The organism is Prevotella fusca JCM 17724, from assembly GCF_001262015.1.
GTDB lineage: Bacteria > Bacteroidota > Bacteroidia > Bacteroidales > Bacteroidaceae > Prevotella > Prevotella fusca.
Genome location: NZ_CP012074.1, coordinates 1005242 through 1210000 on the forward strand (window position 1 = coordinate 1005242; position 204759 = coordinate 1210000).

At 44.6% G+C, this 204759-nt stretch carries 182 protein-coding genes, 7 tRNA genes and 1 pseudogene (2 of these 190 only partly in view); 46 read left to right on the top strand and 144 right to left on the bottom strand.

The genetic code is table 11. The features are described 5' to 3' along the window. On the bottom strand, positions 1-504 hold the start of the coding sequence (locus ADJ77_RS04095; RefSeq protein ID WP_025077556.1) for a 3-phosphoshikimate 1-carboxyvinyltransferase. The gene continues 750 nt to the left of window position 1, outside the view; only the first 504 of its 1254 coding nucleotides appear in the window; the start codon lies at positions 502-504; the stop codon falls past the left edge of the window. Positions 505-628: 124 nt separating this feature from the next. Here ADJ77_RS04095 and ADJ77_RS04100 point away from each other — a divergent pair. Together ADJ77_RS04100 and ADJ77_RS04105 are read left to right on the top strand one after the other, a co-directional pair. Next, a tRNA-Pro gene (locus ADJ77_RS04100) sits at positions 629-703 on the top strand. 442 nt (positions 704-1145) lie between these two features. Next, on the top strand, positions 1146-3314 hold the full coding sequence (locus tag ADJ77_RS04105; RefSeq protein WP_050696051.1) for a family 20 glycosylhydrolase: 2169 nt from the start codon (positions 1146-1148) through the stop codon (positions 3312-3314). Between the two features lie 338 nt (positions 3315-3652). Here the strand turns inward: ADJ77_RS04105 and ADJ77_RS04110 are convergent, their stop codons facing one another. Continuing rightward, positions 3653-4105, bottom strand: coding sequence for a nucleoside deaminase (locus tag ADJ77_RS04110; protein WP_025077555.1), 453 nt, complete (start codon positions 4103-4105; stop codon positions 3653-3655). A gap of 234 nt (positions 4106-4339) precedes the next feature. On the opposite strand from ADJ77_RS04110, the gene ADJ77_RS04115 reads away from it, so the two are divergent. From ADJ77_RS04115 to ADJ77_RS04130, 4 genes are all read left to right on the top strand, one after another. Next, positions 4340-4705 carry a YraN family protein gene (locus ADJ77_RS04115; RefSeq protein WP_025077554.1) on the top strand — a complete coding sequence of 122 codons (366 nt, stop codon included), beginning with the start codon at positions 4340-4342 and terminating at the stop codon, positions 4703-4705. Positions 4706-4719: 14 nt separating this feature from the next. After that, positions 4720-5511, top strand: a complete 792-nt coding sequence (locus ADJ77_RS04120) for a biotin--[acetyl-CoA-carboxylase] ligase (RefSeq protein ID WP_025077553.1) — start codon at positions 4720-4722, stop codon at positions 5509-5511. Positions 5512-5654: 143 nt separating this feature from the next. Beyond that, positions 5655-6365, top strand: a complete 711-nt coding sequence (pyrH, locus tag ADJ77_RS04125; RefSeq protein WP_050696052.1) for a UMP kinase — start codon at positions 5655-5657, stop codon at positions 6363-6365. A gap of 137 nt (positions 6366-6502) precedes the next feature. Continuing rightward, positions 6503-8602 carry a protein-disulfide reductase DsbD family protein gene (locus tag ADJ77_RS04130; RefSeq protein ID WP_050696053.1) on the top strand — a complete coding sequence of 700 codons (2100 nt, stop codon included), beginning with the start codon at positions 6503-6505 and terminating at the stop codon, positions 8600-8602. Positions 8603-9153: 551 nt separating this feature from the next. Here ADJ77_RS04130 and ADJ77_RS04135 read toward each other — a convergent pair. The 5 genes from ADJ77_RS04135 to ADJ77_RS04155 form a co-directional block, all read right to left on the bottom strand. Continuing rightward, on the bottom strand, positions 9154-9411 hold the full coding sequence (locus ADJ77_RS04135; RefSeq protein ID WP_025077552.1) for a hypothetical protein: 258 nt from the start codon (positions 9409-9411) through the stop codon (positions 9154-9156). 67 nt (positions 9412-9478) lie between these two features. Next, the gene (locus tag ADJ77_RS04140) at positions 9479-11788 is read right to left on the bottom strand and encodes an outer membrane beta-barrel protein (RefSeq protein WP_050696054.1); all 2310 of its coding nucleotides are present in this window, start codon (positions 11786-11788) and stop codon (positions 9479-9481) included. A 392-nt stretch (positions 11789-12180) separates the two neighbouring features. Continuing rightward, positions 12181-12450 carry a DUF4834 family protein gene (locus ADJ77_RS04145; RefSeq protein WP_025077551.1) on the bottom strand — a complete coding sequence of 90 codons (270 nt, stop codon included), beginning with the start codon at positions 12448-12450 and terminating at the stop codon, positions 12181-12183. A 19-nt stretch (positions 12451-12469) separates the two neighbouring features. After that, complete coding sequence (gene pssA, locus ADJ77_RS04150; RefSeq protein ID WP_025077550.1) at positions 12470-13174, bottom strand: CDP-diacylglycerol--serine O-phosphatidyltransferase; 705 nt, start codon at positions 13172-13174, stop codon at positions 12470-12472. 9 nt (positions 13175-13183) lie between these two features. Beyond that, entirely contained in the window at positions 13184-13885 is a 702-nt protein-coding gene (locus tag ADJ77_RS04155) for a phosphatidylserine decarboxylase family protein (protein WP_025077549.1), read from the bottom strand. A gap of 131 nt (positions 13886-14016) precedes the next feature. Between ADJ77_RS04155 and dnaE the strand changes: the two genes are divergently transcribed. Both dnaE and trxA read left to right on the top strand, forming a co-directional pair. Beyond that, positions 14017-17736: a DNA polymerase III subunit alpha gene (dnaE, locus tag ADJ77_RS04160; protein ID WP_050696055.1), complete on the top strand. Its 3720-nt coding sequence runs from the start codon at positions 14017-14019 to the stop codon at positions 17734-17736. A gap of 76 nt (positions 17737-17812) precedes the next feature. Further along, positions 17813-18127 (top strand): thioredoxin, encoded by a 315-nt coding sequence (gene trxA, locus ADJ77_RS04165; RefSeq protein ID WP_025077548.1) that lies wholly within the window; start codon positions 17813-17815, stop codon positions 18125-18127. A 500-nt stretch (positions 18128-18627) separates the two neighbouring features. Here trxA and ADJ77_RS04175 read toward each other — a convergent pair whose 3' ends face one another. Then, positions 18628-19542 (bottom strand): Cbp1 family collagen-binding glycoprotein adhesin, encoded by a 915-nt coding sequence (locus tag ADJ77_RS04175; protein ID WP_025077546.1) that lies wholly within the window; start codon positions 19540-19542, stop codon positions 18628-18630. 3 nt (positions 19543-19545) lie between these two features. After that, positions 19546-20262 (bottom strand): 16S rRNA (cytidine(1402)-2'-O)-methyltransferase, encoded by a 717-nt coding sequence (rsmI, locus tag ADJ77_RS04180; protein WP_025077545.1) that lies wholly within the window; start codon positions 20260-20262, stop codon positions 19546-19548. A gap of 502 nt (positions 20263-20764) precedes the next feature. On the opposite strand from rsmI, the gene ADJ77_RS04185 reads away from it, so the two are divergent. Next, complete coding sequence (locus tag ADJ77_RS04185; RefSeq protein WP_025077544.1) at positions 20765-21364, top strand: thymidine kinase; 600 nt, start codon at positions 20765-20767, stop codon at positions 21362-21364. Positions 21365-21371: 7 nt separating this feature from the next. After that, positions 21372-22496: an AI-2E family transporter gene (locus ADJ77_RS04190; protein WP_025077543.1), complete on the top strand. Its 1125-nt coding sequence runs from the start codon at positions 21372-21374 to the stop codon at positions 22494-22496. A 378-nt stretch (positions 22497-22874) separates the two neighbouring features. Here ADJ77_RS04190 and ADJ77_RS04195 read toward each other — a convergent pair whose 3' ends face one another. Together ADJ77_RS04195 and ADJ77_RS04200 are read right to left on the bottom strand one after the other, a co-directional pair. Then, positions 22875-23837, bottom strand: a complete 963-nt coding sequence (locus ADJ77_RS04195; RefSeq protein WP_050696056.1) for a type I phosphomannose isomerase catalytic subunit — start codon at positions 23835-23837, stop codon at positions 22875-22877. Between the two features lie 555 nt (positions 23838-24392). Beyond that, positions 24393-25670 carry a glycoside hydrolase 5 family protein gene (locus ADJ77_RS04200; protein ID WP_025077542.1) on the bottom strand — a complete coding sequence of 426 codons (1278 nt, stop codon included), beginning with the start codon at positions 25668-25670 and terminating at the stop codon, positions 24393-24395. A gap of 260 nt (positions 25671-25930) precedes the next feature. Between ADJ77_RS04200 and ADJ77_RS04205 the strand changes: the two genes are divergently transcribed. The 4 genes from ADJ77_RS04205 (at position 25931) to ADJ77_RS04220 (ending at position 29400) form a co-directional block, all read left to right on the top strand. Continuing rightward, positions 25931-26242, top strand: a complete 312-nt coding sequence (locus ADJ77_RS04205) for a hypothetical protein (protein WP_025077541.1) — start codon at positions 25931-25933, stop codon at positions 26240-26242. 49 nt (positions 26243-26291) lie between these two features. Beyond that, entirely contained in the window at positions 26292-27431 is a 1140-nt protein-coding gene (locus ADJ77_RS04210) for a DNA polymerase III subunit (RefSeq protein WP_025077540.1), read from the top strand. 146 nt (positions 27432-27577) lie between these two features. Further along, the gene (ricT, locus tag ADJ77_RS04215) at positions 27578-28903 is read left to right on the top strand and encodes a PSP1 domain-containing protein (protein ID WP_050696057.1); all 1326 of its coding nucleotides are present in this window, start codon (positions 27578-27580) and stop codon (positions 28901-28903) included. 2 nt (positions 28904-28905) lie between these two features. Further along, the gene (locus tag ADJ77_RS04220) at positions 28906-29400 is read left to right on the top strand and encodes a gliding motility lipoprotein GldH (RefSeq protein WP_025077539.1); all 495 of its coding nucleotides are present in this window, start codon (positions 28906-28908) and stop codon (positions 29398-29400) included. Positions 29401-30025: 625 nt separating this feature from the next. On the opposite strand, the gene rodA is transcribed toward ADJ77_RS04220, so the two are convergent. From rodA to ADJ77_RS04255, 7 genes are all read right to left on the bottom strand, one after another. After that, positions 30026-31501: a rod shape-determining protein RodA gene (rodA, locus tag ADJ77_RS04225; protein ID WP_025077538.1), complete on the bottom strand. Its 1476-nt coding sequence runs from the start codon at positions 31499-31501 to the stop codon at positions 30026-30028. After that, complete coding sequence (gene mrdA / locus ADJ77_RS04230; RefSeq protein ID WP_025077537.1) at positions 31491-33857, bottom strand: penicillin-binding protein 2; 2367 nt, start codon at positions 33855-33857, stop codon at positions 31491-31493. The genes rodA and mrdA overlap by 11 nt, the downstream gene beginning before the upstream one ends. A gap of 3 nt (positions 33858-33860) precedes the next feature. Beyond that, the gene (mreD, locus tag ADJ77_RS04235; RefSeq protein ID WP_050696058.1) at positions 33861-34361 is read right to left on the bottom strand and encodes a rod shape-determining protein MreD; all 501 of its coding nucleotides are present in this window, start codon (positions 34359-34361) and stop codon (positions 33861-33863) included. Positions 34362-34474: 113 nt separating this feature from the next. After that, positions 34475-35359, bottom strand: a complete 885-nt coding sequence (gene mreC / locus ADJ77_RS04240) for a rod shape-determining protein MreC (RefSeq protein ID WP_025077536.1) — start codon at positions 35357-35359, stop codon at positions 34475-34477. A 12-nt stretch (positions 35360-35371) separates the two neighbouring features. Next, a complete protein-coding gene (locus ADJ77_RS04245) occupies positions 35372-36394 on the bottom strand; it encodes a rod shape-determining protein (RefSeq protein WP_021672321.1) in 1023 nt (340 codons plus the stop codon). A gap of 46 nt (positions 36395-36440) precedes the next feature. Next, entirely contained in the window at positions 36441-37037 is a 597-nt protein-coding gene (locus tag ADJ77_RS04250; protein WP_025077535.1) for an IMP cyclohydrolase, read from the bottom strand. A gap of 294 nt (positions 37038-37331) precedes the next feature. Then, positions 37332-37703 carry a hypothetical protein gene (locus tag ADJ77_RS04255; RefSeq protein WP_025077534.1) on the bottom strand — a complete coding sequence of 124 codons (372 nt, stop codon included), beginning with the start codon at positions 37701-37703 and terminating at the stop codon, positions 37332-37334. Positions 37704-38000: 297 nt separating this feature from the next. Between ADJ77_RS04255 and mutY the strand changes: the two genes are divergently transcribed. Then, a complete protein-coding gene (gene mutY, locus ADJ77_RS04260) occupies positions 38001-39005 on the top strand; it encodes an A/G-specific adenine glycosylase (RefSeq protein ID WP_025077533.1) in 1005 nt (334 codons plus the stop codon). Positions 39006-39116: 111 nt separating this feature from the next. Here mutY and ADJ77_RS04265 read toward each other — a convergent pair whose 3' ends face one another. After that, entirely contained in the window at positions 39117-40385 is a 1269-nt protein-coding gene (locus ADJ77_RS04265) for an MFS transporter (RefSeq protein WP_050696059.1), read from the bottom strand. A gap of 690 nt (positions 40386-41075) precedes the next feature. On the opposite strand from ADJ77_RS04265, the gene ADJ77_RS04270 reads away from it, so the two are divergent. After that, complete coding sequence (locus tag ADJ77_RS04270) at positions 41076-41432, top strand: ferritin-like domain-containing protein (protein WP_148301569.1); 357 nt, start codon at positions 41076-41078, stop codon at positions 41430-41432. Positions 41433-41999: 567 nt separating this feature from the next. Here ADJ77_RS04270 and ADJ77_RS04275 read toward each other — a convergent pair. The 10 genes from ADJ77_RS04275 to ADJ77_RS04320 form a co-directional block, all read right to left on the bottom strand. Further along, positions 42000-43415, bottom strand: a complete 1416-nt coding sequence (locus ADJ77_RS04275) for a tetratricopeptide repeat protein (RefSeq protein WP_050696060.1) — start codon at positions 43413-43415, stop codon at positions 42000-42002. Between the two features lie 185 nt (positions 43416-43600). Further along, complete coding sequence (locus ADJ77_RS04280) at positions 43601-44566, bottom strand: PstS family phosphate ABC transporter substrate-binding protein (protein WP_050696061.1); 966 nt, start codon at positions 44564-44566, stop codon at positions 43601-43603. Between the two features lie 13 nt (positions 44567-44579). After that, positions 44580-45464 carry an energy transducer TonB gene (locus tag ADJ77_RS04285; protein ID WP_050696062.1) on the bottom strand — a complete coding sequence of 295 codons (885 nt, stop codon included), beginning with the start codon at positions 45462-45464 and terminating at the stop codon, positions 44580-44582. Between the two features lie 34 nt (positions 45465-45498). Beyond that, positions 45499-46185, bottom strand: a complete 687-nt coding sequence (locus ADJ77_RS04290) for an ExbD/TolR family protein (RefSeq protein WP_025077529.1) — start codon at positions 46183-46185, stop codon at positions 45499-45501. Positions 46186-46197: 12 nt separating this feature from the next. Continuing rightward, positions 46198-46848, bottom strand: coding sequence for an ExbD/TolR family protein (locus tag ADJ77_RS04295; RefSeq protein WP_025077528.1), 651 nt, complete (start codon positions 46846-46848; stop codon positions 46198-46200). Between the two features lie 30 nt (positions 46849-46878). Continuing rightward, entirely contained in the window at positions 46879-47718 is an 840-nt protein-coding gene (locus ADJ77_RS04300; protein WP_050696063.1) for a MotA/TolQ/ExbB proton channel family protein, read from the bottom strand. 227 nt (positions 47719-47945) lie between these two features. After that, positions 47946-49139 (bottom strand): pyridoxal phosphate-dependent aminotransferase, encoded by a 1194-nt coding sequence (locus ADJ77_RS04305; protein ID WP_050696064.1) that lies wholly within the window; start codon positions 49137-49139, stop codon positions 47946-47948. A gap of 1065 nt (positions 49140-50204) precedes the next feature. Then, positions 50205-51410: a bifunctional 3,4-dihydroxy-2-butanone-4-phosphate synthase/GTP cyclohydrolase II gene (locus ADJ77_RS04310; RefSeq protein ID WP_050696065.1), complete on the bottom strand. Its 1206-nt coding sequence runs from the start codon at positions 51408-51410 to the stop codon at positions 50205-50207. A 16-nt stretch (positions 51411-51426) separates the two neighbouring features. Then, complete coding sequence (locus ADJ77_RS04315; RefSeq protein WP_025077527.1) at positions 51427-53364, bottom strand: LptF/LptG family permease; 1938 nt, start codon at positions 53362-53364, stop codon at positions 51427-51429. A 761-nt stretch (positions 53365-54125) separates the two neighbouring features. After that, on the bottom strand, positions 54126-54518 hold the full coding sequence (locus ADJ77_RS04320; protein WP_050696066.1) for an START-like domain-containing protein: 393 nt from the start codon (positions 54516-54518) through the stop codon (positions 54126-54128). A 430-nt stretch (positions 54519-54948) separates the two neighbouring features. Between ADJ77_RS04320 and ADJ77_RS04325 the strand changes: the two genes are divergently transcribed. From ADJ77_RS04325 to ADJ77_RS04335, 3 genes are read left to right on the top strand one after another with little or no spacing between them, the layout of a single operon-like run. Beyond that, positions 54949-56178: a site-specific integrase gene (locus ADJ77_RS04325; protein WP_050696067.1), complete on the top strand. Its 1230-nt coding sequence runs from the start codon at positions 54949-54951 to the stop codon at positions 56176-56178. Positions 56179-56190: 12 nt separating this feature from the next. Beyond that, a complete protein-coding gene (locus ADJ77_RS04330; RefSeq protein WP_025077525.1) occupies positions 56191-57435 on the top strand; it encodes a site-specific integrase in 1245 nt (414 codons plus the stop codon). Next, positions 57432-57836, top strand: coding sequence for a hypothetical protein (locus ADJ77_RS04335; protein ID WP_025077524.1), 405 nt, complete (start codon positions 57432-57434; stop codon positions 57834-57836). Before ADJ77_RS04330 ends, ADJ77_RS04335 begins: the two co-directional genes overlap by 4 nt. 218 nt (positions 57837-58054) lie before the next feature. Here ADJ77_RS04335 and ADJ77_RS04340 read toward each other — a convergent pair whose 3' ends face one another. Genes ADJ77_RS04340 through ADJ77_RS04350 form a run of 3 tightly spaced genes read right to left on the bottom strand, consistent with a single transcriptional unit; the run spans position 58055 to position 60204 of the window. Then, a complete protein-coding gene (locus ADJ77_RS04340; RefSeq protein WP_025077523.1) occupies positions 58055-58957 on the bottom strand; it encodes a radical SAM mobile pair protein B in 903 nt (300 codons plus the stop codon). Between the two features lie 17 nt (positions 58958-58974). Beyond that, entirely contained in the window at positions 58975-59739 is a 765-nt protein-coding gene (locus ADJ77_RS04345) for an MBL fold metallo-hydrolase (RefSeq protein ID WP_004384415.1), read from the bottom strand. Positions 59740-59751: 12 nt separating this feature from the next. Next, on the bottom strand, positions 59752-60204 hold the full coding sequence (locus tag ADJ77_RS04350) for a cupin domain-containing protein (protein ID WP_004384417.1): 453 nt from the start codon (positions 60202-60204) through the stop codon (positions 59752-59754). Positions 60205-60323: 119 nt separating this feature from the next. Between ADJ77_RS04350 and ADJ77_RS04355 the strand changes: the two genes are divergently transcribed. Further along, positions 60324-61229 (top strand): helix-turn-helix domain-containing protein, encoded by a 906-nt coding sequence (locus ADJ77_RS04355; protein ID WP_007367849.1) that lies wholly within the window; start codon positions 60324-60326, stop codon positions 61227-61229. A 104-nt stretch (positions 61230-61333) separates the two neighbouring features. Here ADJ77_RS04355 and ADJ77_RS04360 read toward each other — a convergent pair whose 3' ends face one another. After that, positions 61334-61639 (bottom strand): helix-turn-helix domain-containing protein, encoded by a 306-nt coding sequence (locus ADJ77_RS04360; protein WP_025077522.1) that lies wholly within the window; start codon positions 61637-61639, stop codon positions 61334-61336. After that, positions 61636-61926, bottom strand: a complete 291-nt coding sequence (locus ADJ77_RS04365; RefSeq protein ID WP_025077521.1) for a helix-turn-helix domain-containing protein — start codon at positions 61924-61926, stop codon at positions 61636-61638. Before ADJ77_RS04365 ends, ADJ77_RS04360 begins: the two co-directional genes overlap by 4 nt. Positions 61927-62403: 477 nt before the next feature. Here ADJ77_RS04365 and ADJ77_RS04370 point away from each other — a divergent pair, with 477 nt between their 5' ends. The 6 genes from ADJ77_RS04370 to ADJ77_RS04395 all read left to right on the top strand — a co-directional run bounded on the left by ADJ77_RS04370 (position 62404) and on the right by ADJ77_RS04395 (position 67987). After that, positions 62404-63840, top strand: a complete 1437-nt coding sequence (locus ADJ77_RS04370; RefSeq protein ID WP_025077520.1) for a VapE domain-containing protein — start codon at positions 62404-62406, stop codon at positions 63838-63840. Positions 63841-64022: 182 nt separating this feature from the next. Further along, positions 64023-64979 carry a toprim domain-containing protein gene (locus ADJ77_RS04375; protein ID WP_025077519.1) on the top strand — a complete coding sequence of 319 codons (957 nt, stop codon included), beginning with the start codon at positions 64023-64025 and terminating at the stop codon, positions 64977-64979. 4 nt (positions 64980-64983) lie between these two features. Further along, positions 64984-65445, top strand: a complete 462-nt coding sequence (locus ADJ77_RS04380; protein ID WP_025077518.1) for a DUF3408 domain-containing protein — start codon at positions 64984-64986, stop codon at positions 65443-65445. Positions 65446-65787: 342 nt separating this feature from the next. After that, positions 65788-66219, top strand: a complete 432-nt coding sequence (locus ADJ77_RS04385; RefSeq protein WP_025077517.1) for a plasmid mobilization protein — start codon at positions 65788-65790, stop codon at positions 66217-66219. Then, positions 66203-67264, top strand: a complete 1062-nt coding sequence (locus tag ADJ77_RS04390) for a relaxase/mobilization nuclease domain-containing protein (RefSeq protein ID WP_025077516.1) — start codon at positions 66203-66205, stop codon at positions 67262-67264. The genes ADJ77_RS04385 and ADJ77_RS04390 overlap by 17 nt, the downstream gene beginning before the upstream one ends. Positions 67265-67913: 649 nt before the next feature. Further along, positions 67914-67987: transfer RNA gene (locus tag ADJ77_RS04395), tRNA-Met, on the top strand. Between the two features lie 191 nt (positions 67988-68178). Here ADJ77_RS04395 and ADJ77_RS04400 read toward each other — a convergent pair. Continuing rightward, positions 68179-68346 carry a DUF362 domain-containing protein gene (locus ADJ77_RS04400; protein WP_025077515.1) on the bottom strand — a complete coding sequence of 56 codons (168 nt, stop codon included), beginning with the start codon at positions 68344-68346 and terminating at the stop codon, positions 68179-68181. A gap of 355 nt (positions 68347-68701) precedes the next feature. Here ADJ77_RS04400 and porT point away from each other — a divergent pair, with 355 nt between their 5' ends. Beyond that, the gene (gene porT, locus ADJ77_RS04405; RefSeq protein ID WP_050696068.1) at positions 68702-69448 is read left to right on the top strand and encodes a type IX secretion/gliding motility protein PorT/SprT; all 747 of its coding nucleotides are present in this window, start codon (positions 68702-68704) and stop codon (positions 69446-69448) included. Positions 69449-69607: 159 nt separating this feature from the next. Next, a complete protein-coding gene (locus ADJ77_RS04410) occupies positions 69608-69940 on the top strand; it encodes a hypothetical protein (protein ID WP_025077514.1) in 333 nt (110 codons plus the stop codon). 396 nt (positions 69941-70336) lie between these two features. Here the strand turns inward: ADJ77_RS04410 and ADJ77_RS04415 are convergent, their stop codons facing one another. From ADJ77_RS04415 to rbsK, 6 genes are all read right to left on the bottom strand, one after another. Then, complete coding sequence (locus ADJ77_RS04415; protein WP_025077513.1) at positions 70337-71176, bottom strand: bifunctional metallophosphatase/5'-nucleotidase; 840 nt, start codon at positions 71174-71176, stop codon at positions 70337-70339. Between the two features lie 20 nt (positions 71177-71196). Next, a complete protein-coding gene (locus ADJ77_RS04420) occupies positions 71197-71961 on the bottom strand; it encodes a 5'-nucleotidase C-terminal domain-containing protein (RefSeq protein WP_025077512.1) in 765 nt (254 codons plus the stop codon). Between the two features lie 311 nt (positions 71962-72272). Continuing rightward, positions 72273-72635 (bottom strand): 50S ribosomal protein L19, encoded by a 363-nt coding sequence (gene rplS / locus ADJ77_RS04425; RefSeq protein ID WP_025077511.1) that lies wholly within the window; start codon positions 72633-72635, stop codon positions 72273-72275. Positions 72636-72766: 131 nt separating this feature from the next. Next, entirely contained in the window at positions 72767-73501 is a 735-nt protein-coding gene (locus ADJ77_RS04430) for an acid phosphatase (protein ID WP_050696069.1), read from the bottom strand. Positions 73502-73558: 57 nt separating this feature from the next. Next, the gene (locus ADJ77_RS04435; RefSeq protein WP_050696070.1) at positions 73559-74572 is read right to left on the bottom strand and encodes a GRP family sugar transporter; all 1014 of its coding nucleotides are present in this window, start codon (positions 74570-74572) and stop codon (positions 73559-73561) included. A gap of 75 nt (positions 74573-74647) precedes the next feature. Next, entirely contained in the window at positions 74648-75559 is a 912-nt protein-coding gene (gene rbsK, locus ADJ77_RS04440; protein WP_050696071.1) for a ribokinase, read from the bottom strand. A 134-nt stretch (positions 75560-75693) separates the two neighbouring features. Here rbsK and ADJ77_RS04445 point away from each other — a divergent pair, with 134 nt between their 5' ends. After that, a complete protein-coding gene (locus tag ADJ77_RS04445) occupies positions 75694-76713 on the top strand; it encodes a LacI family DNA-binding transcriptional regulator (protein WP_025077510.1) in 1020 nt (339 codons plus the stop codon). A gap of 404 nt (positions 76714-77117) precedes the next feature. On the opposite strand, the gene ADJ77_RS04450 is transcribed toward ADJ77_RS04445, so the two are convergent. Beyond that, positions 77118-77402: a hypothetical protein gene (locus ADJ77_RS04450; protein WP_025077509.1), complete on the bottom strand. Its 285-nt coding sequence runs from the start codon at positions 77400-77402 to the stop codon at positions 77118-77120. Between the two features lie 407 nt (positions 77403-77809). On the opposite strand from ADJ77_RS04450, the gene ADJ77_RS04455 reads away from it, so the two are divergent. After that, positions 77810-78442 (top strand): hypothetical protein, encoded by a 633-nt coding sequence (locus ADJ77_RS04455; protein ID WP_025077508.1) that lies wholly within the window; start codon positions 77810-77812, stop codon positions 78440-78442. Between the two features lie 205 nt (positions 78443-78647). Here the strand turns inward: ADJ77_RS04455 and ADJ77_RS04460 are convergent, their stop codons facing one another. After that, positions 78648-79022: a RidA family protein gene (locus ADJ77_RS04460; RefSeq protein ID WP_025077507.1), complete on the bottom strand. Its 375-nt coding sequence runs from the start codon at positions 79020-79022 to the stop codon at positions 78648-78650. A gap of 228 nt (positions 79023-79250) precedes the next feature. Here ADJ77_RS04460 and ADJ77_RS04465 point away from each other — a divergent pair, with 228 nt between their 5' ends. Next, entirely contained in the window at positions 79251-80432 is a 1182-nt protein-coding gene (locus tag ADJ77_RS04465) for a phosphoribosylaminoimidazolecarboxamide formyltransferase (protein ID WP_025077506.1), read from the top strand. Positions 80433-80443: 11 nt separating this feature from the next. Beyond that, positions 80444-80629: a hypothetical protein gene (locus tag ADJ77_RS04470; protein WP_025077505.1), complete on the top strand. Its 186-nt coding sequence runs from the start codon at positions 80444-80446 to the stop codon at positions 80627-80629. A gap of 84 nt (positions 80630-80713) precedes the next feature. Here the strand turns inward: ADJ77_RS04470 and ADJ77_RS04475 are convergent, their stop codons facing one another. From ADJ77_RS04475 to hpt, 5 genes are all read right to left on the bottom strand, one after another. Further along, positions 80714-81715, bottom strand: a complete 1002-nt coding sequence (locus ADJ77_RS04475) for a hypothetical protein (protein ID WP_234398027.1) — start codon at positions 81713-81715, stop codon at positions 80714-80716. 355 nt (positions 81716-82070) lie between these two features. Then, positions 82071-82850: a peptidoglycan editing factor PgeF gene (pgeF, locus tag ADJ77_RS04480; protein WP_025077503.1), complete on the bottom strand. Its 780-nt coding sequence runs from the start codon at positions 82848-82850 to the stop codon at positions 82071-82073. Beyond that, positions 82843-84015, bottom strand: coding sequence for a GTPase ObgE (gene obgE, locus ADJ77_RS04485; RefSeq protein WP_025077502.1), 1173 nt, complete (start codon positions 84013-84015; stop codon positions 82843-82845). The genes pgeF and obgE overlap by 8 nt, the downstream gene beginning before the upstream one ends. A 160-nt stretch (positions 84016-84175) precedes the next feature. Next, on the bottom strand, positions 84176-84748 hold the full coding sequence (locus ADJ77_RS04490; RefSeq protein WP_050696072.1) for an adenylate kinase: 573 nt from the start codon (positions 84746-84748) through the stop codon (positions 84176-84178). Then, positions 84748-85287, bottom strand: coding sequence for a hypoxanthine phosphoribosyltransferase (gene hpt, locus ADJ77_RS04495; RefSeq protein ID WP_050696073.1), 540 nt, complete (start codon positions 85285-85287; stop codon positions 84748-84750). Before hpt ends, ADJ77_RS04490 begins: the two co-directional genes overlap by 1 nt. A gap of 91 nt (positions 85288-85378) precedes the next feature. On the opposite strand from hpt, the gene ADJ77_RS04500 reads away from it, so the two are divergent. Together ADJ77_RS04500 and ADJ77_RS04505 are read left to right on the top strand one after the other, a co-directional pair. Next, on the top strand, positions 85379-86896 hold the full coding sequence (locus tag ADJ77_RS04500) for a bifunctional ADP-dependent NAD(P)H-hydrate dehydratase/NAD(P)H-hydrate epimerase (RefSeq protein WP_025077501.1): 1518 nt from the start codon (positions 85379-85381) through the stop codon (positions 86894-86896). A gap of 755 nt (positions 86897-87651) precedes the next feature. Next, entirely contained in the window at positions 87652-87996 is a 345-nt protein-coding gene (locus ADJ77_RS04505; RefSeq protein ID WP_050696074.1) for a hypothetical protein, read from the top strand. 231 nt (positions 87997-88227) lie between these two features. On the opposite strand, the gene ADJ77_RS04510 is transcribed toward ADJ77_RS04505, so the two are convergent. Together ADJ77_RS04510 and ADJ77_RS04515 are read right to left on the bottom strand one after the other, a co-directional pair. Next, entirely contained in the window at positions 88228-89241 is a 1014-nt protein-coding gene (locus ADJ77_RS04510; protein ID WP_025077499.1) for a class II fructose-bisphosphate aldolase, read from the bottom strand. A 283-nt stretch (positions 89242-89524) separates the two neighbouring features. Beyond that, a complete protein-coding gene (locus ADJ77_RS04515) occupies positions 89525-90232 on the bottom strand; it encodes an MIP/aquaporin family protein (protein WP_050696075.1) in 708 nt (235 codons plus the stop codon). Positions 90233-90485: 253 nt separating this feature from the next. On the opposite strand from ADJ77_RS04515, the gene ADJ77_RS04520 reads away from it, so the two are divergent. Then, positions 90486-91310: a Cof-type HAD-IIB family hydrolase gene (locus ADJ77_RS04520; protein WP_025077497.1), complete on the top strand. Its 825-nt coding sequence runs from the start codon at positions 90486-90488 to the stop codon at positions 91308-91310. 225 nt (positions 91311-91535) lie between these two features. Here ADJ77_RS04520 and ADJ77_RS04525 read toward each other — a convergent pair whose 3' ends face one another. The 17 genes from ADJ77_RS04525 to ADJ77_RS04610 all read right to left on the bottom strand — a co-directional run bounded on the left by ADJ77_RS04525 (position 91536) and on the right by ADJ77_RS04610 (position 111394). Beyond that, complete coding sequence (locus ADJ77_RS04525; RefSeq protein WP_025077496.1) at positions 91536-93371, bottom strand: MutS-related protein; 1836 nt, start codon at positions 93369-93371, stop codon at positions 91536-91538. A 30-nt stretch (positions 93372-93401) separates the two neighbouring features. Then, entirely contained in the window at positions 93402-94724 is a 1323-nt protein-coding gene (locus ADJ77_RS04530) for a thioredoxin family protein (protein WP_025077495.1), read from the bottom strand. A gap of 30 nt (positions 94725-94754) precedes the next feature. Next, on the bottom strand, positions 94755-95429 hold the full coding sequence (locus ADJ77_RS04535) for a hypothetical protein (RefSeq protein ID WP_025077494.1): 675 nt from the start codon (positions 95427-95429) through the stop codon (positions 94755-94757). A 44-nt stretch (positions 95430-95473) separates the two neighbouring features. Continuing rightward, positions 95474-96262 (bottom strand): Omp28 family outer membrane lipoprotein, encoded by a 789-nt coding sequence (locus tag ADJ77_RS04540; RefSeq protein ID WP_050696076.1) that lies wholly within the window; start codon positions 96260-96262, stop codon positions 95474-95476. A 5-nt stretch (positions 96263-96267) separates the two neighbouring features. Next, on the bottom strand, positions 96268-97899 hold the full coding sequence (locus tag ADJ77_RS04545) for a DUF6029 family protein (RefSeq protein ID WP_050696077.1): 1632 nt from the start codon (positions 97897-97899) through the stop codon (positions 96268-96270). 4 nt (positions 97900-97903) lie between these two features. After that, entirely contained in the window at positions 97904-98395 is a 492-nt protein-coding gene (locus ADJ77_RS04550; RefSeq protein WP_025077493.1) for a TlpA family protein disulfide reductase, read from the bottom strand. 855 nt (positions 98396-99250) lie between these two features. Beyond that, positions 99251-100117 carry a hypothetical protein gene (locus ADJ77_RS04560; protein ID WP_025077491.1) on the bottom strand — a complete coding sequence of 289 codons (867 nt, stop codon included), beginning with the start codon at positions 100115-100117 and terminating at the stop codon, positions 99251-99253. 23 nt (positions 100118-100140) lie between these two features. Then, positions 100141-102111: a TonB-dependent receptor plug domain-containing protein gene (locus ADJ77_RS04565; RefSeq protein ID WP_025077490.1), complete on the bottom strand. Its 1971-nt coding sequence runs from the start codon at positions 102109-102111 to the stop codon at positions 100141-100143. A 75-nt stretch (positions 102112-102186) separates the two neighbouring features. Next, positions 102187-102978, bottom strand: a complete 792-nt coding sequence (locus tag ADJ77_RS04570; RefSeq protein WP_050696078.1) for an HmuY family protein — start codon at positions 102976-102978, stop codon at positions 102187-102189. A 7-nt stretch (positions 102979-102985) separates the two neighbouring features. Then, entirely contained in the window at positions 102986-103927 is a 942-nt protein-coding gene (locus ADJ77_RS04575; RefSeq protein WP_025077489.1) for a hypothetical protein, read from the bottom strand. Then, positions 103924-104403, bottom strand: a complete 480-nt coding sequence (locus ADJ77_RS04580; RefSeq protein ID WP_025077488.1) for a hypothetical protein — start codon at positions 104401-104403, stop codon at positions 103924-103926. The genes ADJ77_RS04575 and ADJ77_RS04580 overlap by 4 nt, the downstream gene beginning before the upstream one ends. Positions 104404-105021: 618 nt before the next feature. Then, positions 105022-106335 (bottom strand): DUF58 domain-containing protein, encoded by a 1314-nt coding sequence (locus tag ADJ77_RS04585; RefSeq protein ID WP_050696079.1) that lies wholly within the window; start codon positions 106333-106335, stop codon positions 105022-105024. A gap of 212 nt (positions 106336-106547) precedes the next feature. Continuing rightward, complete coding sequence (locus ADJ77_RS04590; protein ID WP_025077487.1) at positions 106548-107522, bottom strand: AAA family ATPase; 975 nt, start codon at positions 107520-107522, stop codon at positions 106548-106550. 53 nt (positions 107523-107575) lie between these two features. After that, the gene (locus ADJ77_RS04595) at positions 107576-108826 is read right to left on the bottom strand and encodes a DUF4350 domain-containing protein (RefSeq protein WP_025077486.1); all 1251 of its coding nucleotides are present in this window, start codon (positions 108824-108826) and stop codon (positions 107576-107578) included. Continuing rightward, a complete protein-coding gene (locus ADJ77_RS04600) occupies positions 108823-109434 on the bottom strand; it encodes a DUF4129 domain-containing protein (RefSeq protein ID WP_025077485.1) in 612 nt (203 codons plus the stop codon). The genes ADJ77_RS04595 and ADJ77_RS04600 overlap by 4 nt, the downstream gene beginning before the upstream one ends. A 12-nt stretch (positions 109435-109446) precedes the next feature. Then, complete coding sequence (locus ADJ77_RS04605) at positions 109447-110439, bottom strand: hypothetical protein (RefSeq protein ID WP_025077484.1); 993 nt, start codon at positions 110437-110439, stop codon at positions 109447-109449. After that, complete coding sequence (locus ADJ77_RS04610) at positions 110420-111394, bottom strand: stage II sporulation protein M (protein ID WP_025077483.1); 975 nt, start codon at positions 111392-111394, stop codon at positions 110420-110422. Before ADJ77_RS04610 ends, ADJ77_RS04605 begins: the two co-directional genes overlap by 20 nt. Positions 111395-111496: 102 nt before the next feature. Between ADJ77_RS04610 and ADJ77_RS04615 the strand changes: the two genes are divergently transcribed. From ADJ77_RS04615 to ADJ77_RS04625, 3 genes are all read left to right on the top strand, one after another. Further along, complete coding sequence (locus tag ADJ77_RS04615; RefSeq protein WP_025077482.1) at positions 111497-112222, top strand: RDD family protein; 726 nt, start codon at positions 111497-111499, stop codon at positions 112220-112222. A 635-nt stretch (positions 112223-112857) separates the two neighbouring features. Further along, positions 112858-113703, top strand: coding sequence for an SDR family NAD(P)-dependent oxidoreductase (locus ADJ77_RS04620; RefSeq protein ID WP_050696080.1), 846 nt, complete (start codon positions 112858-112860; stop codon positions 113701-113703). Further along, positions 113700-115211, top strand: coding sequence for a class I adenylate-forming enzyme family protein (locus ADJ77_RS04625; protein ID WP_025077481.1), 1512 nt, complete (start codon positions 113700-113702; stop codon positions 115209-115211). The genes ADJ77_RS04620 and ADJ77_RS04625 overlap by 4 nt, the downstream gene beginning before the upstream one ends. 831 nt (positions 115212-116042) lie before the next feature. Here the strand turns inward: ADJ77_RS04625 and ADJ77_RS04630 are convergent. Both ADJ77_RS04630 and gdhA read right to left on the bottom strand, forming a co-directional pair. Next, the gene (locus ADJ77_RS04630) at positions 116043-116849 is read right to left on the bottom strand and encodes a septal ring lytic transglycosylase RlpA family protein (protein ID WP_025077480.1); all 807 of its coding nucleotides are present in this window, start codon (positions 116847-116849) and stop codon (positions 116043-116045) included. A gap of 92 nt (positions 116850-116941) precedes the next feature. After that, the gene (gene gdhA, locus ADJ77_RS04635) at positions 116942-118279 is read right to left on the bottom strand and encodes an NADP-specific glutamate dehydrogenase (protein ID WP_050696081.1); all 1338 of its coding nucleotides are present in this window, start codon (positions 118277-118279) and stop codon (positions 116942-116944) included. Positions 118280-118534: 255 nt separating this feature from the next. On the opposite strand from gdhA, the gene ADJ77_RS04640 reads away from it, so the two are divergent. Next, positions 118535-121570 carry a PEP/pyruvate-binding domain-containing protein gene (locus tag ADJ77_RS04640; RefSeq protein WP_050696082.1) on the top strand — a complete coding sequence of 1012 codons (3036 nt, stop codon included), beginning with the start codon at positions 118535-118537 and terminating at the stop codon, positions 121568-121570. Between the two features lie 1217 nt (positions 121571-122787). On the opposite strand, the gene ADJ77_RS04645 is transcribed toward ADJ77_RS04640, so the two are convergent. The 3 genes and pseudogenes from ADJ77_RS04645 to ADJ77_RS14395 form a co-directional block, all read right to left on the bottom strand. Next, entirely contained in the window at positions 122788-123636 is an 849-nt protein-coding gene (locus tag ADJ77_RS04645) for a hypothetical protein (protein WP_025077479.1), read from the bottom strand. A 148-nt stretch (positions 123637-123784) separates the two neighbouring features. Then, positions 123785-125221 carry a hypothetical protein gene (locus ADJ77_RS04650; RefSeq protein WP_050696083.1) on the bottom strand — a complete coding sequence of 479 codons (1437 nt, stop codon included), beginning with the start codon at positions 125219-125221 and terminating at the stop codon, positions 123785-123787. Positions 125222-126603: 1382 nt separating this feature from the next. Beyond that, positions 126604-127904: pseudogene (locus tag ADJ77_RS14395) on the bottom strand (IS1380 family transposase). A gap of 994 nt (positions 127905-128898) precedes the next feature. Between ADJ77_RS14395 and ADJ77_RS04670 the strand changes: the two are divergent. The 3 genes from ADJ77_RS04670 to ADJ77_RS04680 all read left to right on the top strand — a co-directional run bounded on the left by ADJ77_RS04670 (position 128899) and on the right by ADJ77_RS04680 (position 132740). Beyond that, positions 128899-130668 (top strand): GTPase, encoded by a 1770-nt coding sequence (locus ADJ77_RS04670; RefSeq protein ID WP_050696084.1) that lies wholly within the window; start codon positions 128899-128901, stop codon positions 130666-130668. After that, positions 130655-132313: a LeoA/HP0731 family dynamin-like GTPase gene (locus ADJ77_RS04675; protein WP_025078292.1), complete on the top strand. Its 1659-nt coding sequence runs from the start codon at positions 130655-130657 to the stop codon at positions 132311-132313. Before ADJ77_RS04670 ends, ADJ77_RS04675 begins: the two co-directional genes overlap by 14 nt. Positions 132314-132479: 166 nt before the next feature. Next, positions 132480-132740 (top strand): hypothetical protein, encoded by a 261-nt coding sequence (locus ADJ77_RS04680; protein WP_244148533.1) that lies wholly within the window; start codon positions 132480-132482, stop codon positions 132738-132740. Positions 132741-132820: 80 nt separating this feature from the next. Here ADJ77_RS04680 and rplQ read toward each other — a convergent pair whose 3' ends face one another. From rplQ to ADJ77_RS04945, 54 genes are all read right to left on the bottom strand, one after another. Continuing rightward, on the bottom strand, positions 132821-133303 hold the full coding sequence (rplQ, locus tag ADJ77_RS04685) for a 50S ribosomal protein L17 (RefSeq protein ID WP_025078291.1): 483 nt from the start codon (positions 133301-133303) through the stop codon (positions 132821-132823). 58 nt (positions 133304-133361) lie between these two features. Then, entirely contained in the window at positions 133362-134360 is a 999-nt protein-coding gene (locus tag ADJ77_RS04690; RefSeq protein WP_025078290.1) for a DNA-directed RNA polymerase subunit alpha, read from the bottom strand. Between the two features lie 14 nt (positions 134361-134374). After that, positions 134375-134983, bottom strand: coding sequence for a 30S ribosomal protein S4 (gene rpsD / locus ADJ77_RS04695; protein WP_004361630.1), 609 nt, complete (start codon positions 134981-134983; stop codon positions 134375-134377). A 37-nt stretch (positions 134984-135020) separates the two neighbouring features. Beyond that, positions 135021-135410, bottom strand: coding sequence for a 30S ribosomal protein S11 (gene rpsK, locus ADJ77_RS04700; RefSeq protein ID WP_050696085.1), 390 nt, complete (start codon positions 135408-135410; stop codon positions 135021-135023). A 20-nt stretch (positions 135411-135430) separates the two neighbouring features. Continuing rightward, positions 135431-135811, bottom strand: a complete 381-nt coding sequence (gene rpsM, locus ADJ77_RS04705; RefSeq protein WP_004361628.1) for a 30S ribosomal protein S13 — start codon at positions 135809-135811, stop codon at positions 135431-135433. Between the two features lie 98 nt (positions 135812-135909). Beyond that, positions 135910-136026, bottom strand: coding sequence for a 50S ribosomal protein L36 (rpmJ, locus tag ADJ77_RS04710; protein ID WP_004352823.1), 117 nt, complete (start codon positions 136024-136026; stop codon positions 135910-135912). Positions 136027-136039: 13 nt separating this feature from the next. Then, entirely contained in the window at positions 136040-136258 is a 219-nt protein-coding gene (gene infA, locus ADJ77_RS04715; RefSeq protein ID WP_004352768.1) for a translation initiation factor IF-1, read from the bottom strand. Positions 136259-136265: 7 nt separating this feature from the next. Then, on the bottom strand, positions 136266-137066 hold the full coding sequence (gene map / locus ADJ77_RS04720; RefSeq protein WP_050696086.1) for a type I methionyl aminopeptidase: 801 nt from the start codon (positions 137064-137066) through the stop codon (positions 136266-136268). 16 nt (positions 137067-137082) lie between these two features. Further along, positions 137083-138423: a preprotein translocase subunit SecY gene (gene secY / locus ADJ77_RS04725; protein ID WP_025078288.1), complete on the bottom strand. Its 1341-nt coding sequence runs from the start codon at positions 138421-138423 to the stop codon at positions 137083-137085. A 4-nt stretch (positions 138424-138427) separates the two neighbouring features. Next, positions 138428-138874: a 50S ribosomal protein L15 gene (gene rplO / locus ADJ77_RS04730; RefSeq protein WP_025078287.1), complete on the bottom strand. Its 447-nt coding sequence runs from the start codon at positions 138872-138874 to the stop codon at positions 138428-138430. Positions 138875-138900: 26 nt separating this feature from the next. Beyond that, the gene (gene rpmD / locus ADJ77_RS04735) at positions 138901-139077 is read right to left on the bottom strand and encodes a 50S ribosomal protein L30 (RefSeq protein WP_025078286.1); all 177 of its coding nucleotides are present in this window, start codon (positions 139075-139077) and stop codon (positions 138901-138903) included. A 19-nt stretch (positions 139078-139096) separates the two neighbouring features. Then, positions 139097-139609, bottom strand: coding sequence for a 30S ribosomal protein S5 (gene rpsE / locus ADJ77_RS04740; RefSeq protein WP_025078285.1), 513 nt, complete (start codon positions 139607-139609; stop codon positions 139097-139099). Positions 139610-139615: 6 nt separating this feature from the next. Further along, positions 139616-139960 (bottom strand): 50S ribosomal protein L18, encoded by a 345-nt coding sequence (gene rplR, locus ADJ77_RS04745; protein WP_004352769.1) that lies wholly within the window; start codon positions 139958-139960, stop codon positions 139616-139618. 21 nt (positions 139961-139981) lie between these two features. Then, positions 139982-140548, bottom strand: a complete 567-nt coding sequence (gene rplF / locus ADJ77_RS04750; RefSeq protein ID WP_025078284.1) for a 50S ribosomal protein L6 — start codon at positions 140546-140548, stop codon at positions 139982-139984. A gap of 14 nt (positions 140549-140562) precedes the next feature. Next, positions 140563-140958 carry a 30S ribosomal protein S8 gene (rpsH, locus tag ADJ77_RS04755; RefSeq protein WP_025078283.1) on the bottom strand — a complete coding sequence of 132 codons (396 nt, stop codon included), beginning with the start codon at positions 140956-140958 and terminating at the stop codon, positions 140563-140565. A gap of 125 nt (positions 140959-141083) precedes the next feature. Next, entirely contained in the window at positions 141084-141386 is a 303-nt protein-coding gene (gene rpsN, locus ADJ77_RS04760) for a 30S ribosomal protein S14 (protein WP_004361619.1), read from the bottom strand. A 5-nt stretch (positions 141387-141391) separates the two neighbouring features. After that, complete coding sequence (gene rplE, locus ADJ77_RS04765) at positions 141392-141946, bottom strand: 50S ribosomal protein L5 (protein WP_004361618.1); 555 nt, start codon at positions 141944-141946, stop codon at positions 141392-141394. After that, positions 141946-142263, bottom strand: coding sequence for a 50S ribosomal protein L24 (gene rplX / locus ADJ77_RS04770; RefSeq protein WP_004361617.1), 318 nt, complete (start codon positions 142261-142263; stop codon positions 141946-141948). Before rplX ends, rplE begins: the two co-directional genes overlap by 1 nt. Before the next feature lie 20 nt (positions 142264-142283). Then, complete coding sequence (rplN, locus tag ADJ77_RS04775; RefSeq protein ID WP_004361616.1) at positions 142284-142649, bottom strand: 50S ribosomal protein L14; 366 nt, start codon at positions 142647-142649, stop codon at positions 142284-142286. A 2-nt stretch (positions 142650-142651) separates the two neighbouring features. Next, entirely contained in the window at positions 142652-142918 is a 267-nt protein-coding gene (rpsQ, locus tag ADJ77_RS04780; protein ID WP_004361615.1) for a 30S ribosomal protein S17, read from the bottom strand. 2 nt (positions 142919-142920) lie between these two features. Beyond that, on the bottom strand, positions 142921-143115 hold the full coding sequence (gene rpmC / locus ADJ77_RS04785; protein ID WP_050696087.1) for a 50S ribosomal protein L29: 195 nt from the start codon (positions 143113-143115) through the stop codon (positions 142921-142923). Positions 143116-143120: 5 nt separating this feature from the next. After that, positions 143121-143549, bottom strand: coding sequence for a 50S ribosomal protein L16 (gene rplP, locus ADJ77_RS04790; protein ID WP_004335808.1), 429 nt, complete (start codon positions 143547-143549; stop codon positions 143121-143123). A 14-nt stretch (positions 143550-143563) separates the two neighbouring features. Further along, positions 143564-144292: a 30S ribosomal protein S3 gene (gene rpsC / locus ADJ77_RS04795; RefSeq protein ID WP_025078282.1), complete on the bottom strand. Its 729-nt coding sequence runs from the start codon at positions 144290-144292 to the stop codon at positions 143564-143566. An 8-nt stretch (positions 144293-144300) separates the two neighbouring features. Then, on the bottom strand, positions 144301-144714 hold the full coding sequence (rplV, locus tag ADJ77_RS04800) for a 50S ribosomal protein L22 (RefSeq protein ID WP_004352772.1): 414 nt from the start codon (positions 144712-144714) through the stop codon (positions 144301-144303). Positions 144715-144750: 36 nt separating this feature from the next. Next, positions 144751-145020: a 30S ribosomal protein S19 gene (gene rpsS / locus ADJ77_RS04805; protein WP_004352759.1), complete on the bottom strand. Its 270-nt coding sequence runs from the start codon at positions 145018-145020 to the stop codon at positions 144751-144753. Between the two features lie 22 nt (positions 145021-145042). Further along, positions 145043-145870: a 50S ribosomal protein L2 gene (gene rplB, locus ADJ77_RS04810; protein ID WP_004361610.1), complete on the bottom strand. Its 828-nt coding sequence runs from the start codon at positions 145868-145870 to the stop codon at positions 145043-145045. A 7-nt stretch (positions 145871-145877) separates the two neighbouring features. Further along, entirely contained in the window at positions 145878-146222 is a 345-nt protein-coding gene (gene rplW, locus ADJ77_RS04815; RefSeq protein WP_025078281.1) for a 50S ribosomal protein L23, read from the bottom strand. Positions 146223-146244: 22 nt separating this feature from the next. After that, positions 146245-146874 (bottom strand): 50S ribosomal protein L4, encoded by a 630-nt coding sequence (gene rplD / locus ADJ77_RS04820; protein WP_025078280.1) that lies wholly within the window; start codon positions 146872-146874, stop codon positions 146245-146247. Continuing rightward, complete coding sequence (gene rplC / locus ADJ77_RS04825; RefSeq protein ID WP_025078279.1) at positions 146874-147488, bottom strand: 50S ribosomal protein L3; 615 nt, start codon at positions 147486-147488, stop codon at positions 146874-146876. Before rplC ends, rplD begins: the two co-directional genes overlap by 1 nt. Before the next feature lie 71 nt (positions 147489-147559). Next, positions 147560-147865, bottom strand: coding sequence for a 30S ribosomal protein S10 (rpsJ, locus tag ADJ77_RS04830; RefSeq protein WP_004352787.1), 306 nt, complete (start codon positions 147863-147865; stop codon positions 147560-147562). An 89-nt stretch (positions 147866-147954) separates the two neighbouring features. Beyond that, entirely contained in the window at positions 147955-150072 is a 2118-nt protein-coding gene (gene fusA / locus ADJ77_RS04835) for an elongation factor G (protein ID WP_025078278.1), read from the bottom strand. 29 nt (positions 150073-150101) lie between these two features. Next, the gene (gene rpsG / locus ADJ77_RS04840; RefSeq protein WP_025078277.1) at positions 150102-150578 is read right to left on the bottom strand and encodes a 30S ribosomal protein S7; all 477 of its coding nucleotides are present in this window, start codon (positions 150576-150578) and stop codon (positions 150102-150104) included. Between the two features lie 219 nt (positions 150579-150797). Continuing rightward, entirely contained in the window at positions 150798-151181 is a 384-nt protein-coding gene (rpsL, locus tag ADJ77_RS04845) for a 30S ribosomal protein S12 (RefSeq protein WP_004335835.1), read from the bottom strand. A 192-nt stretch (positions 151182-151373) separates the two neighbouring features. Further along, on the bottom strand, positions 151374-152537 hold the full coding sequence (locus tag ADJ77_RS04850; protein WP_025078276.1) for a hypothetical protein: 1164 nt from the start codon (positions 152535-152537) through the stop codon (positions 151374-151376). Positions 152538-152560: 23 nt separating this feature from the next. Next, positions 152561-153223 carry a hypothetical protein gene (locus tag ADJ77_RS04855; protein WP_234398112.1) on the bottom strand — a complete coding sequence of 221 codons (663 nt, stop codon included), beginning with the start codon at positions 153221-153223 and terminating at the stop codon, positions 152561-152563. A 743-nt stretch (positions 153224-153966) separates the two neighbouring features. Beyond that, positions 153967-154296: a DUF3467 domain-containing protein gene (locus ADJ77_RS04860; protein ID WP_025078274.1), complete on the bottom strand. Its 330-nt coding sequence runs from the start codon at positions 154294-154296 to the stop codon at positions 153967-153969. Between the two features lie 239 nt (positions 154297-154535). Further along, complete coding sequence (gene rpoC, locus ADJ77_RS04865) at positions 154536-158909, bottom strand: DNA-directed RNA polymerase subunit beta' (RefSeq protein ID WP_050696088.1); 4374 nt, start codon at positions 158907-158909, stop codon at positions 154536-154538. 28 nt (positions 158910-158937) lie between these two features. After that, positions 158938-162747: a DNA-directed RNA polymerase subunit beta gene (gene rpoB / locus ADJ77_RS04870; RefSeq protein ID WP_050696089.1), complete on the bottom strand. Its 3810-nt coding sequence runs from the start codon at positions 162745-162747 to the stop codon at positions 158938-158940. A 152-nt stretch (positions 162748-162899) separates the two neighbouring features. Then, the gene (gene rplL / locus ADJ77_RS04875) at positions 162900-163277 is read right to left on the bottom strand and encodes a 50S ribosomal protein L7/L12 (protein WP_025078273.1); all 378 of its coding nucleotides are present in this window, start codon (positions 163275-163277) and stop codon (positions 162900-162902) included. A gap of 63 nt (positions 163278-163340) precedes the next feature. After that, complete coding sequence (rplJ, locus tag ADJ77_RS04880) at positions 163341-163859, bottom strand: 50S ribosomal protein L10 (RefSeq protein ID WP_025078272.1); 519 nt, start codon at positions 163857-163859, stop codon at positions 163341-163343. A gap of 18 nt (positions 163860-163877) precedes the next feature. Beyond that, positions 163878-164570, bottom strand: coding sequence for a 50S ribosomal protein L1 (gene rplA / locus ADJ77_RS04885; RefSeq protein ID WP_050696090.1), 693 nt, complete (start codon positions 164568-164570; stop codon positions 163878-163880). A gap of 21 nt (positions 164571-164591) precedes the next feature. Continuing rightward, positions 164592-165032 (bottom strand): 50S ribosomal protein L11, encoded by a 441-nt coding sequence (gene rplK, locus ADJ77_RS04890; RefSeq protein WP_025078270.1) that lies wholly within the window; start codon positions 165030-165032, stop codon positions 164592-164594. A gap of 56 nt (positions 165033-165088) precedes the next feature. Further along, the gene (nusG, locus tag ADJ77_RS04895) at positions 165089-165637 is read right to left on the bottom strand and encodes a transcription termination/antitermination protein NusG (RefSeq protein WP_025078269.1); all 549 of its coding nucleotides are present in this window, start codon (positions 165635-165637) and stop codon (positions 165089-165091) included. Positions 165638-165649: 12 nt separating this feature from the next. Beyond that, complete coding sequence (gene secE / locus ADJ77_RS13220; protein ID WP_042740927.1) at positions 165650-165841, bottom strand: preprotein translocase subunit SecE; 192 nt, start codon at positions 165839-165841, stop codon at positions 165650-165652. 17 nt (positions 165842-165858) lie between these two features. Continuing rightward, positions 165859-165931 (bottom strand) — tRNA-Trp (locus ADJ77_RS04900). A 66-nt stretch (positions 165932-165997) separates the two neighbouring features. Then, on the bottom strand, positions 165998-167194 hold the full coding sequence (gene tuf, locus ADJ77_RS04905; RefSeq protein ID WP_025078268.1) for an elongation factor Tu: 1197 nt from the start codon (positions 167192-167194) through the stop codon (positions 165998-166000). Between the two features lie 73 nt (positions 167195-167267). Beyond that, a tRNA-Thr gene (locus tag ADJ77_RS04910) sits at positions 167268-167339 on the bottom strand. An 11-nt stretch (positions 167340-167350) separates the two neighbouring features. Continuing rightward, a tRNA-Gly gene (locus tag ADJ77_RS04915) sits at positions 167351-167423 on the bottom strand. A 19-nt stretch (positions 167424-167442) separates the two neighbouring features. Beyond that, a tRNA-Tyr gene (locus ADJ77_RS04920) sits at positions 167443-167524 on the bottom strand. 29 nt (positions 167525-167553) lie between these two features. Next, a tRNA-Thr gene (locus tag ADJ77_RS04925) sits at positions 167554-167627 on the bottom strand. A gap of 88 nt (positions 167628-167715) precedes the next feature. Continuing rightward, positions 167716-168015, bottom strand: coding sequence for a ribosome hibernation-promoting factor, HPF/YfiA family (gene hpf, locus ADJ77_RS04930; protein ID WP_025078267.1), 300 nt, complete (start codon positions 168013-168015; stop codon positions 167716-167718). A 21-nt stretch (positions 168016-168036) separates the two neighbouring features. Next, the gene (locus ADJ77_RS04935; RefSeq protein ID WP_042740926.1) at positions 168037-168915 is read right to left on the bottom strand and encodes a tyrosine recombinase XerC; all 879 of its coding nucleotides are present in this window, start codon (positions 168913-168915) and stop codon (positions 168037-168039) included. Between the two features lie 76 nt (positions 168916-168991). Further along, entirely contained in the window at positions 168992-169183 is a 192-nt protein-coding gene (rpsU, locus tag ADJ77_RS04940; RefSeq protein ID WP_009434519.1) for a 30S ribosomal protein S21, read from the bottom strand. 248 nt (positions 169184-169431) lie between these two features. Next, entirely contained in the window at positions 169432-171219 is a 1788-nt protein-coding gene (locus tag ADJ77_RS04945; protein WP_050696091.1) for an aminopeptidase P family protein, read from the bottom strand. A gap of 302 nt (positions 171220-171521) precedes the next feature. Here ADJ77_RS04945 and ADJ77_RS04950 point away from each other — a divergent pair, with 302 nt between their 5' ends. Beyond that, a complete protein-coding gene (locus ADJ77_RS04950; protein ID WP_050696092.1) occupies positions 171522-172514 on the top strand; it encodes a malate dehydrogenase in 993 nt (330 codons plus the stop codon). A 113-nt stretch (positions 172515-172627) separates the two neighbouring features. Here the strand turns inward: ADJ77_RS04950 and ADJ77_RS04955 are convergent, their stop codons facing one another. From ADJ77_RS04955 to gltX, 8 genes are all read right to left on the bottom strand, one after another. Beyond that, positions 172628-173875, bottom strand: coding sequence for a hypothetical protein (locus tag ADJ77_RS04955; protein WP_025078265.1), 1248 nt, complete (start codon positions 173873-173875; stop codon positions 172628-172630). Positions 173876-174011: 136 nt separating this feature from the next. After that, entirely contained in the window at positions 174012-176186 is a 2175-nt protein-coding gene (locus tag ADJ77_RS04960; RefSeq protein ID WP_025078264.1) for a TonB-dependent receptor, read from the bottom strand. A gap of 434 nt (positions 176187-176620) precedes the next feature. Beyond that, a complete protein-coding gene (gene nanU / locus ADJ77_RS04965; RefSeq protein WP_050696093.1) occupies positions 176621-178210 on the bottom strand; it encodes a SusD family outer membrane lipoprotein NanU in 1590 nt (529 codons plus the stop codon). Between the two features lie 19 nt (positions 178211-178229). Beyond that, positions 178230-181583: a SusC/RagA family TonB-linked outer membrane protein gene (locus tag ADJ77_RS04970; protein WP_025078263.1), complete on the bottom strand. Its 3354-nt coding sequence runs from the start codon at positions 181581-181583 to the stop codon at positions 178230-178232. 714 nt (positions 181584-182297) lie between these two features. Next, the gene (gene trpS, locus ADJ77_RS04975) at positions 182298-183386 is read right to left on the bottom strand and encodes a tryptophan--tRNA ligase (RefSeq protein WP_050696094.1); all 1089 of its coding nucleotides are present in this window, start codon (positions 183384-183386) and stop codon (positions 182298-182300) included. A gap of 41 nt (positions 183387-183427) precedes the next feature. Beyond that, the gene (locus tag ADJ77_RS04980) at positions 183428-183916 is read right to left on the bottom strand and encodes a hypothetical protein (RefSeq protein WP_025078262.1); all 489 of its coding nucleotides are present in this window, start codon (positions 183914-183916) and stop codon (positions 183428-183430) included. Continuing rightward, on the bottom strand, positions 183913-185148 hold the full coding sequence (locus tag ADJ77_RS04985; RefSeq protein ID WP_025078261.1) for a 3-deoxy-D-manno-octulosonic acid transferase: 1236 nt from the start codon (positions 185146-185148) through the stop codon (positions 183913-183915). Before ADJ77_RS04985 ends, ADJ77_RS04980 begins: the two co-directional genes overlap by 4 nt. 33 nt (positions 185149-185181) lie before the next feature. Next, positions 185182-186699, bottom strand: coding sequence for a glutamate--tRNA ligase (gene gltX / locus ADJ77_RS04990; RefSeq protein WP_025078260.1), 1518 nt, complete (start codon positions 186697-186699; stop codon positions 185182-185184). A 141-nt stretch (positions 186700-186840) separates the two neighbouring features. Between gltX and ADJ77_RS04995 the strand changes: the two genes are divergently transcribed. Both ADJ77_RS04995 and ADJ77_RS05005 read left to right on the top strand, forming a co-directional pair. Then, positions 186841-188892, top strand: coding sequence for an HD family phosphohydrolase (locus tag ADJ77_RS04995; protein WP_025078259.1), 2052 nt, complete (start codon positions 186841-186843; stop codon positions 188890-188892). 808 nt (positions 188893-189700) lie between these two features. Further along, a complete protein-coding gene (locus ADJ77_RS05005; protein ID WP_025078257.1) occupies positions 189701-191386 on the top strand; it encodes a membrane protein in 1686 nt (561 codons plus the stop codon). Positions 191387-192102: 716 nt separating this feature from the next. Here ADJ77_RS05005 and priA read toward each other — a convergent pair. The 10 genes from priA to ADJ77_RS05060 all read right to left on the bottom strand — a co-directional run bounded on the left by priA (position 192103) and on the right by ADJ77_RS05060 (position 203655). Then, on the bottom strand, positions 192103-194409 hold the full coding sequence (gene priA / locus ADJ77_RS05015) for a replication restart helicase PriA (protein WP_050696219.1): 2307 nt from the start codon (positions 194407-194409) through the stop codon (positions 192103-192105). A 313-nt stretch (positions 194410-194722) separates the two neighbouring features. After that, positions 194723-195352: a porin family protein gene (locus tag ADJ77_RS05020; RefSeq protein ID WP_025078255.1), complete on the bottom strand. Its 630-nt coding sequence runs from the start codon at positions 195350-195352 to the stop codon at positions 194723-194725. A gap of 171 nt (positions 195353-195523) precedes the next feature. Then, positions 195524-196564, bottom strand: a complete 1041-nt coding sequence (gene porN / locus ADJ77_RS05025; protein WP_025078254.1) for a type IX secretion system ring subunit PorN/GldN — start codon at positions 196562-196564, stop codon at positions 195524-195526. Between the two features lie 138 nt (positions 196565-196702). Further along, positions 196703-198292, bottom strand: coding sequence for a type IX secretion system motor protein PorM/GldM (porM, locus tag ADJ77_RS05030; RefSeq protein WP_025078253.1), 1590 nt, complete (start codon positions 198290-198292; stop codon positions 196703-196705). 63 nt (positions 198293-198355) lie between these two features. Next, the gene (gene porL, locus ADJ77_RS05035; protein ID WP_025078252.1) at positions 198356-199153 is read right to left on the bottom strand and encodes a type IX secretion system motor protein PorL/GldL; all 798 of its coding nucleotides are present in this window, start codon (positions 199151-199153) and stop codon (positions 198356-198358) included. Beyond that, complete coding sequence (gene porK, locus ADJ77_RS05040; RefSeq protein WP_025078251.1) at positions 199154-200635, bottom strand: T9SS ring complex lipoprotein PorK/GldK; 1482 nt, start codon at positions 200633-200635, stop codon at positions 199154-199156. A 9-nt stretch (positions 200636-200644) separates the two neighbouring features. After that, entirely contained in the window at positions 200645-201583 is a 939-nt protein-coding gene (locus ADJ77_RS05045; protein ID WP_025078250.1) for a PorP/SprF family type IX secretion system membrane protein, read from the bottom strand. Positions 201584-202158: 575 nt separating this feature from the next. Further along, positions 202159-202380: a DUF2795 domain-containing protein gene (locus ADJ77_RS05050; RefSeq protein WP_025078249.1), complete on the bottom strand. Its 222-nt coding sequence runs from the start codon at positions 202378-202380 to the stop codon at positions 202159-202161. A gap of 53 nt (positions 202381-202433) precedes the next feature. Continuing rightward, a complete protein-coding gene (locus ADJ77_RS05055) occupies positions 202434-203009 on the bottom strand; it encodes a cob(I)yrinic acid a,c-diamide adenosyltransferase (protein ID WP_025078248.1) in 576 nt (191 codons plus the stop codon). 37 nt (positions 203010-203046) lie between these two features. Continuing rightward, positions 203047-203655 (bottom strand): hypothetical protein, encoded by a 609-nt coding sequence (locus tag ADJ77_RS05060; protein WP_025078247.1) that lies wholly within the window; start codon positions 203653-203655, stop codon positions 203047-203049. A gap of 232 nt (positions 203656-203887) precedes the next feature. On the opposite strand from ADJ77_RS05060, the gene ADJ77_RS05065 reads away from it, so the two are divergent. After that, positions 203888-204759 carry the 5' portion of a hypothetical protein gene (locus ADJ77_RS05065; protein ID WP_050696095.1) on the top strand. The gene runs 433 nt beyond the window's last position, so only the first 872 of its 1305 coding nucleotides appear in the window; the start codon lies at positions 203888-203890; its stop codon lies beyond the right edge, outside the window.

Consider the following 204759-nt stretch of genomic DNA (forward strand, 5'->3'; position numbering starts at 1 on the left):
GTTACCCGTCAGTTGTAATTCTAACCCTTTCGTCAGTACAGGAGCAATCAACAGCAAAGCAGAGATGTACTGCGAACTGACGTTGCCCGGGATTTCCAGCCTCCCTCCCTCTAATTGTCTGCCACGGATGTGGAGTGGGGGATAGCCCTCCTCGCCGATATACTTAATGTCTGCACCTAAATAACGTAAAGCATCTACAAGTATTGCAATCGGACGGTGTTTCATCCGTTCTGTTCCTGTTATTGTGTGTTCACCTTCTGTTACACTCAAATAGGCTGTCATAAAGCGCATTGCCGTTCCGGCAGCCTTGATGTCGATAATATCCGACTGCCCTGCAAGCCCACGGATGATAACCTCCGTGTCATCACAATCCGACAGATTCTCAGGCATCCTTCCTCCTTCTGTGAGTGCATGAATAATCAATGCACGATTGCTAATGCTTTTTGACGCAGGAAGGGTTATGCAGGTATCAACAAGTCTGGGGCAAGTTATGACGTATTGCATGTGTATTTAGTGCAGATTTATTACATGACAAAATTACAAAATAAACTTGGTATAGGAGAAAAAGAAGTCCAAAAGTTTGCTAATATCGCAGAAAGTAAGTAATTTTGCACTGCTTAAAACATGACGGGATGTAGTTCAGTAGGTTTAGAATGCTGGTCTGGGGGACCAGTGGTCGCCAGTTCGAGTCTGGTCATCCCGACAGAAATATAATTACAAAAGAGGCTGTTTGTGGCCTCTTTTTTGTTGTTTGAAATCATACTGACAACACGCCTTGTCAATATGTCCCTTTACTCCATGTTAAGGGTGAAGCATTACAATTCATTTTTCAACTTTCTTATCAACGTGCAGAGGCTTAGCACATATTGTGCTGATGCGCAACACCAATGGTGCGCATGGTGAACACCAATGGTGTGGACGGTTTATAGTCTTTATAGAAAACGATTACATTTAAAGTAGAAAGGGTTATTAACGTGTTAAGCTATAATGGAGAGAATGTAAAGCGGGGGAATATTCTCCTGCCTTCCTCCACATTCTCTTAGAATGAAAAGCTTTTATTCGAATCTTATTCGTATCTTTGCCGTATCTGTTTAGATGATAAAACCAAAATCTATCGTATTACATAATTAAAAACAAACAAGAAAATGGCTACAATAGGCGTAACCTCTTGGACATATCTGCTGCAGAAACCTCTGCTGTTTATTAATAAAAAAAACGAGTTTAACAGCTTTCCAACTTGGAAGAGATATGTAGGAAAGGGTATGTCAATACTCTTTGTTGGTCTTTTATCAGGTCAGTCGGCTAATGCGCAGAACTTCAGAACCTTGCGCGATGTGAAGGTAAATGAAACTGTACTCGACCTTTCGCAGACGGACTGTACAGTGATTCCTCGCAACGCAATGCATTCTTGTCACCGTCTGGCATCGCTGACGCTTCCTCCTAAGCTCGATTCTATTGGGACTCAGGCGTTCTTTGCTTGTGATGGAATCAGCGGAAAGCTACATTTCCCAGCGACTACACGTGTGGTAGATGCTTCTGCTTTCAATAGTTGTAAGCAATTGACAGAACTTGTGTTTGACGGCTCTACACGCATAGGTACCTTTGCTTTTGCTAATTGTCGTGGACTTCGTGAAGTCCGTCTTTCGGCAGTAACCCCTCCCGTATGTGCTGACAATGCCTTTGATGGCATCGACCTTAGTCGTGTGAAACTCACCGTTCCAGCAAAAGCAAAGAAGGCATACCGTAGCGCACAAGGCTGGCGCAACTTCTTTGCAGCTCCAAAGTTTGAGAATGTATGCGGTCCGGAGAATATCCTTGTGCCCCGTCCGCTCAAGCTGGAAGTCTACTCAACTCGCCTTCCTCTCAAATGGCAGGATGTCGTAGGCGTAGAGGCTTCTCAGGAACTGAGTAATGAAAAGATACAGGCTGAAAACATCCTTGGTGAACGAACAGTATATAAGAAAGGACGTAACGGGGCAGGAGCAATGGTGCGCCTTGCACTCGACAAGTCCCTTGCTAATGATGAGGCTTACACCTTGCAGGTTGATGAAAAGGGAGTAACGATTAAAGGACGCACGGCTACAGGCGTGTTCAACGGACTGATGACACTTGAACAACTGTGTATTGGCAATGGTGTTTCAGCACGTTCTACAAAAATACCTGCACTCTTTATTGCTGACCAACCACGTACAGCCATCCGTGAATTGATGGTCGACCCAGTGCGCCATTTCATTCCGTTTGAAGACCTGAAAGGTTTTGTCGTTGAGATGGCACGCTATAAATTCAATGCACTCCATCTCCATTTAGTTGATGATCAGGCTTGGCGTATAGAGATAAAGAAATATCCAAAACTCATCGAGAAAGGTTCTGATCGTGTCGGTATGGATGATATGCCGGAGCGTATCAGCGGTTATTATACACAGGACCAGATGCGCGAGCTCGTTCGTTTTGCAGCCCAGTATCATGTTATGGTGATTCCAGAGATTGAACTCCCCGGTCACGAAGTGGCTGCTGTTCACTGTTTCCCACAGCTTTCTTGTGCCAAGAAACCTGTGCCTGTCCGTCTGACTTGTGGTGTAAGTAATGAGTTGCTTTGTCCTGCAGAGCCGTTTGTTTATGAGTTCCTCGATAATGTATTGACCGAGTTAGCTGATGTCTTCCCTGCTCCATACGTTCATTTGGGGGGTGATGAGGCTGGCCAGCCACCATTGGGTGCGTGGTCAGATTGTGCTGCTTGTACGGCACTGAAGCAGAAAGAAGGCTATACAGAGAGCTGGCAGTTGCAGCAGTATCTCTTCGATAGAGTGATTAATAAACTTCAGTCATTGGGAAAGACCCCGATGTATTGGTATGAACAGGAGTTCAAGACCATCCAGCCGGGTTGTGTGGTTTATGCGTGGCGACACGGTTTGACGAAGACCGCAATTGATGCTGCCGTACGCAATAAGGCAAAGATTATGCTCTGTCCGGGTGAACACTGCTATCTTGACTATCCGCAACAGCGGGGCGACATGCCCGAGAAGAACTGGGGAATGCCGGTTACTACGCTTGAACAGACTTATCGTCTTGACCCGGCATGGGGGCAGGACAGCGTCTTTGTTCGTGATAATCTGCTCGGTGTGAGTGGTACGCTCTGGAGTGAATGTATCAACTCAACAGAACGAATTTACTATCAGGCTTTCCCACGTGCTGCCGCTTTGGCTGAAGCTGGATGGAGTGTGGCGGAACGCCGTAGTTATAAAGAGTTCCTCACCCGTATTCGTCCATTGACGCATGATATGCAACGCCGTGGTATTGCAGTAAACGTAAGATAAGTTGCAATTGATGGTCGTCGGGCTGTAAGAAGAATGTCTTTACGACTGCGACTGGTCATTATAAAAGAATTATCATCACGAAGATAATAATTTATTTTCGTGATGATAAATATTTCTTTTCATGAAAAAAATATTTCTTTTCATGAAAATAATTCGCTGGAGCGTAGCTATGAGAAGTCAAAAGGGCATCTATCAGCTGCTTAGGTCTTACCTCTAATATTCGTAGAGAGCATGGGTAAAATCCTTCCTCCTTTCTTTCTATATCTTTAATTAGCATCAGGAACAGAAGTGATGTCTTAACTCCTTTCACCCCCTTTCACTCCTTAACTCCTCGACCCCTACCTTCTCTCTTGGAAGAACCGCTGCATCAAGGTGCGACATTCCTCTTCCATGACACCGTAAGTAACGTTGGCTTTAGGGTGGAAAGCCTTGGGTGCATACTCATGGTAGCCCCGTTTTTCATCGGGACAACCGTAAACAATGCGTCGGAGCTGTGCCCAGCCGATGGCACCAGCACACATAACACAAGGTTCAACCGTTACATATAGCGTGCAATCCTGCAGGTATTTGCCTCCCAACTCGTTGGCAGCCATGGTTATTGCCTGCATCTCTGCGTGTGCAGTAACGTCGTTAAGCGTCTCTGTCAGATTATGGGCACGAGCGATGATGCGGTCACGGCAGACAATGACGGCACCAACAGGGATTTCACCTTCTTTATAGGCAGCTTCGGCTTCTGCCAATGCACGCTGCATATAGTATAGGTCTTTCTTGGTTTGTTCTTCTGTACTCATGCTGCAAAAATACGGGTTTTATTTTGATTTTACGAAAGATTATTCTAACTTTGTACACTGAATCATAATATATACACAATCCTGAAAGGAGTCATGAAGTTTAAAGAGTTAGAAGGAGTTTAGCCAAGACCTTCGTTTCACCTGAAAGCTGCCACGATACCATCTAAAGAGTCGTCTTAACGCTTTCTAACTTCCTTAACATCTTCACTTCTGTAAATAATGTAAGAAAGACGCATGGCATACCATAACGAACTGGGCAAATGGGGCGAGGATGTGGCTGCAAGCTATCTCCAGCAGTTGGGATATGCCATTCTTCACCGTAACTGGGACTATCACCATCGTGACCTTGATATTGTCGCAATAGATAATGGTACGCTGGTCATTGTTGAAGTGAAGACACGGAAGAACGAGCAGTTTGCTGATGCTGACGAGGCTGTTACGCCACAGAAGGTGCGTTCGCTCTCCATCGCAGCCAATGCGTACGTCAAGCGGTATGGCATCAGTCTGGATATCCGCTTTGACATCATCACCGTTGTGGGACAACCTGAGGGAACAAATGAAGTGCGTCATGTGAAGGATGCCTTTCTTCCTTTCGTCTAAAGAACAGAACATAAATGAAGATAATAGATGCCGTACTGGGCTTTTTCAAGCCTGCAGTAGTTGAGAAAGAAAGAGAAGTAAATGTCGTAAGACTGGATACAGTTGACAGTACGAACTCTTTTCTGCGTACTTATACACCTGCTGACGACGAGCCGATGACGGTTGTTGTTGCTGATTATCAGACAGCAGGACGAGGACAGGGAACAAACACATGGGAAAGTGAAGCTGGCAAGAACCTGTTGTTTTCGGTGCTTGTCCATCCGACGATGCTGCCTGTACGCAGCCAGTTCCTGCTCTCGGAAGCTGGAGCATTGGCACTGAAAGAGGCTTTGACAGACTATGTAAAGGATGACATACGACTGAAATGGCCGAATGACATCTATTGGAAAGACAAGAAGCTGAGCGGTACACTGATTGAGACAAAGCTCGCTGGAGGACGTATCAAGGACTGCATCTTCGGTGTGGGACTGAACGTAAATCAGGAGGCGTTCCACAGTGATGCACCTAATCCCGTCTCTCTCTGTCAGATATTAGGGCATGAAGTTGACAAGAAAGAGCTGTTGGAGAAGATTGTCAAGAAGTTCTCCGAACTTTACAACCTGTTGGAAATGGGCGGATATAACGATATTAGCGCAATGTATCACGAAGCTCTGTATCGGCGTGGAGGCTTCCACAAGTTCCGTGATGCCGACGGCGAGTTTGATGGAGCTATCGTTGAGGTGGAAGACGACGGGCATCTCATTCTACGTGACAAGAGTGGCAGGATACGTAAATACCAGTTCAAAGAAGTAGAATTTATTATATAATAAGGTGTTCTTTGGGAAGTAAAGGAGTCAGGACGTTAGAAGAGTGAATTTTAAAACCTCTGCTAAATGCCCTACTCGCCATTATATGGTACATCTGAATTTAACTCCTCTAACTCCCCCTCAACATCCTAAATCCTAAAATAATGGCAAGATTTAAAAGAATACTCTTGAAGCTCTCGGGTGAGAGTCTGATGGGAAAACAGGGCTTCGGAATTGACCCTGAACGTCTTAGTGATTATGCTAAGCAGATTAAGGAAGTACACGGAATGGGCGTACAGATTGGTATTGTCATCGGTGGCGGCAACATCTTCCGTGGCTTGAGTGGCAGTCAGAAAGGCTTTGACCGTGTGAAAGGCGACCAGATGGGTATGTGTGCAACCGTCATCAACTCCCTTGCGCTCAGCTCGGCACTCGAGGCTGCCGGCGTGAAAGCCAAGGTTCTGACAGCTATCCGTATGGAACCAATCGGTGAGTTCTATAGCAAGTGGAAGGCTATCGAGGCTATGGAGGCAGGTTACGTCTGCATTTTCTCAGCCGGAACGGGTAGTCCTTACTTTACTACTGACACTGGCTCAAGTCTGCGTGGTATTGAGATTGAGGCGGACGTAATGCTCAAGGGAACACGTGTGGACGGTATATATACGGCTGACCCGGAGAAAGATCCGATCGCAACGAAGTTCTCTGAAATCACATATGATGAGATTTACACCAAAGGACTCAAGGTAATGGACCTCACCGCAACCACGATGTGTAAGGAGAATGACCTGCCCATTTATGTATTCAACATGGACGTTGTCGGCAACCTGAAGAAAGTTATGGACGGCGAGGACATCGGAACGTTAGTACATAACTAAATCTTATTACTTGTAAGTTAATATTCGGACATATTATAGAGCCTTCAGCTGTTATAAATATTTAATCTGTATATTGTTCAATGTTATAAAAAATAATTTGTTTATCTTTGCAGTTCTAATTTTAATTGTACAAATCAATGAACAGAAAAAATACATTACTTTTCCTCTTTACGCTGTTGTTCAGCCTCACAGCTATGGCGCAGCAAAAGCCTGTTCACTTCTCTGTTCAACAGAAGCAGGTATCTCCAACAGAGGTAGAGGTTGTCTTCACAGCCAAGATTGACCAGGGGTGGCACGTCTATTCGACCAATCTTCCTGCTGACGGACCGACTTCAGCGTCTTTGCACATAGAGAAGGCAGAGGGCGTAACACCAGTAGGGAAGCTCACTGCCCGTGGCAAGGAGCTGAACGTTTATGACAAGTCTTTCGAGATGAAGCTGCGCTATTTCGAGAATAACGTAAGTTTCGTTCAGCGTTACAAGATTACAGCCAAGACCTATAACATAAAAGGTTACTTGGAATATGGTGCCTGCAACGACGAAATGTGTATGCCGCCAATGCAGGAAAACTTCAATTTCAAGGGCGACGGACCAGCTTCCGCACCAGCAGCTGCGCCGACAGCTGCCAACGCTGAAACCAACAAAACACCGACAGCTGCTACTGATGTAGCAGCTGATGGTTTATCTGCACTTTCCACTATGCCGGCAGATACGGCTAAAAAGGCAGATGTCCTACCAGTGGACACTGCCGCAGCAACACAGCAGGCAAGCGTACAGACAACTTCTGATACCAACCTATGGCAACCTGTCATCAGGGAGTTATCAGCATTCAACAGCACTAAGGACAGCAAAAACAGCTCTCTCTGGAGCATCTTCTTCATGGGTATCATCGGCGGCTTCATCGCCCTTCTCACCCCATGTGTATGGCCGATCATCCCAATGACGGTCAGCTTCTTCCTCAAGCGTGCCAAGGACGACCGCAAGAAGGGAATCCGTGATGCAGTGACATACGGCTTGTCTATCATCGTCATCTATATGGCTTTGGCAACGCTTGTTACCTGGGCATTTGGTCCACAGAAGTTAAACGAGCTGGCAACCAATGCGCCGTTCAATGTCTTCTTCTTCCTTTTGCTGGTGGTTTTTGCCTTCAGTTTCTTCGGATGGTTTGAACTCCGCCTGCCTTCATCATGGGGTAATGCAGTCGACAATAAGGCTTCTGCCACTACAGGATTGCTCTCAATCTTCCTGATGGCATTCACTTTGGCTCTGGTAAGTTTCTCTTGTACAGCACCTGTCGTTGGTCTTCTCCTTGTTCAGGCAGCCACAAGTGGTGACTGGGTAGCACCGGCTGTAGGAATGTTCGGCTTTGCCTTGGCACTTGCCCTGCCTTTCACATTCTTTGCACTCTTCCCAACTTTGCTCAAAAAAGCACCGAAGTCTGGTTCATGGATGAATATGATTAAGGTCGTATTAGGCTTCATTGAGTTGGCATTCTCGCTGAAGTTCCTTTCTGTTGCTGACCTCGCATACGGCTGGCACATTCTTGACCGTGAGACATTCCTCTCTATTTGGATAGTCCTCTTCGGTCTGCTGGGACTTTATCTCATTGGCAAACTCAAGTTCCCACACGACGACCTGGAACAGAAAGCTATGCCTGTACCTGCCATCATGCTGGGTCTTTGCTCACTGGCATTCTCTGTTTATATGCTTCCAGGACTATGGGGTGCACCTTGTAAGGCTGTCAGTGCCTTCGCACCACCTATCAACACACAGGATTTCAACCTTGCTCCACAGACCGTACATGCTGATTATACCGATTATGATGAGGGTATGCGTGCTGCAGCTGCAGCGGGCAAACCGGTATTGGTTGACTTCACTGGCTTCGGTTGTGTCAACTGTCGTAAGATGGAGGCATCCGTATGGACCGACTCACGTGTAGCTGACAAACTGAAGAAAGATTACATCCTCATCTCGCTCTATGTGGATGACAAGACACCATTGAAGGAACAGGTAGAGGTGAAACTGCCTGATGGAACATCCCGCACACTCCGTACAGTGGGTGACAAGTGGAGCTATCTGGAGCAGACGAAGTTCGGTTATCTCGCTCAGCCTTTCTATGTTCCATTAGACAATGCAGGCAAGCCGTTGAATGGCAGCTTCAGTTTCAAGGAGGATGTACCGGCTTATCTTAAATTCCTTGATAAGGGATTGGAGAATTACCGTGCCCAACAGCAGTAAAAATAATACGTAATAACATTGTTTTTGGCTACTTATAGCATAGCACAAAGTCGATAGTTATAAATTCTAAAGAGGGGTTGTTTCAAAGAAATCATTAATGGTTTCAATTTGATACAACCCCCTTTTCATGTTCAAACACATACCCTTCTGCTTTTGAATTATCCCCATGCAAAACATTGTAAACGACAAGGAAGATTTCATCTACCAGTTGATTGTATCAATAAAAACAAAGAAATATAGCCAATCAAAGGAATCCTTTTCTCATAATCCATGATGAAAACTGATTTATCTTCGTGAAAAGAAACAATGATTTTCACGACCAAAGATATTTTTCTTTATGAAAAGAAATCAGAGGAAATGGTTTATAAGGAGAAAGAAAGTTCAAGGTTAAAAGTCCTGATTCCATAGACATGATTACCAAGAACCGCTAATCATCAACTATTACGGTGTCAGCTTCAGCGCATGCAGCTGCACTTTCCCTTTATATGAGTCGGTCAAACAATAAAAGAAATACTGTGACAAAGAGGATAGAAAGCCCTCTCCCCACCCCTTCATCCCATGCACAAGTCTGTTCGGAAAGAACTCACCGTCATCTCACAAACCGTCATCTCCGAATTATTTTCATGAAAAAAAATATTTCTTTTCATGAAGAAAAATATTAATTTACGTGAAAATAAATTCTTATCTTCACGAAGATAATTCATTTTTCCGCCCTTATCCGCCACTTCTGCATGTATCCTTTCACCTCTCGAATACCTACTTTTATAGCCAACTACAGGCCAGACAGCCTCATGTTCACGCTTTCTCATACTGTTCACAGCCTTTCTTCAGAGAGGAAAGGAGATGAAACCATAGTATAGATAAGAGGCGGGGGTCTTACAATCGCTTCTTCTCAGCCTGCCCGGCACCAGTCCCCTTGTATTTGCTTCGTGAAGTATTGAACTTATAGGTAACAGTGAGAACCAGCTGACGGCTGTCATACGTGCTGACTTGTTTTGTTTCCATCGACTCCGTATAACCGATTCCTCCACCTTTCTGGGTATGGAACAAGTCCGTTCCTCCAATGCGGAAAGCCAGCCTGTCCTTCAGGAATGACTTGGTCAGGTTGATGTCAAGTGACCCTGTGTTACATGCTAATGCCCCAATCTCATCATCACCTTTCCTGACGAGGTATGACTCCATCGACAACAGCCAGCCTTGCCCGAAGTTGAACGTATTATTGAAGCTGAAGTGAAAAATAGGCTTGTTCAGTTTGTAGGTCTTCATCCTTGTCTGCAAGGTGAGCCACTGCTTCTTCATTGCTGCGCTGAATTCGGGAGTCCAGATGCCTATTGTCGGAGCAAAGGAAAGCTGGGCAGACAATATCTTGATGCTCGGAAGGTTCGTATAGGTAATGCGTGAGACGGAGGAGTTGTGGTTGTCCTGCTCGCTCCAGAACACAATGGCATGGCGGCGGTCTCTATAGGAAACACCGAACTGGATGAACTTCCACATTGCTCCCAAGGATATTTCGTGGATGTATTCGTGCTGTAGCAGCGGATTACCCGACTGCATCAGAAAGCGGTTACCGTAGGTAACGTTGTTGCTTAACTGACGGTAAGAGGGGCGACGTGTCTTTGCTGCATAGCTCAACTGCATCTGTAGATCTCCAATCTGTGTGGCAGCGGAGATGCTTGGGAACAGGTTGCTGAACGAACGGCTCTGATTTGCAATGTGCTGTCCGTTCTCATAGTAGTTGAAGCGTACAGCTTCCCACCGCAATCCTACTGTCAGCTGGCAGATAGGAAGCATGTGTTTGTATTCCATAAAAGGAGCTATATTCGATTCTTTCAGCTGTGCGTATGAGGTTGGGACATAGTTCTCGGGATTGATGTATGCATCATTGCGGTTCGTGTTGGTATATTCTGCACCCACAGACAGATTACCTCCTAAAACGGGATAACCCAAGGTCAGTTTGGAAGCGAAGAGCCTGTTCCGCTCCTGGTTGTCAGAAGTAACCGTGCGGCTGGTCTTGTTGCTGCTTTCTTCCTTATAGGTCGTATGGTCACGTTTCTTGTTATAAACGTAGTCTGCATTGAAGTCTATGTCCATTTTCCCTATCTTTCCTACATAATAGATATTAAGGAAATGGGGAGGACGGTATGTTTCCTTGCGCATGGCAAAGGTGTTGATATGATCATAGAAAGCTCCGTCAGCTGTTACATCACTGCTGAGTTTAAAAGGCAGGGGAGACTCGTGGAGGAAGTTGAGGGTATATTGGATACCGACGGAGTTGCTGTCATTCAGCTGGTAGTCTGCTCCTATCGTATTCTTGAAATTGGATGATTTCTCTGTAACCTCCTGTGTAAATTCCTGACGCCAAAGCGTGTCAGCGTGGACTATCGTAGTCGTGGTGCTTGGATAGCTTCCATTATCAAGGGAATAGCTATGCCCGCCAAAGATTTCCAGACGGTTATGACGGTACTTCCAGTTGAGTCGTTCCGAAAGGTCCACATTCTCCGACTGGTAGTAAGAAGAGCGTACATCGAAACCGAATCCGTCACCTGCAGCTTTCTTTGTACGTATCTTTACTACTGCTTTTACCGTTGCATCGTATCTGGCACCGGGGTTGGTAATCACTTCAATGCTCTTGATTTCGCTCGACTTCAGGCGTTCAAGTTCTGTAGCTTCCCGCATCTGCCGCCCGTTGATGTAAATAACAGGTGCGCCCTTGCCGAAGACTTCGTAGCCATCTTTCTTCTTTGTCAGTCCCGGGATATGTGAAAGGACATCCTCGCAGGTTCCGAGCTTGCTCAGTACGGTGTTCTCAATATTCGTCTGCATACCCTCTGCCGTCAGCTTATGCAGGGGAACACTGCCCTTTACAACCACCTCTTTCATCATCTGCGCATCCTCTTTCAGGATAACCGTCAGTACTTCCTGTCCAGAAAGAACCGTGAAATACGGCTCAAAGCCTATGAAGGATGCCTTGAGGATACTGCCTGGAGCCGCATCTTTAAGGCTGAAACTACCGTCTTCAAGGGTTGTCGTACCGGCAATGAAGGCAGAGTCCCTGGCTGAAAGAATAACGACATTTGCATAGGGAACAGGCTTCTTGTTTTCGTCAAGAACCTTTCCGGAAACTGATTGTGCGCTGGCACGAAGTCCTGTACAGAACAGGAGGAGGATGACTAAAAATCTTTCCATATCTGATAAAGTTAACTGGAACGATAGTTCCAATCTCAGTTGCATTTTCTTGGCACTATAAGTGTCTGCTGCAAATATATATAAAAAAGTGGACTCACACAAAGAAAAGAAAAGAAACTTTCAGTCAGTTATCTTCGATAAATGCGTGGAGATCATATGCACATCTCCTGTATTATTCATCATTACACTTGTGCCCTGACATGTCAAAGAGGCTGATACTGGAACGCATCCTGCATATTCTTTCTTTATGTCATTCTGTCTTCAATGCCCTACCCCCGCTCATCCTGTCCTCCTGTCACTCTGTCTTCACCGTATTGAAATACAACGAAAAAGGGCACATCAACATTGATGCACCCTTAATTTTCTATATATGTAACATGTGTTATGTCTCTTTATGACTCTGAGTCATCAGCCTCAGTGAAGTCAACATACTCACCTTCGCTGTCAGGGATAACCTGCTTGCGGCGTTCCTCCATTGGTCGGTTGTCGATAATGGTATTCTCTGTCGAGTTTGTCTCTTGCTGCTGGTAGTCGTAAGGATTAAACTGACGGCGTGTGCGTGTCAGCTGTTTATAGAATGAGTAAACCGTCCATAAGATGATTATCAGGAAAGCAACGAAGATGAAAATCGCAAACTTCAGAATGAAAGCAAAAAATGTCATAGCCTTGATGTTGTGTCCCTTACTTCTGTACAGGAGACTGTTTTACAATAGCCGATAGTATCACATACCATGCGATGATGATAGCAAATGACGAGATACCGAAAATAACAATCAGAGGAATACAAGTGAGGAGGAAGATATACTTTACCTCATTGCCCTTCCAGCCCCATTGCTTGAACTTCAGTGCAAACATCGGAATCTCTGACACAAGCAGCCATGAACTGATAAGAATTCCTGCCAATATGAGGTATAATCCCCAAGAGTACCCTTGCAGTTCTTTACCGAATCCCACAAGAAGTGATCCCCAGAAAAGTGCATTGGCTGGAGTTGGCAAGCCAATGAAACCCAATGCCTGTCGCTCGTCAAGGTTGAACTTGGCAAGACGAAGTGCCGAAAATGCAGCCATAATGAATGCTGCAAATGGCAGATAGCCGCACAAAGGCTCCAAGAATGTGGGATAAGCCATATTCTGCAGCTGTGAAAAAATGATGGTTGAAGGTGCCACTCCGAAAGTAATATCATCCGCCAGAGAGTCAAGCTCCTTACCGATAGGTGAGCTGACGTGCAGCAGTCGTGCTATCATTCCATCAAAGAAGTCGAACACGGCTCCTATGACAATCCACAGCAATGCCATCTCCGCTTTACCGTTAAAGGCAAAGTAAGTAGCGATGCAGCCCGAAATGAGGTTGCAACAGGTGATGCTGTTAGGGATATGTTTCTTCATCTTTACAGTTTAATTATCAGGCTTCAGCTTGGCAATGACGGTCTGGTCACCTGTAGTTGACTGCCCCATCTTGACACAGACCTCAGAACCTACAGGAAGGAAGATGTCCACACGACTTCCCAACTTGATAAAGCCAAGGTGCTCATCAATATAACAATCCTCACCTTCCTTGGCGTATGTCACGATACGACGTGCCATTGCACCTGCAATCTGACGGCAGAGAATGTCTGTACCGTCAGGAGTTGTGATTATCGTGTCAGCATGTTCGTTCTCCTCACTGGCTTTAGGAAGCCACGCCTTATGGAAGTTTCCGTCGAAATGCTTCACTGACTTTACTACACCATCAATAGGGAACCAGTTGGCATGAACGTTCCACAGACTCATGAAGATGGAAATCATCAACCGGCGATCGTGGAAATAGTCGTTTTCGTCCACTTCTTCTATCACGACGACATGCCCGTCAGCTGGGGCCACGACAATGCCGTCAGTATCCTCACTGCCAAAATAGCGGATAGGACACCGATAGAAGTTAAGCACTATACCATAGACGGTACCGAATACAACTGCAAAAATCCAAAATGGTATCTTTGACGGAACTGCAAACCAAAGAATCAAAGCGATAAGACCAAGACAAATACCTCCGTAGAGCAACGTGTTCGTACCTTCGCGATGAATTCTAATCTTTTTGAGTTTCTTTTTTATTTTTCCCATGGTCGATAAACGACGTGTTTGTTTTGTTGCAAAGGTACTCCTTTTTTGTCATTTCCACAAATTTTCACTCTCATTCTTTTGTCATGTCGCCTTTTCATAGTAACTTTACAGCTCAAAAACGCATAAGTTCAATGGAAGATTACGTACATTTACATGTCCACACCAATTATTCTATTCTTGATGGTCAATCGAAGGTTACCCGTCTGGTTGACAAGGCTGTTGCTGACGGAATGAGGGGTATGGCTATCACTGACCATGGTGTGATGTTCGGCATAAAGGAGTTCTCTGACTATTGTGCCAAGGTCAACAAGGGCAGAAAAGAGAAAGGCGAAGAGCCTTTCAAACCTATATTTGGCTGCGAGATGTACGTAGCTCGTCGCACAATGCACGACAAAGACAAGAGCATGCGGGATAATTCAGGCTACCACCTTATAGTATTAGCGAAGAATTATCAAGGATATAAGAACCTCATCAAACTTGTTTCCAACGCATGGGTGGACGGTTATTACTATCGTCCCCGTACGGACCGTGAACAGCTTGAGAAGTATCATGAAGGACTGATCGTGTGCACGGCTTGTATTGCAGGAGAGGTTCCGAACAAGATTATCCACGATGACATTGAAGGTGCAAGGGAGGCTTGCGAATGGTATCACCGTGTATTCGGGGATGATTACTATCTTGAACTGCAACGCCATGAGGTGAAGGACCCGACACTGATGGCAAACCGTGAGGCTTATCCCTTGCAGCAGAAAGCCAACAAGGTACTGCTTCAGTTTGCCAAGGAATACGGTATCAAGGTAGTTTGTACCAATGACTGTCACTTTGAAGACAAGGAAACTGCCGAGGCACATGACCACTTACTCTGCCTCTCAACGAATGAAGACTTGGATGACCCGAAGCGTATGCGCTACTCCAAGCAGGAGTGGTTCAAGACGCAAGCAGAGATGAATGAAATCTTCTCGGACATCCCAGAGGCAATGACGAACACATTGGAGATTCTTGACAAGGTGGAAACCTACAGTATTGACCATGGTCCTATCATGCCTTTCTTCCCCATTCCAGAGGACTTCGGAACGGAAGAAGAGTGGGAAAAGAAGTTCAGCGAGGAGGATTTATACAAGGAATTCACGACCGACGAGAACGGTGAGAACCCGCTTTCTAACGAAGAGGGGAAGAAAGTTATCGAACGTCTGGGCGGCTATGAGAAGATATATCGCATCAAGTTCGAGGCTGATTACCTTGCTAAATTAGCCTATGACGGTGCTAAAAAGCTGTATGGTGAGCCACTGTCGGATGAGGTTGAAAGCCGCATCCGCTTTGAGTTGCACGTAATGAAGACGATGGGTTTCCCCGGTTACTTCCTTATAGTACAGGACTTTATCAATGCAGCAAGAGAGGAATTAGGCGTAATGGTGGGTCCGGGTCGCGGATCTGCAGCGGGCTCTGTTGTGGCTTATTGCCTTGGAATCACGCTGATTGACCCCTTGAAGTATGACCTGCTTTTTGAGCGTTTCCTTAACCCCGACCGTGTCAATCTCCCTGATATTGATACCGACTTCGATGATGACGGACGCGGACGGGTGCTGCAGTGGGTAATGGATAAGTACGGACACGAGAACTGTGCACATATCATTACCTATTCAACCATGGCAACGAAGAATTCCATCAAGGATGTTGCCCGTGTGGAAAAACTGCCTCTGGACGTATCAAACGCCCTTTGCAAGGCTATTCCAGAACGCCTTCCTGACGGCATGAAGATGAACCTGACAAATGCCATCAAGTGTACACCACAGCTGCAGGATGCTGAGGTAAGCGAGGACATAAGGGAACGTAACACGATTAAATATGCCAAGATGCTGGAGGGGACGGTGCGTGGAACGGGTATCCATGCCTGTGGATTCATCATCTGCCGTAACCCAATTGACGACTGGGTGCCGGTTTCTACGGCAACTGACCCGGACTTCCCGGAAAAGAAAGTGCCTGTCACGCAGTATGACGGACACGTGATCGAGTCGACTGGTCTTATCAAGATGGACTTCCTCGGATTGAAGACTCTCTCCGAGTTGAAGGAGGCCTGCAAAGTTGTTAAGCAGACAAGAGGCGACATTATTGACCTTGAGAAAATCCCTATTGATGACGAACTGACTTATCAGCTCTATCAACGTGGGCAGACTGTCGGTACGTTCCAGTTTGAATCGGCTGGTATGCAGAAGTACCTGCGTGAGCTTCATCCAACTGTGTTTGAAGACCTCATTGCCATGAATGCGCTCTATCGTCCGGGACCGATGGACTACATTCCCGACTTTATCAAGCGTAAGCACGACCCAGCACTGGTGAAGTATGACATCCCTTGCATGGAGAAATACCTCAAGGATACATACGGAATCACCGTCTATCAGGAGCAGGTGATGCTCTTGAGCCGACAGCTGGCGAACTTCACCCGCGGCGAGAGTGATGCACTTCGTAAGGCGATGGGTAAGAAGAAGAAAGCCATCGTTGACAAGATGAAGCCTAAGTTCATCAAGCAGGGACAGGAAAACGGACACGACCCGCAGATTCTTGAGAAGATATGGAGCGACTGGGAGAAGTTCGCCAGCTATGCTTTCAACAAGTCGCATGCCACCTGCTACTCATGGGTGGCTTACCAGACGGCTTACATGAAGGCGCATTATCCTGCCGAATACATGGCTGCCTTGATGACACGACGCTTCAGTCAGATTACCGAAATCACGAAGCTGATGGAGGAGTGTAAGGCACTGAAGATTGCAACCCTCGGTCCTGATGTCAACGAGAGTCAGATAGGCTTTGGTGTGAACAAGAACGGTGAAATCCGCTTCGGACTCTCTGCTATCAAGGGAATGGGTGCCAGTGCGGCAGAAAGCATTGTGCGTGAACGCGAGGAGAACGGTCCTTACAAGGATATATATGACTTTGCCGAACGTGTCGACCTCAGCAACGTGAACCGCAAGGCATTTGAAAGTCTGGCTTACAGTGGCGGTTTCGACAGCTTCGGTCTGCAGCGTGAACAGTACTTTGCTGTCACTGGAAAGGGCGACTTGTTCCTGGACACCATCGTCCGTTATGGTCAGCTTTTCCAGTCGGAGAAAGCACAACTGCAGAACTCTCTCTTCGGAGGCATGGATGCTGTCGATGTAGTTCATCCTGTTGCACCGAAGGCTGAGAAGTGGCCGGCAATAGAGAAACTGAACAAAGAGCGTGAACTGGTAGGTATCTATCTGTCTGCCCATCCGCTTGACGAATACAGTATTGTGCTGAACAACATGTGCAATACCCATTGTTCCAATATTGGGCGCAACACTGACATGACAGAACTGTCAAAGATTGACGAAGTAACATTCGGCGGTATCGTCACCGCTGTCAACGAGCGTTTCTCGCAGAAGACAGGAAAACCGTTTGGCTTTGTCACGATAGAAGACTTTGAAGGAACTGGCGAGCTTGCACTCTTCGGTGACGACTGGGCACGATGGAACAACCTCTTGAAGATGAACTATACCATATATATAACGGCAAAGTGCCAGCCCCGTTACCGCAACAACCCAACGATGCTGGAGCTGAAGGTGCAGAATGTTGAACAGCTCTACGACGTGAAGGCACACCGTCTGGAGAAGTTCACCATATCAGTCGACGCCTCAGCGATGGACGAGGCTTTGGTATCAGAGTTGTCAACGGTCGTGGAAGAACATGAAGGAAACACGCAGCTCTATATACAGCTGCGCACACCTGACAACACGACAGTGATGCTGAGAAGCCGTAACAGAGGTGTGAACGTTGACCGCAAACTGATTGACTTCATCACAGCCAATGAGAAGATGGAGTTCCATATCAATTAATCAGAAAGTGGCACAGTGTTTGTCATTAGTACAAGAACAGAAGTAACATTAAACAGAATCATAAAAACAAACAGACATGGAAGTAGTAATTACAACCGAGAATTTAGAGACTTACAAGAATGGCGAGTTGCCATTGGTAGTTGATTTGTGGGCAACATGGTGCGGTCCTTGCAAAATGATCGGTCCTATCATCTCAGAACTTGCTGAGGAATATGACGGCAAGATAGTTGTTGGTAAGTGTGATGTTGAGGAGAATGACGATGTAGCCATCGACTTCGGCGTGCGCAACATTCCGACTATCCTCTTCTTCAAGAACGGCGAACTGGTCGACAAGTTTGTTGGTGCAGCGTCAAAGGAGGTTCTCAACGAGAAGTTCAAGGCATTGCTGTAAACCTGCCCTTGACATAAACAAAGCCATATCAGACAGTCCTCCAACAGGACTTCTGATATGGCTTTTGTCGTATATTTTCATCTCAAGAAAACTCATCAGACGATGAATTGCACTCTAATCAGGCACTGATTGACATCCAAAAGGTGCTTAATTGGAGTCTGACTAAGGCTTAACTGAAACCCAACTAAGCACCTTTTTCTACACACCCTTACAACCAACTGATTTCATGACAGTTACCAACTCGAATACAAAAGCTGTTTTATCCCTGTTTCAAACAAGAAAAGTACAGAAAAATGTAAGGATATTTCAGAAGACACAAACGGTTATACAGTCCTCGCTCCTATTGATAAAGAAAGAAATAGTAGCGATTCCATTATATGCTTATAAGCACCATATCAATCCTGACAGGTATCAGGCATATCACATAGTTTTGGCTTTACAAGACATGAAAAAAGGCATTCTCGCTATGAGAATGCCTTTTTAGATTTCGCGTCTGATGATTATCGAACCTGGATAACCAGATATTTGCTTGTGCTCCAGAAGGTCTGCGGATCTGTGATACGGAGGACATACTGTCCGTTTGTATCAGTTGACAGCGTGTAACTGTTGCCCGGATGAGCCGTCAACAGATGAGCACTCTTGCTGTAGAGCTTGATTTCCTTGCTGACACGAATATCAATCTTGGTGAAGTAACCCTTGTTGAAAGCTCCCTGCAAAACCTTTCCGTTCTCAAGGATACGCTGTGCCTTCAGCTCGCTCTTTGTACCGAACACATACCATCCGGTATTCAACTGCTTGTCCTGCGTATTGATGGTTTCAGTCTTCTGGACGTTCTCCGTCTGGAGATTCTCTTTCTCTTTGGTAAGATTTTCCTTCTCTGTAGTAAGTTTCTCCTTGTCAGTCTTCAGATTGACAACATCCGTATTCAGTCCGGAGATGGTCTCATCAAGCTCCTTGATATGGATATTCTTCGACTCCAGTTCAGCACGCAACTGCTTCAATTCTGACTCCTTGATCCTCAATTGAGTGGTCAGTCTGCCGAGAGTCTCCTTCATTGCATCACCCTTGAAGCCCGTCTCGCGCAACTGCTGCTGCAGTTTCTTGATGAGTTCACGGTTTTCCTGCATGCGCTGGGCAATAAACTGGATATTCTCCTTGACCTGTTCTGCCTTGTTAGTACGCTCACCATCCTTCGCAATGGTCACACGGTTCTCTGCCTCATTGATGGCAGCAAATCCCTGCTGAATATCGTTCAGCGTACCCATCAGGTCATTAATCTCATTATCTCGGGCACTGATGATATTGCGCAATGAATCACTTTTTATCTCGTCTGGATTAAGAGCCGATTTCTTGTCTTGATTGCAGGATGCCAGTGTAAGTACTCCACATACTGCGATTAATAATAGTTTCTTCATACGTTATAAATTTTTATCTGTTTGTTTCTTCCTGTCGGAAGACTTAACTCTTTCCTTTCCAGCTACCACAATGACGAACTCGCCGCGTGGCTCTGTCTCTTTGAAATGGGCTATTACCTCCGTCAGCGTTCCCCGGACACTCTCCTCATGCAGCTTTGAAATCTCACGGCAACAGCTTACCTGTCGGTCGGCACCGAACACTTCTGCGAACTGTTCCAATGTCTTCACTACCCTGTAAGGCGATTCGTAGAAGACCATTGTACGTGTTTCCTCGGCTAAACTTTCCAGATGAGTCTTGCGTCCTTTCTTCTGAGGCAGGAAACCTTCAAAGCAGAAACGGTCGCAAGGCAAGCCACTCGACACGAGTGCAGGCACGAAAGCCGTTGCTCCGGGAAGAGTCTGGACGGTTATTCCGTTAGCTGCAGCCTCACGGGCGAGGAAGAAACCAGGGTCGCTGATACCCGGTGTTCCCGCATCTGAGATAAGAGCAACCGTCTCTCCAGCCTTCAGTCTGTTGACAATGCCAGCAGAGCTTGCATGCTCATTGAACTTATGATGAGACATAAGTCGGTTCTTAATCTCAAAATGTTTCAACAGAATACCCGATGTCCGGGTATCTTCACACAAAATCAAATCAGCCTCCTTGAGGATTCTGATGGCACGGAGCGTCATGTCCTCCATGTTTCCAACTGGTGTCGGTACGAGATATAGTATTCCCATTATAGGTTGCAAATGTAAAGTAAATGAACAGAAAGACAAAATAAATTAGCTTTTTTTACATAACAATCATTTCCGTTTGCAAGGAAAAAGGGACATCGTGTTTAGGAGCTTACATGAAGTCAAGAGAAGTTATAGAAGCTAAGCAAGTTATAAAGAAAAGGGGATTTCACCCCACCCTATGGACAAGCAGAAAGCTAAGACGCAGCACTTCTGAATGATATTTCTCACTGGCATTTGCCATACCGTCACTCTTCAGATTTCCACCAAATGCCTTATAAACACCAACTAAACTCCTATTAAATCCCCATTGACAGTCTTTAGTTTCCTACAGAACACCCGCAAAAACCCAACTGACGGTCTTTAGTCCTCAAATAAAAACAAGTTTAAAGACTATTGACAGCCTTTAACTCCCCACTAACTTCCTACGGAACACACTCCCTCAATAACTTTTAACGCTTAACGTTTACCTATTCTTCCTAAAATATATATCTTTGCAATGATTATGACAAAGATAGACAATCTTAACGGTGAAAGACGTCGACAAGGACGCATTGAGGTAATTTGTGGAAGTATGTTCTCTGGCAAGACCGAAGAACTCATCCGACGTATGAAACGAGCAAAGTTTGCAAAACAGAAGGTGGAGATATTCAAACCTTCCATTGACACACGCTACTCGGATGAGGATGTAGTCAGCCATGACCAGAACACTATTCATTCCACACCTATTGACTCGTCCGGCAACATCCTTCTTCTTGCATCCGACATTGATGTCGTGGGCATTGACGAGGCACAGTTTCTGGACGAAGGACTTACTGCCGTCTGCAACCAGCTGGCTAACAACGGCATCCGTGTCATCATTGCCGGACTTGACATGGACTACAAAGGCGTTCCTTTCGGACCTATTCCTGCCCTCTGTGCCATTGCCGACGAGGTGACAAAGGTACATGCCATCTGCGTGAAGTGCGGCTCATTGGCTTACGTGAGCCATCGCCTCATTGACGACGAACGCCGTGTCATGCTCGGCGAACAGCAGGAATACGAACCTTTATGCCGTGAATGCTACCAGAAGGCAACACAGAAAGAAGAAAACAACAAAGATTAATACGCTTATGCGCCAGACAATTACTTTCGACAAGTTCATACGCTGGACATTGATTGCACTTGCCGTCATAACAGTCGGCTTTATCATCAATGCTCTCTCGGGGGTGCTTTTACCTTTCTTTATAGCATGGCTGCTTGCCTACCTCCTCTATCCTATCGTGAAATTCGTACAATACAAACTTCACGTACCAGGCAGGGCGTTGAGCATTATCATTACCCTTGTATTTGTCACTGCCATCTTCGCCGGCATCTTCTACTTCATCGTTCCGCCAATGATAAACCAGGTTGACAGGTTCATGTATATCGTCAACCGTTATCTACATGAGACCACTCACTCCAACAACATTGCGACAATGATACAGAAATGGATAATGGAGAACCGCACGGAGATTGAGAAATTCCTGAAAAGTCCTGACTTCACCGATGCCATCAAGACTGCCATGCCGAAACTTTTCTCAGTAATCGGACAGACGGCAAGCATCGTCATCTCGGTCATTGCCTCATGTATCACCTTATTATATATGTTCTTTATCCTGCTTGACTACGAGATACTGACACAGAACTGGATAAAGATTTTCCCGAAGAGGGCACGTCCTTTCTGGGCAGAACTGGCACAGGACGTAGAGCGTGAGCTGAACAACTATATCCGCGGACAAGGATTGGTTTCACTCTGCATGGGCATACTCTTCTGTATCGGCTTTACCATCATCGACTTCCCAATGGCTATCGGTATGGGAATCCTTATCGGAATTCTCAACCTTGTGCCTTACCTCCACACCTTTGCACTCATCCCAGCAGCTTTCCTCTCACTGCTCAAGGCAGCTGATACGGGAGAGAACTTCTGGATAATCTTCGGTATTGCATTGGCTGTATTTGCCATCGTACAGGTGCTTATGGATATGGTAATAACACCAAAAATCATGGGAAAGGCAATGGGACTGAACCCAGCCATCCTGCTCCTCTCCCTCTCCGTATGGGGTGCTTTGCTGGGCTTCATCGGGCTTATCATTGCCTTACCGCTCACCACCCTCATCATAGCTTACTGGCAACGATATGTCACCAAGGAGGGCGACACGGCTGGAGCAGAAGCCATTGCAGCAGTCACCGGGGAAAAGAAAGAGGATGAAAAATAAACTAAGACACTATCTATAAAACAAGAACAGGTCACCTTTTCACATGAAAAGGTGACCTGTTTTTTATGCAATCTACCACTGACACCAGTGGTGTTTACCATGAGCACCATGTGTGTTAAGCCTTAGCACCATGTGTGCTTGACCTTAACACATCGACTGAAGATAGAAAACAGGGGCATTAAGGTCACTATAATAAAGATAGTAAGGCGTTAATGACTAACTAATAGGAGGAAAGGAATTGCCAGACAGCACTTCTATAAAACAAAAAGAGCTCTCCTTTTCTTGTGAAGAGGAGAGCTCTTTTTTATACAACCTGCCACTATTAGCATTTTATCAACACCGTGATAACTCAGCTAAAGCAATCTTTAACGTGCCTATTTAAACGTAAGACTCTAAGAACTTAACTGTTCCTGAAACCTTAACAGTTGTTGCTGTAGCTGGAAGGAGTACACTCTCACCTGCACGGAAAGAGATTGTATTGCCCTCAGCGTCGGTAATCTCACCCTCACCCTTGAGTCCAACGAAGATAACGAAAGAGTCCAAATCGCTGTAATCAAGTGTCATCGTCTCTGTAAGGTCATAGACAGACGTTGTGAAATATGGACAGCTGACAAGCTCTACAGGCTCATTCTGACGTGCCACATACTGTGTGCGATAGTCTGGATAGACAGTATAATCAATACACTCAGCCGCTTCCTTCGTATGCAACTGGCGATAATTGCCCTCAGCATCCTGACGCTTGAAGTCGTAGATACGATAGGTCACGTCGCTTGTCTCCTGAATCTCTGCCAGGAAACAGCCTGCACCGATAGAATGAATGCGACCTGCTGGCAAGAAGAACACGTCACCTTCCTTTACTGGATACTCAGACAAAGCCTCAGTGATAGTATCATTTTCAACCATCTCCTTGTACTGCTCCGGTGTAATCTGCTGCTTCAAACCGCTGCGAAGAGAAGCATCAGCATCACTTTCCATCACATACCACATCTCTGTCTTGCCACGACCCAAGCCCTGTGCCTGTGCCTGCTCGTCAGTTGGATGAACCTGAATAGAAAGCTGCTCACGTGCGTCAATAAACTTAACGAGCAGTGGGAACTCATTGCCGAAGCGTGCATAGTTCTCCTTACCTACCAGCTTATCCTTCAACGTGTCAACAAGTTTATTCAGCGTCCAGCCTTTGTACTCGCCGTCAGACACAACACTTTCGTTGTCCTTCACACCGGATATTTCCCAGCTTTCGCCCACCTGCTGCTGATCAGAGGTCAGATGCTTGAAAGGTACTATCTTTTCTCCACCCCAGAGAATTGATTTTAAAAGAGGATTGAACTTGAACATTTCCATTTCTTTATTGCTTTTTTGATGTTTCAAACTTATCGATGATGAAGCCAACACATGACTCCATCCATGCTGCAAAGTTACACTTTATTCCGTACATGACCAAAGATTATAGGGGAAGAAGAAAGAAGTATCACCCACCTCCTTCCAAAAACGGGGAAAGACATTCCGCCATCTATTGTCGTATCATGTAAAAACAGACTGCGAAATATACTTACAAAAAAAATAAAGTAACCAAATTTGTAAACCTCAAAAACAGGCTTTCAGACCGGCATCACAACCAACAGGAAATCAAGTGATTACAAAATGGCAAAAGAAAAGGTGCTTAATTGCATTGCAACTAAGCACCTTTAAGGCTTCAATTAAGCACTGATTGAACATCAATTAAGGCTTAATCAGGACGCTATTAAGCGTCAGTAAAATTATAACCGAGGAATTATCTTTACATAACGGCATCGCTGTCCCGACATTCAGAGCCACAAGAAGCTATTGGCAAGGACAGGTTCATGAAACATAATCCATAGCTTTGCAGCAGAAAAACGACAGCTCCCAGACACAACGTTACTTGATTTCGGACATACGTTTCACCTGCTTCTGAATAATCTTCAGTGTTGACTTGTCTGATGCAAACACACTGTAGAAGCCCTGCGGCTCATGTGCCGGGTCGCACATAAAGTCGTCTCCTGCCTGCCAACGTTCGTGACTGGGCTTTGCAAAGCCACCCCAGCCCCAGAAGTTGCAACCTACAAGGAATCCGCCTTTCGCTGCATTCTCTGCCACAGCATCCATGACATACTTATAATAAGCATCGCGCGCCTTCGTTGTACTCTTCAATGAGAATGAGAAACCATCACGGGGATAGCCGAATTCCTCAAGCACAAGCGGCTTTCCGACACGCTTGCAGACTGCAAGGTGACGGTTTATGTAGTCTTGGGTGTGCTCACAACTTGCCTTGATGTCTTCCTTCAGATGCGTCTTTCTTGCCCACTGCCAGTTATAGGGCCATATATGAATATTGCAATAATCAACATTCTTGTCCGCACAGATACGCTCGAAGCTGCCAAAATCACGCTCACAACCGAACGCACCTTCACTTCCAAGGCTGACCAGATGGTTCTGGTCAAGGCTTCGGACAAGTGCCGTCGCCTCTGAAAGCCACTTCTCAAACTCCGGCAAAGCCTCAACTGAGAAGGCACGCGGTTCATTGCAGATCTGCCATGACATGATGGTCGGGTCGTCAACATACTTCATCCCCGTGTATCTGTTTGTACGACTGAGGATGAAACGTATATGCTCATAGAACATCAAATGTGCCTTCTGACAGGAAGCAAACTTGCTTGCATACTTCGTATAAGCACCATATCCGTCCCTGCGGGGTATCAAAGCCGGACCTTCATCCGCCCATTCCAGATAAGCACCATAGCCCCCACTCCACTCCCAGGAGTTGGTAAGATAGAGCACGGCAAGCATCTTCCTCTTGCTCATCTCCGTCAGCAGATAGTCTAATCCTGCGAGGATTGAGTCATTATACACACCCGGACGAGGCTGCAAAACAGGTTCAACCTTGTCCTCAACACCCGGCAAACCATCCGCACCGACCAAGATACGGAGATTGTCTATACCCAGCTGTTGCAGCGCATCAAGTTCACGACGAAGTCGGGCACGGTTCCCACCCGGTCCCTCTGAGCCAAGTATGGCTCCATACCAGAAGTTTGCTCCCACATAATAGTAGGGTTTTCCATCACGGACAAAGCGTCCGTCCTTCACTTTCACGAAGCCGCCAGCCATCAGATTTACAGCCATTGTCAAGGCAATAACAGCCATAAAGATTCTTTTCATATTAATTAGTAGTAAATCAAAATATTATCAACTCTACATGCAATATACCCCTTTCATGGGACATACATCTACTTAATAATACACTTGAACACACCTATTCCCTTACTCACATTACTACTTTATGCAGGGACACAAGGGCATTTTCTTTTTTATTTTCTAACGCTTTTTACTTTTCAAGAAGTCTGCTTTTCTCACATTTATTTACTAACTTTGTAGCCAAATGCACAACAACATAACAGATATAAAGCAACTGCTGAACAATGAAACGGGCGAGAAGCATTCCGAACAGGTCAACCATATTCAACAAAGGAACCTTTACTGACGAACCCGTCAAGCCTTTTGCCAAGCAGGCACAGCTGAATGTTATTCCAAAGACATTCCGCTGCAACACCTCGGAAGTACTTGCAGAAATGACGCATCAGTGCAAGTTGGACGAAGAGGCACGTCTGTCGGGCACAGTATGGGGTGCAAAGCAGGTGAAAGACCTCTGTGCACATGGTTTCAACAATGTACATTTCCATACCGTTTCAGCTGTAAGCAGTGTACATGAAGCAATGAGACAACTGATGTAGAAACGCTTTCCACAAGCAGTACAACAACTTAAATACAGAACAAGAGAAGATGAACTTTTCAGAAGTTATAGGACAGGAAGCTGCCAAGGAACGGCTCATGCAGATGGTGAAGGAAGACCGTCTGCCCCATGCTTTGCTCTTCTGCGGTCCTGAGGGGACTGGTAAAATGGCACTTGCAATGGCTTTTGCCAGCTATCTGCTTGCTGGTGATGAAGCGGAAGAAGCTGCTTCGCCAGCCGTTTCCAATGCCCGTGCCATGATTCGGAACTGGGAACATCCCGACCTTCACTTCTCTTACCCCACCATCAAGCTCCCAAGTATGAGCAGTGAGCACCAGCCCCTGAGCAGCGATTTTGCAAAGGAATGGCACGAACTCATCATGAAAGGGTCTTATTTCACCATGAACCAATGGATGAAACAGATGGGAGCTACCACGCAGCAGGCTATCATCACGGGTGCAGAGAGCGACGAGTTGTCACGTGTACTGGCTTTGAAATCAAGTCAGGGAGGCTATAAGGTATCCATTATCTGGCTGCCGGAACGAATGAATCTCACCTCTGCCAACAAGCTGTTGAAGCTATTGGAGGAGCCACCGCAGGGCACTGTATTCCTCATGGTGTGCGAAGAGCCAGAGAAACTGCTTGAAACCATCATCAGCCGTACACAGCGCATTGACGTGAAACGCATCGAAGATGAAGCCATTGAGCAAGCACTCATCAGTCGGAGAGGCATTGACACTGATGCGGCACATCGCATTGCCCGCATTGCTCACGGCAGTTGGTTGAAGGCATTGGAATCGTTAGACTCTGGCAATGAAAACCGTGAATTCCTCAACATGTTCCAAATGCTCATGCGCCTTTGTTACCTCCGTAACGTGAAAGATCTTAAACGTTGGAGTGAGGTTGTAGCTGGATATGGACGTGAAAAAGAGCGCCGCATGCTCACTTATTTCCAACAGCAGGTGCGTGAAAACTTCATGTTCAACTTCCGAACCCCCGAACTCAACTACATGACTTTGGAGGAAGAGAACTTTGCGAAGAACTTTGCACGCTTCATCAACGAGGCAAACGTCATTGAAATAAACGAGCTTTTCCAGCATGCAAGTCGTGACATCGGGCAGAATGCAAACGCTAAGATTGTCTTTTATGACATGGCATTGAAGCTCATCGTACTGCTGCTGAAGAAGTAAACGAGTTGACAAGTTAACAAGTTGACAAGTTATATGTATGAACCTATATAATATAACTTATCATTGCTTATCACAGCCTACCCCTTCCTCTCTCAGAGGAAACCAGGAGGCTGCCAATATATATATAAACAAAAAGAATACAATCAATGGATTACAAAGATATGAAATTCAAGGTCTGGCATGGTTGCGACCGAGGCTTATGCCACAAAGGCAGTGGCAGACAAGACCGCCAGCTGAACACCTTTGACTGGCTGGCTGACGTGCCAGATAATGACCAGACAACCGACCTTGTCGAAGTTCAGTTCAAGAATACACGTAAGGGATACTATCACAATGTCAATAACCTTGACTTGAAGAAAGGTGATGTCGTGGCAGTAGAAGCTAACCCCGGACATGACATCGGAGTAGTCACTCTGACCGGACGACTCGTCAAGTTGCAGATAAAGAAATCGTCATGTGTAAAGTCACCGGACGACATCAAACGTGTCTACCGCCTTGCAAAGGAAGTTGACATGCAGAAGTATCACGAGGCAAAGGCACGTGAACACGCCACGATGATTGAGAGCCGACAGATTGCAAAGGGCTTAGGTCTGAAGATGAAGATTGGCGACGTGGAGTATCAGGGCGATGGAAACAAAGCCATCTTTTACTACATTGCCGACGAGCGTGTCGACTTCCGTCAGCTCATCAAGGACCTCGCTGCAGCCTTCCACGTGCGAATTGAAATGAAACAGATTGGTGCACGACAGGAAGCAGGACGCATTGGCGGTACTGGTCCATGTGGTAGGGAACTCTGCTGTGCCACATGGATGAAGAACTTTTCAAGTGTTTCAACCACTGCTGCCCGTATTCAGGACATCTCACTCAATCCAACTAAACTGGCAGGTATGTGTGCCAAGCTGAAGTGCTGTCTTAACTACGAGGTCGATGACTACATGGAGGCTGGACGGAAACTGCCGAGCAAGGAGGTCCTGCTGGAGACAATGGATGGCGAATACCATCTCTTCAAGACCGACATTCTCAGTGGTCAGTGCACCTACTCCACTGACAAGAATCTCGCAGCGAACCTCGAGACAATCAGTGCTGAGCGTGCAAAGGAGATTATCGAACTGAACCGACGTGGGGAAAAGCCGCTTTCACTCCTCGAAGATGGCAAAGCAAAACCTGCCAAGAAGCCTGTCGACCTGCTTGCTGGAGCTGACCTCAGCCGCTTTGACAAGGCAAAGAAGCGCAGGAAGAACAACCAGCCACGCAACAACAACGGACAGCAAGGTGGCAGACCACAGCGTGACAACCGTCGCAACCAGCGTGACGGACAGGACAACTACCGACAGCCAAACGACAACCGTCGCCCACAGAATGGCAATCGTCGTCCTTACAACGGTCCTCGTCCGGCACAACAACAGAACGAAGGAGAAAATCCAAACAGACGAAACGAAGGCAGACAGCCTCAGCAAACAGAAAGAACATAAGAATGAAACATAAGGTTTCCACCTTATTTTATATCATAACACTCATGGTCATCGCCATGGGTGTTGCTTCATGTAGTGATCCTCGCACTTACGACCAATATAAAAGTGTGTCACTACAAGGTTGGTCACGTAAAGATACGCTTACTTTTGATGTTCCTCGTCAGTGGGAAGGCAGCTATCAGTTAGACCTCTGCCTGCGTGCTGCACAGACTTATCCTTACCGCAATATAAGTATGATTATTGAGCGGAAAGTCATCTTTTATAGACAACGTAAAAAGCGAGAAAAGACTTATAATGACACCGTTAATTGCGAGATTATTAACGACAAGGGGATATTGGTAGGACAGAAAGGTATTACAAGCACTGAAATACGTCAAGCGATAACGTCTTTCCATCTTAATCGAAATGACTCTATGCAGGTTAAGATACATCATATCATGAGCCGTGAGTCACTCCCTGGTATCAGTGACATCGGTGTCAGACTTCTCAAGAAGTAAATATATCTGATTTTCATAAGTAGTAAATACTCCTAAAGAAGGCTACTTCAACCTCTATATACAGGAGTCTTGAAGTAGCCTTCATACTAATTACGACAAAGATTTGTTCTAACGGGAGAAATCGCAACTCCAAACTTATGCAACACTATATTTACAACTGAAGCACCGACATTGGGTTCTAACCGCTCTACTACACTTTGCTATTTCCCTTCTGCAAATCTCCACTTTTGAAGAATACAAGCGGTAACTTTGTTGGGAAATTTTACTTATCAAGACCGTATTGATACTTAATTAGACTTCAATTAAGTCTTAATTGAGGTGCAAAAGAGCCTTAGTTGCATCCTAACTAAGGCTTAGTTGAAGCCTAACTAAGCACCTATTCCTGCATAATTCTATAACATACTGATTATACGAGAGTTGCAAATGCGACAAAAAAGACTGTTTACCCCCATACTTTAGGCTGAATAGAAAGAATTTATGTAAGGATTTTTCCAACTTACAAAGTATAGGAAAACGCCACCAGTTATTGAAATAAAAAAGGAAACAGTCAGATACTTCACGACATAAAAACTTTTATAAAAAACATTCTTATAAAAGGGAAACATGGCAAGCGTAATCTTATTCCCTACTGACGAATAAGATTACGTCCAGCATCAATGCGGAGGAAGATAAAGAGGAGCAAGGTAAAGCCCCAAAGGGAGGAACCTCCGTAACTGAAGAAAGGTAACGGAATACCGATAACAGGTGTCAGACCAAGTACCATTCCGACGTTAATAAAGACGTGGAATAGGAAGATTCCCGCAACACAATACCCATAGACTCGCCCGAACTTAAAGGGTTGCCGGTCAGCAAGGTACATCAGTCGGAGAATAAGAAAGAGGAAGAGTACAAGAACCGAAGCTGAACCGAGGAAGCCCTCCTCCTCGCCTACGGTGCAGAAGATAAAGTCGGTATCCTGTTCAGGCACAAACTTCAGTTTGGTCTGCGTACCATTCAGAAACCCTTTACCCTGCAATCCACCTGAGCCGATGGCAATCTCACTCTGATGCACATTATAACCTGCGCCGGCAAGATCTTCATCCAATCCTAAAAGAACGTTGATACGCACACGCTGGTGTGGCTGCATAACATCGTTCAGCACATAGTCTGCCGAATAGAAAAAGGCAATTGAGCCCAAGGCAAACAATGCTATATAAAAGTAGTTGGCAAAGCGAGTATTCATCGCATTATAAACCAAGTAGCCTATGACACATGCCGACAAAACCAACTGAACCCAGACTATATCAAACGGGATGACAAACTCGGAAAAAAGAAGGGCAAGCGCAGTAAAGCCAAAGACGTAGGCAAGCAGCAGGCGTGTCTTCGACTTATCGCCCACATACACCCACACCATTGCCGATGAGAATATCTGAACCAGCAAAAGGACGACAAACTTACCCAAGGACGTGGGTGTGTCCCACAGCAATACTTCCTCATACTTGATTCCGACTACGAAATAAACGACCATTGCCAATCCTGTGAAAAGGAATGCACCTGACATTCCCTCACGATAAAGCATGAGGAAGAAAGAGAAGTAGACCAAAGCCGAACCTGTCTCGCGCTGTCCGACAATGCACAGCATCGGCAGGAAAATGATTCCACAGGCACCTGCAAAATGCTTCCAGTTCTTGATGGTGAAACCGTATGCCGACATAAACTTGGCTATCGCCAGTGCTGTTGCAAACTTGGCAAACTCGGCAGGCTGCAGGCGCAAGGGACCCAGCACAAGCCACGACCGTGAACCCTTAATCGTATGCGGATTGAAGATGGTGGCGAAGAGCAGCAGCACCAGGAGTCCATAGATGACGTAAGCAAAGGTGTCATAGAAACGGTCGTCCATCATCAGCAGTACGAAGCCCAGACAGATGGAGGTACCAATCCAGACAATCTGCATACCCGAACGGGTTGAAAGCGAGAAGATTTCAGTGTCACCGTAAGTGTAACTTGCACCGCAGACGCTCACCCACCCGAAGGTGAGCAGCGCAATATAAATACCTATCGTCCACCAGTCCAATGAACGAAGTACACCCGGCTGTTTGTCTGCTGTATAGTTACTTGGCACGCTTTACTGTCTCCTTGCTTTTTTGTTTGTCTTTTGTTTGAACCTTTGATTTCTCTTTGGGTTGTTCCTTTGGTTTATTTTTTACTTGCTCCTTAGGTTTAACCTTTGGTTGCTCCTTGGGCTTTTCCTTCACCTGCTCTTTAGGCTTTGCTTTGGGTTGTTCCTTTGGTTTGCCCTTAGGCTGCTCCTTAGGTTTTTCCTTAACCTTAGGTTTTTCTTTATTTTCCTTACGTGTATCTTTGTTCTTTTCTTTCTCTTTTTCCTTCTTGTCGCCTCCCTTATCCTTTGCTTTCTTCTCCGGCTTGATTAGTTTCTCCGGTTCCACACGGATGGCAGGCTCGTTCTGAGGCTGCCTCTTCTTTTCCTTTTCTTCAGCATCCTTCCTTGCCTGCGCCTCCTTCACACGCTCAGCTTCAGCCTGGTCCTGCTTCTCTCTGACCTTCTTCAGCGAGTCTCTGATGATATTCACACGCTTGATAGAATCGAGACGGAGGGAGTCTGTGCGAGACATCGGACGCTTGAACGGATAAGAAATATGGCGTTTCTGAATGGCTGTAGCCCTGGCAGCGTCGCCATCTGTCAGCATTCCATTGATATACTGCTCTATCATCAACGAGCCGATAGGCACACCAAATTCAGCACCAAAACCACCGTTCTCAACATAGACGGCAATGGCAATCTTGGGAGTATCGACAGGAGCGAAGCCCATAAACACAGAGTGGTCCTTACCGCGGTTCTGTGCTGTACCCGTCTTACCAGCCAGTGAATAACCTGGGTGTACAGCATGCGCACATGTTCCACCACGCACTGACGACACCATACCGGCTACAACCTCCTGATAAGACCTGACACTTCCCTTTGTACGGTGCTGCTCCAGATACTTCTTATCGAGTTTCTTTCCCTGAACATGACGCACCACATGCGGTGTTATATAATAACCACGATTGGCAATCGTAGCACCGAGGTTGGCAATCTGCAACGGTGTAAGGTTCACCTCACCCTGTCCGATAGAAATGGAAATGACCGATAACGGGTTCCATTTCTTGAAAGCATTGTCATAGAACTTTGCATTTGGAATCATACCACGCTTCTCGCCTGGCAGGTCAATACCCAGTTTATAACCAAATCCCATTGACACCATGTAGTCACGCCATACGTCCATCGCATCCTCCAAAGTCTTATACTTCTTACGATTGGAAAGCATGTGATAAAGTCCCCAACAGAAGTAACTGTTACAAGAGGTACTGATTGATGGCACCAGGGCGATAGGAGCGCCATGTGAGTGACAACCTACATGAAGCCCCTTGAAGTTGAATCCATGATGACAGGGGTAACGCGTAGAGTCAGAGACTATTCCTTCAGTGTAATAAGTTACAGCCTGTCCTGTCTTGAAGGTTGAACCCGGAGGGTACTGTCCCATAATGGCACGATTGAGCAAAGGCTTGGCTGGGTCAAGCGTCATGTCATGCTGGTACTTCCCACGCATCTTTCCAATCATGGAGCGGGGGTCGAAAGTAGGTGAAGAAACCATCGCCAGAACCTGTCCTGTCTTAGGTTCGATGGCAACGACCGCACCGAGTTTACCTTCCATCAACCGTTCACCAAGTTCCTGAAGGTCGGCATCAATACCGAGCTGGACGTCACGTCCGGGATGTGGACGCTGGTCATACTTACCATTCTGGTAGCGACCCTGTATCTGTCCGTGGGCATCACGCAGAAGAATCTGCACGCCCTTTACCCCACGCAAGTCCTTCTCATACTCACGCTCAACGCCCATCTTTCCGATATAATCACCCGGCTGATAGTAGTCATCCTCCTCAACATCGCTCTGACTCACCTCAGCCACATCTCCAAGGACATGTGCTGCGATAGGTCGCTGATACTGGCGGACACTTCGTTTCTGTATATAAAAGCCAGGAAAACGATAGAGTTTCTCCTGGAAAGCACTGAAATCCTTGTCGCTCAACTGGCTCAGGAATAGCTGTTGTGTAAACCGGGAATAACCTGGATTCTTGTTCCTGTCCTTGAGATTGACCATTCGGTTGATGAAGTCAGCCTTGGTTATGTTCAGAGCCTTGCAGAACTCAAGCGTGTCAAGATGCCCAGCCATCTCGTTGGTTACGACCATGATGTCATAAGCCGGCTGGTTATAAACCAACAGCTTGCCCTTCCTGTCCGTGATACTTCCACGTGACGGGAACTCAATTTTCTTCAAAAAAGCATTAGAGTCTGCACTCTTCCGATAGTCGTCACTGGCTATCTGAAGAGCAAAAAGACGTATGATGTATATCACCACGATACCTATTGCAACCGCACTAAGCACGAGGCGACGTTTTTCCAAATCGTAATTCTTCATTTCCTATCGCCTCCTTACGTTCTCAACAACAAGAATGAGAATGAACGTGAGCAACGAACTACCACCGACACACTGCAGCCATTCCAACACATTGAAGAAGCTGAACATCTCCAAGGAGAAGAAAACCACATTGTATGTCAGAGTAAGAATTGCCGCATACCACGTGTATTGCGGTATGCTGAGTGTATCCATACCCGCCTGAAAGTTCTCACTGCTGTCACGGGGAATGAAAGGTTGCAGCACGAAAGGCTGCAAGGCTGCTAACAATGTCAGTGAACCGGCAGCCACACCCGGCGTATTTGAGAAAGTATCAATGATAAGCCCCATCACAAAGCCCCATAACAGAATAGCCCACTGGGGATAGTTACGAGGGAAGAGAAGAATGAAATAGACATAAAGCAATGGCGTGGCAACAGCAAACAGATGGATGTGATTGAGTACAAACACCTGTGCTACTGTCAAGACAGCAAACCAAAGCAAACGTTTAAGAAAATCTACATTCATTCTTTCAATTCGTAATTCAAAGGAAACTAATAGCTCACGCTAATTCAAAGAACCTGCCATAAAGCGCTACAGCTGCGCTTTACCAAAGCTGAACAATGCGGTCAGAGGCGTCTTTACTGTCCTCTGTTAACCATCGGACTTTCAAGTGGTTTAATAGAATCCTGCGCCGCCTTGATAACCTGTCGCTGCTCTCTGATGGAAGCATCGTCAATAACACAGACATCACGAAGGTTGCCGAAGTCAGTTGAGAGTTTTATCTGCAGACGATAAGAGAGACCATCCTCTGAGTTATATACGTGCTTGATCTTACCAACCAACACTCCTGCGGGGAACACAGAAGAGTAACCACTCGTCACAACTCGGTCGCCTAACTTGAACTTGGCATGACGGGGAACATCATCAAGATAAGCCACATCACTCGCACCACCGTTCCAGTGGAGATAACCGAAGTAATCACGTCCCTGAATAGAGCAACTGATATTCGACTTCGAGTTCAGTACCGGGATAACCACAGCATAGTGGATGCCAGCCATATAAACAATACCGACAACACCATTACCGCAGGCTACACCCATATCTTTCCGCACTCCATCCCACGTTCCCTTATTGATTGTAATAAAGTTATCAGGCTTGTCGAGCGAGTTGGCAACGACCTTTGCCTGTATCAAACGGAACTTTGAAAAGAAACGATACTGCCCCTTATGAAGGAAAGTTGAATCCTTTGTCTTGTCATACAGCTGTGCTGACAATTCTTTCACCTGACGTTCCAGTTCAAGATTGCGCTTGGTCAGCTCCTCATTCACCTCACCCATTGTCAGATAAGATGTAACCTTTGAGCTTGCCTCATACACCGATCCAGCAACATAGTTCGCAGATGTGAACCACACACTGCCCTGATAGTCATTGAATCGGAACAGAAGAACCATACTCAAGACTTCCAGGGCAACGAACAAGAACCAATGCTTGTATTTAGCAAGGAACTCTGTCAGATTGTGCATGAACGTTAGTTGTTATCTCATCAAGAACGAGAAACGGTCTACGTTCTTCAATGCAATGCCTGCACCCTTGGCAACACTGTGCAATGGGTCTTCGGCAATATGGAACGGAATATTAATCTTATCAGTCAGGCGCTTGTCGATACCACGGAGCAAAGCACCACCACCACTGAGGTAAATACCATTCTTTACAATATCTGCATAAAGCTCAGGTGGAGTATTCTCCAATGCAGAAAGCACGGCATTCTCAATCTTAGCAACAGTCTTATCAAGACAATGAGCAATCTCCTGATAGCATACAGGCACCTCCATAGGGAGAGCTGTTATACGGTTAGGACCATGTACAATGTAATCCTCTGGTGCTTCCTCACCAAGATCAGTCAATGCCGAACCAACATGGAGCTTGATACGCTCAGCCATACGCTCGCTGACCTTTACATTGTGCTGACGGCTCATATATTCCTGAATATCCGCAGTGAGGTCATCACCTGCAACACGGATAGAGTTATTGCATACGATACCACCCAGAGAAATCACAGCAATCTCAGTGCTACCACCACCGATATCAACAATCATGTTACCTTCCGGAGCCTCTACATCAAGACCCATACCAAGAGCAGCTGCCATTGGCTCGAAGATAAGATAGACGTCACGACCATCAGCATGCTCTGCTGAGTCACGAACAGCACGAAGCTCAACCTCAGTAGAACCAGATGGAACGCCGATTACCATACGCAGTGAAGGAGAGAAGAAGCGATTACCGCTGTGAACCATCTTGATAAGTCCACGCATCATCTGCTCACAAGCTGTAAAGTCAGCGATAACTCCGTCGCGCAAAGGGCGGATTGTACGAATATTGGGATGTTCCTTCTCGTACATCATCTTTGCATCACCACCCACGGCAATCATCTTGTCCGTGCGACGGTCCAGTGCTACTACTGACGGCTCATCAACAACAATCTTATCATCACTGATAATAATCGTGTTTGCCGTTCCCAGATCCATAGCAATTTCCTGGATAAATGAAAATAATCCCATTAATTATATATAATTTGTAAGTGTATATTTCTTTTCTAAAGCATGCTTATTCTGCTGCAAACCAGCTGTGAATAGCACTGTCATAATGGCTGCTGACACCGAAGGCACGCTCCGCAAACATCTTTCGGTCTTCAATTTCAGTCTGTGCACCCTTTGTGTTGAGAATCTGTAGCAGCACAGGATATTCAGCCTTACTTGGAATGATAACCACATCCTTGAAGTTCTTGGCTCCGGCACGTATCAGCGAGATACCGCCTATATCAATCTTCTCAATAATATCCTCTGCGCTGGCACCACTGGCAACCGTCTGCTCGAAAGGATAAAGGTCTACAATAACGAGGTCAATGAATGGAATATCATACTCCTGCATCTGCGCCTGGTCGCCTTCGTTATCACGACGGGCAAGAATACCTCCGAAAACCTTTGGGTGTAGTGTTTTCACACGACCGCCGAGGATAGAAGGGTAAGACGTAAGGTCCTCCACCTTCTGACATTCGTATCCTAATGATTCAATGAACTCCTGTGTACCGCCTGTACTGAGGAATTTCACATCTTCTTCGTCTAACTTCTTGAGCAGATCCTCAAGTCCATCCTTGTGAAAGACCGAAATAAGGGCGGTCTTAATTTGCTTTGTACCAGCCATTGTAAAACATTTTATGGATTTGATTTGCAAAGTTACTAATTATAAGCGACTAAACAATACTTTAAATCAAAAAAAAACAAAAGGCTGGCAACTATTTGCTAAAAGTCAAAAAGTTGCCAGCTTTTCATTTTCTCCGACCATGCACCGTTCTGCTTTCACAGGACATACCGCACCTCCTTACTGCCTGCAAAGACTTCCTGGAACTACGACTAACGCCCTGCAATACATTTCCCTATGCCTGGGGCTGTGAAAAAGCAGTCTGAAACTACAATGTTTGAAGAACAGTCTGAAACATTATTCCCTGTTCTTGCCACCGATAGCATCTAAAATGCCTTGTAACTCACTGCCGAGACCGAAGACACTGTTTATCACACCGTCCTTTGCACCACGCACCATATAGCGGGCACAATCGCCTTCAAGTCTGCCAATACGCTGACGTTCAGCAACGGTATAGTCATGGCGTGCAATCTCACGACGAATCATACCGAACTTATTGAAAGCTCTTTCCCATTCGCTGGCTGTGTAGTACTGGCTGTTGTCACGCAGCTCATATGAAAATTTCTGCAGGTCATTGACAGCTGACTCACGTGTGGCACATGAACTGACAGAAAGGGTTGCCACGACGAGGGCAAGCCCCATAAGCGTTTTCTTCACCTTGTTTCTCATCTTTTATAACTTCTAATTTTATAATCGTCACCTTTGTATTGAACTGTCTTACCGTGCTTTGATGCAGGAAACTGTATAAAACATCTCTGTAACGAACTGTGATGCAAGAACACTTAGACAGTTGCCTCACTGGCTGACAAGAGTGCCTGTCCTCACAGCCTGCCAGTCTTTCGGCACATGCCTATCGTACTCTCAGAGAGTAATAATCTGGACAAAATTAGCAAATAATAATGATTTTAGCAACAAATCCTGCTCTAACTTTTCATTCTTTTTCTACTTTTTAACTACCTTTGCTGCATGGATTTTGCAGCAATACTACTTCAATGGTTCAAAAAAAACGGACGTTCTCTACCTTGGCGAGAAACAAATGACCCATACGCCATTTGGCTCAGTGAGGTCATCCTACAACAAACACGCATCACACAGGGAACGAGTTACTGGGAACGTTTCATGGCACAATGGCCTACTGTAAACGACCTTGCAGCTGCTACGGAAGACGAAGTGCTAAAGGCTTGGCAGGGACTGGGCTATTATTCCCGTGCAAGAAACCTTCATACTGCTGCACAGCAAGTGGTTGAATTAGGAGGATTTCCACAAACTTTCAAAGATTTAAAGACACTGAAAGGTGTGGGCGACTACACGGCTGCAGCCATTGCCTCCATCGCCTTTAGTGAACCAGCAGCCGTAGTAGATGGTAATGTCTATCGTGTTCTTTCTCGTTATTACAGCATTGACACACCTGTTGACAGTACCAAAGGGAAAAAGGAGTTTCAAGCACTTGCCCAATCACTTTTACCAACAAACGAACCAGCTGACTACAACGAAGCGATAATGGACTTTGGCGCCGTTCAGTGCACGCCCACTTCCCCACGCTGCAACACTTGTCCGCTATGCGAAACTTGCATTGCTTTCCGCGAACAGCGCATCAACGAACTGCCTGTAAAAAGCAAAAAGGTGAAACAACGTAAACGTCATTTCACCTATCTGTATATTGAATATGAAGGGAAAATAGCAATCCATCAACGTGGTGCAGGTGATATTTGGCAAGGATTGTGGGAACTTCCACAAGCAGAACAGCTTACATCAGCTACCGACAATGTGTGGAAAACAGAAGCGCAACCACTACAAAAAGGCGTGAAGCACCTACTTACCCACCAAATTCTCCTTGCAGACTTCTACCTCTGGCATCCTAAGGTGCACCCACAACTACCCTCAGATTTCATCTGGATAAAAAGGCAGAACCTTGATAACTACGCTTTACCTCGCCTAATTGAGATTCTGATAAAAGAAATCCCGACCTAAGGTACTCCCTTCCCTCCCAGCCTTCTCTCCCCTTTCCATCAACTCCCCTATAGTTCACTCCTACGAGGCATTGCCTCGTAGCCTTCCTCCTTTCGCGTTAATCCCCAGCCGCTACTTCTTTCCAAAGTTCTCATCAATACGCAGCTGATGAGCTACGATGAATGGAAAGACGCAAACTATCATCACGATAACAAAGAACCATTTATAGCCTACTACCTGTGCCAATGCACCTGCAAAAAGTCCCGGAATCATCATTGACAACGCCATGAAACCCGTACAGAGGGCATAATGACTGGTCTTGTGTTCTCCCTGACTGAAATAAATCATAAAGAGCATATAAGCACTAAAACCAAAGCCGTAACCGAAATTCTCAATAAATACTGCTGTACTGATTGCTATCACATTATCAGGAAGCACATAAGCCAAATAGACGTATGCTAAGTTAGGCAATGTAATAGCTGCGGTCATTGGCCATACCCAGCGCTTCAAGCCATCACGACTAATCATCATTCCACCGATAATACCACCTATCAAGAGTCCTACGACACCCACAACACCGTTCACCGTACCATATTCTATTTCTGAAAGAGCCAATCCTCCCTTTACCTTCGGTGCTTGAAGGAAAAGTTGGGAAATAGGAATAATCAACGCTTCTGGCAAACGGAAGAGCAAGAGAAAGCAGATAGTGGTCAATGCTTGTTCTTTCTTGAAGAAGGAGATAAAAGTCTGACCAAAGCTGCGAAGCAAATGACCAGCCGACACCTGTGTCTTCTCTGCATCTTCGGACGGACGGGGAAGAATAAAACGATGATAAAGAGCAAGACCCATAAAGAGCGCCATCAGACCATAGAACACCAGTGACCACGTCCATTGCACATCAAACTTCTTATGCAAAAAGCCTGCAAGCGCAATCAAACCACCCTTACCAACAACCATCGAAATACGATAGAACGTAGAGCGGATGCCCACGAAGAATGCCTGATCGTGTTGGTTGAGTCCCATCATGTAGAACCCGTCAGCACCGACATCGTGAGTGGCACTGCTGAATGCCAGCAGCCAGAAGAAACAGATTGTACCTTGAAGCCAGAATGAAGTATTGACAGTAAAAGCCACACCCGCAAAGGCTGCGCCAAGGAGCATCTGCATGACGACAATCCACCATCGCTTCGTCTTCACCAAGTCAAGGAACGGACTCCACAATGGTTTGATAACCCAAGGCAGATAAAGCCAGGAAGTATAAAAAGTAACTTCGGCATCTGACAGTCCCATCTGCATATAAACCTGAAGGGACAATACGGTTACGGCAATATAAGGCAGACCTTCAGCAAAATATAGTGAAGGTATCCATGCCCATGGGCTTATCTTTTTTTCAGTTTTCAATGCTTATTGCGTTTTTGAATTCTGTTATTATCATTATTATCTGCAAGGTATCTGTTTTCCACAACCAATTATCAGCAAAGCTATAAGAGACAAACCAATCGTGTAACCAAAAGGAACAGATAGGATGAAGTTGGTAAGTCGGATGCCACTGCAGACTTCGTTTTGTGTCTTTTCAAACGATGACAAAGATACATAAATTTAACGAGAAAAAGATAGGAATGCTGTCGTGAAAAAGAATAAAAAGATAATTTATACATTATAAACCAATGATTTTCGCTTTTCTTGAAAACTATATTAAAAAAATAGATTATCTTTGTGAAAGATAAATGTGGTATATCTATTTATCTGTTTGCTCTCTTTCAAACAAAGAGAAATGAACTATAAAGAAGTAAATTCGAAAACAAATACGCTGATATAGATAATTTGAAAAATATTCTTTTAAACGCAAACAAATAGCCGTTTAGAATACCTTTCATTCTGTTAAGAGTTTTTTTCGAGGAAAAAATTGCTATTTATCTACAACGAAGTAACTTTGCAATAGAAATAAAAAATATAGATTAACAGGGGAATAACCCATTTAAAAATTACAAATATAGATACAAAGAAATCTATTCAGACATTACAGTTTTTGCAACAGGATTGACAAATGGAGCTTTTGCACATCTTGTACAGGGCAAATATTTTGAGTCAATGGGCTTAACAGTCCTTGCAAAGAAGTACACTGGTCACTACACAGAGGAAATGGAATGGGTAGAGAAGTTCATCAGTCGTATTAATGACCTTGGGGGCGAGTTTAAAATTGAGGACCAGAAGGGAAGAGAATTGGTGAAAGATCCTGAGGAATACATCAAGGCAGACCTTGCAATTCAAGAAAAGGGTGTTGAGATTCTCTACAACTGCATGGCAGAATTGAAAGACGACCTTACAACATACGATATTTTGAAAGCATATCTTGCTGATGAAGAGGAAGACCTCTACTGGAGTCAAGGTGCCCTTGACCTCATCCAGCTCATTGGCCGTGAGAACTGGCTGGCAAAACAACTCTGATACACTCTACCCTCTTTATTGAACATAGAGAACTATAGAGTAACACGATAAGGAAGCATAAAACCAACAAATGTAAAAATACATTTCAAGGTGATATACTTCCTTCTTTATATAGAATAATACTTATACACGCAATTGAATATCAATTACAATAAAACGCACAACTTCTCATGTAAAATCAGATAAAGACAATTATAAACACATCTAAGCACCTTAATTATCTGTACGTATAACGAGTTTATTAATCTGACACAACTTTTTAGAATGATACTAATACCCAACACCATTGGTGCTTACTAACAACACCACTCGTGCTGAGCAACAGCACAACAATTGAAAACGGTAAAAAGAATTTATTATAACACACAACAAGCTACCAAAAAAGGAATACTTATAGTGCAACATAATACAATTGTGTTTCAATCAACAACAAATAAGTAAGCAAGATATAAAAAAAATAGAAATAAGATCAAAGCATTATCCTAAAACACCACATAACATCAAAAAAAGAAAAGGGCAACAGTCATTACGACCGTCGCCCTCATATCTAATGATTGTTTCAGATGATTACATACCCAAAGCCTTCTTAGCATCTTCGTTGTTAGGGTTAACCTTCAGCACCTTGTTGAAGTACTCATCAGCAAGTGGCTTGTTACCCTTCTTTGAATGATAGTAGCCGAGACCATAGTAAACGTTCTCCAAATAGCTTCTGCTGTCCTCATCGAGAGTTGGCTTTGCCTCTTCGTATGCAGCAACTTTCTGATAGATTTCAGCAACCTTGTCGGGATCGTTCATCATCTGAGCTACATTCGCCTGATTCAGCCATACCCAGTCAGAGATTGTCGGGAACTTAGAAACCATCTGCTCATAAACATCAAGTGCCTTTGCCAAAACTTCGTTCTTAGCTGCACGATCCGTCAGAGTCTCTGCCTTGGCAACGTATGTATTAGCAAGTGTTGCCCAGTCATTATTGGTAGCCTTCTTAGACTTAGAAAGATACTCCTGCTGAACCTCAAGTGCCTTATCTTCATTACCCTGTGCAGAGTAAATGGCTGCCAGTGTCTTCAAAGGCTCAACGCTGTTCTTGTCAGCCTCAAGTGCTTTGTTTACACTGCTGACAGCCTCATCATACTGCTGAGCACCACAGAGTGCCTTTGCATATACATCATAGTCGTTGGCAACCTTCTTACCAGAACCGGCAAACACAGCCTTACCGTAGTTGACAGCTGAAGTATAATCCTTCAGCTCAACAGATGCCATCATGGCGATACGGCTCAGATACTCACTGTTAGAGAACTTCTGCAAGCCCTGCTTAACAACATCCAAAGCTCTCTGATAGTCCTTTGTGATATAAGCAGCAAAACCATAGTTATAGAAGTTGTCCTCTGACATGTTAGCAGGATTAGCCTTAGCATACCATGACAACGCATCCTTGTACTTACCATCGTTCAACATAATCTCAGCTGCAGTTGCCTCAACAGGATAGTCAGGCTTAACCTTGCGGAGTTCCTCAAGTTTCTCGACAGCAACCTTAGAATTCACATGACGGTAAACCTTTGCAAAACGCTCGTATGCTGTTACGTTCTGTGGATCAAGACTGATAGCAGTCTGATACTGACCAGCCGCAGCACCAGCGTTTCCGATTGAATCCTGAAGAGCTGCAATGTCGCCCAAAAGAACATAACCCAGACTACCATTGAACTTCTTGTTGTTCACAACGCTGTTAGCAATCTCAGTTGCTACAGAATAGTTGTGCTGCAAGAGGTAAACATTACCTAATGCGACCATAGCTTCCTCACTCTTCTTGAAGTTTTTCTGATACTCCTTGATGAGATCCTTAGCTGCCTTGGGGTCATTCGGTGCAGCCTCAATAGCAGCTGTAATTGGTTTCAAAGCCTCAGCGTAGCTTACTCCCTGTGCCATTGCCGGAGTTGACATTGCCAACATCAATGCTCCAGCTATCAAATATTTCTTTGTTTTCATAATTCTTTCCCTTTAGTTTTTAATTTGAGTGAACTGTACTATTCATTAAGACGCCTGTATAGGCTCATGGTTTAAACCAGGCAAGCTGTCAATTATATAGGCAGCTATAGACAAATGACTACCATTACTCATGCTTACCAGCTCCTAATCAGATCTATTAACGCTTATCAGCTTATAATCACCGTCTATTCACGCTTCACCTCAACCTCACGGATATTGATTTCACCGCGATAAGGCAAAAGACCCGCCTTGAAGATAATCTTCTGACCGATCGGATTGGTAACAAAGTTTGCAAACGCCCAAGGCAATGCCTTATGTGGGTCGGCTACTATAGCATAGATGGTTCTCACAAATGGATATCTTCCGTCCAACAGGTAAGCCTGGTAAGGCTGCCAGCTGTTCTCTGGCTGAGCAACTGTCGTCTTTGAAAGACCAACCACTCTAATATCTTTCTTAAAAGTAGTGTTCGTTGAGTCACGGTGGTCATTCAACCAGTTTGACCCAATGACACCTATAGCGTTGGGAGTCTTATGAACGTAGTCAATAACCGACTTACTGTTGCTTGCTGCAACAACGTTCGCACTCTTGATGTTCTTTCCGCCTAAGATGGAGTCGACTACGTAATGCAGCGTCGCTGAAGCCTTGTTATCAAAGACAACCTCAATGTCGCCTTTATCATTCTTTGGATTCAGCTGGTTCCATTTTGCTATCTGTCCGCTGAGAATCTTCTTAACATCGTTGACCGTAATACATGAGTCAGCATTACTATTGTTAACGATGAAAGCAATTCCATCATACCCTATCGGGAAAACCGCCGGGATAGGACCTTTCCCTCGTAATATGGCATCCTCTCCCTTCGTCAGCGCATGAGAAGTAAAGAAAAGATTAACCTTCTGTTCGAGGATCAGTTTCATACCTTTGTTGTCATCTGTATAGATGGGCAACAAATGAGTCTGTGGATAACGGAACTGATAATTCTGTAACAGTTCCTCAATAATAGGACTAAAACTTTCGTCAGAGGCGAACTTAATCGTCCCTGACGTCGGTGTATCTGTTCTGCCGTCCTTGCGTTTTTTCTGTCCGCAAGCAGACAGAAGAAAAACAAGGGATAGCATCAATCCTACTGTTATGTAGAATCTGGATCTTTTCATATAAATATTGCTTTTACTGCAGTTTGAAGGTGATAGGCAGAGTGAACCAAACGTTTGCAGCCTGGCCATTGTTCATACCTGGATTCCACTTCGGCATGCTGTTAACAACACGAAGAGCCTCACGGTCAAGTGATGGGTCTACACCACGAACAATCTGTGCCTGGCTTACGCTACCGTCACGTCCAACAACGAACTTAACGATAACTCGTCCCTGAACACCGTTCTCAGCTGCAACAGCTGGGTACTGGATGTGAGAAGACAACCAAGCATTTACATTGCCCTTGAATGTAGGCATCTGCTCTGCCACAGTAAAGATTTTGTTCTCAACCTCTTCCTTTGGCTCCGGCTTTGGTGCCTCAACAACAGGCTTCTCTATCTTTGGTACAACCTGTTCAGGAGTAGCAACGGTGCTACGAGCAGCAGTTTCAGTACGGTCCTCCGTACCTTCCTTGTTCTCAACACCGACAGCCTTGGTCTCCTTGTTCATCTTGACCATTGGTGGCATTTCTTCCTTCACATCCTTATCATCCTTGATGACAGGAGCTGTAAACTTAACAGTTGCACGAGTCTCTGGAACAATCTTTTCAGGTTCAATCTTCTTAGGTTCTTCCTTCTTCTGTTGCTTCTTACGCTCAGCCTGTTCCTTCTTAGCCTGCTCAAGAGCTGCTAACTCCATCTTGGCTGCATAAGCCTCCTGGGCCGCCAAGTCATCGTTGTGCTTCTTGATCTGATAAGCTAAGTAACCACCACCGAGGAATGCAGCACAAAGCAGAATAGCTAATGCTTTGATGTTACGCTGAGAAACAGACTTACGAAGCTTGTATGCACCGTATTCCTTGTTTTTACCAGCGAACACCATGTCGACCCATTTAGGATCGTATAGATCTATTTTTGCCATTGTTTTCTTTCTTTAATTGTTTACGAATCAGTGATTAAGCCTTGACACCTTTCTTGGCTAAGAGAGCCTTGTCCTGGTCTGTCAGCTTGTCAATGACGTAAGTTCCAATATATGAAATCTGCATTTCATCGAGGATGTCTACCAAGTGACGGTAAGAAGCCTGGTCTGTCGGCTTGATAATGACAGTCATGGTCGAAACCTTTTTGCCATTAATCGTACCACTCTTGATACCAGCTATCTCAGCCTGATAGATGCTATCAGGATAAGCGGCTGGGTTAGCCTGCTTCTTACGATTCAGTTCCTTCACAGCGATATCCATGTCCTGGTATGGGACAGAGATAGCCTCGCCTGTAGAAGGGTCACCCACCTGCTTGTGCTGAAGAACGTAGCGGATACCGCTTGGATTGTTACTCCAATCAGCAGGCTTCAGCCAATTAGCGTTATCATACTCTGGTTTACCGTTACCGTAGAACATTTTGTCTCCCTCGGCAATGTAAATCGTAATAGAGTGTGACTCCTTAGCCTCGTTCTTCTGGTTCTCATTCTGAGTCTTATCATTACTTGGCATGGTCAACTCCATAGTTGAAGGCTTGCTAAGTGAGGTACAAAGCATGAAGAAGGTAATCAGCAACATAAGCATATCCACCATCGGCGTAAAGTCTACGCGAACGGTCATCTTCTTCTGCTTACCGCCTCCTTTTCCTGTGTCCATCATATCCATACTTTGATCTCCTTATTTACGAGCTGCCTGAGCAGCCTTTTTAGCGTCCAACTGTGTGATCATGTAGTAATGGCTCTCATCCATATCCTGGAGTTCGCTCATTACTTTCTTAACGGTTCCATAAGGAGAATCAGCATCTGACTTGATAGCCAGTCTTACCTTAGGGTTCACCTGGCGGGCTGCGTTGACCCACTGCTGGAACTCTGTCATCTCCTGTCCCTGGATACTATCGAGAGGAATACCCATCTTTGGGAGTTCTTTGCCTCGCTCTGCAGCCGGCTTAGACAAATAAGCAGCCAGCTTGTCGAGTGGAGCACCAAATGTAGACTCAGCGACAAAAGTTTTCTTCTGTGCAGGAGTCAAGGTTACGCCCATATTGTCTACGATCTGACTCAACTCATTGGTATTGTCGTAACTCATAAACACCTGGCCTTCACCAGTAGGCTTACCATTAGGTCCTTTTTCAGGACTAACGAGAATTGTCAGGACACCGTTCTCAGGCACCTTCATTTCAGACACTGATCCTGGAGTGTTTACCTTCACCGGCTCGTTCTTTACGAACGTTGAAGTCAGCATGAAAAAGGTCAACAGCAGGGTCATAACGTCTGACATAGGCGTCATATCGATCCAAGTGTCACTCTTCTTAACTTTTACTTTACCCATAGCGATAAAATTTTAAAGGGTTAGCAAAAATTAAGCCTCTTCTGTGTGGTTTACTTCGTATGTCTGAGCGATAGAATAACCAACCTCGTCGAGGGCGAAAGTCAACTTATCAACCTTGTTTGAGTAGTAACCGTAAGAAACCACTGCACACCAAGATGTTGCGATACCGAATGCGGTGTTGATCAACGCCTCAGAAATACCAGCAGAAAGTGCAGCAGAGTCAGCACCACCACCTGCAGACAAAGCAGAGAACGACTTGATCATACCCGTTACAGTACCGAGAAGACCGGTAAGAGTACCGAGAGTTACAAGAGTAGCAATGATTGGGAGGTTCATTGTCAGAGTAGGCATCTCAAGCTGAGTAGCCTCCTCATGAGCCTGCTGAATCTTAGCTACCTTCTGAGCCTTCTTCAGGTTTGCATTAGCACCAGTCTCCATATCCTTGTAAGCATTCAAAGAAGCCTTTACAACGTTTGCTACAGAACCCTTCTGCTGGTCGCAGAGCTGGTTAGCCTTAGCAAGGTCGTTAGCATTGAGAGCGTTCTTGATGTTTGCAACGAACTTTGGAAGAGCACCCTTACCGAAAGCGGTCTTCAGAGCCAACCAACGCTCGATAGACATAGCAAGCACAGTAAGCAAGAGAGTGTGGATAACAGGAACGACAATACCACCCTTGAAGATAGTACCCCAAACGTCTGCTGGATTCTCACGTGCAGCTGCATCCTGGAAGTGCATCTCATGACCGAACCATGTAAAGAACAATGTGAACGCAACGATACCGCAAACGACGATAATCCAGAATGCGCCTCTAACTCCTGTGAAGCCCTCAGACTTTTTCTGTGGGGCTGGCTTTTGTTGTGTAGTTGCCATAATTTGATGAAATTTTAATTTTAGGTTATTAATGAATTAATTTGTTAATATCTTTCTGATTTCTAAGCATTTGTATGTCACTCTTCCTGTAACAGACAGCACAGCACAGCTTCTTATCTCCGCAAAGATAGCAATTAAAAGAAAATTAAAGCTACGATTAATAACATTTAACAGTCGGAATATCATAGATTCTGCCTGAACTTTCTTACAATTTGCTTTCTCTTCCCTTACTTTAACTTTGAAAGTACTTCCTTGATACGTCGGAGTGCCTCTTTGATATTGTCGTCACTTGTTGCATAGCTCATCCGGAAGCAATCAGGAGAACCAAAAGCATCGCCACCTACCGTAGCCACACGACCTTCCTCAAGAAGATACATTGCAAAGTCTGAAGAGTTATTGATAACATGCTTGCCGTCTGACTTGCCAAAGAAGCTGGAACACTTCGGGAAAAGATAGAATGCACCCTGCGGTACGTTTACCTCCAGCCCGGGAATGTCTTTCGCCAGACTGACTATCAAGTCACGACGACGACGGAAAGCCTCACGGAACTCTGCCACACTGCTTTGGTCTTCCCCGTATGCCGCAACAGCAGCCATCTGACTGACGCTGCTTGTGCCAGACGTGTACTGCCCCTGCAGCTTATTAAGTCCTTTGACAATCCACTCCGGCGCAGCCACCCAGCCGAGTCGCCAACCTGTCATGGCATAAGCCTTGCTGACGCCATTACAGATAATCGTACGTTCTTTCATGCCCGGACAGGCTGCAATACTACTATGACCACCTATATAATTAATGTGTTCATAGATTTCATCCGAAAGGACATACAGCTCCTCATGCGACATAACCACTTTTGCCAAGGCATCCAGTTCCTCCTTTGAATAGACACTACCAGTAGGATTACTTGGAGAACAGAGTATAATCATCTTTGTTTTTGGCGTAACCGCTGCCTCCAACTGCTCTGCAGTAATCTTAAAGTCCTGCTCAATACCTGCAGACACAACAACAGGAACACCACCAGCAAGTTTCACCATCTGCGGATAGCTAACCCAGTAAGGTGCGGGGATGACAACCTCATCGTCTGGATTCACCAAAGCCAGGATGGCATTGCACACGCCCTGCTTGCCGCCTGTACCAACGATAATCTCCGAAGGAGCATAATCAAGATTGTTCTCTTCCTTCAACTTACGTGAAATAGCATCTCTCAGAACGGGATATCCGGGCACAGGAGAATATTTTGAGAAGTTATCGTCAATAGCTTTCTTGCCTGCCTCCTTGACATGGTCAGGGGTCATGAAGTCTGGTTCTCCCACACTCATATTGATGACGTCAATGCCCTGCGCTTTCATTTCACTACTCTTCTGCGACATTGCTAATGTTGCAGAAGGTGCCAGTCGGTTCAGACGATCTGATAGTTGTGCCATTTTAAACTGTATCTTTCTTTGTGAATAATATAAATACAAAAGTACGTAAATTCATTTTAATAACGCAATATTTCTTTCTTTATTTTATCCTATCATCATTTTTACTGCCGATTTGTCAACTGGAACTCAAAAAGAAAATACCAAAGGGAATGCCTTATTATCCCCAAAAGATAACTCTTAAGCCCTAACTCATCTGAGAGCTTTCAAGTTTCTGCGAAGAGACCCATTTAACCCAAAGGAAATCCGAAAGAGGACAAACATCCCCTGCGACTTGCAGACGATCTCTCACTGACAAACAGATTGTACAGAACTGAATAACACAAAGACCTCTAAGTCGACGATTCCACAGAGGCTCACGTCGTGAGAATAGTTCATTTCTCATCGGATGATTTCACATACTTACACTGCCGAAAAATAAACACATAATCCATTGACACACTCGAAGAAAAATAGTTTTCATATCTGCACCCATAACTACCAGACAATCATACCATTGCAAAACTCTGTAAGAAAAGGTGCTTAATTGGACTTCAATTAAGCATCTTTTGAACCTTAAGTCAGGGTTAACCGGGATACAAATAAGCATCCATAGATAAACAGGAATAGTGCTGCACAGAGGCATTTCACGCACAAGTTTTCCTTTGGGGTAGTATTAGATATCGTATTAGGCAATGACAATAGTGAATCTCTCTTGCCGTTTTCAACCGATGTGTTGTAGCCTGACACATGTTGTGTCATTGGTAAACACCAATGGTGTTGGGTGCTAATCACTTTGCAATATGTTACCGGTATGGGAGCAACTTGTTGCCAGAAAAGAGCAGTACTACCAAAAGCAAACAAAAAACAATTCCCACTATAGAAAACATCTCTGCTTTCCATAGTGGGAACTATTAACAAGGTTCATCAAGGAGCCTTTTGTTTCATTTGAGGCTTGAAAGTTCTTCCTGTCATCATGCAAGACGCTATTCCTCGCGAATCATCATCATGAAAGAAATTTACCCATAAGTCTTTTGCTATGAATAACACAAGACAAACATCCGAAACCACAGTATCTGACAAGTCATCTTAAAGGTGCAAATCGTGCCCCATACGGTCACGTTTAGTCTTCAGATAACGGTAGTCAAACTTGTTCGGGCTAATCTCAATGGGCACGTTTTCCTCTATCTCCAAACCGTAAGCCTCCAAACCGACACGCTTGGTAGGGTTATTAGTCATCAGACGCATCTTATGAACGCCAAGATGGCGCAGCATCTGTGCACCACAACCATAATCACGTTCGTCAGGACGGAAGCCAAGATGAATGTTTGCCTCAACCGTATCGAGTCCCTGATCCTGCAACTTATACGCCGCAATCTTATTCATCAAGCCGATACCACGTCCTTCCTGCTGCATATAGATGATGACACCCTTGCCTTCCTTCTCAATCATTTCCATTGCCTTGCGAAGCTGCTCGCCACAGTCGCAACGCTGGCTGCCAAGGATGTCACCCGTTGCACAGGATGAATGTACACGCACAAGTACAGGCTCGTCATCCTTCCATGTACCCTTGATGAGTGCCATGTTTTCCAGACCATTTGCCTGACGGAATGGAATCAAGTGAAACATACCATATTGTGTAGGGAGTTCTACTTCCTCACCAACGACAATACTTGACTCCTTCTTCAGGCGGTAGGCAATGATATCCTTGATACTGATAATCTTCATATCCCACTCCTTTGCACGCTTCTGCAAGTCGGGCATACGTGCCATAGTACCATCCTCGTTCATGATTTCCATCAGCACACCAGCTGGGAAACAACCTGAAAGTTTGCAGAGGTCGACTGCCGCCTCGGTATGACCCGAACGACGGAGCACGCCATTGTCCTGTGCATAAAGCGGATTGATATGCCCCGGACGCCCAAAGGTCTGAGGGGTAGAGTTTGGATCGGCAAGTGCTTTAATGGTTGCAGCACGATCATGAGCAGACACACCAGTCGAGCAGCCTTCCAACTTATCAACCGTAACCGTGAATGGTGTCCCAAGCATTGATGTATTGTCTGACACCTGATGAGGCAAGTCCAGTTCATCAGCACGTGAGAGCGTGATGGGTACGCAAAGTACACCACGGGCATTCTTCAGCATGAAGTTCACCTTCTCCGGCGTAATCATCTCCGCAGCCATGATGAGGTCGCCCTCATTCTCACGGTCTTCATCATCCACTACGATGACAAATTTCCCTTCCCGAAAGTCCTTCAGTGCATCTTCGATGCTATCGAGTTTAAATTCTTCCATATATTGTTACTGATTATTACTTTTCTAAAAATATCGTCCCTGTGATACGTTCTCTTTCCTCCATATGCTTTATCTCCGCAATGATTATGTCATTGCAGCTGACGATTGTACGAAGATCACGGTAGAGACGCAGACGGAAACGCCACATACGGAAATAGAAGAAGATACCTGCCGGGACAATAACGGCTGCAAGGATGTTCAGCCATCTGCGGTCGAACGGTCTCGTATGTGCCTTCACTGCCAGCACAGGATACTTGCCCAATTCTGTCAGGATAATCTTGTTACGTGTATTACCCAGGTCCTCTATGACATTCTCCAGTCTGTCATTTATGTTTTCTATGACGTGATCTGTGTGATAACGGAAGAACACCTTTATTATATTAGGTGGTGACTTGAGCCTGCGTGACTTTGAGTAATCAGCAATTCTTCCGTTCAAATCCTTTAGTTGTTCTGCCACCTTGCTGTAATCCGGGTCATTCAGAATAACCTCCTTGCTGGCAATGCTGCGCTTGATACGCAGACCTATCATCTTCATCAGCATGTTCTTATACACATCTGCATTGAACACAGCTGAGTCGTTGTTTGCCTTATAAGTGAAGAAAATTGCCAGCGGTATGAGTACAGCCATTGACAAACCTTTACCAAACCATATAGCCCAGTCGCCCTGACGTGACATTCGATAGCCGGTATTGTCAAGGATATAATAAATAATGAACACGGCAACACTGGTGATAATTGGAAAGCCCAATCCTCCCTTACGGGTAATGGCACCGAACGGTGCACCGATAAAGAAGAAGATGATACATATCAACGACAACGTGAACTTGTTGATAGTCTCAATATCATGCAGTCGAATCAGCCTGTCACCGTCCTTGGTTATCATACTCTTGAAATCAAGGTCGCTGACTTCCTGCTGGACGTTTGACAGAGCCATATTGACAACAAAACGACGCTGATCTACAGGTAGCTTGTTGAACGCCGAATCCACATTAAAGTCTTTTCTTCCAGCCAGCTTGACAGCCTGTTTCTTCTCTGAAGACCGTAGCTTGGGCTCATGGTAGTAAATCGTCTGTGCTTCCTTATAGAAGGATTCACCCACACTGTCGTAAACATGAACCAAGGAGTCCTTGTCTCGCCGAATCCTGGCAATGCTCTTCGTACGGGCATCATTCGAGATTCCCGCCATATCCGTAAGATTGAAATCACCGTCAAAGTCCAGGACAATATGCTTATGAGCGAAGGTCTCACGACGGTAAGGCACGCTGGCACTGCTGCCCATTTCCTGCGAACGCATGTTCTCAAACCATTCCCCGCTCCACAGGTTAAGCACGAGATGCTTCTTGTCAGCAGTCGACTGCAACATTCCAGAGTCTGCAAGAATAATCGCCTGGTCTTCATAGCTGTCAGTCATTCGGTACACCATTATATTATACAGGTGACCGGTCTTGAGGTCTTTCTTCTCCACATAGAGATTAGTCTGCGGAATACCGTCATAGAAGATGCCCTCTGGTATCTCCAGTTCCGGACTCTTCTGCTTCATAGAAACAAGCAGTTGGGCAATATGCTTATTTGCACTCGGACCGACATTGTTCTGGAAATAGAAAGAAGCGAGAGCTATCATTATGCTGACTACTATCAGTCCTCTGAATGACTGAACCAGCGAAATACCTGCCGACTTGATAGCCGTCAGTTCTGAACTCTCACCAAGATTACCAAACGAAATAAGCGAAGAAAGGAGAATTGCCAATGGGAGTGCCTGTGGCACCATCATCAGACTCATATACCAGAAGAATTGTCCAAGAACTTCCATTGACAATCCCTTACCAATCAAGTCATCAACATATCGCCAAAGGAACTGCATCATCAGCACGAACAGACTGATAAAGAATGTTCCTGCGAAGAGCATACCAAACTGTTTGGCTATGAATATATCTAACTTCTTGATTCGAAACATGATATAACGACGAGGTATCTATCTTCCTTTTTTATACGCTACACCCTTATCTAATGAGAGTAAAGAAGGCTTACTTTCATTTTGCCGAGTGCAGCTTACTTTCTGCAAAAGTAATGCAAACGAGAGCAAAAGAAAACTTGTTTTCACTTTGCCGAGTGCAGCTTACTTTCTGCAAAAGTAATGCAAACGAGAGCAAAAGAAAACTTGTTTTCACTTTGCCGAGTGCAGCTTACTTTCTGCAAAAGTAATGCAAACGAGAGCAAAAGAAAACTTGTTTTCATTTTGCCGAGTGCAGCTTACTTTCTGCAAAATTACATAAAAATATCAGAGTAATTGTCTTTTTTAGCATTTTTATTCTTTACCCCTTTCTTTCCCATCGCATAGGGCACTGCACTCCATCACTCAATTCCTACTTCATGCTGCAGATTTATAAGGAGTTATGGATCTAAACAAATAAAAGGAAAACAAGCTGTTACAACTATTTTCACAACAACAGGCAGCATAAGAAACTATCTATCGCAATCATTCCAGCAACATATTGCAAAACATTTAGTACTCAGCACCATTGGTGCTTACCTGCAACACCACATGTGACGGGCAACAGCACATCGGTAGGAAAAGGGAAGTAAGGTTCATTATTGCCATTATAACACACAGCAAACACTTATGACTAAGTTATACGGAAAATGTTTGTCGGACGGTATTATTTCCTAATCACACTATAAGACAAGCCCCCTTTTACCGCCCCAACGTTCCAATCCTTAAACGCCCGTTATGCAATGCAAGCGTTCAATATTCTGATTCCATATCTGCACCAGCCCTTCATGGTCATCATCTTCAGCAAAGTCAGTGATTGCCAAGTGATAGTTGCCGGCAATCTCACTATGGAACATTCTTATTTCCCAATATGAATCAACGTCTGAAGAGTCCCAACGCAATCGTATGTGACTATTCTTCTCCATCTCAACAACCGTTGCCGTATGTGTATCATGTTCACGAAGCGGATCACCCCAGATGAAGGTCGCCGTGCTCCCATCCATCATGACGTCATCAGCCAACCATTTCTTCAACCCGACAGGCGTACTGATCAGTGTCCACACGGCACTACCCGACCGTGTTTTCAACTCATATTCCAGTTCTATCTTCCGGCTCATATTCAAATTCTACCTTTTCTTTAATACTATTATTAACTCTCTTTTGCCTTGCCATCAACCTGCCTCGCCTTGTCATTGACACCCTATAGTCTTGCAAGCAAACATTAATTACGATGCAAGTAGCCGTTAGTTACGATGTAACTAATCAATGAAAAAAAAGAAATATCGAAATTGATGTAAACTAACTGATAATGAGGAGGAAATGCTCTGATTTGCATGATGCTGCATTGTTTGTAAAAGGCAGGAAAGTGCAGATTTAGGCAGAAGTTCAGTTACCAGAGTGTTACCTTGTTTTGATGTAGGTAACGATGGTGCAGTATTCGGTAACTGAATTATTTCCACTCGTGTGGCTGTTGCTTTGGTCGGCAGTTTTCTGCGTAAGTGAGGAACGCTTTAATTCGGGTAACTTTACCCACAAATATTAAAGCGTATGAAAACAGAGAAAATGAAGGTGTTGCTCTACCTTAAAAAGAGCGGTCTGGACAAGTCGGGCAAGGCTCCGATTATGGGACGTATTACCATTGGGCGTTCCATTGCCCAATTTAGTTGTAAACTATCTTGTAATCCCGATTTGTGGAATCCCCGTGAGAGCAGGATGAACGGTAAGAGTCGTGAGGCAGTGGAGATTAACGGAAAGTTGGAGAATTTGTTACTTTCCATTCAATCGGCTTACCAATCATTGATTACCAAAGGTTGCCCATTTGATGCAACCGATGTAAAGGAGCAGTTTCAAGGCAGCGGGCAGGCAAGATGTATGCTCATCGAGAGATTGGATATGCTCATCAAGGAGAAAGAAAGTCATATCGGTATAGACATCAAGAAAGAGTCTATGTCCACCTATTATTCCACTCGAAAACGATTACAGGAGTTTATTCTGAAGAAGTATAATGTTTCAGACATGGCGTTCTCCCAATTGACCGAGAACTTCATATATGAGTTCCGCCAATACTACTTGGGGGTATGTGGCTTCCAAGAAAGTTCTTTCTTCGCAGTGGCATCACATTTGAAAACGGTTTGCAGGTTGGCTTACCGTGAGGGAATAGCCGATACACTGATGTTTGACAAAGCCCACATAGAAAGAGGAGATAAGAAAACGCCGAAGGCACTCAACAGGGAAGCCTTGGAGAAGTTAAAGGTTCTCCGCTTTGATGATTTGGAGGAGGAAATGGAAACGGCAAGGGATATTTTTCTCTTTGCCTGTTATACCGGTGCTGCGTATTGCGATTTGATGAAACTAAGCAAATCTTATCTTGTCCGTGATGACGAGGGAAATTTATGGCTGAAGTTCTATCGTCAGAAGACAGGGGTACTATGCCGCATCAAATTGCTGCCCGAAGCCATCAGGTTGATAAAAAAGTTTCACAGCGATGAAAGGGAAACATTGCTCCCCTATGTCAAGTACAAGAACTATCAGACCTGCCTGAAAGCCCTACGGCTACGTGCAGGTATCCCGTTTCTCTTTACCACGCATACAGCAAGGCACACCTTTGCCACCCTTATTACTTTAGAACAGGGCGTACCGATTGAAACGGTGAGTAAGATGCTCGGGCATACCAATGTAAGCATGACCGAACGTTATGCAAAGGTAACACCACAGAAACTCTTTGAGGAGTTTAACTGTTTCCTTTCTTTCACAGAAGATTTACGTTTAACCATTTAACCAAGATTTTTTATGAGAAGTACATTCAAGATATTGTTTTACATCAACAGACAGAAAATAAAGGCAGACGGCAAGACCGCCATTCTCTGCCGTATCACCATAGACGGAAAGAGTACCGCCATTACCACAGGCGAGCAGTGCAAATCCTCCGAGTGGAACAGCAGGAAAGGACTGACAACCGACAAGAAGACCAATCAAAGAATTGGCGAGTTTAAGGAACTTGTAGAAAAGACCTATCAGGATATTCTGATAAATGACGGGGTGGTAAGTGTGGAAGTGCTCAAGAACCGTTTGCAGGGAGTAGCCGCTACGCCGACAACACTTCTTGCCATGAGCAAAGCCGCACTGCAATCCGTTAAAGAGTGCGTGGGCAAATCGAGAGCTGAGGGAACCTATCAGAATCTTCTCTATTCAGATAAGTTACTTACGGAGTTTGTAAAGGATAAGGGAATGACGGATATAGTCATAGCCACTATACAGGAAGACTTGTTTGAAGAATACCGTTTCTATCTGAAAAAACGAGGCTTGGCAACAGCAACCATGAATCGCTATCTTTGTTGGTTGAGTAGGCTGATGTACCATGCGGTCAGTCAAAGAATCATCCGTTGCAATCCCTTTGAGAATGCCAAGTATGAGAAAGGGGAACAGAAGATACGCTTTTTGCAAAAGAGCGAAGTATCTAAACTTATGGCATTGAGAGTACTTGATAAGGAAGCAGAACAAGCAAGACGGCTGTTTGTCTTTGCCTGTTTTACAGGTTTGGCTATTGCTGATATGGAACATTTGCAATTTGGACATATCCAAATGTCAGCAGACGGACAGAAATATATTAGAAAGGAACGGCAGAAAACAAAGATGGAGTTTATTGTGCCCCTGCACCCGATAGCAGAGACCATCATCAATCAATGCAAGAAAGAACGACCGAGCATGAAAGAAATACAGACGGTGAAAGGAAAAGGCGACGACTTTATCTTTCACTGTGCTTGCAGCCGTAGCGTGATGAGTGCAAAGCTGAGCATCGTGGGCAAGGCTTGCGGTATCAGAGAACGGTTGTCCTACCACATGGCAAGGCACACGTTCGGCACGATGAGTTTAAGTGCAGGAATACCTATCGAAAGCATTGCCAAGATGATGGGGCACGCCTCTATATCAAGCACACAGATATATGCGCAGGTGACGGACAATAAGATTTCGGAGGATATGGACAGACTGATAAGGAAACATCAAAAGGAGGAAACAATGGGGGAAACCGTATGAAAGTCAATTACCATCAAACAAAAGGAGACCGCAGTTATTTCGAGTGGGGCGACAATATGCAAATCATTCGCAAAGGCAAAGGCGAAATCGCCATGACAGAGAGCGAATTGGTAGAATTCTTCTGTGTAACATGGAGGAAACTCAATTATCGTCTGCAGCAACTACTAAAAGTATCTTCCCTACGTCCCGATGAAAGGGATACAGGAGAGTTGGAAGTATTCGTGAACGGACGGCTACAAGGTTATGCTCCGCTTTATCCGCTTTCAATCATCATCGCTTTGTCTTATCAATTGGACAGCATGGAAGCATACTTCTTCAGGAAATACATCTGCCAAGAGTTACAACGTCCTGCATCTGTGATGGAGCAGATATTCCTATATGGAAGTGGCTGTATCAATTGATATGCTTTTCTCTTTCACCGATATTATCTTACTACATAACTACAAGGAAAGGTAATACGGTGAAAGGAAAGGGTTGGTATTGTAGTCAGAAAGTAGGAATGGTTATTACTATCGTCTAACTACACACAACTATGTTTTTGAGGCCTTCAAGTATACCGAAAGCCTTATAAGTAGTTATTCTCCAAGTAGTCTATCAACAGTAGAGATACGCATCTGTTTTATTGCATAACATTCCTTTTACCCGTATTTCCTGACCCTCTGATTTCTTCGTGATAAAGATAATTCACTATCGAGGGATGTCCTTTGGGACTTCGTTCGTAAGGCAATTCATTATCCACATACTTACATTGAGCCTCCTGCGCCATTTCCGCGGCCTCTTGCTCTAATTGCTTCCAATATGTTCGGTCTTTATGCAAATAGATTTCTTCATAAAGTGGGAACAAATGGGGATAGTATGATTTGATATAACCCATAATGTTAGCCTTAAAACCACCCCGCAGATTGAGGTTCTCAAGCCAAAAGAGGTCGCAAATATCTTTCACTTCATGAAAAATAGCTTTGAAATTGGTGATGCCAGGGAAGATGGGCGACACAAAACAAATGGTTCGGATGCCCGCCTCGTAGACCTTTCGCATGGCTGCGATGCGCCGCTCTATGCTCACGGCCTTGTCCATGTCGGCACGAAATGTCTCATCAAGCGTGTTGACTGACCACGATACGGTGACTTTCTTCATTTGCCGGAGCAGGTCAAGGTCGCGCAACACGAGGTCGCTCTTTGTACAAATGAGTATTTCTGCATCGCTGTCTTTGAGCTCTTCAAGCAGTTTACGTGTCCTGCGGAACGTTGCTTCTTCGGGATTATACCCATCGGTCACTGATCCAATAACCACGCGTTGTCCGGCATATTTCTTCGGATTCTTGATTGCAGGCCAATGCTTCACGTCTAAGAAAGTGCCCCATTCTTCTTTATGTCCTGTGAAGCGCTTCATGAATGAGGCGTAACAATACTTGCAAGCATGGGTGCACCCCACGTATGGATTCACCGAATAGCCACCAACAGGGAGGTTGGACTTGGTCATGATACCACGCACCTCTTTCGTTCCAATGAGTGTTTTTGCCATATATCTTCCTTTATTCTTTATAAATCCTCTACCGTTTCACCGTCTTCAGGAATAAAGACGCGGTCTAAAATTCCTGCCACTTCCGCACGCTTTCTCACCATTTCACGCGTCACGCTATTGTGGTTCACGCCTTCAAGATGCGTCACAAATAACTTTGCATCAGGTGCAGCTGCAGCAACTTTTACCACATCTTCATCGTTCATAATAACGCGTCCACCCAAGCGAAAGCCATTGCCACCAGCATTAAGGGTGATAACCTCGGGGCGAAAACGCTTCAAATTGCGCTTCACACCAGCATACCAGATGGTATCTCCGGCGTGATAGAGCGTCTTTTCTTGTGGATGAGTGAATACATAACCCGCTGTATGTCCGGCAGGATACTTCATGATGAAATTACCATGCTGGCTTTCGGCCTTTTGTATGCTCACTTCCCCAATCCTTGTATTGTCGCCGACAACTTCCACATGATTAAATCCATGCGACATCACCACCTGCCGATTGTTTTCGTCTTGCACAAAAAATCGCATATCTTTAGGCATCATTTCATAGGCCGCCTCATCGATATGGTCATCGTGTAGATGGGTAAGCAACACCGCATCTACACCTTTTAGCATCTCTTCTACAGGAAAAGGTAGTTCATGAAGTGGGTTGCGCAGATGTTGATTTCTACTAAAGGGGAAAGGAGGCATGCAGCCTTTCTTTCCCAACATGGGGTCGATCAGAATTTTCTTTCCCCCATATTCAACGATTATCGTTGCGTTTCTTACTTGTTGGATATTCATTGTTTATTAAAATTAAAGTTTAACATTGGCTTCCAGCATAATACCATCCTTCAGTGGTTCATCATCATCAGAGAACGAATTTGCCTTATATTGTACGCAAAGCACGAGCATTTCGCTGCTGCCTGTGTTCTTGAAAGCACGTTTGCCATTGGGCGCAATTCTCACGATGCTTCCTTCTGAAACGGGAAATCGTTTGCCGTCTACATCGAAAATGCCTTCACCTTTAAGAATGAAATAAAGCTCTTCGTGGGTTTTATGGGTATGGCGTGTGCCATAATCCTGCCCAGCTGCAAGACTTTGGAAAGACAATTCTGCGCCTGTTGCTTGTAGTGCATGTCCGGCAAACATCTTTCCCGGGATAGAGAAATTGCCCATAGCCAACTCATATTCCTTAATTTCATTCAACTTACCTACGTTCACCGTGGTGAAGTTCTCACCTTTTTCTACAATTTTAATTTCTTTCATAATGCTATTTGTTTTGATTACGAGTGCAAAGGTAGTGCATAAAACAAAGACACATTCTACCATTAATAATATATGCTCTACCATTTTGATAAGCCATTAATTATTCGTACATTTGTTGCATGAAATTAGAGAGTCATCCCCAAGAACTTACACAAGTTCCTTTCTGCAAAACGGAATGTGGTGTAGACTTCAACATCAATACCGATACGCACGAGCGTTTGCGGGGCGTATTGATGGAGTATCCGTCTTTCAAAACCAACTTCTTCGAGTTGTTTTTCTTCAGGAAAGCATCCGGGTGGCTGCGTTATGGCTTTCAACATATCGCGTTGAAAGACAATACGGTGCTGATACTTTCGCCGCACATCCATCAGGAGTGGCACATTGATGAAAGCCAAACGGATTATCGTTTCCTTATTTTCCGTGATGATTTTCTTTCAACTTATCTTGCCGATCCTTTCTTTACTTATCGTTTGCTTTATTGCTACCAAACAGATTTCCCACCCTATCTGTCGGCTACAGCTATGGAACAACAAGAATACGAGCGTTTGCTTGTGCGGATAAAAGAAGAACTCAACCATCCTCTTGCCGACAGCTATCACATCATCGTATCCTTGCTTCATTATCTGCTCATGACCCTTAATCGTAGGTATTCTGCTCAATACCATCTGCCTTTTGATGCCCCCAAGAACCACCATGCCTTTGAGTTCAAACAACTCTTAGAGAAGCATATTCGCCAATACCAGCAAGTGGCCGACTATGCAGCCATGCTGAACATCAGCCGCATCACATTGAATGCTTCTGTACAGGCACAATATGGGCAAACGGCCGTACATCTGCTGAAACAACGTCTGCTTGCAGAAATCAAGAATGAAATACTATTCACTGATAAAACTACCAGTGAATTGGCATACGAATTCAATTTCTCGGAGCCGGGACATTTAATGCGTTTCTTCAAAAAACAAACAGGACAGACGGTTACGGAGTTTAAAGAAGAATATAAAGGACAACAGTTTACCGCAGAATAGAAAAATGATTAAACGAAGAACTTACCAATAAACGAACGGCACTTGAAACAGATATATCTCTGCTCAAGTGCCGTTGTCCATTCACCAATATACGCTTATTGCCTTTATCCTGTCTGACTACCCTGATAATTCTCCTCCAGCATCTTCTCCAAGTCCGAAGCCTTGTAGAGTATCTTTCCTGCAAACTGCGTGTAGGGAATGATTCTCCTATCGCGGTAGTCCTGCAAGGTACGAGGACTGATATACAGCCGCTCGCACACTTCCTTTCCTGTGAGGAAAAGTTCGCCTGCAAAGAGTGGTTTGTGCGTCTGCGCCACTTCCACAATCCGTTTTCCTACACCTCTCAACGCTGAGACAACCAGCTGCATCTCGTCCGTCTCCATGTTCAAGTCTCTTGCTGTTTCCATCATATCTGTCTGTTTTTAGGTTTGTCCGATTTCGTAAGAAGCAATGCTTCCACATCCTCGCGCTTGTAATAGCACTTGTGTCCGATTTGCGTAAACGGCAGCACACGCGTATCACGATAATGCTGCAAGGTGCGTTTGCTGATGTTCAGCAGTCGGCACACATCCCCGTTGTGCAGCCAGTCCGTGTGCTTACTCTTCTCTCCGAATGCCTTGTGGCAGCATTCTGCAAGGCTCAAGATTTCATCCCGAAGCTTTGCCCAATTAGTTTCTGTAATGATGTAATAGTTCATAATTTTATATTGTTATTGTTTGTTGTTTCAGGTCTTTCCAGTTTCCATCGGCAAAGATAATGGCGTACGTACATCTCTCAAAGCCGTGGGGAACAGCAGGGAAGTATCGGGAACAATCGGGAAAAGAGCAATCCGTTTCATCGGTTCGCATTTGCGTTTTCCTGCCCCGTCTTTTTTCTTTTATTGCAAAGACAATCCAAGCGAGTGCAGAGGAAAGTTCACTTATCCTTTGCCGAGCGCAGCTTGTCTTATGCAAAATTAATATCGGGCATTTCTTATTCCATCACTTTTCATTCAAGTGGCAGCTTGTGGCACTATGACAAGGACAAAAGAGACAGATTGATACTTTTGCCACTATACAAATAAGGCTAATAAGACAATCAAAGCAAAAGAGTGCATCTGAGAGCAAACAACGACATCCGTATTTCTGCTAACCTATCTTTCCTGTCATCCATTTTTTGCTTAATGAGGCTATAAATACCCTTCTTGACAGCCTGTTCTCCTAAGAATTTTGCAGCGGACGAGCGCAACATTATGCAAGAAGGCTCTGAATGCTTGGAAGTTACGCATTCTCACCCTAACTTCACTCTTGGAAACCAATTCAAGGGAATAATGAAAAAGAACGCAGATGCAGGCAACATAGACAACAGAAGAAATCCTCATCGCAGGGGTAGCTCATCCAAGAACGCAGAGATAGAAAACTACCTCTCCACACACTACGAGTTCAGATACAATACAGTATTGGGTAGAACCGAATACCGAAGTAGGAACAGCGGCATATTTACAAAAGTCGGTCGTTATGAAATCAATACGCTCCGCAGGGAACTTGATTGCGATGAAGGCATCGTAACTTCTTCCGATAATCTCTACTCTATCATCGAGAGCAGTTTTTCTCCGCGCATCAATCCTGTGCAGGAGTATTTAAAAGGGTTGCCATTGATAGATATAGGTGATAGCAGTAGCTGTGATGATGCTGGTTGTAGGGATAGTAATGTGCCTTCTTTTTCACCGAAAGCAATTTCCGATTTGGCAAGCTGCGTTGTTGTCCGTAATTCTAACAAATGGTTGCCGTATCTTACCAAATGGCTTGTGGCGGTCGTCGCCAACGCAATGGACGACCGTGAGTGCCGTAACCACACCTGCCTTGTGCTGACGGGCGAGCAGGGCAAGTTCAAAACTACATTCTTGGATTTGCTCTGCCCACCTGCATTGCATGGCTATAGCTACACAGGCAAGATATATCCGCAGGAGAAGGACACGCTCACCTATATAGGACAGAACCTCATAGTGAACATCGACGACCAGCTCAAAGCCCTCAACAAACGGGATGAGAACGAACTAAAGAACCTTATTACCTGCCCGATGGTCAAGTACCGCATGCCCTACGACAAGTATGTAGAAGAGCATCCCCACTTGGCAAGCTTTGTGGCATCAGTGAACGGCAATGACTTTCTTACAGACCCTACAGGAAGCAGACGCTTCCTGCCCTTTGAAGTGCTTTCCATAGATATTGAGAGAGCAAAAGCGATCTCGATGAACAATGTTTATGCGGAAGCCAAAGCCCTGTTAAAGTCAGGTTTTCGCTATTGGTTTGATGATGATGAGATTGCCGAACTATACAGAGAGAGTGAGGACTTTCAAGTACAGACTGCAGAGATGGAGCTTTTGTTGCGTTGTTTTGAAAAGCCAACGGAGAATGAAAGTTATTCGTTAATGACCACTACGGAGATACTCACTTATTTGGGTATTTATACTCACCAGCTACTTGTTGCCAAGCGTATGGGTGAAGCCTTGAAGAAAGCAGGATACATAAAGGTGAGCAAACGAAGAAACGGTGGTAGCCCCATCTATGTCTACAAGATTAGGAAAATCTTGCCCTGCCCGCTCCTTCAAACTTGTAGTAGCCAAATGTAGTAGAATGTGTAGTATTGTCTTATACTACAAAGTAATACTGATTATCAATCACTTATCACAAAATAGTATGTAGTAAGAAGAAAGATGAAAAAGTTTGGAGGGGGAAAACTTTGGAAAAGGTAAAACCATAAAAACAGACAAACATAAATAATTATCATTCAACCCATTAAAGTATCAAAGCAATGAAAGAAGAAGATTTATCGGCAATCAAGCGATACCCCATCGTAGAGTATCTTGAAAGGAAAGGCATTAGGCCTGTCCGTAAAACATCTACCTATGTCATGTATCGCTCACCACTCAGGGAGGAAACTCATCCGAGTTTCAAGGTGGACACGGAAAAGAACCTTTGGATAGACTATGCCGAAGGCAGGGGCGGAAGCATTATTGACCTTTGTATGCACTTGGAAGGCTGCACGCTCTCGGAAGCCATCTGCCGTTTGGGACAGAACGCTTTAGAGCATACAGCGTACAGCTCCAATTCTCCAAAAAGAGAAATATCCATTAGTCCAAATCAAAGAGAGGATGTAACGGCAAGCGGAACAAGGAGACTGATATGCCTATCAGACACCTTGCCACCGCATTTGCAGGAGTATCTCAAAAAGGAACGCTGCATTGATTTGGAAAAGGCAACACCCTTTCTTAAATGTATCAGTTACGAGGTAAGGGGAAGAAGATATGAAGCCATCGGCTTTGCCAATTCTTCGGGTGGTTATGAACTTCGGGACAACAATACGTTCAAGGGAACGATTGCTCCGAAAGACATCACTCCGATATTTGAGGACATGGAACAGCCTGTCTGTTTGTTCGAGGGATTTATGGACTTTCTCTCTTTTCTTTCAATGAAAGAGGAAGTAACCAACCAATGCCTTGTGATGAATTCCGTAAGTAATGTAGCAAGAAGTATTCACTACCTGAACAAAAGAGATATAACCTCAGTTCGTACTTTTCTTGACAATGACGATGCAGGGCGAAAAGCTGTGCAGGAATTTGTAAACACAGGTTTTAAGGTAGAAGATATGGCTGTGTATTATGGAGACTTCAAAGATCTCAACGATTTTCACGTCAGACGTGTCCGTGGGCAGGAGAAATCTCAAAATACAAGCAACAAAATAAAACAAGTCAAACTTAAAATAAGATAGAGTGATGAAAAAGGAAAGAAGAAACATGGAAGAAATAGATCGTTTCATAGGAGAAACTTTTGGCGTAAGCCCGGCTAAAAGTTCAAACGAACAAACCGCCGCTAAATTTCGGGCGAGGGGAATGAAAAATATTCAAGAGCAAAAACAACAAGAAACAGGACATGCCATAGAGCATGCCACGCCATCCGAGCCTGTACTGCATACAGAGCATGCAACTATTCAACGACGCATCAGTGCCAAGATGAGAAAAGAGACACTTGACGCATACAGGCAGGCGTTCCTTGTTCCAACAAAGCTAAGTGAGAGAAAGGCGGTCTATCTGAGCAGGGAAACACAGGAACGTGCGGACTTCATTGTCCGTAGATTGGGAGATAAAGGAGCCAATGTCTCGAGCTTCATCGAAAACCTTGTGCGTATCCATTTGGAGGAATACGGTGAGGATATAGAAAAATGGAGGAAGCTGTAAACAACAGAAAAACGGTCAAGGACTATCGAGTAAAAGGATGTCCCTTTCACTCAAAATCCTCGACCGTTTTAGGGTAGTACCAACAACAGATTTTTACTGAACACATTGAACGGTGGGAATGCCACGAACACAGTTAATCTTCTGAATGCATAGCATTCATTTTTGGACGGCAAAACGCTTTATGCGTAAACGGAACGTTAGCTGACATTGCAAGACGTCAGTTTGTACCCACAAACTGCGCTTGCTCCCCTCGTTCGGTTATCGGGGAGATTAGACCGTAATCACTCCGTTCTCATCGGTCAGCCATCAGAAATTAAGCAATAACGAAAAGAGGACTTTTATATGAACAGATACAATAGCAAGACTGCCCGATGGCAGCAGCAGGAGAAGAAAGAACAGCTGATGAAAAAGACTGAGTTCATCAAGGTAAGGTGTACCTTAGAGGAAAAGCAACGCATCAAGTCAAAGGCGGAAAGTACAGGAAGAAAGTTCTCAGACTACTGTCGTGAGATACTTCTTAATGGAGAAGTGAGAGCTGTCCCTAAGATGACCGACAATGAAAGGGAAGCCATCGAACTACTCAGACGAACGGCCTACTTCTTCTCACATATTTCCAATCTTATCAAGGTAAAGGATGATGCATGGGTACTGATTACTCAAAGTCTTTCCTATCTGGCAAGGGAGGCATTTAAGCGTTTCTTCAATCCCAAATACCACATTGAGGAAAGGGCAATTAAACTCTTAAATTTGATGGAGAATGATAGGAAAGTGTAAGGCGATAGCGCACGGAAGCACGGCTTTAGACTATATTTTCAGAGAGGGCAAGCTCGGTAGTCGGCTTGCCTTTCACAATCTTTGCAGCAGGGAACCGAAGGCTATCTACGAGGAAATGAAAGTGGTCAGCGATTACAACACACGATGCAGAAACAAGTTCCTCCGCATTGAAATCGGTATAGCACCTCAGGATGAGAAGAAACTACCCGTATCTGAACTCATGCGGATAGCCCATCTGTTTGCCAAACAAATGGGACTTGACAACCACCAATGGGTAGCAGTAACGCACAAGGACACCGATAACAGGCATATCCATATCATTGCCAACCGCATCAGCCTGTATGGGGAGGTCTATGACACCACTTTTGTAAGCAACAGGGCAGCAAGAGTGGCGGAGGAAATAAGTCGCTCGAAAGGCTTGACCATTGCAAAGGAGGTCAGGGCGGAAAGGAAGCATCAGAAAGCAAAAGCCAATCCTAAGAGAGAGCAAACAAAGAAAGAAGTACAGCAAATCTGTTATGCCTTGTTGGATAAATATAAAGGCGGTGGCATATCAGGGCACTCCATGTTTCTCTACGAATTGAACAAGAACAACATTATCATAGAGCGCATGAAGAACAAACAGGGAAAAGTCTATGGTTTGAAGTTCTCCTACTGTGGCCAGACATTCAAAGCTTCCGAAATCGGCAGAGAGTTCGGCTACCGTTCCCTGCAGAAAAACTTTGAACCAACCAACAGGAAAGAACCAAAGAAACCACACCAAGCAATGCAGGAGGCAACTGAAAAGAAAGAACAGCCTGATACAGGTTATCAGCTTGTACCCAAAAGCCGTTTCACTGTCTTACGAGACAATGATACTCCACGAGCGCAGAACTCCATTGGTGCAGTGGCAGACACCATTGTTAGTGCAGCCGATGAAGTTGTGGAAGGGTTAGGCGATTTGATTACACCATCCACACAGGGCAATGACTATGCTGAAACAGCGTGGCAGCGCAAGCTCAGGAACCAAGCCAACAGAAAGAAAAAACGTGGAAGAGGATTATAACTCACGCCTAAGAAAAAATGCAGAAAGAAGGATATCTCATCAAGAACGCTTGTTATTCGGTAACAAAGTATTATCTTTGCAAACAGAATAACAAGCGTTCTTTGTTAGGCAGAAAACAGCGAAGCCAAGTAGCTCGCTCGTTTCTAAATCGTTACCAGCTTAGTTGCACAAATAACGCAACTTCTTTATTTTCAATTAGATACATTTTAATAATTATCTTGCATTGTAAACAGGCATAAGCTACCATACAAATAGCCGTTAGTTGCAATTCTGCCAAGCCCGTTTAGCGTAGCCATTCCCCATTGCATAATACCGACAGAAGGCATCAATTGTTTCAGAAAGGAGCAGCGTTCTGCATCAGCCTTCTTCCGCTTAGCTTAAACAGGATGATACATCTAAAACGGGTATAGCCCCCGTTTTATTGTCTCCACCGTTTTGTTTTGCACAAACAGGAAGTTCCCACCAAGGCTCAGAAAGCCATCTGCCATGCGGTTCTACAGCTTGTACAACAGCCTCTTCTCCCCCTTCTAACGGATGCAAATATAAAACTTTTTATTGAATATCCGTTAAAAAAGTGACTTAATATTTGCGAGTATGACTTTTTCTTCATACCTTTGCACCCGCTTTCAAGAACGAAAGTCAGACGGATGGCGGGATAGCTCAGTTGGTTAGAGCGTCGGATTCATAATCCGGAGGTCCGGGGATCGTAGCCCCGTCCCGCTACATTTAAATTAAAAGGAGTTGTGGTTTTACCGCAACTCCTTTTTTTCTTTTTCCAAAAACAACACGTGGCTCTGCCACTATCACCCCCCTTCCCCGTGAGCATACGACCTGACTAAAGCCACCTGTCAGCCAAACAAAAAGGCGAGTCTCTCGACTCGCCTCGTGAATTTAATCAGTAACAGGTTTGAACCTTATGGGAGGCTGATAGCCTCGTTAGGACAAACTGATGCACAAGTACCACACTCTGTGCATGCATCTGCATCAATCTTATAGATGTCGCCCTCAGAGATTGCCTCTACTGGACACTCATCGATACATGTACCGCAAGCGATACAGTCATTGCTAATTACGTAAGCCATAATATAAATAATTTATAATGTTAATAATGTTCTTGTACTACAAACAGGCTTGATACCTAAATTTGATGATGCAAAGTTAGAAATAATTTCTTGAATACCTAAACTTAATAATAAAAATTACAAATATTTAGACGGCATAAAAATAAAAAAAACGAATCAAAAAGCAATATAAAAGACAGACAGCTTGTCAATTACACAAACAATGCCCTTACTAAGAGAAAGCTATTTATCCTCTATTTTAAATAAAAAATTTCTAATTAACGCCTACCTAAAAAGAATGATAAGCCTAAAAAGATAGACGACAACTTCAATAATATAAACAATAAAACCAGGAGAAATACGTTTGAAGAATGATATGAAAAGAATATTAATCTCCCTCACCCTATTGACTGCCGTACTTTCATGCCACGCACAGGAGCGAAGAGTACAGAACCGCCCCTACACGGATTTGCGTGAGTTTCATTTCGGTGTACTCGTCGGTACACATCTGCAAGACATGGAACTCAACAACGTAGGACCACAGATAATCGACCTTGATGATGGTAACGGACCGGTTCAGAAAGTCGTTTCTGCCGACCAAGACCGTTGGGATGCAGGATTTACTGTAGGTGTATTGGGTGAATTGCGCCTCAATTCAACCTTTCAGTTGCGCATGGCTCCAGCCATGTACTTCGGCACACGCCACCTTACTTTCCACAATCTGACTGACCGCACAATACAAGGAGAACCTACCGAACAGGTACAGGAACTGAAAACGGCATACGTTTCCTGCGCCTTCGACCTCATTGCTGCTGCCCCACGCTTCAACAACCATCGTCCTTATGTGATGCTGGGCATCAACCCTATGCTCAACCTTTCGGGCAAGGATAATGATTACATCAAGCTGAAGCGGAGTGATGTGTTCTTAGAGGTGGGACTCGGATGCGACTTCTACCTCCCTTATTTCAAACTGCGTCCAGAGCTGAAGTTCATGTATAGCCTTACTAACAGCCTCGACAAGAACCACGCCAAGAACCTTCGTGACAAGAACATGCTTATGTACACCAACTCTGTCAACGAAACACGTGCAAAGATGATTGCCCTCACTTTCTACTTTGAATAACCCTTAAAACAACAACCACAGACTAAGGAAAGACCAAGGAAAGTATTTACAGAAACAACTAAAATCCATGTGAATTTGAAGTTGAACTCCAAGCTCACATGGATTTTAAGATAAAATTAGTATCTTTGCAGCATTACAAAACCAAAAACTACACAACGCATGAGAAAATCTATCATCCTAATCATCGCACTGGCAGCAAGTTTGAATATGAGTGCACAAACAGAAGAAAAGCAAGATAGCCTGAACATTCCTGTATATCTTGTAGATGGTGTTGAGGTTCAGAGTATCAATGATATTGACCAGAAGGACATCATCAGTGTAGATGTAATCAAGAACAGTGACCTCACAAGGCTGTTCTATCCACGTACCGGTGGTATCGTCAGAATTACAACCAAATCAAAGAAGTACTTGAAGCCTATCGTTCAAAAACATCAGGAAGAGACGAAGAAGGCGAAGGACAACAAGAAGTCTGGACAGATTTACATAAGATAAAGGTCATCACAACCATCTTTAATGACATCCAATAGTAGTTGTAAAAACCACATTTTACAACTATTGGAATTGCTTCTTATACATCAAAAAGCCTGTAGTTCCGAATTATTTTCACGAATAAAAGAATTTATTTTCATGAAAAGAAATATTTATTTTCATGAAAAGAAATATTTATTTTCATGAAAATAATTTGAAAAGAACTGCTTTCAATCTCTTCTATCATCCTCAAGCAGGTTGCATTACAAGTATGAGAACGCTGTACAATACGTATATTCGTATTCCCCAGCAACCTGTCAAAGGACATAAAAGACTGTGGGCTGCATCAATAAGATTGCCACTGACAACCTTATTGATGCAGCCCACATTAATTCTATATTGGTCTGTCGAACGAAAGACTTACTTTTTCTTCTTTAAATCAAGCACCAACTTACCTACGAAAATGGCATGCTTGCCGTTCTGGTCATTACCAATCATCTTGCCGTCAAGGTTTTTCACATACTCAAGTTTATTGAAGTAGGTGTGTGAATGACCGCCAAGAATAAGGTCAAGACCACGCGTGCCTGCCATAACTTCCTCATCGCTGACCCCTTCTATATTCCATCCAAGGTGAGAGATACAAATTATAAGGTCACACTTCTTTGCTTTCAGCTCGTTGATAACCTTCTGCGCACAAGCTACAGGGTCGTTATAAACAATAGGACCGTAGTTCTTCTTCACAACCAGACCGTCCAACTTTGGACCAAGCCCGAAGACACCGATTTTCAGTCCGTTGCGTTTCAAGATGATGTAGGGTTTAACCAGTTTCTCCAATTCTGTACCCTTGAAGTCATAATTGGCACAGACAATTGGGAAGTTAGCCTTCTTGAAAAGGCGTACCATATTGTCCAGGCCGAAGTCGAACTCATGATTACCAATCGTAACAGCATCATAGTGCATCTGATTCATCAGTCCCACCTCGACATCACCCTTGAACATTGTATAATAAGGTGAGCCCTGCGAGAAGTCGCCACTATCAAAGAGCAGCAGGTCAGGTTGCTTTGCACGCTCTTCCTTGAGCATGGCAATTCGACGCACAAAACCACCACGACCAGCCTTCATCGTATCGGCAAGGTTAGGATTGAGCGGATAAATCTGACTATGCGTATCATTGGTATGAAGGATTGTCAGCTGCTTATTCTGTCCGAAAGCGACTACTGCCAAGAGACAGAAAGTAATCAATAATATATTTCTTTTCATTTTTCTAAGTCGTTAAATGTTTATTCCACACGGATACGTCCCTCTTTATGTGCATTGACTATCTTGCCTTGAGCCGTCTGTTCCTTAAAATAATTCATGATGATGAAACGTGTATTATTGCTACTCTCCTGTGGTGACACAACGCCTGTAGCTGACTTGAAAGCCTCCATCTTGTCATTGCCCTGCGCCAGATAATCAAGCGTAGAGATGCGGTAAGTTGCCTTCGGGTCGATTTCCTTACCATGCAGACGGGCTGACTTCAGCTTATGGTTACGGGTGAACACAAGCTCTACGCCATGACTGACAGCCTCTCCACCAGTGTGTGCCATCTGCGAGAACAGCTCCAGGACTTTCTCGCCTGTAAGCGTCACAAAGCAGATTTTGTTCTCAAAAGGTGCTATATCAAGCACGTCACCAAATGTAACCTTACCCTTTGAGAGTGCTGCACGAATGCCTCCCATATTGTAAACACCAAAGTCAACTTTCTCATTATAGTCACGTGCTGCCCATACCATGATGTCTGCCAGCAGGTTTGACAGGTCGCTCTCCGGGCGGTATGCCATCATATCGTGGTCTACTTCGCCCACAACAGGTCCCATCACCGAGTCAACCTTATGCTTGAAGGGTTCCATAAACTTTGCAGCCTCAGCACTGGGAGCTGCATCATACCGTCTGTCAACCAACACACGTGTGCGCTGAATGCCCGATAACTCATAATGCGAAGCACATCCAGTCGCCATGAGCAGTACGGACAATCCAAATAGATAAATCGTTTTCCTATACATATTATATTATTATTATTGTTTTGCAAAAGTAAGAAAAAAAAACGAAGAAGTCCATTTCTGTAAGGAAAAAGATGGTATAGGGGAAATATGAACAAAGCATCTGATTCTCCATACAAAACGGCTCTTAACATGGGCTTTACGACCACCAGGCAGACAGAAAGTTCAGCCTTACCCTCCCTGCAAAGAGAGAGAGAACGGGAGCAGCATGACTTCTGCAAGTTCCGTAAAAGAAAGCCTTTCCTTCCTGACAGATAACAAAAAAGCCCGGAACCAAAAGTTCCGGACTTTTATTTTCTTGGATTTCCAAGGGATTACTTCGCAGCAGCAACAGTTCTTTTCTCCTTGATGCGTGCAGCCTTACCTGTGAGTTTGCGCAGGTAGTAGAGTTTCGTACGACGAACCTTACCATGCTTGTTCACCTCGATAGAATCGATGTTTGGTGACTCCAATGGGAAGATACGCTCAACACCTACGGTGCCAGACATCTTACGAACAGTGAAACGCTTCTTCTCACCATGACCAGAAATCTTGATAACTACGCCACGGTAGAGCTGAATACGATGCTTGTTACCCTCGACGATTTTGTAAGCGACAGTGATAGTGTCACCAGCCTTGAACTCTGGGAACTGTTTGCCGGTTGCAAATGCTTCTTCAGCAACTTTAATTAAATCCATTTTTTGTTAATTAAATATTGTTTGTCGTTCCAACGTAACGTAATCCATGACTCTTCCACGATCAGCGGTTACGCCGAAAAGCGGTGCAAAGTTACTGCTTTTTTCTGAACCGACAAAGTAATTCTGCGCTTTTATTTCTTCTTTGTACCCAACAGATTAGCAATCTCCTTCTTGGCTTTTGCCATCTGTTTCTGGAAAGCTTCTGATGCGTGAACGGCTGCATAGCCTACACTTGCGCAAAGGCGACCTGCGTCAACATCGCTCTGATAATGATAACCACAGATAACTCGGCTTTGACCATATTCGTAAGCGCGGGTCATAATCTCATTGCCACGTGCCGGGTTCAGCTCTGTCAGTGTAAGACCGAAGATCCATCCACGGCAAGTATGGCCAGAAGGGTATGAACCATTGTTAATCAACTCTGCTTCGAACTGTGGCTGGAGAGTATGCTCATGGAACTGTGCGAAAGGACGCTTACGCATATACTTTGCCTTTGCACGGTCTACAGCATGGTTACCATCCATACCAATCATGCAGATAAGTTTGTAAGTTTCTGGTGTCTTCTCTGGTGTGATAAGCATACCGAAAGCTGGCGCAAAGCCTACGAGAACTGAGTCAACATCAAAGTATGCATCGAACTTAGCCTGATCAGCACGTTCCTTATTCTCTCTCATCTTGCGACCCCACCAGTACTGACGGAAGTCATAATCAAAGTGGAAAGATGCTGTGTCGGGAGGTGCTGGAAGATAGATACCTGCGTCTGGCATGTCTGCCTCTGGGATGAATGACTGATTTTTGTAATCCTGAGCATTTACGGTCATGCAGATAAAGAGCATGATGACATTGATTAATAAACTTTTCTTCATAATAGTAATGTTTTAAATAATTTGATAAGTTATTTTAAATGAAGTTATATTCCTTGTTTAGTTTCCTCCAGCTGCAACGATAAAAGCTAATCCTGTGAGGAAGAAGATGAACATTAAAGCCAGCAGTCGGGTAACAGACTTGCCGCAACCTTTGAACTCCCGCCATATCAATACGCCCCACAGGGCTGCGATCATAGGAGCTCCCTGACCCAAGGCGTAGGAGATAGCTGCACCCGCCTTGCCTGCCGCAATGTAACTGAGAAGCGTTCCCAAGCCCCATACAACACCACCAAAGATGCCCACACTGTGTGTAGAAACTGAGCCTTTGAAGTATTCCTTGTAGCTTACAGGCGCACCTTCTACTGGACGACGCATAGCAATGGTATTGAAGAGGAGGTTGCTTATCACTATACCGAGCGAGAAGAGGAAGAATGCTGTATAAGGCGTTGCTTTGCCCGGCTCTGGTGAAACGAAGTTGTCAAGGTCCATCGCTGCAGCAACGAAACGATAGAAGAAGGACATCAGAACGCCTGAAAACATGGCAAGGAGGATTCCTTTACGGCTGCGCCGCTTGTCAACAGTCGACTTGTTTCCTTTCCCGGCAGATGCCAGACCATTGAGTATAAGTGCGATGATGATAAGTCCGACGCCACAGAAGATAAGCGTGGGGTCACCTTTTGGCGCACCAAAGTAGTTGATGAATACACCCAAGACCAATGCCAGACCCACACCAAGGGGGAAGGCTACGGACATACCTGCAATACTTGTGGAAGCAGACAGGAGGATATTTGAACCATTGAAGATTATACCACCAATGACAGCTGATACAACAACGGCTGTTGAAACCTGTCCTAAATCAGCAAGGAAAGGACGTCCATGCTGTCCAAAACTGCCTAAGGTAAGTCCCATAATAATGGAAAACAGGAAGATACCGATGACATAATCCCAGTAGTAAAGCTCATAACGCCATGACTTTCCTGCAAGTTTCAGGGTGTTACCCCATGAACCCCAACAGAACATAGTCACGATGCAGAGTATGATGGCTAACGAATAGCTGTTTACAATAAACATAATGAATAGGTTTTATTTTCAGATAGTTATCTTATTTATCTTATATTTCTTTCCTGACAGTTACCTTTATTCTTCTTACATTTCCAGTTCCTTTCGTTGTGGAATAGAGAGCTGTGCGCCTTTGCGTGTGACCGAAACAGACGAGGCTTTGTTGCCAAATCGGATAGCAGCTTCAATGTCTTTCCCCTCTGACAGGGCTACACAGAGCGCACCACAGAAGGTATCACCGGCTGCTGTTGTGTCTATAGCTTTCACCTTGAAGGCTGGAACCATAATCATTTTGCCATCTACTTTGGCAATAGCACCTTTTGACCCAACGGTAATGATGACGTTCTTTACACCCATTCCCTGTATTACACTGATAGCTTCCATCGCTGTACTTTCATCCTTTATCTCGACACCCGAGATACTGCTGGCTTCAGTTTCATTGGGAATAAGCAGGTCAATATTCTCCAGCAATTCATGTGGCAGAGGAGATGCTGGGGCTGGGTTGAGAACCGTAAACGCTCCGTGCTTCTTTCCCAGCTTTGCAGCCTCAGTAAGGGCAGCAACAGGTGTTTCCAGCTGCATGAGTACCGTTCCGGCTTCGGCAATGACCTCCTCGGAATCCCTCACATCGTCAGCTGTCAGTTGTCCGTTAGCCCCGGCATTTACAATAATACTGTTCTCTCCGCTTGGTATGGTCGTAATAAGCGCCACACCAGTTGATGTCTTTTGAGTCGTATAGAGGTGGCTGACATTAATACCTTCCGATTCCAGATTGGAAATGATGGAAGTTCCGAAGTTGTCATTTCCCACCTTACCTATAAAGATGGTCTGTCCTCCCATTCGTGCTGCGGCAACAGCCTGATTGGCTCCTTTACCGCCAAAGTTGGTCATGAAGTTTGTTCCCATGAGCGTTTCCCCTGGAAGTGGGAAGTGGTCAGCACTGATTACCATATCGGTATTGGCACTGCCTACAATGACAATTTTCTTCTTATTATTCATATTCTTGTTTTTGGTTAGTTATGCTGTTGGTTTTGCAAAAATAGATATTTCCTTTATTCTTTTCAAAGATTCGCCTTTCTTTTTTGACTCTTCAAAAAAATATCGTAAATTAGCAGCATAAAATCTGTTGAACAATGAGAAAAATTACGTTGGCTTATTTAGCAAAAATTGTTGGCTATTCCAAGACGACCGTATCACGTGTATTGAGCGGAAAGGGCGATAAATACAGGATTTCAATGGATGCACAGAAACTGATTATGTCAGTTGCCGAGCAGGAAAACTTCAAGCCAAAAACCGTTGCGCAATCTTTGCGCAACAAATTAAGCTGTAGTATCGCTCTTGTTGTTCCACAGATAAGTAATCCCTTCTTTGCAGAGCTTGCCAGTGCCACCCTTGCCGAGGCACAGAAGTATGACTACTCTGTCATGATTCTGGACACGCAGGAGAATGTCGACCTGGAAGAACGTGAGGTACGGAATGCCATCAAACGCGGTGTAGACGGTATAATCCTCGTTCCTTGCGGAAATGATCCGGGCTATCTGGAAGATATGGCACGACAGATTCCACTCATTCTGGCAGACCGTTACTTCCCGTCTTCCTCCATCTCCTATATCTCAACCAATAATTATGATGGTGCTTACCAGATGATGAAGCATCTGCTGGAACAGGGGCATCGTGATGTGCTTTGCATCCAAGGCTCAACAGCATCCGTTACCTCAAAGGAACGTATCAGAGGATGCCAGCAGGCTGTGAAGGACTTCGGAGCAAAATGTAACCTCCACGTTAAGGGTAATGCCTACTCCGTTGAGAACGGATATGTGGGGACTCGCATTGGCATAACCTACCAGCCTCGTCCCACGGCCGTCTTTGCCATGAGTTCCACCATTCTTCTTGGTGCCGTACAGGCATTGACAGAACAGCATGTCCGTGTCCCAGAAGAAATGTCATTAGTGAGTTTTGACAACAATCAATACATGGATTTTCTCAATCCACCCATCACCCGTGTCAGCCAGCCCATCACCCGCATTGGGCAGACAGCAATGAAGATACTCTATGACTGCATCTGCAGTGGCAGGAAACCCTCCTCACAGATATTGATGACGCCCACGATTGTCAAACGCAATTCAGTTTCACAGAATAGCACGAAAACATAAGTGGGACTTTCTTAAAGAATGTAATAAAAATTCATTACACACAAAAGCTACTGACGCTTAATTGCACCCCAACTAAGCCTTGATTGGCGTCTAAAAGATGCTTAATTGAAGTCTTACTAAGGCTTAATTGAAGTACAATCAAGCACCTTTTCTTACCCCATCTCACAACACACTGATGCGCTGATAGTTGCAGATGCGGTTTTCAAGCACGGTTTCTTATATTTCAAGCCATGCCATACAATAATTTATGTAAAGAAAAATCACAGCTAAAACATAAGAAACAAAGCCGATACCGTTCGCATGGGGTCTGGAAGAAGGAACGCCACAATCATCCCCCACTGCCTTCAATGAGCAGTCGTATGTACTGTTTACCAGCTTTCCTCACTCCTCACATCTACAGATTTTCAATCTTCATAATTCAGCTTTGCATCGCTCTCACCATGCAAAGCAGCATTTAAATCCTTCCAGTTCTGGAAGCCGGCAAAGAGAGCCAACCTGTCTAATGTCTTCTTAGACGGTTTCTCCTTTCCCGTGAAATAGCCAATCAACTTCTTTAATGATGCTGACTCCAAATGAATATGGTGAAGTGCTAACCTACCAGACAATCTCTCCAAATCAGAAGCCAGTTCTTTGCGTACATGCGTCTTCTGCCCAAGCTCCTCAATAATGGTCCTAAACTTCTTTTTCATACCTCATTTTTCAACATATACTAACGTGATGCAAAAGTAATAAAAGATTAGATAATTAAGTAATATCCAATGGCTTTTCTTAATGCCCCGACTGTTAATTAACATTTCACACACGAAGTGTCGGACAGAAACACACAAGCACCCCCTACTTATGCGATAAGGATAGTACACACATAGAGAACGCTATCCGCAAAATCATAAATAATCAAAAATAGCGTTGAAAGTCGTTTAAAAGAAATAATATATAACACTAAAATGATTATCTTTGTAGTCAGGTTGATATTCAAGAGATTGCCGAGTGTATGGCAACTGCCTTCAATTTATGATTAGACTTTAAGGATAACAGAGTACAACATATTTATTAGAGAGATAATTAGTATTATTAATTTTACAACAAAACTGCAAACATGAACATTGTAAACAACAAATCCGTCCTCTTTTTAATAGCATTGCTTTTCCAAGTATTTACGGCAAAAGCACAGAGTAGTTTCAATAAACTTTACGGCACTTATAAAGGTTCTGCCGTAACAGAAACTGTAGCTACAGGCGGAGGAGCAGCATTTAAAAGTCAGAAGAAATTTGATGTAGTGATTGAAAAAACAGCTAATGATACAAAACTTATACTGAAAGATTACAAATTAGGTACATATACTTTCGAGGATATTGTATTTGACAATCTTACAGTAACCTACCAACCAGAGAACAAACGATGGAAATTCACTTTCAATCCTCTTTCTGGTGATTACGTCAATGCTAAAGGGACAGCATACAGTATACAACTCCATGGCTCACTAATTGGTAGCAACAACTATATCTATGACAATGGAACGATAGAATTCACTTTTGAAATTTATAATAAACCAGAAAGCAAGACCAAGAATGCCTATAAAGGCAAGAATGACGTTGCAGCAGGTATTCGTTCTGTAGCAACAAAAAACAACAAGGATATTGTCTATGACCTTCACGGCCGTCGTGTGCAGGATCCACGCAAGGGGTTGTATATCATCAATGGCAAGAAGGTGTTGCTGAACAACAAGTAACCAGCAGAACAAAGCAAACAAACAATGTGAAAGGCGTTTTCGAATATAGAATCCGAACATCACACCACATTAACACAATAAAACAAGAATCCCTTTATAATGGCATAAGCACCACGCTTACCATTATAAAGGGATTCTTCTGTTTAGCTCTATCAGCCAGAAAGACTGCCTACACAAAACCGACCGCCTGGCTTATCACCTATGTTTACTTCACAGCTATGCACTCAATCTCAACAAGTGCACCCTTTGGCAATGCCTTGACAGCGAAAGCTGAACGAGCAGGATAAGGCTCTTTGAAGAACTCAGCATAAACTTCATTCATCGCAGCGAAGTTCTCCATATCTGAAAGGAACACCGTCGTCTTAACCACTTGAGACAGGTCTACACCTGCAGAAGCCAACACGTTGCGTGCATTGGTAAGTGACTGGCGGGTCTGTTCTTTCACACCACCTTCAACAAAAGCATTGGTAGCAGGGTCAATAGGAAGCGAACCAGATGCAAAGATGAAACCATTGGCTTCGATAGCCTGACTGTAAGGACCTACGGCAGCAGGTGCCTTGTCTGTGTGTAATGCTTGCATATCTTTAAGAATTTAAAGGAGTTAGAGGAGTTCACGGGGAGTTAAGCCAACAGCAAACCCGCCCTATACACTCCACAGTTTATTTCTTTTCGAGTGTAAAAGTACTGCTTTTCTTCAAAAGAAACAAACCTGCACGGCTAATTTACTTAAAAACAACAAGCATATCGGCATATTCCATTATTTTTCCTTATCTTTGCAGCACCAATTTACATATACCACATAAGTTATATGAAAGAATTAGCACTTAAGTACGGATGCAATCCAAACCAAAAGCCTTCACGTATCTATATGGAGGAAGGCGAACTCCCAATCACAGTTCTCAGTGGTCGTCCCGGCTACATTAACTTTCTTGATGCGCTCAACAGCTGGCAGCTCGTAAAGGAGCTGAAGGTCGCTACGGGTCTTCCTGCAGCTGCATCGTTCAAGCATGTCAGCCCAGCTGGTGCTGCAGTAGGTCTCCCTTTGAGTGATACACTCAAGAAGATTTACTTTGTCGATGACGTAGACTTCGAGCTTACACCGCTTGCCAGTGCCTACGCACGTGCTCGTGGAGCCGACCGTATGTGTTCTTATGGCGACTTCTGTGCTCTTAGCGACATCTGCGACAAGGAGACTGCGTTGCTCATCAAACGTGAGGTCAGCGACGGTGTGATTGCACCTGACTATACCCCTGAGGCTTTGGAGATTCTGAAGGATAAGCGAAAGGGCGCATACAATGTTATCAAGGTTGACCCTAACTATGTTCCTGCACCTATTGAGAAGAAGCAGGTTTTTGGCATTACATTTGAACAGGGCCGCAATGAGGTGAAGCTGGACGACCCGGCACTCTTCGAGAATATGCCTACAAAGAACAAGACATTCACCGAGGAGGCTAAGCGTGACCTCATCATTTCATTGATTACTTTGAAGTACACACAGAGTAATTCTGTCTGCTATGTAAAGGACGGACAGGCGATTGGTATTGGAGCAGGACAGCAGAGCCGCATCCATTGTACTCGCTTGGCTGGTAGCAAGGCTGACGAATGGTGGCTGCGCCAGTGCCCAAAGGTGATGAACCTCCCATTTAAAAAGGATATCCGCCGTGCTGACAGAGACAACACTATCAACATATACATCTCCGATGAATACGAAGATGTATTGCAGGATGGTGTATGGCAGCAGTTCTTCACAGAGTGCCCAGAGCCTTTGACACGTGAGGAACGCAAGGAATGGATAGCCAAGAATACGGGTGTTGCACTCGGTTCTGACGCATTCTTCCCATTTGGCGACAACATTGAGCGTGCGCACAAGAGCGGCGTAGAATATATTGCACAGGCTGGTGGAAGTATTCGTGACGACCATGTTATTGACACTTGCGACAAATACAACATCGCAATGGCATTTACAGGCGTTCGCTTATTCCATCATTAAAAAGATTGTATATGAGTGAAATAGATGATATTATCGAAAGCGGAATGGTTTTCCGAGGTTCTTCGAAGCCCAAAACCGATGACGGCAAGGTGAAAACCAAAGCCAAGAAAAAGAAGTATATTACTGGTGCACATGGCTCTGGCAGTGCAAAGCAAAAGGCTAAGTACCGCCAGCAACGTGCCAACCGACACAAGTAAACAAAACAACGAACGTCCTCGTTTGTCCGTCCCTATCAAGGGAATCGGAGAAACGAGGGCGTTTGTTGTTGAGTTTATAACTATTTATTCGTAGCCATCTTCGAAGTCATCACCAGGATATTTCTTTAATAGACTTGCAAAGCGAGGGTTATAATGAGACAACATTGCTGACCGGAAGCCTGTTGCCATCGTACTATCAGAACTGTGTCCCTGCTTTAATTTCTTTAAGGACAAGTCAAGAGTTTCGTCAATAAAGTTATATGCCCACCGATTGTCATAAGCCATTACTGCCTCAAATAGATATTTGTTACGTGGCGGCATACTACATTCACTCTTGTAAATCTCATAGTCACGGATACGTTTCAGCAAAGGGATGAAATCCTCACAAGGCCAAACAGCAACTGCCAACAAAGCATTGTTTACTTCATTATCTTCCCCATAAAAAGATTCATTCCCGTTATCATAATGCGACAAAGCATTCAATAAGATTGCTTTATCTCCTTCTCTGCGAAAGGCTGCCAAAGCCTTAAGTGCCTGATAGGTTCGTTCTTTAAGAGCTATCTCCTTTATTCTTGCATAATAACTTTCCTTTGGAGGCAGTCTCAACAATAGTTTCTTTGTATATTGATACTTGGATAATCCCGCTGTAAAGAGTGCCAAAGAGTCATTACGCAAAGAATCCTCCCTGTTGGTGACGACCTTACCTTTGCACGACTGAATATTACGTAAAAACACACTACCCGTATGCTCTTCCCACCCGACATCGTCTGCACTGACATTAATCATTGTCGTATCTGCATAGTTTGACAACAATATCTGTTCTAAATGTGCATACTTTCTCCTTATTAAGGCGTCTGTGGCAGTGAGACGAACAACAGGAGAATATCGTCTGCCTGTGAACTCATAAAGCTCTTTGTCACTGCACAATGAATCCAGAAGAGGCTGAACAACAGGAAGTGCTATCGCAGCTTTGCATGTTTTGATATAAGCCGTATCAATATGGTCCAACAGACTATCAACGTTCAGATAATACCGCCTGCCTTTAGAAGTTGTCATTTCATAGTATGTTCCACTTCTATTCAACATAAAAAGAACTTTCTCTATCTGCCCCTGACGCTTATCTGCACAAGCAACCAGCAACATACACATTAAAAGGAAAAATAGGATTCTCTTCATACTGACAACTAATACTTTAGAACATCATAACCTCTACCTAAGACTGCAAAGGTAGTAAAACAATTATCAAAAACGTGTCTTTCAAGCCCTTTTCTTCACTTTAATACACTTCAATCAGGACGCATTAAATCACTGAAAAGGGTATCCCTTTCAAATTATTTTCATGAAAAAAAATATTTTTCTTCATGAAAGTAAATATTTATTTTCACGACAAAAAATATTTATTTACGTGAAAATAATTCCGTAATGACTATAAAATAGGTATTTATTTCAGGGCAATACCTGTGTAGATAGTGCCGAATCCTTCCTTTAGAATACGTGCAGAGAAGAAGTCGGAAGCATTGTCATAGGTACAGATAGCGGACTGAAGGATATTAGCAGACGGCACACCGAGTTCTTCTAATTGAAGTTGATTGCAAAGTGGAAGGTCAATATGCCACTTTTCATACATACGTGCGATACGCTCCATTGGGAAACCTGCAGCAGCAAAAGCATCATAGACTTCCTGCCCTACCTCAAAATTCTTTTGGGAAATACAAGGACCTACAACCGCCTTGAGTTCCTTTGGGTCGGTGCCATACAGTTTTGTCATCTTGCGAAGCATATGCTGAACGATACGCTTCACCGTACCACGCCAACCGGCATGGGCTGCACCAATGGCACGATGAACAGGGTCATAAAAAAGAACGGGAACACAATCAGCCGTATGAACACCGATGCAGACGTTACGACAATCGGTAACGACAGCATCCTTTCCTTCTTCCATCTCGTACTGCTCTGCAGCCGATAGTTGGAGAAAATCATCCGTCACGGTCAGACAATGCGTTTCATGTATCTGATGCAGACGGATAATCTTATCAGCCTCAACACCAATCTCAGCGGCTACAGCCTGTAAATTCTCTGCCACAGCAGAAGGTTCATCACCCCGATGAGGGTTGATATTCAGCGTAGCAAGCTGCCCCTTGCTGACACCGCCATGACGGGTAGTGCTAAAACTGACCACCTCGTCGGCAAGATTAAAGTAATGCAGAACTGGCTTAATCATCCGTATATTCAAAATCCTCGAGGTCATCCACCTCATCCAACTCGTCAATACCCACCTCTTCAACATCGTCAATATCAGCATCTTCAGCTGCTAATTCAGCAGCAAAACGTGTCATGTCCTTATCACGATGAACAAGGGTATCTTCAGCTATTATATCCTGTAACTTGTTGCTTTCAGCGTTCAGTTCCTTCCAAAGAACATCCTTCAGTTCGTCAATCCCCTGTCCTGTGACAGCTGAAATGAAGACAACAGGAAGGTCGGTTGGCAACGTCTCACGCAGCATCTCAATGAGTTCCTCGTCCAGCAGGTCGCATTTTGTGACCGCTAAGACACGATGCTTGTCGAGCATTTCCGGATTAAACTGCTGCAACTCATTCAGCAATATCTCATACTCACGCTTGATATCGTCTGTATCACCCGGTACCATAAAGAGCAGAAGGGAGTTACGCTCGATATGACGGAGGAAACGCAGGCCGAGTCCCTTACCTTCGCTGGCCCCCTCGATAATACCAGGAATATCAGCCATAACGAAACTCTGGTTGTCACGATAGCTGACAATGCCCAGCGATGGTTCCATCGTCGTAAAAGGATAGTTGGCAATCTTTGGTTTCGCACTTGAAAGAGAAGACAGCAAAGTAGACTTACCCACATTCGGGAAGCCCACCAGGCCGACATCGGCCAGCAGCTTCAATTCAAGGATAACGGTCATCTCCTGCATCGGCTCACCAGGCTGTGCATAGCGTGGAGCCTGATTGGTTGATGTACGGAACTGGAAGTTGCCCAATCCACCACGTCCACCTTTCAGCAACATCACCGTCTGTCCGTCGTGCATAACATCACAGACATACTTACCAGTCTCGGCATCGTAGACCACCGTACCACAAGGTACGTCGATATAAACATCCTTACCGTCCGTGCCATGACACTTGTCACGCCCGCCATTACCTCCGTGTTCCGCATAGATGTGACGCTGGAACTTCAGGTGCAATAGCGTCCAGTAATTATGGTTACCACGCAGATAAACACTTCCACCCTTACCACCATCGCCGCCATCAGGTCCGCCATTGGGGTTATATTTCACATGACGAAGGTGCATGGAACCTCTACCACCCTTACCGGAGCGGCAGTATATCTTTACATAATCAACAAAATTCGAATCAGCCATAGCAAATAATGGGTGTTAGGGGATGGGGTGAATAATAGTTTATATCAACATAAAAGACCTATCTTTCTTCAAGGTCTAAATAACAAAAAGCTGATAGGTTCTGGGAAGAAAAAGACACATCATGTATCCCTAAACACCCAACACCTATCAGCCAGATATATTAAATAGCGTCAATGACAGACTCAATACGTGCAAAGATTTCTTCTACTGTACCGAGACCTTCCACGTGGTGGTGAATCTTCTCACTCTCATACCAGTCAATCAATGGAGAAGTCTGGTTGTTGTAAACATTGAGACGCTTCTTGATAGTCTCCTCGTTATCATCAGAACGACCGCTCTGCTGACCACGGAGAAGCAGACGCTTCATCAATTCATCCTCTGGTACGAAAAGCTCAATCATAGCTGCTATGCTGTGACCTCGCTCAGCCAACATCTTCTTCAATGCCTCAGCTTGTGGGATAGTACGTGGGAAACCATCGAAGATAACACCCTTGTGTTCCTTGCCAAAGCCGTCGTACACGCTTGCAAGAATATCAATCATCAACTCATCAGGAATGAGCTGCCCATTGTCAATGTATCCTTTTGCAGTCTTTCCAAGTTCCGTACCATTCTTGATTTCATTACGAAGTACGTCCCCTGTAGAGATATGACCGAAGTCATACTTCTCAATCATCTTGTCGCTCTGAGTACCTTTGCCAGCACCTGGCGCACCGAAAATTACAATATTCTTCATTATTCTTGTACTAAAGTATAAATATCTCTCAAGTTGCGACCTTCCTGATCATAGTCGAGTCCATAGCCCACGATAAAATCATTCGGTATCTCAATTGCAGCATATTCTATGTTCAAAGGCACGGTGAGTTTGCCCGGCTTCAACAGCAAGGTTGTGATATGCAGGCCAGCAGGCTCACGTGTTCCGAGCGACTCGAGCATACGCATCATGGTTGCACCCGTATCAACAATGTCTTCAACAATGATAACCTCTCTTCCACGGATATCCTCATTCAGCCCGATAATCTCCTTAATGGTTCCTGTTGAAGTAGTACCCTGATAAGAAGCTAACTTCACAAAGGAAATCTCACACGGTATGTTGATATTCTTCATCAAGTCCGAGGCATACATGAACGAGCCATTCAGCACCGCAAGAAAGAGCGGAGTCTTTCCTTCGAAATCCTTGTTTATGCGGTCTGCGACCAGCTTCACTCTCTCCAGAATCTTGGCTTCAGGAATAGAAATATCAAACGTTTTGTCCTTAATTGTTACTCGACTCATGCTTCTTTATTTATAATTTAGCGCAAAATTACGAAAATAATACCAAACTATCCCATACGATTAGCATTTATTTTGTAAATTTGCCATCGATATGAAGATATTTACAAGTGCCCAGATTCACGAACTGGACAGATACACTATAGAACACGAACCCATCAAGTCGGTTGACCTGATGGAACGTGCAGCAAAAGCCATTACCCGTGCTATCACCGAGGAGTGGACCACGCATACGCCAGTTGTTGTCTTTGCCGGACCCGGCAACAATGGCGGTGACGCCCTTGCCGTGGCACGTCTGCTGATAAACGAAGGCTATAAGGTAAGTACCTTCCTCTTCAACATCACCAATCATCTCTCTGATGACTGCGTGACGAACCGTCAGCGACTGCTTGAAGGAAAGCACGCAAAGGACTTCACGGAGATTACTGCTAAGTTTGACCCACCCGAACTGACTGCTGACACACTGGTCATTGACGGGCTTTTTGGCTCTGGACTCAACAAGCCATTGGCCGGCGGCTTTGCTTCATTAGTGAAGTATATCAATCAAAGTCCGGCAAAGGTTGTGAGTATTGATGTCCCATCTGGTCTGATGGCTGAGGATAACACGTATAACGTACGTGCTAATATTATCCATGCAACGCTCACACTGACACTCCACGAGAAAAAGCTCTCTTTCCTCTTCAGCGATGCACAGCAGTTCATAGGTAGAGTTAAGGTGCTGGATATTCGCCTGAGTCAGGAGTATATTCAGAAAACCGAGGCACAATATTACGTATTGGAAGAGAGTGACATCCGCTCACGTCTGCTTCATCGGGACGACTTCGCACACAAAGGAGACATGGGAAATGCCCTTGTCATTGCCGGCAGTTACGGCATGTCGGGAGCTGCTATCCTTACAACACGTGCCTGTTTGCGCAGCGGTGTGGGTAAGGTAACAGTGCATACACCGAAGAAGAACTATGACATCATGCAGGTTTCCGTACCAGAAGCTATCCTACAGATGGACCATGAGGAGACTGCTTTCACTGAAGCAGTTGATACTGACGACTTCGATGCACTGGCTATAGGTCCGGGACTGGGCAGACAAGAGCCAACAGCGATTGCAATGATTGCCCAGATAAGACGTGCACAATGCCCTATCATTGCCGATGCTGATGCCTTGAACATTCTTGCAAGCCATCGTGCGTGGATGCAGCAACTGCCAAAGGGCATCATAATGACACCTCACGCTAAGGAGCTCGACCGCCTTACAGGTTCACCTGCCAATGCCGACTTCGAACGTCTGCACCGAACAAGGGAACTGGCAAGGTCATTGCAGGCTTATATCATCCTAAAGGGGCATAACAGCGCACTCTGTCTGCCAAACGGAAATGTTATCTTCAACTCTACAGGCAACAGCGGTATGGCGACAGCTGGTAGTGGCGATGTACTCACAGGTATCATCACAGCATTGCTTGCACGCGGCTACCACCAGCAGAACGCATGTATGGCAGGCATGTATCTCCACGGTCTTGCAGGCGATTTAGCAGCAAAAGACCTTGGCAAGGAAAGCCTTGTTGCAGGAGACATCATCAACTATCTCCCTAAAGCCTTCATGCTTCTGGACGACTAAAACGGACACAAACGGTTCTTTTTAGAGAGTAGTAACATCAAAATTAATATAACTCCATGTTCCTCAAATACGTAAAGAAACCCCTCAAATGACAATAGAGGTCATAGAAGAAATAGGCTATAGCCTCATATTGGTAACACAAACATGGAAAATAGTATATAATGAATTATATTTCCACGAATTGAGGAAGTATCAAAAGTCTGTAACAAATATCATTTATAGTATTTGAAATAATAAATGTTATTTTAAAGTTAGGGGTAATTCAAAATTTGCAAACAAACATAAGAATACAAGATTCGAACTACAGTTTAAAATTATTTGGAGTACATCCCCCAACTCAAATTGGAAAGTTTATATTCACAGAAAAGATACACGTAGCTATGTCAGATGGTATGCAAGAGAAATACATTTTGACTTATTTGACATAGACTTACAAGAAAAAACTGGCAGCGATGGAAACATCTTACAATATCCAGTTGCTCATGAGTTTGGTCATACAATAGGGCTTGTCAAATTCAGTCGTCCTCTTCTTTCTTTTAATCCCAATTATCCATGGGAAACTCTGCATGCTGATGAATATAAAACAAATTCGTCAAAAGAAAATAAGTTCCGTCTTCCATTTATAAATGACAGACGAAGCATTATGAATATAGGCAATGAGCTACGAGAACGCCATATGGATTATATCCTCCAAGAATTAAACACTCTACTACTTGGTACAGAATTTTATATCAGCACTTTACTAAAATAAACATATGAAAAAACTTTATTCTCTTCTTATAGTATTATGCCTTATGGGCTGCTCTAATCAAAATAAAGAACAAAAAAAAGTTCCCAAAAGCTATCTACCTTCAGAACTTGATTCCATGTATAGTTTTTATGATAAAAGCCAATTTATCATCACAGAGCAACATAATGAATTTACGGAGCCCGTTGCAAAACTATTTTCAAAAGAGGAGCGTAAGAAGAGAAAACATAAAGTCTGGGAATACACTTGGAAGATATCAGCTGACAGCATGCTAACTGTATGGTATATAAAAAAAGGGGAGAAACTATACCCCATACAACACTATTACTATCCTTCTGATGCTTATTTTTAACAAAGTATCATTTCATGATATGATATAAACATATCATAAATGTCCATTTAGAACAAATGAAACACTCTGAAAACCCTTTAACAACGGCAAATGTTCTGGATATTCAAATAGAACTTCTTAGTTTTTCTGAATAAGCCAATATCTTTCAATCTATATATAAATGAAGCGGCAGCTCTCCAAAGGAAAGCTGCCGCTGACGTTTTATCTGGTCAAGCCGACCTCAACAAATGATTAGTCGAGGTTAGCAAGCTTGTTCTCAGAACCAAGAACGTCTGTGATCTTGTGCTTGTAAAGATCCTCCATGTACTCACGAGCCTTACCACAGTACTGACGTGGATCGAAGTACTCTGGGTGCTCATCGAATGTCTGGCGAACACCTGCGGTGAATGCAAGACGAGAGTCAGAGTCGATGTTAATTTTACAAACAGCACTCTTAGCTGCCTTACGAAGCTGCTCCTCTGGGATACCAACAGCGTTTGGCATCTTACCACCATGCTCGTTGATGATGTCAACATACTCCTGAGGAACTGAAGAAGAACCGTGGAGAACGATTGGGAAGCCTGGGAGCTGCTTCTCGATAGCTGCAAGAACATCGAATGCCAATGGAGGAGGAACAAGACGACCAGTCTTTGGGTCACGTGTACACTGCTCTGGAGTGAACTTGTAAGCACCGTGAGAAGTACCGATAGAGATAGCCAATGAGTCGCAACCTGTACGAGTAGCGAAATCAACAACCTCCTCTGGCTTTGTATAGTGAGAAACCTCAGCTACAACGTCATCCTCAACACCAGCAAGTACACCAAGCTCAGCCTCAACAGTTACGTCGAACTGATGAGCATACTCAACAACCTTCTTTGTGAGTGCGATATTCTCCTCGTAAGGAAGAGCAGAACCGTCAATCATTACAGAAGAGAAACCGAAGTCTACACAGCTCTTGCAAGTCTCGAAGCTGTCACCGTGGTCAAGGTGAAGTGCAATCTCAGGATGGTTGCAACCCAACTCCTTTGCATACTCTACTGCACCCTCTGCGAGGTAACGGAGAAGAGTCTGGTTAGCATACTTGCGTGCACCCTTAGATACCTGAAGGATAACAGGTGACTTCAAATCAGAAGAAGCCTTGATGATAGCCTGAAGCTGCTCGAGGTTATTGAAGTTGAATGCTGGGATAGCGTAACCGCCGTCAATTGCTCTCTTGAACATATCGCGTGTGTTCACGAGACCTAATTTCTTGTAATCTACTGCCATAATTTCTATTATGTTTTAAAATTAATAAATCAATACCTATTTACATCTGCAAATGTACGGTTTTATTTTCTGATAGCCAAAACATGATACACATTTAATGACCACAAAGTGTTAAAATCCGTAATAACCAGCAATAGCATTCAAGAAACAGGAATGTAATCCTTGGAGGAATTGAGCCGATAGGACTAAGTGAGCTTATTAGGCTAATTAGCCAAATAAGCCCTACAAGCCTAACAAAGCAAATAAGCCTTATTGGATTAATCAGCCCAACACTCTCATCCAATTACTTTTCAGCAGGCTCGACAACACGCCAAAGGACAGCAGCAAGTGCACCACCCACCAATGGACCTACGATGAAGATCCACAGATTACTCAATGCCGCAACAGGACCGCCGGCAAACTGTGCGAAGACAGCAGGACCGAAAGAACGTGCTGGATTAACGGATGTACCTGTGTAACGGATGCAAGCAAGGTGTACAAGGATAAGTGACAAGCCGATTGCCAGACCTGCAAAATTGTTTGTTGCACCGTTAGTCTTTGAGGTTGCACCCAACACAACGAGTACAAACACACAAGTAAAAATAATCTCAGCCAGCAGACCACCTGCTACACTGATGCCATCCTGCAAACCATTGGCACCCAGACCGGCACCGGCTGTGGCAAAGCTGCTGTCAGAACTGGGAACAAGGAGGAACAATAACGCTGCACCGATCAAGCCGCCGAGGAACTGAAACACAACATACATAAGGCAATCCTTTGCACTCATACGACCGCTAAGGAACACGCCTAAGCTAATGGCAGGGTTGATATGGCAGCCGGATATACCACCAATAGCGTATGCCATTGCTACTACAGAAAGACCAAATGCCATTGCTGTACCAACTACTGCAGCCTGATTATTAACCGGGTCGCAACCCAAAGATACCGCTGCACCACAGCCCATAAGGACTAATATCATTGTGCCGATCATTTCGGCTAAATACTTCTTCATAACTCTCTACAATTAAGTTAATTTTATTCTACATTTAATCAAATGCCTTTAAACGGGTTAATTCTTCATAAGAACGCAAGCGTTAACGATTTATTATACCAGTCCGATACTTTTTGAAATAATCGTTTTATATCTGACAAACAGACCCTTAATCAGCAAAAAACACTACCTTTGCAGAAAACAATCAGTACTCAGCAAAAAGAAACTGTACCAAAAGCTGAGATTACAATAAGGAAAAAGAACAGAAAACAACATGAAGTACAAGATGATTGTGCTGGATTTGGACGGCACTCTGACAAATAACAAGAAGGTTATCACCCCTCGCACAAAACAAGCTCTTATGCAGGCACAGGCAGCTGGAGTGCATGTCGTACTGGCGTCTGGGCGTCCTACTTATGGAATTATCCCTTTAGCAAAAGAATTGGAACTAAAAGAAAACGGAGGTTTCATCCTCGCCTTCAACGGAGGAAAGATAATCGACTGCGCTAACAACAAGGTTATTTTTGAACAGAAACTGGATGAACAGCTCGTCCCATTGCTCTACGAAGAAGCTGTGAAAGCTGGAATGGAAATACTGACTTACCAAGGAGAGGGCATTGCTGCTACCAACAAGGACGACAAGTATGTACAGGAGGAGGCGTTCATCAACAAGATGCCCGTCATGCAATATGACGATTTCCTCAACCAGTTGGTCTACCCTATTAACAAGTGTCTGATTGTCGGCAATCCCACTCCACTCCATGAACTGGAATTACGATTAGCAAAAGAACTGGAAGGAAAGATGGAAGTGTATCGCTCTGCCGATTTCTTCCTTGAGTGTGTACCGCTCGGCATCGACAAGGCACGCTCCCTTGACCGACTTATCGCTTCACTCGGCATTCGCCGGGAAGGGATTATAGCCTGTGGAGACGGCTATAACGACCTCAGTATGATTCGCTTTGCAGGGCTCGGCGTTGCCATGGCAAATGCAGCTGAAGACATCCAAAGCGAGGCTGATTTCGTTACATCATCGAATGAAGAAGATGGTGTGGCACACGTCGTCGAGCACTTTATTCTTTCCCCGGAGAATGTCGATTAAGCTCGTATTCAACTATCAATAACGAATTCTTTTCATGATGAGAAATATTTTTCTTCATGAACATAAATATTTTTTTTCGTGAAAAGAAATATTTTTTTTCATGAAAAGAATTCGGCAACAACCCAAATCAAACCTTTCCGAACAATCATTTTGGACTACCATTTTCCATCATAAGACGTCTTAGAAACAACATAGTCGCCTGTAAACGTTCTATCATATCACCCATTACTCCAAGCCACCCTTTCTGGTATGGCTTGGGCTCAAGATACCTTTCAACAAGAACGTAGCATTCTGATTACGTGCTACTCCCTCCGTAATCTTATAAGAATAAGTGATATTCTCGCCTAACTCTATCTCGAAGCAATAGTTATGGAAACGCCCTGTGTATTCCTCTTCCATCTTTGAAAGCTCAAGGTCATGGGTAGCAATAACGCCCGTTACATTGCGCTCAGCGATATACTGTAGGAAAAGACGTGAGCCATTCAGCTTATCGAGTGAGTTTGTTCCCTTCAAAATCTCATCCAAAATAATCAGGCTTGGCACATCGTCACGCAACGAGCCTAACAGCTTCTTCAAACGAAGCAATTCTGCATTAAAGTAAGAGATACCATGCGTGAGGTCATCCGTAGTGCGCATACTCGTAAAAAGATGGAACACCGATACCTTCAACTGATTAGCAAAGACTGGCAAACCGTTCATAGCCAAGAGGTAATTGATGCCCAACGAGCGCAGGAAGGTACTCTTGCCTGCCATATTCGCACCCGTGATAATATAATACTCATGGTCGAGGATATTGAAGTCGTTTGCCACAGCCTGCTCGCCGAGGAAAGGATGATAAAGACCTTTCGCTTCATAAACCACCTTGTCATCCTCGATGATTTCAGCCTGTACAGCCTTGTCTTCATTCAAGCGATAGTTGCCCATTGACACCAGTGCATCAAAGAGATTCAAGGTGTCAACCCACTTGTTTGTACGCTGTTCATAAGCATGCTGCCAGCGCAGGAAGAGCCTTACGATGGTAACGTCTATCAAGGCAAAGCTGTTGAAAACGAACACACCTATCTCGTTACTCCTGTTATCAATCTTTTGTAGGATAAGTCCTAACTGTTCAAAAGATTCTACTGCGCCCGAAAGTTCTTCTTTCAAAGCCTGAAGTTCAGCCGACTTAAACTCAATGCTGTTAATCAACTTCAATACTTGCAAGTAGCCATCTACCTGTGTATGTACCTTTGCTATCAGCTCGGAAATAACACGCATGTGCTTATGCCCGCTAAGGAAGGAGAACATAAAGTTGAACATTCCCCACCACACGGGCAGCAAGGATGGAACCAATCCCATGATAGAAAGGACGATACTCACGTAGAAACCAAGCAGGTCAGCATAACAGAAATAACGAAACAGCGGACTGTGGAAGACCTTTGGGAAGGTCTGATGATGAACAGCTGTCAGTGCTTTCAACACCTCTTCCGTATTGATACGCTCCTTAACGCCCAAAGATTTGAACTCAGACAGGAATGTTTCCTCTTGTCCCAGTTCGTCAACAGCTTCCGTTCTCCGTCGAATCTGCCCGACAAGTTCTTCTCTCTTTGCACTTCCCCATTCCGTAGACAGACAGGCTGCCAAACGGTCACTGCCACCCGTTGAGATACTACGGTTCATCCTTTGGAACAGCGAACCTGTACCGAAGACATCCATATCGAAGGTATAGGAATGTTGCGGACAGACATATTGCTCGCCAGCTTCAAAGCCCGAGAAATTACCATGCTGATAGTCTATCTCATTCTGATAAACCTGCAGCAACGCTTCCCCGGCTTTTATCTTGCGGTCGTTCCGCACATCAAGACGCCGGATGTAAAGATATAAAAACAATGCAGCCAAGGCACAAAGAAGTGCCCAGGCTGCATTATCCAATAAGGTGTAGAGAACTACAAATCCTATTGCAAGTAAAAAAGAACCTATCTCCGTCAGGATAAAAGCCCGACTATGATTGCGGAGAGAGATGAGCATCCTGCCTGTCTCCTCTGCCTTCTGCTGATATAAAACAGTCAAATCTTTATTCATAACGCAAATAAGTAATAAACTGAAGCTGCATCAACGTGTTACAACTTCTTTACACACACGTCCGTCGCTGTACTTCACAATGTTGATACCCTTCTGTGGAGTCGTAATACGACGACCGTCAAGTGTGTAGCGTGCTGTTTCAACAACAGTCTCTTTTCCTTCTGAAACAGAAGAGATAGCAGTGGTATTGGCAGGAGAAATAGTGCACTTTGCTGCATTCTCAATTTGTCCTGTCTTGATGTTAATCAGCAATACACAGACTTTCAGCTTTGCCTTGTCCTGTATAAGTTTCTTACTGGGAATATTCCTGAAGACGTATGTATGGCTCTGTGCCTCATCTGCCTTAATCGGAGTTTGGATGTAACCTGTCAAAGGAGCTTTGACACCTTCTGCTGCAATAGCAACAAAGTTGTTCTCAAGACCTTTAACAGTATAATCAGCCTTGATAAAGTAATCAAGTTCATCCGACACGCCAAGTTCTTCCGTTCTTCCCGCATAATAGTTGTTTTGATACCATTCGGGACTTGACATTCCGTCTTCCGTCAGCACGTATGCAAAGCCGTATGTAACATCTTCCTTATCAACACAAAACGTAACACGAGGAGTAACCGTGATGTTCTCCTGCCGAGCATCCCACGTAGCTGTGACATCTATGTCCATATCAGCCCCTCTTGACCGTTCCTCTTCAAACTCGGTTATAGCCTTGACATAACCCAGTAAAAGATTTCTGTTCATGTGAAGTGTGGGGCGACTCCTGTAATCTGCAGCTTTCCAGGCATAGTCCAGACAACTTAATGGATCTGCTCTACCTCCTGTATGAACTGCAATACCAATGAAGTCGTCGGGATAATTCTTTGCAAGATTCTCCATAAGAGCGATACCACGTGGGCAGTATCCACACCACATTGCCGTGTACTCCTCAACAACAACTCTACGGTGAGGAACTTTCGTAACCGTAACTCTCGGAAGCGTAGCATGGTTAACTGAAGTACCATTAACCTCACCGTTCACTTTGGTAATCGTAAACAGAAGGTCTGTTTCCGAAACCTGCGTGTGAGGTGGTACATCCACCTCTATCGTCGTTCCCTCCATGCGGTTCAAAGGTTTCGGAAGGACATAGTTCTTCGATACCAAGTCCTCTCCATTGAAGGACAGCGTGTAATCGAAATCACGGATAGTTGTACTGCCGTAATTGGTAATCAGCAGCTTTCCTTTTGCACTTTTTGCCGTGATAGGAACATATACTTTCTGTCCTGTAGAAGGTATCAGACTATGATTCTGGGCACTGGAATTACCTGCATAACAGATTACAGCGACGAGAAAAAGGAACTGTAGATAAAGTTTTTTTGACATATCAAATAGCGGGTTATATGAGGTGAAAACTTAACGGACAATGTACTTGCGGGTAGAAACAATCCCCTTTGCATCTTTCTGCTTTACGATATAAATTCCTTTGGAGAGCGTTGGGAGAGAAAGTACCTGCTTGTGCAACAACACACCATGGACATTGAAAACATCGTAAGTACTGCCGCTCTGCAGAGCTGCAGAAGCAATGCCAGTTGCATCGGCATCAAACTTAATTGTAACCGTTGGACCTTCCTTTTCAACGTCTGAACCTTTCTTTTTCATAGTAATTTTCAGCGTTATCGTACACTTCTCGTCATTCTCAAAAGAGCGTTCTATCGAGATTTCTTTCTTATCAGATGCAGCAGACAACACCTGGCTGACCACCTCATAAGTGCCGTCCTCATCGTAAGAGTTGCATTCATCAAGTGCACAGACCTGCACATCACCGTCATTAAGACCGCTGACGGTACAGTCAAGAGTTACTGTCAGTTCCTCTCCAGACTTGTTGAGAATGAACAACTTTGAAGCGATTTCTTTCATACCTGGAGGAAACTTGGCATCTTCTATCTTGCTCAAGACAAGCGTTGTATTGTTTGCAAGGACTTTGCCATCAGCATCAACGAACACAACTTCATTAGAATTTGTCTGTGCCTGTGCACTAACAAAAAGACTGGTCAGCAGACCGAAAATCATCAGTAATCGTAATTTCATTTTGAATATAATTAATGTTTATGTTTTTATTATCTGTAATTCACCTATGAGAGAGAAATCTTTTGGCGCACAGCCTGCAACACTCCGCTATCGTTATAGAAGAATGCTACCACCCATGCCCTGTCAGGAACGATACCATCAGGAAGTGTGTAAGTGGTCTTTTCCTTCTGTACATTCTTGGTAGTGAGCGTTAATTCCGTTCCCCAATCCCCATTAATGGCAGCACGGAGCACATGATTATGCGTATATTCCTTATCCAACTCATCCCCAGGGAAAAGCTGTGGGGCAACGACTCCATCCTCCACCAGCCAGAACTGCAGCCTTCCCTGCACATCTTCAGACAGTGTCTTCAAGTCGGTTTCTATCTCCACACGGCGTTTATCAGCGTCATACTGACATTTAAGGTCTATACCAACCGTTGTCGTCCGAGCAAACTCATCATACACACGACCAGCCCAAGCTTCCTTGGAGAACACTCCCCCCCGACGATTGATAATGGCTTTCGGCACATTCGGCACAGCCCATTTCTTATAATAGGCATCACCCACATCTGTGCGCAGACCCGTAAAACCAGACTTGCTCTTCAGTGCGAGCGGTCCTGCATGGATGGCTACAGCAATCAGCTTGTCATCACTATAGCGAGCTTGCAGCTGTGCAATGGCATCAGAAGCATCTGGACAGAAGATGCAACGCTGACCCGTGAAGTCTTCAATCAGTACATTACGCTGGACAGTAGCAGCCGGAACTTCAATAAAACGGTCATCAGACGCAACAGGATCGCAGCCTGCCAGAAGCACAGCAGCAGCCAGGAGAAAGATATATAAACTTTTCATTTCTATCAGAAGTTATAATTATAAGAGAGTGTAAGTCCTTTGGTAGCAGGAATATAACGACATACTCCACCCGAACAGTTAAACCCAGCGCGGGTACGACCATAGCCCAGTTGCAACCGATGTGCCCCACCACTGTAAGTTACATAGCCCTGATAATAATGAACATGAGTATTGCCTACATTATAGAGGTCGCTCACTGTGAGCATCCAATGCGGTGCAAGCGACAATTCTGCAAGCCCGAACGCCCAGTCCTTGTCACCATCTTTCGAGGAAAGGTACTGCCCCTCCACACGCAAGGTTGTCTTGGGTGCCAGCTTCTGCTTCACATCCGCCACGAAGATATGCGAACGCAACATGCCGCCATGTCCTTCGAGGAGGGTCTGGTTGTAACGCTGGTTCATGTACATAAGGTTTAGCTTCGTATCTTTACAGAGTCGTTTCTCCAGCTGTACATCAATATCCTGATAATAGGTGGATGCCCCCCACACCCAGAACGGACTTCCGTAGCCGTCGGTACCACTGTCACCTGTGTCATTCCTGCGCACTGAATGAACATGGGAGAAGTTCACTTTTGCCGTTGTACCATACTTACCTCCCATCATAGAACCTTTCGGAAAGGTATAGGCTGCCATCGCCTGGTAAGCCCACTCGCCCTCGGGGCGTGTAGCATAGGGATAGAGTGCTGCCAGGGTATAAGTGTGTTCCATCGTGAATGGCGGCAGGTGATTGACGAAGGATGAGCTTCCCTCCATGCTTCTACTACTGCGAAAAGCCATATTCGTACTGCGTTTGGCTTGCAGGAGCAGACTCATTCCACGCTTCGAATAAGAACCCGAAAGCATTGCCACATAGCCATTGCGATAGATATAACCATTGTCATGGGAAGGATCTTGCGACTTCATTGCCATCTCTGCCAATACATTAAACGCACGATGCTGCACACGCAAGCGCACATCGAAGGCATTGACATAGAGAGGAAGGTGCAAACGGTGAGTCGGATCGGTCATTATCACCTCATCTTTCTCATACTTATTGACATAGGAGACACCCAGCGTAACATAGGTGTTATGCTGTCGGAGGAACTTACAATGCTCATCAATGCTCCATTCCACATCAGCTCCTGTCATCCAACTTTTGTTGTGATTCCAGTATCTACGCTGACGACCAGTGAGTGCCTTGATTGCAATACCAGACCAAGGACGGTAGCTTAAGCGCACACCCTGTAGGGAATTGTCAACACCGAGACTGCGCTCTTCATAGGAACGGAGAATGAAACCCGACCCGAACTGTTCGTAAAAACTACCCAGGGTCAGCTCCGCATTCTTATAACGACCTTTCAGATAAGCGTAAGGCACGCCCCAGCCTTTAAAATCGTTCTCGTATCCGGGAAGCGGATGCTTCAGATACTCCAGTCTTGCTCCAGCCTCTACATAACGGCTTGTAGCTTTCAGGTCAAGATAAGTGTTTGTCAGAAAACGTCCGTCAGGAGTATCAGCTCCCGTTTTATCATCCTTTTCAGGCAGGAGAATATCGCTCTGAATACTCCCGGAAAGCCGCAACTTATCCGACTGTTCTTGTGCACAGAGCGAGACGTTGCCTATGCCTGCAAGAAGTCCTATCAGTATATATGTTTTCATAGAACTATCTTCCGGCAACGTCTTTCACCTTTTCATAAAGTTCTACTTCTGCACCATCGGTATAGCCGTTGTGCCTATAGACGATATTCCCCTGTCCATCAAGCAGTACAGTATAGGGAACTGACTGGATGCCTAATGTACGGCGTAACTCGCCGTTGGGGTCAAGCAGCACATCATATCGCCATCCGTTCTGATCGACCAGTGGTTTCACCTTATTGATATTCTGTGCCTGATCGATAGATACAGCCACAAGACGCACACCCGTTTCGCGCTGCCAATCATCGTAAAGCTCATCTATACTCTTGAGTTCACGATTACAAGGCTTGCACCAAGTAGCAAAAAAAGCAATAATAAGGGGCTTCCCATTATTAGAAATAGTGTCGGTTTGTACTGTTTTCCCTTCTATGTCTTTGAGGATTACTTTAGGCAGGCGTTCTTGTGCACCAGCCACAAAGCTGACCATCAGTAAACAAAGGGACAAAAATAACTTATTCATCTCTTTTATTTATAATGCGGTTACAAAATTACGAAAAAAAAGCGAATTCACAAAGAACGAGCAGATTAAACCGAGTTTTTCACACTTCCATACTGACTGCCTGTTGATTGGACTGGGACGAACAATGCACAAGGAAGATTACCAGCAAACAAACTCAAGGTCAGAAGTTAGCAGTCATTACATCCTCCGAAGGATTTTCCTTTTGCTGAACCTGCAGACAGAAGTGAAATTAAGAGGACTGCAAGATTATTGTTTCTGCAAACCCCCAACTTTTTTATGCTATCCCAAGAGAATAAGAATCCGCTTGAAACCCTGAAATATATTTACATAATTCACTCTCACCATCGTGTGAAAACAGAGACAGAAAGAAACCAAATATCGACTTTGCAACCCTCAATCAATCAGACGATTATAGCATTACGCCAAAAACATGCCCTTAATAGGACTTCAATTAAGCACTACTTAGGCTTCAACCAAGCACCTATTGGACGTCAACTGGGCGTTAATTGGAGTGCTGTTAAGCATCTGTATTTTCCCTGCAACGAATTTATTTTTACATAATCCGAGCCGAAGCTGGCAACTGACAGGGGTATATCAGCAGTCTACCCCTGTCAAGTTCCTATCCCTCCACACACACTTAAAGTCCGTGCGGATTACCCCTTTCAATCTTTTCATTCGTGTAATCAATATTGAGACAGAATGCTCCTATAAACAGCCGTGCATAAAACACAGCCATGTTCCCACCTTGTTCCTCCCCGAACGGTATGCGGCTTTGCGTGAGCCTACAATATATCCCGCAGTCTATCATCCGCCTGACACACCGCCCTCACGCAGTGCCACCATTGCAGTGAGGCATCAGCTACGTTTCTTCTTAGAGCCCTTTAACCACATAAAGCCCAACAGAAAGAGGAAACCAGCAAGGATGCAAAGCAGTGGGAAAGCGTACTCCTGTGGATGTGTCCAGAACTCCTTGAAGAAGTTAATACGTCCAAGAATCTCTATCGGAACCCAAAAGACAACCACGGTAGCCACCGACATACGGATATTCGCTCCCCATGAAGCAATGTAAAGCTGCTTTTGGAAGATAAACAGAGCACCAATAAAACATCCGACACCTACAAGGTATGTAACAGGATGGTGGTCGCCAAGGAAGTTCTTGTCATAACAGAACATCAGCAAAAGATAGGAAGCCCAGAGAATCATATTCACCTCCATAAAGGTGACGATAGACGTGTGGCGGGTCATCGGCTGGACAACAATCTGATTTTTACGCTCCCTGAAAAGCCGCTTCTGAATCCATGTGATAAAATTACAGCCGTTGCGGGTGCTGAATATATACATCGTCATCATCATCATCCAGAAACCGAATGAGGCTGGGAGAATAAGATATTCCGGCTTGGTTACAACCACGCCGTTTTCAATCTCTGGCTGTACACCAAAGCGATGTGCATAATATTGGAAGAGAAACTCCACCCAACCGGTCCAGAAAAGCAGACCGCCGATAAGTCCCCAGAGTGTCTGACGGGTGTCACCTTTGACAAACACACCGACAATCACCATTACCAATCCCACGAATCCCATTGTAAAGCCTGCATAATGCACAGCTTCTGGAGTCATGGTCTTTTCCATAATAATCATAAGTGCATGACCTAAAGGCATCGTGAATAACACGAGGATAAACGAGGCAAGTGCCTGCAAAAAATAGACTTTACTTTTTCCCATAAACAATAAAAGGTATTGAGAGCTTAAAATAGTTTATCAACATCTACCGACAGTCCTACCATAAGGTTAGTTCCGTCAGTCAGTGGACAGTTCAGATAATAATATTCTGGTTTGTAATTGAAGACATTGTCGAGTATAACACTCAGCTTCACACTCTTGCCAATACGCTGTACCAACGAGAGTTTGAACAGTGCATAAGATGGGTAATGGATGGTCTTTATTCCCTTGGAGATGTCATAGTAGTCAACAAACTCCAGATTGTCAACAGCTGACAGGAAGCGACCGTCAAGCCCGATGTTCGTCCCGTAGTTCTTTGCCCACTGGTGGTCCCAGTCTATATGTCCCGTCATGGAATGCTTGCGTGCCGGGATATACTGGTTGTTCACAGCGTTGCTGTTCTTGTCCTTGGGCAGACGCTCGTTGGTATAAGAATAGGCAAGGCGTGCCGTCAGACCATTAGTCCAACGAGCCTGTGCCGTTGCTTCTCCTCCGATGACAGAATAATCGTCCAGATTAAGATAGGGAAGATGAGGGATGATGTCCGAAGCATTCTTGTAGAAAGGAGCTCCTGTAGCAATCTTGTTTTCTATTTTGTTACAATAAGCACTTACCGTAAAGTTATACCGTCCCTTTGTATAATCAGCCGAAACATTGAAGTTCTGACTTACTTCCGGCTTCAAAGACGGGTTGCCTTCAACTATCCATATTCCCGACATATCAAAGTTATAATACTTCTCTTTCAAGGTGGGAGCACGGAAACCCATTCCATAACTGAGACGAAGATTAAGATTATGTACCGGCTGGTAACGTGCACTGACCTTCGGCGTCAACCGTGAAATGCGTCCATCAGAGAAATAATCGTAGCGCAAGGCACCCACAACTTCCCACTGCTTGCTGATATTCCAGTCATATTGCGCAAAAGCATCAAAGGAGTCCTGCTTGCGGCTTCGCCCCTCGAGGTTCGTATTGAAAAGGTAATCATGCATATAGTCTGCCCCCACAGAAAGGACATTTTCACCTTCAAAAGTATGGCTATAAAGCAATCGGAGACTATTCTGAACATTGGAATAGTCACGTATGTCAAGACCTGTGACGCGCTGGTAGTCTGACTTGTCATACTGGTCAAAGGAGTAAGAGAAGTCAACACTATTGAATTGATCAGGTGTCCACACTCCACGAAGACCACCCATAAAATCACGATAGCGTTCCGGCACTTCCGATGTACGTACCAGCTGGCGATAGAAATAGCCTGCTCGTCCTGTCAGACGGAGCTTCTCATTCAAGGTATAAGTAAGCTGTTCCTTGAAGTTCCAAACAGCGTCACCATAGATGGTTGTGACCACCCGTGTTACAGGATTGTCCCCATTACGCACGTTGAAGTTGTCCGAACTGTTCCGATTTACGGTCAACAGGTTGCTCCATTTACCCCTCCCCAATTGCCACGAAAGTCCATAACGCTGGCTGTTGTGACGCCCAAGCCGTGTATTAAGGTTGAGTGAGAACGGACGAATACCCTTCTTGGTAATAATATTAATGACACCACCGGCTGCATTTGAGCCATAGAGTGCCGATGCTGCACCCTTCACAATCTCAATATGGTCCACGTTATCCATTCCAATACGTGTAAAGTCAACATCGTCCATGGTCTCACCAGCGAGCCGTTCACCATCCACGAGTATCAACATACTTTGTCCGCCAAACCCCGAAAAGTTCATGTGAACCTGCTGATTCATCGCATATGAAAACTCAACACCGGGTATAACCTGCTGGAGGAGGTCACAAAGATTAGTCGCATCAGTCTTCACGATGTCATCTGCTGTGATGATTTTTGTCAGCACAGGAGTATTGGCAAGCAGCTTGGGTGTACGTGTTCCCGTCACTACTACCTGCTCTAACTCAAAGGACTTATAGATGGAGTCAGGCAACTCATCAGCCCACAGCATTGCAGGAAGCAGACCGAAGAAAGCTGACAGTATAATGGTATTACGTTTCATAACCAATCAAAAAAAGACTCAAAACCTCTTCCTTTTCAAAGAGAGAACCACTGCAGGAAAGGGGTTACGAATTATCTAATATGGATATTTATAATTGATTTTCAGCCAACACTTGGTGCCATCGGCACCAATATAGTTCTCAAGCTGCACAGCAACATACTTCCCGTTACTCAAACGGACGATGAACACGTGGCTTTTATGTGTAAAGGCAGGCGGCATTGGCGGTATTTCGAGCTTCAGCCAGGAAGACAACACCTTATTGAGCATTATCCCCTGGCATCCTATCAGGCTTTGAAGCATCTGCGATCTGTCCACCCAGACCTCGTTCTCTGTCCATTCATCAGGCTGGAAAACAGCTCCAAGAAAAGCCGCACTGTTCTTCGGGAGATCATTCATTGAGGTATAGTTCGTTTCCAGTACAGCCCCATTGTTTGTCCTTACATTGTTACGGTGAAAGGCCAGACTCCACGACTGCGGTTCCGGCTGTACGTCAGCTGGCGCAAAGGAACGCTTTTCATTGACCGAGATGCCCTTTCCGAAGACATCAAACCAGTAAGTGTATATACCTGTCTGTCCGTCACCTGTACCCGATGAAAGACTTGTAGGAATGCCACAACGCACAAACCTGGTCTGCGCTTTCAGAAGTCCGGCAGTATCCTTGCGCTCAACATACGCATGCAGCGAGTCAAAATCAACATAACACCAGTCCTTCCAGCTGGTGGCATCAACAAGAAGCTGCCCCTCCATAATACTCGGAGTGGCAGGCACTTCATCATATATACCATCAAAAACACCATTGCAGGCTGTCACCATCAGCATGACGGTGAAACCTGCAAGCATAGAAATCGGGTTAAATACTTTACGCATTACCTTTTTACTTAGATACCGAACCTGTAAAGACAGCAGATAATGGGAGCGGCATACCTTTAAGGCTATAGTTGTTCGTGACAGTTATCGCACCATTCTCACCAAGTGTTACAACCATCTTACTTGTTGCTTGGAACGGATAGTCTTTATCCACAGCCATCATCCCGCCTTCCGATTTAAGATGAACCTTGATGCCGTCATTGCTATAATCACGAACAAAGCTGTGAGTAGCCTCATCGTAAGCAAGATTCTTCACAGTGTATGTCCCTAAAGTCAAGTTACCCATCATGGTCACACCTGTGTATTTCTCCTCAGAAACAATAACGTTGATGGTTCCATCTTCATTAGCAGCAATATTATAATCTACAGTAGCCGAAGTGAAAGGACCAAAGGATCCACCAACCTTCAACTGGTTTTTACCAGAATATGTCCCTGGAATTTTCACTATAGCCGGTGCCGGGCCATAATGCCAGTTAACAACGGTACCACCCATCAGTGAAGGAATATTGATAGTTATATCCCTCATAGAACCACTCATCGTAGCATCATATTCCTTAGGCTCAACGCCTGCATTTGGATTAACCACCTTGATCTTTCCAGAGCCACTTATTTCTTTTCCCTTCAAAGTGATATTGAAAGAACCGGTACCCCACTGTACATCACTGAAGTTTGCAATGTACTGGTCGCCGTCCTTAATCACCTTTATTTTAGCGGCTTCACCAAAGTACATATTGGTGAACATGCGAGTTGTGACCGTAAGATAACCCGTAAACTCATGCAAAACGGTTGGACCAGGAGGAGTCGTTGCTGGTAAAAACTCTATTTGGGAAATATCTGTTACATTATAAGTTACAACGCTACCGTCCGTCTTGGTTACCTTTAATGTCTGTGCCTGTACTGCGAGTGCACTCAGAAAAGATACGATTACTAAAGTAAATAACTTTTTCATTTACGAATAAATTTAAATGTCTTGGATAATGATTTAACTACAAAAACGCCAGTCTGTCCATTGAGAGGAATCTCAACAGAACCACTTTGGCTTACAATGGCACGACCAACCAACTGTCCGTTGATTGTGTAAACAGCCACTTGGCTACCTGCCTTCAGACCTTCTCCCTTCAAGGAGTTTCCAAAAGTGAACACAGCATTATTGCCCTCTACATCAAGAGATCCAATACCTGTTGGCTGATTAGCAAAAGCAAAAGCACGGAAATCTGTCAGAGGATACTCTACTCTTTGGCTTCCAGCTGTCAAGATTAAATGGTCGGAAGTGAAAGTAACAGTAGGTTTTTCAGACAGAGCGAAATAAGTGTCTTTGCCATCTTTGTCACTTACTTTCACATAGTCAGCCGCAGAAGCAGAGAGTGTGCTCATGGAAGCTAACAATGTAACAACAAGTGAAAGAAATAAAGTTTTAATTCTCATGTTACTGATTCTGTTTATAATAATTTCTAATCTGTGTGCAAAGTTATAAGTATCAGCCTTATATCACAATACCTAATAATTATGATTTTAGACAAAAGGATGACAAAAAAGTGCTTACGAATACCTACAAAAAGATTTTCAGACCACAGAAAGAGTCATAATAAATCCCTGGCATCAAGGAATTTTCGAAGGAGCTATAGCGATTTAATTTGCCGTATCTATTGCGTCATATAACGATAGAAAAAGTATTAAAAGCACGCTTAAAATAACGAAGTTTATTATCTAATATCAAATTATTTTCATGAAGAAAAATATTTATTTTCACGAACAGAAATATTTATTTTCATGAAGAAAAATATTTTTCTTCATGAAAATAATTCGGCAAAGTTACTCTTTACTGTCTTGTAATGAGCCACTACTCCTATTCATTTATTACTAATAGAATCGTTTTTTGTCGTTTCTTCTATTTCATTTAACCCAAATATAACCCACAACATTCATCTTTTTCTTCGCAAAAACAATAAAGGCTGAAATCCAATATCAGATTTCAGCCTATAACTTTTATGAATAAAAGACAAGTCCACTCTCTATCTACCGCAGTCGGTCGTGGATAGAAAACTACGTTAAGATTTGTCTTTGTTTCATTTCTAAATATTTATTGATAACATCAACACTAAGTTTATCTGGTGTGGTCAACACACTATATATACCGTGCTGACGAAGTGTTGACACAATAAGACGCTTTTCATAAGCGAATTTCTCAGCGATAACGTGCTGATAATATTCCTCTGTCGAATGCTTCGGCGAATGGATATAATCATTCATTTCAGCATCTTCAAAGAACACCACAAGCACACGATGCCACTGGCTAAGCAACTTCAGGTAAGCCAGCTGGCGGTTAAGTGCCGTCATACCCGAGAAGTTCGTATAGACGATGAACAGACTGCGCTTGCTAACCTGCTTATGCACATTGGCACAAAGACCGCTGAAATCACTCTCACCGAAGTCGGTTTCCTGTGCATAAAGTGCCTCTAAGAGATTCTGCATCTGCCCTGTACGGCGTGAAGGGGCTATGAATGTATCCATCTTATCAGCAAAAGTTATCAGTCCCGCCTTGTCATCACGGTGCATGGCAACGTATGACAGCACCAACGAAGCATTGATACTGTAATCCAAGAGCGTCATTCCACGGAACGACTGCTGCATGACACGTCCCTTGTCGATAACCGAGAATATCTGCTGCGAACGCTCGTCACGATAGACATTCACCATCAGCTGATTCCGGCGTGCACTCGCCTTCCAGTTGATGGTTCGGTAATCATCGCCTTGCACATAGTCCTTTATCTGTTCAAACTCGGTATTATTGCCCACCCTGCGGATACGCTTTATACCCATCTCAGTGAGGTTGTTGCTCATAGCAAGAAATTCATAGCGGTTCAGCATGAGATAAGAAGGATACACCTTCACATCTTCCGCACTGCCAAAGGTGTACCGCCGTTCCACGAGTCCTGTGATGGTACGTGCAAAACAGCGGATGCGCCCGAAGGAATAAGTACCACGTTTCACGGGTGTGAGCGTGTAACGTATCACATTCCTGCCTCTTTCAGCAAGATGACTGGGATAGCTGATGTCCCTGCGCTGGAACACTTCGGGAGCCTCATCTATAACTGTTAACCTTACAGGGAAGGAGTACTGACTCTCCAAGTTTATCTTGACAACATTCTTGTCACCATTCGAGAAACGCTCGGAACAGGTTCGCTTTGCTGTTATCCCACGACGATGATAGAGCATGACAGCATCAACCACAACCAGGACGGCAAAGATAAGCAGAAGTATCTTTGCGCCCATGAAGAGCTGTGGGAAGACATATCCGAACCCTGCAAGCAGTGTCAGGCATGCCAATATGATATAAAACCTTTTTGTCAGGAACATTTCTTGTTTCTATTCGGGAGTTAGGGAAAGGAGAGAAGGAATGTAAAGGAATACTTAAAAAGCAACAGGCATCAACTGTCAAAGGCTCATCCCTGACAAGCAGGAACGCACGGTTCGCATATTCGGCACGTGATCTTACTTACAAAGATACAAGCTGTGCGTCCCGACATTTGGGTGGCGTTGCTTCAAGCTCCTTATCTCCTCTGGCATCATTACTTAGGCACTTCCACCTTGTCAATCAATTTCTGTGCAACCCTCAACGGTGTATAACCCTCCATTTCGGCTTCAGCAGTAAGAATCAGACGGTGCTGGAGGACGCTCGGAGTAACGAACTTGATGTCTTCCGGCGTCACAAAATCTCGCCCGCCCAACAAGGCAGAAGCCTTGGAGGCATTAAGGATGGCTACAGAGGCACGTGGACTGGCACCAAGATAGACAGCCTTCGAAGTGCGTGTCAGCTGCACGATGGTCGCAATATAACGCAGGAGGCTTTCTTCAATATAGACAGTTTCCAACTTCTTACGCATCTGCAGAAGTTCGTCGAGGGTCAGCACGGGCTTGACATCTTCCAACTTGATGAGTTTTCTCTTTTCCTGATGGCGCTTGAGGATATTCATTTCCTCGTCAAGAGAAGGGTATCCCATACTTATCTTGAAGAGGAAACGGTCGAGCTGGGCTTCCGGCAGCCGATAGGTTCCCTCCTGTTCTACCGGGTTCTGCGTGGCGATAATCGAATACACATCACCCATACGGTGCGTTGTACCGTCAATCGTCACCTGACGTTCCTCCATCACCTCGAAAAGGGCAGCCTGCGTCTTGGCTGGCGCACGGTTGATTTCATCCACAAGAACAAGGTCGGAGAACACAGGACCTTCATGGAAGTCGAATTCGGAAGTCTTCATATTGAATACCGTCGTACCGAGCACGTCGCTTGGCATAAGGTCTGGCGTGAATTGAATACGGCTGAAGCGGGCATCAATCATGCGCGACAGCAGTCGGGCAAGCAAGGTTTTTGCCACTCCCGGCACACCTTCAATCAGCACATGACCATCTGCAAGGATTGCTGTCAGCAACAGGGCAACAGCCTCCTGCTGACCTACGATGACCTTACTTATCTCGCCTCGCAGCTGCATAACTTTCTTACTGAAGACAGCAAGGTCGGTTCTTTCTTCTTTATGTTCTTCCATCTTGTCTGTTATTTGCTCATCAGTTACATTTCTTTTCTGCTCGTCCATAGTGCTTAAAGATTATTGATTATCATATCCAAACCGTCTATCGCCTTACGCAGTGCAGCGTCTGTCAGTTCGTTATTATGCTGCAGATGACTGTCAACACGGTCCAGTATCATTCGCACTTCAGCCTCAGCCATACCGGCACGGAGGGCTAACTGTGCGATATTCTCTTTCCTCGACTCCACCTCTTCCAGGTCAATCATCAGTCCGCGACGCAATGTCTCAGTAAAGTAACCATACTTCTTCTGCAACAGGTCACGGTTGATATGCTTCTGATGATAGAGGGTTCCTATTAGTTTCACAAACTCCAATGAACGGTTCACGGGCTCTTTCACCACAGGGATAACACGCTGTCGCCTTCGTGCATAGAACACACAGAAAAGCAGAAGTCCTGTCATCGTGAGATAGATTGCCCACCGCAGCGGCTCATGCTGCAGCCAGAAACGCAACGGACTCTCATCTACAATCTCTGTCTTAGGTGTATATGCTTCGGTACGGACTATCGGCAAACCCCGGAACTGCGACATCAGACGGAATACGAGTCCATTGGTTTCCTTGTCAAGGATGCCATAATTGGTCATCATCAACGGTTCGGAAGAAACAAACAGTTCGCCCTTTCCTCGCTTCAGGCTGACCACACGTGCCTGCCAGTAGCCTTCAACGCTATCAGCATACTCTTCACTTACCCATCTCTTGACCAAAGTATCACACACAGCCCCGCCTTCTACACACACATTGACACCTGTCATTGCCGAATAGAGAAGGTATACCTTTTCATGATAAGGCGACTGCCGACACCACAACAATGTATCATAGGGAATCGACTGGTTCTCTATTGATGCCTGAACTTGTAAGGGGGAGAACCTGGCAGAACCATCGAGTGTTATGTGTAAGTTCGGAGCCAAGGAGTCAGGATCCAAATAAGATGCAGTGAGAAAAACCTTATTACCTGCCTTCAAAAGCCTGTTCAAGGCACGAATGTCTGTAGCTGTCAGCTGCAAACGGACCGCCTGAACCAGAAAAACATGTGGTTTCTTACCGTAACCTTCACGTTCCAGCTGTGCAAAAGTCTTCTTTGTGACCTCATACCCGGCTGGTACTGACCTGCTCATCAGCGAATCAAACACCGCACATCCAAAGGGTTGTTCATCCCGATGATTGAAGGTTGGATTCCAGACAAAACGTGCCGGAACACTCCACTCCATGATAAAGACGAAGACAAGAAAGGCTGCTACAAAGAAGAGAAACCGTTTGTTCATGCCGTTCCTCCTTTCTTTATCTTGCTTTCCAGGTCAATCATCAATCTTACAAGCTCTTCCGATGACTGGTAATTACCGTATCTCACACGCATAAAAGCAGTGGTCATACGCTGGAAGTCAACAGAAAGGAATTCACGGGTGTACTGTGTCGGGGTCTTATAGAGCTGCCACATGATCTTATTATTATCTGACAGCCACCGAAGCATGCGCAGATAAACAATCCGAACCGCCTTGTAATAATCCTTCTGCGCCATTGCCTTGGCATATATAGCTTCGAAGTCAACACCATAGATATTGTCTTCTTCATCATCCTCATTGGTTACGCTACCAGTACGTCCGAAGAGTTTGAACCTACAACGATACAGAAGAAAGACCACCAGTGCCACAAAAGCCAATGCAATAATAATATAAATGACTATGCGGAAGTCACTGTTTCCATGGATGCTGAACAGATCTGACAAGAACCTTTCTATCTTTGACATCGACCAATCCCACCAGCCAAGGTCGGGTGCCTGCAACTCCCGCACATAGTCGTATGCTTCATCAGAACGGAACTGATGAAGCAATGCGGAATCACATGACAGGGTATCGGTCAATGGCTGTAACATAGAAAAGAATTATCAGAGTTTATCAAAGTTGGCAATGTCGGTATCTTTCTCTGCCAACTGCTCAAAATTCTGTATATCATCTTCAACTGAGAAGCCATCATTCTCCTCTGCTACGCTTCCATAATGATAAGCAACAGCAAATGTAGAGAGTGACATCGTGATATACATACCGAAGTTCATTAACACGGAAAACAGATACAAGCCAAAGCTATAGATAGGGGAACTTACCATAGTACCCTGCTCTTCACCAGTAAGCGTAAACGCTGTCCGTATCATGGTCAGCACATACCAGGGAATGGTCGTGACTGTTGAAAGGATATTGGCAAGGAACCCCATAACAAACAACAGTCCAAACAATGGCCAGAATGACTTGAATCCAAGTCTCATACCACGAAGAATAGCCCCATACACTGTCTGTTTATCCTCAAAGATATAGACCGGCATCACCATGGCAAGTGGTATGAAACATACGAATAATGCAAAAAACATCAGAACAGCCAGCAATGCGATGCCAGTGGAAACAGAAAACATAATCAAGGAGATGGTGATAAGCAGAGTGCTTATAAAGAGTACGACACTCATAACCAATGCACGCTTACCTGCCTGGACGATCAACGGCTTCAAGTCATTGAACGACGCTTTACGCAGTCTGTCAGGACTCTTCTGGTAATATTTCATCATACTATAACAGATAGAGACCAGTAATATTGCCCCTATCACCACACAAATGATATATCCTATATAGGAAGCCAGCAACCGAAAAAGTGTCATCTTTGAAGTGTCAACACCCATCGTGCCAATCGCCATCTGGGAATAAAACGGCATTAGTATACCCATCAACACCTCCATGACAAAGCCCTGAATCATACAAAGAGGCAGGAGAAGATAAGTACACAGGCGCAACCATAGCTTGTAATTCTCACGGATAAAGTCAAATGTCGCCGAGAATTTATTACCGAAGTTGCGTACCTTATACAGTTCAATCTTAGGTCTTTCTATTTGCATTGCTTAAATGATGATTACGTTTATATGGTAAATAAATAAAATAATACACGACAAATACCAGTGACGCAAAGATGACGCCGAGGCGGACAAAGTCATTCAACTCCGTATGACGGGTAATAAATCCCTCTATAAAACCAGCCAGAACGAAAATCGGAACAGTCCCGACAATAATCTTCATCCCTCTCTTTGCACCACGCTGAAAGCTGACTATGCGCGAGTAGGTGCCTGGAAACAGCCAGCCGTTACCCATGGCAAAACCGGCAGCCCCTGCCACGACAATGGCTGAAAGCTCCAACGTTCCGTGTAACATGGTAGCTAAAAGGCTCTCGCCCAACAAACCATGCTGATAAAAGAATGTGTCGAAACAGCCCACCATTACACCGTTCTGGAACAAGAGGAAGCCCGGCATGAAACTTGTCAGCACACCTGACACAAACATATTGAACGACACCATAACATTATTCAGCGTGATTCCAAGGAACATTCCCGTTTCTTCTTCATTTCCATACACTCCCATCGGCTTGCCCTTGGCAATGTTCTCAAGCGTCATATCCATGTAGCCGTCACCGAGTATCAGCCGTGGAAAGGACTCATCGCCCAAGGTTGAAACCACGCCAATCAGCACACTCACCATGAAGACAAGAAATGACAGAAGCAGCATCCTACGCTCTTTCCACATCACGTCAGGCACCTCCTGCGTCCAGAAAGTCACTATGCGTGTCCACTTCTCCCGCTTGTTACGGTAGATTTCATTATGAAGTGCAGAAGCAAGGTTGTTGAGATAGATGGTAATACGTGAGTTAGGATAATGTGTCTGTGCAAAGGCAAGGTCGGCTGTAAGCTCCGAATAGGCATCAGCCAGCTGGTCGGGCATCTCAAAACTGACATTATCTATCAGTCCTTCCATTGTCCGCCATTTCTCTATATTATTACGTATGAAAAGTATCTCTTTCATGAAATCAGCACACGTTCTCTACACATTATTCTAAATTAGGAAACAAAAGTAGACTTTTTTTCTTACATTTGCAACAGAAACAACATTTAATTATCAAGAAAAATGTCTGAAGCCAATATCATCACAGGACAATACGTGCAAATCAGCCAGTCACCGGCAAGCATCGGAGAGCGCATCATAGCACAAATCATAGATATATTTCTGCTTATCTCCTATATCACCGGCACTTCAATCCTGATCAATTATTTTGAGACAACCATCTTCGAGTTTAGGATTTTCTTCCTGCTCGGCATCTATCTTCCTGCCCTCTTTTACCCCTTTCTGATGGAACTCTTCAACCACGGACAGAGCATAGGAAAGATGGCAATGCGTATCCGTGTGGTGAAGAAAGACGGAACAACACCGGGTATCGGAGAGTTCTTCATGCGCTGGCTCCTGCAACTTGTCGACATCGGTTTCTCGGGCATAGGTGTACTCGTCATCCTCCTGTCCAAGAATTCACAGCGGCTTGGCGACCTTGCTGCAGGAACAATGGTCATCCGCATCAATGACTATCGGAAGATCCAGGTGTCACTTGACGAGTTCTCTTATCTTGACCGCAAATACAAACCTGTCTATCCGCAGGCTGAAGACCTGTCGCTCAACCAGCTTGACGTTATCCAACGCACCCTCAATTCCGACTATGGGGACGACCGCAGCCGTCGTATCACAGCCCTTGCCTCCAAGGTGCGCACACATCTGAACATCTCTGACACCTCAACTGCTGACGAGAAATTCCTCTATACTATCGTCCGTGATTACCAGCATTATACCCTGGAGATTGTGTAAGGGAACTAAGAAAAAGGGAGTTTTTTAAAAGTAAAAAAGTATAAGGGTAAAAAGTAAAGATTTAAAAGAGATTGAAGCAATATATGAACTCATAGGGGTATCACAGTATTCACGCCCCTCTCCACTCGGAGAGGGATTGGGGGTGAGGCTTCTATTAGGAGAGTGATTGGGGGGACGAGGCTTCTATAGTGATTGAGGGGGCAAGGCTTTTTGTCATACTTTTTCATACCCTTACTCTCAACCCACGCCCTTTTCCACTTGAATCAAGCCTTACTTGCCTCACAAAAGGGCGTTAATTGAAGCCTAACTAAGGCTTAATTGAAGTCCAATTAAGCACCTTTTCTTGCAGGATATCATAACATCACTGATAATCTGATAGTTACAAACACGACCTAACGAGTCCATTCTCCCTCGTTTCCAAGTATGAAGAGAGAGAACATGTGTAAAGATATTTCAGTGCCACAAGCAACAGAAACCTTCCTCCACTTAGCCCTATAAAAGACTTGACCCTGTCCGCTACGCATTCGTTACAAAAGTACTATTGGGAACTTTAACCTTTGTACACGAAGAAGTAATCCCGACAATAGTACTTCCACAGCTGTCACATAAGAAAAAGTTTTTATACCTTTGCATTCATGACTACAATCAGAAGCAAGATTACAGCCATCGGAGGCACTTTGGCTTACCCACCTATACGATTACGAACAGAAGTAACAAGAAAACACTTCTGTGGGAAATGGGTTGTCGTGACGGGTGCATCGCACGGAATTGGCAGAGCCTTAACCGAGAAACTCATTGCTGCAGGTGCAAACATCTTCCTTGTCGCACGCAGCAAGGAGGACTTACAGCTGCTATGTACAAAGGCAAAACAGCAGGGATACCAGGCTGAATACCATGCAACAGACCTGCGAAACAGGGAAGATATGGAGTTGCTCTGCCAGAGACTGAAGAAAGCACTGCCACAACTGGACTACTTCTTCTGCAATGCTGGCAAGTCCATCCACCGAAATATCACGGATGCCGTGAATCGCCTGCACGACTACGACCGCACAATGGACCTCAACTATCGTGCCTTGGTGGCACTGTCATTGACCCTTCTGCCAGCTTTGAAGGCTGGAAAAGGGCGCATCATCTATTCATCATCAGTAAGTACACTCTACCCGATGGCTCCTGGCTGGTCGGCTTACCATGCCTCTAAAAGTGCTGCCAACGCATGGTGTGAGACCGCAAGCAGCGAGATCGAACGGTCAGGCATCCGTGTACATGTAGCTTATCTGCCCTTGGTTCATACTGCAATGTCGGATGTTAACGAGCAATATTGCAGTCTGCCTGGATACAGTCCTGCCGATGCAGCCAACATTCTCTTGAGACTCTGCATGCGAAAGGGCTACTGCTATAAACCCTGGTGGGCTAAGCTGTCTGCCCCGATAGCCTACCTCTTCGCCCCAGTCATTCGTCTATGCTATAAGAAAATACGATGAAAAGTAAATCCTTCTCTATCCTTCCCATTCTCTACTGCTTACATATACTATCACCAAAGGGCTTGTTTGTGTGGGCTGAAAGCCTCATCTGTGAAGGAATCAGCCTGATGGCAATGCTCCGCTTTGCTGCCCGCTTCTATCCAGAACGCTGTGCCATCATTGACGAGGACGGAACTGTTACCTATCAGCAGCTCTACTCTCGTGCCCGTCAGCTCGCCCAAAGGCTCTACACCGATTACCAACTTCGCCCGGGAATGAGTGTGGCATTGACAGGACGCAACAGTCTGACGTTTGCCATCCTCCTGCATGCACTGTCACGACTGGGCACACGCATCACCTTACTGAGCACTGACCTGGGTGCAGAGCAGATAATGGCAACGCTGGAAAAGCATCACTATCAATTCTTTGTCTACGACTCCGACCTCAAGCAGATTCCTCGGAAACTTCCCTGCCCAGCTACCACAACCGACACTTTACGCCACCTTATCATATATAGAAGTTCCAAAATGCAGGAGGTGAAATTACCTCGCATAGGACGAGGAAGAGACATCATCATCCATTCAGGAGGCTCTGGCGGAGAATTCAAAACTGTTGCCCGTCGACCATCCCTCATGTCTTTCCTACCTCCACTGTTTGCCTTGCTACGCGACATCAGAATTTACAAATATGAGAGTGTACTTGTTTCATTGCCCTTCTATCATGGATTCGGACTTTCAACACTTATCATCTCCCTGCTGATGGGTAAGAAGATATGCCTGCAAAAACGCTTCGATGCACTCAAAACGTTAGAGATTATCCAGCAGGAAAAGGTGGAAGTGATGCCCATTGTGCCTGCCATGCTGTCTCGCTTCTGGCAGACTGAGGGCGCAAAGGAAAAGATGAGGAGTCTGCAATGCCTTATAAGCGGTGGCGACAGACTGCCTAAAAGTCTCATCAACACAACCCATAAGGAAATAGGAGAAATCCTCTTCAACCTTTACGGTACTTCCGAGGCAGGATTCTTTATGCTTGCAACGCCCATGGAACTGGCGGCATTTGACGAAACAACCTTAGGAAAACCAATCCAAGGAGTGACTTGTAAAGTGCAAGACACTGATAACCAAGGAACGGGGACTCTCTGGGTACGCTCCCGATGGGCTATGAACGGGAAACGGAATCAATGGCAAAATACGGGAGATCTGGTTTACAAGAACGACGAAGGTTATTATTTTCATCGTGGAAGAGCCGACCGGATGATTGTGTGTGGAGGTGAGAATGTCCATCCAGAGCACATCGAGCAGGTGCTTCTCTCCCACCCCATGATTGTTGCCGCACATGCCTTCCCCACTCCACACCCATGCTTCGGAAACGTAATCCACGCTGACATAGAGTGTACACAAAATGCTACACTCACCGAGCCAGCCCTCCTTGACTGGCTCCGCCCACATCTTTCACGTGCCGAAATGCCACACGCTATCACATTCAAGACCATTGAATTGCTCTCGACAGGTAAGCAGAAATCGTACTGAAAAATGCTTTTTGACAAGAAGATTAGGACTACAAAACAACTTTCAAAGAACAAGAAGATAAACACAGATTGGCAATTGAGAATATGATTCTACAGCGAACAGTTTACAACTCATTGCTAATCTGGCTATACTTCCACAACTACTGACGCACGATTTGGAATTACCATGCTTCTTATGAAGTCCGTATGAAATGGCACTATAGCTAACTATTGAACAACAATAGAGACGTTTCTGAATGGGACAAGAGTGTTCTTGAACGCATATCAATCACTGGCAACGCTATGTGCTGTTGGTAAACACATGTTGTGCTGTTGGTAAACACATGTTGTGTTGTTGGTAAACACCGATGGTGTTGAGGGCTAATCACGTTACAATATGTTACTGGGAAAGGAGCAACTTTTAAAATGTAAGTAAGATAGAATTGATTAAAGAGCTGATTATCCCAAAGACAATACGATATTATCTATTTAAAAAAGAAAATGGGGGAGTATGCTGTCCGGTTTTATCAAACAGTAATAATCTCAAATAGTAACCGATGCAAAAAATATCATCTCAATGACACATGACTGATTCTTCTGGAAATAACATTTCAAATAATACTTTTAGAGGCATTCCTCCTTACAATAAATTGAAAATTAAAGTTTAACGTATCAACAACTTGGTTTGAAAGTCGACTGTTCTATTCTAACACGGAAAAGGGCCATATCAGAACCCTAATAATGCGTTCCGATATGGCTCTTTAAATCTTTATGCTTATAAACTGTAAATTTTCGGAGTGTTCATTATAGCCTTGACACACCCCCAACGACCCTTTCTGACTTGGTATGATGGTTACTCAAAGAGTCCTGTCACACCGTCTTTAATACGTTTGAAGAAGTTGGTCCAGCTACTGCTTGACTCGTTCTTCGAGTTGGCAGGCTGTGTATTCTGCTTGTTCTGCTGCGTTGGCTGCTGGCGGTTTGTTGCCGGTTGTGTTGTGCGTGCAGTTGCAGTTTGAGGTTTCGCCTTGGCAGACTGTTGATTGACAGGGGCAGAAGCCTGTGTCTGCTTGTGTGTCTCAGAGGCATTTTCCTTGTTTTCCTTGTCTACCTTTGCCTGCTGTGGGAGTTTTTTATTGTTCAAATGTGTATCTACCTTGCGCTCGATTTCCTTGGGCTTGTCCTCCTCAACCTTCTCCCATTCAGGAATAAACTCATAGCATACGCCAGCAGTACCGTATTCGATTTCAGGCATTTCAATACCACCAGTTGACTCAGACGGGAATGGAATCTCCGTTTCTTTTGGTACCACCTCAACCTTCACGTATGCCACACCGCAGGCGATAGTCCTCAATTCACGTGCTGCAGCATAAGACAAGTCGACGACACGCCCACGAACAAAAGGACCACGATCCGTTACACGGACTATGACCGACTTACCATTGCGAGGATTTGTAACCCTCAGGCGTGTACCAAAGGGAAGTGTGCGGTGTGCACAAGTAAAAGCATTACGGTCGTAACGTTCACCATTACTCATCCGGCGACCGTGTAATCCGTTACTGTAATAAGATGCCTTACCATCTGACTGGGCTTGTACGGTCAGTGTAAAGACGCTGAATAGCGAGAATAACGCTATCAGGAGAAGTCTGGTTCTATACATAATAATTGTTTAATATCACCAGTCTTCTCCTGTAGGGTTTATCCCCTTCCTGCCATGATGGGCAGGAAAGGGGGAAGAAAAGACTGGTCTTATTATACGACACCCTGGGCAAGCATAGCCTTCGCTACCTTCATGAAGCCCGCAATATTGGCGCCCTTGATATAATCAATATGACCGTCAGCCTGCTTACCATACGTCACGCACTGCTCGTGGATAGAGCTCATGATGTAATGGAGCTTCTGGTCAACCTCTTCCGGACTCCATGAGAGGCGGAGAGAGTTCTGTGACATTTCGAGACCAGAGGTTGCAACACCACCTGCATTGACAGCCTTGCCAGGAGCGAAGAGCTGCTTGGCAGCAGTGAACTTGTCGGCAGCCTCAGCTGTACAACCCATGTTTGAAACTTCAGCTACGCACAATGGCTTGTATGCAAGAATCTTGTCAGCATCCTCACCGTTGAGCTCGTTCTGTGTAGCACATGGCAAGTAAATGTCCGCTTTCTGCTCCCAAGGTTTGCGACCCTTGAAGAACTGTGCGCCAGGATACTTCTCTGCGTATGGCTCACAAACGTCATTACCACTGCTGCGGAGTTCGAGCATATACTCAATCTTCTCACCGCTGATGCCATCCGGATCATAGATGTAACCGTCAGGACCGCTCAGTGTGATAACCTTTGCACCGAGTTCGGTAGCCTTCTTGGCAGCACCCCATGCAACGTTACCGAAGCCAGAGAGCGCAACTGTCTTACCCTTGATGTCGAGACCGTGGGTCTCCATCATCTGATGAACGAAGTAGAGCGCACCATAACCAGTTGCCTCTGGACGGAGAATAGAGCCACCCCATTCTCTGCCCTTACCTGTGAGCATACCCTGGAACTGGTGAGTCAGCTTACGATACTGACCGAAGAGATAACCGATCTCACGACCACCAACACCGATGTCACCTGCAGGAACGTCCTCATCAGGACCGACGTGGCGGTAAAGTTCGTTCATGAAGGCTTGGCAGAAACGCATGATTTCAGCATCACTCTTGCCACGTGGAGAGAAGTCAGAACCTCCCTTGCCACCGCCCATAGGCAATGTGGTGAGCGCATTCTTGAAAGTCTGCTCGAAACCGAGGAACTTAAGGATGCTAAGGTTTACTGACGCATGGAAACGCAGACCACCCTTGTACGGACCAATTGCACCGTTGAACTGCACACGGTAACCGATGTTCACCTGAACCTTGCCCTGGTCATCAACCCAAGGTACACGGAACGTGATGACACGCTCAGGTTCCACAATGCGCTCAATGATACTTGCACGCTCGAACTCTGGGTGCTGGTTGTAAACATCCTTCACAGAAACAAGCACTTCACGTACTGCCTGCAAATACTCTGACTCACCTGGATGCTTCTGCTCCAGTGCCTGCATGATTTTTTCGACTTCCATAGTAAATTGACTTTTATTTGTTTATGTTAGTTAGTATCATTCGGTTAGAATGGTACGGCAAATATATCCAAAATCTGTCAAACCGCCAAATGAAAATCGATTTTTTTATTTTCGTTCTTACTTTCCAGCACTTGCTTTTGGTTGATAAAGACAGGAGTCAGTATGCAAAGTAATAAAAAATATATTATTTAAGTAGCTAAAAGATAGGTCGACTTGTAATTATTTTGTATTTTTGTCGAAAATTAAGTTTTGTCCATGAGTGAACAAGTTCCTGCACAATGGGGTAATTTTTACCTGAAGGATGTAAGTTTTGTCAATCTGATGATGCGACGGATTTACAACGTCCTGATTGTAGCCAATCCATACGATGCCTTCATGCTGGAGGATGACGGACGTGTAGAAGAGAAGATCTACAATGAGTATATGGAATTGGGGCTGCGCTATCCGCCAACCTTCACACAGGTTTCAACAACTGAAGAGGCTTCCAGAATACTCAATTCAGTAGACATCGACCTCGTCATCTGCATGCCAGGCAATGCCGATAATGATGCCTTTGACGTGGCGAGGGCTGTAAAGGCAGAGTTCCCAGATATCCACTGCGTGGTGCTGACTCCGTTCTCCCACGGTATCACGAAGCGAATACAACACGAGGACCTCAGCATCTTCGATTACGTATTCTGCTGGTTGGGGAATACTAACCTCATCCTCTCTATCATCAAACTGATGGAGGACAAGATGAATATAGACAACGACATCCGCGAGGTGGGGGTACAGATGATATTGCTTGTAGAGGACTCTATCCGTTTCTATTCGTCCATCCTACCTAATTTATATAGCTACATTCTCACACAGAGCCAGAACTTTGCCACCGAAGCACTGACCCGCCACGACGCCTCACTGCGCCAACGTGGACGACCAAAGGTAGTCTTGGCTCGTACATACGAAGAGGCATGGGAGATTTACCAGCGTTACAAGGACAACTGCCTGGGCGTTATTTCTGATGTAAGGTTCCCTATTAATAATGTGAAAGAGAAAGAGCGAACTGCGACAGAAGGGAACATTCCCGTTATAGAGAAAGACCCCGAAGCGGGATTGAAGCTGCTCCGTGCCATACGGCAAGAGGATGAATACCTCCCTTTGATTATAGAAAGCTCGGAGAGCGACAACCGTGAAAAGGCTGAGGCAGAAGGCTTCCGCTTTGTCGACAAGAACTCGAAGAAGATGAGCGTAGACCTCCGCCACCTGCTCGAAGAGCACATGGGATTCGGCGACTTCATCTTCCGAAACCCCAAGACACGTGAGGAGGTGATGCGTATCCGCAGCCTGAAGGACTTACAGGACAACATCTTTACGATTCCGCGCGACTCCATGCTTTATCACATCTCACGCAACCATGTGAGCCGTTGGCTCTCCGCCCGTGCCATCTTCCCCGTATCTTCTTTCCTCAAGGGCATTACCTGGCACAAGCTGCAGGATGTGGATATGCACCGGCAGATTATCTTTGACGCCATCGTTGCCTACCGAAAGATGCGCAACGTGGGTGTAGTAGCTGTGTTCGACAGACATAAATTCGACCGTTATGCCCACTTTGCTCGTATCGGTGACGGTTCACTGGGTGGCAAGGGACGTGGTCTGGCTTTCCTCGACAACGTCATCAAGCGTCGTCCCGACTTCAACCGCTTCCCGAATGCCAAGGTTCAGATACCGAAGACGGTCGTTCTTTGTACGGATGTCTTCGACAGCTTCATGGAGCAGAATAACCTTTACCATATTGCCTTGAGCGATGCAAGCGACGAAGAGATACTCCATGCCTTCCTCCGTGCCCAGCTGCCCGATGAGTACATAGGCGACTTCTTCACCTTCTTCGAGGCGACACGCTCACCGATTGCCGTCCGCTCCAGTTCATTGTTGGAAGACAGTCACTACCAGCCTTTCGCAGGTATCTACTCTACTTATATGATTCCTTATCTTGAGGACAAGTATGAAATGCTGCGTATGCTGGCTTGTGCCATCAAGGCCGTCTATGCCTCGGTTTATTATCGTGACTCCAAGGCCTATATGACTGCCACAAGCAATGTCATTGATCAGGAGAAGATGGCGGTCATCCTGCAGCAGGTTGTCGGCAAGGAATATGGCGACCATTTCTACCCGAACATCTCCGGCGTCCTCCGTTCTCTAAACTACTATCCGATAGGAGAAGAGAAAGCAGAGGAAGGTATCGCCTCTTTGGCACTGGGACTGGGCAAGTACATCGTAGATGGTGGTCAGACCTTGCGTGTATGTCCGTTCCATCCGCACCAGATTTTGCAGATGAGCGAAATGGAAATAGCCTTGCGAGAAACGCAGACCCAGTTCTATGCGCTTGACATGAAACGTATCAGTGAGGATTTCAAGGTGGATGATGGTTTTAATATCCTCAAACTGCGTGTGAAAGATGCCGAGGTGGATGGCAGCCTGCAGTATATCGCCTCCACTTACTCGCCTGAAGACAATGCTATTTACAATGGTCTCTATGATGGCGGACGGAAGGTTATCTCCTTTTGCGGTGTGCTTCAGCAGGATGTTTTCCCTCTCCCTGAACTGTTGCAGATGGCAATGAACTATGGTGCCGAGGCGATGCGGCGTCCTGTGGAGATTGAATTTGCGGCCAATCTGAACAGCGACCGTACGGGGGAACTTTATCTCCTGCAGATTCGCCCGATAGTCGATTCCAAGCAGATGCTGGATGAAGACCTCACGGAAATACCTGATGAGCAATGTCTGCTGCGGAGCCATAACTCCTTGGGACACGGCGTGTCGGACGACGTACAGGATGTTGTATATATAAAGACCGACAGCTCTTTTACGGCATCCAACAATCCTGCTATTGCTGACGAGATAGAACGGATAAACCGCAAGTTCCTTGATACTGATAAGAACTATGTACTCATTGGTCCCGGTCGTTGGGGTTCAAGCGACCCTTGGCTGGGTATTCCAGTGAAGTGGTCGCACATTTCGGCTGCCCGTGTCATCGTGGAGGAGGGACTTGAACACTACCGGGTTGACCCAAGTCAGGGAACGCATTTCTTCCAGAACCTCACCTCTTTCGGCGTAGGTTATTTCACCGTAAATCCTTATAAGGAAGATGGATTCTATCAGCGGAGTGTACTTGATGCCCTGCCAGCTGTGGAGGAAACAAAATGGGTGCGCCACGTTCGTTTCCCAAAGCCATTGAGCATAATGATGGATGGCAAGAAACAGGAAGGTGTGGTATTGCTTCCTTCTGTTTCACATACGGAAACTGACGTTTGAAGAAGTCACAGGTACTTACAGAAACCAAGCCATCATCTGCGGAAACCGTCCGTGAATGATGGCTTGCTTTTGCCTGTCAACAGAAGAATGACAATCTCGTAAAACAGACAACTTTTGATTGATGCGTGAGGCAAGCATTGGTCACAATGTAGATATACTATGGAGTTTATGACCGAATGAAAGAGACATCTACTGATGACCCACTGGGGATTACCAATGTTTAATAATCATGAGATAAGTTTTTATTACCCTGGTGTCAACATTGACAGACAACCGTTGTGCGGCAAAGTACACGTTAACAAGAACCGGAGTCAACACCCACATCTTTCCATATAGAATCCATATCGGATTTCCTCATGCTGACAACTGCGAAACATCTTTACATAAACCGCTTTGATTCTGACATAAAATGAAAGGAAATGACAAACTTTCCGCACACCCATAACAGTCAATCAGACAGATGGTTATAATCCCAAGAAAACAAAAGGTGCCAAATCGGACTTCAATTAAGCCTTAATAAGCCTTCAATTAAGCACCTATTGGACGTCAATTAGTGCTTGATTTGAATGCAAGTTAGCATAGATTGAAAACCAAAGTGGGAAAAAACAGGACAAAACACCTCATCCTCACCCTTCTCCAATCAGAAGCCTCAGCCCAAGAGGGTGTGTCAAGAACTTTTTGCATACCCTCCTCCGTGCATTTATTTCCCATAACAACTCCGTGAACTCCGTGCGCTCTGTGAGAGATTATCCCATGCTGAACTTGCTGCGTTGTCTCACACCGAGAAACCCAAAGGTTTATAGAGAGTACAGAGACAGAGGAAATAAAGAGGCAAAACGGTTATTATGTCTTTCTCTTATCCTGTCCTTTTGCTGTCTTTCTGTCTTTCCATTAATCTTCTGTGTGCTTTATCTTTACCGTTCAACCTGTCTAACCTGCCCTTACATCCTACAGCTTCGTTCCAAAGATTAAACAAGATTCCGACAAGGAAATATAAGATGTCAGGAAACAATACGACTTATAAGAACAATAGGCAATGTGGGCTAATGCCCAATTGTGGTTAATCAACGCAATAGGGGGTGCATCAGATTCCTGATGCACCCCCATTCCATCAAAGTTTAGTTATCAGAGTCAGTACTTACACAATAATATCTTGTTGCATCGCAAACAGGCAGACAACCCATTGACTTGGTCATACAACCTGTCTGACAATCATTTTACTTGCTGGTTCTTATATTAAACTCCGTCACTTTACTTATACTCTTCTGCCCCTGCAGAACTGTCAAGGCGAAATGTGCCATACCGTTCTTCAGCTTCTTGTCAGCCTTCACGAGTGCTGTATAACGAATGCCCTTGCCCGGCTCTATACTCTCAATGTGAATAGAAGGACTAATATAAATATGTGCATTGCCAGTTGTTTCCAACACCGACGGCTGCACATCGCCGACAGGTCTGTCGCCACGGTTCATCACCTCAAAGATAATCTTGCCGACCTCATTGCGTGACAGCACCCCATCCTGGTTGTCGTCTACAAAACGGGCATTGACAATCTCGATATTCGGAGCATACAGGTAACCACCTGCCAGCTTGTCAACGCTTGACTCTGCCGGAACTCTTGTATCAGGCTGAGCCGCACTGTAATCGCCTGTGTAATCACTGCCTTGGAAATCATAAATGCGGTCGTCACCAGAGTTTGAGTTGTCAAAACCACTGCTGTTCGTTCCGTTTGAATAGGCATAGTCATCCGTCTGGTTATAATAATCGTAGTCCCTTCGGTTCCTTCTTTCACGTGCCTTTCGTCGCTGCACCTTCTCATAGTGGTCGTGCACGTCTTCCCTGGCACGTTTGTCAGCCTTTGCACCGGCAGAAGCACCAATGATTGCGCCACCAGCCATACCGACTATCGAACCGATATCTGAACCTCTCGGACCACCGGCAATACCACCGATAGCACTTCCGAGGATACTTCCTAACGAACCACCCGTTACGGCGCCAGAGCCTGTGTATGTGCCGCAACTACTCAGAACGATGGCCGTAGAGACTGAGAGAATAAAACACTTCTTCATAACTTACAGATTTCTTTATGTGGACAAAATTAACTACATTTTTTTACTTGCACAAAGAAATTTCCCTACTTGATGAGGGGAAACCCCTAAAACACCAACGACTACTCGCCGGCACGCCGTATCTCAACACAAAGAACGACTATACTTCTTACTCTTCTATCGGAATATACAGCATCAGATTGTCAAAAGCAATATAACGCTTATCGCGCCAGGTAATAATGCCAATGGCATCATCCAGCGTGCAACTTCTCAGTTCTTCGTGTTCCGACACTGGCACTTGATGTGAAACACCGTCCTCATCCTTTACTGAGATATATGTAGGCGTAATCGCTTCCAGGCACAGATAGAAAGTATAGGAATAGGCTTCAAAATCGTTTATCACCTCCATCCCTTCTCCTGTCGGAGGCAGCCAGCCTTCCTTTGCACGCACCAGTCGCATCGGACGAAACCACGACACATCCATCATAAACGAATCAAAAGCTATCTCCGAAGGCGTATCTCCCCCACTGAAAACAAAATGCGGATAAGTGACATCATCCTTTGACAGCTTTTCATTGTTCAACCATTGCGATACAGAACGGGGATGCTGAACGCAGGCATAATCTTCACCATTACTAAAGAAGTTGACAGAAAACTCCTGCTGATGTATCTTTCCTGCCTCTGTCTCCTTCTGAAAATAATGATAGAAAACATATCCTGTCACAGTTTCTTCCACTCTCCAATAATCAGGATGCTGCTCGCTATGATGCTCACCCAGCCAGTAACCGTCAAGTTCTGGATAAACTTGATTCCACTGCTCACGCCGTCCGATCTCTGCAACCTGCTCTGCGCTGGCAAGAACAGACAGATTGCTTAGCACGTCAGCCGTGAGCTTGATTAGCCGGATACGGGTCAGCTTCTCTTCCACTTCCTTCAGTGCCTTATGGAAGAGGGTCATCCGTGGCGTCTGTATAAAGAGTATATTCCGATGGCATACCCCAAGAAAGAATTTATAGACCTGCTCGTATTGCACCTTAATTCCCGTCACATCGCCCTGCCGGCTTTCGACAGACGGGGGAAGGACACCGAGTAGCATCAGCAAAAAGACGGTCAGACAACAAACGTCCTCTTCCATCAGCTGGTGAAAAAGTTCCCGTTTTTTCGCACTGTATTCATCGCTGACAGCATCACCGAAAACACAAACATTGACTATCTGCACACAACATTCCCTATACGTGCCTGCTCGCATCTCTCCCTCCAGTAAGGTCCGAAACTTCTCCATCAGCCCTGCAGCCAACACGTAAGATTCCAACAGCCAGCCAAGGCTTATGCCCATTTCGTCATACCATTCACGCTCTAATTCATGAAAAACGGCTCTGCGCAAAAAAGCATCTTTTCCACCGACACGACCAAAGGAGTTGTTACCACTACCCGACTTTCCTATATGCCTCCAAAGTTCTTCACCACTATTATACAGCAGTCTGAGCCGATACACAGTGTTCAGCTTCTCCTTCATCGCCTCGTCTTCTGCATCAGCCTTGACCGACATCACCTGGGCTTCTCCTCTCTCATCCTCTAACCTTACTGTCTTATCGTCTTTATTCATATCTTTCTTAGCTTTATCATCTCCTGTCTGACAGCCTTACTGTCTTGACGTCTTACATCTTCAACACTTATTACAACCCTGAACCTCAGTCCATAGAGAAAAACCTATAAGACAATTCCCACTGTACCGAACTTCTCTTTCTTCATATATTACTAATCGTAGCAATAAAGCTACGCTGTCGCAAAAATACAAATTAAATCCTTTGTGCCTCTCACAATTAAGCATTTATTTTGTAGACAGAAACAAAACAGTTGAAGAAAAATGAACAAAAACCAAACATTACTCGTAAGCAAATATATCTTGACAGGCAAAAGCAATCAATCAGTTGAGACGTATTTTCAAAGCTGCAAGATAAGTCCTGCCAACTGGTTGTACCCTAACCCCACAACATCTTGCGACGTGCTAAGCCCCCGCACCATTGGTGCTAACCAACAGCACCACATGTGCTGGGCAAGAGCACGACAGCAGTAGATGGTGAGAGAGGCTCTTCATTATCACAACATCTTATACAAATATTCATATTCTAAATTCTACACTTATGTTTTTAGGTTTTACAACTTTCAAATGTGACGACTGCAACAACATCTTCAGCGGACTACATATTGAGTCAGAAGCTACTTTTTATCCTATGCCTATGACCTGTCCTAAATGCAATGGTCAACACACATATCCTCCCGGTCGGAAACTATCCGGCATTCGCTTTGGGGGATGCAGTCGTGACTTCTATAAAAAATATGGAAAGAAACGGATAAAAACAAAAGGCAACAAGATAGTCAATAGATTCCCATACAAAATGCACACCGTAGTCAAAAATAATGATTCAATCTTCTGATAAATCCAACTTTACAGAAGAAAGACTGTCATTATCGCGCTTAGGGGAGAGTATTAGCACACACTTTTCGTTGTGTTTTCTTCACTTTATTTCATTATTATTTTGCCATTTCCAATAAATTACCTACATTTGTGCCATGTTTGGTGGATGATTTACGAATCACTCGCCATTCATTGCACAAAACTTGCAAACGAGGTTATTCGACCCGGTTAAATCTGGAAAATTCAACTAAGGAGTCGTCAGTAATCGAGTTTAGGCAGGTTCTGTGCCCCTATCCTATATGGGGGCATGGACTGTCTTTACTTTATTTTGACTCTAAGGTGTTTTCCAGAACCGAATCGGATAAATAAAGATAAAGCGGGCGTGCCCCCTTTTTCTATAACCTCAATTCCGCAGCGTTTTTCCTTGTGAGGCGATTTTATATGTTGAGATGTCTTTTTGTGGCTCTATATGTTGTTATGAGGATTATCGGGGCTTCCCGGGTCTTGCCGAAGCATGAAATCCCCCACCCAAACCAATGGGGAATATGAGAACCACAAAGAAATGCTGCTTATTCAAGGAATACTTCAGAATAGTATGCTTTATTTGTATACAGGTTCAGAACGTTCCGCCTTCCTGTTCGCACCCATTTTGCCGGCACGCTGACGAAATGCAGGATAAAGGCTTTCAGTCTGCTTGTCTTTTTCAACGGCTTGACCTTTTCGCTGATATGTCGGACGAGATAGAGATAGAAGTTCTTCAGCATGGCGGTAACCATCATGAAAACCATGTTCTCAGCCATGAAGGAAAAGGGCAGATGTGCCCAGCCGAAGTCATTGTTCTGTATGTCGAAGTTCTTTTCGCTCGCTCCACGTTCATTGTAGAATGTAATGATGTCCTTCTCTGTGGATGTCCGGTTGTTGGTAAGGATACAGCGGTATGTGTATATCACTCCGAACATATCGGTCTGTACCCTGCCGTGCCTGTCTTTCAAGGGAGTACGCTGTACGACAAGCCTGTATGACTTTCCTTCGATGAGGTTGTCCATGCTGACGGAGGTGACATCGCACCTCTCATAACCAACCTCAACGCTCTTCCATTCTTCCAGCTGGCGGAACTCCCCGTACCGGCTGCCGCAGTTGGCAGCACGTATATAGAACGTGTTGCAGCGTGACTCTACGGTCTGGATGATTTCCTTCGAGAACGACCCGCAGTCGGCACGGAAACGCTCTGTCACAACACCAAGTTCGGAGGTCACACGGTCCATAATTCGGCGAAGCGTGTCCTCCTGATGGAATTTCACATTGGTGTTCCCGTCACGGTTCTCACCTCCGACTATGATGCCCCCGATGGAAGCCCAGCCCGGAAATAGCCATGGTCCTGCTTGTAGGAATACTTTGCATCGAACTTACGGGCAGGAACAAACTGGTGGTCAAAGTCCAGGTCAACATGGCTGCCCGCCTTTATAAGCCCCATCCTACGTATCATACGTAAAAGTAAGGTGTTCAGCTTCTCTGCAGTGTTGAAACTGTAGGACCTGCCGGAGGTTTCGCTCTTATAGACAATGTTCTCTTCAGCAAGCTCCTTCAGTCCGCGCCCCACAGTGTCGGCGCCGGGTAACAGCGTACCAGGTCTCTGCCTGAACTGCCCTGTAAGCGCATTGATGTCCTCAAGGCAATCCCCACCGCAAAGGTAGCTGAAGAAGAGAGAGCCCAGGATGCTTCCATGGCTGAATGCCTTGCCGCTGCATCCGCGTCTGCCCAACACGGATTCGGTAAGTTTTTCAAAGCCCAACCTTGAAAAAACGTCCATGATGTGATAAATTCCTCCGAAGGAAGTGATATTCTCGTTTTTAATTGCTACCTTTGTCATGTCAGATTTTTGCTTGCTTGTTATGTTTGTTGCACTAAGATAGGTGAAAATTCTGACATATCCAAGTGTTTTGAGGACTTTGTTTCTCAGGCACTTGGATTTCTCACAAGATTTTATGCTGCGGAATTAAGGTATAATTTCGTTTGACAAGACATAACTAAAAACAATATAACGACAATGGAAGACTTCGCACATAGCTATGTTCAACTTTTTGATGAACATTGGCTCATCATCTTCATCCTGTGGGCTATTAATATCATTTGGATGTACAATCAAGATGAAACAAGGCAGTCTGCTGGATGTGGGTGCATAACACCCATAATAGCATTTATACTTTATATTTTATTTAAAACTCACTAACAAGTTTCAAACAGATAAGAATTACATTATGATTAGAGGAATCACAAGATTTAAGTGCAACGAGTGTTCTAAGAAGTTTTGGGGACTTGCGTTTGAATGGAGAGCTACTGCACTCACCGCACCATTACAATGTCCCCAATGCAAAAGCTACCATACATATCCCGTTGGAATATTAGGTTTGGGGACGGGAAAGGCAAAACTTTATAAAGAAATATGGGAAAGTATAGACGAAGATAAAAACAGCATAATACCCGACAGATAGCTATTCAAGAAGGGCTAAAAGAAGAGCGAAAGGCATCACATACTTCTGACAAAATTAACTGTACAGAAGAATGAGCTTTCCCTCCTCCCAAAGAGGTATACCCTACACCTCCTTTGTTATATAATTATTATGCAATTTACAACAAAGTCTTTACGTTCTATAATAACTGTTGCAAATGCGCAAGTTCAACATAGAATTGTAATCCCAAGGACAGGGATATAACTTAAAAACTCTAAATATGTAAGTATAAACAAATAAATCCTTAGCAACATGAATTTAATTTACAATACAAATTAGGTAGACGTTTAAGTATAATATACTACAAATGTTATTATTATTTATGAAAAATTGAATCGACATCTTACAGTAAACATGACAGAAGCCCAGTTATTAGTAGAAGAAAAGGTTCAACAGTATTTACATATTCTGAACCAATCCTTGGATAGAATCCGCAAATTAAAAGGAAGCAACACAGATTTTATCAACATACAGAATGCATTTCAGCAAGCTTTTGAAACATCAATAATTAGAGCAAAGCAAAGAATTGAAGATGTTAGAAATGGGGCAGTATGGGATAATTTAGTTATTGCTTTATTTGGAGAAACCAATGCAGGAAAAAGTACGATAATTGAAACATTTAGAATATTATTGGCAGAACAGGAAAGAGCAGATAAACTTCGTTCTTCAAAAGAAGGTATTGACGGACTGATTATCGGGAATGGTGAAAGTGATTGTACTCAGATATATAAAGAATACAAAATGACTATATCAGGAGTACCTGTCACCCTTATAGATGTTCCTGGAATAGAAGGGAATGAAGTAAAATATGAAGATGAAATTAAATCTGCATTAAACAGAACTCACTATGTTTTCTACGTTCAAGGCCAAAATAAAAAGCCTGATGATGGTACTGCTGGTAAAATAAAGAAGTATCTTAGAGACTGGGTAAAAGTATACTCAATATTTAATGTGCGAGCTGTCGCAGCGAGCTATGAAGAAGAAGACGAACGTAAGTGTTTACTTAATGAAAGTCAAAAAAAAATTGAGTCACAAATAAAAAACACATTTACTAAAATTTTGGGTGACACATATATGGGCAATATTACAATTCAGGCTCATCTAGCATTGTGTTCAAAAGCTGTTTTCGCCCCTGAACGAAAAGATCTACAAAGAGGACAAAATAAATTACTAATGTATTTTGGAGATAGTGAGTCTATTCTATCGTTTAGTCAATTTCAAACATTAATAAATACTATCAATGAGAAAGCTTCAAACTTTACAAATGAAATCATTGAAGCTAATAAAGAAAAGCATAAGGCATTATTGCAGTTTATTTATTATACTTCCAAAAACATATTATCTCAAGAAAATCAGAAGATGGCAAAGTTAAAACAATCCATTAATGATTTTCGACAAAAAACTAAAGAAGATTTTGCAGCAGCCAAACGTTCAATAAAGAACAAATCTTTACTAAGATATTCATCACTGTTTGACCAAATCTACAAAGAATCAGTTCTTTCTATTGATATAGATATAGAAAATAAAGAAGTATATTGTAAGAAATGTACTGAACAAATAATAAGAGAAACAACAAATAATATTCATAAAGATATTTCAACAGTAATTAAGAACCTCAATAAGAATATTAATAAAAGGAAACGGTCATTAGATCAAATCTTATCTGAGATAAATATGGATACTGATTCACCAAAGCTATTAATAGCACCTTCTTTTGGAGAAGCTTTAGAAAAATTAGACTTTAATTCTGCAGATTTCGGGAACATGGTTTCAGTATCTATTACGACAGTTCTTGCCTTAGTAAATTACTGGAATCCAATTGGATGGATTATTGCTATTAGTAGTATTCTTATGTGGCTTTTAGATGGTCGCAACAAGAAGGCAGAAGCAAAAGAAGAAATGCGTAAACAAATAAACAAGGTGAAGAGTGAAAACTATCAAGAATTCGTTTCTTCTATAACACAAATTTGTAAAAAACTTGATGATTCATACAATCAGTTAGCAAATTCTATCAAGATAGACTATACTAATATTGTTAAACTAAACCGTGAATTAGATTCTTTTATAATAAAAATAAACATAGAAATATCTAAATTAAAGATTTCAGATTATGGAAAAATATAAAGATTTTGAAGTACTTAAATCCCTGCTCTTAGAAGGGGCTAATTACGACCTTGACTTATCCGAGCTTTCCCAAAAACTTGAAGAGTATACAGCTTCATCATCTGAGGGATTGATAAAAGTCGTACTTTTAGGTTCCTTTTCCGATGGAAAGACTACTGCTATTGCTGGCTTACTGAACCAATTAGAAGATAATATGAAAATTGACGAGGATGAGTCTACTGACGACCTTGTTGTATATTATATGGATGGATTAGGTCACCAGTATCAAATTATAGACACTCCTGGACTATTTGGTACAGAAGAGAAGAATATCAACGGCAAAACTATTAGGATTTCTGACATTACAGAAAAATACATATCCGAAGCTCATATTGTAATCTACGTTTGCAATTCTGTTAATACATTGAAAGATAGTCACAAAGAAGTTCTTCAAAAAGTTCTTAGAGAGTATGGAAAACTACGGTCTGCTATCTTTGTTATTAATAAGATGGACGATGTTGCTGATACAAACGATGAAGAAGAATATATGGAAGTTTCTGCTATCAAAATGAAAACATTCACTGATAGACTAAAACAAGTTATTGGATTAACACCAGATGAGGAAAAGCAATTAAAGATAGCATGTGTTTCTGCAAATCCTAAAGGGAAAGGTCTGCACGAATGGTTTACAAAAAAGGAAGAATACGATAGAAGATCCCATTTACAACAATTAAAAGAGTATGTATCAAGCACCATAAAAGAATCTGATATAAAGATTTTATCAACACAAGTAGATGAAGCTGTTATTAAAGACATTGGGTTTGAATTGAAACTTTCTCTTACAGAAAAAATTGCTCAACTAGACGAAACGGTAAGCAAAATAAAGGATTCCTTAGATCAGATGGAGTCAAACTTAGCTATCTTGAAGAGTGATATTATTCAAAATAAAGGTATAATGCGTAATGGCATAGAACAGTTACAAAAATATTATAATCATGAGTTAAATAATGTCGGAAACCTTACGGCAATGGGAACTTTAGTTGAGGATGAATTTGGAATAAAGAATGATAAGATTGATTTTAATATTCTTGAAAGAAAGGTAAATCAGATTCTCGAAGAATGTTGCGAATCCAACAATTCTAAAATAAAGGCGAACGAAACCACATTTAAACAACAGTTTGAAACTCAAAACGAGATTCTCAATAAAGTACTAAAGGGTGGATTACAAGGAATGCATAAAGTAACTAGAAAAAACGTTTTACAAGCTAGAGATTTACTCTTCAAGGGGTATAAATTCAAACCTTGGGGAGCTACTAAGGTTGCAAAAAATATTAGAACGGCTGCAGCTGTTATAGGAGTTTTACTAGATGGCTGGGCTCTTTATAAAAAAAACAAAAATAACAAGAAACTTAATGAAATTATAAAAAATATCAAGGAGATTCTCAGGTGCTATTTTTCTGAAATTTTTAATATGTTTAAGGAAAATGATACTTACTTTAAAAATTTTGCTCCTTCTTATGTGGAACTTTCAAAAACTGTAACAGACAGGAAAGATGAATTACATGTCCTTGAAGTCAATATTTTATCTTTGAAGAAATATAAGGAAAAAATTCAACGATGGTTTGGCGAGGATATAGAGGATGCTGTTTTTGAAGAAATCAATTAAACACTAGCTAAGTTTAACGGACAAATTTATTTTTCATTAATTTTCAGGGTGTATGGAGGGTTTCCAACACCCTAAGTGTTTGACAATAAGTTCTAGCATTTTAAAAAGAGGAGCAAAATCTGATTTGTAGGACACCAGCATATCATTTTTTTATTACTTTGTACCCATGCACGCAAATGTAAAATTATTAGCTCTGTTAGGTAATCAACCCATCAACGCTGCTACTATCCGTAACATCACGTATACACTCATACGCGAAGAATTAGCACGTTTATACGGAACATCTGTACAAGAAGCTGCAGACATCATAGGAAACCAACTTGACTGCGCTCCACACGAGGACATCTCTGGCTATATCTTCATGGTACCCAACTGGGCGCATAAATGGTTTCGGCACAAGGGCTATGTATCAAAAATGCTAAAGTAGAAAGCCTAATCTACAACAAAAAAACTCCCGATACATTAAGTACCGGGAGTTTTCTATTATAGAAATAAATTCTATTCGGATTATTCAGCCTTTGCCTCTTCAGCAACGTTCTCAACAGCCTTTGCAGGAACATCAGCCTTCTTTGTAGAACGACGGCTACGACGAGTCTTCTTAGCATCAGCCTTTGGAGACTTAGCCATATTCTCATTGTAGTCAACCAACTCGATGAATGCTATCTGAGCAGCGTCACCCTGACGAGTACCGAGCTTGATAACACGTGTATAACCGCCTGGACGATCAGCTACCTTTACAGAAATCTCCTTGAAGAGCTCAGTGACAGCCTCCTTGTTCTGAAGATAACGGAAAACAACACGACGTGAGTTGGTTGTATCGTTCTTAGAACGTGTAATCAGCGGCTCTACATACTTCTTAAGAGCCTTTGCCTTAGCGAGAGTCGTAGTGATTCTTTTGTGCTGAATCAGAGCAACTGCCAAGTTTGAAAGCAATGCAGCGCGATGGTCAGCAGTACGACCCAAATGGTTGAATTTCTTATTATGTCTCATTTTGTTTTTAACTTGTTGTGGATAAACCCGTCAACTTGCCGTTCAGACAACTTGTCAACTATTCTTTATCCAATTTATACTTTGTAATGTCGGTTCCAAACGACAGATTCAGACTCTCGAGCAAATCATCAAGCTCAGAAAGCGATTTCTTACCAAAGTTACGGAACTTCAGAAGATCCGTCTTATTGTACTGTACGAGGTCGCCCAGCGTCTCAACGTCAGCAGCCTTCAAGCAGTTGAGTGCACGAACACTCAAATTGAGACTTGCATCGGTCAACTTGGTCTTTAAAAGCTGACGCATGTGCAGAACCTCCTCATCAAACTCCTGGTTGCCCTCCTGATCAGGATTCTCAAGAGTAATCTTCTCATCAGAGAACAACATGAAGTGATAAATAAGAATCTTTGCAGCCTCTTTCAGTGCATCCTTCGGATGAATGGAACCATCAGTCGTAACTTCAACAACCAGTTTGTCATAGTCGGTCTTTTGTTCAACACGATATGGTTCAACGGCATATTTTACGTTACGGATTGGGGTGTAGATGGAATCGATTGGGAGTACGTTTACATCAGTGCAGAATTCACGATTTTCCTCAGCATAAGCGTATCCACGCCCTTTGTTGATAGTCAAATCAATCTGCATAGAAGCCTTGGAGTCTAAATGACAAATCACCAAATCAGGGTTTAACACTTCAAATCCAGTCAGATACTTACCGATATCACCTGCTTTGAATTCGGTGGAATTCTCTACGGTGATACTAACTTTCTCATTCTCGAATTCTTCTACTACTTGCTTGAATCGAACTTGCTTGAGATTCAAGATGATGTTGGTAACATCTTCCTTTACACCTGGTACTGAAGAGAATTCGTGCTCAACACCAGCTATACGGATAGTGTTGATTGCAAAGCCTTCCAGCGATGAAAGGAGGATGCGGCGAAGAGCGTTACCAATGGTAACACCAAAGCCAGGCTCAAGAGGACGGAATTCGAACTTGCCGAAATGGTCATTGGCCTCCAGCATCACTACTTTATCAGGTTTTTGAAATGCTAATATCGCCATTAATTTAATGAATTTTATTGTTTAGAGTACAACTCAACGATTAACTGCTCCTTAATATTCTCAGGGATGTCAGCACGGTCTGGACGGTGGAGGAACTTACCGCACTTTGCGTTATCATCCCACTCAAGCCAAGGGTACTTGCTGTGGTTAAAGCCAGCCAAAGCAGCCTCAATAACCTCAAGTGACTTAGCCTTCTCACGAACGCCAACAACGTCACCAGCCTTTACCTGATATGAAGCAATATTTACGACATTACCGTTAACAACAATGTGCTTGTGGCTAACGAGCTGACGAGCAGCTGCACGAGTAGGAGCGATACCGAGACGGAACACTACATTGTCCAGACGGCTCTCGAGGCTCTGAAGAAGAACCTCACCAGTAATACCCTCTGCCTTTGCAGCCTTGTCGAACAGATTACGGAACTGACGCTCCAAAACGCCATAAGTGTACTTAGCCTTCTGTTTCTCTGCAAGCTGAGCACCATACTCAGATACCTTGCGGCGACGGTTGTTACCGTGCTGCCCTGGAGGGAAGTTTCTCTTAGCTAATACCTTATCTGCGCCGAAAATTGGCTCACCGAAACGGCGTGCGATTCGTGATTTTGGACCTATGTATCTTGCCATAATTAATATGAATTCTTTTAATTGTTATAAGATGTGATTATACACGACGACGCTTTGGAGGACGGCAGCCGTTGTGTGGCAACGGAGTAACGTCAACAATCTCAGTTACCTGAATACCTGCTGCGTTCACCGCACGGATAGCGCTCTCGCGACCGTTACCTGGACCCTTAACGTATGCCTTAACCTTGCGAAGACCGAGATCGTAAGCTACCTTTGAGCAATCCTCTGCTGCCATCTGTGCAGCGTAAGGAGTATTCTTCTTTGATCCACGGAATCCCATCTTACCAGCTGAAGACCAAGAGATAACCTGACCCTCGCTGTTAGCCAAAGATACAATAATGTTATTGAATGAGCTGTGCACGTGAAGTTGTCCCAGTGCGTCAACTCTTACATTTCTTTTCTTAGATGTTGCTGATTTCTTTGCCATAATTAATTTCCTCCTTAGAATTACTTAGTAGCCTTCTTCTTATTAGCAACAGTCTTCTTCTTTCCCTTACGGGTACGAGCATTGTTCTTAGTACTCTGACCGCGAACAGGAAGACCATTACGATGTCTAACACCACGATAGCAACCTATATCCATGAGGCGCTTGATGTTCATCTGGATCTCAGAACGGAGATCACCTTCAACTTTGAATTCAGCACCGATAATTTCACGGATCTTGGCTGCCTGGTCATCAGACCACTCGCTGACCTTCAGGTCACGGCTAATACCAGCCTTATCCAATATCTTTGCTGAACTACTTCGACCGATACCATAAATATAGGTCAATGCGATTTCGCCACGCTTATTCTGGGGCAAATCTACTCCAACAATTCTTATTGCCATTGTTTGATAATTAATTAAATAAATGTCATTTAGCGCTAAAAAGCATGCAAAGGTAAGCATAATTTATGAGACAGCTTACCTCTTTATGCTTTTTTAACTTAGCCCTGACGCATTTTAAACTTAGGGTTTTTCTTGTTGATAACGAACAGGCGACCCTTGCGACGAACGATCTTGCAGTCGGCTGTACGCTTCTTTAATGATGCTCTTGTCTTCATATCTCTATGTTGTTTATTTGTATCTGAAAACGATTCGACCTTTGGTCAGGTCGTATGGACTCATCTCAACCTTCACCTTGTCACCAGGAAGGATCTTGATGTAGTGCATTCTCATCTTACCTGAAATATGAGCGGTGATATCAACACCGTTCTCCAATTCCACGCGGAACATTGCATTTGAAAGTGCTTCAAGAATTGTTCCGTCCTGCTCTATTGCAGTTTGCTTTGCCATATATTAATTAAAAATTTTGTCCTTCTAAATGTTCAACTTCCTCAAAAGAAGATAAAATATCAGCCTTACCAGCCCTGATGGCAATTGTATGCTCAAAATGAGCTGCCGGGCGACGGTCGCGTGTCACGATACTCCAGCGGTCTGGTAAAAGTCCGATTTCCCGACTACCCATAGTAACCATCGGTTCTATCGCAATACACATTCCTGCCTTAAGTAATACGCCACCTCCTCGCTTCCCATAATTGGGAACAGCTGGTTCCTCATGCATTTCACGCCCGATACCATGACCTGTCAGTTCTCGGACAATGCCATAGCCTTGTGCTTGACAATAATCCTGAATAACCTGTCCAATATCGCCGACGTGACGACCTGCCTGCGCAGCTTCAATACCCTTATAGAGTGATTCCTTTGTCGTTCGGAGCAATTTACGGACTTCTTCACAGACTTCTCCAACACAGAAAGTATAACAACTGTCACCGTTGAATCCATTGAGTAAAGTACCACAGTCAACAGAAATAACATCTCCGTCCTTCAAAATCACATCTTCACTTGGCACTCCATGTACTACGACATCATTGACAGAAGTACAAATGCTACCAGGGAAAGGAGGTCCATAAGAACTGGGAAATCCTTTAAACGTCGGTATAGCACCATTATCACGGATAAACTCTTCAGCTATTTTATCTAACTGGAGAGTTGTAACACCAGGCTTAACATGACGGCCAACTTCTGCCAGTGTCTTACCGACCAGCAGGTTGGCCTCACGCATGAGTTCAATTTCATCTTCTGTCTTCAGAAATATATTCATTCCTCAAGATAAAGATTTAATAGGCTGCAACACCACCGTTGCCACGAGTATGACCAGAGTTGAGGAGTCCGTCATAGTGACGCATCATCAAGTGTGACTCAATCTGCTGAAGCGTATCAATAACAACACCAACAAGAATCAACAATGATGTACCACCGAAGAACTGACCAAACGCATCATCGACATTCAAAAGTCCTGCCAATGCCGGCATAACAGCGATAAAAGCAATAAACAAAGAACCAGGTCCCGTGATACGAGACATTATAGTATCTATGTAATCAGCAGTATCTTTTCCCGGCTTAACACCTGGAATAAAACCATTATTACGCTTCATATCCTCAGCCATCTGGGTAGGATTAAGTGTAATTGCAGTATAGAAATAGGTAAACACTACGATAAGGAGCACGTAAATACTGTTATACGCCAAACTCTTAGTATTCATAAGAGACTGAAGTATAGAGCTTGTATTGTCAGTTGAATACTGAACGATTGCCAACGGAATGAACATCAAAGCCTGAGCAAAGATGATTGGCATTACATTGGCAGCGAAGAGCTTCAAAGGAATATACTGACGAGCTCCACCGTATTGCTTGTTTCCTACGACACGCTTAGCATACTGCACAGGAACCTTGCGAGTACCTTGTACAAGAAGAATAGCTGCACATACAACAGCATAAAGGATGACGATTTCTACGATAAACATTACCAGACCACCACCTGTAATAGCCGTGAAACGATTCTGAAGTTCCTGGCCAAAAGCCTGTGGCAGACGAGCAATAATACCAATCATAATAATCAGAGAGATACCGTTACCGACACCCTTATCCGTAATACGCTCACCGAGCCAAAGAATGAACATTGAACCTGCAGCGAGAATAATTGTCGCAGGAACCATAAATGTAGTCCAGTCAACACCTGTTGCCAATGCACCACCTGCTTGCATTTTCAAGTTCATCAGGTAAGACGGTGCCTGAAACAGTAGGATTAATACTGTCAGGACACGCGTATACCAATTTATTTTCTTATGACCACTCTCGCCTTCACGCTGCATCTTCTGGAAATAAGGAACAGCGACGGCAAGGAGCTGCATAACGATAGAAGCTGAGATGTATGGCATAATTCCTAATGCGAAGATTGACGCATGGGAAAATGCACCACCGGAGAACATGTCCAAAAGTGACATAAGACCGCCTTTGGTCTGTGACTGCAATTTTTCCAACAGGCTAGGATTGATACCAGGAAGCACCACAAACGAGCCAAAGCGGTAAATAGCTGTGAACAGAATGGTTATAAGAAGTCGCTGACGCAAATCCTCTATCTTCCAACAGTTCTTCAGTGTCTCAATAAACTTTTTCATTAACTTAGATTATAGTTGTGTTACCACCTACTGCCTTAATAGCTTCTTCGGCAGTCTTAGAGAAAGCATTAGCTGAAACCTCCAGCTTAGCCTTCAATTCACCATTACCGAGAACCTTGACAAGCTCCTTGCCATTGGTGAGACCAGCAGCCTTGAGTTCCTCGATTCCGATTTTGGTAAGGTTGTTCTTCTCGGCAAGAGCCTGAAGAGTTGAGAGGTTTACAGCGAAATACTCCTTATGGTTGATGTTCTTGAAACCAGCCTTCGGAACACGACGCTGGAGAGGCATCTGACCACCCTCAAAGCCAATCTTCTTCTTATAACCAGAACGAGACTTTGCACCCTTGTGACCACGGGTAGAAGTACCACCGAGTCCAGAACCCGGACCACGACCGATACGACGACGTGAATGTGTAGAGCCAGCAGCTGGTTTCAAATTATTTAATTTCATAATTACTGTTTTCTTTAAAAGATTAATTAATCAATTACTGATACCAGGTGATGCACCTTACGGATCATACCGCGGCTGCTTGGAGTATCCTCTACTTCAACAACCTGAGAAATCTTGTGAAGTCCCAATGCACGCAAAGTATCTTTCTGGTCTTTAGGAGCACCAATACGGCTCTTAATCTGCTTAATCTTAATTGTTGCCATAACTTAATATCTCCTGAAATTAACCGTTAAATACTTTGTCCATACTGATTCCACGCTCACCTGCTACAGTATATGCATCACGCATAGCAGCGAGGGCAGCGATAGTAGCCTTCACAAGGTTATGAGGGTTAGAAGAACCCTTTGACTTTGCAATCACGTCAGTAATACCTGCACTCTCAAGAACAGCACGCATAGCACCACCGGCCTTCAGACCAGTACCGGCTGCAGCTGGCTTAAGAAGTACATGCGCACCACTGAAGCGAGCCTCTGCCTCATGAGGAACAGTACCCTTCAAAACAGGAACCTTAACGAGGTTCTTCTTAGCAGAGTCTGTACCCTTCTGGATAGCAGCAGTAACCTCACCTGCCTTACCAAGACCCCAGCCGATAACGCCCTTACCGTCACCAACAACGACGATAGCTGCGAATGTGAAAGTACGACCACCCTTTGTAACCTTAGTTACACGGTTGATAGCAACCAAGCGATCTTTCAGTTCAACGTCACTATTTACTTTTACTCTATTCATTGCCATAATCGTTTAGAATTTAAGTCCTCCCTCACGTGCAGCATCAGCCAAAGCCTGTACACGTCCGTGATAGAGATAACCGTTACGGTCGAAAACAACCTGCTCTACACCAGCAGCCTTAGCATGCTCGGCAACAAGCGCACCTACTTTCTTAGCCTGATCAATCTTAGCCATCTTCTCAAGGCCAAGTGAAGAAGCAGAAGCGAGGGTTGTTCCGGTCAGATCGTTAATAACCTGTGCATAAATCTGCTTGTTACTGCGGAAAACACTCAGACGTGGGCGTTCTGCAGTACCGTTCACACTCTTACGAATGCGGAACTTTATTTTAATTCTTCTTTGTTCTTTCTTTGTTGTCATAATCGTAATGATGTATTAAAGTTACTTAGCTGCAGCTGTCTTACCAGACTTTCTGCGAATAACCTCACCCTGGAACAGGATACCCTTACCCTTATAAGGTTCAGGCTTACGGAAAGAACGAATCTTTGCACAGATAAGACCAAGCAGCTGCTTGTCAGCTGATTCAAGAGTGATGATTGGATTCTGGTTACGCTCGCTCTTTGTCTCAACCTTAACCTCTGAAGGAAGCTGGATAAAGATTGGGTGAGTATAACCAAGAGAGAACTCCACCAAGTTTCCCTGGTTAGAGACACGGTAACCTACACCTACAAGCTCCATTGTCTTCTTGTAACCCTCGCTTACGCCAACAACCATATTGTTAACGAGTGAACGATAAAGACCATGGAAAGCCTGCTTCTGCTTGTAGTTTACAGGACTATTCTCATCAACTTCGAATGTTACCTGACCATCCTCGATGATAGTCTTAATAGAAGAATCTACTTTCTGGGAGAGTTCACCCTTAGGACCTTTTACTGTAACAACACCATCATTGAGAGCTACTGTAACACCAGCTGGAATACTAATTGGTAATTTTCCTATTCTTGACATATTCAATCCTCCAATTAATAAATGTAGCAAAGAACCTCACCACCGATTTTTTCAGCAGCAGCTTCCTTGTCTGTCATTACACCTTTAGACGTGGAAAGGATAGCAATTCCAAGTCCGTTAATTACTCTCGGCATGTCTTTATAACCAGTGTACTGGCGAAGACCTGGGGTAGAAACACGCTTCAACTTCTTGATAGCGCTCTGCTTTGTTACAGGGTCGTACTTCAGTGCGACCTTGATTGAACCTTGGGGACCATCCTCAATGAACTTGTAGTTCAAGATGTAACCCTTCTCGAAGAGAATCTTAGTGATAGACTTCTTCAAGTTAGACGCAGGAACCTCAACAACACGGTGATGAGCCATGATTGCGTTTCTGAGTCTTGTCAGATAATCTGCTATTGGATCTGTCATAAAAAATAAATGTTTAATTAATCGGGACTACCCCGACAATATTAAAAAATCGCTTGAAAGCGGATAATGAACTGCAAAGGTACAAAATATAAATTACAATTCACTATCCGCATCGATATATTTGATTACCAGCTTGCCTTCTTCACTCCTGGAATGAGTCCCTGAGATGCCATCTCACGGAACTGGATACGAGAGAGACCGAACTGACGGATGTAACCCTTTGGACGTCCTGTAATCTTGCAACGATTGTGCAGACGAATAGGATTAGCATTCTTTGGAATAGACTGCAACTTGCGAGCAGCCTCATAAGCCTCTTCAGGATCATTTGAAGTAGCGATAATCTTCTTCAGAGCTGCGCGTTTCTCAGCATAGCGAGCAACAAGTTTTGCACGCTTTACCTCGCGAGCTTTCATTGATTCTTTTGCCATATCAATTAATCGTTTTTAGCATTCTTGAATGGAAGTCCGAAGCCCTTCAGCAAAGCATAGCCCTCTTCGTCAGTCTTAGCTGATGTAACGAAGGTAATGTTCATACCCTGGATGCGGTCAACCTGATCGATATTAATCTCTGGGAAGATAATCTGTTCGGTAATACCGAGAGTATAGTTTCCACGACCATCAAACTTGCTCTCAATACCCTTGAAGTCACGGATACGTGGCAAAGATACACGAACGAGTTTCTCGAGGAACTCATACATACGCTCACGGCGCAGCGTTACCATAACGCCGATAGGCATCTTCTTACGCAGTTTGAAGTTTGCAATATCCTTCTTAGAATAAGTTGCAACAGCCTTCTGACCTGTAATAGAAGAAATCTCATTGACAGCAACCTCGATAAGTTTCTTATCCTGAGTTGCATCACCAAGACCCTGGTTGATAACAATCTTCTTCAGAACAGGTACCTGCATAGCTGAAGAATAGTTGAACTGCTTCTGCAGAGCAGGAGCAATCTGCTCCTTATACTGTTTCTTTAACTGAGCTGTATTCATTACTTAATTTCCTCCCCTGACTTTTTAGCGATACGCTTAACAGTCTTGCCTTCACGCTCAATCTTGATACGTGTTGCCTTACCGCTCTTCGGATCGATGAGACTTAAATTTGAGATATGAATTGCAGCCTCCTGCTTAACGATACCACCCTGAGGGTTAGCAGCAGAAGGTTTCGTGCTCTTAGAGACCATATTCACGCCCTCAACGATAGCACGCTCCTTGTCTGCGATGACCTTAAGCACCTTTCCAGTCTTGCCCTTGTCTGCACCGGCAAGAACAATGACCTGATCGTCTTTCTTTATATGGAATTTTGCCATTTTATTATTCTATTTAATAATTAAAGAACCTCAGGTGCCAAAGAAACGACCTTCATGTTCACTGCACGCAGCTCACGAGCAACCGGACCGAAGATACGGCTACCGCGGATTTCGCCTGCATTGTTCAGCAATACACATGCGTTGTCATCGAAGCGGATGTATGAACCATCAGCACGACGGATTTCCTTCTTTGTGCGAACGATCAAAGCCTTTGATACTGCACCCTTTTTCAATTCACTTGATGGGATGACGTTCTGTACAGCAACTACGATAACGTCACCAACACTTGCATAACGACGGCGTGTACCACCCAGCACACGAATGCACTTTGCCTCACGAGCACCGCTGTTATCACATACTGTAAGTTTTGATTCTGTCTGTATCATAATTACTTAGCTTTTTCTACAATTTGAACTAATCTCCATCTCTTTGTCTTAGAAAGAGGACGAGTCTCCATGATAAGCACTGTATCACCTACATTTGCCTCATTCTTCTCGTCATGAGCATGGTACTTCTTTGTCTTCTGGACAAACTTACCATAAATAGGGTGCTTCTCCTTGAACTTAGCCGCAATAACGATGGTTTTATCCATTTTGTTGCTGATAACGACACCCTGTCTTACTTTTCTTAAATTTCTTGTTTCCATCTGGACCATTGTTATTTATTAAGTTCTCTCTGAGAAAGTTCTGTTTTCATACGTGCAATGTCACGACGAGCGGTCTTAATCTGAGATGGATTCTCAAGCGGAGTAATCTGATGATTCAGCTTCATCTTTGCGAGGGCTGTCTCAGCATTCTCAATCTTCTCAACCAATTCTTTGGTCTCGAGTTCTTTTACTTCTTTAATCTTCATCTTTCTTAAGCGTTTTTATCGAAATCACGTCTAACAATAAACTTTGTCTTAACAGGCAGCTTCTGTGCAGCGAGGCGAAGAGCCTCCTTTGCAATATCAAAGCTGACACCTTCTACTTCAAAGAGAACACGACCTGGAGTAACCGGTGCTACCCATCCTGCTGGATCACCCTTACCCTTACCCATACGAACATCGGCAGGCTTGCGAGTGATTGGCTTATCAGGGAAGATACGAATCCAGACCTGGCCCTGACGGTTCATGTAGCGGTTCACTGCTACACGAGCGGCCTCAATCTGACGGCTGTCGATCCACTTAGCCTCAAGTGTCTTGATGCCGAATGAGCCGAAAGCAAGCTGTGTACCTCTGTGGGCGTTGCCTTTATTGCCACGTCCGTCCTGAGGTCTTCTATATTTTACTCTTTTTGGCTGTAACATGATAGCTTCTTCTTTTAACGGTTATTGTTTCTTCTGCGATTACCTCTTCCAGAACGGCCACCATTGTTGGAACGGCCATTGCCCTTCTCCTGAGTAAAGTTAGGGGTAAAATCTACCTTGTTATAAACTTCACCACGGCAAATCCAAACCTTGATACCCAGCAGACCAACCTTGGTAAGGGCTTCTGTCTGACAATAATCGATGTCTGCACGGAAAGTATGCAGAGGAGTACGACCCTCCTTAAACATTTCCTTACGAGCCATTTCGGCACCGTTCAGACGACCTGTAATTTGAACTTTGATACCCTCAGCACCAGCACGCATAGTGTTAGCAACTGCCATCTTGATAGCACGACGGTAAGCAATCTTACCCTCTACCTGACGAGCGATATTGTTACCAACGATGTTTGCATCAAGTTCAGGTTTCTTAACCTCGAAGATATTAATTTGAATCTCCTTCTTGAAAAGATTCTTCAACTCTTCCTTGAGCTTATCAACATCCTGACCACCTTTACCAATAACGATACCCGGACGAGCGGTGCAAATAGTAATGGTGACGAGCTTCAATGTGCGCTCTATGACAATACGGGAAACGCTTGCTTTCTCCAAACGCTTGTTCAGGTAAGTACGAATCTTGCGATCCTCTACGAGATTATCCCCGAAGTTCTTGCCACCGAACCAATTTGACTCCCAACCGCGGATGATACCAAGACGGTTGCTAATTGGATTAACTTTCTGTCCCATTCTACTATTTATTTATCATCATTATTAGCGTCAGCCTTCGAATCAACGAAAAGAGTGACGTGGTTAGAACGTTTGCGGATTCTGTAGCCACGGCCCTGTGGTGCAGGACGCATGCGCTTCATTGTAACGCCTTCATCAACGAAGACCTTAGAGATATAAAGTTCACCGTCTTCAGCCTTGCGGTCATTCTTTGTCTCCCAGTTGTTGATAGCTGAACGCAGAAGTTTCTCAACGTTCTGGGCAGCTGCCTTCTTGGAGAATCTCAGCACGCCAAGGGCACGATTGACTTCCATACCACGAACCATGTCAACAACATAGCGCATCTTACGTGGAGAAGAAGGACAGTCCTTGAGCTTTGCAAAATACTGGCTTTTCAAAGCTTCTTTACGAGCTTCAGCCTTTATATGTTTTCTTGCTCCCATTATATTATTCTATTTTCTAAATGGATTATGACCTGCTTACTTCTTGTTATTACCGGAGTGGCCACCAAAACGGCGTGTAGGACTGAACTCTCCGAGCTTGTGACCTACCATGTTCTCAGTAATGTAAACAGGGATAAATTTATTTCCGTTATGAACTGCAACAGTGTGACCCACAAAATCAGGGGAAATCATTGATGCTCTGGCCCATGTCTTAACGACATTCTGCTTACCACTCTCATTCATCGCGAGAATCTTCTTCTCGAGTGATACGTTGATGTATGGACCTTTTTTTAATGAACGACTCATAATTTACTCTTAATTACTTTGTTTACTTCTTGTTAGCTCTCTCAATGATGTACTTGTTTGAAAGCTTCTTAGGTGCACGAGTCTTGAGACCCTTAGCGTACAAGCCCTTACGTGAACGTGGGTGACCACCAGACTGGCGACCTTCACCACCACCCATTGGGTGATCAACTGGGTTCATAACAACACCACGGTTGTGAGGACGACGTCCCAACCAACGAGAGCGACCAGCCTTACCAGACTGCTCGAGTGCGTGGTCAGAATTACCTACACTACCAACAGTTGCCTTACAAGCTGACAAAATCTGGCGCGTTTCACCAGAAGGGAGCTTAATAACACAATAACTGCCTTCACGAGAAGTAAGCTGAGCAAAGTTACCAGCCGAACGAACGAGCAATGCACCCTGTCCAGGACGTAACTCAATATTATGAATCACAGTACCAACAGGAATGTTAGCCAATGGAAGGGCATTACCAACCTCAGGTGCTGCCTCAGCACCTGACATCAGAGTTGCGCCAACCTGCAGTCCGTTAGGAGCAATAATGTAACGTTTTTCACCATCAGCATAGTATAACAGCGCAATGCGAGCTGATCTGTTAGGATCATACTCGATTGTCTTCACTACAGCTGGAACACCATCTTTCTCTCGCTTGAAGTCGATAAGACGATACTTCTTCTTGTGACCACCGCCCATGTAACGGACGGTCATCTTACCGGTGTTGTTTCGACCACCGGTAGAACGTTTACCGTAAACGAGAGACTTCTCTGGCACGGATGCAGTAATATCCTCGAACGTGCCAATAACCTTGTGTCTTTGTCCCGGTGTAACCGGGTTTAATTTACGTACTGCCATTTTTTATTTAAATATTGCTGTAAAAATCGATTGAATCGCCATTCTTCAAAGTGACGATAGCCTTCTTGAATGCGTTCTTCTGTCCCTTCACGAGACCAGCCTTGGTATAACGTGCCTGACGCTTACCAGCATAACGAACGGTATTCACATCTACTACTGTAACGTTGTACAGAGCCTCAACTTCTTTCTTAATCTCAAGTTTGTTGGCCTCAGGCTTAACGATAAAACCATACTTTGGCTGCGCCAAAACAGTTCTCTTCTCACCCTTGTGCTTTACAACCTTATCCTCAGAAGACTTGTCTGTCAACTTGGTCATCTTTTCAGTGACCATTGGTTTAATGATAAATCCCATAATTATTCTTGTCTCCTAATTATTACTTGGTTAAGATTTCGTCGATAACCTTCAGAGAATTCTCTGTAATAACCACTACATCAGCATTCAAAACCTTGTATGAATTTACCTGTGCAGCTGTCATAACTTCAGCCTTCTGCAGATTACGAGCCGACAAATATACGTTTTTCTCTACTCCTGGCAAAACGAGAAGCACTTTCTTGCCATCAACTTTCAGATTTTTTGCAATATTTACGAAATCTTTTGTCTTTGGAGCATCAAGATTGAAATCTTCAACGACAACGATAGCATTATCCTGTGCCTTGTAAGACAAAGCTGACTTACGAGCAAGAACCTTTACCTTCTTGTTCAGCTTGAAGCTGTAGTCACGTGGCTTAGGACCGAAAACACGACCACCACCTACGAGGACTGGTGAGTTGATATCACCACGACGAGCACCGCCGCCGCCCTTCTGACGACCCAACTTACGAGTAGAACCAGCGTGCTCACTTCTTTCCTTTGACTTAGCTGTACCCTGACGCTGGTCAGCGAGATACTGCTTAACTGCGAGGTAGAGGACGTGATCGTTAGGCTCAATTCCGAAGATATTCTCGTTAAGAGTTACCTTGCGGCCGGTCTCCTGACCTTTGATATCTAATACGTTAATATCCATTACTTCTTAATTATTACGGTTGAACCATTACATCCAGCTACACTACCCTTAACGAGGATAAGATTGTGCTCTGGAATAACCTTTAACACCTGAAGGTTCTGAGTTGTTACTCTGTCGCCTCCCATCTGTCCACCCATGCGCATGCCCTTGAAGACCTTAGCTGGGTAAGAACAAGCACCGATAGCTCCCGGCTTACGAGCGCGGTCATCCTGACCGTGAGTAGACTGACCTACACCACCGAATCCGTGACGCTTTACAACGCCCTGGAAGCCTTTACCCTTAGACGTACCTACAACATCAACGAACTTAGCATCGCTGAACAGTTCAACGGTAATAGTGTCACCGAGGTTATACTCCTCCTCAAACTTGAACTCGGCCAAGTGCTTCTTTGGTGTTGTGCCGGCTTTCTTGAAGTGTCCCTGCTGTGGCTTAGAAGTTCTTTTCTCCTTAGCCTCGCCGAAACCTAACTGAACAGCCTTGTAACCATCTTTTTCAACGGTCTTAACCTGGGTTACAACACAAGGACCAGCTTCGATAACAGTGCACGGTACGTTCTTACCGTCGGCACTGAAAACGGATGTCATTCCGATTTTCTTTCCTAATAATCCTGGCATTTCAATTAATTATTTTAAAATGAATGTAAATGCTTTTTGTATTAATTTGTTTCTTACTTGTCAACAGCTGACTACACCTTGATTTCAACCTCTACACCTGAAGGCAACTCAAGTTTCATCAAAGCGTCAACAGTCTTTGCTGTAGAGCTATAGATATCAATGAGACGCTTGAAATCTGAAAGCTGGAACTGCTCACGTGACTTCTTGTTAACAAATGTAGAACGGTTTACAGTGTAAATACGCTTGTGTGTTGGCAATGGAATAGGACCGCTAACGATAGCGCCAGTTGCCTTAACAGCCTTCACAATCTTCTCTGCTGACTTGTCAACCAACTGGTGGTCGTAAGACTTCAGCTTAATACGAATCTTCTGACTCATGTTTAATTTGTTATTTGTTGTTGAATTGATATAAAGGTTGCCCTCTCATAAGAGTCATTCGCTATGAGAGAGCTACACCTTAATTTTATTTACTTAACGAGATCTGAATTGCCCTTCAACTCATCAAGGATCTCCTTAGCGAGAGAACTTGATACAGGAGAGTGGTGATCATACTCCATAGAAGAAGTAGCACGACCAGAAGTAATTGTACGCAGAGCTGTTACATAACCGAACATCTCTGACAATGGAACCATTGCTCTAACGATACGTGCACCGCTACGAGCTTCATCCATACCCTGTACAAGACCACGACGCTTGTTCAAGTCACCGATAACATCACCCATGTTCTCTTCTGGAGTAACAACCTCTACCTTCATGATAGGCTCCATGAGAACAGGACCTGCCTTGGGGCAGAGTACCTTGAACGCCTGGTGAGCTACGAGTTCGAATGACAACTGGTCAGAGTCAACCGGGTGGAAAGAACCATCAGACAAAGTAACCTTGAGACCTGTCAATGGGAAACCACCAAGTACACCGTTACCCAGACAGTCCTTGAATCCCTTCTCTACAGCTGGGATGAACTCCTTAGGCACGTTACCACCCTTAACAACGTTAATGAACTGCAAGTCGCCCTCTGTGTAATCCTCGTCCTTTGGCTCGATAGTTACATCAATACAAGCGAACTTACCACGACCACCAGACTGCTTCTTGTAAGTCTCACGGCTCTGAGCAGCCTTTGTAATAGCCTCCTTGTAGTTAACCTGTGGTTTACCCTGGTTACACTCTACCTTGAACTCACGCTTCAGACGGTCGATAATGATATCGAGGTGAAGCTCACCCATACCAGATATAATGGTCTGACCACTCTGCTCATCAGTACGAACGGTGAATGTTGGGTCTTCCTCAGCAAGTTTAGCAAGACCATTGTCAAGTTTAGCAACGTCAGCCTGGCTCTTTGGCTCAACTGCGATAGAAATCACAGTATCAGGGAAGGTAATGGACTCCAGAATGATTGGTGCACTCTCATCACAGAGTGTATCACCTGTACGAATATCCTTGAAACCTACACCAGCACCGATATCGCCAGCATCAATTGACTCCATAGGAATTTCCTTGTTAGAGTTCATCTGGAACAGGCGGCTGATACGCTCCTTCTTGCCAGAACGTGTATTGAATACGTAAGAACCAGCAACAACCTTACCTGAGTAGACACGGAAGAATACCAGACGACCCATGAATGGGTCAGTAGCAATCTTAAATGCCAACGCAGCTGTTGGGTCACTCTCACTTGGTTTACGATCCTCTTCTTCCTCAGTGTCCGGATTTGTACCAACGATAGCTGGTGTATCCAGTGGAGAAGGCAGGAAAGCACAAACATAATCGAGAAGTGGCTGAACACCCTTGTTCTTATAAGAAGAACCAAGGAGCATAGGACAGCACTCCATAGCAATACAACCCTTGCGGATTGCAGCGATGAGCTTATCCTCAGGAATATCCTGACCTTCAAGATACATCTCCATCAACTCATCATCGAAGTTTGCAGCTCCCTCAAGCAGCTTGTCACGCCACTCAGCAGCCTCGTCAGCCAAGTCTGCAGGAATCTCCTCAACAGTATACTCAGCACCCATTGTCTCATCGTGCCACAAGATAGCCTTCATCTTGATGAGGTCTACAACGCCCTTGAAGTTCTCCTCTGCACCGATAGGAATCTGAACAGGGAGCGGATTAGCACCAAGGATATCCTTCATCTGCTGTACCGTCTCAAAGAAGTCAGCACCAGAACGGTCCATCTTGTTTACATAACCGACACGTGGTACATTGTACTTGTCAGCCTGACGCCATACGGTCTCAGACTGTGGCTGTACACCGTCAGCAGCAGAATAAGTAGCAACAGCACCATCGAGGACACGGAGTGAACGCTCAACCTCAGCGGTGAAGTCAACGTGTCCCGGGGTATCAATCAAGTTAATCTTATAAGACTTGTTGAGATAGTTCCAGTTACATGTGGTTGCAGCAGATGTAATAGTGATACCACGCTCCTGCTCCTGTGCCATCCAGTCCATGGTAGCAGCACCGTCATGAACCTCACCGATCTTATGCGTCTTACCTGTATAGAAAAGAATACGCTCAGATGTAGTCGTCTTACCGGCATCAATGTGTGCCATAATACCGATATTACGAGTCAAATGTAAATCGTGATTTGCCATTTTCTTTTTACCTTATTATAATAACTTGATTAGAATCTGAAGTGAGCAAATGCACGGTTAGCCTCAGCCATGCGGTGCATATCTTCCTTACGCTTGAAAGCACCACCCTGGTTATTGAAAGCGTCCATAATCTCAGAAGCCAGCTTGTCAGCCATGCTCTTACCACCACGCTTACGTGCGAAAGCAATCATATTCTTCATTGAGACACTTTCCTTACGATCAGGGCGAATCTCTGTCGGAACCTGGAAAGTAGCACCACCGATACGGCGGCTCTTAACCTCTACCTGTGGCGTAATGTTATCGAGAGCCTGCTTCCACACCTCAAGTGGAGACTTCTCCTCGTTCTTCATCTTACCGCCTACGATATCAAGGGCTGCATAGAAGATTTCGTATGAGGTATTCTTCTTACCATCATACATCAAGTGATTTACGAACTTTGACACCTTCTGATCATTGAATTTTGGATCTGGAAGGATTACACGCTTCTTTGGTTTTGCTTTTCTCATTTTAATTTTTAAACTTTAATTCTGCGGAGGCTGTCGTCTTTCGTTCTTCAACACCCTCTCTTGGGTATTTACTCAACCTTTGTGATTACAAATCTCCAGCAAAACTGATTGTTATTAGTTTTCTTCTTTTAAAGAGCCTCGGAGCATCGACCATCACCGGCCGTTGCACCTCGGCTTATGGATTGAAGTTTACTTGCTGCCTTTCAGGCAACGCAGATATTACTTCTTAGCTGCTTTTGGACGCTTAGCACCGTACTTGGAACGACGCTGCGTACGGTTGGCAACACCTGCGGTATCAAGAGTACCACGAACGATGTGATAACGTACACCAGGGAGGTCCTTAACACGACCACCACGAACGAGTACTATACTGTGCTCCTGCAAGTTGTGACCCTCTCCTGGAATGTAAGAGTTAACCTCCTTCTGGTTGGTCAAACGAACACGGGCAACCTTACGCATTGCCGAATTAGGCTTCTTAGGAGTCGTCGTGTAAACACGAACGCAAACACCACGGCGCTGTGGACAGTTGTCCAAAGCCGGAGACTTGCTCTTGTCTACGATGTCCTTTCTGCCTTTTCTTACTAACTGTGAAATAGTAGGCATAATTTTACTTTTTATTGTTATATATTTATTTTGTTTATTTTCAATCCATTACGAACACAAGCCGCACGCTTTAAAGCCTTATAATCTGCTCTGTCGTTTCGGGTTGCAAAGGTACAAAGATTCCCTCAAATGACCTAATAATAAGAAAAAGAATAATTCACCGCACCACTCATGTTAACAATAAATAACTTTTTATTCATTCTTTAACACATCTGTTGGGTTGTTCTTTATTGCATTTTCTTGGACAAAGCAATTCCTGTCCAAATCTATTGTGCAAACTTTTACTGCGTCTGCCCCTGCACCTTCCACATCATAAGTCAACTTAACAGTCCATATCTTACGCTGATTGGTATCAATATAAAATATTTGCTCATAAGCAGACAAGTTCTCGGCATTGCTATAATATTCATAACAGAGAACAGAGTCAGTAACCTTATTATTTACAGACAACAAGGCATAGACCTTTATATGTTCCGTCGTTTTTCTTTTCTCTTTATACTTCTTGAACAACAATTTATGTGCTGCATCCAACAGCATCACTGGCATGCGAGCGCTGGAGAACAAAAGGAAATAATCCACTCTCAGACAATCAAGCACACAATCCTCCCTACCTGAAGTACAAGAACAATTAACCCTATCTGAGAAATCCAGTAAAGACACCAGACTATCTCCCAGCACCTCAAGAGACTTTTTACCCCTTCTGCATGATATGTTCATCAGATACCTACCTGTATCCTTCGGCACATCCTGCACCCTAAAACTGTCAGTTTGTATCCATTTACCGTTTGTCAGCAGATATGTCTTATAAACAGCATTGCTGTCTGGCAGGAACTCATCTTCTCTTATATCCTTGACCATCCTCTTATTTAAAGCAATGGCAAAAACATCATATTGATTTATTCTCGCATTGATATAACGTTCCATATCTTTTGAGTATCTGTGAACCTGCTCGTTGTTTTTACCTTTCCAAAAACCATTCTTACTATATACATCCCAGAAACTTCGTTCTTTCTCCGTGCGACCAACAAAATAAACTATATATAATTCGGTTTTGCTTTCGCCGGAAAAACAAGGCAGCATAAGCTGTTCACCATCCGTAAGCCTCAATCCAGAAGTTCTGTCATTAGTGTTCAGGAAGTCTTTAACATTATTTTCTGTATTCCTCTTCTGAAATGTCCCACTCTTTTCCGGGCAAAACATGACAGGTCTATTTTCTATTCCAGTACCACATGCCATACCTACAGCATTGCTGTAGCACATGGAAGAGGCTGTAGCAACGACACACCCTGCTGCAGCCACGCTATTGACACATCCTCCAAAAGATAAAATCATCAACACAAACAATAAAACTTTCATACTCGCTTCTCCTTCCGTTTACCTTACAGTGGTTTCTCTACAACTACAATATGCCTGTACTCCTGCTGTTTCCAATAACGTATTGTAATTGTCCTATACTTTATTTGAGGATAAACACTCAGCTGCTTGAAAGACACAAAATCTTTATCTTTCATGGCAAGAATGTCCCTTGCCTGCTCAATATACTCCGGACAACATTCCTTATACTCAGTTTGTTTTGCCAGAATATTATTATAATACATCTTTTGAAACTGCAAAGACAACTCCTTAACAGCCTCCCAGTGATGCCTGTATAAATATCCTTCCTGTTCTTGAGAAGTCCAGACGAAATACTTTTGTTTTATAGCCTTCTCCAACCTGTTTCTTTCAGAAGAGAAGTCTAACCATACAGCAGGTGTATCGTCTGTAATTTCCTGTTTGACACCGATAGCTATCGTTTCCTGCAGGTTTACAACACAAATGTCATCTGGGAAGAAAAGACCAGCTCCATCAAGCGTGAAGTATGTCAATGGCATGATATATAAAGTGTCATTTCTTTCTTCAAACATGAAATCTCCTTCATCAGCATCAGGTAAATCCAAGACAATCCCATCAATGACATACAGCTTGTTTTCCCTTACGAAACCAGCTGCACTTCCCTGTATCAAACTGCTCAACAGAATAAACAAGATCAACACTTTACTCATCCTATTCATAATACTCTTAGCTTTTAGTTGATGACACTATTCTACAACACGCTTTAATCCTACAAGTCTTTTGTCACAGGCTTCATGCTTATCTGCTCGCAAGTACCTTACACTCGGACTATTTCCCATTCGTTCAACACGACAGGCCCTCCTACCTTAACGTTCCTTTCTACCACCATCCCAAAAGAGAACCTCCACCAGTACAGAAAGTTTTATCTTGATGGTTTTATACCTGCACAAAAATAGACTTAATTTTCTGATAAACAAAGAAACAGGAAGAAAAAAGACCTATATTTTATAAGGGAGAAGGAAAATGTCTTAGCAACAACGCCTTACTTTCCCATAGTGGGTAAAAAACAAATCTGCTGCCCAGTAAACGTTCCCCATATAAGTTAGCCATTACTGCCTTACTATACACATCATCATGACCATAATGAATCACTCCCCATCTTCAACCGATGTGTTGTTGCCCAGCACATGTGGTGCTATTGGTAAACACCAATGGTGCTAAACATCATACAAAATATTGCCGATGTAAAATCAACCTGCTGTTAGAAAAGAGTTGTTCTACCAAAAACAACTTAATTAAGTGCTTGCTTTTTACAAAGTCAACACAGTACTACCTGTTTAAAATCAAATCGGTTAATAAGAGCCTGAACAGATTTTTTTGGGGGGGTAAGAATACAAAAGCCACCTCCAATTTCTCAGAGGTGGCTTGCTTACTATTTCCTTTTCAAAAAAATCTATGCATCAACATTACCATTTCCGAAAGGAGCAATGGTGCGTGGTTCCTGATTTGGCTCATGACGATCAATCTTGCCAAATTCCTTCTCATAACGTACCACGTTATCCTGTAAAGCAGCAAGAAGACGCAGTGCGTGCTCTGGAGCAATGATAACACGGCTTGCCACTGTTGCCTTTGGAACACCTGGGAGAAGTGAAGCGAAATCAAGCACAAACTCTGAGCTTGAATGAGAGATTATCTGGAAGTTTGTATAAACACCTTTAGCGATTTCTGGTGAGAGATCAATCTGCAACTGCTGTCCCTCCTGATTCTGATTGTTATTGTCCATTTTATTAATAAGATTTAGATAATACTTTATTTCTGTTATGCAAAGATAACACTTTAAAGTCATTCGCACAAATCTAACAGCAAAAGATTTCATCTTGTCACCTCCCTTTGCTCGACAATACTCCTGGGATGTTCCACTGACGCCCCTGAGCATTCTGCACAATCAACGACCAAAAAACAAAAAGGGATTCACAGCCTCGCCGTGAATCCTTTTTAATATTATGTATGTAGAGGGCTGGATTACTCCTGCGTCGCCTCTGCTACTTCCTGATTAGCATAATCAAGGACATTCTTCCTGTTAGCCTCCATACGCTCATGCTCCTCCTGTGAACCGACAACGAGTTTCTGCCACTGGCGAAGACCAGTACCAGCAGGAATGAGGTGACCGCAGATAACGTTCTCCTTCATTCCCTCAAGGTTATCGCTCTTACCACGGAGAGCAGCCTCGTTGAGTACCTTTGTTGTCTCCTGGAAGGAAGCAGCACTCATAAAGCTCTTCGTACCGAGGGCAGCACGTGTGATACCCTGAAGAATCTGGGTAGCTGTTGCCTGTACGGCATCACGCACCTGAACGAGCTTGAGGTCACGACGCTTGAGGCTTGAATTCTCATCACGCAGCTTGCGCACAGAGAGAATCTGCCCCTTATAACAGTTCTCAGAATCACCCGGGTCGGTAACAACTTTCTTACCCCAGATACGGTCGTTCTCCTCAGCGAAGTCGAGCTTATCAATAAGCTCCTGCTCAAGGAACGTTGTATCTCCCGGATCGTCAATACGTACCTTACGCATCATCTGACGGACGATAATCTCAAAGTGTTTGTCATTGATCTTCACACCCTGCAAGCGATATACGTCCTGAACCTCATTGACAATATACTCCTGTACGGCTGTTGGACCCATGATAGACAAGATGTCAGCCGGAGTGGTAATACCATCAGACAGTGGAGTACCAGCACGAACAGCATCGTGTTCCTGCACGAGAATCTGCTTAGACAGACTAACAAGGTACTTACGCTGCTCACCTGTCTTGGAAGTCACGATAATCTCACGGTTACCACGCTTCACCTTACCCATGGTAATCTCACCATCGATTTCAGACACGACAGCAGGATTAGATGGGTTACGAGCCTCGAAGAGCTCAGTAACACGTGGAAGACCACCGGTAATATCACCAGCACCACCAACAGAACGTGGAATCTTAACGAATGTCATACCCGTCTTAATCTCAGCACCATCGAGAAGTACCTGCTCCAAGTGACCACCTACGGGGAGGTTATAGGTACCAAGAATGTCAGATGGAGCATAAAGCCCATCAGCACCTTTCTTAGCTCCAACCTTAACAACATCTACTGTCGGAAGTTTTGTCTTATCACGTGAGTCAATAATGATACGCTCGGTAAGACCTGTCGCATCATCGGTTTCCGCCTTATAGGTTACACCTTCTACTACATCGTGCAGACGGAGAACACCGGCATACTCACTAACGATAACAGCATTGAACGGATCCCACTTACAAATCAAATCACCCTTCTTAACAGTGTCACCCGACTTGAAGTAGAGCGCACTACCATAAGGTACATTGTCTGTAAGAAGTACGATACCAGTATTAGGATCGATGAAGCGAATTTCAGCAAGACGGCTGACAACCATCTGACATTCTTTCTCATCATCGTCAACAAATGGCACGGTACGAAGCTCATCGAATTCAATCTTAGCATCGTTCTTGGCAACAATCGTTGCATTGGCAGCTGCATTACCAGCCACACCACCGGCGTGGAACGTACGAAGTGTAAGCTGTGTACCTGGTTCACCAATAGCCTGTGCAGCAATGACACCGACAGCCTCACCCATCTGTACCATGCGTGCCGTAGCAAGGTTACGTCCATAACACTTCTTACAAACACCCCTCTTGCTCTCACAAGTGAGTACGGAGCGAATCTCAACCATCTCGATTGGCGAATTCTCAATAGCCTGTGCCTTTGCCTCGGTGATTTCCTCACCTGCAGCAACGATAATGTCACCTGTTGTTGGATTAACAACGTCGTGTACAGACACACGACCTAAAATACGCTCGTACAGAGTTGCAATCGTCTCATCACCATTCTTCAAGGCACGACACTCAAGACCACGGAGTGAACCACAGTCTTCCTCATTGATGATAACATCGTGAGAAACGTCAACAAGACGACGTGTCAGGTATCCGGCATCGGCAGTCTTCATAGCCGTATCAGCAAGACCCTTACGGGCACCGTGAGAAGCAATAAAGTACTCCAGCACCGACATACCCTCCTTGAAGTTAGAGATAATCGGGTTTTCAATAATCTGAGCTCCTTCAGCACCAGCCTTCTGTGGCTTAGCCATCAGACCACGCATACCAGCAAGCTGTGCAATCTGGTCAGCAGAACCACGGGCACCAGAGTCAAGCATCATATATACAGCATTAAATCCCTGATCAGCCTCTGTCATGTGCTTCATCACACTCTGCTTAAGGTTGTTGTTTACGTGTGTCCACGCATCAATAACCTGATTGTAACGCTCCTTGTCAGTGATGAAACCCATTTCATAGTTAGCCTTCACCTGATCAACCTCACTCTGACCCTTACCTACGATATCTGTCTTCTCAACAGGAACGATGATGTCATCGAGGTTGAAAGAAAGACCAGCAACATAAGCCATGCGATAACCGAGGTTCTTGATACCATCAAGGAATTCACATGCACGTGCCATACCGACAGCCTTGATAACATCAGCAATAAGACCACGAAGAGACTTCTTTGAGATAATACCATTGAAGAAACCAACCTCAACAGGAATGATCTGGTTCACGATGACACGACCAACTGAAGTCTCAACCATACGCTTCAGAATCTTGCCATCAACGAGGTCGTCAACGACAACCTTTACCTGTGCATGGAGGTCACACTTCTTCTCATTGTAAGCAATAATTGCTTCCTCTGAACCGTAGAAAGTGAGACCTTCGCCCTTTGCACCTGGACGGATCTTTGTGATATAGTAGAGACCAAGCACCATATCCTGTGACGGAACGGTGATAGGCGCACCATTAGCAGGGTTGAGAATGTTATGGCTCTGGAGCATCAGAACCTGTGTCTCCAACACAGCTTCATTGCTCAATGGGAGATGGACAGCCATCTGATCACCATCGAAGTCGGCGTTGAACGCTGTACATGCCAATGGATGCAACTGGATAGCCTTACCCTCTATCAGCTTAGGCTGGAATGCCTGAATACCAAGACGGTGAAGTGTAGGGGCACGGTTCAACATTACCGGATGACCCTTCATTACGTTCTCAAGAATATCCCAGATAACCGGCTCACGGCGGTCAACAATTTTCTTGGCACTCTTTACGGTCTTCACGATACCGCGCTCAATGAGCTTACGGATAATGAACGGCTTATAAAGCTCGGCTGCCATCAACTTAGGCAGACCACACTCACCCATCTTCAACTCCGGACCAACGACGATAACTGAACGTGCAGAATAGTCTACACGTTTACCGAGGAGGTTCTGACGGAAACGTCCCTGCTTACCCTTCAAAGAGTCAGAGAGTGACTTCAACGGGCGGTTGCTCTCGCTCTTCACAGCTGAAGACTTACGGCTGTTGTCGAAGAGAGAATCAACAGCTTCCTGGAGCATACGCTTCTCATTACGGAGAATAACCTCAGGAGCCTTGATTTCCATGAGTCGCTTCAAACGATTGTTACGAATGATGACACGACGATAAAGGTCGTTAAGGTCGGATGTTGCAAAACGACCACCATCCAATGGCACCAACGGACGAAGCTCTGGTGGAGTAACAGGAACGATCTTCATGATCATCCACTCCGGATTGTTCACACCAATCGACTGGCGGAAACCTTCAACAACCTGCAGACGCTTCAAAGCCTCTGTCTTACGCTGCTGACTTGAGTCAGTTGTTGCACGGTCACGCAATTCACCAGCCAGACGGTCAAGGTCGATACCAGAAAGGAGGTCATAGATAGCCTCTGCACCCATCTTGGCAATAAACTTGCTCGGGTCAGAATCATCCAGACGCTCATTTCCTTCGGGCAGCTTATTGTCAAGGATATCAAGATACTCATCCTCAGAGAGAAGATCGAACTTATGAGAGCCATTCAAATCTTCCTCAGTATCGGCATTCTTCATACCCTCTACGACACCCGGCTGGATGACAACATACTTCTCGTAGTAAATAACAGCATCGAGCTTCTTGGTTGGCATACCGAGAAGGTATCCGATTTTGTTAGGAAGGCTACGGAAATACCAGATATGAGCAACAGGGACAACCAGTTCGATATGACCGGCACGCTCGCGTCGTACTTTCTTCTCTGTCACCTCAACACCACAACGGTCGCAGACAATTCCCTTGTAGCGAATACGCTTGTACTTACCGCAGGCACACTCATAGTCCTTTGTAGGACCAAAGATGCGCTCACAGAACAAACCGTCACGCTCTGGTTTATAGGTACGGTAGTTGATGGTCTCTGGCTTGGTTACCTCACCAAAGGAGTTCTCAAGGATTTCCTCAGGTGAAGCCAGTCCGATAGTAATCTTGCTGAAATTACTCTTTACTTTATTATCTTTCTTAAAAGCCATTTTTTACTTCTATTATGGGGTGTACGTATTAATCAAGTTTGATGCTCAGACCGAGACCACGAAGTTCATGCAACAGCACGTTCAGTGACTCTGGAATACCTGGAGTTGGCATTGGCTCACCCTTAACGATAGCCTCGTAAGCCTTTGAACGACCAACAACGTCATCAGACTTAATTGTCAAGATTTCCTGAAGAACATGAGATGCTCCGAAAGCCTCAATAGCCCAGACCTCCATCTCTCCGAAACGCTGACCACCAAATTGTGCCTTGCCACCAAGTGGCTGCTGGGTAATCAATGAGTACGGACCAATGCTACGAGCGTGCATCTTATCTTCAACCATGTGACCAAGTTTCAAGAAGTAAGTGATACCCACTGTAGCTGGCTGATCGAACTTCTCACCTGTCTCACCATCATAGATGTAGGTTGAACAGAGATTTGGCAGACCAGCCTTGTCCGTCCACTCCTTCAGGTCAGAAAGTTTGGCACCATCGAAGATAGGAGTTGCAAACTTAACACCCAACTTGTGACCTGCGGCACCGAGGATAGCCTCGAAAATCTGACCAAGGTTCATACGTGAAGGCACACCCATTGGGTTCAGCACCAAGTCTACAGGACTACCATCCTCCAGGAACGGCATATCCTCTGTACGTACAACCTTTGAAACGATACCCTTGTTACCGTGACGACCAGCAAGTTTATCACCTACCTGAATCTTACGTTTCTTGGCAATGTAAACCTTTGCCATCTGAAGAACACCCGAAGGAAGTTCATCACCGATAGTGATGGCAAACTTCTTACGCTTCAGTTCAGCATCCATCTGCTTGTACTTGCGGATGTAGTTCATAATCAACTTCTGGATAAGAAAATTGGTATGCTCATCATCTGTCCAGCCATTTGATTGGATGCCCTCATAGTCGAGGTTCATCAACGCTGCAACGGTAAACTTGCTGCCCCTGGTGATAATCTCTGCATCAGAGTAGTCCTTGACACCCTCTGAGACTTTATCTTCTGTCAACTCAAGCAACTTGTCAACCAACAGCTCCTTCAAATCGTTGATCTTAGCCTCCTGCTCTTCATCAATCTTGGCAAGTGTAACTTTGTCCAGTCGCTTGCTTTCACGTGTCTTGATGGCACGGCTAAAGAGCTTCTTATCGATAACAACACCACTTAATGAAGGATTTGCCTTCAGTGAAGAATCCTTCACGTCACCAGCCTTGTCACCGAAGATTGCACGGAGAAGTTTCTCCTCTGGTGAAGGATCACTCTCGCCCTTAGGCGAAATCTTACCAATCATGATATCGCCAGGCTCAACACGAGCACCGATACGGATAATACCATTATCGTCAAGATCCTTAGTAGCTTCCTCACTTACGTTAGGGATGTCTGCAGTGAACTCCTCAACACCACGCTTGGTTTCACGAACTTCAAGAGAATACTCGTCAACGTGAACTGAGGTCAATACGTCCTCACGGACCATACGCTCAGAGATAACAATAGCATCCTCATAGTTGTAACCTTTCCAAGGCATATAAGCAACAACAAGGTTTCGACCCAATGCCAACTCACCGTTCTCTGTAGCATAACCCTCTGTAAGAATATCACCCTTCTTCACACGCTGACCCTTCTCGCAAATAGGACGGAGGTCAACAACCATATTCTGGTTGGTGCGACGGAACTTAGGAATACGATATTCCTTCAAGGCAGGCTCGAAACTTACAAACTCCTCGTCCTCTGTACGATCATAGAGGATACGGATGGTTGTAGCGTCAACATACTCGATTACACCTTCGCCTTCTGCAGTAATCATCGTACGTGAATCCTCACACACCTGCTTCTCAAGACCAGTACCAACGATAGGAGCATCATTGTGAAGCAATGGAACAGCCTGACGCATCATGTTACATCCCATCAACGCACGGTGACCGTCATCATGCTCCAAGAATGGAATCAGACCTGCTGATACAGAAGCAATCTGTTGCGGTGAAACGTCAATGAGAGCTACTGAATCTGGAGCAACAACAGGGTAGTCTGCATCCTGACGACACTTAACAAAATTGCGAATAAATGTACCATCAGCATTCAATGGTGCATTACCCTGTCCGATAATCTGATCCTCTTCCTCCTCTGCTGTCAAGAACAGAACATCCTTGTTGTCCATATCAACCTTAGCATCGCTCACACGACGGTATGGTGTCACGATGAAACCAAGATCATTGATCTTTGCATACATACAAAGTGAAGAAATCAAACCGATGTTAGGACCTTCAGGAGACTCAATAGGACAAAGACGGCCGTAGTGGGTATAGTGAACGTCACGCACCTCAAAACCTGCACGCTCACGAGACAGACCACCAGGACCAAGCGCCGAAAGACGACGTTTGTGAGTTACCTCAGCCAACGGGTTGGTCTGATCCATGAACTGACTCAATGGATTAGTGCCAAAGAATGAGTTGATGACACTTGAGATGGTCTTTGCATTAATCAGATCCGTTGGCTGGAACACTTCGCTGTCACGAACGTTCATACGCTCACGGATTGTACGATTCATACGTGCAAGACCGATAGAGAACTGATTAGCCAGCTGCTCACCTACAGTACGAACACGACGGTTTGACAGGTGGTCAATATCATCAACCGTTGCATTTGAATTGATAAGGCTGATAAGATACTTGATAATCTCAATGATATCGTCCTTTGTCAGTACACGTACATCCATATCCGTATCCAAATTCAACTTCTTGTTGATACGATAACGACCTACTTCACCCAAATCATAACGTTTGTCTGAGAAGAAGAGGTTCTGGAATACCTCACGTGCACTTGCATCATCAGCAGCATCAGCATTACGCAACTGACGATAAATATAGTTTACTGCCTCAATCTCCGAGTGGCTCGGGTCTTTGGCAAGTGTATTGAAAATGATAGAGTACTTGCTCGCAGCCTCTTCATCCTTATGGAGCAGGATTGTAGAAACAGAGCTGTCAAGAATCTCATCAACATTCTCTTCTGTGATGACAGTCTCACGCTCAACAACAACCTCGTTACGCTCGATAGAAACGACCTCACCGGTATCCTCATCAACAAAGTCTTCAGTCCAAGACTTCATCACATTACCAGCAATCTTACGACCGATAGCTGCCTTCATATTCTTCTTGTTGACCTTCACCTCCTCACAGAGATCAAATATCTGAAGGATGTCACGATCAGACTCATAACCAATAGCACGAAGCATAGTGGTTACAGGCAGCTTCTTCTTACGGTCAATATAAGCATACATGACATTATTGATGTCAGTAGCAAACTCAATCCATGAACCCTTAAACGGGATAATTCGTGCACTGTAGAGAACAGTACCATTAGCATGGACACCCTGACCGAAGAACACACCCGGAGAACGATGCAACTGAGAAACCACAACACGCTCAGCACCATTGATCACAAAAGTACCATTACTGGTCATGTAAGGAATTGTTCCCAGGAATACATCCTGAATAAATGTACCGAAGTCCTCATGATCAGGATCAGTACAATACAGCTTCATCTTTGCCTTCAAAGGTACACTGTATGTCAAGCCACGTTCCAAACACTCATCAATAGTGTATCTTGGTGGGTCAACATAGTAATCCAAGAACTCAAGGACGAAATTATTACGCGTATCGGTGATAGGGAAGTTCTCTGCAAACACCTTATACAAACCATCATTCTTGCGTTCCTCAGGCGGAGTATCCAGCTGTAAGAAGTCACGGAAAGACTTCAACTGCACATCGAGGAAATCCGGATATGGGTACGGACTCTTAACGCTGGCGAAATTTACTCTGGGTTTATTTTCTAATGCCATAACTGAAATTAAATGTTCGAATGTTTAAAGTCCCCGGCGGACTAAAAGAGGGAAAAAGACTCCCAGTAGATGTCAAAAGACACAAAAAGGTTAGGACTCACCTACCTGGTAAATCCTAACCATATTTTATTTAATGTAAGGTAGAAGCAGAATTACTTCAACTCAACCTTAGCACCCTCAGCCTCGATAGTCTTCTTCAAGTTCTCAGCCTCAGCCTTAGCCATGCCCTCCTTCAATGTAGAAGGCGCACCGTCAACGAGATCCTTAGCCTCCTTCAAACCGAGACCACAAGCCTCCTTAACAGCCTTAACAACCTTGAGCTTGTTAGCACCAGCCTCAACGAGAACTACGTCGAAGTCAGTCTTCTCCTCAGCTGCACTACCTGCAGCAGCTGCAGCAGGACCAGCAACAGCAACAGCTGCAGCTGCAGGCTCGATACCATACTCGTCCTTGAGGACAGTTGCCAACTCATTTACTTCCTTAACAGTAAGATTTACTAACTCTTCTGCAATAGCTTTTACGTCTGCCATTTTATTCTATTTTTTTAATTTTTTGTTCTAAAAATAATATACCTTTTGACTTTATCAGATTTTTTATTCAGGACGCTCGCCTAAAGTCTTAAGCACACCGTGGATGGTGCCAGCACCTGACTGGAGAGCAGAAACAACGTTCTTTGCTGGAGACTGCAGCAATGCCACAACGTCTGCAATAACTTCATTCTTGCTCTTGAGAGCTGCAAGTTCTTCGAGTTTCTCTGCACCAACGAACAGAGATTCCTCTGCGTAAGCTGCCTTGAGAGCAGGAATACCTTCTTTCTTATACTCCTTCAACAACTTTGCTGGCACATTAGCAGTCTGAGTGAACATAACAGCTGTATTACCTTTCAAAGAACCATACAGTGGTTCAAAATCTACATCTGAAGCTTCAAAAGCCTTGTGAAGAAGTTTGTTCTTCACAACAACCATATTGATTTCGCTCTTGAAACACTTACGGCGGAGAGCACTTGTAGCCTCTGCATTCAAACCAGTTACATCAACCAGATAGAAATGAGGATAGCTCTTGATCTTCTCACCGAGTTCAGTGATAATTGTATCTTTTACTTCTTTCTTCATTGTACAAAACTTTTAGAGTTATTCAGCTGATTTAGGATCAATCTTGACACCCTTACTCATTGTGCTTGAAATAAAGATACTCTTGATATATGTACCTTTAGCAGCAGCAGGCTTCAGCTTGATAACAGTAGAGATGAACTCCTTAGCGTTACCACAAATCTGCTCAGCAGTCATGCTAACCTTACCGATTGAGGTATGGATAATACCAGCCTTATCAACCTTAAAGTCTATCTTACCCTGCTTTACTTCCTTTACTGCCTTAGCAACATCCATAGTCACAGTACCGCTCTTTGGGTTTGGCATCAAGCCACGAGGACCAAGTACACGACCCAAAGGACCTAACTTACCCATGCATGATGGCATAGTGATGATGACATCAACATCAGTCCATCCGCCCTTGATCTTTTCAACGTATTCGTCGAGACCAACGTAATCAGCACCAGCTTCCTTAGCGGCAGCTTCCTGATCAGGTGTACAGAGACAGAGAACGCGTGTAACCTTACCGGTACCATTTGGCAGTGACACAACGCCACGAACCATCTGGTTAGCCTTGCGTGGGTCAACACCGAGGCGCACATCAATGTCAACAGAAGCGTCAAACTTAGTAGTGGTTATTTCTTTTACCAACTTTGCTGCCTCTTCCAATGAATATGCCTTCCCTGCTTCAACCTTCTCAGCTACTGATTTCTGATTTTTTGTCAGTTTACTCATTTTTACTTTTGAAGTTTAAAATTATTTACCAGGGAAGTCCCCTTTTACAGTGATACCCAAACTACGAGCAGTACCAGCAATAAGTTTCATTGCACTCTCTACCGTGAAACAGTTGAGGTCTGGCATTTTGTCTTCTGCGATAGCCCTTACCTGCTCCCAAGTTACGGATGCAACCTTCTTGCGGTTTGGCTCTCCTGATCCGCCTTTCACCTTAGCAGCCTCCATGAGCTGTACAGCTGCGGGAGGAGTCTTGATAATGAAGCTGAAAGACTTATCGTTGTAGTAAGTAATTACGACTGGAAGAACTTTACCAGCCTTGTCCTGGGTACGGGCGTTGAACTCCTTGCAGAATCCCATGATATTGATACCCTTAGAACCCAATGCAGGACCTACTGGGGGGGAAGGATTTGCAGCGCCACCTTTAATCTGTAATTTGATTAATCCAGCTACTTCTTTAGCCATTTCTTTTGTTAATATTAAAAATTAAACTATAAAGTCGAACAGTATCCGTAACAATACTATTCTTCTTTTGCGACTTGCATAAAACTTAACTCCAACGGATTCTGGCGACCAAATATCATCACCATCACCTTCAGCTTATGCTTCTCAGCGTTCACCTCTTCGATGACACCATGGAAACCACTGAAAGGACCATCGGTAACCTGAACTGTTTCACCCACCATGTATGGCACTTTCTGAACTTCTTCGAGTTCAGTATCTTCCACATTGCCCAACAGACGATTGATGTCTGCCTGACGGACAGGTGAAGGCTCAGACATACCTCCGAGAAATCCCAACACATTAGGCATGAAACGCAACGTAGAGGCTACGTCCGGAGTCATATTGGCCTGAACAAGCACATAGCCAGGGAGACTTAATTTCTCCTTGACAACACGCTTACCATCTTTACGCACAGTTGCGTGTTTTTCCATAGGCAATAAAACCTCGAAAACACGCTCAGCAAGTTTTTCGTTCAATCGCAATTGAGCATCGATATATTCTTTTACCTTAGCCTCTTTGCCACTGACAGCACGAAGAACATACCATTTCTTTTCTGTATCTGCCATTTTCCTAACGAATTATTTTGGATATACCAAATGCATCACATGCTGGAATACAAAATCCATAGCAAACACTACCAATGCAATGACAAGGGAAGCAGATAAAACAACCATTGCACTATGTGTAAGTTGGGCACGTGATGGCCATGTAGTCTTATGCGCAAGTTCGTCGTAGCAAGCCTTGCAATAATTAACTATCTTCTTAAACATAAAATCTTCTCTTTTTGCACGGGTTGAAGGACTCGAACCCTCGACACCTGGTTTTGGAGACCAGTGCTCTACCGACTGAGCTAAACCCGTAAGTTAGTTCCTGGAACCTGGAAGAACCAGGAACTAATTATAGTGTAATCTACGACCTAATCTTGATTACTTAACATCCTCAAGGAGGGCTGTAATCTGACCAGAACCTACTGTGCGACCACCCTCACGGATAGCGAAACGGAGACCCTCGTTCAGAGCAACCTTGTAAATCAACTCAACCTCAATCTCAACGTTGTCACCTGGCATTACCATCTCAACGCCCTCTGGGAGCTTGATTTCACCAGTACAGTCCATTGTACGGAGGTAGAACTGTGGACGATACTTGTTACCGAATGGTGTATGACGACCACCCTCTTCCTTCTTCAACACGTAGATAGACGCCTTGAAGTGATCGTGAGGAGTAATAGCACCTGGGTGTACGACTACCATACCACGCTTAACCTCAGCCTTATCAATACCACGGAGGAGAAGACCTACGTTGTCACCAGCCTGACCAGTTGGAAGGTTCTTGCGGAACATCTCAACACCAGTGATTACAGACTTTTTGTCCTCACCGAGACCGAGCAGCTGAACCTCGTCACCTACCTTACAAACACCAGTCTCGATACGACCAGTAGCAACTGTACCACGACCAGTAATTGAGAATACGTCCTCAACAGGCATCAAGAATGGCTTGTCAATTTCACGTTCTGGCTCCTCAATCCAAGTATCAACGGTATCCATGAGTTCAACTACAGAATTAACCCACTTCTCAACGCCGTTCAGAGCACCGAGTGCAGAACCACGAATGATTGGAGTATCTTCCTCATAGCCGTACTGCTCGAGAATCTCATGAACCTCCATCTCAACGAGGTCAAGCATCTCAGCGTCGTCAACCATATCACACTTGTTCAAGAATACAACCAAACGAGGTACGTTTACCTGACGAGCGAGCAAGACATGCTCACGAGTCTGTGGCATAGGACCATCAGTAGCAGCTACAACCAAGATAGCACCATCCATCTGAGCAGCACCAGTAACCATGTTCTTCACATAGTCGGCGTGACCTGGACAGTCTACGTGTGCGTAGTGACGGTTTGCTGTTTCGTACTCAATGTGTGCAGAGTTAATGGTAATACCACGCTCTTTCTCCTCAGGAGCATTGTCAATCTGATCGAAAGACTTAACATCCTCTGAACCGAAGCCCTTCTCATGAAGAACCTTAGAGATTGCTGCAGTAAGAGTGGTCTTACCGTGGTCAACGTGACCGATAGTACCAATGTTTACATGCGGTTTGGTGCGCACGAATTCTTCTTTAGCCATAGCTTTTTCTTATTTAATATTAAATGAATAATCTGTGCTTTTTAGTTACACTCATTATAAATAATAATAGTAGAGCTGTAACTGAGAGTTGAACTCAGGACCTCTTCCTTACCAAGGAAGTGCTCTACCACTGAGCTATTACAGCAAAACCATAAGAGCGGAAAACGGGGCTCAAACCCGCGACCCCCAGCTTGGAAGGCTAGTGCTCTATCAACTGAGCTATTTCCGCAAATTACATTCTCCGACAGTGGGTAGTGATGGATTCGAACCACCGAAGCTAGAAGCAGCAGATTTACAGTCTGCCCCATTTGGCCACTCTGGAAACTACCCGTCAGCAAATGCATCCCCCTTTCAAGGAGAGCCTCTTGTCGGATTCGAACCAACGACCCCGAGATTACAAATCACGTGCTCTGGCCAACTGAGCTAAAGAGGCATTACTTTGCAGCCGAAGGCTACTTGTCATAAAACGGCTGCAAAGGTAAGACTTTTATTTTAATCTCCAAAATATTTCAGAGATTTTTTCAACGATTTCTCTGTTTTTCCTTAAACTTGGTGAGCTGAACCTTCATTGCATCCAGACACTGGTCAACACCCTCCTCGAACGTATCACATGTCTTCTCCACAAACAGCGTATTCCCAGGAACAACAACTGACAAACTTGTGGTCTTATTTAACGCAGTGGCAGGTTTCTCAACCTTCAATTGCACCTCTACTTTCTGAATGTCTTCGTAAGACTTTTCTAATTTCTCTGCCTTCTTTGTAATAAAGGCATGTAACTTCTCGGTAGTGTCGAAGTGAATCGACTGAATCTTAATTTCCATAGGTACCTCCATTTTTAAAGGTTAAGCCCTTGGATGGGCATTCTTATAGACTTTCTTCAACTGTTCAAAGGTCGTATGAGTATAAATCTCTGTCGTTGACAGGCTCTCGTGACCAAGCAGTTTCTTTACACTTTCCAGTCCTGCATCATGATTGAGCATTGCTGTGGCGAATGTGTGGCGAAGAACGTGGGGCGTACGCTTCTTCAGCGTAGACACTCTTGAAAGGTTCTTCTTTACCAGACTTCTCACCTGTGCATTCGTCATCCTTTTCCCCTTCTCCGTCTGGAAGAAGGCTGCGGATCCACCTTTTGCCGTGACATTGCGCACCTGCAGGTACATGGCGAACGTCTCAGCCAGTTCCTTGCCAAAAGGAATGATGCGCTGTTTGTTTCTCTTTCCTGTCACTTTCAGTTCACAGGCAATGCTGTCTATATCCTTGTCATCCAGACCTGTCAGTTCCGACAAACGGATTCCCGTTTCATAGAATGTCACAATCAACGTGCGTGCAAGCACATCCTTATAACTATCCGTCCACATCTTCGGGTTCAGCAACTGTTCCATCTCCGACTCCTTGAGGAATTGCGGAAGTGGCTTCTGCCTCTTCGGACCTTGAAGACCATGAACAGGGTCTTTCTCAACAAGTTTACGACGGAGTGCAAAACGATAGAAAGACCTCAGCGCACTGAGCCTTCTATTGACTGACGAAGCAGAGTTGCCTCTGTCCATCATATACTCCATCCAGTTCCTGACAACATCGGAATCCACAGATTCCCAAGAGAGCTGCCCTTCAAGTTCTTTATAAAACCGCTCAAACTCTTCCAAGTCCTTACGATAGTTGATTACAGTCATCGGGGAATAATTCCTTTCAAACTTCAAGTAATCCAAGAACATTTCTATCATCGGCACATTGTCAAATCATTTTATGGCAACGAATTTACGGAAATTAATCCAAACTACCAAATTTTTAAAGAAGATTTTACTCTTCTGCGTCGCGAAGCTGCTGTACGTAAACGGCATGTTCCATCTTCAGGCGCTTCTTAACAGATGGTTTGTCAAACTGCTGACGAGCACGGAGCTCCTTAACAACACCTGTCTTTTCAAACTTTCTCTTGAACTTCTTGAGCGCACGCTCGATGTTCTCGCCGTCCTTTACTGGTACAATAATCATGCTTTTTGTTTTAAATTATTTATTAATTAATTAAACGTATGCGAAAGGGCATGACACCACTTTTGCGCCTGCAAAGTTACACTTTATTCTCCTAACTTCCAAACATTTGCGGCTTTTTCCTACTTTCCTATCAACTAAAGAGGGTGTGAGAAAAGGAATTATAACACATTCAAAGCATGTTCTTTAGAGCCTTCAAGTCTCATTTCTAAGGTTACCAAACAACATCCTCTAAACAGAAGTATCAAGCACTAAATTGATAAAGTTGCGATTCTCAACCATTCTTTCTCACCCTCTGTCAAATGAGGCGACAAACTTTCATAGACACGACGATGGTAGCCATTAAGCCATTCACGTTCCTCAACATTCAGCATATCAAGTACAATCGGAGTTGTATCAATCGGAGCAAGCGTAAGCGTTTCAAACTTGAGGAAATCACCAAAGGCTGTTGTTTCGGCAGGTACAACCAGCAAGGTATTCTCAATACGCACACCGAATTTACCCTCAAGATAGAGTCCCGGCTCATTAGTAACGGTCATCCCTGCCTGAAGCGGCGCAGGTTTCCACTCCATGCGAATCTGATGAGGACCTTCATGGACATTCAGATAGCTCCCTACCCCATGCCCCGTGCCGTGCATATAATTGTAGCCCTCACGCCACAACGGCTCCCGTGCTATTGCGTCAATCTGCGAACCACATGCTCCTGCAGGGAAACGGCACATGCCAAGTTGGATATGTCCTTTCAGGACCAAGGTGTAGACACGACGTTGCTCATCCGTAAGGTCGCCCAGAGCGATGGTCCGTGTTATATCGGTAGTCCCATCCACATACTGTGCCCCACTGTCAATGAGTACCAGCCCGTGTGGTTCAACAGGGACATCGGTATCTGGCGTAGCCTCATAATGTACAATGGCTCCATGCGCCTCGTAGCCTACTATCGTATCAAAAGAGATACCCTTGAAATGTGGCTGTTCGGCACGCAGAGCCGTCAAACGCTCATCAAGCGAGATTTCTGTCTGTCCACCAGCCTCGACCGCAGGCTTCAGCCATGCAAGGAACTTCACCATTGCGATACCGTCACGCAGCATGGCAGCACGAAAACCATCCTGCTCTGCCTTGTTCTTCACAGCCTTCATGGTGGCAACCGGTGATTCCCCACCGCACAGTTTTCCGAACGTCACGGCTGTTGTCAACATGTAGTTTGCAGCTGTCTCATCTACGAGCAAGCTCTTTCCAGCATAACCCCTGAGTCCCTCCACAACCGCCTCGTAAGGCTCAATCTCTATATGTTCAGCAGCCAGATAACCCCTCACACCTGCGGGAAGTTTAACGTTATTAATATATAAGGTGACTTTTCCTGGGGAAATCAACAGGTAAGAAACAAAGACGGGATTGCAATGTACATCACTGCCACGCAGGTTCAGCACCCACGCAATCTCGTCCAAGGCTGTCACCAACAGTCCATCAGCTCCACGACCAGAGAGGTATTCACGAATTCTGCCTATCTTACTTGCCGTCGTTTCACCTGCATATTCCAATGAATGAAGACATACCTTGTTATCAGGTATCACGGGTCTGTCCGTCCAAAGTACAGCTAAAGGGTCAGCATCCATCCTAACGGTAATATTCCCTCTTGTCGTCAACTCTTGCTCCATAGAAGACACTTCTGCAAAAGAGTTCACATTTCCATCCACTCCTACCACAGCCGATTCATAACCGCACAGTTCACTTGCAAGCCATCCCGTGACAGACGGAGTACCCTCTACGCGAAGTTTCATCAACTGGAAATCAGTCCCTTTCAGTTCCTTTTCAGCTGCAATAAAATAACGCGAATCCGTCCACAATGCAGCATGTTCTAACGTAATAACAGCTGTTCCTGCTGAACCACTAAAGCCTGAAATCCATTCACGGCTCTTCCAGTGACCAGCTACATATTCACTGTTGTGCGGGTCACTACTTGGAAAAACAAAAGCTGAAAATCCATTCTCTTTCATCCATAAACGCAATCTTTCAACGCGCTCATTTATAGTATGTATCATATCGTTGTTTTTAAGGTTGAATAATTAGAAAGTTCATATACATTCCGACTAACTCCTACATCCTCCTAATGCTTATGTAAAATTTCCCTCGTTTTCGCTGCTAAGTTAAACAATTAAATCAGAACCCCCAAAGCAAGCCGAGCAAGAATTATTCAAATTGACAGACAGAGTTTACAAAGCCCTGTCTTTTTTATAAATAATAACACATTTATTCCATAATATCTTTCTCACATGGTCATTTTTTTCGTAACTTTGCCGTATCGATATCAAGGGAATTAAACTTTTAAATTAAAATATCTATTATGAATTATTTAACAAATGAGAAACTCGTTATCGTCGGTGCTGGCGGTATGATTGGTTCAAACATGGTTCAGACCGTTCTTACACTTGGACTTACTCCTAACATCTGTCTGTATGACATCTATGAGCCAGGCGTTCATGGTGTATTCGACGAGATGGAGCAGTGCGCTTTCCCAGGTGCCAACCTCTCTTACACCGTTGACCCAGCAGAGGCTTTCACAGGTGCTAAGTACATCATCTCTTCTGGTGGTGCTCCACGTAAGGAAGGTATGACACGTGAGGACTTGCTGAAGGGTAACTGCCAGATTGCTGCTGACTTCGGTGAGAACATCAAGAAATACTGCCCGGACGTTAAGCATGTTGTTGTTATCTTCAATCCTGCTGACGTTACCGCACTGACAGCTCTTATCCACTCTGGCTTGAAGCCAAACCAGCTGACATCACTCGCTGCCCTTGACTCTACCCGTCTGCAGCAGGCACTGGCTCATGAGTTCGGTGTACAGCAGGACAAGGTTACCGGCGCACACACCTATGGTGGTCACGGTGAGCAGATGGCTGTATTTGCTTCTAAGGTGAAGGTTGACGGCAAGCCATTGTCAGAGATGGGCCTCTCAGCTGAACGTTGGGAGGAAATCAAGCACCACACAGTACAGGGTGGATCAAACATCATCAAGCTCCGTGGTCGCAGCTCATTCCAGAGCCCGGCTTACACAGCTGTCAAGATGATTGAAGCTGCTATGGGTGGCGAGAAGTTCACCTTGCCAGCAGGTTGCTACGTTAACGACGAGAAGCTCGGCTTCAAGAACGTTATGATGGCTATGCCTACCACTATCGACGCTACTGGTGTTCACTACACTGAGCCAACAGGTACTCCAGAGGAGATGGCTTCTCTCCAGGCTTCTTACGAGCACCTCTGCAAGATGCGTGACGAGATTATCGGTCTCGACATCGTTCCAGCTGTTGCAGAATGGAAGAAGGACAACGCTAACTTGTAATTTAGTTGACAAGTCGACAAGTTAATGGGTCGACAAGTTAATTGAGTAACAGAAGATAATTAAAAAGGCAATCAACTTTTCGTTGGTTGCCTTTCTTTTTTTCGTCACAATCATTACTTCTCGAAGCTATGGAAGAAGCTCGGATTTCCTTTCACCTGTATGACTGGACCAGCCACCTCTTTCGTATCAGGATTATAGGTGTAAAATCCGTTCGCCTTCTTGTTGGCACTTCCGAAGACAATCAGGTTCTTATGCTTGCCGATGGATATTCCTTGTGGATTGCCGATTTCCATTCCCTTTATAACAGCCATCGTCTTCTGCTTCAAGTCGATGACAACAGGAATATTGGTAAGACTGACGTAAGGATTCTTCAGTCCATTAGGGTCAAGACCGTATGAGTTGGCATAGGCATAAGCTATTCCATTGCCACCATAGAATAACGTTGCAAGGAAGTCGGCATGCTTAGTTGTCAAACCTGCAACCTCAGTCTTGTCAAGACGGATGTAGTAGTCGGGATCGATGTCTGTCGAACCATTCTTTATGCGTACGATACCACCATTAAGTCCTGGGATGAAGCCGAATGAACCGATACAATTGATATAAATGTCCTTATTTTCATCCATAAAGATAGAACCTGCATCTATCGGACGTGTGGCGAAGCACATTTCTATAGATGTGTTAACGATATGCTTTTCAACCTTGTCAGTCTTCACATCAATCATTGCCAGTTCAATGTTGTTACACGTAGGCATATACTGTCCATTCATCTGATTCAATCCGACAAAAAGTTTACCATCACGGATAATCATAGCAGCAGGTGCGACTCTCGTCTCTTTCTGTTTCAAGTCATTGAGATCAATATCAGCAATCTTTGTCATCGTCGTAGGATTAAATATCCTCACTATACCAAGACCTTGCAAGCTGGCATACGCTTTCTCCTTACTTGCTTCCACAATGTTGCAAGCAGCAGCACTAGCAGGAATAGACAGTGCTCCCTGCTTTACCCACGTGCCATCACCATTAATTTTGTAACGTGTAATCTCCGCTTTCGTGTTGCCCATATAGTCAGGGAAGGTATAGACACTCCCTGACTCCGTTACAATAGGTGTAGAACCAAAACCACAAGGAATACTGTTGCTATTGTCATAAGTACCTGGCAAGAAACTTGGTAATGCTTGTAGATACACATTACCACTATTGCCTTCCGGATTAGTGATACCCGTAGCAAAAATAACACCATTGAAGTCCTTATCACCTGGATTTGGCTTAGGAGCAGGCGTTGGATCATCACTATTACTGCTACAAGCAGTAAATAAAGCTGTTAGAGTAACAGCAAAAAGAAACGAACTAAACTTTTTCATTGTTATGTAATTTATTGTGGAAATTATCTATGAACCATATTATCAAGCGGAATAGCAATACATGAAAAACTGACGAACTTCGTTTTACCATGCTTTAGAGCCTTGGAAAGTTCACCGCTTCATACATTCCATAATCCTATTTGAATAAATATCTAATCTTTACTCCAACATATCTGCCAGGCAATGGGCGGTTAAACTCTGAGACAACACGTCGATTAGCAAGATTCTTCATCTTAAAAGTCAATATCCACTGATCATTCTTAAAGCTATGCTCAACAGCGGCATCCATAGTCAAAGAAGCTGGAATCTTCTTATCTTGGTTTTTACTCATCTCAAAATCATAGAAATACTTATGCACGTATGAAGCATCTAAAAGCAAACGAGTGTTCTGCCCCTTACCTCCAAAGAGATTCTCTTTATGTAACTCAGCACCAAAGTTTGCTAATAAATAAGGTATGTTGGGGATGCGTTTCATATAAGTAGGATTCTCAACATTAGTACCTGGAGTTAGCTTTCTCACATCCCGAAGATCTTGATAAGTAGCATTCGCATAAAGATAAAGTACGGGACAAACATCTCCCTTCACCTCAAGTTCCACGCCTCTTGTACGCACACTACCAAAGTTACGATAGCGAGCCATTGTAGGAATCATATCTGGAGTGAATCTAATCATGTCTTTCAACTGATTATAAAATCCGTTCAACTCTATCTCAACCAGTCCATCATCCTGTTTTAGATGTCGATAGAGTACACCAACGTTTACGCCCGACGTGCGTTCTGGTTCCAATGCTGGTGATGCAAGTATGGAATATCCGTTTCCTATCAGCTCCTCACTTGTAGGTATGCGGACTTCAGAATTGAAAGATGCTTTTAACATCAAGTCGTTTGTAAACTTATAACGAAGTGCATCACTGAATCCAAAATAAGACTTTGATATCTTCACAGGCTCTGGCTCTCGCACAGAATAAACATCTATACTACGCGAATGTGATGTGAAGATAAAGTTCTTTAAAGTAAAAGCATTCTGGAAACGACCTCCGAATAACGTTAAATCATAAGACAATCCTGTCGTCAGCGTATTCATCTTACTTGGGAAATTTGCGCGAAAACCCAAAGACTTATCCATTAAGGAATCATTTGGATGAAGTGAATTCCTATCAAAGTAAACATTCAGATTAATGCCATGATGCTTATCTATGGTATATCCCAAATTAAGCTTCGACGTCAACTCGTTCGACCGATTTCTTCCATCAGAAGGGAAGTTATTCAGCTCTCCTCCGTATGGAGAGACCGCAGGCAACTTGTTTCCGTCCCAATCATAACGATTTGATGCTTTATCATTCAAACCATATCTGCCAATGATATATCCTATATCAAAATCAAAGTCGAGACCATCCAAAAAGAAGTTCTTACGCTTTAGGGTCAATGCCGTCACACCACTAACAGAATGATTATAAGCCTCACGCACATCAAGATCGATTCCTTGTACCTCCTGGCGCGTCTTGAGGAAAATAAGTTCCCACTTCATTTCATCAAACCACCATTTCGTAGCCTTAACAGACATTCCAGCCATAACTTTATTGAACTTATCATGGTCTCTTTCCACGATTCTATTGTCCAAATTTGCCAATGTCATTTTGTAGTTGTTCTTCGCAAACGAGAAAGCACCGCCTATACCAAACTGTAAACCAGTTTTTTGATCCGTACGTTTAAACACAGTTGACACCTGATGCGTGTTAAACGAGCCAAGTTCGTATGAGAAATCAAAATAAACAGGCGGATATTCTTTCGTTACTACGTTAACAGCACCTCCTAATGCAGAACCGCCAAACTTATAAGGGACAATACCTTTATATACCTCTATACGTTCTATCATATTCGTTGGGATATCATTTAAGGTAACAAAGTTGCTCAACTGCGACATGGGCGTTTCGTCCACATACATACCCATACGTTTACCTTCCAAACCACGAAGTGAGATTCGGGAAGCACTGCCTAAACCTCCCGTGTTTCGCACTGTGACTCCGACCGTATGTGCAAGTACGTCATTAATATTTGATGCCGTTCCTTGTAATTGGCGCTGCCCTATAACGGATACGGGCATTGCCGACTCCTTCAACTTCCTAATTTCGCTACGTGCTGTCACCATAACTTCTTTCATTTCAACAGTCGTATCACGCTTATTCACCTCTTGCGAATTTCCTCTAAGCATGAAAAAACTTGAAAAAAGTGTTAGACAAATCGCCTTTCTATATAACGAACAAGTATTATACACCCCTTTGCAGATAAGTGTTTTCCTGTTATTTTTCATCTAACTTGTAGTTTAAAGACTCCGTGTTACAACGAATAGAGTCCTAAGTAAAAAATATGTATTCAACTATCAATGCAAAGGTAGAAAATAATAGAGTGTGGTACAATACCTAAAAGTTAGTAAACCATACCATAGAAAGAACTAAACATATTGTAGTCTAATACCCTATTTGAGTTTAATTCATGCTTAGCACCATTGGTGCTGAGCATGAGCACCATATGTGCGGAGCATCAACACAAGGTTTGAAGATGGTATATAAAAATCATTATAACCTATGACAAGACACGAACAAACGATTAATACACATAATGTTTGCCTAATAGCATTAATAGAAAACAGAGCGTCTTGCTAATTATAAGCAAAAGAAAAGGGGAAAGGCGAGAACACTCCCTCACACTTTCCCCGATGATAGTAAAACTTAATGGTCCTTTGAATTAATCTCCATAGCCAGGAGTCTGCTTCAATTCGGCATTGGTTGACTTCGTTGTCTCATCAATAGGCCACAACAAGCGATTTGCATTTGCTGTTGAATACTTTGTTGCTTTATCGAACAAACGGATATCATGCCAACGCTTTCCTTCAAACAGGAACTCACGCAGACGCTCTTTCAGAATAGCCTCTATCGGGTCTTCATCACCACCAACAAATGGATTGTCGGTATAGAAACTGGTCAAAGCAGCACTACCGCCACTGCTGACTTCGTGCGGATACTGCACTTCCCGATGTGCATTGAAATAGGCTGCACCGTAAGCACGGAGACGCACCTTATTGATTTCAGCTGCAGGGTCCTGCCCTAAGAGAACCTTTGCTTCAGCCATACCAAGCAGGCACTCGGCATAACGATAGACTGGCTGGTCATCATACCATGATGTTGCCGACCCGCCGGCAAGCAGTGTTCCATGGAACTTATTACATATATTGCCTACATAGGCATCGCCTGCTGCTCGGTAAACATCCGCCAACGAGCCCTTCTTACGCATATCGTTGTCGTCAGAAAACAGCTTAGTCCACAAACGCTTGTCAAGAGGGAAGCGCATCACTCCACTGCCTAAACGCAGGTTCAGATGGTTTGACTCGCTGAACTTGATAGGCTTTCCAGCATCATCATGCAGACGGTAAGCACCGACGTTCTGCTTGTTCATCACGAGTGAAGTATAGAGTCCATTCCACAAAGACGCTTCGTTCTCACGATTATGAAGAGCATAAATAATCTCTTTGTTCTCCTTATTATCATAAGCAAAGACTTTCTCAAAATCATCGAGCAGACTGACGTCAGCATTGTTCTGGACATCCTGATAAGCAGCCAAGGCTACCTGATAGTCAGCTGTACCGCCACCCATCTGCCGACCACTCCACAGATATACTTCGCCCTTGAGCATCTTAGTAGCGGCAAGCGACCAGTAAGTGCGCCCATTGACGAACTTATAGTTGTTATTGTAAGCCGTTTCAGATGCCTGAATATCAGCTTTAATCTGCGTCATCACATCAGCTGCAGGGTCCTGCTTGCGTGCAACCTTACTCAAATCGATGGTCTTGCCCTCTGTATGCTGCAGATAAATGATAACATCTCCATAGGTACGGAGCAGCTGGAAGTACAGGAAAGCACGCATACCATACGCACCACCAAGAAAGTTGTTCTTCTGCGCATCGCTCAGATAGCCGGCTTCATTCACCTTATCTATCATCAGATTAATCTGATTAATGCCCGTATAAAGACCTCCGAAGTTGCCTACAACAGCACTACTCTTCTCAAGTGTGTTGTTCCACAGGCGTTCATAGCCCTGTGGTGCCTCTCCACTGAAAGAGGTTCCGCTATAGATACTGGTTCGCATCTCTCCCCAGATAATATACTTGTCAGCGTAGCTTCTCATCCAGGAACTCAATCCCTGGTTAAAAGCCTGTGCCTGATCCGAATTCTTCCAGTAATTTGCATCTGTAATCGTACTGGTAGGCTCTATGTCCATGCAGCCTGCCAGAGAAAAGCCCAGAACAGTAACTGCTATATAGGATAGTAACTTTTTCATTGTCGGTAACATTGATTAGTTAAAATGTAAGGTTTAATCCAAAAATAAGTGTGCGTGGGGTTGGATAACGACCGTAGTCATATCCACCTGCCGGTTCTGGCGAAGCACCATCATAAGGAGTCATATAAAAAAGGTTCTGCCCCGTCAGATAGACACTAGCATTCGACATCTTTATCGCATTTATCCATGTTCTTGGCAAAGTGTAGCTGAGAGTTATCTCACGTAAAGCCATGTAGCTTGCCTTCTCGAAGAACTTGGAGCCTTCACGCCAGATGTTCTGCTTGTTCAGCTGGTCGGCATAGCTGAATGCCGGATAGCTGGCGTTCGGATTACTTTCTGTCCACATATCCTTTACATTATCAATGAGATTGAACTGTCCTTGGAACTGTCCCATAGAACGAGCCTTGAGGTCATTGTAGATAGTATGGCCTAAAGCATAGTCGAAACGTGCGTAGAACGACAGGTTCTTGTAGCTCAATGTAGTTGACCACCCACCTGTAACGGAAGGTCTTGCATTGCCAAGCACCTTACGGTCAAGCGAGTTGATGATGCCATCTTCATTGATATCTTCCCAGCAGACATCCCCCGGCTCAATCGCCTTCCAGCCCTTAGAGTTCTTATAGAGCACACCCGTCTGCGGGTTAACCTGGTCAGCAAGACCCGGACCATACAGCTTGGCAATATCATCAATGCGTGTATTGGCGTTTGCCTTCACATCATCCCAGTCCTTGAAGATATGGTCCTGGCTGTAACCATAGAGGTCGCCGAGTTTCCCACCTTCACGATAACCACCAATCCACTTGGTAGGTGTCTTGCCTGAAGCATCAACCTTGCCCGCAGCAACCTCTACTCCTTGCAGCTGATTGAAAGGACGGTCACTCTTAGGAAGCTGTATAATAGTATTCTTTACCGTTGAAAGATTGAAAGAAAGATCCCAACGGAGACTGTTCTTCAAGTGAATAGGAGTAGCGCGGATTTCCATCTCAAATCCCTGGTTACGCAGTTTACCCAAGTTAGTCTGTATAGAAGAGAAACCCAAGTAAGAAGGAAGATTCACGCTTTGCAGCAGATTACTTGTATTACGAACATAGTAATCAAGAATCAATGACAGACGGTTCTTGAAGAAGCCGAGGTCAAGACCAGCCTCGAAGGTATGACTCTGTTCCCATTTCAAGGCTGTATTCACAAGCGACTGGTCGAAGAAAGCCGTGTTGCCATGATAATTTGAAAGCTGACCATAGACACCATATATATAGAAGTCTCCGATTCCACTCACATTACCGTTGCTACCGTAGCTGATACGTGGTTTGATATTGCTGACGAAGTTAGAGAGCTTTGATTCTTTCCAGAACTGCTCCTCCATCATGTTCCATCCTAAAGAGACACCTGGGAAGAAGCCCCAACGATTGTCCTTCAGCTTGGAATTACCATCATAACGGAAGGTGAACGTAAGCAGATACTTCTGTTTGTAATCATAGTTGAAGCGTCCGAAGAGCGATTCAATACGGTTACGTGATTTAAAGGACTTAGGATTATCATCCTTGTCAGCACCGGCATTGAGCGTAGGAATATCATCCGTCGGAGAATTCTTTGTAGAAGCTTTCATCCAGAAATAGCTGTAGTCATAATACTCCGCACCAAGCATGAGGTCTACATTATGATGATCAGCAAACGTGTCAAAATAGTTCAATGTCGCATTGAGCTGTGTCTGCGTATCCTTGAACATATAGGCGTATGCACGGCGTGTTGTATTGATGTTTTTAGGATTGCTCTCTGTATAGAAAGCCTTGTTGAAGTTTTCCTGCTGATCAAGCACATGATAAACCGAGGCATTGGTTGTCAATGTAAGATGCTTAGGTATCAAAGTAAGATCGAATCCGAGATTGAATGTCTCTGAACGTGTCCCGTTGCTTGTCGTGAGCTTGTCATTCCAATACAGGTAGTTACCATCCGAACTGCTCCAGCCCGGTGCCGGAGATCCATCCTTCAAGTAAGGATTCCATGTAGGACGCTGAGAGCGGGTACGATAGAACAGTGAACTCCATGAACCGAAGTAGCTGTCAGGCTTTGTGTACCATGTATACTGTGCTCCGGCACGCACCTTCAGCCAAGGCTTGATTTGATAATCACCCTTCACATTACCCGTAAATCTCCTGTAAGAAGTATTGCGAACAACTCCGTCTTCATTGTAATAACCCAATGAAGCAACGAAAGAGCCCATGTTATTACCGCCGCTGAAGCTCATATAATGATCCTGAGTAAACGTCTGCTTATGGTAAATTGCATCCTCCAACTGACCGCTATAGTCCTTGAAAAGAAGTTTTGACCCGTCTACCGGTCCGTAATAAGGGTCGTCCATAAGCTGCCATCCCTCCTCAGCGAGCAGTCTCTTATGCTCGGCATTCGTCTCATCGTAATACATCACATCGGTACGCGGTGTGTAATGTGTGTATCCCCAGCCCGAATATCCATTCTGTGCATCGACATCGGCAGCCTTGCCGTGTCCTTCCATAGCGTTGGCATAACGCTTGAAGCCCATTCGGTTATAGTAAAGATAATCCCGGGCATTCATGAAGTCATAGTCGTTGCGCTTGAAGTTCACACCAAGTTTCATGCGATAATTGATACTGGAAGTTCCGCTCTTCGCACGTTTTGTTGTTATAAGAATCACACCACCGTTTGCTCTCGCACCATAGATGGCTGTTGAGGCTGCATCCTTCAGCACTTCTACTGACTCGATATCTGATGGATTGACCTCAGACAACGTACGCTCAACACCGTCAATGATGACCAATGCAGGCGCACTTCCTGTAATAGAAGCACCTCCACGCAGTGTGATTGATGGAGCTGTACCGGGCTGACCAGAACTGTTGACTACCTGAAGACCGGTCACACTACCCTGCAAGGCATTACCCACATTGGCAAACGCAGCGGCGTCCAGCACCTTGTTGTCCATCTTTGAGATAGCAGTTGTCAGGGTAGCACGCTTCTGCTGACCACCATAACCTGTTACGATGATTTCATTGAGCGCATGCTGCTCTTCTTTCATTTTCACCTTGATTTCCTGTCCGTCCCATTTCACTTCCTTGGTATCCATACCAATATAGCTGATAACGATAACGCTACCGGGCTTGATATTCGGCAGAATGAAACGGCCGTCCAAGTCGGTTATAGTACCATTGCTCGTACCTTTTACCTGAATTGTGGCACCAATGACGGGATCTCCATGCTCGTCAAGAATAATACCTGTGCATTTTCCTGCCTGCTGCACGCTCTGGACCGGCAGCTCTGGAGCTGCAAATCCATGCGTTGGCATCAAGAAAGATACACCCATACATAACGTAAAACCAATTGGCTTGATGTGTAAAGTCATACGCATCTAACTTTTAATAGATAAAGATTGATTAGGTTCCTCCCACAAAGCATACGGCAAGGAGAACCATACCTGCAGCAATACGGAAAGGATATAAAATATTTATGAGAACTCTTCTGGTCAGGAAACAGATGTATCATAAAGAAGAAATCTCCCCCCTTCTCGCCAAGAGACTTCTGTTTTTGATTCGTTCCTTTGTTTAGGTTATTTTAGGCAAATGTATGAAGATTTTTTAGTTAGCACAAATTATACTAAGAGATATTTTACAAATAAAAGTTAATTTTAATCAGGTCTGAAACAGAATCCTTTGGCTATCAGATAAAAGGCTATTCTTCATCTACTTTTCTTCTATTATCACTTTTCACAGTCCTCTTTGCGGGAAATGTAATAAAAATTCACGAGCTCGAAAATCAAAGATGCTTTATTGGACTCGAATTAAGGCTTAATTGGCTTCTAAAAGATGCTCTTTTAAAGGCTTACTAACGCCCTTTCGAACCCCAACTAAGCACCTTTTCTTGCACTACTTTATAACACGCTGAATATAGGGCAGTTACAAACACGAAGAAAAACAACTTTCAAAGCTGTTTTTACCATCTATACACAAGGTTTTATGTAAAGTTATTTCAAAACATGCTGATATAAAAAAGCAGTCTCATTCCTTCTATAGAGAGAAGGAATGAGACTGCTATATAAATCTAATGTTGAGCAATAGACTTACTTCTGTCTAAATCTCTCAGCCTGACTTTGAATCAACTCCATATCCTCGAAGTAGTTAATCTGCATTGCAGCACGTACCTCATCCATTGTCCGGGCAGCAGCCTCACGTGCCTCGAGTGAGCCTTTCTTGAGGATATTGTAAATCTCCGGGATGTCCTGTTCGTACTCACGGCGACGGGTACGGATAGGATCCAGCATCTTGTTCAGTACGCTATTGAGCAGTTTCTTACACTTCATATCACCAATACCACCGGCAGTGTAAGCAGCCTTCAGCTCATCAAGGTTCTGGAACTCCGGCCAGAACTCGGCAAAGTCCTCATCCGTTGAGAAGGCATCGAGGTAAGTAAACACGGCGTTACCCTCAACGTGCCCCGGATCAGAAACATTCAAGTGCGTTGGGTCAGTGTACATTGTCTTCACCTTCTTCCACACAGTATCAGCATCATCAGAGAGATAGATACAGTTACCAAGGCTCTTGCTCATCTTCTCCTTTCCGTCCGTACCAGGCAGACGACGTGCGGTTGCGTTCTCTGGCAACATGATATTCGGCTCTACAAGTACAGGAGCATAAATCTGATTGAAGCGGCGAACAAGCTCACGTGTCAACTCCAACATCGGCTCCTGGTCCTCACCAGCCGGAACGGTAGTAGCCTTGAAGGCTGCAATGTCAGCTGCCTGCGACACAGGATAAGCAAAGAAACCCATCGGGATGTTGGCTTCAAAGTTACGCATCTTGATTTCGGTCTTCACCGTCGGGTTACGTTGAACACGGCTTACACTGACAAGGTTCATCAAGTAGGTGGTCAATTCTGCCAGTTCCGGAATCTGACTCTGGATATAGAGCGTGCATTTCTCCGGGCTCAAACCGGCAGAGAGGTAATCCAAAGCCACCTCAATGATGTTCTGACGGATTTTCTCCGGGTTGTCAGCATTGTCAGTCAGTGCCTGTACGTCTGCCATGAAGACAAACATCTTATCGTAGTCTCCGAGATTCTGAAGTTCCACACGACGGCGGAGAGAACCTACATAGTGACCCAGGTGAAGTTTACCTGTCGGGCGGTCACCAGTTAAAATAATCTTTCCCATGTATCTTTTTTTGTTTTATTCTTTATCTGTATAGCTGCATCTTATTCATCGTATGCAGCATCCGCTGTGTCACCAGGTTCCTCTGGAGCTTCTTCGATATACTCTTCCTCCTCCTCTGGAGCTGTTTGAACAGGAGCAGTCACGACTGTATCAACAGACGGAACTGCCTCTTCACGAATAGGAGTCTCGTAAGGAATTGTATCGTTAGGGATGACATCTGTCACGGGGTTCTCGGGTGAAGAAGGCTGGAAAGCAAAATAAGCACCCACACCGGCCGCCAGCAGAAGCAAACCGATAAGGACGCCCCAGAGAATGGCTTTGTTGCTCTTCTCTGGTGTTTCTGTCTGCAACTGCTGTGCCTGCGGCTCATAAACAGCCTGCTGGTCATATTGCTGCCCGGCACTTACCAGAGGCAGCGTCACTTCCATGACGCCCTGACAATGAGGACATTTACACTCGATGGTCTGTCCTTCTTCTGCCTCGACGATAAACTGTGTACCACAGTTATCACATGTTATCTGATATTTCATAACTTTACGTTGCTAAGAACCTTATTTGTTGCACCTGCCAGACTCTGGACATAAGCACCTGCCAGACAACCACAGGCATTGCGGTATTCCTTGTCTGCAGCAAAGCGATTCATCAACAGGCTGAAACTCTCAAGGTCGAAGATCTCAAAGCCACCACCATCACGCAGGAGTCCCTGTGCTTCGGCAAAATGCTTGTTGTTCGGACCGAAAAGAACCGGCATATCCCATACCGCAGCCTCAAGGACATTGTGGATTCCGACACCAAAGCCGCCACCCACATAGGCTACATCACCATAATGATAGATGGAGGACAGCAGACCGAAGCAGTCAATAATCAGCACATCAGCCTCGGCGACATCCTCTTCAGTTCCCTGTGTGTAGCGCACTACCTTCTTATCCCTTATCAGTGAGAGGATAGTCTTCAGATGGTCTTCACCGATAACGTGCGGTGCGATGATGAGTTTCCAGTCCTCGTGCTCATTGAAATACTTGAGGAAGATTTCCTCATCGGGCTGCCATGACGAGCCTGCCACAAAGACTTTCTTCCTGTCGGCAGCACCGCCGTTGACGAACTTCTCAACCAACGGAAGCTGCTTACTTGCCTCCTTAATCTGCAGGACACGGTCGAAGCGGGTATCACCTACCACCATTGTATCCGAAATACCAAGTCTGCCCAAGAGTTCCTTACTCTCTTCATTCTGGACGAAGAAGCGGGTGAAACATCTCAACACACGACCGTAACTGCTGCCATACCACTTGAAGAATATCTGATCCGGGCGGAAGATACTCGACACACTATAGGCAGGTATGCCACGATGCTGCAGGATATGCAGGTAATTATACCAGAATTCATACTTGATGAAGAACGCCATGACGGGGCGGACTGTACGTAGGAATCTGCGTGCATTGCCCACCGTGTCAATCGGAAGATAGGTGATGATGTCTGCTCCCTCATAGTTCTTCCTCACCTCATAACCTGAGGGAGAAAAGAAAGTAAGCAGAATCTTGTATTGCGGATAGTCTTTCCGTATCTGCTCTATCAAAGGACGACCCTGTTCAAACTCACCCAATGAAGCAGCATGAAACCAGACATATCGGGCATCTGGCTCCAGCTTATCACGTAAGACCTGCACTGCCTCCTGTTCGCCCCGCCACATCTTGCGCAGCTTCTCATTGAAAATACTGCCCACGGCGATGCCGAACTGGATGGCATACATTATTATATTATACATACTCGGCTCAATTAATTTAGCCTTTCAAGATGCTTACCCAAGCACATCGATAGCCTTGCGCATACGCTTCAAGGTCTCCTCCTTGCCGAGAAAAGCTGATATATCAAACATACCAGGACCCTTACCGATACCAACGAGGGTGAGTCGAAAAGCATTCATGATGTCGCCAAGTTTATATCCCTTGTCCTCAACCCACTTCATTACAACAGGCTCCTGGCCCTCGATGCTGAAGTCTTCAATTCCTTCCAAGACATCTGCCAGCTCTGTCATCTGCTGTGCAGAATATTCCTTCCAACGTTTCTTGATGGTCTTCTCGTCGTAAGTTGTCGGTGCAATGAAGAAGAAAGAGCAAAGTTCCCAAAGCTCCTTCACGAAGCTGACACGATCCTTCATCATGTGTACAACCTGTGTCACCTGCTCCATAGTAGCCTCAACACCATTGTTGGCAACAATCGGTGCAAAGAGTTGTGCTATCTCATCATCGCTCTTGCGGAGGATGTATTCGTGGTTGAACCATATACCTTTCTGATAGTCGAACTTAGCCCCACTCTTTGAACACTTCGTAATATCGAATGCTTCCACAAGTTCCTCAAGAGAGAAGAGTTCCTGTTCTGTACCGGGATTCCAGCCCAACAGTGCCAGGAAATTGACTACTGCCTCAGGGAAATAGCCGCTCTCACGATAGCCGGAACTTACTTCACCTGTCTTAGGGTCATGCCACTCCAATGGGAACACCGGGAAACCAAGACGGTCACCATCACGCTTGCTGAGCTTACCCTTGCCCTCCGGCTTCAGCAACAGTGGCAGATGGGCAAAGCGAGGCATACTGTCTTCCCAGCCGAAGGCACGGTAAAGCAGCACATGCAGCGGTGCACTTGGCAGCCATTCCTCACCGCGGATAACATGAGAGATGTCCATCAAGTGGTCATCAACAATGTTTGCAAGATGATAGGTAGGCAATTCGTCAGCACTCTTGTACAAAACCTTGTCGTCAAGGATGTCACTCTTGATGCAGACATCACCACGAATCATATCATTGATATGAACTTCCCCACCCGGTTCCACCTTGAAACGGACAACGTACTGCTGCCCATCATCTATCAGGCTGTCAACCTCTTCCTTCGACATGGTCAAGGAATTACGCATCTGAAGGCGGGTGTGAGCGTCATACTGGAAATTTTCAATCTCCTTACGCTTCGCATCCAACTCCTCTGGAGTATCAAAAGCAATGTATGCCTTGCCGGCATCCAGCAGCTGGTCAACATACTCCTTATAAATGTCACGGCGTTCACTCTGGCGATAAGGACCGTGTTCGCCGCCGAAGCTGACACCCTCATCAAACTTAATTCCCAACCATTCAAACGAGTCAAGGATGTATTCCTCAGCTCCAGGAACGAAACGGTTAGAGTCAGTATCCTCGATACGGAAGACCAGTTTGCCGCCATGCTGACGGGCGAAAAGGTAGTTATACAAAGCAGTACGCACGCCACCAATATGCAAAGCACCTGTAGGACTTGGGGCAAAGCGCACTCTCACATTTCTTTCTGCCATTGTCTTAAATATTATTTTTCCTGCAAAATTAATGTTTTTTTTTGACTATCCGCCATATTTTTAGTATTTTCGCAAGTTGTAAGAGCATTAACGCAACAAGATACAACAAGTTATAAGAACATTAACGAAACAAGATATAAAATGATAAGATTCAAAAACATCAGCAACCCCTACTGGCGCAATATGGTTTCAAAGACGGTATTGGTCATTGTAGCCGTAGTACTGATAGTGCTTTTCCTACCTCGCACAAGGGGCAAGCTGTTCCATTATGACGAGGGCAAGCCATGGCTGTACGGACAGCTGATTGCAAAGTTCGACTTCCCGATCTTCAAGACGGATGAAGCCTTGAAGACTGAAAGGGACTCCATAATGAAGAACTTCCAGCCTTACTACAACATCAACCAAGCCGTAGAACAGAAGAAAATCAACCAGTTCAGGCATGCCTACAAGAATGGTATTCCAGGCTTGTCGCAGGAATATGTTGACGTTATCTCCCACCGCCTGCATGAGATTTACGAGGCTGGAGTGATTGACCCGCAACAGTACTCCGCACTTGTCAAGGACAGTGACAACCTCATACGTGTCGTAACGGGCAAGCAGGCAGTGAGCGTTCCTATCAGCAAGACCTTCTCAACCCTTGGCGCCTATGAGCATCTGTTCATGGACCCGCTGCTCGGACCGAAGCGTTCTGTGCTGCAGCAATGCAACCTGAACGAATATATTGAGCCTAACCTCCTGTATGACAAAGACCGTAGTGAGACGGAAATGAACGACATGCTCAGTCTTATTCCACAGGCATCTGGAATGGTATTGGAAGGGCAGCGTATCATTGACCGCGGCGACATCGTTGATGCAAAGACTTTCCGTGTATTGAATTCCTTTGAACAGGCGATGGAGAAACGTAAGGCTTCCGAGGACGAGATCACCTCAACTTTCATCGGGCAGACCATCTACGTGCTGATTCTCATCTGTCTCTTCACGCTCTATCTGGCACTTTTCCGAAAAGACTATTTCGAAAAGCCTCGTTCCATTTCCCTGCTTTACGTGATGATAGTCATCTTCCCTATCCTCACTTCATTGATGATGGAGCATAACATTCTCAGTGTCTATATCCTGCCATTCAGCATGGCTGCGATATTCTTCCGTGTGTTCATGGATTCACGAACGGCATTCATCGGACACATGACTATGGTACTTATCAGTGCGGTTGCCGTGAAATACCAGTATGAGTTCATCATCGTACAGCTTGTAGCGGGACTCGTAGCGATTTATTCCTTGCGGGAACTGTCAAAGAGAAGTCAGATTTTCCTCACTGCGCTCCTTGTCACCATCGGTTCAGCAGCTGTCTACCTCTCCCTCCAGCTCATTCAGGCAGACGACCTGTCAAAGCTCGACCAGACCATGTATTACCACTTTGCAGCCAACGGCTTCTTCCTCCTCTTTACCTATCCGCTGATGCTGGTTATCGAAAAGACCTTCGGATTCGTCTCAACAGTAACGATGTTTGAGTTGTCAAACACGAACAGCGAGCTGCTACGTCGGCTCAGCGAAGTAGCACCGGGAACCTTCCAGCACTCCATCACTGTCGGTAATCTTGCTACCGAGATAGCGAGCAGAATCGGCGCAAAGAGTCAGCTGGTGCGTACCGGCGCACTCTATCACGACATCGGCAAGATGCTCAACCCTGCTTTCTTCACCGAGAATCAGGCAGGCATCAACCCACATGACAAGTTGAACGACCTGGAAAGTGCACGTATCATCATCAGCCATGTGACCGAAGGATTGAAACTTGCAGAGAAATACAACCTCCCACGTGAAATCAAGGAATTCATCACGACGCACCACGGTGCCGGACTGGCAAAGTATTTCTATATACACTACAAGAACGAACATCCCGACGAGGAAGTCAACGAGGAACAGTTCCGTTATCCCGGACCTAATCCTTTCACACGTGAGCAGGCTATCCTCATGATGAGTGATACCGTTGAGGCTGCATCCCGTTCTCTGCAGGAATACACTGAAGAGAGTATCAGCGAGCTGGTCAACCGACTGATTGACGGACAGGTTGCTGATGGCAACTTCACCGACTGCCCTATTACCTTCCGTGACATCACAGCTGCCAAGAACGTACTCATCGAACGCCTGAAGTCAATGTATCACACACGTATCCAGTACCCGCAGCTGAAGGTTTAGAAGGCTAACAACAAGCAGCCCCTCCCCTTCCTCTTCCCCTCTCCGAAATGAGGGACGTAAACATCGAGACACCCCAGTGAGTTACGACAATAGTAACTTACTGGGGTATCTCTTTCTAACCCTTTTATTTATTACTCTTTTGCCATTTACCTTTCTCAAAGTCCTTTTATCTTTGCTAACAGCTCTGTGTGCTCTTCAACCTTTTGGTTCTCAGTGTGAGAAAAAAGGTTCTCCCATTAAATGCGTAGACACCTACGCATATAATGAATATAGCCTCAAAGCGCATTTGAAATATCTTGACAATTATACAGTCGTCAGGCTCAAAAAGAAGTGCGAAAATGACGGATTTCAGCAACATTGTAACCCGCAGTAAATCAGATGTTTGCACATTCGTATTTCAAAAGGGCGTTAGTTGGGGTTCAAAAGGGCGTTAATAAGACCTCAAAAGGGCGTCTTTTCAAAGCCAATTGGGCGTCTTTTCAAAGCCAGAAGAGCATCAGTTTGATTTCACGCTTTGAAATATTTGTACAAAATATTATTCGGATCACCACAAAGACAAATAATGACAGCTTTTATACAAGCATAATGATGAATATCCACACATTTAACTGAAGAAGCAGAAAAAATCTACGTGAGCACCGTGCTCTCTGTGTGAAACATAATGAATTGAAAACTTTTGACCTTTCTCTTTTCCCTGCACATTTTAACTAAAAGTGAGAAAAAACAATCTAAAATTTGGAAGATTAGAACAATATTTATAACTTTGCAACCAAATTCTATAAGTTTTATATACACTTACAATTCAAAAATGAAGTATCAGAAGACTGCCATTGCTGCTGCATTGCTCGCAATGGCAACAACAACACAAGCCGGAGGACTGCTTACAAATACCAATCAGAACATCGCTTTCAACCGTAACTTCGCACGTGTAGGTGCGATAGGTATTGACGGTGTTTACTTTAATCCGGCTGGTGTAGCATTCCTTGACCAAGGTTTTCACCTCTCTCTTAACTTCCAGAACATATATCAGACACGTGAGATAACATCTGCTTTCAGCGTGCCTGCATTCGCAGGTACACCTCACGAGTATCCCTTCAAGCTGAATGGAGGAAACCCTACAGACGGCAGCAAATCCTACATAGGAAAGGCTGCTGTGCCTATCCTTCCTTCTTTCCAGGTGGCATACAACAAGGACAACTGGAGTTTCCAGGCGGGATTCGGCTTGACAGGCGGTGGCGGAAAGGCTTCTTTCAACGAGGGTCTGCCCAGCTTCGAGCGCCAGATTTCCCTCCTTCCTGCCCTGATTAACCAGCAGCTGCCCACTTTTGCAGCTCTTCTCGGACAGAATGAGACGCCTGCCACATCTTACAGTATGCAGAGCTACATGAGCGGTCAGCAGTATGACTTCGGACTCCAGCTTGGTGTTGCCTATAAAATCAATGAGCACCTGTCAGTATTTGGTGGTGCACGTTTCAACTACATCTATAACAAGTACGAGGGCAACATCACCAACATCTCAGCAAATGTGGGTGGAAACAACCAGAACCTCTACGACTACTTCGACTCAAAGGTAAAGGCTCTGAACGAGAAGGCAAGCGCATTGCAGGCACAGGCTGCCGCTGCACAGACTCAGGCTGCCGTCTATCAGGCACAGGCAAATGCTGCAACTGACCCGGCGACAAAGGCTCAGCTACAGGCCGCAGCCGACCAGTACACAGCTGGTGCACAAAAAGCAAGCGAAGGAGCAAAGAAAGTTAGCGCAGGTGCTGACAAGCTGAACAGTACCAAAGAGGACGTAAAAGACCGCTATGTAGAGGTTTCCCAGCGTGGATGGGGTGTCACTCCTATCCTCGGCATCGACTACCGCACTGGCAAGTGGAACTTCGCTGCACGTTATGAATTCACAACGAAGTTCAATATTGAGAACAATACGAAGCGTGATGACACCAAACGTTACGAGAACGGAGTGAACACTCCTAACGACATCCCTGGCATCCTTGCCCTCGGTGCACAGTATGAGGTACTGAAAAACCTCCGTGTCATGGCAGGTTACAACTACTACTTCGACAAGGACGCACGCATGGACAACAACAAGCAACGTTTCCTCAAACACAACACACAGGAGTTCCTGGCAGGTGTAGAGTGGGACATCAATCCTGCTGTCACCGTCAGTGCAGGTGGCCAGCGCACGCTCTATGGTCTCGGCGATGGCAAGTATCTGACTGACCTCAGCTTCGTAACCAGCAGTTACAGCTTCGGTATCGGTGCCAAGATAAAGGTTGCCAAGAATGCTCACCTCAATGTGGCTTACTTCTTCACAAACTACTCAAACTTCAAGAAGGAGTACAACGATGCAGTTGTCGTTGGCAAGGAGCAGGTGAAACAGCCAGACGGTACCGTTCTGACACAACCAAAAACCATCCCAACAAAGAACACCGACATCTTCACCCGAACCAACAAGGTACTCGGTGTAGGACTGGATATTGATTTCTAAAACACAATAATTCTACCGTTTTATCACAACTAATACCATTCGGAGGCAGCTGGAATCGTCCAGTCTGCCTCCGTTCTTTTTCTGATTATTATTCCTGATTACTTGTGGCTTCCAACTAATATTTATGTATTTGCAACAGAAAGGGATAAACTTATGGGAACAACTGTATCAATCCCTCGCATCAAGGATTGCTTGCAAACAAGCATACCAAGAGAAAAAAGTTAGAGAACTTGAAAAGGATTGCAAGTCAACCTATCAGCTGAAGAAAAAGAGATTCTCTTCAGTAGTAAGGGCTTTGTACGTGTCCCGAAAAAAGGAACTGGCAACAACCTTCTTAAAAGAGCATATCTGATAATACGCAAAAGCGAATTGAAAAACGATCCCCTACTTATCAACGACATCGTTGACGGTTTTAAGAAACTTTACCCTTACTTCGACTGACATTCCTCTCTAAGACACTTACAAGCGGACACTATGCCTTTCTATTATACTTGTCATTTACAGGAGCTCATGACTTTCAAGATGACAAACAAAGACAAACGTAAGGCTGACGAACTGTAAACCATACCCTTGTGACAAGCTCTTTTTGAATTCTTTTCGTGAAGAGAAATATTTATTTACATGAAAAAAAATATTTCTTCTCATGAAAATAAATATTTCTCTTCATGTAAATAATTTGGGAAAGGAGATTTTAGAAAGGATACAAACATCTGAAATTATAATGGATCAACATCATAATACACCTGAAGAGCACCATACCGCTTATCCTTTAACATGGCATCCAATGCACTACGGAGATACTGGCGGACACGTGGATAGTCGATACCATTCTCCAACTTGAGCATTATTTTCCGTATATTCAGCGTCTTCACACGTGCCACAGAAGGTTTGTCAGGACCGAGAACACGGGTTCCGAAGATTTCACGCAGCCTGCTGCCAAGCTCCAGTCCGGCAGTATTCACAGTATTTTCATCCCTATGCTTTAAATAAACATAGACAAGACGATGGAATGGAGGATAATGAAATTCACGTCTCTCAGTCAGTAAGTCGGAATAGAACGACTGATAATCGTTTCGCATCACCTGCTGGATGACAGGTAGTTCCGGACTCTTTGTCTGTAGGATTACCAATCCCTGCCTACCCTTTCTGCCAGCCCGCCCACTCACCTGGCTCATCATCATGAACGACTGCTCGTAAGCACGGAAATCGGGATAGTTCAACATCGAGTCCGCATTAAGGATTCCCACGACCGACACCTTATCGAAGTCAAGCCCCTTTGAAATCATCTGTGTACCTATCAGAAGATTACTCCTGCCCTGCGAAAAGTCATTAATCAGCCGTTCATAGGCATTGCGTGTGCGTGTCGTATCAAGGTCCATACGGGCAATGCGAGCATCGGGAAAAATGTTACGGACTTCATCTTCTATCTTCTCCGTACCATAGCCACGTCCCCGGATGTCGTTACTCTCACAACAGGGGCATACCTCAGGTACTTTCATCGTATAGCCGCAGTAGTGGCAGGAGAGGTAGTTCATGTTCTTATGGTGGGTCAGCGACACATCACAGTCGGGACACTTCGGAACCCAACCGCACTGCCTGCACTCCACCATGGGGGCAAAGCCACGACGGTTCTGGAACAGGATAGCCTGTTCGCCACGCCCCAAGGCTTCACGCACAGCCGAGAGCAGACGTGGAGAGAAGGGACCTGTCATCATCTTCCGACGGTAGAGGTCCTTGATGTCTACCACCTCAATCGCCGGCAATTGTATGTTTTTATAACGACGTGTCAACTCCACAAGACCATACTTGCCCTGTTTGGCATTGTAATAACTCTCCATAGAGGGTGTAGCAGTCCCCAAGAGTGTCTTTGCACCGGGATACATCCGTGCCAGGACGATGGCTGCCGAACGGGCATGATAGCGAGGTGCAGGGTCCTGCTGCTTGAAACTCTGTTCATGTTCTTCATCAATTATCACAAGCCCAAGCCGATGGAATGGGAGAAAAACGGCACTCCGTGCACCCAGTATGACATCGTATGGCGTTGCAGACAGCTGTTTCTGCCATATCTCCACACGCTCCGCATCGCTGTACTTACTGTGATAAATTCCCAGACGACTACCAAACACCGCCTTCAAGCGTTCTGTAATCTGCACCGTAAGGGCTATCTCTGGCAGGAGGTACAACACCTGCTTGTGTTCATTGAGTGCTTTCTGAATAAGGTGGATATATATTTCCGTCTTCCCAGAGGAGGTCACTCCGTGCAGAAGCGTCACAGGATGCCCCATCATCTGCAGGAGAACATGATTGTAAGCCTCGGTCTGTGCATCATTCAATGGTTTCATATTCTCCGGATGTGGTGGTTCCCCATCATTCAGTCTACCAACCTCTTTCTCGTAGGTAACAAGGATTTTCCGATCCTGCAACGCCCTGACGACAGCAACCGAGGTATGGGTTACGTTCATCAGTTCCTCTCTTGTTACTTCACGAAGCACAGTATCAGGTGTAATTCCCCCCATTTCATCGACTCCAGCCAGCTGCAGATAAGCCATGAGAACTTCCACTTGCTTCGCAGCACGCTTCATCGAGTCAATCATCAGTGTGAGCGTGCGATCGTGCCGGAAGTTGTCAGCAAGACGGATATAAAGCTCTGTACGGGGACGATAACCACACTCTTCTTTCAGTCCCGAGGGCAGTGCTGCCTTGTAGACATCACCGATAGGCGACATATAGTAGTCAGCTATCCAGTGCCATAGCTTCAGTTGCTGTGGAAGGAGTACTGGGGCATTATCCAGTACATCAATGATATTCTTATAGGTTATCTTCTTTCCACCCACTATAGATTCTTCCGATGGATTCGGTATATTTACAGGATAACCTGCAACAATGCCTACATAAGTCTTGCTCTTACCCAAAGGTACAGACACACGCACGCCGGCAGTGACCCGTGATGCCAGAGCATCGGGCACACCGTAGGTGAAAAAGCCCTCAAGGGGAAGGGGTAAGATGATGTTAGCGTAAGTCATTGCAGCTTTTGATTTCCTGCCAGCCATTACTGGCTGTTCCTTAAAACAGAATTGGTTTGAATACAAAGTTACGAAGAAAGATGCAATTACACAATGATGACGGTGCCCAATAAACAGAAAAGATTACAAACAACGGATTGCAACAAAAGGAACATGGGAAGATTAAAAGGATTTCTAAAACTTGCATCTCTCTAACACACCATGGTTCCAATTCGTCCGAAAAAGGCAAAGAACAACAGCTTACACAACACAAAAAGTCCCATTCCATCGATAATGGAATGGGACTTTTCGTATAGTAATCTATAGGTCTCCGTTAGAAGAAATAAGCTATGCCCAGCTGCCATGAACTGTTACGGCTACTCTTCTTATGGAAGATTGAGGTTGCTGCATCAGTCGCAGTTTTCCAGGTAACATCAGCAGTATTGCCACAGGCAATGTTGTAATTGGCACTCACCTGCAGATGTCTCAAGGCTGTCACACCGAAACCAAGATTGACACTGAAGTTACTGTTCTTCAACGCATAGTTGCTACTCTTGTTCCACTGATAATCCTTATCGCCCACATTGAAAGCAATTTGAGGACCACCAAAGAAGAAGATGTTTGCCGTACCACCTAACCCGATGGAATAACGGAGGTTCACAGGAATGGAAAGCTGCTGCTGCTTCACTGTCTGTTCCACAGTTGCATAATTGAGCTTGGCAGAACGGTAATCATAGAGAACAGAGGCATCCATACCCAAGCCAACAATTGGCAAGGTGAACTTCACTGTAGGACCAATAAACCAGCCGATCTGGTTTGACTTATCAAACACTTCACTGCTGAAGTGAAAATCACTCACATTCAATCCCGCCTTCACACCGATTTTCAAAGGTTCATCTGCATGTGCAGGAATGGAGAAAAAGACTGTCAGGGCCAATAAAGCCAATGAAAAAACTTTCTTCATAATCATAAGTATCAATGATAAAAGAACTAAAAAGGACTCTCTCGTGCTTGAACATACGCCTCACACATCAGAAAGTCTGCTCAAAACAGCGGGTGCTATCCGAGCGTCTCTATACATTAATCGTTTCTACAAGACTATTATTGCCCAATTAAAATAAATTAAGAAGGTTTCTTAATGGCGTTCCCGACGTACTGTGACACGTGCTGGGGCTGGTCCTGCACTGCTGGAAGAAGTACGACGCGTGCGGCTGACAGTCCTTGTCGTAGTACCAGAACGGCGGCTGCGACCAGCTTTCTTTGGCATTTTCAGCGCTTCATTGGCTGCAGCTATACTGTCAAGACTGTCACGACGGGCAGGGTCACCATAGATAGTCTTCTCAAAAGCCATCAACTCCCACTCTATCTTTTTCTGTTCAGCAGCCATGGCTGAGTCGGTAGGACAGTATTGTGCGAGGGTCTTACCCAGCATGTTGGTGGTCTTGTAAATCTTTCCCTTGTAGAGATTCATTGTGAAATAATCATCTACGCTCATCGTTGCAGCATTGTTCAGATTGCTGGTCATGATGGTCTGTTTGGCAAGGAAAGGAGCCAGATCGTCGTAACGAACCCAGAAGAGAGGGTATTTAACCTCGCCATCTCCAAAGTCATCCTCACGATACATTATCGGGCAGAGGGCTACAACCTTACGATGGAAGGTGGCTGTTCCCTGATCATAATAGGCACTCTCCTTGAGATAGTAACCTTTCACTTCACCAGAAGGAATGTCGCTGTTATCAAGACGGATACCATGGTCAGTATGCTCGTAGAAGATGTGATAGTTGTCGAGGAACTGCAAAGGTTTGACCCGCGCCGAATCAGTAAACATCTCATTGCCGTCCATACGGTAGTTATAAGCCGCAATACCGCCACGGTTTGGACCACTCATCATCAACTTGAAGATGTAAGTAAAGAGATTCATCTGTGAACCTACAGGCTCAGTAGGATAGTATAAGCCAGCATTGGCATCCTCAACAAGTTTCAGTTCACGATAGATATCACGTCTCCAGACAACATCTTCTTCCAAAGGAGCTGTCGTCGGGAAGGATATCTGTGCACGTGTTGTAATCGTATTCGCTGGCGACTGACGCTGTTGCTGGTTACGACGTGCAGCAGGCTGTGCACTTACCGTAAGTGCCAGAAATGCTGTACAGACTATGAGAAATATTCTTTTCATTGTTGTTTTGTTTGTTCTTTTCTAAGAGAGAGGCTGAGGCAACAAGTTATAGGCGGACATAACAGCAAAGTCATCAATCAACTTGTCTGCTCGTCAACACATAAACTTGCCTGCTTGCGAACTCGTCAACTGCCACCGCTACCTCACAATAACCTCCATATTTCTTCCATTGAGCGTTCGGGTTGTGCCATCAGGACCATGAACGACAACATTTGTAATGTAGAAACGCTTGTTACGGCTCAACTGACGGAACTGTTCCTTCTGCTGTGCAGAGAAGGAAGCACCGTTACTTGCCAGAGGTACAGCGTTACCCATATTGTCAAAGAAGACAACACGGAAGCTGGTTACGTTGAAAGGAATGTCAAGCAAGCCATCATCAATAGCCGCATGAATACCCGGTGCCGACATAAGTACAGCCTTAGACAGCGTTCCACTCTTGAATCTGTCAGCACCCATAGCGATATATGGCGATGGATCCGGCAGTTTTCGCACACGGAACTGATACTCTCCTATCTTGCGACCCTTGGCAGAAACGGCAATGGTCACAGGCTGACCGACAGCCGACGGACGTGCAATGAAATGACCACCGCCTCTTGACACGAGCGAACCACCTGACATCGTAGCCTGTATATCACCTTGAGACGTGTTAGGGATACTGATTGTTATCGGGTTATCAAAGCCTGCATAGAGCACGTTCATCAGGTCGGCAGCAATCGTAGCCATACCATCAAACGGTGGAACCTTCTGCATTCCTTCAGGACTGATGTACTGCTTTGGCTGCGGACCACCCGTCACCCAGTAGTCCTGCGAGAAGTTTCTGCGCAACACATTACCCATCAAATCCTTGACAAGAATGTATCCACTCAATGTATGTTTGCCCGGAGCACCAGCCTTGACAGTAATCTGATTACCCTTGATAAGCTGCCCGTTGACATAGACCTGTGGTTGCTGTGTTGAGTCAACAGCACCCATAAACATCTTTGCGGTCATCGTCTCACCTGGATAAAGGCGTGTCTGATTCGGCACAACGAATGCCTCCAGCTTGTTGACACGCAAGTCTTTCAGTCCGACATTAGCCACCAAGGTATGCAACACCTCACCTTCAGCATAGCGGACATCGCTCTGCAATTTCGAAAGAAGCGTCACTGCCGCTGCAACAGGCATATTCTCGAACATATACTCTTCCCAGTTCTTCCCCATTGAATGGCGGGGAACCTCCGTAGAAAGGTTACTTTCAATTATCTTCTTCTGTCGCGGATCCGTTACAAACTGGAGAATACGTGCTCTATAGGTATTGATTGCCTTATAGAGCTTGTGTCCCTGCCCATTTGCAGGATTCAACATAATGTAGCTGGCAGCCTCAATATTATCCTTTCCTTCGATATTCAAGGGGTCACCATTCTCACCATCAGCCTCACGAACGATGGCTACTTTCAGTGACTGTGCATAATTATAGAGAGAATCACTCATCTCTCTTACCGTCGATGCCATCATGAACCACTGCTTTACCTTCTGTGGATTCTTGCGCATCATCTGGTCGAGCTCGCCAAAGATAGCATCGTTCTCCTTGGATGAATTTCCCGTTGTGCGGTTCAGGCTCTCTTCAACAACAGAGAAGCCATTGAGTACCTCGGTGGAGATATTCAATGCCAACATTGCCATGAGGACGATATACATAAGGTTTATCATCTTCTGGCGAGGGGAGATCTTTCTCTTCTTAATAGCCATTAATTCTATTATTTGTAGCGGGAAGACAGCTGCCGACAGCCTCTCCCCTACCATAATACATCATTACAAGCTCCCAGTGGCAGACTGCTGGGTGGCTGCACCAGGTGCTGCGACACGCATATTGACAGTCATTGCCTCAATCATTCGGGCGTAGATACTATTGAGCTGTTCAATCTGCTGTGCCATCTTGCGGGTCTGTTCATTAATCTGGTCAATCGTACCAATCTGCTGGCTGGCGCCCTTGAGCTGCATCTCATAGACCTTCGCAATACCTGTGAGCGTGCGGTTGAGATTCTCCATCTCTTCGCTGTCACGGGTAAGACGCTGGCTCTGGTCGTTCACCTTGCCCAACATCTCCGTCAGACTCTGCAGTGCCGATACGTAGTTGGTCTGCGCCTCTACCATCTCCGGCGTCTGCTGTTGTGCATCGGCAATAGCCTTACTCTGCTGACCGACAACCGCTACAGCAATATCGCTGGCTGAAGGCATTGCCTGCTGGACACTCTGTGCGACATTCTCAACGGCAGCATATCGTGGCTGTGTAACAACAGCTGGTCTTTCCGTATCACTCTCCGTCCGCTCAAGATACTCGTCAGTAACATGTGTCGGGAGTTCACGACCATCATCAGTCTTGTCAAACGGACGGTCAAAAGCTGACAGGAAGAACACAACAACCTCCGTACCCATACCGAAGTAGAGCATAATATTAGCTCCCGGCAAGTGGGTCAGCTTGAACAAGGCTCCGAGAATAACTACCGAAGCACCCCAGCTATAACCATAGTTAAGGAACGTCTGTCCTGGAACGCTATCCATCCACTTCTGCAGATGGTAAACAAAGTTGTATTTGCTGTACTGTGTCATTTATCTTCTCTTTTTCTTACTGCTTTTCTTATTCTCCTTAGCTGCCTCACTTGATGAACTTGCAAGACTGCGGACACAACGGAAACCAATGTAGCTGCGAGGCTGGTTCTGGTATTCCCATGTACGCCAGGCACTGCGGATATAGCTCTCAGGGTCTTTCCAGCTGCCACCACGGACACTCTTCTTCTTCAGTCGGTAAGGGTCTTCCTTGGCCGCCTTATAGTCCAGCTGTGGGTTGAGGTCATTCATCGCATCAACACCAGCCTCTGTATATATCGTACTTGTCCACTCGGCAACATTACCTGCCATATCGAACAGACCATTGGAGTTTGTGCCGTAGATACCCACCTTGCTTGTAATCAGGTTACCGTCCTTCGTGTAGTTACCACGGTCGGGCTTGAAGTTGGCAAAGAAACAGCCGTTACCGTTCTTCACGTTCTGATTGTCCCAAGGGAACTCGTCCTGGTTCCTTCCACGGGCAGCATACTCCCACTCTGCCTCGGTCGGGAGACGGTAACGCTGAACATAGCGGGCTTCCCTGCCCAATCCCTTGAGCAGATAGTCCGTACGCCAGGCACAAAAGGCATTCGCCTGCTCCCACGTAACACCCACTACAGGATAGTTGTTATAAGTAGGGTTACTGAAGTAATTACGGAGATAAATCTCGTTGTCTGAATTGCGAAAATCATTCACCCAACAGGTCGTATCGGGATAGATATTGACGATATAGGTATTGAGGAAGTCCCATGGACCTGTCAACGGACGGTTGATAGTCTCATTGTGAATAACGCCATTGTCATCAACGTAGGCTGTATCCTTTGAAATCATCACCACCTCGTTAGGGTCAACGGTGACGTCTGTATTCAAGTTACGCTCCTGTGGAATCATACGGTTGCGACGCAGGGCAGCAGACGTATAATCATAAATCTCATAGCGGTAGTTCATCTGTCGGGCGTCAATAGACTTCTCGCCTGTAACAGGATTGGTCACGTAAAGACTCTCGAAGGCACGCTGTTCATCCTCAGTAGGCTTGCGAGGAAGACGTTTGTTCCAGTTCAGATGAGGTGTAACTGGGTCGCCGTTCTTGTCCTCAGTAATCATATAGGTTTCATCGCCACCGTATGCAGGATCAGCCAGACGGGTGCGGATGATTGAGTCGCGGACCCACTCAACAAACTGCTTATACTCCGAATTGGTGACCTCAGTCTCATCCATCCAGAATCCGTCAACGGAGATGTCCTTCACGGGCGTCTTCTTTCCCCAGAGCGAATCCTGCTTTTCCAGACCCATTCTCAACCAGCCACGCTTGACAAGTGTCATGCCGTAAGGAGTTGGCTCTCGGAAGGCACGCCCTCCACCAACGCCAGTAACCTCGCCGCCACGACCTGACGAAGAGGTTGTCTTACCTGCGAAACAGCCTGTCAGTGTTCCCAAGACGAGTGCACCAAGACAAATGGCAACTATACTTTTCTTCATTTTCATTATATCTTTCTATAGAAATCTTACGCTTTTATGCTTGTTCCTGCCTTTCTTCTGCAAGTTGATGTCGGTCTGATAACTGACGAACAACCCATGACTGCCGTTCTTGAAGGCGGCTGTACCTGTGTACATCTCATAGCTGTAACCGACGTTGATACCGTGGAATGTTCCACCGACATAGGCTGTCACGGAGTTTGTCGGACTGTAAGACACACCTCCGTAAAGCACTTTCTTCTCGTGGGTGTAGACCAGACGGGCCGTTATGTCAGCCCGATACCTCGTCCCGTCATAGCGTGCCAGGACTGAAGTCGGTATATTAAGAAACGGATTTCGCAGTTTAATATTGTATCCACCTGTTAAATAATACGTACGGTTTATCTGCAACTCATTGGTTTCACCCAGCTCTACCAAGGGCGAATTGAGGTGTTGCACGGATGCGCCGACATACCAGTTCCTGTGCGTATAATAGAGTCCGGCACCAAGGTCAAGCCCGTTGCCATTGACTTCTGACTGTGACAGAGCGGGGTCACTTGCCTCCTCCGGATCCAGCTTGGAACCATCTAATTTCTCAAAAAGCATACCGACCTGAACGCCCGCGGAGACCATTCCTCCCCAAAGATTCTGACGGAAGGCATACTGTCCGGCTACTCGCTGATGCGTGAAGGCACCTAACTTGTCATTGAGAATGGAAACACCCACACCATGATACTGCTTCATAAAATAGAGTGGCATATCTGCTCCCACATAAAAGGTATTCGGATTGTGCTCATAACCAGCGAAGTCAAGGGCATAGGCACCTACCACATTCAGCTTGTTGTCCTTCCCGACAGCAGCAGGATTGAACGATGATTCCATCGCCCAATAATGACTATAGGACGGATCATACTGTGCCTTGACAGAATCTCCTATCAGACAAGCAAGCGTAAATATGAGTATTAAGCGTTTAAACACGATTCTATAACGCTTTGACAAATGATTTATTGCTTTCCCGCCTATAAATATTAAGGAGGTAGAGGATATGTGCTCCGAATTACATCTTATAATATTTAACAGCTGTGCTTGAAAGGTTCTTCATTGAAATTGCAGGGATAAAACAAGCACATCTACACCTTGACTGTAAACATAATTCAAACAACGCAATCGTATTGATGCTTAATTGCACTTGAAATAACGCTTAATTGGAGGCTAAGAGGTGCTCTTTTGACATGCAACTAACGCCTTATTGGAGTCCTATCAAGCACCTTTTCTTGCACGACTTCACAACTTATTGATTACAAGACAGTTACAAGATAGATAAAAACAGCATTCTTTTGACTGAAAACAAGCGGCGAGACTAATTATTTTGTAATGAAATTTCCAAACAAGCAGCTGTGCTATCTTCTTTCAGCGTGAGAGCAGTATATTAAGAGGTTAAAGCCAACCACACCTTATTGATATGCAACAAATAAAGATTTAGGCTTTAGCCACACATTACTTAAACAAAAAAGAGGCTGTATCATTTCTGATACAACCTCTTTTCTATTGTCTTAATATTCGTCTTCATTCCACAAGAAATCGTCCTTTGACGGATAGTCAGGCCAGATGTCCTCGATACTGTAATAGACATCACCTTCATCTTCAATCTCCTGAAGATTCTCAAGAACCTCAAGTGGTGCACCTGATCGCATTGCATAGTCAATCAGCTCATCTTTTGTTGCAGGCCATGGAGCATCTTCCAGCTTAGAGGCCAATTCCAGTGTCCAATACATATTCTTATTTTTTTACATGTTTCTAAGTGCGTGCAAAAGTAATATATATTTTCTTATCTGCAAGTCTTTTCCCATATTTTTTCACTTATATTCCCATTATTATTCAAATAACGTGACAAAATGAAGAAATAATCTGATAATCTGTTGATAAAGGCTAACTGTTCCGATGAGACAGCAGTATGAGTGGACAACGAGACGATACGCCGTTCCGCACGACGGCACACTGTGCGGCAGACATGGCATTGAGATGCTGCGAGCGTACCTCCGGGCAAGACAAAGTGATGCTGTTCGGGGAGCTGGCTTTCCATCTTGTCGACACTGGCTTCTATCTTCTCTGTCAGCTGACTGACACTGGCAACTTCCGCAGATCTGAGCTTATCAACTGCAAGTTCGCCCCCGATAACAAAAAGTTCCTCCTGAATTTCCTGCAGAAAAGAAATCAGTCCGGCTGTCGGGAAAACGGTCTTGTTTATGGAATCTGCCTGCAGCAACGATGTAAGAACACCTATTTCTGCATTCAGTTCATCCAGTGTGCCGTATGCTTCAACACGTATATCGTCTTTTGAAACCCGCTTACCGACACACAAGGACGTTGTCCCCTTATCACCAGCTTTCGTATATACTGTCATAACCGTATTACATTTATGAAGTTTGAGATTGTCATTATCAGAAATTCACAATGTAGTCTTGTTTCACCATCTCCCTATTAAGGAAGACAACACCACAATAATACAAGTCAAAACTGACGCCCGTTCTTGAGTCTGAGATAAGCGCAGACCAGTATTCCTCAGCCTCCTTGTCCCGCTTGATATTCTCAATCACCAGAACTGAAGACGAGGGAAGAAAATCCAATGCCTTATCAACAAGAGCACGACAGTTCTGTGCTATCGGTATGCGGACCATGCTGTGCCCTCCTGCTTCAGAGAACAGGCGGACACACTCTTCCTGCAAAATATCTTCTGTCACCTTATAATATTGTGTTTTCCTGCAACCTGCATTGACATAAATCTTATAGCATTGAGATGCCGGATAACAATCTATGAAGGTGTAAGGTTGCTGAAAATTAGCTAAACGGAAGTAGAACTTACACAGCTTACGGGTTCTCTTATCAAGCCCATACACCTGCCTGTCAAGTTGCTTATACTTATAATAAGGATAATGCTCATTTACCACATAGCGGATAAACTTATATGCCCAAGGCGACTGCACACCAAATCCTCTGGAGTACCGTGCACGTCTTAGCCAAACTACTATTCGCTTGATGAAATATAACATGATAAAATATGTGGTTGACAAAGTTAATGTTTTTTTCTCTATTAGAAAAGAATTTGTCACAAAAAACACTATACGATGGACATAAGTATAGCTAACAAAAGAAAGTATAGACAAATTAAAACACCAAAACTTTCCATACCGATAAGAAAGAAAAAAGACATCAGGGATTGCAATTAAGAAATAAATATTATCTTTGTAATCATAAGAAACCAAGGAAGAAAGAAATATTATTATGTTGAAGAAAGTTCTTATATTCATCTTACTGTCAGTAACATCTTACCAAGTGACCTGTGCAAAAGATGCTAACTGCCTGAAATATGATTACAGCCATTTGCTGATGAACAACAATATTCTCGGCTGTATTGGCAACGGACAACGCCTGTACATACACTTTGATACTGTCTACAAGGACAAGGAGAAAGCTGAACTTTACCATGTTGCGGGCAAAACTCGTGTAAAAGATAATATCTGTAGCTTTACAGGTAATGTAAACATCAGCAGATTCAAGCAGGTTGACACTGAATACTATCCCGTCAAACACTACAAAATGATTGCAAAGTATGAATTTAAAGAAGATACTAAACAATATGGAGCAGGGATGTTCTCAGGTCGTTTAGAGTCTGACTTCTTCATATATAAAGACTCTGTCTATATGGATGAAATAAATAATGAAGGGGATGGCTATTGTAATAATCAGTATAAGGGAGTATGGAAATCATATAAAACCAACGTTATAAAAAAGGCAAACTTCGGTATCGACCGCATTCCTGATGATGGTGGATTAGATGTTGGTTGTAGTGAGTTTATGGTCGATCGTTCCAAGCAACATCTTGGCTGGGAAACATACATGATGCTAATTAGCCCTGACTCCAAAAGGTATCATCAAGCCTTAGCAGAGGAACAGCGTGAATGGTGGAAGAAAGATAAAGAGAAATTTGTAACATGGGAGATAAAAACAGAGAAGAGAAAAGCCTTTGCCAACATCTATATCAACAACAAGTATATACAATCAGTAAACCTTATCAGCTCGTTTGAATACACAGTTGAACAGGACGATTATAACTTTGATGGACATCGTGACATCTGCTTCTCGCCACGGGATAA

Bases quoted from the DNA above. Each gene is read 5' to 3' on its own strand.
- pyrH (WP_050696052.1), top strand. From the start codon at position 5,655: ATGGCAAGATTTAAAAGAATACTCTTGAAGCTCTCGGGTGAGAGTCTG.
- ADJ77_RS04110 (WP_025077555.1), bottom strand. From the start codon at position 4,105: ATGAGTACAGAAGAACAAACCAAGAAAGACCTATACTATATGCAGCGT.
- rplD (WP_025078280.1), bottom strand. From the start codon at position 146,874: ATGGATATTAACGTATTAGATATCAAAGGTCAGGAGACCGGCCGCAAG.
- ADJ77_RS04410 (WP_025077514.1), top strand. From the start codon at position 69,608: ATGAGAAAATCTATCATCCTAATCATCGCACTGGCAGCAAGTTTGAAT.
- rpsC (WP_025078282.1), bottom strand. From the start codon at position 144,292: ATGGGACAGAAAGTTAATCCAATTAGCAACCGTCTTGGTATCATCCGC.
- rpsJ (WP_004352787.1), bottom strand. From the start codon at position 147,865: ATGAGTCAGAAGATTCGTATTAAGCTGAAGTCTTACGACCACCAGTTG.
- rpsL (WP_004335835.1), bottom strand. From the start codon at position 151,181: ATGCCTACTATTTCACAGTTAGTAAGAAAAGGCAGAAAGGACATCGTA.
- ADJ77_RS04520 (WP_025077497.1), top strand. From the start codon at position 90,486: ATGAAGTACAAGATGATTGTGCTGGATTTGGACGGCACTCTGACAAAT.
- ADJ77_RS04325 (WP_050696067.1), top strand. From the start codon at position 54,949: ATGAAAACAGAGAAAATGAAGGTGTTGCTCTACCTTAAAAAGAGCGGT.
- ADJ77_RS04115 (WP_025077554.1), top strand. From the start codon at position 4,340: ATGGCATACCATAACGAACTGGGCAAATGGGGCGAGGATGTGGCTGCA.
- ADJ77_RS04560 (WP_025077491.1), bottom strand. From the start codon at position 100,117: ATGGGAAAAAGTAAAGTCTATTTTTTGCAGGCACTTGCCTCGTTTATC.
- ADJ77_RS04210 (WP_025077540.1), top strand. From the start codon at position 26,292: ATGAACTTTTCAGAAGTTATAGGACAGGAAGCTGCCAAGGAACGGCTC.
- ADJ77_RS04330 (WP_025077525.1), top strand. From the start codon at position 56,191: ATGAGAAGTACATTCAAGATATTGTTTTACATCAACAGACAGAAAATA.
- ADJ77_RS04355 (WP_007367849.1), top strand. From the start codon at position 60,324: ATGAAATTAGAGAGTCATCCCCAAGAACTTACACAAGTTCCTTTCTGC.
- secE (WP_042740927.1), bottom strand. From the start codon at position 165,841: ATGTTTAAGAAGATAGTTAATTATTGCAAGGCTTGCTACGACGAACTT.
- porL (WP_025078252.1), bottom strand. From the start codon at position 199,153: ATGACACAGTACAGCAAATACAACTTTGTTTACCATCTGCAGAAGTGG.
- ADJ77_RS05060 (WP_025078247.1), bottom strand. From the start codon at position 203,655: ATGTTATATTTCATCAAGCGAATAGTAGTTTGGCTAAGACGTGCACGG.
- ADJ77_RS05050 (WP_025078249.1), bottom strand. From the start codon at position 202,380: ATGTATTGGACACTGGAATTGGCCTCTAAGCTGGAAGATGCTCCATGG.
- ADJ77_RS04625 (WP_025077481.1), top strand. From the start codon at position 113,700: ATGAAAAGTAAATCCTTCTCTATCCTTCCCATTCTCTACTGCTTACAT.
- rplX (WP_004361617.1), bottom strand. From the start codon at position 142,263: ATGGCAAAATTCCATATAAAGAAAGACGATCAGGTCATTGTTCTTGCC.
- porM (WP_025078253.1), bottom strand. From the start codon at position 198,292: ATGGCTATTAAGAAGAGAAAGATCTCCCCTCGCCAGAAGATGATAAAC.
- rpsG (WP_025078277.1), bottom strand. From the start codon at position 150,578: ATGAGAAAAGCAAAACCAAAGAAGCGTGTAATCCTTCCAGATCCAAAA.
- rpoC (WP_050696088.1), bottom strand. From the start codon at position 158,909: ATGGCTTTTAAGAAAGATAATAAAGTAAAGAGTAATTTCAGCAAGATT.
- ADJ77_RS04120 (WP_025077553.1), top strand. From the start codon at position 4,720: ATGAAGATAATAGATGCCGTACTGGGCTTTTTCAAGCCTGCAGTAGTT.
- fusA (WP_025078278.1), bottom strand. From the start codon at position 150,072: ATGGCAAATCACGATTTACATTTGACTCGTAATATCGGTATTATGGCA.
- ADJ77_RS04455 (WP_025077508.1), top strand. From the start codon at position 77,810: ATGAACATTGTAAACAACAAATCCGTCCTCTTTTTAATAGCATTGCTT.
- ADJ77_RS04510 (WP_025077499.1), bottom strand. From the start codon at position 89,241: ATGGCAGTAGATTACAAGAAATTAGGTCTCGTGAACACACGCGATATG.
- ADJ77_RS04220 (WP_025077539.1), top strand. From the start codon at position 28,906: ATGAAACATAAGGTTTCCACCTTATTTTATATCATAACACTCATGGTC.
- ADJ77_RS04960 (WP_025078264.1), bottom strand. From the start codon at position 176,186: ATGAAAAATAACAGGAAAACACTTATCTGCAAAGGGGTGTATAATACT.
- rplP (WP_004335808.1), bottom strand. From the start codon at position 143,549: ATGTTACAGCCAAAAAGAGTAAAATATAGAAGACCTCAGGACGGACGT.
- ADJ77_RS04255 (WP_025077534.1), bottom strand. From the start codon at position 37,703: ATGAGAAACAAGGTGAAGAAAACGCTTATGGGGCTTGCCCTCGTCGTG.
- ADJ77_RS04345 (WP_004384415.1), bottom strand. From the start codon at position 59,739: ATGAATATCCAACAAGTAAGAAACGCAACGATAATCGTTGAATATGGG.
- ADJ77_RS04320 (WP_050696066.1), bottom strand. From the start codon at position 54,518: ATGAGCCGGAAGATAGAACTGGAATATGAGTTGAAAACACGGTCGGGT.
- ADJ77_RS04570 (WP_050696078.1), bottom strand. From the start codon at position 102,978: ATGCGTAAAGTATTTAACCCGATTTCTATGCTTGCAGGTTTCACCGTC.
- ADJ77_RS04380 (WP_025077518.1), top strand. From the start codon at position 64,984: ATGAAAAAGGAAAGAAGAAACATGGAAGAAATAGATCGTTTCATAGGA.
- ADJ77_RS04490 (WP_050696072.1), bottom strand. From the start codon at position 84,748: ATGAAGAATATTGTAATTTTCGGTGCGCCAGGTGCTGGCAAAGGTACT.
- ADJ77_RS04470 (WP_025077505.1), top strand. From the start codon at position 80,444: ATGAGTGAAATAGATGATATTATCGAAAGCGGAATGGTTTTCCGAGGT.
- ADJ77_RS04600 (WP_025077485.1), bottom strand. From the start codon at position 109,434: ATGTTACAGCCATTGACCGATACCCTGTCATGTGATTCCGCATTGCTT.
- ADJ77_RS04130 (WP_050696053.1), top strand. From the start codon at position 6,503: ATGAACAGAAAAAATACATTACTTTTCCTCTTTACGCTGTTGTTCAGC.
- rpsN (WP_004361619.1), bottom strand. From the start codon at position 141,386: ATGGCAAAAGAATCAATGAAAGCTCGCGAGGTAAAGCGTGCAAAACTT.
- mreC (WP_025077536.1), bottom strand. From the start codon at position 35,359: ATGCACAATCTGACAGAGTTCCTTGCTAAATACAAGCATTGGTTCTTG.
- rplB (WP_004361610.1), bottom strand. From the start codon at position 145,870: ATGGCAGTACGTAAATTAAACCCGGTTACACCGGGACAAAGACACAAG.
- ADJ77_RS04545 (WP_050696077.1), bottom strand. From the start codon at position 97,899: ATGAAAACATATATACTGATAGGACTTCTTGCAGGCATAGGCAACGTC.
- ADJ77_RS04285 (WP_050696062.1), bottom strand. From the start codon at position 45,464: ATGGCAAAAATAGATCTATACGATCCTAAATGGGTCGACATGGTGTTC.
- ADJ77_RS04465 (WP_025077506.1), top strand. From the start codon at position 79,251: ATGAAAGAATTAGCACTTAAGTACGGATGCAATCCAAACCAAAAGCCT.
- ADJ77_RS04590 (WP_025077487.1), bottom strand. From the start codon at position 107,522: ATGGAAGAACATAAAGAAGAAAGAACCGACCTTGCTGTCTTCAGTAAG.
- ADJ77_RS04640 (WP_050696082.1), top strand. From the start codon at position 118,535: ATGAGTGAACAAGTTCCTGCACAATGGGGTAATTTTTACCTGAAGGAT.
- priA (WP_050696219.1), bottom strand. From the start codon at position 194,409: ATGACTTACGCTAACATCATCTTACCCCTTCCCCTTGAGGGCTTTTTC.
- trpS (WP_050696094.1), bottom strand. From the start codon at position 183,386: ATGGGAAAGATTATTTTAACTGGTGACCGCCCGACAGGTAAACTTCAC.
- ADJ77_RS04175 (WP_025077546.1), bottom strand. From the start codon at position 19,542: ATGAAGAAACTATTATTAATCGCAGTATGTGGAGTACTTACACTGGCA.
- ADJ77_RS04200 (WP_025077542.1), bottom strand. From the start codon at position 25,670: ATGAAAAGAATCTTTATGGCTGTTATTGCCTTGACAATGGCTGTAAAT.
- ADJ77_RS04645 (WP_025077479.1), bottom strand. From the start codon at position 123,636: ATGAAGAAGTGTTTTATTCTCTCAGTCTCTACGGCCATCGTTCTGAGT.
- rpmJ (WP_004352823.1), bottom strand. From the start codon at position 136,026: ATGAAGACAAGAGCATCATTAAAGAAGCGTACAGCCGACTGCAAGATC.
- rpoB (WP_050696089.1), bottom strand. From the start codon at position 162,747: ATGGCATTAGAAAATAAACCCAGAGTAAATTTCGCCAGCGTTAAGAGT.
- rpsQ (WP_004361615.1), bottom strand. From the start codon at position 142,918: ATGGTCCAGATGGAAACAAGAAATTTAAGAAAAGTAAGACAGGGTGTC.
- ADJ77_RS04995 (WP_025078259.1), top strand. From the start codon at position 186,841: ATGATAAGATTCAAAAACATCAGCAACCCCTACTGGCGCAATATGGTT.
- gdhA (WP_050696081.1), bottom strand. From the start codon at position 118,279: ATGGAAGTCGAAAAAATCATGCAGGCACTGGAGCAGAAGCATCCAGGT.
- ADJ77_RS04460 (WP_025077507.1), bottom strand. From the start codon at position 79,022: ATGCAAGCATTACACACAGACAAGGCACCTGCTGCCGTAGGTCCTTAC.
- ADJ77_RS04620 (WP_050696080.1), top strand. From the start codon at position 112,858: ATGACTACAATCAGAAGCAAGATTACAGCCATCGGAGGCACTTTGGCT.
- dnaE (WP_050696055.1), top strand. From the start codon at position 14,017: ATGGAAGATTACGTACATTTACATGTCCACACCAATTATTCTATTCTT.
- rpsH (WP_025078283.1), bottom strand. From the start codon at position 140,958: ATGACAGATCCAATAGCAGATTATCTGACAAGACTCAGAAACGCAATC.
- rplN (WP_004361616.1), bottom strand. From the start codon at position 142,649: ATGATACAGACAGAATCAAAACTTACAGTATGTGATAACAGCGGTGCT.
- rpmD (WP_025078286.1), bottom strand. From the start codon at position 139,077: ATGGCAACAATTAAGATTAAGCAGATTAAGAGCCGTATTGGTGCTCCT.
- ADJ77_RS04585 (WP_050696079.1), bottom strand. From the start codon at position 106,335: ATGTTCCTGACAAAAAGGTTTTATATCATATTGGCATGCCTGACACTG.
- rpsD (WP_004361630.1), bottom strand. From the start codon at position 134,983: ATGGCAAGATACATAGGTCCAAAATCACGAATCGCACGCCGTTTCGGT.
- mutY (WP_025077533.1), top strand. From the start codon at position 38,001: ATGGATTTTGCAGCAATACTACTTCAATGGTTCAAAAAAAACGGACGT.
- map (WP_050696086.1), bottom strand. From the start codon at position 137,066: ATGAATATATTTCTGAAGACAGAAGATGAAATTGAACTCATGCGTGAG.
- ADJ77_RS04195 (WP_050696056.1), bottom strand. From the start codon at position 23,837: ATGGAAATGTTCAAGTTCAATCCTCTTTTAAAATCAATTCTCTGGGGT.
- ADJ77_RS04505 (WP_050696074.1), top strand. From the start codon at position 87,652: ATGAAAAAACTTTATTCTCTTCTTATAGTATTATGCCTTATGGGCTGC.
- ADJ77_RS04950 (WP_050696092.1), top strand. From the start codon at position 171,522: ATGAATTATTTAACAAATGAGAAACTCGTTATCGTCGGTGCTGGCGGT.
- ADJ77_RS04365 (WP_025077521.1), bottom strand. From the start codon at position 61,926: ATGAACTATTACATCATTACAGAAACTAATTGGGCAAAGCTTCGGGAT.
- ADJ77_RS04275 (WP_050696060.1), bottom strand. From the start codon at position 43,415: ATGAAAACAAAGAAATATTTGATAGCTGGAGCATTGATGTTGGCAATG.
- ADJ77_RS04310 (WP_050696065.1), bottom strand. From the start codon at position 51,410: ATGGAAGAATTTAAACTCGATAGCATCGAAGATGCACTGAAGGACTTT.
- ADJ77_RS04400 (WP_025077515.1), bottom strand. From the start codon at position 68,346: ATGGCTTACGTAATTAGCAATGACTGTATCGCTTGCGGTACATGTATC.
- rplK (WP_025078270.1), bottom strand. From the start codon at position 165,032: ATGGCTAAAGAAGTAGCTGGATTAATCAAATTACAGATTAAAGGTGGC.
- ADJ77_RS04955 (WP_025078265.1), bottom strand. From the start codon at position 173,875: ATGAAAAAGTTTAGTTCGTTTCTTTTTGCTGTTACTCTAACAGCTTTA.
- ricT (WP_050696057.1), top strand. From the start codon at position 27,578: ATGGATTACAAAGATATGAAATTCAAGGTCTGGCATGGTTGCGACCGA.
- rplW (WP_025078281.1), bottom strand. From the start codon at position 146,222: ATGGGATTTATCATTAAACCAATGGTCACTGAAAAGATGACCAAGTTG.
- porT (WP_050696068.1), top strand. From the start codon at position 68,702: ATGAAAAGAATATTAATCTCCCTCACCCTATTGACTGCCGTACTTTCA.
- porK (WP_025078251.1), bottom strand. From the start codon at position 200,635: ATGAAAATGAAGAAAAGTATAGTTGCCATTTGTCTTGGTGCACTCGTC.
- ADJ77_RS04205 (WP_025077541.1), top strand. From the start codon at position 25,931: ATGAAACGGGCGAGAAGCATTCCGAACAGGTCAACCATATTCAACAAA.
- ADJ77_RS04390 (WP_025077516.1), top strand. From the start codon at position 66,203: ATGATAGGAAAGTGTAAGGCGATAGCGCACGGAAGCACGGCTTTAGAC.
- ADJ77_RS04580 (WP_025077488.1), bottom strand. From the start codon at position 104,403: ATGAGAATTAAAACTTTATTTCTTTCACTTGTTGTTACATTGTTAGCT.
- ADJ77_RS04575 (WP_025077489.1), bottom strand. From the start codon at position 103,927: ATGAAAAAGTTATTTACTTTAGTAATCGTATCTTTTCTGAGTGCACTC.
- ADJ77_RS04650 (WP_050696083.1), bottom strand. From the start codon at position 125,221: ATGAATAAAGACGATAAGACAGTAAGGTTAGAGGATGAGAGAGGAGAA.
- ADJ77_RS04860 (WP_025078274.1), bottom strand. From the start codon at position 154,296: ATGGACAATAACAATCAGAATCAGGAGGGACAGCAGTTGCAGATTGAT.
- rplJ (WP_025078272.1), bottom strand. From the start codon at position 163,859: ATGAAGAAAGAAGTAAAAGATACAATTATCACTGAACTCGGTGAGAAG.
- rplA (WP_050696090.1), bottom strand. From the start codon at position 164,570: ATGAGTAAACTGACAAAAAATCAGAAATCAGTAGCTGAGAAGGTTGAA.
- ADJ77_RS04630 (WP_025077480.1), bottom strand. From the start codon at position 116,849: ATGTATAGAACCAGACTTCTCCTGATAGCGTTATTCTCGCTATTCAGC.
- ADJ77_RS04500 (WP_025077501.1), top strand. From the start codon at position 85,379: ATGAAGATATTTACAAGTGCCCAGATTCACGAACTGGACAGATACACT.
- ADJ77_RS04610 (WP_025077483.1), bottom strand. From the start codon at position 111,394: ATGAAAGAGATACTTTTCATACGTAATAATATAGAGAAATGGCGGACA.
- rplF (WP_025078284.1), bottom strand. From the start codon at position 140,548: ATGTCAAGAATAGGAAAATTACCAATTAGTATTCCAGCTGGTGTTACA.
- ADJ77_RS04185 (WP_025077544.1), top strand. From the start codon at position 20,765: ATGACAAAGATAGACAATCTTAACGGTGAAAGACGTCGACAAGGACGC.
- ADJ77_RS04105 (WP_050696051.1), top strand. From the start codon at position 1,146: ATGGCTACAATAGGCGTAACCTCTTGGACATATCTGCTGCAGAAACCT.
- pssA (WP_025077550.1), bottom strand. From the start codon at position 13,174: ATGAAGAAACATATCCCTAACAGCATCACCTGTTGCAACCTCATTTCG.
- ADJ77_RS04350 (WP_004384417.1), bottom strand. From the start codon at position 60,204: ATGAAAGAAATTAAAATTGTAGAAAAAGGTGAGAACTTCACCACGGTG.
- infA (WP_004352768.1), bottom strand. From the start codon at position 136,258: ATGGCAAAGCAAACTGCAATAGAGCAGGACGGAACAATTCTTGAAGCA.
- ADJ77_RS05005 (WP_025078257.1), top strand. From the start codon at position 189,701: ATGAAGTATCAGAAGACTGCCATTGCTGCTGCATTGCTCGCAATGGCA.
- ADJ77_RS04335 (WP_025077524.1), top strand. From the start codon at position 57,432: ATGAAAGTCAATTACCATCAAACAAAAGGAGACCGCAGTTATTTCGAG.
- mreD (WP_050696058.1), bottom strand. From the start codon at position 34,361: ATGAATGTAGATTTTCTTAAACGTTTGCTTTGGTTTGCTGTCTTGACA.
- ADJ77_RS04360 (WP_025077522.1), bottom strand. From the start codon at position 61,639: ATGATGGAAACAGCAAGAGACTTGAACATGGAGACGGACGAGATGCAG.
- rplR (WP_004352769.1), bottom strand. From the start codon at position 139,960: ATGACAACAAAGAAAGAACAAAGAAGAATTAAAATAAAGTTCCGCATT.
- ADJ77_RS04935 (WP_042740926.1), bottom strand. From the start codon at position 168,915: ATGATAGAAATGTTCTTGGATTACTTGAAGTTTGAAAGGAATTATTCC.
- rbsK (WP_050696071.1), bottom strand. From the start codon at position 75,559: ATGAATAATAAGAAGAAAATTGTCATTGTAGGCAGTGCCAATACCGAT.
- ADJ77_RS04540 (WP_050696076.1), bottom strand. From the start codon at position 96,262: ATGAAAAGTTTATATATCTTTCTCCTGGCTGCTGCTGTGCTTCTGGCA.
- rplC (WP_025078279.1), bottom strand. From the start codon at position 147,488: ATGCCAGGATTATTAGGAAAGAAAATCGGAATGACATCCGTTTTCAGT.
- ADJ77_RS04280 (WP_050696061.1), bottom strand. From the start codon at position 44,566: ATGAAAAGATCCAGATTCTACATAACAGTAGGATTGATGCTATCCCTT.
- rplQ (WP_025078291.1), bottom strand. From the start codon at position 133,303: ATGAGACATAATAAGAAATTCAACCATTTGGGTCGTACTGCTGACCAT.
- ADJ77_RS04535 (WP_025077494.1), bottom strand. From the start codon at position 95,429: ATGAAATTACGATTACTGATGATTTTCGGTCTGCTGACCAGTCTTTTT.
- ADJ77_RS04290 (WP_025077529.1), bottom strand. From the start codon at position 46,185: ATGGATATGATGGACACAGGAAAAGGAGGCGGTAAGCAGAAGAAGATG.
- ADJ77_RS04340 (WP_025077523.1), bottom strand. From the start codon at position 58,957: ATGGCAAAAACACTCATTGGAACGAAAGAGGTGCGTGGTATCATGACC.
- rpsS (WP_004352759.1), bottom strand. From the start codon at position 145,020: ATGAGTCGTTCATTAAAAAAAGGTCCATACATCAACGTATCACTCGAG.
- nusG (WP_025078269.1), bottom strand. From the start codon at position 165,637: ATGGCAGATACAGAAAAGAAATGGTATGTTCTTCGTGCTGTCAGTGGC.
- ADJ77_RS04300 (WP_050696063.1), bottom strand. From the start codon at position 47,718: ATGGCAACTACACAACAAAAGCCAGCCCCACAGAAAAAGTCTGAGGGC.
- ADJ77_RS04680 (WP_244148533.1), top strand. From the start codon at position 132,480: ATGCACGCAAATGTAAAATTATTAGCTCTGTTAGGTAATCAACCCATC.
- ADJ77_RS04690 (WP_025078290.1), bottom strand. From the start codon at position 134,360: ATGGCGATATTAGCATTTCAAAAACCTGATAAAGTAGTGATGCTGGAG.
- ADJ77_RS04135 (WP_025077552.1), bottom strand. From the start codon at position 9,411: ATGAGAAAGCGTGAACATGAGGCTGTCTGGCCTGTAGTTGGCTATAAA.
- ADJ77_RS04245 (WP_021672321.1), bottom strand. From the start codon at position 36,394: ATGGGATTATTTTCATTTATCCAGGAAATTGCTATGGATCTGGGAACG.
- ADJ77_RS04615 (WP_025077482.1), top strand. From the start codon at position 111,497: ATGTCTGAAGCCAATATCATCACAGGACAATACGTGCAAATCAGCCAG.
- ADJ77_RS04605 (WP_025077484.1), bottom strand. From the start codon at position 110,439: ATGCAAATAGAAAGACCTAAGATTGAACTGTATAAGGTACGCAACTTC.
- ADJ77_RS04550 (WP_025077493.1), bottom strand. From the start codon at position 98,395: ATGAATAAGTTATTTTTGTCCCTTTGTTTACTGATGGTCAGCTTTGTG.
- ADJ77_RS04675 (WP_025078292.1), top strand. From the start codon at position 130,655: ATGGAAAAATATAAAGATTTTGAAGTACTTAAATCCCTGCTCTTAGAA.
- ADJ77_RS04190 (WP_025077543.1), top strand. From the start codon at position 21,372: ATGCGCCAGACAATTACTTTCGACAAGTTCATACGCTGGACATTGATT.
- ADJ77_RS04145 (WP_025077551.1), bottom strand. From the start codon at position 12,450: ATGACATTTTTTGCTTTCATTCTGAAGTTTGCGATTTTCATCTTCGTT.
- ADJ77_RS04670 (WP_050696084.1), top strand. From the start codon at position 128,899: ATGACAGAAGCCCAGTTATTAGTAGAAGAAAAGGTTCAACAGTATTTA.
- rplS (WP_025077511.1), bottom strand. From the start codon at position 72,635: ATGGATTTAATTAAAGTTGCTGAAGAAGCATTTGCAACCGGCAAACAG.
- rplL (WP_025078273.1), bottom strand. From the start codon at position 163,277: ATGGCAGACGTAAAAGCTATTGCAGAAGAGTTAGTAAATCTTACTGTT.
- ADJ77_RS04375 (WP_025077519.1), top strand. From the start codon at position 64,023: ATGAAAGAAGAAGATTTATCGGCAATCAAGCGATACCCCATCGTAGAG.
- pgeF (WP_025077503.1), bottom strand. From the start codon at position 82,850: ATGATTAAGCCAGTTCTGCATTACTTTAATCTTGCCGACGAGGTGGTC.
- ADJ77_RS04155 (WP_025077549.1), bottom strand. From the start codon at position 13,885: ATGGGAAAAATAAAAAAGAAACTCAAAAAGATTAGAATTCATCGCGAA.
- ADJ77_RS04565 (WP_025077490.1), bottom strand. From the start codon at position 102,111: ATGAAACGTAATACCATTATACTGTCAGCTTTCTTCGGTCTGCTTCCT.
- ADJ77_RS04435 (WP_050696070.1), bottom strand. From the start codon at position 74,572: ATGTTTATTGTAAACAGCTATTCGTTAGCCATCATACTCTGCATCGTG.
- ADJ77_RS04450 (WP_025077509.1), bottom strand. From the start codon at position 77,402: ATGAAAAAGAAGTTTAGGACCATTATTGAGGAGCTTGGGCAGAAGACG.
- ADJ77_RS04420 (WP_025077512.1), bottom strand. From the start codon at position 71,961: ATGTATAGGAAAACGATTTATCTATTTGGATTGTCCGTACTGCTCATG.
- ADJ77_RS04315 (WP_025077527.1), bottom strand. From the start codon at position 53,364: ATGTTTCGAATCAAGAAGTTAGATATATTCATAGCCAAACAGTTTGGT.
- rpsU (WP_009434519.1), bottom strand. From the start codon at position 169,183: ATGATTATTGTACCAGTAAAGGACGGCGAGAACATCGAGCGTGCGCTC.
- ADJ77_RS04415 (WP_025077513.1), bottom strand. From the start codon at position 71,176: ATGAAAAGAAATATATTATTGATTACTTTCTGTCTCTTGGCAGTAGTC.
- ADJ77_RS04530 (WP_025077495.1), bottom strand. From the start codon at position 94,724: ATGTCAAAAAAACTTTATCTACAGTTCCTTTTTCTCGTCGCTGTAATC.
- gltX (WP_025078260.1), bottom strand. From the start codon at position 186,699: ATGGCAGAAAGAAATGTGAGAGTGCGCTTTGCCCCAAGTCCTACAGGT.
- ADJ77_RS05020 (WP_025078255.1), bottom strand. From the start codon at position 195,352: ATGAAGAAAGTTTTTTCATTGGCTTTATTGGCCCTGACAGTCTTTTTC.
- ADJ77_RS04140 (WP_050696054.1), bottom strand. From the start codon at position 11,788: ATGGAAAGATTTTTAGTCATCCTCCTCCTGTTCTGTACAGGACTTCGT.
- rsmI (WP_025077545.1), bottom strand. From the start codon at position 20,262: ATGGGAATACTATATCTCGTACCGACACCAGTTGGAAACATGGAGGAC.
- ADJ77_RS04980 (WP_025078262.1), bottom strand. From the start codon at position 183,916: ATGAAATATCAGATAACATGTGATAACTGTGGTACACAGTTTATCGTC.
- ADJ77_RS04525 (WP_025077496.1), bottom strand. From the start codon at position 93,371: ATGAATAAAGATTTGACTGTTTTATATCAGCAGAAGGCAGAGGAGACA.
- mrdA (WP_025077537.1), bottom strand. From the start codon at position 33,857: ATGAAGAATTACGATTTGGAAAAACGTCGCCTCGTGCTTAGTGCGGTT.
- ADJ77_RS04445 (WP_025077510.1), top strand. From the start codon at position 75,694: ATGAGAAAAATTACGTTGGCTTATTTAGCAAAAATTGTTGGCTATTCC.
- ADJ77_RS04855 (WP_234398112.1), bottom strand. From the start codon at position 153,223: ATGAGTAAAGTGTTGATCTTGTTTATTCTGTTGAGCAGTTTGATACAG.
- secY (WP_025078288.1), bottom strand. From the start codon at position 138,423: ATGAAAAAGTTTATTGAGACACTGAAGAACTGTTGGAAGATAGAGGAT.
- nanU (WP_050696093.1), bottom strand. From the start codon at position 178,210: ATGAAAAAGTTACTATCCTATATAGCAGTTACTGTTCTGGGCTTTTCT.
- rpsK (WP_050696085.1), bottom strand. From the start codon at position 135,410: ATGGCAAAGAAATCAGCAACATCTAAGAAAAGAAATGTAAGAGTTGAC.
- ADJ77_RS04850 (WP_025078276.1), bottom strand. From the start codon at position 152,537: ATGAAAGTTTTATTGTTTGTGTTGATGATTTTATCTTTTGGAGGATGT.
- ADJ77_RS04515 (WP_050696075.1), bottom strand. From the start codon at position 90,232: ATGAAGAAGTATTTAGCCGAAATGATCGGCACAATGATATTAGTCCTT.
- rpmC (WP_050696087.1), bottom strand. From the start codon at position 143,115: ATGAAGATTAAAGAAGTAAAAGAACTCGAGACCAAAGAATTGGTTGAG.
- tuf (WP_025078268.1), bottom strand. From the start codon at position 167,194: ATGGCTAAAGAAGAATTCGTGCGCACCAAACCGCATGTAAACATTGGT.
- ADJ77_RS04970 (WP_025078263.1), bottom strand. From the start codon at position 181,583: ATGACTTTACACATCAAGCCAATTGGTTTTACGTTATGTATGGGTGTA.
- rplE (WP_004361618.1), bottom strand. From the start codon at position 141,946: ATGAATACAGCTCAGTTAAAGAAACAGTATAAGGAGCAGATTGCTCCT.
- ADJ77_RS04250 (WP_025077535.1), bottom strand. From the start codon at position 37,037: ATGGCTGGTACAAAGCAAATTAAGACCGCCCTTATTTCGGTCTTTCAC.
- trxA (WP_025077548.1), top strand. From the start codon at position 17,813: ATGGAAGTAGTAATTACAACCGAGAATTTAGAGACTTACAAGAATGGC.
- porN (WP_025078254.1), bottom strand. From the start codon at position 196,564: ATGAAAAGAATATTTCTCATAGTCTGTACAGCATTTCTGGCACTTACG.
- ADJ77_RS04270 (WP_148301569.1), top strand. From the start codon at position 41,076: ATGGGCTTAACAGTCCTTGCAAAGAAGTACACTGGTCACTACACAGAG.
- rplO (WP_025078287.1), bottom strand. From the start codon at position 138,874: ATGAAATTAAATAATTTGAAACCAGCTGCTGGCTCTACACATTCACGT.
- ADJ77_RS04595 (WP_025077486.1), bottom strand. From the start codon at position 108,826: ATGAACAAACGGTTTCTCTTCTTTGTAGCAGCCTTTCTTGTCTTCGTC.
- ADJ77_RS04305 (WP_050696064.1), bottom strand. From the start codon at position 49,139: ATGGCACAACTATCAGATCGTCTGAACCGACTGGCACCTTCTGCAACA.
- ADJ77_RS04430 (WP_050696069.1), bottom strand. From the start codon at position 73,501: ATGAAGAAAAGTTTATTAATCAATGTCATCATGCTCTTTATCTGCATG.
- ADJ77_RS04475 (WP_234398027.1), bottom strand. From the start codon at position 81,715: ATGTTGAATAGAAGTGGAACATACTATGAAATGACAACTTCTAAAGGC.
- hpt (WP_050696073.1), bottom strand. From the start codon at position 85,287: ATGAGTCGAGTAACAATTAAGGACAAAACGTTTGATATTTCTATTCCT.
- ADJ77_RS04295 (WP_025077528.1), bottom strand. From the start codon at position 46,848: ATGGGTAAAGTAAAAGTTAAGAAGAGTGACACTTGGATCGATATGACG.
- ADJ77_RS04385 (WP_025077517.1), top strand. From the start codon at position 65,788: ATGAACAGATACAATAGCAAGACTGCCCGATGGCAGCAGCAGGAGAAG.
- ADJ77_RS04945 (WP_050696091.1), bottom strand. From the start codon at position 171,219: ATGATACATACTATAAATGAGCGCGTTGAAAGATTGCGTTTATGGATG.
- ADJ77_RS05055 (WP_025078248.1), bottom strand. From the start codon at position 203,009: ATGACAGTATATACGAAAGCTGGTGATAAGGGGACAACGTCCTTGTGT.
- rplV (WP_004352772.1), bottom strand. From the start codon at position 144,714: ATGGGAGCAAGAAAACATATAAAGGCTGAAGCTCGTAAAGAAGCTTTG.
- rpsE (WP_025078285.1), bottom strand. From the start codon at position 139,609: ATGGCAATGAATAGAGTAAAAGTAAATAGTGACGTTGAACTGAAAGAT.
- obgE (WP_025077502.1), bottom strand. From the start codon at position 84,015: ATGGCTGATTCGAATTTTGTTGATTATGTAAAGATATACTGCCGCTCC.
- rpsM (WP_004361628.1), bottom strand. From the start codon at position 135,811: ATGGCAATAAGAATTGTTGGAGTAGATTTGCCCCAGAATAAGCGTGGC.
- hpf (WP_025078267.1), bottom strand. From the start codon at position 168,015: ATGGAAATTAAGATTCAGTCGATTCACTTCGACACTACCGAGAAGTTA.
- ADJ77_RS04985 (WP_025078261.1), bottom strand. From the start codon at position 185,148: ATGTATAATATAATAATGTATGCCATCCAGTTCGGCATCGCCGTGGGC.